Source organism: Bacillus sp. JK106 (assembly GCF_053663355.1).
On the sequence record NZ_JBSJQC010000001.1, the window covers coordinates 458,311 to 688,996 of the forward strand.

Annotated in this window: 220 protein-coding genes, 1 tRNA gene, 3 pseudogenes and 1 other annotated feature (2 of these 225 running past the window's edge); of the genes and pseudogenes, 160 read left to right on the forward strand and 64 right to left on the reverse strand. The window is 46.8% G+C overall.

Annotated features, from left to right (window positions below; all coding sequences use genetic code 11):
- From ACWJJS_RS02410 to ACWJJS_RS02460, 11 genes and pseudogenes are all read left to right on the forward strand, one after another.
- On the forward strand, positions 1-467 hold the 3' portion of the coding sequence (locus ACWJJS_RS02410) for a YveK family protein (RefSeq protein ID WP_070082498.1). It extends 280 nt beyond the left edge of the window; 467 of the gene's 747 nt are visible here — the last part of the coding sequence; its start codon lies off the left edge, out of view; the stop codon is at positions 465-467.
- Positions 454-1,143, forward strand: a complete 690-nt coding sequence (locus ACWJJS_RS02415; protein ID WP_014305982.1) for a CpsD/CapB family tyrosine-protein kinase — start codon at positions 454-456, stop codon at positions 1,141-1,143. The genes ACWJJS_RS02410 and ACWJJS_RS02415 overlap by 14 nt, the downstream gene beginning before the upstream one ends.
- Positions 1,144-1,188: 45 nt before the next feature.
- Complete coding sequence (locus tag ACWJJS_RS02420; protein ID WP_369614453.1) at positions 1,189-1,953, forward strand: tyrosine-protein phosphatase; 765 nt, start codon at positions 1,189-1,191, stop codon at positions 1,951-1,953.
- Between the two features lie 199 nt (positions 1,954-2,152).
- Positions 2,153-3,478 (forward strand): UDP-glucose dehydrogenase family protein, encoded by a 1,326-nt coding sequence (locus ACWJJS_RS02425; RefSeq protein ID WP_077722963.1) that lies wholly within the window; start codon positions 2,153-2,155, stop codon positions 3,476-3,478.
- Between the two features lie 63 nt (positions 3,479-3,541).
- Complete coding sequence (locus ACWJJS_RS02430) at positions 3,542-4,330, forward strand: YwqG family protein (RefSeq protein ID WP_278071373.1); 789 nt, start codon at positions 3,542-3,544, stop codon at positions 4,328-4,330.
- Positions 4,331-4,609: 279 nt separating this feature from the next.
- Positions 4,610-5,044: a coiled-coil domain-containing protein gene (locus ACWJJS_RS02435; protein WP_003151273.1), complete on the forward strand. Its 435-nt coding sequence runs from the start codon at positions 4,610-4,612 to the stop codon at positions 5,042-5,044.
- Positions 5,044-5,304, forward strand: a complete 261-nt coding sequence (locus tag ACWJJS_RS02440; RefSeq protein WP_007614257.1) for a YwqI/YxiC family protein — start codon at positions 5,044-5,046, stop codon at positions 5,302-5,304. Before ACWJJS_RS02435 ends, ACWJJS_RS02440 begins: the two co-directional genes overlap by 1 nt.
- A gap of 19 nt (positions 5,305-5,323) precedes the next feature.
- A complete protein-coding gene (locus tag ACWJJS_RS02445; protein WP_454023281.1) occupies positions 5,324-7,141 on the forward strand; it encodes a T7SS effector LXG polymorphic toxin in 1,818 nt (605 codons plus the stop codon).
- Between the two features lie 4 nt (positions 7,142-7,145).
- The gene (locus ACWJJS_RS02450) at positions 7,146-7,697 is read left to right on the forward strand and encodes a hypothetical protein (protein ID WP_454023282.1); all 552 of its coding nucleotides are present in this window, start codon (positions 7,146-7,148) and stop codon (positions 7,695-7,697) included.
- A 75-nt stretch (positions 7,698-7,772) separates the two neighbouring features.
- Positions 7,773-8,415: pseudogene (locus ACWJJS_RS02455) on the forward strand (hypothetical protein).
- Positions 8,416-8,518: 103 nt separating this feature from the next.
- Entirely contained in the window at positions 8,519-9,235 is a 717-nt protein-coding gene (locus tag ACWJJS_RS02460; protein ID WP_454023283.1) for an endonuclease V, read from the forward strand.
- A gap of 85 nt (positions 9,236-9,320) precedes the next feature.
- Here the strand turns inward: ACWJJS_RS02460 and ACWJJS_RS02465 are convergent, their stop codons facing one another.
- Positions 9,321-10,202 carry a LysR family transcriptional regulator gene (locus ACWJJS_RS02465; protein WP_278071369.1) on the reverse strand — a complete coding sequence of 294 codons (882 nt, stop codon included), beginning with the start codon at positions 10,200-10,202 and terminating at the stop codon, positions 9,321-9,323.
- A 122-nt stretch (positions 10,203-10,324) separates the two neighbouring features.
- Between ACWJJS_RS02465 and ACWJJS_RS02470 the strand changes: the two genes are divergently transcribed.
- Together ACWJJS_RS02470 and ACWJJS_RS02475 are read left to right on the forward strand one after the other, a co-directional pair.
- Positions 10,325-10,870: a flavodoxin family protein gene (locus ACWJJS_RS02470; RefSeq protein ID WP_070082492.1), complete on the forward strand. Its 546-nt coding sequence runs from the start codon at positions 10,325-10,327 to the stop codon at positions 10,868-10,870.
- Positions 10,867-11,085 (forward strand): hypothetical protein, encoded by a 219-nt coding sequence (locus ACWJJS_RS02475; protein WP_070082491.1) that lies wholly within the window; start codon positions 10,867-10,869, stop codon positions 11,083-11,085. Before ACWJJS_RS02470 ends, ACWJJS_RS02475 begins: the two co-directional genes overlap by 4 nt.
- 26 nt (positions 11,086-11,111) lie before the next feature.
- Here the strand turns inward: ACWJJS_RS02475 and chrA are convergent, their stop codons facing one another.
- Genes chrA through ACWJJS_RS02490 form a run of 3 tightly spaced genes read right to left on the reverse strand, consistent with a single transcriptional unit; the run spans position 11,112 to position 12,725 of the window.
- Positions 11,112-11,648: a chromate resistance efflux protein ChrA gene (gene chrA, locus ACWJJS_RS02480; RefSeq protein WP_052586801.1), complete on the reverse strand. Its 537-nt coding sequence runs from the start codon at positions 11,646-11,648 to the stop codon at positions 11,112-11,114.
- Complete coding sequence (gene chrB, locus ACWJJS_RS02485; protein ID WP_025853576.1) at positions 11,645-12,235, reverse strand: chromate efflux transporter subunit ChrB; 591 nt, start codon at positions 12,233-12,235, stop codon at positions 11,645-11,647. Before chrB ends, chrA begins: the two co-directional genes overlap by 4 nt.
- A gap of 13 nt (positions 12,236-12,248) precedes the next feature.
- Positions 12,249-12,725, reverse strand: a complete 477-nt coding sequence (locus ACWJJS_RS02490) for an Lrp/AsnC family transcriptional regulator (protein WP_003151298.1) — start codon at positions 12,723-12,725, stop codon at positions 12,249-12,251.
- A gap of 207 nt (positions 12,726-12,932) precedes the next feature.
- On the opposite strand from ACWJJS_RS02490, the gene ggt reads away from it, so the two are divergent.
- Positions 12,933-14,510 (forward strand): gamma-glutamyltransferase, encoded by a 1,578-nt coding sequence (gene ggt, locus ACWJJS_RS02495; RefSeq protein WP_278071368.1) that lies wholly within the window; start codon positions 12,933-12,935, stop codon positions 14,508-14,510.
- 11 nt (positions 14,511-14,521) lie between these two features.
- On the opposite strand, the gene ACWJJS_RS02500 is transcribed toward ggt, so the two are convergent.
- The 3 genes from ACWJJS_RS02500 to cotG all read right to left on the reverse strand — a co-directional run bounded on the left by ACWJJS_RS02500 (position 14,522) and on the right by cotG (position 16,374).
- Positions 14,522-14,866 (reverse strand): DUF4181 domain-containing protein, encoded by a 345-nt coding sequence (locus ACWJJS_RS02500; protein WP_070082489.1) that lies wholly within the window; start codon positions 14,864-14,866, stop codon positions 14,522-14,524.
- A gap of 164 nt (positions 14,867-15,030) precedes the next feature.
- Entirely contained in the window at positions 15,031-15,651 is a 621-nt protein-coding gene (locus ACWJJS_RS02505) for a flavin reductase family protein (protein WP_454023284.1), read from the reverse strand.
- Positions 15,652-15,807: 156 nt separating this feature from the next.
- Positions 15,808-16,374, reverse strand: coding sequence for a spore coat protein CotG (gene cotG / locus ACWJJS_RS02510; protein ID WP_096034907.1), 567 nt, complete (start codon positions 16,372-16,374; stop codon positions 15,808-15,810).
- 140 nt (positions 16,375-16,514) lie between these two features.
- Between cotG and ACWJJS_RS02515 the strand changes: the two genes are divergently transcribed.
- The 3 genes from ACWJJS_RS02515 to ACWJJS_RS02525 all read left to right on the forward strand — a co-directional run bounded on the left by ACWJJS_RS02515 (position 16,515) and on the right by ACWJJS_RS02525 (position 19,341).
- On the forward strand, positions 16,515-17,609 hold the full coding sequence (locus ACWJJS_RS02515) for a CotH kinase family protein (RefSeq protein ID WP_015387604.1): 1,095 nt from the start codon (positions 16,515-16,517) through the stop codon (positions 17,607-17,609).
- Between the two features lie 122 nt (positions 17,610-17,731).
- Positions 17,732-18,625 carry a spore coat protein gene (locus ACWJJS_RS02520; protein ID WP_146284009.1) on the forward strand — a complete coding sequence of 298 codons (894 nt, stop codon included), beginning with the start codon at positions 17,732-17,734 and terminating at the stop codon, positions 18,623-18,625.
- 41 nt (positions 18,626-18,666) lie between these two features.
- Complete coding sequence (locus ACWJJS_RS02525) at positions 18,667-19,341, forward strand: hypothetical protein (RefSeq protein WP_007407530.1); 675 nt, start codon at positions 18,667-18,669, stop codon at positions 19,339-19,341.
- Positions 19,342-19,390: 49 nt separating this feature from the next.
- Here the strand turns inward: ACWJJS_RS02525 and ACWJJS_RS02530 are convergent, their stop codons facing one another.
- Positions 19,391-20,722: an arsenic transporter gene (locus ACWJJS_RS02530; protein ID WP_070082487.1), complete on the reverse strand. Its 1,332-nt coding sequence runs from the start codon at positions 20,720-20,722 to the stop codon at positions 19,391-19,393.
- Positions 20,723-20,916: 194 nt separating this feature from the next.
- Entirely contained in the window at positions 20,917-21,825 is a 909-nt protein-coding gene (gene alsR / locus ACWJJS_RS02535; RefSeq protein ID WP_003151316.1) for an acetoin biosynthesis transcriptional regulator AlsR, read from the reverse strand.
- A gap of 156 nt (positions 21,826-21,981) precedes the next feature.
- Between alsR and alsS the strand changes: the two genes are divergently transcribed.
- From alsS to ACWJJS_RS02550, 3 genes are all read left to right on the forward strand, one after another.
- Positions 21,982-23,694: an acetolactate synthase AlsS gene (gene alsS, locus ACWJJS_RS02540; RefSeq protein ID WP_003151317.1), complete on the forward strand. Its 1,713-nt coding sequence runs from the start codon at positions 21,982-21,984 to the stop codon at positions 23,692-23,694.
- 60 nt (positions 23,695-23,754) lie between these two features.
- The gene (gene budA, locus ACWJJS_RS02545; RefSeq protein ID WP_003151318.1) at positions 23,755-24,522 is read left to right on the forward strand and encodes an acetolactate decarboxylase; all 768 of its coding nucleotides are present in this window, start codon (positions 23,755-23,757) and stop codon (positions 24,520-24,522) included.
- A gap of 102 nt (positions 24,523-24,624) precedes the next feature.
- Positions 24,625-25,149: an NAD(P)H-dependent oxidoreductase gene (locus tag ACWJJS_RS02550; protein WP_003151320.1), complete on the forward strand. Its 525-nt coding sequence runs from the start codon at positions 24,625-24,627 to the stop codon at positions 25,147-25,149.
- A 124-nt stretch (positions 25,150-25,273) separates the two neighbouring features.
- Here ACWJJS_RS02550 and ACWJJS_RS02555 read toward each other — a convergent pair whose 3' ends face one another.
- From ACWJJS_RS02555 to ACWJJS_RS02600, 10 genes are all read right to left on the reverse strand, one after another.
- Complete coding sequence (locus ACWJJS_RS02555; protein ID WP_003151321.1) at positions 25,274-25,807, reverse strand: SH3 domain-containing protein; 534 nt, start codon at positions 25,805-25,807, stop codon at positions 25,274-25,276.
- Positions 25,808-25,867: 60 nt separating this feature from the next.
- Positions 25,868-26,785 (reverse strand): ribose ABC transporter substrate-binding protein RbsB, encoded by a 918-nt coding sequence (gene rbsB, locus ACWJJS_RS02560; protein WP_060673935.1) that lies wholly within the window; start codon positions 26,783-26,785, stop codon positions 25,868-25,870.
- A 13-nt stretch (positions 26,786-26,798) separates the two neighbouring features.
- Entirely contained in the window at positions 26,799-27,770 is a 972-nt protein-coding gene (gene rbsC / locus ACWJJS_RS02565; RefSeq protein ID WP_003151325.1) for a ribose ABC transporter permease RbsC, read from the reverse strand.
- Positions 27,760-29,253 carry a sugar ABC transporter ATP-binding protein gene (locus ACWJJS_RS02570; protein WP_060673939.1) on the reverse strand — a complete coding sequence of 498 codons (1,494 nt, stop codon included), beginning with the start codon at positions 29,251-29,253 and terminating at the stop codon, positions 27,760-27,762. Before ACWJJS_RS02570 ends, rbsC begins: the two co-directional genes overlap by 11 nt.
- Before the next feature lie 16 nt (positions 29,254-29,269).
- Positions 29,270-29,665, reverse strand: coding sequence for a D-ribose pyranase (gene rbsD, locus ACWJJS_RS02575; protein ID WP_003151329.1), 396 nt, complete (start codon positions 29,663-29,665; stop codon positions 29,270-29,272).
- Complete coding sequence (rbsK, locus tag ACWJJS_RS02580) at positions 29,662-30,543, reverse strand: ribokinase (protein WP_060673941.1); 882 nt, start codon at positions 30,541-30,543, stop codon at positions 29,662-29,664. Before rbsK ends, rbsD begins: the two co-directional genes overlap by 4 nt.
- Complete coding sequence (locus ACWJJS_RS02585; protein ID WP_060673944.1) at positions 30,536-31,525, reverse strand: LacI family DNA-binding transcriptional regulator; 990 nt, start codon at positions 31,523-31,525, stop codon at positions 30,536-30,538. Before ACWJJS_RS02585 ends, rbsK begins: the two co-directional genes overlap by 8 nt.
- Before the next feature lie 93 nt (positions 31,526-31,618).
- Entirely contained in the window at positions 31,619-32,752 is a 1,134-nt protein-coding gene (locus ACWJJS_RS02590; protein WP_014305952.1) for a Ger(x)C family spore germination protein, read from the reverse strand.
- A complete protein-coding gene (locus ACWJJS_RS02595) occupies positions 32,742-33,833 on the reverse strand; it encodes a GerAB/ArcD/ProY family transporter (RefSeq protein ID WP_454023285.1) in 1,092 nt (363 codons plus the stop codon). Before ACWJJS_RS02595 ends, ACWJJS_RS02590 begins: the two co-directional genes overlap by 11 nt.
- On the reverse strand, positions 33,823-35,292 hold the full coding sequence (locus ACWJJS_RS02600) for a spore germination protein (protein WP_172615027.1): 1,470 nt from the start codon (positions 35,290-35,292) through the stop codon (positions 33,823-33,825). The genes ACWJJS_RS02595 and ACWJJS_RS02600 overlap by 11 nt, the downstream gene beginning before the upstream one ends.
- A 739-nt stretch (positions 35,293-36,031) precedes the next feature.
- Between ACWJJS_RS02600 and pgsB the strand changes: the two genes are divergently transcribed.
- From pgsB to ACWJJS_RS02625, 5 genes are all read left to right on the forward strand, one after another.
- On the forward strand, positions 36,032-37,213 hold the full coding sequence (gene pgsB, locus ACWJJS_RS02605) for a poly-gamma-glutamate synthase PgsB (RefSeq protein ID WP_003151337.1): 1,182 nt from the start codon (positions 36,032-36,034) through the stop codon (positions 37,211-37,213).
- A gap of 14 nt (positions 37,214-37,227) precedes the next feature.
- On the forward strand, positions 37,228-37,677 hold the full coding sequence (gene pgsC, locus ACWJJS_RS02610) for a poly-gamma-glutamate biosynthesis protein PgsC (RefSeq protein ID WP_003151340.1): 450 nt from the start codon (positions 37,228-37,230) through the stop codon (positions 37,675-37,677).
- A gap of 18 nt (positions 37,678-37,695) precedes the next feature.
- On the forward strand, positions 37,696-38,844 hold the full coding sequence (locus ACWJJS_RS02615; protein ID WP_017418784.1) for a CapA family protein: 1,149 nt from the start codon (positions 37,696-37,698) through the stop codon (positions 38,842-38,844).
- Between the two features lie 7 nt (positions 38,845-38,851).
- Positions 38,852-39,013, forward strand: coding sequence for a hypothetical protein (locus ACWJJS_RS02620; protein ID WP_454023286.1), 162 nt, complete (start codon positions 38,852-38,854; stop codon positions 39,011-39,013).
- 151 nt (positions 39,014-39,164) lie between these two features.
- Positions 39,165-40,400: a C40 family peptidase gene (locus ACWJJS_RS02625; protein ID WP_369614448.1), complete on the forward strand. Its 1,236-nt coding sequence runs from the start codon at positions 39,165-39,167 to the stop codon at positions 40,398-40,400.
- 38 nt (positions 40,401-40,438) lie between these two features.
- Here the strand turns inward: ACWJJS_RS02625 and ACWJJS_RS02630 are convergent.
- The 3 genes and pseudogenes from ACWJJS_RS02630 to ACWJJS_RS02640 all read right to left on the reverse strand — a co-directional run bounded on the left by ACWJJS_RS02630 (position 40,439) and on the right by ACWJJS_RS02640 (position 43,265).
- A pseudogene (locus ACWJJS_RS02630) lies at positions 40,439-41,160 on the reverse strand (sunset domain-containing protein).
- A 106-nt stretch (positions 41,161-41,266) separates the two neighbouring features.
- Complete coding sequence (locus ACWJJS_RS02635) at positions 41,267-42,124, reverse strand: Cof-type HAD-IIB family hydrolase (RefSeq protein ID WP_146275660.1); 858 nt, start codon at positions 42,122-42,124, stop codon at positions 41,267-41,269.
- 154 nt (positions 42,125-42,278) lie between these two features.
- A complete protein-coding gene (locus ACWJJS_RS02640; RefSeq protein WP_003151348.1) occupies positions 42,279-43,265 on the reverse strand; it encodes an LCP family protein in 987 nt (328 codons plus the stop codon).
- Positions 43,266-43,569: 304 nt separating this feature from the next.
- Between ACWJJS_RS02640 and ACWJJS_RS02645 the strand changes: the two genes are divergently transcribed.
- Entirely contained in the window at positions 43,570-44,946 is a 1,377-nt protein-coding gene (locus ACWJJS_RS02645; RefSeq protein ID WP_025853557.1) for a sugar porter family MFS transporter, read from the forward strand.
- 93 nt (positions 44,947-45,039) lie between these two features.
- Entirely contained in the window at positions 45,040-46,452 is a 1,413-nt protein-coding gene (locus ACWJJS_RS02650) for a glycosyltransferase (protein WP_454023287.1), read from the forward strand.
- A gap of 3 nt (positions 46,453-46,455) precedes the next feature.
- Here ACWJJS_RS02650 and ACWJJS_RS02655 read toward each other — a convergent pair whose 3' ends face one another.
- The 3 genes from ACWJJS_RS02655 to ACWJJS_RS02665 are packed head-to-tail and all read right to left on the reverse strand — an operon-like array spanning position 46,456 to position 50,146.
- Positions 46,456-47,586 (reverse strand): Ger(x)C family spore germination protein, encoded by a 1,131-nt coding sequence (locus tag ACWJJS_RS02655; RefSeq protein WP_172615024.1) that lies wholly within the window; start codon positions 47,584-47,586, stop codon positions 46,456-46,458.
- Positions 47,583-48,689, reverse strand: coding sequence for a GerAB/ArcD/ProY family transporter (locus tag ACWJJS_RS02660; protein WP_025853554.1), 1,107 nt, complete (start codon positions 48,687-48,689; stop codon positions 47,583-47,585). The genes ACWJJS_RS02655 and ACWJJS_RS02660 overlap by 4 nt, the downstream gene beginning before the upstream one ends.
- Positions 48,690-48,694: 5 nt before the next feature.
- Positions 48,695-50,146, reverse strand: coding sequence for a spore germination protein (locus ACWJJS_RS02665; protein ID WP_173602882.1), 1,452 nt, complete (start codon positions 50,144-50,146; stop codon positions 48,695-48,697).
- 218 nt (positions 50,147-50,364) lie between these two features.
- Here ACWJJS_RS02665 and manA point away from each other — a divergent pair, with 218 nt between their 5' ends.
- Both manA and ACWJJS_RS02675 read left to right on the forward strand, forming a co-directional pair.
- A complete protein-coding gene (manA, locus tag ACWJJS_RS02670) occupies positions 50,365-51,315 on the forward strand; it encodes a mannose-6-phosphate isomerase, class I (RefSeq protein WP_003151356.1) in 951 nt (316 codons plus the stop codon).
- 140 nt (positions 51,316-51,455) lie between these two features.
- Positions 51,456-54,101: an N-acetylglucosaminidase gene (locus ACWJJS_RS02675; protein ID WP_454023288.1), complete on the forward strand. Its 2,646-nt coding sequence runs from the start codon at positions 51,456-51,458 to the stop codon at positions 54,099-54,101.
- 59 nt (positions 54,102-54,160) lie between these two features.
- On the opposite strand, the gene ACWJJS_RS02680 is transcribed toward ACWJJS_RS02675, so the two are convergent.
- Positions 54,161-55,327, reverse strand: a complete 1,167-nt coding sequence (locus ACWJJS_RS02680; protein WP_454023289.1) for a CDP-glycerol glycerophosphotransferase family protein — start codon at positions 55,325-55,327, stop codon at positions 54,161-54,163.
- Positions 55,328-55,359: 32 nt separating this feature from the next.
- Positions 55,360-56,130 (reverse strand): WecB/TagA/CpsF family glycosyltransferase, encoded by a 771-nt coding sequence (locus ACWJJS_RS02685; protein WP_070082471.1) that lies wholly within the window; start codon positions 56,128-56,130, stop codon positions 55,360-55,362.
- 355 nt (positions 56,131-56,485) lie between these two features.
- Here ACWJJS_RS02685 and tagD point away from each other — a divergent pair, with 355 nt between their 5' ends.
- From tagD to tagH, 5 genes are all read left to right on the forward strand, one after another.
- Positions 56,486-56,875 (forward strand): glycerol-3-phosphate cytidylyltransferase, encoded by a 390-nt coding sequence (gene tagD / locus ACWJJS_RS02690; RefSeq protein ID WP_003151361.1) that lies wholly within the window; start codon positions 56,486-56,488, stop codon positions 56,873-56,875.
- Between the two features lie 137 nt (positions 56,876-57,012).
- Entirely contained in the window at positions 57,013-58,551 is a 1,539-nt protein-coding gene (locus tag ACWJJS_RS02695) for a glycosyltransferase family 2 protein (RefSeq protein WP_014305939.1), read from the forward strand.
- Between the two features lie 49 nt (positions 58,552-58,600).
- A complete protein-coding gene (locus ACWJJS_RS02700; RefSeq protein WP_454023290.1) occupies positions 58,601-60,775 on the forward strand; it encodes a CDP-glycerol glycerophosphotransferase family protein in 2,175 nt (724 codons plus the stop codon).
- Positions 60,776-60,960: 185 nt separating this feature from the next.
- Complete coding sequence (locus ACWJJS_RS02705) at positions 60,961-61,788, forward strand: ABC transporter permease (protein WP_003151365.1); 828 nt, start codon at positions 60,961-60,963, stop codon at positions 61,786-61,788.
- 20 nt (positions 61,789-61,808) lie between these two features.
- Positions 61,809-63,353: a teichoic acids export ABC transporter ATP-binding subunit TagH gene (tagH, locus tag ACWJJS_RS02710; protein WP_003151366.1), complete on the forward strand. Its 1,545-nt coding sequence runs from the start codon at positions 61,809-61,811 to the stop codon at positions 63,351-63,353.
- Between the two features lie 38 nt (positions 63,354-63,391).
- Here the strand turns inward: tagH and galU are convergent, their stop codons facing one another.
- Positions 63,392-64,276 carry a UTP--glucose-1-phosphate uridylyltransferase GalU gene (gene galU, locus ACWJJS_RS02715; protein ID WP_025853545.1) on the reverse strand — a complete coding sequence of 295 codons (885 nt, stop codon included), beginning with the start codon at positions 64,274-64,276 and terminating at the stop codon, positions 63,392-63,394.
- Positions 64,277-64,504: 228 nt separating this feature from the next.
- On the opposite strand from galU, the gene wecB reads away from it, so the two are divergent.
- Entirely contained in the window at positions 64,505-65,644 is a 1,140-nt protein-coding gene (gene wecB / locus ACWJJS_RS02720) for a non-hydrolyzing UDP-N-acetylglucosamine 2-epimerase (RefSeq protein WP_003151368.1), read from the forward strand.
- Positions 65,645-65,676: 32 nt separating this feature from the next.
- Here wecB and tagU read toward each other — a convergent pair whose 3' ends face one another.
- Positions 65,677-66,594 (reverse strand): polyisoprenyl-teichoic acid--peptidoglycan teichoic acid transferase TagU, encoded by a 918-nt coding sequence (gene tagU, locus ACWJJS_RS02725; protein ID WP_454023291.1) that lies wholly within the window; start codon positions 66,592-66,594, stop codon positions 65,677-65,679.
- 181 nt (positions 66,595-66,775) lie between these two features.
- On the opposite strand from tagU, the gene ACWJJS_RS02730 reads away from it, so the two are divergent.
- The 12 genes from ACWJJS_RS02730 (at position 66,776) to ACWJJS_RS02785 (ending at position 81,098) form a co-directional block, all read left to right on the forward strand.
- Positions 66,776-67,093 carry a hypothetical protein gene (locus tag ACWJJS_RS02730; RefSeq protein ID WP_003151370.1) on the forward strand — a complete coding sequence of 106 codons (318 nt, stop codon included), beginning with the start codon at positions 66,776-66,778 and terminating at the stop codon, positions 67,091-67,093.
- A gap of 32 nt (positions 67,094-67,125) precedes the next feature.
- The gene (locus tag ACWJJS_RS02735; protein ID WP_454023292.1) at positions 67,126-69,246 is read left to right on the forward strand and encodes a SpoIID/LytB domain-containing protein; all 2,121 of its coding nucleotides are present in this window, start codon (positions 67,126-67,128) and stop codon (positions 69,244-69,246) included.
- Positions 69,247-69,267: 21 nt separating this feature from the next.
- Positions 69,268-70,758 carry an N-acetylmuramoyl-L-alanine amidase gene (locus ACWJJS_RS02740; RefSeq protein WP_454023293.1) on the forward strand — a complete coding sequence of 497 codons (1,491 nt, stop codon included), beginning with the start codon at positions 69,268-69,270 and terminating at the stop codon, positions 70,756-70,758.
- 218 nt (positions 70,759-70,976) lie between these two features.
- Positions 70,977-71,636 carry an exopolysaccharide biosynthesis polyprenyl glycosylphosphotransferase gene (locus ACWJJS_RS02745; protein ID WP_003151373.1) on the forward strand — a complete coding sequence of 220 codons (660 nt, stop codon included), beginning with the start codon at positions 70,977-70,979 and terminating at the stop codon, positions 71,634-71,636.
- A gap of 36 nt (positions 71,637-71,672) precedes the next feature.
- Positions 71,673-73,121, forward strand: a complete 1,449-nt coding sequence (gene tuaB, locus ACWJJS_RS02750) for a teichuronic acid biosynthesis protein TuaB (RefSeq protein WP_454023294.1) — start codon at positions 71,673-71,675, stop codon at positions 73,119-73,121.
- Entirely contained in the window at positions 73,118-74,314 is a 1,197-nt protein-coding gene (gene tuaC, locus ACWJJS_RS02755) for a teichuronic acid biosynthesis protein TuaC (protein ID WP_454023295.1), read from the forward strand. The genes tuaB and tuaC overlap by 4 nt, the downstream gene beginning before the upstream one ends.
- Positions 74,315-74,318: 4 nt before the next feature.
- Positions 74,319-75,659, forward strand: a complete 1,341-nt coding sequence (gene tuaD, locus ACWJJS_RS02760; protein WP_454023296.1) for a UDP-glucose 6-dehydrogenase TuaD — start codon at positions 74,319-74,321, stop codon at positions 75,657-75,659.
- A 67-nt stretch (positions 75,660-75,726) separates the two neighbouring features.
- On the forward strand, positions 75,727-77,214 hold the full coding sequence (gene tuaE / locus ACWJJS_RS02765) for a teichuronic acid biosynthesis protein TuaE (protein WP_094247450.1): 1,488 nt from the start codon (positions 75,727-75,729) through the stop codon (positions 77,212-77,214).
- On the forward strand, positions 77,211-77,891 hold the full coding sequence (gene tuaF, locus ACWJJS_RS02770) for a teichuronic acid biosynthesis protein TuaF (protein WP_015387623.1): 681 nt from the start codon (positions 77,211-77,213) through the stop codon (positions 77,889-77,891). The genes tuaE and tuaF overlap by 4 nt, the downstream gene beginning before the upstream one ends.
- 23 nt (positions 77,892-77,914) lie before the next feature.
- Positions 77,915-78,673, forward strand: coding sequence for a teichuronic acid biosynthesis protein TuaG (tuaG, locus tag ACWJJS_RS02775; RefSeq protein WP_003151380.1), 759 nt, complete (start codon positions 77,915-77,917; stop codon positions 78,671-78,673).
- Between the two features lie 19 nt (positions 78,674-78,692).
- On the forward strand, positions 78,693-79,889 hold the full coding sequence (gene tuaH, locus ACWJJS_RS02780) for a teichuronic acid biosynthesis protein TuaH (RefSeq protein ID WP_070082461.1): 1,197 nt from the start codon (positions 78,693-78,695) through the stop codon (positions 79,887-79,889).
- 132 nt (positions 79,890-80,021) lie between these two features.
- A complete protein-coding gene (locus tag ACWJJS_RS02785; RefSeq protein ID WP_003151382.1) occupies positions 80,022-81,098 on the forward strand; it encodes a glycosyltransferase family 4 protein in 1,077 nt (358 codons plus the stop codon).
- Between the two features lie 89 nt (positions 81,099-81,187).
- Here ACWJJS_RS02785 and ACWJJS_RS02790 read toward each other — a convergent pair whose 3' ends face one another.
- Together ACWJJS_RS02790 and ACWJJS_RS02795 are read right to left on the reverse strand one after the other, a co-directional pair.
- The gene (locus ACWJJS_RS02790) at positions 81,188-82,363 is read right to left on the reverse strand and encodes an LCP family protein (protein WP_071392366.1); all 1,176 of its coding nucleotides are present in this window, start codon (positions 82,361-82,363) and stop codon (positions 81,188-81,190) included.
- A 4-nt stretch (positions 82,364-82,367) separates the two neighbouring features.
- Entirely contained in the window at positions 82,368-83,015 is a 648-nt protein-coding gene (locus tag ACWJJS_RS02795) for a YigZ family protein (protein WP_060657503.1), read from the reverse strand.
- Positions 83,016-83,237: 222 nt separating this feature from the next.
- Here ACWJJS_RS02795 and degS point away from each other — a divergent pair, with 222 nt between their 5' ends.
- The 26 genes from degS to ftsX all read left to right on the forward strand — a co-directional run bounded on the left by degS (position 83,238) and on the right by ftsX (position 105,636).
- Entirely contained in the window at positions 83,238-84,401 is a 1,164-nt protein-coding gene (degS, locus tag ACWJJS_RS02800) for a two-component sensor histidine kinase DegS (protein ID WP_003151385.1), read from the forward strand.
- A 76-nt stretch (positions 84,402-84,477) separates the two neighbouring features.
- Positions 84,478-85,167, forward strand: a complete 690-nt coding sequence (gene degU, locus ACWJJS_RS02805; RefSeq protein WP_003219701.1) for a two-component system response regulator DegU — start codon at positions 84,478-84,480, stop codon at positions 85,165-85,167.
- A 97-nt stretch (positions 85,168-85,264) separates the two neighbouring features.
- Positions 85,265-86,113: a DegV family protein gene (locus ACWJJS_RS02810; protein WP_003151387.1), complete on the forward strand. Its 849-nt coding sequence runs from the start codon at positions 85,265-85,267 to the stop codon at positions 86,111-86,113.
- A 107-nt stretch (positions 86,114-86,220) separates the two neighbouring features.
- Positions 86,221-87,606 carry a DEAD/DEAH box helicase gene (locus ACWJJS_RS02815; RefSeq protein WP_454023297.1) on the forward strand — a complete coding sequence of 462 codons (1,386 nt, stop codon included), beginning with the start codon at positions 86,221-86,223 and terminating at the stop codon, positions 87,604-87,606.
- 57 nt (positions 87,607-87,663) lie between these two features.
- Entirely contained in the window at positions 87,664-87,948 is a 285-nt protein-coding gene (locus ACWJJS_RS02820) for a late competence development ComFB family protein (RefSeq protein WP_017418816.1), read from the forward strand.
- Positions 87,949-87,953: 5 nt separating this feature from the next.
- On the forward strand, positions 87,954-88,643 hold the full coding sequence (locus ACWJJS_RS02825; protein WP_202980098.1) for a phosphoribosyltransferase family protein: 690 nt from the start codon (positions 87,954-87,956) through the stop codon (positions 88,641-88,643).
- Positions 88,644-88,716: 73 nt separating this feature from the next.
- On the forward strand, positions 88,717-89,136 hold the full coding sequence (locus tag ACWJJS_RS02830; protein WP_146275632.1) for a TIGR03826 family flagellar region protein: 420 nt from the start codon (positions 88,717-88,719) through the stop codon (positions 89,134-89,136).
- A gap of 69 nt (positions 89,137-89,205) precedes the next feature.
- Complete coding sequence (gene flgM / locus ACWJJS_RS02835) at positions 89,206-89,472, forward strand: flagellar biosynthesis anti-sigma factor FlgM (protein WP_146275630.1); 267 nt, start codon at positions 89,206-89,208, stop codon at positions 89,470-89,472.
- Positions 89,473-89,486: 14 nt separating this feature from the next.
- Complete coding sequence (locus ACWJJS_RS02840) at positions 89,487-89,969, forward strand: flagellar protein FlgN (protein ID WP_003151394.1); 483 nt, start codon at positions 89,487-89,489, stop codon at positions 89,967-89,969.
- A 15-nt stretch (positions 89,970-89,984) separates the two neighbouring features.
- Positions 89,985-91,502 (forward strand): flagellar hook-associated protein FlgK, encoded by a 1,518-nt coding sequence (gene flgK, locus ACWJJS_RS02845; RefSeq protein ID WP_015387629.1) that lies wholly within the window; start codon positions 89,985-89,987, stop codon positions 91,500-91,502.
- A gap of 11 nt (positions 91,503-91,513) precedes the next feature.
- The gene (gene flgL / locus ACWJJS_RS02850; RefSeq protein ID WP_003151396.1) at positions 91,514-92,431 is read left to right on the forward strand and encodes a flagellar hook-associated protein FlgL; all 918 of its coding nucleotides are present in this window, start codon (positions 91,514-91,516) and stop codon (positions 92,429-92,431) included.
- Between the two features lie 90 nt (positions 92,432-92,521).
- Positions 92,522-93,091, forward strand: a complete 570-nt coding sequence (locus ACWJJS_RS02855; RefSeq protein WP_003151397.1) for a DUF6470 family protein — start codon at positions 92,522-92,524, stop codon at positions 93,089-93,091.
- A 29-nt stretch (positions 93,092-93,120) separates the two neighbouring features.
- Positions 93,121-93,552 (forward strand): flagellar assembly protein FliW, encoded by a 432-nt coding sequence (gene fliW / locus ACWJJS_RS02860; RefSeq protein ID WP_060657507.1) that lies wholly within the window; start codon positions 93,121-93,123, stop codon positions 93,550-93,552.
- Positions 93,546-93,770 (forward strand): carbon storage regulator CsrA, encoded by a 225-nt coding sequence (csrA, locus tag ACWJJS_RS02865; RefSeq protein ID WP_003151402.1) that lies wholly within the window; start codon positions 93,546-93,548, stop codon positions 93,768-93,770. The genes fliW and csrA overlap by 7 nt, the downstream gene beginning before the upstream one ends.
- 144 nt (positions 93,771-93,914) lie before the next feature.
- A complete protein-coding gene (locus tag ACWJJS_RS02870; protein WP_015387631.1) occupies positions 93,915-94,901 on the forward strand; it encodes a flagellin N-terminal helical domain-containing protein in 987 nt (328 codons plus the stop codon).
- Between the two features lie 250 nt (positions 94,902-95,151).
- A complete protein-coding gene (locus tag ACWJJS_RS02875; RefSeq protein WP_101562485.1) occupies positions 95,152-96,672 on the forward strand; it encodes a flagellar hook-associated protein 2 in 1,521 nt (506 codons plus the stop codon).
- A 19-nt stretch (positions 96,673-96,691) separates the two neighbouring features.
- On the forward strand, positions 96,692-97,093 hold the full coding sequence (gene fliS / locus ACWJJS_RS02880) for a flagellar export chaperone FliS (protein ID WP_003151407.1): 402 nt from the start codon (positions 96,692-96,694) through the stop codon (positions 97,091-97,093).
- Positions 97,093-97,437, forward strand: a complete 345-nt coding sequence (fliT, locus tag ACWJJS_RS02885; protein ID WP_003151410.1) for a flagella biosynthesis regulatory protein FliT — start codon at positions 97,093-97,095, stop codon at positions 97,435-97,437. The genes fliS and fliT overlap by 1 nt, the downstream gene beginning before the upstream one ends.
- A gap of 9 nt (positions 97,438-97,446) precedes the next feature.
- Positions 97,447-97,824, forward strand: a complete 378-nt coding sequence (locus tag ACWJJS_RS02890) for a hypothetical protein (RefSeq protein ID WP_003151412.1) — start codon at positions 97,447-97,449, stop codon at positions 97,822-97,824.
- A 194-nt stretch (positions 97,825-98,018) separates the two neighbouring features.
- Entirely contained in the window at positions 98,019-98,585 is a 567-nt protein-coding gene (gene hpf, locus ACWJJS_RS02895; RefSeq protein ID WP_003151413.1) for a ribosome hibernation-promoting factor, HPF/YfiA family, read from the forward strand.
- 166 nt (positions 98,586-98,751) lie between these two features.
- The gene (gene secA / locus ACWJJS_RS02900) at positions 98,752-101,277 is read left to right on the forward strand and encodes a preprotein translocase subunit SecA (RefSeq protein ID WP_003151414.1); all 2,526 of its coding nucleotides are present in this window, start codon (positions 98,752-98,754) and stop codon (positions 101,275-101,277) included.
- 74 nt (positions 101,278-101,351) lie between these two features.
- Positions 101,352-102,453, forward strand: a protein-coding gene (prfB, locus tag ACWJJS_RS02905; protein WP_096034905.1) for a peptide chain release factor 2 whose coding sequence is annotated in 2 segments (ribosomal slippage) — positions 101,352-101,423 and positions 101,425-102,453 — 1,101 coding nt in all. Because the reading frame shifts where the segments join, the coding sequence is not laid out codon by codon here.
- Between the two features lie 169 nt (positions 102,454-102,622).
- Positions 102,623-103,471 (forward strand): YitT family protein, encoded by an 849-nt coding sequence (locus ACWJJS_RS02910; protein WP_058906389.1) that lies wholly within the window; start codon positions 102,623-102,625, stop codon positions 103,469-103,471.
- A 35-nt stretch (positions 103,472-103,506) separates the two neighbouring features.
- Positions 103,507-103,848 carry a cytochrome c551 gene (cccB, locus tag ACWJJS_RS02915; protein ID WP_003151417.1) on the forward strand — a complete coding sequence of 114 codons (342 nt, stop codon included), beginning with the start codon at positions 103,507-103,509 and terminating at the stop codon, positions 103,846-103,848.
- Positions 103,849-104,066: 218 nt separating this feature from the next.
- Complete coding sequence (gene ftsE / locus ACWJJS_RS02920; RefSeq protein WP_003151418.1) at positions 104,067-104,753, forward strand: cell division ATP-binding protein FtsE; 687 nt, start codon at positions 104,067-104,069, stop codon at positions 104,751-104,753.
- Complete coding sequence (gene ftsX / locus ACWJJS_RS02925; protein WP_013353766.1) at positions 104,746-105,636, forward strand: permease-like cell division protein FtsX; 891 nt, start codon at positions 104,746-104,748, stop codon at positions 105,634-105,636. The genes ftsE and ftsX overlap by 8 nt, the downstream gene beginning before the upstream one ends.
- A gap of 46 nt (positions 105,637-105,682) precedes the next feature.
- On the opposite strand, the gene ACWJJS_RS02930 is transcribed toward ftsX, so the two are convergent.
- Positions 105,683-107,089: a right-handed parallel beta-helix repeat-containing protein gene (locus ACWJJS_RS02930; protein WP_071392356.1), complete on the reverse strand. Its 1,407-nt coding sequence runs from the start codon at positions 107,087-107,089 to the stop codon at positions 105,683-105,685.
- A gap of 206 nt (positions 107,090-107,295) precedes the next feature.
- On the opposite strand from ACWJJS_RS02930, the gene ctpB reads away from it, so the two are divergent.
- The 3 genes from ctpB (at position 107,296) to ACWJJS_RS02945 (ending at position 110,648) form a co-directional block, all read left to right on the forward strand.
- Positions 107,296-108,657, forward strand: a complete 1,362-nt coding sequence (ctpB, locus tag ACWJJS_RS02935; protein ID WP_454023385.1) for a carboxy-terminal processing protease CtpB — start codon at positions 107,296-107,298, stop codon at positions 108,655-108,657.
- Between the two features lie 372 nt (positions 108,658-109,029).
- Positions 109,030-109,383 carry a swarming motility protein SwrAA gene (gene swrA, locus ACWJJS_RS02940; RefSeq protein ID WP_014305920.1) on the forward strand — a complete coding sequence of 118 codons (354 nt, stop codon included), beginning with the start codon at positions 109,030-109,032 and terminating at the stop codon, positions 109,381-109,383.
- 74 nt (positions 109,384-109,457) lie between these two features.
- The gene (locus tag ACWJJS_RS02945; RefSeq protein ID WP_094247456.1) at positions 109,458-110,648 is read left to right on the forward strand and encodes a S1C family serine protease; all 1,191 of its coding nucleotides are present in this window, start codon (positions 109,458-109,460) and stop codon (positions 110,646-110,648) included.
- A 42-nt stretch (positions 110,649-110,690) separates the two neighbouring features.
- Here ACWJJS_RS02945 and ACWJJS_RS02950 read toward each other — a convergent pair whose 3' ends face one another.
- From ACWJJS_RS02950 to ACWJJS_RS02965, 4 genes are all read right to left on the reverse strand, one after another.
- On the reverse strand, positions 110,691-111,974 hold the full coding sequence (locus ACWJJS_RS02950) for a BslA/BslB family hydrophobin (protein ID WP_454023298.1): 1,284 nt from the start codon (positions 111,972-111,974) through the stop codon (positions 110,691-110,693).
- Between the two features lie 162 nt (positions 111,975-112,136).
- Positions 112,137-113,474, reverse strand: a complete 1,338-nt coding sequence (locus ACWJJS_RS02955) for an MFS transporter (protein ID WP_173612795.1) — start codon at positions 113,472-113,474, stop codon at positions 112,137-112,139.
- Positions 113,447-114,070, reverse strand: coding sequence for a TetR/AcrR family transcriptional regulator (locus ACWJJS_RS02960; RefSeq protein WP_201489087.1), 624 nt, complete (start codon positions 114,068-114,070; stop codon positions 113,447-113,449). Before ACWJJS_RS02960 ends, ACWJJS_RS02955 begins: the two co-directional genes overlap by 28 nt.
- A 71-nt stretch (positions 114,071-114,141) precedes the next feature.
- Positions 114,142-116,643, reverse strand: coding sequence for a PEP/pyruvate-binding domain-containing protein (locus ACWJJS_RS02965; protein ID WP_454023299.1), 2,502 nt, complete (start codon positions 116,641-116,643; stop codon positions 114,142-114,144).
- 301 nt (positions 116,644-116,944) lie between these two features.
- Here ACWJJS_RS02965 and ACWJJS_RS02970 point away from each other — a divergent pair, with 301 nt between their 5' ends.
- From ACWJJS_RS02970 to uvrA, 3 genes are all read left to right on the forward strand, one after another.
- Complete coding sequence (locus tag ACWJJS_RS02970; RefSeq protein ID WP_003151438.1) at positions 116,945-117,181, forward strand: CsbA family protein; 237 nt, start codon at positions 116,945-116,947, stop codon at positions 117,179-117,181.
- Between the two features lie 175 nt (positions 117,182-117,356).
- Positions 117,357-119,342 (forward strand): excinuclease ABC subunit UvrB, encoded by a 1,986-nt coding sequence (gene uvrB / locus ACWJJS_RS02975; protein WP_003151439.1) that lies wholly within the window; start codon positions 117,357-117,359, stop codon positions 119,340-119,342.
- A 7-nt stretch (positions 119,343-119,349) separates the two neighbouring features.
- Positions 119,350-122,223, forward strand: coding sequence for an excinuclease ABC subunit UvrA (gene uvrA, locus ACWJJS_RS02980; protein ID WP_454023300.1), 2,874 nt, complete (start codon positions 119,350-119,352; stop codon positions 122,221-122,223).
- A 48-nt stretch (positions 122,224-122,271) separates the two neighbouring features.
- Here the strand turns inward: uvrA and ACWJJS_RS02985 are convergent, their stop codons facing one another.
- Entirely contained in the window at positions 122,272-122,511 is a 240-nt protein-coding gene (locus ACWJJS_RS02985) for a hypothetical protein (RefSeq protein WP_003151443.1), read from the reverse strand.
- Between the two features lie 198 nt (positions 122,512-122,709).
- Between ACWJJS_RS02985 and ACWJJS_RS02990 the strand changes: the two genes are divergently transcribed.
- From ACWJJS_RS02990 to ACWJJS_RS03015, 6 genes are all read left to right on the forward strand, one after another.
- On the forward strand, positions 122,710-123,036 hold the full coding sequence (locus ACWJJS_RS02990) for a hypothetical protein (protein ID WP_003151444.1): 327 nt from the start codon (positions 122,710-122,712) through the stop codon (positions 123,034-123,036).
- Between the two features lie 24 nt (positions 123,037-123,060).
- Entirely contained in the window at positions 123,061-124,158 is a 1,098-nt protein-coding gene (locus ACWJJS_RS02995) for a DUF4097 family beta strand repeat-containing protein (RefSeq protein WP_070082446.1), read from the forward strand.
- 4 nt (positions 124,159-124,162) lie between these two features.
- Positions 124,163-124,357, forward strand: coding sequence for a PspC domain-containing protein (locus tag ACWJJS_RS03000; RefSeq protein WP_003151448.1), 195 nt, complete (start codon positions 124,163-124,165; stop codon positions 124,355-124,357).
- Positions 124,358-124,717, forward strand: coding sequence for a phage holin family protein (locus ACWJJS_RS03005; RefSeq protein ID WP_014418984.1), 360 nt, complete (start codon positions 124,358-124,360; stop codon positions 124,715-124,717). It begins immediately after the preceding gene.
- 93 nt (positions 124,718-124,810) lie between these two features.
- The gene (locus ACWJJS_RS03010; protein WP_454023301.1) at positions 124,811-128,680 is read left to right on the forward strand and encodes a metallophosphoesterase; all 3,870 of its coding nucleotides are present in this window, start codon (positions 124,811-124,813) and stop codon (positions 128,678-128,680) included.
- Between the two features lie 157 nt (positions 128,681-128,837).
- A complete protein-coding gene (locus tag ACWJJS_RS03015) occupies positions 128,838-129,413 on the forward strand; it encodes a TetR/AcrR family transcriptional regulator (protein ID WP_070082444.1) in 576 nt (191 codons plus the stop codon).
- A gap of 144 nt (positions 129,414-129,557) precedes the next feature.
- Here ACWJJS_RS03015 and ACWJJS_RS03020 read toward each other — a convergent pair whose 3' ends face one another.
- The 3 genes from ACWJJS_RS03020 to nagA are packed head-to-tail and all read right to left on the reverse strand — an operon-like array spanning position 129,558 to position 132,215.
- A complete protein-coding gene (locus ACWJJS_RS03020) occupies positions 129,558-130,289 on the reverse strand; it encodes a GntR family transcriptional regulator (protein WP_003151452.1) in 732 nt (243 codons plus the stop codon).
- A gap of 13 nt (positions 130,290-130,302) precedes the next feature.
- Complete coding sequence (gene nagB / locus ACWJJS_RS03025; RefSeq protein ID WP_353575295.1) at positions 130,303-131,028, reverse strand: glucosamine-6-phosphate deaminase; 726 nt, start codon at positions 131,026-131,028, stop codon at positions 130,303-130,305.
- Entirely contained in the window at positions 131,025-132,215 is a 1,191-nt protein-coding gene (nagA, locus tag ACWJJS_RS03030) for an N-acetylglucosamine-6-phosphate deacetylase (RefSeq protein WP_353575294.1), read from the reverse strand. The genes nagB and nagA overlap by 4 nt, the downstream gene beginning before the upstream one ends.
- Before the next feature lie 169 nt (positions 132,216-132,384).
- Here nagA and hprK point away from each other — a divergent pair, with 169 nt between their 5' ends.
- From hprK to ACWJJS_RS03050, 4 genes are read left to right on the forward strand one after another with little or no spacing between them, the layout of a single operon-like run.
- Positions 132,385-133,317: an HPr(Ser) kinase/phosphatase gene (hprK, locus tag ACWJJS_RS03035; RefSeq protein ID WP_003151456.1), complete on the forward strand. Its 933-nt coding sequence runs from the start codon at positions 132,385-132,387 to the stop codon at positions 133,315-133,317.
- A 14-nt stretch (positions 133,318-133,331) separates the two neighbouring features.
- Positions 133,332-134,147, forward strand: a complete 816-nt coding sequence (lgt, locus tag ACWJJS_RS03040) for a prolipoprotein diacylglyceryl transferase (RefSeq protein ID WP_003151457.1) — start codon at positions 133,332-133,334, stop codon at positions 134,145-134,147.
- 25 nt (positions 134,148-134,172) lie between these two features.
- Entirely contained in the window at positions 134,173-134,823 is a 651-nt protein-coding gene (gene ppaX, locus ACWJJS_RS03045; RefSeq protein ID WP_070082441.1) for a pyrophosphatase PpaX, read from the forward strand.
- Between the two features lie 3 nt (positions 134,824-134,826).
- A complete protein-coding gene (locus ACWJJS_RS03050; protein ID WP_007407438.1) occupies positions 134,827-135,345 on the forward strand; it encodes an acyltransferase in 519 nt (172 codons plus the stop codon).
- A gap of 16 nt (positions 135,346-135,361) precedes the next feature.
- Here ACWJJS_RS03050 and ACWJJS_RS03055 read toward each other — a convergent pair whose 3' ends face one another.
- Positions 135,362-136,087 (reverse strand): C39 family peptidase, encoded by a 726-nt coding sequence (locus tag ACWJJS_RS03055; RefSeq protein WP_015418306.1) that lies wholly within the window; start codon positions 136,085-136,087, stop codon positions 135,362-135,364.
- Between the two features lie 241 nt (positions 136,088-136,328).
- Between ACWJJS_RS03055 and ACWJJS_RS03060 the strand changes: the two genes are divergently transcribed.
- The 21 genes from ACWJJS_RS03060 (at position 136,329) to ACWJJS_RS03160 (ending at position 156,369) form a co-directional block, all read left to right on the forward strand.
- On the forward strand, positions 136,329-137,501 hold the full coding sequence (locus ACWJJS_RS03060) for an ATP phosphoribosyltransferase regulatory subunit (RefSeq protein ID WP_070082440.1): 1,173 nt from the start codon (positions 136,329-136,331) through the stop codon (positions 137,499-137,501).
- The gene (gene hisG / locus ACWJJS_RS03065; protein ID WP_015387648.1) at positions 137,494-138,135 is read left to right on the forward strand and encodes an ATP phosphoribosyltransferase; all 642 of its coding nucleotides are present in this window, start codon (positions 137,494-137,496) and stop codon (positions 138,133-138,135) included. Before ACWJJS_RS03060 ends, hisG begins: the two co-directional genes overlap by 8 nt.
- Positions 138,132-139,445 (forward strand): histidinol dehydrogenase, encoded by a 1,314-nt coding sequence (gene hisD / locus ACWJJS_RS03070; RefSeq protein WP_278071343.1) that lies wholly within the window; start codon positions 138,132-138,134, stop codon positions 139,443-139,445. Before hisG ends, hisD begins: the two co-directional genes overlap by 4 nt.
- Positions 139,411-139,995 carry an imidazoleglycerol-phosphate dehydratase HisB gene (gene hisB, locus ACWJJS_RS03075; RefSeq protein ID WP_007614023.1) on the forward strand — a complete coding sequence of 195 codons (585 nt, stop codon included), beginning with the start codon at positions 139,411-139,413 and terminating at the stop codon, positions 139,993-139,995. The genes hisD and hisB overlap by 35 nt, the downstream gene beginning before the upstream one ends.
- On the forward strand, positions 139,996-140,634 hold the full coding sequence (hisH, locus tag ACWJJS_RS03080) for an imidazole glycerol phosphate synthase subunit HisH (RefSeq protein ID WP_070082438.1): 639 nt from the start codon (positions 139,996-139,998) through the stop codon (positions 140,632-140,634). It abuts the gene before it with no gap.
- Positions 140,631-141,368 carry a 1-(5-phosphoribosyl)-5-[(5-phosphoribosylamino)methylideneamino]imidazole-4-carboxamide isomerase gene (gene hisA / locus ACWJJS_RS03085; RefSeq protein WP_025853525.1) on the forward strand — a complete coding sequence of 246 codons (738 nt, stop codon included), beginning with the start codon at positions 140,631-140,633 and terminating at the stop codon, positions 141,366-141,368. Before hisH ends, hisA begins: the two co-directional genes overlap by 4 nt.
- Positions 141,365-142,123 (forward strand): imidazole glycerol phosphate synthase subunit HisF, encoded by a 759-nt coding sequence (gene hisF / locus ACWJJS_RS03090; protein ID WP_278071341.1) that lies wholly within the window; start codon positions 141,365-141,367, stop codon positions 142,121-142,123. The genes hisA and hisF overlap by 4 nt, the downstream gene beginning before the upstream one ends.
- Positions 142,120-142,740, forward strand: coding sequence for a bifunctional phosphoribosyl-AMP cyclohydrolase/phosphoribosyl-ATP diphosphatase HisIE (gene hisIE / locus ACWJJS_RS03095; RefSeq protein ID WP_454023302.1), 621 nt, complete (start codon positions 142,120-142,122; stop codon positions 142,738-142,740). Before hisF ends, hisIE begins: the two co-directional genes overlap by 4 nt.
- Positions 142,741-142,951: 211 nt before the next feature.
- Positions 142,952-144,721: an ABC transporter ATP-binding protein gene (locus ACWJJS_RS03100; protein WP_007407428.1), complete on the forward strand. Its 1,770-nt coding sequence runs from the start codon at positions 142,952-142,954 to the stop codon at positions 144,719-144,721.
- Positions 144,722-144,808: 87 nt separating this feature from the next.
- On the forward strand, positions 144,809-145,426 hold the full coding sequence (locus tag ACWJJS_RS03105; protein ID WP_278071339.1) for a hypothetical protein: 618 nt from the start codon (positions 144,809-144,811) through the stop codon (positions 145,424-145,426).
- 36 nt (positions 145,427-145,462) lie between these two features.
- Positions 145,463-146,140 carry a response regulator transcription factor gene (locus ACWJJS_RS03110; protein ID WP_015387652.1) on the forward strand — a complete coding sequence of 226 codons (678 nt, stop codon included), beginning with the start codon at positions 145,463-145,465 and terminating at the stop codon, positions 146,138-146,140.
- Complete coding sequence (locus tag ACWJJS_RS03115; RefSeq protein ID WP_102422867.1) at positions 146,137-147,198, forward strand: sensor histidine kinase; 1,062 nt, start codon at positions 146,137-146,139, stop codon at positions 147,196-147,198. The genes ACWJJS_RS03110 and ACWJJS_RS03115 overlap by 4 nt, the downstream gene beginning before the upstream one ends.
- Before the next feature lie 115 nt (positions 147,199-147,313).
- A complete protein-coding gene (locus tag ACWJJS_RS03120) occupies positions 147,314-148,768 on the forward strand; it encodes a tetratricopeptide repeat protein (RefSeq protein ID WP_060674008.1) in 1,455 nt (484 codons plus the stop codon).
- 398 nt (positions 148,769-149,166) lie between these two features.
- Entirely contained in the window at positions 149,167-150,579 is a 1,413-nt protein-coding gene (locus tag ACWJJS_RS03125; protein ID WP_003151485.1) for a C40 family peptidase, read from the forward strand.
- Positions 150,580-150,785: 206 nt separating this feature from the next.
- A complete protein-coding gene (trxB, locus tag ACWJJS_RS03130) occupies positions 150,786-151,736 on the forward strand; it encodes a thioredoxin-disulfide reductase (RefSeq protein WP_007407423.1) in 951 nt (316 codons plus the stop codon).
- 273 nt (positions 151,737-152,009) lie between these two features.
- A complete protein-coding gene (locus ACWJJS_RS03135; RefSeq protein ID WP_003151491.1) occupies positions 152,010-152,477 on the forward strand; it encodes an 8-oxo-dGTP diphosphatase in 468 nt (155 codons plus the stop codon).
- Positions 152,478-152,502: 25 nt separating this feature from the next.
- Positions 152,503-153,390, forward strand: a complete 888-nt coding sequence (gene rapZ, locus ACWJJS_RS03140; RefSeq protein WP_012118535.1) for an RNase adapter RapZ — start codon at positions 152,503-152,505, stop codon at positions 153,388-153,390.
- Positions 153,387-154,340 (forward strand): gluconeogenesis factor YvcK family protein, encoded by a 954-nt coding sequence (locus tag ACWJJS_RS03145; protein ID WP_454023303.1) that lies wholly within the window; start codon positions 153,387-153,389, stop codon positions 154,338-154,340. The genes rapZ and ACWJJS_RS03145 overlap by 4 nt, the downstream gene beginning before the upstream one ends.
- 26 nt (positions 154,341-154,366) lie before the next feature.
- Positions 154,367-155,317 (forward strand): DNA-binding protein WhiA, encoded by a 951-nt coding sequence (gene whiA / locus ACWJJS_RS03150; RefSeq protein WP_017418846.1) that lies wholly within the window; start codon positions 154,367-154,369, stop codon positions 155,315-155,317.
- A gap of 23 nt (positions 155,318-155,340) precedes the next feature.
- Positions 155,341-155,598, forward strand: a complete 258-nt coding sequence (locus tag ACWJJS_RS03155) for an HPr family phosphocarrier protein (RefSeq protein ID WP_025853523.1) — start codon at positions 155,341-155,343, stop codon at positions 155,596-155,598.
- Positions 155,599-155,622: 24 nt separating this feature from the next.
- A complete protein-coding gene (locus tag ACWJJS_RS03160) occupies positions 155,623-156,369 on the forward strand; it encodes an arylamine N-acetyltransferase family protein (RefSeq protein ID WP_070082432.1) in 747 nt (248 codons plus the stop codon).
- Between the two features lie 59 nt (positions 156,370-156,428).
- Here ACWJJS_RS03160 and ACWJJS_RS03165 read toward each other — a convergent pair whose 3' ends face one another.
- Positions 156,429-156,818, reverse strand: a complete 390-nt coding sequence (locus ACWJJS_RS03165) for a ribonuclease (RefSeq protein ID WP_223151841.1) — start codon at positions 156,816-156,818, stop codon at positions 156,429-156,431.
- 204 nt (positions 156,819-157,022) lie between these two features.
- Entirely contained in the window at positions 157,023-157,988 is a 966-nt protein-coding gene (locus ACWJJS_RS03170; RefSeq protein ID WP_015387656.1) for a 2-hydroxyacid dehydrogenase, read from the reverse strand.
- A 401-nt stretch (positions 157,989-158,389) separates the two neighbouring features.
- On the opposite strand from ACWJJS_RS03170, the gene ACWJJS_RS03175 reads away from it, so the two are divergent.
- Positions 158,390-158,971 (forward strand): beta-class carbonic anhydrase, encoded by a 582-nt coding sequence (locus ACWJJS_RS03175; protein ID WP_454023304.1) that lies wholly within the window; start codon positions 158,390-158,392, stop codon positions 158,969-158,971.
- Positions 158,972-158,973: 2 nt separating this feature from the next.
- The gene (locus ACWJJS_RS03180) at positions 158,974-160,563 is read left to right on the forward strand and encodes a SulP family inorganic anion transporter (RefSeq protein WP_014305896.1); all 1,590 of its coding nucleotides are present in this window, start codon (positions 158,974-158,976) and stop codon (positions 160,561-160,563) included.
- Between the two features lie 44 nt (positions 160,564-160,607).
- Here ACWJJS_RS03180 and ACWJJS_RS03185 read toward each other — a convergent pair whose 3' ends face one another.
- Positions 160,608-160,928 (reverse strand): MazG nucleotide pyrophosphohydrolase domain-containing protein, encoded by a 321-nt coding sequence (locus tag ACWJJS_RS03185; RefSeq protein ID WP_077722899.1) that lies wholly within the window; start codon positions 160,926-160,928, stop codon positions 160,608-160,610.
- A 115-nt stretch (positions 160,929-161,043) separates the two neighbouring features.
- On the opposite strand from ACWJJS_RS03185, the gene ACWJJS_RS03190 reads away from it, so the two are divergent.
- The gene (locus tag ACWJJS_RS03190) at positions 161,044-161,619 is read left to right on the forward strand and encodes an LOG family protein (protein WP_017418850.1); all 576 of its coding nucleotides are present in this window, start codon (positions 161,044-161,046) and stop codon (positions 161,617-161,619) included.
- Positions 161,620-161,827: 208 nt separating this feature from the next.
- Here the strand turns inward: ACWJJS_RS03190 and ACWJJS_RS03195 are convergent, their stop codons facing one another.
- Together ACWJJS_RS03195 and ACWJJS_RS03200 are read right to left on the reverse strand one after the other, a co-directional pair.
- Positions 161,828-163,204 carry an MFS transporter gene (locus ACWJJS_RS03195; protein ID WP_160249196.1) on the reverse strand — a complete coding sequence of 459 codons (1,377 nt, stop codon included), beginning with the start codon at positions 163,202-163,204 and terminating at the stop codon, positions 161,828-161,830.
- 42 nt (positions 163,205-163,246) lie between these two features.
- Positions 163,247-164,377, reverse strand: a complete 1,131-nt coding sequence (locus ACWJJS_RS03200) for a PrpF domain-containing protein (RefSeq protein ID WP_454023305.1) — start codon at positions 164,375-164,377, stop codon at positions 163,247-163,249.
- A gap of 173 nt (positions 164,378-164,550) precedes the next feature.
- Between ACWJJS_RS03200 and ACWJJS_RS03205 the strand changes: the two genes are divergently transcribed.
- Positions 164,551-165,411, forward strand: coding sequence for a LysR family transcriptional regulator (locus ACWJJS_RS03205; protein ID WP_003151510.1), 861 nt, complete (start codon positions 164,551-164,553; stop codon positions 165,409-165,411).
- A gap of 43 nt (positions 165,412-165,454) precedes the next feature.
- Here ACWJJS_RS03205 and clpP read toward each other — a convergent pair whose 3' ends face one another.
- Together clpP and ACWJJS_RS03215 are read right to left on the reverse strand one after the other, a co-directional pair.
- Positions 165,455-166,051, reverse strand: a complete 597-nt coding sequence (clpP, locus tag ACWJJS_RS03210) for an ATP-dependent Clp endopeptidase proteolytic subunit ClpP (protein ID WP_003151513.1) — start codon at positions 166,049-166,051, stop codon at positions 165,455-165,457.
- Positions 166,052-166,298: 247 nt separating this feature from the next.
- Positions 166,299-167,273 carry a LacI family DNA-binding transcriptional regulator gene (locus ACWJJS_RS03215; protein WP_353575281.1) on the reverse strand — a complete coding sequence of 325 codons (975 nt, stop codon included), beginning with the start codon at positions 167,271-167,273 and terminating at the stop codon, positions 166,299-166,301.
- Between the two features lie 390 nt (positions 167,274-167,663).
- Between ACWJJS_RS03215 and ACWJJS_RS03220 the strand changes: the two genes are divergently transcribed.
- The 3 genes from ACWJJS_RS03220 (at position 167,664) to ACWJJS_RS03230 (ending at position 170,670) form a co-directional block, all read left to right on the forward strand.
- Positions 167,664-168,896 carry an MFS transporter gene (locus ACWJJS_RS03220; RefSeq protein ID WP_146284041.1) on the forward strand — a complete coding sequence of 411 codons (1,233 nt, stop codon included), beginning with the start codon at positions 167,664-167,666 and terminating at the stop codon, positions 168,894-168,896.
- A 14-nt stretch (positions 168,897-168,910) separates the two neighbouring features.
- A complete protein-coding gene (locus tag ACWJJS_RS03225; protein WP_102422876.1) occupies positions 168,911-170,380 on the forward strand; it encodes a glycoside hydrolase family 32 protein in 1,470 nt (489 codons plus the stop codon).
- A gap of 214 nt (positions 170,381-170,594) precedes the next feature.
- Positions 170,595-170,670: transfer RNA gene (locus tag ACWJJS_RS03230), tRNA-Arg, on the forward strand.
- Between the two features lie 59 nt (positions 170,671-170,729).
- On the opposite strand, the gene ACWJJS_RS03235 is transcribed toward ACWJJS_RS03230, so the two are convergent.
- Together ACWJJS_RS03235 and ACWJJS_RS03240 are read right to left on the reverse strand one after the other, a co-directional pair.
- Complete coding sequence (locus ACWJJS_RS03235; RefSeq protein WP_094247467.1) at positions 170,730-171,041, reverse strand: hypothetical protein; 312 nt, start codon at positions 171,039-171,041, stop codon at positions 170,730-170,732.
- 16 nt (positions 171,042-171,057) lie between these two features.
- Entirely contained in the window at positions 171,058-172,479 is a 1,422-nt protein-coding gene (locus ACWJJS_RS03240) for a lipase (protein WP_454023306.1), read from the reverse strand.
- A gap of 107 nt (positions 172,480-172,586) precedes the next feature.
- Here ACWJJS_RS03240 and ACWJJS_RS03245 point away from each other — a divergent pair, with 107 nt between their 5' ends.
- Positions 172,587-172,871, forward strand: coding sequence for a DUF1433 domain-containing protein (locus tag ACWJJS_RS03245; RefSeq protein WP_014305885.1), 285 nt, complete (start codon positions 172,587-172,589; stop codon positions 172,869-172,871).
- Here the strand turns inward: ACWJJS_RS03245 and ACWJJS_RS03250 are convergent.
- Positions 172,819-173,334, reverse strand: a complete 516-nt coding sequence (locus tag ACWJJS_RS03250; protein WP_454023307.1) for a hypothetical protein — start codon at positions 173,332-173,334, stop codon at positions 172,819-172,821. The genes ACWJJS_RS03245 and ACWJJS_RS03250 overlap by 53 nt on opposite strands.
- A 92-nt stretch (positions 173,335-173,426) precedes the next feature.
- Here ACWJJS_RS03250 and ACWJJS_RS03255 point away from each other — a divergent pair, with 92 nt between their 5' ends.
- The 4 genes and pseudogenes from ACWJJS_RS03255 to ACWJJS_RS03270 all read left to right on the forward strand — a co-directional run bounded on the left by ACWJJS_RS03255 (position 173,427) and on the right by ACWJJS_RS03270 (position 175,088).
- Positions 173,427-173,741, forward strand: coding sequence for a DUF1433 domain-containing protein (locus ACWJJS_RS03255; protein WP_044052874.1), 315 nt, complete (start codon positions 173,427-173,429; stop codon positions 173,739-173,741).
- Between the two features lie 135 nt (positions 173,742-173,876).
- Positions 173,877-174,161 carry a DUF1433 domain-containing protein gene (locus tag ACWJJS_RS03260; protein WP_454023386.1) on the forward strand — a complete coding sequence of 95 codons (285 nt, stop codon included), beginning with the start codon at positions 173,877-173,879 and terminating at the stop codon, positions 174,159-174,161.
- A 255-nt stretch (positions 174,162-174,416) separates the two neighbouring features.
- Positions 174,417-174,578: pseudogene (locus ACWJJS_RS03265) on the forward strand (DUF3237 family protein); the annotation flags it as partial.
- A gap of 21 nt (positions 174,579-174,599) precedes the next feature.
- A complete protein-coding gene (locus tag ACWJJS_RS03270) occupies positions 174,600-175,088 on the forward strand; it encodes a phenolic acid decarboxylase (protein ID WP_454023308.1) in 489 nt (162 codons plus the stop codon).
- 40 nt (positions 175,089-175,128) lie between these two features.
- Here ACWJJS_RS03270 and ACWJJS_RS03275 read toward each other — a convergent pair whose 3' ends face one another.
- Complete coding sequence (locus ACWJJS_RS03275; RefSeq protein WP_070082421.1) at positions 175,129-175,647, reverse strand: GNAT family N-acetyltransferase; 519 nt, start codon at positions 175,645-175,647, stop codon at positions 175,129-175,131.
- Between the two features lie 132 nt (positions 175,648-175,779).
- Here ACWJJS_RS03275 and ACWJJS_RS03280 point away from each other — a divergent pair, with 132 nt between their 5' ends.
- Both ACWJJS_RS03280 and ACWJJS_RS03285 read left to right on the forward strand, forming a co-directional pair.
- Positions 175,780-176,409: a YczE/YyaS/YitT family protein gene (locus tag ACWJJS_RS03280; RefSeq protein ID WP_454023309.1), complete on the forward strand. Its 630-nt coding sequence runs from the start codon at positions 175,780-175,782 to the stop codon at positions 176,407-176,409.
- Between the two features lie 79 nt (positions 176,410-176,488).
- Positions 176,489-177,019, forward strand: a complete 531-nt coding sequence (locus ACWJJS_RS03285; protein WP_025853511.1) for a dihydrofolate reductase family protein — start codon at positions 176,489-176,491, stop codon at positions 177,017-177,019.
- 31 nt (positions 177,020-177,050) lie between these two features.
- On the opposite strand, the gene ACWJJS_RS03290 is transcribed toward ACWJJS_RS03285, so the two are convergent.
- From ACWJJS_RS03290 to slrR, 3 genes are all read right to left on the reverse strand, one after another.
- A complete protein-coding gene (locus ACWJJS_RS03290) occupies positions 177,051-177,251 on the reverse strand; it encodes a hypothetical protein (protein ID WP_454023310.1) in 201 nt (66 codons plus the stop codon).
- A 148-nt stretch (positions 177,252-177,399) separates the two neighbouring features.
- Complete coding sequence (locus tag ACWJJS_RS03295; RefSeq protein WP_454023311.1) at positions 177,400-178,848, reverse strand: carboxylesterase/lipase family protein; 1,449 nt, start codon at positions 178,846-178,848, stop codon at positions 177,400-177,402.
- Positions 178,849-178,928: 80 nt separating this feature from the next.
- A complete protein-coding gene (gene slrR / locus ACWJJS_RS03300) occupies positions 178,929-179,384 on the reverse strand; it encodes an HTH-type transcriptional regulator SlrR (protein ID WP_017418863.1) in 456 nt (151 codons plus the stop codon).
- Between the two features lie 244 nt (positions 179,385-179,628).
- On the opposite strand from slrR, the gene ACWJJS_RS03305 reads away from it, so the two are divergent.
- From ACWJJS_RS03305 to ACWJJS_RS03375, 15 genes are all read left to right on the forward strand, one after another.
- Positions 179,629-180,336, forward strand: coding sequence for a YveK family protein (locus ACWJJS_RS03305; RefSeq protein WP_454023312.1), 708 nt, complete (start codon positions 179,629-179,631; stop codon positions 180,334-180,336).
- Between the two features lie 5 nt (positions 180,337-180,341).
- Positions 180,342-181,022 carry a CpsD/CapB family tyrosine-protein kinase gene (locus ACWJJS_RS03310; protein WP_003151543.1) on the forward strand — a complete coding sequence of 227 codons (681 nt, stop codon included), beginning with the start codon at positions 180,342-180,344 and terminating at the stop codon, positions 181,020-181,022.
- Positions 181,023-181,242: 220 nt separating this feature from the next.
- On the forward strand, positions 181,243-183,060 hold the full coding sequence (locus ACWJJS_RS03315; RefSeq protein WP_172614994.1) for a polysaccharide biosynthesis protein: 1,818 nt from the start codon (positions 181,243-181,245) through the stop codon (positions 183,058-183,060).
- A gap of 15 nt (positions 183,061-183,075) precedes the next feature.
- Positions 183,076-184,215, forward strand: a complete 1,140-nt coding sequence (locus ACWJJS_RS03320; RefSeq protein WP_014305877.1) for a glycosyltransferase family 4 protein — start codon at positions 183,076-183,078, stop codon at positions 184,213-184,215.
- Complete coding sequence (locus ACWJJS_RS03325; protein ID WP_015387673.1) at positions 184,212-185,054, forward strand: glycosyltransferase family 2 protein; 843 nt, start codon at positions 184,212-184,214, stop codon at positions 185,052-185,054. Before ACWJJS_RS03320 ends, ACWJJS_RS03325 begins: the two co-directional genes overlap by 4 nt.
- On the forward strand, positions 185,047-186,183 hold the full coding sequence (locus tag ACWJJS_RS03330) for a glycosyltransferase family 1 protein (RefSeq protein ID WP_454023313.1): 1,137 nt from the start codon (positions 185,047-185,049) through the stop codon (positions 186,181-186,183). The genes ACWJJS_RS03325 and ACWJJS_RS03330 overlap by 8 nt, the downstream gene beginning before the upstream one ends.
- 3 nt (positions 186,184-186,186) lie before the next feature.
- Positions 186,187-187,290, forward strand: coding sequence for an EpsG family protein (locus ACWJJS_RS03335; RefSeq protein ID WP_025853495.1), 1,104 nt, complete (start codon positions 186,187-186,189; stop codon positions 187,288-187,290).
- Positions 187,291-187,308: 18 nt separating this feature from the next.
- A complete protein-coding gene (locus tag ACWJJS_RS03340; RefSeq protein WP_102422575.1) occupies positions 187,309-188,346 on the forward strand; it encodes a glycosyltransferase family 2 protein in 1,038 nt (345 codons plus the stop codon).
- 4 nt (positions 188,347-188,350) lie between these two features.
- Positions 188,351-189,427 (forward strand): polysaccharide pyruvyl transferase family protein, encoded by a 1,077-nt coding sequence (locus ACWJJS_RS03345; RefSeq protein ID WP_101562453.1) that lies wholly within the window; start codon positions 188,351-188,353, stop codon positions 189,425-189,427.
- Entirely contained in the window at positions 189,424-190,458 is a 1,035-nt protein-coding gene (locus tag ACWJJS_RS03350) for a glycosyltransferase (protein WP_454021430.1), read from the forward strand. Before ACWJJS_RS03345 ends, ACWJJS_RS03350 begins: the two co-directional genes overlap by 4 nt.
- Positions 190,455-191,972, forward strand: coding sequence for an MATE family efflux transporter (locus tag ACWJJS_RS03355; RefSeq protein WP_007613919.1), 1,518 nt, complete (start codon positions 190,455-190,457; stop codon positions 191,970-191,972). The genes ACWJJS_RS03350 and ACWJJS_RS03355 overlap by 4 nt, the downstream gene beginning before the upstream one ends.
- Positions 191,969-192,577, forward strand: coding sequence for a sugar transferase (locus ACWJJS_RS03360; RefSeq protein ID WP_032858368.1), 609 nt, complete (start codon positions 191,969-191,971; stop codon positions 192,575-192,577). The genes ACWJJS_RS03355 and ACWJJS_RS03360 overlap by 4 nt, the downstream gene beginning before the upstream one ends.
- Entirely contained in the window at positions 192,574-193,221 is a 648-nt protein-coding gene (locus ACWJJS_RS03365) for an acetyltransferase (RefSeq protein ID WP_160249202.1), read from the forward strand. The genes ACWJJS_RS03360 and ACWJJS_RS03365 overlap by 4 nt, the downstream gene beginning before the upstream one ends.
- A gap of 4 nt (positions 193,222-193,225) precedes the next feature.
- A complete protein-coding gene (locus ACWJJS_RS03370; protein WP_454023314.1) occupies positions 193,226-194,398 on the forward strand; it encodes a DegT/DnrJ/EryC1/StrS family aminotransferase in 1,173 nt (390 codons plus the stop codon).
- Positions 194,377-195,342, forward strand: a complete 966-nt coding sequence (locus tag ACWJJS_RS03375) for a polysaccharide pyruvyl transferase family protein (protein WP_454023315.1) — start codon at positions 194,377-194,379, stop codon at positions 195,340-195,342. The genes ACWJJS_RS03370 and ACWJJS_RS03375 overlap by 22 nt, the downstream gene beginning before the upstream one ends.
- A 13-nt stretch (positions 195,343-195,355) precedes the next feature.
- Here the strand turns inward: ACWJJS_RS03375 and yvfG are convergent, their stop codons facing one another.
- Positions 195,356-195,574 (reverse strand): protein YvfG, encoded by a 219-nt coding sequence (gene yvfG, locus ACWJJS_RS03380; RefSeq protein WP_003151570.1) that lies wholly within the window; start codon positions 195,572-195,574, stop codon positions 195,356-195,358.
- A gap of 77 nt (positions 195,575-195,651) precedes the next feature.
- Here yvfG and rpoN point away from each other — a divergent pair, with 77 nt between their 5' ends.
- Entirely contained in the window at positions 195,652-196,962 is a 1,311-nt protein-coding gene (rpoN, locus tag ACWJJS_RS03385) for an RNA polymerase factor sigma-54 (protein ID WP_223883539.1), read from the forward strand.
- Positions 196,963-196,999: 37 nt separating this feature from the next.
- Here rpoN and lutP read toward each other — a convergent pair whose 3' ends face one another.
- Positions 197,000-198,676 carry an L-lactate permease LutP gene (lutP, locus tag ACWJJS_RS03390; protein ID WP_052827876.1) on the reverse strand — a complete coding sequence of 559 codons (1,677 nt, stop codon included), beginning with the start codon at positions 198,674-198,676 and terminating at the stop codon, positions 197,000-197,002.
- Between the two features lie 205 nt (positions 198,677-198,881).
- On the opposite strand from lutP, the gene ACWJJS_RS03395 reads away from it, so the two are divergent.
- The 5 genes from ACWJJS_RS03395 (at position 198,882) to ACWJJS_RS03415 (ending at position 203,899) form a co-directional block, all read left to right on the forward strand.
- Positions 198,882-199,601, forward strand: coding sequence for a FadR/GntR family transcriptional regulator (locus tag ACWJJS_RS03395; RefSeq protein WP_017418877.1), 720 nt, complete (start codon positions 198,882-198,884; stop codon positions 199,599-199,601).
- A gap of 30 nt (positions 199,602-199,631) precedes the next feature.
- On the forward strand, positions 199,632-200,822 hold the full coding sequence (locus ACWJJS_RS03400; RefSeq protein ID WP_436335231.1) for an aminotransferase class I/II-fold pyridoxal phosphate-dependent enzyme: 1,191 nt from the start codon (positions 199,632-199,634) through the stop codon (positions 200,820-200,822).
- A 180-nt stretch (positions 200,823-201,002) separates the two neighbouring features.
- Positions 201,003-201,719 carry a (Fe-S)-binding protein gene (locus ACWJJS_RS03405; protein ID WP_007613889.1) on the forward strand — a complete coding sequence of 239 codons (717 nt, stop codon included), beginning with the start codon at positions 201,003-201,005 and terminating at the stop codon, positions 201,717-201,719.
- A gap of 27 nt (positions 201,720-201,746) precedes the next feature.
- Positions 201,747-203,177, forward strand: coding sequence for a LutB/LldF family L-lactate oxidation iron-sulfur protein (locus ACWJJS_RS03410; RefSeq protein ID WP_015387682.1), 1,431 nt, complete (start codon positions 201,747-201,749; stop codon positions 203,175-203,177).
- Positions 203,177-203,899 carry a LutC/YkgG family protein gene (locus tag ACWJJS_RS03415; RefSeq protein WP_024085823.1) on the forward strand — a complete coding sequence of 241 codons (723 nt, stop codon included), beginning with the start codon at positions 203,177-203,179 and terminating at the stop codon, positions 203,897-203,899. Before ACWJJS_RS03410 ends, ACWJJS_RS03415 begins: the two co-directional genes overlap by 1 nt.
- Positions 203,900-203,935: 36 nt before the next feature.
- Here the strand turns inward: ACWJJS_RS03415 and ACWJJS_RS03420 are convergent, their stop codons facing one another.
- The 3 genes from ACWJJS_RS03420 to ACWJJS_RS03430 form a co-directional block, all read right to left on the reverse strand.
- On the reverse strand, positions 203,936-205,264 hold the full coding sequence (locus ACWJJS_RS03420) for a GntP family permease (protein WP_015418256.1): 1,329 nt from the start codon (positions 205,262-205,264) through the stop codon (positions 203,936-203,938).
- A 26-nt stretch (positions 205,265-205,290) separates the two neighbouring features.
- The gene (gene gntK, locus ACWJJS_RS03425; protein WP_416405830.1) at positions 205,291-206,835 is read right to left on the reverse strand and encodes a gluconokinase; all 1,545 of its coding nucleotides are present in this window, start codon (positions 206,833-206,835) and stop codon (positions 205,291-205,293) included.
- Positions 206,836-207,007: 172 nt separating this feature from the next.
- Positions 207,008-207,865, reverse strand: coding sequence for a MurR/RpiR family transcriptional regulator (locus tag ACWJJS_RS03430; RefSeq protein ID WP_003151588.1), 858 nt, complete (start codon positions 207,863-207,865; stop codon positions 207,008-207,010).
- A gap of 437 nt (positions 207,866-208,302) precedes the next feature.
- Here ACWJJS_RS03430 and ACWJJS_RS03435 point away from each other — a divergent pair, with 437 nt between their 5' ends.
- The 3 genes from ACWJJS_RS03435 to ACWJJS_RS03445 all read left to right on the forward strand — a co-directional run bounded on the left by ACWJJS_RS03435 (position 208,303) and on the right by ACWJJS_RS03445 (position 210,898).
- Positions 208,303-209,190: a Cof-type HAD-IIB family hydrolase gene (locus ACWJJS_RS03435; RefSeq protein ID WP_128574698.1), complete on the forward strand. Its 888-nt coding sequence runs from the start codon at positions 208,303-208,305 to the stop codon at positions 209,188-209,190.
- Positions 209,187-209,855 carry a YczE/YyaS/YitT family protein gene (locus ACWJJS_RS03440; RefSeq protein ID WP_025853455.1) on the forward strand — a complete coding sequence of 223 codons (669 nt, stop codon included), beginning with the start codon at positions 209,187-209,189 and terminating at the stop codon, positions 209,853-209,855. Before ACWJJS_RS03435 ends, ACWJJS_RS03440 begins: the two co-directional genes overlap by 4 nt.
- Positions 209,856-209,923: 68 nt before the next feature.
- Complete coding sequence (locus ACWJJS_RS03445; RefSeq protein WP_454023316.1) at positions 209,924-210,898, forward strand: LacI family DNA-binding transcriptional regulator; 975 nt, start codon at positions 209,924-209,926, stop codon at positions 210,896-210,898.
- Between the two features lie 29 nt (positions 210,899-210,927).
- Here the strand turns inward: ACWJJS_RS03445 and ACWJJS_RS03450 are convergent, their stop codons facing one another.
- On the reverse strand, positions 210,928-212,235 hold the full coding sequence (locus tag ACWJJS_RS03450) for an amidohydrolase family protein (RefSeq protein ID WP_146275529.1): 1,308 nt from the start codon (positions 212,233-212,235) through the stop codon (positions 210,928-210,930).
- 631 nt (positions 212,236-212,866) lie between these two features.
- Positions 212,867-213,106 (forward strand) — a binding site (T-box leader).
- A 61-nt stretch (positions 213,107-213,167) separates the two neighbouring features.
- Here ACWJJS_RS03450 and ACWJJS_RS03455 point away from each other — a divergent pair.
- Positions 213,168-214,508 (forward strand): amino acid permease, encoded by a 1,341-nt coding sequence (locus ACWJJS_RS03455; protein WP_022553812.1) that lies wholly within the window; start codon positions 213,168-213,170, stop codon positions 214,506-214,508.
- A gap of 34 nt (positions 214,509-214,542) precedes the next feature.
- Here the strand turns inward: ACWJJS_RS03455 and ACWJJS_RS03460 are convergent, their stop codons facing one another.
- The gene (locus tag ACWJJS_RS03460) at positions 214,543-215,460 is read right to left on the reverse strand and encodes a DMT family transporter (protein ID WP_003151595.1); all 918 of its coding nucleotides are present in this window, start codon (positions 215,458-215,460) and stop codon (positions 214,543-214,545) included.
- 97 nt (positions 215,461-215,557) lie between these two features.
- On the opposite strand from ACWJJS_RS03460, the gene ACWJJS_RS03465 reads away from it, so the two are divergent.
- Positions 215,558-216,436, forward strand: a complete 879-nt coding sequence (locus tag ACWJJS_RS03465) for a LysR family transcriptional regulator (protein WP_071392304.1) — start codon at positions 215,558-215,560, stop codon at positions 216,434-216,436.
- A 31-nt stretch (positions 216,437-216,467) separates the two neighbouring features.
- Here ACWJJS_RS03465 and ACWJJS_RS03470 read toward each other — a convergent pair whose 3' ends face one another.
- Entirely contained in the window at positions 216,468-216,875 is a 408-nt protein-coding gene (locus ACWJJS_RS03470; RefSeq protein ID WP_003151600.1) for a hypothetical protein, read from the reverse strand.
- 275 nt (positions 216,876-217,150) lie between these two features.
- Between ACWJJS_RS03470 and ACWJJS_RS03475 the strand changes: the two genes are divergently transcribed.
- Both ACWJJS_RS03475 and ACWJJS_RS03480 read left to right on the forward strand, forming a co-directional pair.
- Positions 217,151-218,155 carry an LLM class flavin-dependent oxidoreductase gene (locus ACWJJS_RS03475; RefSeq protein ID WP_071392303.1) on the forward strand — a complete coding sequence of 335 codons (1,005 nt, stop codon included), beginning with the start codon at positions 217,151-217,153 and terminating at the stop codon, positions 218,153-218,155.
- A 122-nt stretch (positions 218,156-218,277) separates the two neighbouring features.
- Positions 218,278-219,561, forward strand: coding sequence for an ATP-binding protein (locus tag ACWJJS_RS03480; protein ID WP_077722866.1), 1,284 nt, complete (start codon positions 218,278-218,280; stop codon positions 219,559-219,561).
- Positions 219,562-219,590: 29 nt separating this feature from the next.
- Here ACWJJS_RS03480 and ACWJJS_RS03485 read toward each other — a convergent pair whose 3' ends face one another.
- A complete protein-coding gene (locus tag ACWJJS_RS03485) occupies positions 219,591-220,679 on the reverse strand; it encodes a GntR family transcriptional regulator (RefSeq protein ID WP_072589588.1) in 1,089 nt (362 codons plus the stop codon).
- A 256-nt stretch (positions 220,680-220,935) separates the two neighbouring features.
- Between ACWJJS_RS03485 and ACWJJS_RS03490 the strand changes: the two genes are divergently transcribed.
- From ACWJJS_RS03490 to ACWJJS_RS03525, 8 genes are all read left to right on the forward strand, one after another.
- Positions 220,936-222,330, forward strand: a complete 1,395-nt coding sequence (locus ACWJJS_RS03490; protein ID WP_003151605.1) for a sugar porter family MFS transporter — start codon at positions 220,936-220,938, stop codon at positions 222,328-222,330.
- 264 nt (positions 222,331-222,594) lie between these two features.
- Positions 222,595-223,629: a gapA transcriptional regulator CggR gene (cggR, locus tag ACWJJS_RS03495; protein WP_003151607.1), complete on the forward strand. Its 1,035-nt coding sequence runs from the start codon at positions 222,595-222,597 to the stop codon at positions 223,627-223,629.
- A 33-nt stretch (positions 223,630-223,662) separates the two neighbouring features.
- A complete protein-coding gene (gap, locus tag ACWJJS_RS03500; protein ID WP_003151611.1) occupies positions 223,663-224,670 on the forward strand; it encodes a type I glyceraldehyde-3-phosphate dehydrogenase in 1,008 nt (335 codons plus the stop codon).
- 321 nt (positions 224,671-224,991) lie between these two features.
- Entirely contained in the window at positions 224,992-226,176 is a 1,185-nt protein-coding gene (locus ACWJJS_RS03505; protein WP_003151616.1) for a phosphoglycerate kinase, read from the forward strand.
- Between the two features lie 25 nt (positions 226,177-226,201).
- On the forward strand, positions 226,202-226,963 hold the full coding sequence (gene tpiA / locus ACWJJS_RS03510) for a triose-phosphate isomerase (protein ID WP_003151618.1): 762 nt from the start codon (positions 226,202-226,204) through the stop codon (positions 226,961-226,963).
- Entirely contained in the window at positions 226,956-228,491 is a 1,536-nt protein-coding gene (gene gpmI, locus ACWJJS_RS03515) for a 2,3-bisphosphoglycerate-independent phosphoglycerate mutase (protein ID WP_454023317.1), read from the forward strand. The genes tpiA and gpmI overlap by 8 nt, the downstream gene beginning before the upstream one ends.
- A gap of 27 nt (positions 228,492-228,518) precedes the next feature.
- On the forward strand, positions 228,519-229,811 hold the full coding sequence (gene eno, locus ACWJJS_RS03520; RefSeq protein ID WP_007409956.1) for a phosphopyruvate hydratase: 1,293 nt from the start codon (positions 228,519-228,521) through the stop codon (positions 229,809-229,811).
- A 168-nt stretch (positions 229,812-229,979) separates the two neighbouring features.
- Positions 229,980-230,686, forward strand: partial view of a M28 family peptidase gene (locus ACWJJS_RS03525; RefSeq protein ID WP_454023318.1) — the 5' portion only. 574 nt of this gene lie beyond the right edge of the window; 707 of the gene's 1,281 nt are visible here — the first part of the coding sequence; it begins with the start codon at positions 229,980-229,982; its stop codon lies beyond the right edge, outside the window.

Here is a 230,686-nt window from a genome sequence, read left to right on the forward strand (position 1 = left end):
TGCATCTGTCCATGACTTCGAAAGAGCTGGAATCGAAAATCACGGTATCCAGCGAGCAGGATTCACAAGTCGTGACGATTGCCGTTCGGGATACGGATGCTAAGCGGGCGGCCGTTATGGCAAATGCGGTTGCATCCGTTTTTCAGGACAAGATCACCGCCATCATGAACGTTGATAATGTCAGCATCCTTTCAAAGGCCGAAGCGTCGGACAGCCAGTCACCGGCAGAGCCTAACCGTAAGCTGAACATCGCGATTGCGTTTGCCGCCGGACTTTTGGGCGGAATCGGTCTCGCCTTTTTGCTGGAACATCTGGATAATACGATCAAATCGGAAGAACAGCTGGAAGCGCTGCTCGGCATCCCGATCCTGGGAACGGTTACTTCAATCAGTACAAAAGACAGCGTTGCCAAAAATGTGAGGATGGCGGAAACCAAACAAGCGGGAGGCGGACATGTTGACGCGTAAAAAAGACAAACCCGGAAAACGAAGCGTGATTGCGATGTCTGAGCCGAAATCCATCAACTCAGAACAATATCGCACGATCCGCACAAACATTGAATTTTCTTCCGTTGATACGGAGGTGAAGTCCCTTTTGATCACATCCGCCGGTCCGGAAGAAGGAAAATCGACAACCGCGGCCAACCTTGCCGTCGTATTTGCACAGCAGGGGAAAAAAGTGCTTTTAATTGATGCGGATCTGCGCAAACCGACGGTTCATTTCACCTTCAAATTGGATAACGGAACCGGATTAACGTCGCTGCTGTTAAAACAGCTGCCGTTTCAGAAAGCCGTCCTGCCGGCTGATGAAGCAAACCTGGATATTTTAACGAGCGGGCCGATCCCGCCCAATCCGGCGGAGCTTTTATCGACGGGTGCCATGAAAGATCTTCTGTCAGAAGCAGCCGCAGTTTATGATAAGGTGATTTTGGATACGCCTCCCGTTTTGGCCGTAGCTGATACGAAAATATTAGGCAGCTACACTGACGGGGCCATTATGGTGATCTCAAGCGGGAAAACGGACAAAGAAAAAGCGGCCAAGGCGAAAGAAGCGCTCGATTACTGCCCGTGCAAGCTCCTTGGGGCCGTTATGAACGGGAAGAAACAAACGAAACATTCGGACTACGCCTATTACGGACAATAATGTCACAATGGGCGCGGTCCATTCTTTTTAAGGAGGGGTTGAAATATGATAGATATCCATTGTCACATCCTTCCTTCCATAGACGACGGCGCGGCGGATGATACAGAAAGCCTGAAGATGGCGAGAGAAGCGGTCAGACAGGGGATTGATACGATCATCGCGACGCCGCATCATGTGAAATACCGCTATGACACGGATCGGCATACGGTCAACGAAGCGGTCAGCCTGTTAAACAAACGTTTGAATAAGGAAGGCATTCCGCTGACTGTTCTGCCCGGCCAGGAAATCAGAATAGACGGAGATCTGCTGGCAGGTCTTCAAAGCGGCTCGCTTGCCCCGCTCCATAATACAAAGTATGTGCTCGCGGAATTTCCGGCGGATCATGTCCCGGCCTACGCTGAAAGGCTGTTTTATGAACTGCAGCTGAACGGATATGTCCCCGTCATCGCCCATCCGGAGCGGAACAGGGAAATTCGCGAAAACCCTTCCGTCCTTTACAGTCTTGTGAAGAAAGGGGCGGCCGCCCAAGTGACGGCCGGCTGCATTGCCGGAGCATTCGGGCGGAAAGCGAAATCCTTTTCGCTGCAGCTGATGGAAGCGAATTTGATCCACTTTCTCGCATCTGACGCCCATAATCTCGGACCGAGGAATTTTTATTATCAGGAGGCGCTCGGCGTTCTGAAAAAAGAAGCAGGGGCGGAGCTGATTTACATGCTCGCGGAAAATGCGGCGCTTCTCGCTGAAAACAAAGCCGTTTATAAGGAACCTCCGCTGCCTGTGGCCCGCCGTAAGCGCTGGGGTCTTTTTTAATCGTCGTCTCCATCCCGTTTAAATGAAGCGTAAGCGGCTGTTTTGCAAGATGATTCGTTTATGCTTATGCTATTATCAGCGGCCGGCGCCGTTTTTTCCTATCATGGCCTCAGGCTTCCGGCATTCCGCCGGCGCCGGGATCATATGATAATAACGGTAAGCTGCCCAGCAGCAATTTCTAAACGGTTGGGGGAACACGATGAAAATAACAGTGATCGGAACAGGCTACGTCGGTCTTGTGACAGGAGTGTCTCTTTCAGAAATCGGCCATGACGTAACATGCATAGATATTGACGAACGTAAGGTTGAGCAGATGAGAAAGGGATTGTCCCCTATCTTTGAACCGGGCCTTGAAGATATGATGAAACGAAATATCGGCCGGCATCGGCTGGCATTTGAAACGAGCTACGAAAAAGGGCTTGCGGAAGCGGACGTTATTTTTATAGCGGTCGGAACGCCGCAAAAAGAAGACGGGCACGCAAACCTTACTTATATTGAAAATGTCGCCGAACGGATTGCCGAACATATTTCTAAAGATGCGATCGTCGTGACAAAAAGCACGGTTCCCGTGGGAACGAATGACAGGATCAGCGAAGTTATTCATTCACGGCTGAGAGCGGACGTGAACATTTCAATCGCCTCGAATCCGGAATTTCTCCGTGAAGGTTCGGCGATTCACGATACCTTTCACGGCGACCGCATCGTGATCGGGACGGAAGACCGGCAGACGCGGGAAACGCTTGACCGGGTTTTCGCGCCGCTTGCGATTCCGGTATATCATACGGACATCAGAAGCGCTGAGATGATCAAATATGCGTCAAACGCATTTTTAGCGGCAAAAATCAGTTTTATTAATGAAATTTCTCATATATGTGAAAAAGTCGGTGCGGATGTGGAATCAGTCGCACACGGAATGGGATTGGATAAACGGATCGGCAATCAATTCTTAAGAGCCGGCATCGGTTACGGCGGTTCCTGTTTTCCGAAGGATACAAACGCCCTCGTGCAGATCGCGGGACATGTGGAGCATGATTTTGAATTGCTGAAGTCCGTCATTAAAGTCAACAATAACCAGCAGTCCATGCTGGTTGATAAAGTGCTGAACAGGCTGGGCGGTGTGACGGGGAAAACCATCGCGTTATTAGGGCTGTCTTTTAAGCCGAATACAGATGATATGCGGGATGCCCCGTCCATTGTCATTGCGGATCGTCTGGCGGCTCTTGACGCCCGGATGACAGCGTACGATCCGATCGCTTCATTCCGGGCTTCCGGGCTGCTTCCGGCTGCGGTTTCCTATCGGGAGTCCATAGAAGAAGCCGTCAGGGGAGCGGATGCCGTCCTGATTCTGACAGATTGGGAACAAATTAAACACTTCCCGCTTGAAGCGTACAAAGAGCTGATGGAAACCCCGGTTATTTTCGACGGGAGAAACTGCCACTCGCTTGAGGAAGCGGAACAGGCGGGCGTGGAATATATCTCAATCGGAAGAAGAGCCGTCGTGCCTCAGACTGATTCTGTCACTTGAAAGGCCGGCGGTCCGCGCCGGCCTTTTATCATACAATCATTAGAGACGAAGGAGATATTAATCGTGGAAAACACATGGAAATTGCCGAAGCAAATGGAATCATCCCGCGGTCTGCTGGAAACGTCAGCACGGCCCTTTATCAAACTGCACGTCAAAAAAGCTGAAACGGGACGGTATGACAGTAAAATCGCCGGAGACCCCTATTTTCCGAAACATGAACCATACCCTGAAGATGAAAGCGGCAGGCCGATGAAACTTCTCGCCCAAATCAATTTTGCGGATATGCCCCGACTACCTGATTTTCCGGACACCGGCATTCTTCAGTTTTACATATCGGTCAGTGATGACGTATACGGTTTGAATTTTGACGACGGGTGCGCGCAAACGGGTTTCTCCGTCAAATATTTTGAGCATGTGACAGATCGGGAAGAGGAGCTCATGGATGATTTTTCTTTCGTTCAGGTTGAAGAGGAGTACGATTTTCCGATTCAATCCGAAGCGCTGATCACCCCTGAGCTGTCTGCTGAATGGGTGCTCCCGTCTGATTTTCAATTCAGGCAGTATGCCGGGATGGATGCCTTCGACTATTTCGAGCAGTTTGACGATGAGGTGTATGACGAATATACGGCGAACGCCTTCGGCCATAAAATCGGCGGCTATGCGTCCTTCACCCAGGAAGATCCGCGGTCTTATTCCCATCAAAACCATACGATTCTGCTCTTGCAAATTGATTCAGATGATGACATTGATTCGATGTGGGGAGATGTGGGAATCGCCAATTTCTTTATCAGACCGGAAGATTTGAAGAAAAAAGATTTCTCAAACGTTTTGTACAACTGGGACTGCAGTTAACGACAGTATTAGAATCATGATACAAGGCAAAGGAGACGGTTAATCACTGTCTCCTTTTTTTAGGGAATTTATCATGGATACATAGAGGAGATCAATGAATGGATATGCCGTTTATGTGAGTCTTTTGGCGTTAATGGTGAGCATCTCGGCTGCTGAAAATAAGTCATTTAACCTATTTAAGCTGCTTTCTGTCTATTTTAAAATATAATATATGGAAATATAGTATGGAAAAGTCTGTGCTTTTTGTACGACTTTTTGCGTAAGACGAGGTGAAAACAGATGAGCCATTCAAGCACATTAAGCCATATTAACAGCACGATCAGCCATAAACTGGGCGAGATCGAACACCAAATTGATAAATTAAAAGAAGCGAAAAGAGAGATAGAATCTCTGCAGGAAGAGGGCGTGTCTGAAATCAGAGACATCCTCAGGCCGCACCTGGATCATCATTGGACCGGCACTTTTGCTGAAGAATTTGATGACCGGCGCGATCAGGCCCATACAGAAGCATACAGAATCGTCACAGACAAATACGACGGTTATATTTACCGAATCGGCTTAAAGATGACACAGCTTGAAATTGAAAAAGGAGGGCTCCTTGCCGCCAGAAGCATCGCGAGAGAGGCAGAGCACCTGCTGACGCTGGGAGAAGAAGCCCTTGACACGGTCGGAGAAAAAATACAATCAATCAAAAAAAGCTGGAGTTGGTTTTAATGGCAGAAATAAAACTCAAATACGGAGCTGTCATGAAGCAGCTTGAATCCGTCAGCAGCGCTTTGGAGGCCGTTTCTATCGGGAACGCCGGTTCAAACGGAAAAAACAAGCTCGACTATACCTCCAAATACCAATCACGCGAGGCAAAGCTTGTATCGATGATCAGCGAATACAAGCAGGCCGTTCATAAGAATATCGCGGACGTTAAAGACAACGTAGATTCTTTGAAGGAACAGGACGAGGCGATCGCCGTAAAATAACGAAAGAAAGGACTTGCCGATGAGCAAAGTGTTTGAATCACAATCGTTAACGGACGAAGCAGATAAGAGAAAGAAACAATACGAAGCCCTTGAAGAACAGCTGCGTGCGCTCAAACAAGCCTTTCAAGGCGTGGCCGATCTGGGTGATGCTTTGAAAGGGAAAGGCGCAGACAATATAAAAGATTTTTTTCAGGGACAAGCGGAAATCGCCGACAGCTGGCTGACGCTTGTCTCTGCTCAAATTGCGTTTTTAAATGGCATTTCAGGTGACATTAAAGATCAAGAACTCAGCGATTCATATGCGGAGACTTCGTTTTTAGAGCATGAGCTGCCCAATGCGGATTTGAGAGCTTCAGAGATTGTCTCCGCTCATAAAGCAGAAATCGATTCGATTTTGTCTGGCATCAGCGATATTATTCATCTCGATACATATACGCTGGATGATTACGCAGATAAAATGGGTGATGCCCAGAAAACCAGACGTGACACGATCACGGCAGTCGATACGCTTGATGAATCCCTGACCGCTGAATATCAAAACTTAGAATCTCTGGACAACGCAGTGCTCAGCAAATATTCCGTTCTCATGCAGGCCACCAGCAACGGGAAAAGCGCCTCCCCTATGTACTATGACAAAAAAGCCTTCCACAGCAATGAAATCTACAAAAGCGTCATGGCGACAGAAAAACAGGGCACGGACTATATTGACGCAAAAGCCCAGCAGGCCGAAGCAAGACGGCTTCAGGAAAAGGCTGAAGAAGAAGCCAATAAACCATGGTACGAAAAAACATGGGACGGCATCTGCAACTTTACCGGCGAAGTCACCGGCTATTATGATTATAAAAGAGCAGCCGAAGGCGTTGATCCGGTGACCGGCGAAAAACTCTCCACCGCAGAACGCGTCACAGCAGGAGCGATGGCCGCCGCCGGATTCATACCGGTCGTCGGGTGGGCGGGCCGCGCTTTCAAAGGCGGAAAAGCCATTTACAAAACCGGAAAAACCGTCATTGCCGCAGAACATGCTTTAGATGCCTATAAAACCGGAAAATCCTTAGACATTCTCAAAATGACAGAAATGGGCGCATACGGCCTCGTCGCCTCAAACGGATTCTCAGAAGCCGTCACAGGCAGAGATATGTTCGGAAATAAAGTGTCTGAGGACAAACGGAAGCAAGGAGCGCTGGAAGCTGCGCTGAGTTTGGTTGGTGCCGGCGCACTGGCGAAGCATGTAAACAAAGGCATACCGCTTGCAACCCATTCAAAAGTTCAAAAAGCTAACAAGACACTAGAAAAAGTTAAACAATTCAAAGTCCCGACAAACGTCCGCGTGTACGCAGAACGCCCAGTAACAGCGAACGGCTTTACGTACGGATTCCCAACAGTCCGTGTCGATGTGGAAAAGACGGCTGTTAAAGAACTTGGGATTGTGAAGATGGCTAGTAGCCAGTCAAAAAAACCAAAATGGTTGGAAAAACCTGAGGGGATGACTCAAAATGATTATGTTGCTCATAATGGTACTAACTACAGTAAAAAGAAACGGACTGAAGAATACAATGCTGCGCTAGCTGATAGAGAGAAGATAGTTGGAGACAATTCAAATGGATATCGTTTAAAAGAACCAACTAACTGGATGGAAGAAAGAGGTATGATACAAATAAAAGAAAGATTAAAAAGAAAATCTTGGACAGATAGAGATGGGTTTAATTGGCAATGGGATTCCCAGCATGGTAAATTAGAAAAGTGGAACCGCAGAAGAACAGAGCATTTAGGAGAGTTTGATCCTGTAACTGGTAAGCAGACGAAAAAAGGCGAGCCTTCAAGAAGATGGGATGGTTAAAACTATGGAACATGGAATCAGATTTATTAATGAATACCCTGAAATCGGTGAATTGCTTCATCGTCTATTTGTGAATAGGGAATTAGACGAATGGTACAAGAGCAAATGCGCAGAGAAAATAAAAGTACCTGATGAATTTAATCAAATAAAAGGTTTGAAAAAAATTGAAGTTAGAGATTTAGACAATCCTTCAGGAGAAATTGATATCCATTTGCAAGATCTTTCTGGGGAAAATGGTTTTCATTTAGAACAGCAAATCAATATGAAAGTATCTAAATTGGTTCCTGTTTATGTATTAGATTATAGTTATTCCCTAAGACACGATTTAATAGATGGCGCTTATGACATTGTAGGAACCGCTGAATCTTTAGAATTCATTCAGGGAACGAACTATATTAATCAAATAATGCAAGAGAAAGGGTTTATCGAACTCAGTTATTTGTATGATTACTACGATACTGTGTATGAGTGGAGTGAATTGCCACATATACAGCCTTTCAACAGGAGATTAACATTAGGAGATGCCTTGTTTACTGATGTATTAGAATTGCTATAGTTAAGAGCTTGCCGTGTTGTTATCGGCAAGTTTTTTTATAATAATTTAACAATGTGGAATACGAGGAGAAGCAGGATGGACAGAGACCATATTTCTCAATTGCTGCCATTAAAAATCTGTAATGGCTGGTCTGTAGTACTGAACAATTTAAGTTCAGAAAAAAGAATGCGAGAAAAATATGAATTACTAAAACTACAAAATGAAAAACGTAATGCTGTTATTAAGGTAATATTTGAAAATGATCAATACCATGTCATAGTAGCGGGCTTAAAAACAGATAAGATTTATGAAGATGAATCTTTTAATGAAATAGAACAATTATTGGAAGAGTTAGAATATCAAATCTGGACTGTGGGAAATGGGGTTTTAGAGGGTTTGCAGCAGCTAAGCCAACATGTTCCCAATTTCTTAAGGCTTAAGATACCGGCGGGGTGGACTGTTGATTATATTACATTAAAAGATACTGACCCTAAAACTCTAGAGGAAAATGATGATGCTTGGTTATTTGACTTTAATCAAGATCTCCTGCAGATTTCTCATAAAACTAAAAATTTGCTGCTTGACGTAGGATGGTACCCAGAAGGGGATCCAACCGGCAGTTATGGCATTGAACTGATAAAAAACGAAGATTGGGAAAATCCTCTAGTGTACTGAACTTAAAGAATTACTTAAACAATTGGATCTTATTTTTATGAAAGAAATGAAAAATGAATATTAATAAAAAGCAGATTATACTATTTGCTTTTTTCAATGAAGCATAAGGAGTCTTCGCTAGATCGACATGCAGGACAATTGAGCGCGAAGAGAGGAAAACAAGTGAAATGAAAATACATCAAATTCACGATTTTGAACAAAAAGATGAATCAGATTTTATTCGAACACAACAATCCCTTATACATAAAATCAACCTATCCCCCGTCATCCATCCAGACTCCGTCAATACATGCGCAGGCGTCGACCTTGCTTATTGGGAGCAGGACGGGGAACCGTACGGAGTGTGCAGTATGATCGTGATTGACGCTGATACAACAGAAGTGATTGAAAAAGTGCACAGCATGGGGAAAATCAGCGTGCCGTATGTGTCCGGTTTTCTTGCGTTTCGCGAGCTGCCGCTGATCATCGAAGCGGCCAAAAAGCTGGAGACGGAGCCGGATGTGTTTTTATTTGATGGCAACGGGTATCTGCATTACAATCATATGGGCGTTGCCACCCATGCGGCTTTTTTTCTGGGAAAGCCGACGATTGGGATTGCGAAAACCTATCTTAAAATCAAAGGCTGCGATTTTGAGATGCCTGAAAATGAAGTAGGCGCCTACACCGATATTCTCATTGACGGCGAGGTATATGGCCGGGCGCTGCGAACACGGCGGGACGTGAAGCCTATCTTCTTGTCTTGCGGACATAACATTGATTTAGAAAGCAGCTATCAGATCACAATGAAAATGATCAATCGAGAAAGCAGGCTGCCGATCCCTGTCCGTCTGGCTGACCTTGAAACGCATGTTTTGCGAACGTTTTATCGGAAAAATCACGTGTAACACTTGGGGCTTTAAGCCACCAAGTGTTTTTTTGTATGCCTGGTGTCCGCTTTATTAAAAACTTTGTCGTCCTTGCAGCAGGTTTTTATTTGAATGTTTTTCGCGTCAAATCGATAAATGCCTTTAATGGTGCAGACATCCACTTGTCCTTATGCCATGCTAGTTGAGTAAAAACGGGGCATTCATTCTGCCAGTTGAGTTCTTTCATCCGTCCTTCGGCAATATCGTCTTTTACTGTCATTTCAGGCAATAGTCCAATTCCGAGTCCGGCCATCACGCATTGTTTGATGGCTTCTATGCTGACGAATTCTAATTTATTAGGGTAGACTCCGGCGTCATGTAAAGTGTTCTCAAAGAGCGTGCGATATGAACAGCCGTCCTCTGTCAGCAGAAGGGTTTCGTTTTGAAGATCCTTCAATGTTACTGGTGAGTCTGCTGGAAAAGGATGGTCATTGGCGGCTACCATTTTGATTTCATCCTGAATCAGAGATTCAACGTGCAGTGCGTCTTCCGACCGATTCACATCCAAAATGAAAGTGATATCAAGCTGGCCCTGCAAGAGCTGTTCTTTCGCTTGTTCGTTGGAAATATACGGTTTGAATATAAGCTTTACTTGAGGAAAAGCCTGTTTGAATTCTTTTATGATAGGCGGAAGGCGGTATGTGCACTGGCTTTCCGTCGCACCGATTTTCAAGGTTCCGGTTGTTTCTCTTGCTTGATTTGCGGCCATTTTTGCTTCTTCTGTTAACGCAATGATCTTCTCCGCATAGGATTTGAACGTTTTGCCGGCTTCTGTCAGGAAAAGCCGCTTGCCGAGCCGTTCAAATAAAGGAGTCCCGATTTCTTCTTCCAGTGATTTGATCTGAGAGGTAACGCTTGATTGTGCATAGTTAAGCATCTTGGCCGTTAGGGTGAAGTTTACGTGTTCTGCTGCGGTAATAAAGGTGATCAGCTGCTTCAATTCCATTTGATCTCGCCCTTTCTAAATCGGTTTTATCGATTGAAACAATCGAAATAATCATCTGTATTGATTGATGAATCCATTATATGATGAAGAAAATCATTCGTAAACAAAGGAGCAGATGCATCATGAAAATTGCGGTTATTAATGGCGGAACCCGGTCTGGCGGAAATACGGATATTCTTGCGGAGAAGGCTGTTCAAGGATTCGATGCGGAGCACATTCATTTGCGGAAATATCGGATACGGCCAGTTGAAGATCTGCGTCACGCCCAAGGCGGCTTTCGCCCTGTTCAAGATGACTGCGATTCTATTATTGAGCGGATTTTGCCGTGCGATATTCTTGTATTCGCCACCCCAATTTATTGGTTTGGCATGTCAGGGACATTAAAGCTGTTTATTGATCGCTGGTCACAGACGCTGAGAGATCCGAGGTTTCCTGATTTTAAACAGCAAATGTCAGCGAAGCAGGCATATGTAACAGCAGTGGGGGGGGACAATCCTAAACTAAAAGGGCTGCCGCTGATTCAGCAATTTGAACATATTTTTCATTTTATGGGGATGTCCTTTAAAGGCTATGTGCTGGGAGAAGGCAATCGTCCGGGTGATATTCTTCATGATCAACAGGCTCTGTCCGCTGCGAGCCGTTTATTGAAAAGAAGTGATGCGATATGAAGCTGCTGCTGGTTATCTCTGGTATATTGATTCTTGCACTCTTTCTAGCTTGGAAAGCGCCGACTTCTGTTTGGGTACAGGCTGAAACCAATTCGCCTCAGGTTCAGCAATCTGTGAGAATGGCAGGCGCAACGCTGCAAGTCAAGCAAATCATCAAGAGTGATGCAGGCGAAGAAACAGTTGTCATATCAAACGGCATTGCGGGGCCAAAATAAAAAAGCACCTGTCCAGGTGCTTTTCTTTATAAATGAGGAATCACAAGCCCTCCATACAAAAACGCCGCGATAATCAGGAAGGCCGGATGCATCTTGAATTTTGTCAAGGCAAGGAGGGAGATCCCCGCAATCACTATCGCTTGTACCCAGCCGATCGCTTTGATGCCGTCTGCGCCGATTTGCCAGGTAAGAATGAGCATCATGACGGCGATGACAGGCTGGACGGACAGCGTCATACCTTTGATGACGGGGGATTGGCGGAAGCGCTGAATGATGCGAAGCAGCACGATCAATGCGAGCGCCGACGGTACGACGGTGGCGATCAGCGCAATCAGGAACCCGGGCCATCCGCCTGCGCTGTAGCCGACATACGCCGCGATTTTGGTTGCGATCGGGCCCGGCAATGCGTTCGCAAGTGCGAGCATATTTGAGAATTGATCGTTTGAGAGCCAGCTGTATCTGTTGACGACTTCTTCAAACATCAGCGGGATCGACGCCGGTCCGCCTCCATATCCGAGTACGTTTGCGACAAAAAACGCCATAAATACATAAATCAAGATCATGAGGCAGACATTCCTTTATCTTTTGAACGTTTATTTGTGATTTTGTCCTTTAATTTAAAATGAAACGCGCCGTACGCCAAGAAAATGATAATGACAAAGCCGGGATTGATCTGTAACGTTTGCAGGCCGATAAAAGCGATGATAAAAAACAGGATGCCCGTGACCCAGCCGAAACCTTTAAGCGCTTTTTGGCCAAACTCGTACGCCATGATGCCGAGCATGACGGCGATCACCGGTGTTACGGCGCCAATCATGCCGGCAACGATTGCTGAGCGGCTTAAGACATTGACAGCCGCAAACAAGCCCGCCATAGCGAGACATGTAGGCAGAATATGTGCGAGGGTTGCCGCGATTGCGCCTAACGTGCCTTTCAGCTTGAAGCCCAGATACGCCGCCATTTTTGTGGCAATCGGTCCGGGAAGCGCATTAGCGATCGCTAATATTTCTCCGAATTCATCATCATCTATCCATTTGTATTTATTGACGGCTTCATGGCGGATGAGCGGGATCACCGACGGGCCGCCTCCGAATCCGAGAATGCCCGTTCGGACCATCGCCGCCGTAATGTCCCAATAGGGATGTTTCATGGCTATGTCCTCCTTACAGCTTCATGCCCGTTCTGCTTTTATACCGTTTAATCAGCATTTGGCAGTCGACGCTGACGACGCCTTTTTGCGTATAGAGCCGTTTTGTCAAAAACTCTTCCATCTCCTGATCATTTGCGAAAATGCCGTGCATATGCAGCTTGCTCGGTCCGGTCATATGATAAAGGCTTGTCACCGCCGGCTCCTTTTCAAGCTTTAATGCGGTTTCCTCCAAATACTGCGGCTCCACCTCCACGTTAAAAAACACGGACACATGACGGCCGATTTTCGCCGGGTTGATGACAGCGGTGAATTTTTCAATCACACCGGCATCCAGTAAATGCTGAATGCGGTGCTGAACCGCCACTCGCGACAGGTTAACCCGCTTTCCTAAGTCTGTATAGGAAATCCTCCCTTCCTCGTGCAAAATCGAGAGAATCTGTTTATCCGTTTCATCAAGGACAAGATTCGGAATGCTGTACTCATGTTCCAACCGGCTTCACCTTCCTTCATTTGGTGGATATTATTGTATCATGAAATGTTACGGTATGAAGGAGAAATTTTTTTAATGTTTTCGTTACGTAATGATTGAGGATTATTTCTTATCGGAAAGTAAATAGTGTGTGAGCTTTTCTTTCAGGAAAGTGGATGCCGGCGATGCCGCTTTTTATACTTGAGAAAATTTGTAAAGGGGCTTGCCATGAATACTTCAACCATCGGAACGAAACAAATGGTCGTCAGTCCGCATTATCTTGCTTCTCAGGCGGGGGCCGGCATTCTGGAAAAGGGCGGAAACGCGTTTGACGCGGCAGTGGCGGTCAGCGCCTGCCTGGCAGTCGTGTATCCGCATATGACGGGTCTTGGCGGGGATTCATTTTGGCTCACTTACCATAAAGAAACGGGACGAATCAAAGCTTATAACGGGAGCGGCCGTTCAGGGAAGCATGTGACGAGAGACTTGTATCGGGGCAGAGAAGCGATCCCTCTGCGCGGGATAGAAAGCGCCATTACCGTTCCGGGCATGGCGGACAGCTGGGATGCCGTGCTTTCGGCGTACGGGCGTCTTTCTCTCGCTGAGGTGCTGAAGCCAGCTCTTGATTATGCGGCAAACGGATTTCCAGTGTCCGCCGACCAGTGCGCCCACACAGAACACAATCTCGCTCTTTTAGCCTCGACGCCTTACACCTCGGCCATTTTTACGAGAAACAAAAAAGCGCCCATGCCCGGTGAACGGTTTGTCCAGAAGGATCTGGCGGCCAGCTTGGAACAGCTTGCCGAGAAAGGCAGAGGCGCTTTTTATGAAGGAGATCTCGCTCAAAGCATCACATCCTTTCTGCAAAACAACGGCAGCCGTCTGACACTTGATGACTTTAAAGCCCACCGCGGCGAGTGGACGAACCCGGTATCCTCTGATTACCGCGGGTACCGCATCTATCAGGCTCCGCCGAATTCACAGGGCTTTACAGGCTTAATGACGCTCAATATATTGGAAAACTATGATTTTTCTCAGATTGAACACGGTTCCTTTGAATATTATCATCTGCTGATCGAGGCGCTGAAGAAGAGTTTTCAGCACCGGAATGAAGTGCTGACAGATCCGGCATTTTCTCATATTCCGCTGGATCGGCTGCTTGATAAACGGTATGCAAAGCAGCTGGCGGAAGAAATCGGTTACACGGCTGCGCCGGCGGTAAGCCGTCCGGTCGGAAGCGACACTGCTTATGCCGCCGTCAGAGATGCGGAAGGAAATGCCGTTTCCTTTATACAGAGCCTCTATTTCGAGTTCGGATCTGCCGTTACGGCGGGGGAGACGGGTATTTTACTGCAAAACCGCGGGTCATTTTTTTCGCTGGATGAATTCCATGTCAATACGCTCGAACCCGGCAAGCGGACGTTCCACACCCTCATGCCGGCGATGGCCTGTAAAGAAGGAAAGCCGCACATCCTGTACGGAACCCAGGGAGGAGAAGGCCAGCCGCAAACTCAGACAGCGATGATTACGCGCATCATTGATTACAAAATGGACCCGCAGCAGGCGATCAATGAGCCTCGCTGGGTCTGGGGACGGACATGGGGAGAGGAGTATGAAGGGCTGAGGGTTGAAAGCAGAATCAGCCCTGAAACGAGAGAAGCCCTAAGGCAGAGCGGCCACCGCGTCGAGACCGTTGGTGATTTTGACGGGCTTATGGGCCATGCGGCAGCGATCGTCATTGATGAAGAAGGCTTTCTCCAAGGCGGGGCCGACCCGCGCGGCGACGGAGCGGCCGCAGGAGTATAGAGCATGATACGCTAACTGATGAAAAAAATAAGCACGCCAAGAGCGGCAGAAAGACCCGCGTAAAACGAATCGTACACATATTGCTTTTCCTCCCGCCGGTGCCGCCATTCCATTAAGCCGCTGCAGCAAAATAGCATGGAAACAGCTCCGGCAAATACGTACATTTCATTGAAAAAAGTCACCGCTGCGATGCCCGTAATAAGCAGTGTGATTTCGATTAATCGATGTGTGCCGTTTATCGGCTTCTGCTTTTTAACAGCCTTTGGAAAATGAAGAACTTTGACGGCAAATACTTGAAACATAAGGCTGAGCAAAATAAATACGATTGAAAAAATCAGTAACTGAATGAAATCCATCGTCTCCTCCTAAAAATGTGTCACTCGTTTCATACGGGTGAGGGCCTTGTAAGTTTCAGCATTCTATAAGACATTAGGCTGAGTTTAATGGTAAAAGACTCAAAAAAGACCCCTTTCGAAAGGGGTCTTTTTGACTAGTTTCTTCTATTATAATGGTTCCTGCTTCAGGTCGGGCGGACAAGCGTATATGTCTTCCCGAGTCTGGCGTATTCATTCCCCGCGAGCCTTGCCGCAGGCTTCAGCTCATCTGTCCGTATGTAGCCTTTATCGGCGTCATATACTAGGTCATTCAAATGAAAACAAACGACTCTGCCGATGATGAGGTCTGTCGTCGTTTCTCCGCTGTCATTTTGAAACGGAAGATGGCGTTCGAGTATACATTCAAACCTGACTTTTGCTTCTTTTATACCGGGAACGCTGATGCAGGCGCTGTCTGTCACAGAAAGGTCTGTCATGCCAAGTTCACTGACATCAGGATCAAGCCTTGCCGCCGTTTTGTTAATATCTTCAATAATGGACTCATCACTGACGTGCACCACGAATTCCCGATGAGCGATTGCGTTTCTCGCGGTGTCTTTCTGCCGTCCGTCCGCGCGGCTGACAGAGATGGCCAGAAGCGGCGGTTCTGCGGAGACAACGTTATAGAAACTGAAGGGCGCCGCGTTTACGGCGCCGTTGATGGATGACCGCGTCGTGACAAATGCGATCGGCCGGGGAACGACTGTGCCCGAAAGCAATTTGTAAGTGTCTTTTGCGTTCAGTTCGTCTGCTCGTAAGATATGCATGATTTCGGCCGCCTTTCTTTATCGTATGACCTGATTATACAGAAAGAAAATTCGGAAACACAACAAAAGAAAACCGGCTGCATATCTTATCACGTGGCATATATCTGATTGAGGAAAAAGGCTTCCGTTTAGCCGGCAGCCTATTTACAAATGGCGTTACTTGTAGTTTTTCTTTACAACCCAGATGTTCCCGTCTTTCCAGTACTCTGTTTTGCTGCAGTAATCGTCTTTTTTGCAAGGGTCTTTTTTATGAGGACGATAAGGTTTTTTCTGCGTGCGTTTTTTCTTGCGGCGGCATGATTTTTTGTGGCTGCGAGATTTTTTGTGAGAGCGGCACGATTTTTTACGGCTGCGAGATTTTTTGTGAGAACGGGATTTTTTATGGCTGCGAGATTTTTTGTGAGAACGGGACTTTTTATGGCTGCGAGATTTTTTGTGAGAACGGGATTTTTTATGGCTGCGAGATTTTTTGTGAGAACGGGATTTTTTATGGCTGCGAGATTTTTTGTGAGAACGGGATTTTTTATGGCTGCGAGATTTTTTGTGAGAGCGGCACGATTTTTTATGGCTGCGAGATTTTTTGTGAGAGCGGCACGATTTTTTATGACTGCGAGATTTTCTCTTCTTACTGCTTTTTGGTTCTTGGTACAAATAATCTTCCAATCCCTCGGTGCTTGCGGACTTTACTGCTTCTTCGATATCAGAATGGGAATAGTGGCCCATTTTGAAACCTCCTCATGATATATGTTTTAAGGATGCGATCCTTACTACCACATAGTACGCATGAATGAAAAAAGTGTATGTGTGATTCGCTGAGTTTTATATAAAAAGCACAGCCTAAATTAATACAGGGAGGGTTACTGATGAAAGACCAATCAACATTGCCTCTGTACCAGCTGTTTATTCACCCGAAAGACTTAATGGAGCTGAAAAAAGACATTTGGGATGATGATCCGGTGCCCGCGGTGCTGAGAGTGAATCAAAAACGGCTTGACATTGATCTGGCGTACCGCGGCTCTCATATAAGAGATTTCAAGAAAAAATCGTATCACATCGCTTTTTATTCGCCGAAAACATTTCGCAGGGCGAAAGAGATACATTTAAACGCTGAATACAAAGATCCGTCGATGATGAGGAATAAGCTGTCTCTCGATTTCTTCGCGGAGCTTGGGACGCTGTCACCAAAGGCGAATTTCGTAACCCTGCAAATCAATGGCAGGCATGAGGGGGTGTATCTTGAGCTGGAGTCAGTGGATGAATATTTTCTGGCGAAACGGAATTTGGCGGAAGGGGCTGTTTTTTACGCGGTTGATGACGACGCCAATTTCTCCCTCGTCAGTGATCTGGAGCGGGATACAAAAACATCGCTCGAACTTGGTTATGAAAAGAAAACGGGAACGAAAGAAGACGATTTATACTTGCAGGACATGATCTATAAAATTAATACCGTGCCGAAGTCAGAGTTCAAGGGGGAGATCGTCAAACACTTGGACGCCGATAAGTATTTGCGGTGGCTTGCGGGCATCGTGTTTACCTCAAACTACGATGGGTTTGTTCATAATTACGCTTTGTACCGGAATCATGAAACGGGACTTTTTGAAGTCATTCCGTGGGATTACGATGCGACGTGGGGAAGAGACATTCACGGTGATCGGATGGACGCCGATTATGTCAGAATACAAGGGTTTAATACCTTGACTGCAAGGCTTCTGGATGAACCGTATTTCCGCAAAGCGTACAAACAGCTTTTGGAAGAAACGCTTCAGACCCGGTTTACCATTGAACATATGAAGCCGAAGGTCATGTCACTGTATGAGCAGATCAGGCCGCATGTCGCAAAGGATCCTTATAAGAAAGAGGAGATTGATTGCTTTGACCGGGAGCCTGATGTGATTTGCGAATACATTAAGGAGCGGTCCGCCTTCATCAGCAGTGAGTTAGAGCGGTGGAATATCTGATTTGGAAATGAAGAAAGATTTTTTACAAATAGGCTGGTGAATCAGTTCCCGAAAATAATCGTGATACGTATATATGCATTATGCTTTTTACATTATGAGAAAAATGACTAGGAGGATAATAGATGAAACGCAATACGAAGCGGCATCGGTCTGATGACAACTTTTTGCATGAAATGGAAGGAAAAGTAATTACTGTCTACCGGGGAGGTCCGGAGTCCAAGACAGGGAGATTAGCAGACATTCAATCGGATTATATCGCTCTTCAGGTTGATAATAAAATCGTTTATTATCAATGGAAACACGTGAAAAGTGTGACGGAAAATACGAGTGAAACCGTATCGCCGGCCGAAGCGGCAGAATGTGAAAAAGCTGATGATTTTCAAGACCTGATCAGCCGGATGACCAATCGCACGGTGCAATTGAATCAGGGAGGTCCCGAATCGAAAAGAGGAAAGCTTCACGAAACAGGGGATGATTTTCTCGTGCTGGAAACGGAAGATGACGGAATCGTATATTTTAACGCCGACCATGTCAAAAGCATCAGCGCGGAACAAGAAGAGGACGGCCAAGAGGAGGAGCGCCCGGAATTTGAAATGGCTGATGATTTTCACGGCATATTTAAACGCCTGATCCACAAATGGGTATCCATCAACCGCGGAGGTCCTGAAGCCGTTGAAGGTATACTTGTGGATAATTCCGACGGCCACTACACTCTTGTGAAAGATAAAGAAGTGCTGCGGATCTATCCTTTTCATATCAAGAGCATCAGCGAAGGGGCAAAAGGAGCAGCTAAAAAAGAGGAGAATAAAGACGACGAGAATAAAGGTGAGAAAGAGAGCGCCGAAGAAGAAAAGTCACATGAAGAAGAATCACGCGAAGAGCAGCGTACTTCCTCTAAAAAGTCGAAAAGATCATCAAGATCCGTTCGATCCTCAAAACGGGAGGAAGAGAATTCTTATAGCTACGCCACTGTATTAAGGACAATAGATTATCGGTGGAAACACGGCCGTAAATGATTGGAAAGATTGTCCGTAAACGCGGGAGAGGGGGGAATGAAATGGCTGGATTAAGCAGATTTCTGGATAAACAAGTCGATATTGAGATATCGGGGAATACGACATTTTCAGGAACTCTTTTGGATATCGGTCAGGATATCATTGTGATTCATGACGGCCGGACGTTTCTTTATATTCCGCTGCTGCATCTTCAGAGGATGACATTGACGCTCCCGGACGAAGAGAATAAAGAGCCGTACGCAAGAAAAAAAAGTCCGCATCCCGAAAAACAGGAACATTCATTTTCTTACCGGAATACCCTCCAGCATATAAAAGGCAGATTTACAGAAATATTTGTTACGGGAGACCGTTCTATTCATGGGTATGTGACAAGTGTTTTAAATGATTATTTTGTTTTCTTCTCTCCGGTTTATAAGACTCTTTTCATCTCGATGCATCATTTGAAATGGCTGACACCCTATTCCGATGAGCAGACGCCGTATACTTTAAACAGTTCAGAGCTGCCGGTTGTTCCCGCTAATGTGCCCCTTGTCCGGAATTTTGAGGAGCAATTAAAAAGATATATCGGGAAGCTGATTATTCTGGATTTAGGAGATATACCGAATAAAGTGGGGCTGTTACAGGATGTCTCAGATAATATTCTTGAATTGACCAATGCAGACGGCGATACTGTTTTTTGGAAATTGAATCATTTAAAAACCATGCACCTGCCATAAATGATAAAACTGCCTCTCTTATACAGCAGGCAGTTTTTTTTCATCGGAGCTAAAGGTAAATCCAACTGATCCAAACATATAAAACGGTAATGGTAAACACGACGGTGAGAGGGACAACGACAATGGTCGTTTTGATATATTCTGACCAAGAAACTTTTTCGCCGTGCTGTCTGATGATATGCATCCAGATCAGCGTGGCTAATGTCCCGATCGGCAGAAGCAATGATCCGATATCACTTCCGATAATATTAGCCAGATAAATGATTTTTACGGTCAATGGGTCGATGGACATTTCAGTTAATGTCAAAGTGCTGATCATTAAGGCGGGATGGTTATTGAACAAATTAGAGAGGACGGATGTAGCAATGCCCATAATAGTTGCGGCGTGGGCAATGCTTTGTGAGACATAAGGCTCAATAGACTGAACAAGCAGCGCCGTCAGTCCGATATTATGCAGTCCGTAGATGATAATGTACATCGTGAAGGCAAAAATAAAGATATGCCAAGGCGCTTTTCTTAATAAGTCTGCCGGTCCGATTTTTAAATAAAACCATCTCCAGCAAAGCAGGATGACTGAACTGATGACAGCCACGAGCGAAACGGATATGCCGTTGTAAGAAGCTGCAAACAGACTGATCCGGACGAACAATACAAATACCAAAACACAAAACATGATGTTCGTACGGCTGTTTTGGCTCAAGTCCGGCGGAGGCTGAAGCGGATGATATCGTTTGTGTTCCAGCGAATCAAAATGAACCGGAATATCGGGGAGCTGTTTCGGCAAACGGCGGTAAAAAACGGCAAACAGCAGAAAGGCCATAAACACCAGTCCCAGCGTGCCGGGGATAAACATCATATTGGTGTACAAATAAAGGTCCATGCCTATCATTTTGAGAGAAATTAAATTGACGATATTACTGACGCCGATCGGGGTGCTTGCCGCCGTCGCAATTAATACGCCGCTTATTAAATACGGTGTTTTCTGATGTCTTTTAAGTCCGAGATATTGTAAGACCAATAGTAAAATAGGAGTGGTGATTAAGACGCTGCCGTCATTATTCAGAAAGAGCGTCATTGAAAAACAGAGCAGGTTGGTCAGCCAAAAAAGCCGGATGCCCGATCCCTTGGCGCGGTGAAGCAGTTTGGCCGCCGCCCAGTTAAAAAAACCGAAGCTTTCCAGCGCGATCGCCATAATCATTGTGGAGATAATGGTTATTGATGCTCCGGTGACTTTTGACCCTATATCCCCCAAATCATGAAAGGAAACGGTTCCGCATAACAAAACGAGAATGGCGCCCAGCGACGCCGGAACGGCTTCATTTAATCCCCCGGGTCTCCAAAATATAAAAATAATGGTCACAAAGAAAGAAATCAGGGTCAAAATGACGGTAATATGTGTAATGTGTTCTGCCTCCTTTTAGATGGGTCATTGCCGCCCCCTTATTTTTATCCCTCCTGATCAGTTGTACTGTATGTATACGGGTACAGGTCGTAAGGTGTACTGAGCGTTTCTACCAATTTAGTAAAAATCCATAAAAGCACAAAAAAAGAGGCTGCTTTCGGCGGCCCTCTTTTTTATGCATTTTCCTTATCCGCCTGCAATAAAGCCTGGCGTTTATTCATAATATCCAGAAAATGTTTCAGAATCGGATTTTGATTATCCTTGCGGTAGGCAATGACCCATTCGGCAGTGAGCTGCGCCTGATTAATGCCGCGGTAGGCGACTTCGAGATTAAACAGCTTTTTAGCAGAAGAAGGCACGAAGGTTACACCGATACCGGCACTAACCAATCCGATCACCATTTGATACTCCGTCGCTTCCTGAACGATTTTCGGTTTGAAGCCCGCCTGCTCGCAGTAGTTTACAAACTCTAGGTATAAAGTCGGCCATGTTTCTTTCGACAGTGTGATAATCGGTTCATTTTTTAAATCCTGAATGTCGATTGTCTGTTTAGCGGTAAGCGGGTGCTGCTTCGGCAAAGCCAGAATGCACGGACTGCTCTGCACCTTTTCCATATGTAACGCGGAATGCTGTAAAGGCGGATGAAGGATGCCGATATCAATGTTCCCCTTCAGAAGTTCTTCCTGCTGTCTGAAAGAAGAAATTTCACGCAGATCAAGCTTGACGGAGGGGAATTTTTCGCGGAATTCCCGAATGATCGGCGGCAGAAATTCATATGTGGCCGAGCCGACAAAACCGACGACAAGGCGGCCGAGCTCTCCCCGCGCCGTTCTCTGCGCCATTTCAATCGCTTTGTCTATTTCTTCGATCGCGTTTCGGCTGTGTTTTAAAAAACTTTCTCCGGCAGCTGAAAGCTCTACAACCCGTTTCGTGCGCTTTAATAAGGTCACGCCGACTTCCTTCTCAAGCTGTTTGATCTGCTGGCTGAGAGGCGGCTGTGTCATATTTAACCGAAGCGCAGCTTTGCCGAAATGAAGTTCTTCGGCAACGGCAATAAAGTATTGAAGATGGCGAAGCTCCATCCTTATCCATTCCTTTCTCTTTGTTAATTATTCGTGAAACATATTAATCATACGGCGAATTGATATTGGAGGTCAATTTCCAAAGAGTGTATAGTGAATAATATCACAAATTACTTAAAATTTTATATTTAATATGCATAATAAGGAGTGAGGGTGTTGGCAAAAGCAACAAATGAACTAAAAACCTCTGAAAAAAATCGGGGGGCGGAGCTTGTTGTTGATTGCTTAGTGGAGCAAGGTGTCACACATGTTTTTGGCATTCCGGGTGCAAAAATTGATGCAGTATTTGATGCGTTAAAAGATAAAGGACCTGAACTGGTTTTATGCCGTCACGAACAGAACGCTGCATTTATGGCTGCGGCTGTCGGAAGACTGACTGGAAAACCAGGCGTTTGTCTCGTTACTTCAGGCCCGGGGGCATCCAACTTGGCGACCGGCTTGTTAACGGCTAATACAGAAGGTGATCCGGTAGTGGCGCTGGCGGGTAACGTAATTCGCGCAGACCGGTTAAAACGGACACACCAATCATTGGACAATGCGGCGCTATTTCAGCCGATTACAAAATACAGTGTAGAAGTACAGGAAACAGGGAATATACCAGAAGCGGTAACAAACGCCTTCAGGGCAGCGTCAGCAGGTCAGGCAGGCGCGGCTTTTGTGAGCTTTCCGCAGGATGTTGTGAATGAAATCACAAATGTGAAAAACGTACGCAGCGTGCCGGCGCCGAAACAAGGCCCTGCACCGGAAGAAGCGGTCAGCGCGGCTATCGCGAAAATCCAGACGGCGAAACTTCCCGTTCTGTTAGTCGGCATGAAAGGCGGAAGACCGGAAGCGGTAAAACAAATCCGCAAACTGCTTGCCAAAACAAAACTGCCTTTCGTAGAAACGTACCAAGGGGCCGGCACATTGTCCAGAGAGCTGGAAGACCAATATTTCGGCCGGATCGGACTGTTCCGCAACCAGCCGGGCGATCTTCTGCTTGAACAGGCGGATGTCGTATTAACGATCGGTTATGATCCGATTGAATACGATCCGAAGTTCTGGAACGTAAACGGTGACCGTGCTATTATCCATCTTGACGAAATTCAGGCCGATATCGATCATGCCTATCAGCCGGAATTAGAATTATTAGGCGATATCCCCGCTACGGTTAAACAAATTGAACACGACGCTGTGACATTTGATATGGGCAGCCGTGAAAAAGAAGTGCTGAGCGAATTAAAACAGATGCTCTCAGACAGCGAGAAGGCGCCAAGCGACCATAAATCCGACAGAGTGCATCCTCTGCAAATCGTCCAAGAACTGCGCAATGCAATTGATGACGACGTAACCGTCACTTGCGATATCGGTTCTCACGCGATCTGGATGTCCCGCTACTTCCGCGCTTATGAGCCGCTGAAGCTGTTGATCAGCAACGGCATGCAGACATTGGGCGTAGCGCTTCCTTGGGCGATTGCCGCCACATTGGTGAATCCGGGTGAAAAAGTCGTATCCGTTTCAGGAGACGGAGGATTCTTGTTCTCTGCAATGGAATTGGAAACGGCAGTCCGCTTAAAAGCGCCGATCGTTCACCTTGTATGGAATGACAGCACATATGATATGGTCGCATTCCAGCAAATGAAAAAATATAACCGTACATCATGCGTAGATTTCGGAAACATTGATATCGTAAAATATGCAGAAAGCTTCGGCGCCACCGGCTTGCGCGTTGAGTCACCGGAACAGCTGGCAGACGTGCTGCAAAAAGGCTTGAACACAGAAGGCCCTGTCATCATTGACATTCCTGTCGATTACAGTGACAATGTCCATTTATCAAGCGACATGCTTCCGAAGCAATTCAAAGAAAAAATGAAAGCAAAAGCTCTCTAGCACTCTGCGCACCATGACCTGTTTTCTAAAACAGCCCAATTTAAAAGGAGTGAAGGGAATATGAAAAACGCAAGCGACATCCATATGATGAGCCGCGGAGAAAAAGGCTCACCTGAGGATCAGATCTATCAAGTATCCACCATGACATCTTTGCTGGACGGAGTATATGACGGAGATTTTGATATGGCTGACATTCCGAAGTTCGGTGATTTCGGAATCGGCACGTTCAACAAACTGGACGGCGAATTAATCGGATTTGACGGCGAATTTTACCGTCTGCGCGGCGACGGAACGGCTACCCCTGTTAAAGGCGGAGACCTGTCACCATTCTGCTCATTCACATTTTTCACGCCGGACATGACGCATACGATCGACGGCGAAATGACCCGTGAAGAATTCGAGCAGGAAATCGCCAGCCTTCTGCCTAGTAAAAACTTATTTTATGCGATCCGTTTAGACGGCGTATTTAAAAAGGTGCAGACAAGAACGGTAGAACGCCAGGAGAAACCGTACGTTCCGATGATCGAAGCGGTGAAAACACAGCCTGTGTTCAACTTTGACGACATTCAGGGTACAATCGCCGGCTTCTGGACGCCGGGTTACGCAAACGGCATCGCTGTTTCCGGATATCACCTGCACTTCATTGATGAAGGACGCAATTCCGGGGGACACGTGTTTGACTATGTCATTAAAGATTGTAAAGTGACCATTTCTCAAAAAATGAATATGAACCTCAAGCTTCCGAATACGGCGGACTTTTTCAACGCAAATTTAGATAATCCGAATTTTGCGAAGGATATCGAAACAACCGAAGGAAGCCCGGAATAAAATAAAAAAGAAAGCCTCATTTTTCTCGGGGGCTTTCTTTTTATTTGGCTGAACCGGCAAAGATTAGGTAAAATACAGTCAAAAGGGAAAGGTGTGGTAGCTGTGAAAGTATTGGTATTAGCGGTTCATCCTGACATGGACAACTCAGCGGTCAATAAGGCGTGGACAGAAGAATTAAAAAATCATGATGACATCACGGTCCGTGAGCTTTATAAAGAATATCCGGACGGGAAAATAGATGGGGAAAAGGAACGGCAGCTGTGTGAACAGTATGACCGGATCGTATTTCAATTCCCGCTGTACTGGTACAGTGCGCCTCCGCTTTTAAAAACATGGATGGATCATGTGCTGGCGTATGGCTGGGCTTACGGTTCCAAAGGAAAGGCGCTGCACGGCAAAGAATTGCTGCTGGCTGTTTCTGTAGGTGCCGGGGAGGATGCATATCAGGCAGGCGGGTCTAACCATTTTTCACTGAGCGAGCTCTTAAGGCCGTTTCAGGCAATGGCTAATTTTACGGGAATGACCTATTTGCCGGCTTTCGCGATGTACGGGGTAAGCAGCGCCGATGCTGCGGCTATCCGTGACAATGCCAAACGCCTGGCGGATTACATAAAGAAGCCATTTTAGAGTCGTATACATTCATCTTCATCCGACAATATTTCCTGAGAAATATTTCGAACCTTAGACGTTTCTGACTGCTCAAGAAAGAAAAAACGGATTTCGCGCTGAATTTGCGAAATCCGTTTTGATATTATGTCAGTTTTTGCAGATCTTTTGTGCTGATATATCCCGTTGCGCCCCCGTAATCGACAAGCGCCCAGCCGAAATCAATGCCGCCGCCGGCTGTCTTTTTCCATCCGAGGAAAGAAACGCTCGTGTTTTTGGCAAGGGAAGCTTTGACCGCTTGTTTGTCTGTATATACTTTTGTTTTTGCCGTCGTTTTTACGGTTGTTGCTTCTTTAACAATATAATGAGTAGATACAAATCCTGTTTTTCCGTTTTTATAATGTACTTTTGCCCAGTCAGCGTTCTGGAATGAAATGATCTTTAAGCTGTCGCCTAAATGAAGGGTATCAGCTCTCGGACTGGCTGCTGATGCTTTTGTTCTGACGTTCAATGCTTCCGCGGAAACGAGATAAGAGTCAAGCGGGTAGCTGTACAGATCGTCAATTTTGACCGCTTCTTGCGCGTGTGTCTCCGGAAGAGGCGTTATTCCGGCAGCTGAAGCCGCTGATATTCCCGCTGCAAGGGTCAGAATGGATGCCGCTTTGGCTGTTTTCTTCATCTGTATCTCTCCTTTTACTTCATCCTTTCACGTTTTACCGGAAGTCTAAACATCGGCCGGTTATTTTTGTGTTTGAAGTTTCAATGGAGCGGAAATGGTTTTTTTGACTTTTTCTCCTTTGAGCACCTGCTCCGCCGCTTCGGCCGCCAGTTTTCCGATCAGCTCCGGCTGCTGGGCGACCGTGGCTGTCAGCTTCCCATTATTAATGGAAGAAATCGCATCTTTATTTCCGTCGAAACCGACGACCAAAATGTGTTTGCCTGAGCTGTTAATCGCTTCGAGTGCCCCGAGTGCCATTTCATCATTATGGGCGAACACGGCTTTGATATCCGGATGTCCCTGCAGCAGGTTTTCCATGACGGTCAATCCTTTTGTGCGGTCAAAATCTGCCGCTTGCTTCGTTACGACATCCAGCTTTTTGTCGGCAATATGATGAAAGCCCGTTCCGCGTTCCCGTGTCGCGGATGCGCCCGGCACCCCTTGCAATTCAGCCACTTTGGCGCCTTTTCCGAGCTGATCGGCGAGGTAGTCAGCCGCCATTTCTCCTCCTTTGACATTGTCAGAGGCGACAAGCGTTTCGACTTTGCCGTGTTCGGCTGAACGATCCAGCGCAATGACGGGAATGCCGAGGGAATTTGCCGATTCGACGGCTGTTGAAATCGCTGATGAATCGGTCGGATTGATCAGCAGCGCATCGACTCCCTGCTGGATCAAATCTTCTACGTCATTTGACTGTTTAGATGAATCATTTTGGGCATCGACAATAATGACCTTCATGCCCCGTTTTTTGGCTTCCTTTACAACGCCTTCTTTTAATGAAACGAAGAATGGATTGTTTAATGTGGAGACGGAGAGCCCGATAGTGAATTCTGTTTTATGTTTTGTGTTTGACGGTTTTGCCCATTGCGGCGGTTCAAGTGAACAGGCGGACAGCAAAAACAGTGATAATGCCGCGATCGTGATGATGGCTTTCTTCATAATGGTCCTCCTACTATGCCGATTTTTTGCGGTCCAGCAGCACCGCGATTAAAATGACGATTCCTTTGACGACGAGCTGATAAAAAGATGATACGCCGAGAAGGTTCAAGCCGTTGTTCAGTGTACCGATAATCAAAACCCCGATCAGCGTACCGATGATGCGCCCTCGACCGCCGGACAGGCTCGTTCCGCCGAGAACGACCGCTGCGATGGCGTCCAGCTCGTATGATTCCCCGGCCGTCGGCTGTGCGGAATTTAAGCGTGATGTCAGAATCGCTCCCGCCAGCGCCGATAATAAACCTGTCAGAGAATAGATCATGATCTTGATGCGGGGCACTTTGATTCCCGATATCAGCGCCGCTTTCTCATTGCCGCCGATGGCGTATGTCCGGCGGCCGAACGGTGTTTTGTGCAGAAGAACCCACAGGGCCGCAAATGCAATCAGCATCGTAATGGCAGGTACGGGGATGCCGAGAAAATAACCGCGCCCGAATAATTGAAATGCGTAATTTGTACCGAGCCCCGTAATCGGATTTCCGTCCGTATAGACGAGGGTCAGTCCGCGAAAGACGGTCATTGTCGCCAAAGTGGCGATGAACGGTGCCATTTTTCCTTTTGTGATTAATAATCCGTTTATCATGCCGAGTACGGCGCCGATCACGCAGCCGATGATGACGGCTAAGATCGGGTCGATGCCTGATACCATCATACCTGCGACCAATGCGCTCGATAAGGCGAGGATGGCTCCGACAGAGAGATCAATGCCTCCCGTTAAAATGACAAACGTCATTCCGAATGCAATCAGAGCGTTAATCGCAACCTGCCGAAGAAGATTGAGAATATTGAGGGGTTCAAGAAAACTCGGGTTTAAAACGGAAACGATCAGCACAAGAATCAGTAAGCCGAGAAACGGACCGAGTTTTTGCGTGAAGGTGTGAATGGAAAATCGCTTTTGTTCAGTTGATGTCATTGGTTCAGTTTTCATACTGCTGCCCTCCCGTGGCAAGTGTCATGATGTGTTCTTGTGTTGCGTCTGCCGTATTGATTTCTCCGCTGATGCGCCCTTCGTGGACGACGATGATTCTGTCACTCATACCGAGAATTTCCGGCAGCTCGGAAGACACCATGATGATGGCGACTCCGCGATCGGTCAGTTCATTCATTAATGAATAGATTTCCCTTTTCGCGCCTACGTCGACGCCTCTTGTCGGTTCATCAAGGATGAGGACTTTCGGGCCGATTCCGATCCATTTGGCGATGACGACTTTTTGCTGATTTCCTCCTGATAAATGCCGGGCGGCGGTTTCCGGAGATGCAGTCTTAATGGTCAGACGCTTGATGAGCAGCTCAACGAACTCCGCCTCGCGTTTTCGGTCAATGATGCCTTTCGGAGAGAAGCTGGTCAGGTTCGGCAATGAGATATTTTCACGAATGGACGTATCCAGCAGCAGCCCTTCATCTTTGCGGTTCTCCGTAATCAGGCCGAGTCCCTTGCGGATGGCATCGTACGGACCCCGAATGCCGGTTTTTCGGCCGGAAATCCAGATCTCTCCGGAATCGAGCCGGTCAATTCCGAACAGCGCTCTCATGATTTCTGTCCGTCCGGCACCCATTAAGCCGGAAACGCCGAGGATTTCTCCGGCGCTCACATGGAAACTGATCTGTGAAAAGCTTCCTTTTTTTGAGGCGTTTTTCACTTCGAGAACCTTATCGCCGAGTGACGGCGTGCGGGTCGGATACCGATCGGTCAGCTCCCGCCCGACCATTTTTTTGACCACTTCATCAAAATGAGTATCTTTCATATGCGCCGTATCGACAGTGAGGCCGTCCCGCATAATGGTGATCCGGTCGCAAATCGAAAATATCTCTTCCATTCGGTGCGAAATATAGACAATGGATACGCCGTCCCGCTTTAACGCCGTCATCACGTCAAACAGTTTGCTGATTTCCCGTTCGGTCAGCGCCGCGGTCGGTTCGTCCATAATAATGACTTCGGCGTTTGTCATCAGCGCTTTGGTAATCTCAATCATCTGCTGCTGGCCGACGGAACATTGTCCGGCTTCCCGGTCAAGAGGAAGAGAGACTCCCAGTTTTTCAAGCTGTGATTTTGCTAGCGCTTTCATTTTCTTCGTTTCCAAAACGCCGAACGCCGTCGTCAGCTCTTTGCCGATAAAAAGGTTTTCAAGCACCGTCATGTCCGGCCATATATTCAGTTCCTGATGGATAAAGGCGATTCCGTGCTTTTCGGCTTCCTTTGGATTGGAGAAGCTCATATTTGTTCCGTTTATCGTAATGTTTCCCTTGTCGAGCCGGTAGAGCCCGGTGAGCAGATTCATTAACGTCGATTTGCCCGCTCCGTTTTCTCCCATTAAAGCGTGGATTTCTCCCGGCAGAAGCTCAAATGAGACGCCGGAGAGCACTTGGTTTTTGCCGAATGCTTTATGAATGTCTGTCATGCCGATGTGCATGCTGGATCCCTTCTTTCTAGAAAATCACACCCGCCTGCAGGATGCAGTTGGCGTATGGTGTCATTTCACCCGTTCGGATGACGGCTTTTGCTTTCTGTGTGAGCCGTTTGAATTCCGTGTGGGGCATGTACTCGATCGTCTGCGCTGAGAAATGGCTTTCTATGAAACTTGCATTCTCAGGATTTTCGTCTTTGATCTCGGAAGCGGCTATCACCTTTTCGACTGCCATCTCCCCAGCTACCAGGCTGGTCACATCCCGAAAGGCGGGAACGCCCGCCGTTAAAGACAAATCAATTTTAGGGACGCCGTCAGGGACGGGGAGACCCGCATCGGCGATTGCGATGAGGTCTGTATGCCCGAGATCGGCTAATACTTTGGCAATGTGGCTGTTTAACATTCCGTGTTTTTTCATGACAGCAGCTCCTCAACTTCTTTTCTGGCCGGCATCCCGCCTTGGGCGCCGAAGTGCTGCACGGACAGGGAGGCGGCGCGGTTGGCAAACAGGAGCGCTTGCTCGATGTCCCGTCCTTCCGCGAGTGCGACGGCAAGTGCCGCATTAAAGGTATCGCCGGCTCCCGTCGTGTCGACCGCTTCTGCAGGGAAGCCGGGAACAAGCCGTTCCGCGGTGCCGTCTGAGTAGCGTACGCCTTGTTTTCCTTCGGTAATGAACAGTTTGCCGGGATAGCCGGCGAGCGCTTCTTCTTTCGTCCGGTCAGGAAATAAAATGGATGCTTCATGTTCGTTCGGCGTAAGATATGCGGCATTCTCAATTGTCGATTGTTTCAGCGGCCGGGCCGGCGCGGGATTCAGGATAACCGGAATTTGCTGCGCGCGGCAGTAGCTGCACACTTCTTCAACGGTTTCTTCAGGAATCTCCTGCTGGATCAGCACGATATCAATGCCGGGAAGTTTTGCCAGCGCACTTTTGGCATAATCGGGGGAGATGTCATCGTTTGCGCCTTTTACGACGACGATGCTGTTGTCTCCTTCTGCGAGCACAATATGAGCCGTTCCGCTTTTTTTGTGTGTAACCGTTTCCATATAGTCCGTATTGACACCGTTTGCCTTCAGGTTTTCAATAATCGCTTTTCCGTAGCTGTCACTTCCAGCTTTTCCTACCATATATACGTTCGCGCCAAGGCGGGAAGCGGCTACAGCCTGGTTTGCGCCTTTTCCCCCGGGCACGGTTTGAAAGTCTGTGCCCAGTACGGTTTCCCCGGCTTTCGGACGCCGTTCGGATGTGACGACCAGATCCATAGAACAGCTTCCGATAACACAAATTTCACTCATGGTGATCATCCTTTCTCGTCGTTTGTCTTCTTATATAAGTCACGGGCATTTGAATGGCCGTCTCTTTCGGCGGCTCTTTCTTTATCAATTGCAGCAGCAGGTTTGCCGCTTGTTTTCCCATCTCATATGCAGGCTGGCGGATGGTTGAAAGCGGCGGAAACAAAAGCCTGCTCTGCGGAATATCGTCGTATCCGATGATCTGAATCTCCTCCGGAACTTTTTTGCCGAGCCGCAGCGCCTCATGGAGGACGGCAGCCGCCGCAATATCGTTGCTGGCAATGACTCCGTCGGTTTCGGGGTATGCTGCAAACAATTTTTCTGCTAAAACGGCGGCATCCTTGATAGAAAATGAAGCGGCGGAGATGACATTGAACTGCGCGCCCGCTTTTTGCAGCACATCAAGTGCGCCGTTAAAACGTTCCTGAGCGGTCGGAAGGTGGCCTGGGCCTTTGACAAGCGTGATGCTTGTGCTTTTGCCGCGAAGCATTTCCTCAGCCGCCCGTTTTCCGCCTGCCCGCCCGTCACTGAATACGGATGGGGCGCCTTCTTTTGTCCGGTCCAGAAATACGACCGGGTAAAGGCTGCCGCTGTATTCGGGAAGGTCGGGGTAATGGGTGGCCGCCAAAATACCGGCAACTTGATTTTGTTTAAATGTTTGCAGGTAGTCGAGTTCTTTTTCCAATTCTTCATCGCTGTTGCCGATGATCAGCCGGTATCCTTCCCGCTGCAGCTCGTCTTCAGCGCCGCGGGCAAGCTGCGGGAAAAAGGGGTTCGTAATATCCGGAAGCAAAAGCCCGACCAGTCTGGATTCTCTTTTATAAAGAGAGCGGGCAACTTCATTCGGATAATAATTCAGCTTCTCCATGGCAAGCATGACCTTCGTTCGTGTATCTTCATGGACGTAGCCGTTGTCATTGAGGACACGCGAGACCGTGGCAACAGAGACGCCGGCAGCGCCTGCGACATCTTTAATCGTTGCCAACAAACACTCCCCCTTCATTTATGTAACCGTTTACACAAAAAGAGTACCACGAATCATTTCGGTTGGCAACAAAAAAAGAGACCGGGGTCTCTTTTAGTTCACGATGCCGATTTGCGAGATATTCACTTTGATATCAGGGATTATCTCGATGGAAGGATAGACCTCACGCCAATTGAGCCGCTTGCCCCGCTCATAATAATGGGTTTGATATTTCCGGCCGATGCCGAGGATATCCGAGTTGTGCTCCTGAATATGGCTGATCACCGATCTGGCCTGGCTGTTCAAATTTGCTGATGCTTGTTTGTTCATTTGGTCGATTGCCGTATAAGAATTCAGTTTGTCCTTCGGATATTCCAAGACGCGTGCGTTCAGCTTTAAACGGATTTTCACTTTTATATGCTGCGGATCTGTATCTATAAATACAATCTTTCGCGTGGCATCCGTGATGCCGAGAGAAAGATAATTTTCAATATCCATTTTGTATTTGTCCCACAGCTTCAGATTAATATTAGCCGATTTATTAAATTGCCCGCTTAAAAGGGTCAGGAGGGTCGAATCCTGACCGAGCACCTCAGTCACTTTCCGCTGGCCGCTGAACAGGGCAGAACCCTCTACCTTTATCGTCTGTCCGTTAATCGATAAATAAGGAAGGGCGAAATCCTTATCAGCCGTCAGCATGCTTGAACGGATGGATTGCAAATTTTCCATGCTGATATTTGATTCCGCATTAGCGCTTGTTAATAAATTCGTTAAATACTTGCTGACGATCAATTTCTGCCGGACGATCAGCTTCAGCACTTCAATCGCCTCACCGTCTTTTACAACCGCCGGATGAGCGAGAAGCGGACTTTTCGGATCTCTGTAAAAGACATCGAGATAAGGAAAAAGCGGTTTTTCCGCCATTTTCTCACCGATTAATAAGACTCTTTGCTTGGAGGTGTCGATGCGCTGGTCGACAAGCTTATCCAATTGAAACCGCGCTTCACGGATGGTGTGCCCGGAAGCGCTGAGCACCGTCGTAATGAATGAGCCGCCCGTTTCCTGTTCCGCCTGGGAGGACTGAACCTTCCGATAGGTAATGCCGATTTTATTTTTACCGTCATGATCAACATCAAGGCTTGCGGTCAGCACGAGAGAAATATCTTTCAGCAAATTTTGATCCCAGCAGCCGGCAAGTGTCAGGCTTGCGCACATGAGACTGATAAGAACCGCTTTTTTAATGCGCATGGCGGACACCCTTTTTGCGTACAAGGACAATCAATACCATAAACAACGGAAACAAATACACAAACACAATATCGGAAATGCGGAAAAACTGATCCAGCTGCTGTATCGTTTTATCTGTGCTTGTGGCCCAAATAGACAGAAGGAAGACGAGCAGGGCCAGCGGATAAACAAACCGGCTGTGATCTTTTTGATTGAACAGCTTGGCGATGCCGGTGCTTGCCAAGTAAAACACGTTGGCCAGCGTTGAAAAGACGGTCACGAACCAAAACGTCAAAAAGAGCAGATCCGTCCGTTCGATAATTCTGAATGAAACGGTTTTTAACAGGTACAGCACAGGCTCCGGGATCATTTTTATTTCTTCGGGGCTGATGGTGACAAAGCAAGTAAGGGTGATATACAGGTAATAAAGGATAATCAAGCCGTTTGAAATCGTCAGTATTTTGTAGCGCTGGCTGACGGTGCAGTTGATTAGGGGCCCGATCACAAGCGCCGCCTGAAAGCCGGTAATGCTGACAAGTGTTTGCTGCACCCCGGTCAGCATGTCTTTTGCGGTTCCGTGAAAAATCGGCATAATGTATGTGAAATCGGCTTTTCCCAGCGTGTATAAAAGCGGCAGAGAGATCAGCAGCAAAAACGGCGTTAAAATAAAGCTGAACCTCGCGATCGCATTCAGCGGAGCTTGGGCGATATAGACAGAACCGAGGATCAGCATTAGGCTGATCACCCAATTCGGAGTCTGAGGGAGCACCCAGATATCCAATATCCGTGTAAATACAGAAAGAATGAGCGTGCAGAGAAACGCGAAATATAAAATATACAGCACCTGCACCCCTTTGCCGGCAAGTGTTCCGAACACCTCTTCCAGCATTTCGTACAGGTTCAGCTTCGGAAACCGGTGGAATAATATCATATACAGGCTGAATGTAAGCTGGACGAGCAATCCGGTAAGCAGAATGGAAATCCACCCGCTGCTTCCCGATTTCATCATCAGTAAATGGGGCAGCGCCAAAATGCCGATGCTGATCTGCGTCTGATTAATGAAAAACACGCCTTGAAGCCGGCTTATTTTTTTAGGCTTCATCTTTTCTCCACCCCCGAACATGTTTCATCTGCTTTGAGTCTTGCGGTCTCAAATAAAAAGGCCTTCTTTTAATAAACCAAGCCGGCAGCCGGATAAATGCATCCTTCAAGTCACTGAAATGAAACGGCGTCAGAGATGATAAATACGGAACGCCGAGGGATTCAAGCTTGCACAGGTTCATCAGAATAAGTCCGAAGCCGAGTCCGATGCCGATAAAACCGAACGAGGATGCCAGAAACATAAGCGGAAATCTGAGCGTTCGAATGGACGTGCTCATTTCATATGAAGGAAGCACAAAAGAAGAAACAGCCGTAACGGCTACGACGATAATCATCATATTAGAAATGAGTCCCGCCTGAACGACCGCGTCACCGATCACGAGACCGCCGACAATGCCGATCGTCTGACTGATCGGTTTCGGCAGCCTGATACCGGCTTCGCGGATCAGTTCAATGGTAATCTCCATAATCATGGCTTCTATCAGCGGAGGGAAGGGAATATCAACTATCGAATTTTTCATAGTGATAATCAGATCGTTGGGAATGACTTCAAAATGAAACGCAATCAGCGCGATATAAAAAGCGGGCAGCGTAATCGCGATCATAAAGGCGGAAAATCTCAGCACTCTCAAAAAACTGGCGGAAATCCACCTCGTGCTGTAGTCATCCGGCGATTGAAAAAAAGAAAAGAACGTGATCGGGGCAATCAAGGCCGACGGGCTCCCATCCATCATGATCAGCACACAGCCTTCCATCACGCATGCTTTTGCTTTATCCGGCCGTTCCGTATGAACGATCTGCGGAAAAATGGAAAACGAATTATCTTCTATTGATTCCTCGATAATCCCGGGCGCAAGCACGCTGTCTATACGCAGGTATGACAGGCGCCGCTTCACTTCCTCCACAATCTCCGGATTGGCGATATTCTCAACAAAGATAACCGCAACCTTTGATTTGGCTCTTTCCCCGATATCCATATAATGAACGGAGAGATGGCGGTCCTGTATGTGAAACCGCAGCTGATGAATGTTCGTTTCCAAACTTTCCACAAACCCGTCATGGGCGCCGCGGACGATACTTTCAGATTCGGGTTCCATAATGGAACGCAGCGGATTCTGCCCGACGGAAAACAGCTTCGCTTTCCTTGACGCATCGCTGAGAAAAACAACCTGGCCTGCCAAAATCCCGTCAATGAGTTTTCTGGTTTCATCCGTTTCCGCACTGCTGACGGCATTCATCGTTTCCTCAAGCGGACCGTTCTGCAGGGTGTCGCTTAACAGAAACTCATTCAGCTTCTGTTCTTCTATCATTTGTTCAATATAAAAGAAAGCGGTATGACGGTCCTGCAGTTTGATCCTTCGTATTTTAAAATCGCCGCAAACACACATCAGCTCCTGCATTTTCCGTACAGCCGATTCAAAATCGCCGGGAATCCGTTTGTTTTGTTTATCCGCAGACATCAGACCGCCTCCTTTCCCGGTTATCTGTAGTTTTCAGCGGGTATTCCTTTTTTATGCATTTTATAAATTAAAGGAATTTCTTGATACTGCTTGCTTTTTTCCATGAACTTCACAATTATGGATGAACTTTTCTTGAACGAATATAAAGATTTATTAAAATTATTTCAAAAGAGTGATAAATGTCCTGTAAATGCTTTAAAAGGAGATAGGCTTTCCGCATATAAAATGTGTATTTCTTGTAAACACTCCGGACCCGTCTTTTTCTGTCACGTACCAGTCATTCCGCTAGTTATTTTGGAATGGGACTGAAAGCAGGATACGGGGGAAAAATGAATGACTTTAAGACCTTATCCTTAACAAAACAGGCAGTCTGCACACAGCGGACATAGAGTCCCGAAACGTATGCGCAGTGCGGAAAACGCTGATATAACAGGCTGTAAAAGATGGATTATCATTACATCTTTTTCTTCCGGAACGTGTATAGTCCCATTGGTCCAAATGAATTTCTGTGCGGAAATGTAAACGCATTCATTTTTCTTTTGAAAAATTGAAGTAAGGTTGAAGTCCTGCCTATTCCCAAAAAAAGCAATTCGATCATAGGAAGAATAGCGTCACTAATAGAGAAGTTTGGCTCAGTGAAAGCGGGAAGATTATGTTACATAATGCCGATTGAGAATTCATAGTGAAGCTATATACTGATGAATGAATTTATCAATACAGAAGGAGATGTCAAAAATCAATGTGGTTACTCATTATAGCCTGTGCTGCCGTACTAATCATCGGAATCATTGAAAAAAGGCGGCATCAGAAGAATATCGATGCTCTGCCAGTACGCGTCAATATTAATGGTATCCGCGGAAAGTCAACCGTAACGAGGCTGACGACCGGAATACTGATGGAGGCGGGCTACAAAACAGTCGGAAAAACGACGGGAACAGATGCAAGGATGATCTATTGGGATACACCTGAGGAGAAACCGATCAAACGGAAACCGCAGGGCCCGAATATCGGCGAGCAAAAAGAAGTAATGAAGGAAACCGTAGAACGGGGCGCCAATGCCATTGTCAGTGAATGTATGGCGGTAAACCCGGATTATCAGATTATCTTTCAGGAAGAACTCCTTCAAGCCAACATCGGCGTCATCGTGAATGTGCTTGAAGACCATATGGATGTCATGGGGCCGACGCTTGATGAAATAGCTGAAGCTTTTACCGCGACGATACCGTATAACGGTCACCTTGTCATTACAGACAGTGAATACACAGACTTCTTTAAAGAAAAAGCCGCAGAGCGGAATACCGAGGTCATTATTGCGGATAACTCTAAAATTACAGATGAATACCTTCGAAAATTTGAATATATGGTCTTTCCTGATAACGCTTCCCTGGCGCTCGGCGTTGCCCAGGCTCTTGGGATAGATGAAGAAACGGCGTTTAAAGGAATGCTGAACGCGCCGCCTGATCCTGGCGCCATGAGAATCCTGCCGCTGCTCAGCACGAAGGAGCCCGGTCATTTCGTAAACGGCTTTGCCGCAAATGATGCATCTTCTACTTTAAATATATGGAAACGTGTAAAGGAAATCGGCTACCCGACAGATGAACCGATCGTCATCATGAACTGCCGCGCCGACCGTGTGGACAGAACGATTCAGTTCGCAAACGACGTGCTTCCGTACATTAAAACGAAGGAACTCATACTCATCGGCGAAACGACAGAACCGATCGTCAGAGCTTATGAAGAAGGCAAGATTCCTGCCGATACACTGCACGATCTGGAATATAAATCAACAGACGAAATCATGGACGTGCTGAAAACAAGAATGCAAAACCGTGTCATATATGGCGTCGGCAATATCCACGGTTCAGCGGAACCATTAATTGAAAAAATCCAAGAGTATAAGGTGAAACAGCTCGTTAGCTAGGAGGAAAAGGATAAATGTTCGGATCAGATTTATACATTTCACTTATTTTAGGCGTGTTAATCAGTTTAATTTTCGCGGAAAAAACAGGTATCGTACCTGCCGGTTTAGTCGTGCCGGGTTATTTAGGGCTCGTTTTTAACCAGCCGGTCTTTATTTTACTCGTATTGTTAGTGAGTCTTCTTACATACGTGATCGTCAAATACGGTTTATCCAGATTTATGATTTTGTACGGACGCAGAAAATTCGCAGCTATGCTGATAACGGGAATCTGCTTAAAAATCGCCCTTGATTTTCTTTACCCGATCGTACCGTTTGAGATATCAGAATTCCGCGGAATCGGTATCATCGTACCGGGTCTGATCGCCAATACCATTCAGAAACAGGGATTAACGATTACATTCGCCAGCACGCTGTTCTTAAGCGGCGCAACTTTTGCCATTATGTTTGCTTACTACTTAATCTAATGTAAGGTGTGTCAAACGATGAAAAAACAATTAAGCTTTCAAGAAAAACTGCTGAAGCTGACCAAACAGCAGAAAAAGAAGACCAATCTTCACGTTTTTATCGCGCTGCCGATCGTCTTTTGCCTGATGTTCGTCTGCATCCTGACAGGGAAGGCGGAAACGCCGAGTGTGAAAAGAAATGCCGATGACCTTGTATCAGCTTCATTCGTCGGAGATATTATGATGGGCCGGAATGTCGAGAAAGTGACAAAGCATAAAGGCACGGAGAGTGTCTTCCGTTACGCAAAGCCATTCTTCGAAGCATCCGACTATGTGTCGGGGAACTTTGAAAACCCGGTTACATATAAAAAGAACTACAAAGAAGCAGAAAAAAATATCCACCTTCAGTCAAACAAAGATGCCGTAAAAGTATTGAAGGACATGAATTTCACCGTTCTCACGGCAGCCAACAACCATGCGATGGATTACGGCCCTCAAGGAATGCGGGATACGGTTGAAGAGTTTTCAAAGCAAAATCTTGAACTTGTCGGAGCGGGCCTCACGCTGAAGGAAGCCGAGCAGAACATTTCTTATCAAGATGTAAACGGAATCAAAATCGCAACACTGGGATTCACCGATGTTTCCGGAAAAGGCTTTGCAGCTAAACGAAATGCGCCGGGTGTGCTTCCGGCCGATCCAGAGCTGTTTATTCCGATGATTTCTAAAGCCAAAAAGAAAGCCGATCTTGTCATTGTTCAAACACACTGGGGACAGGAATACGATAATGATCCGAATGACAGACAGCGCCAATTGGCAAGAGCAATGTCAGATGCCGGAGCGGATATTATCGTCGGACACCATCCGCACGTGCTGGAACCGATCGAAATGTACCACGGCACCGTTATTTTCTACAGCCTGGGCAACTTCGTATTCGACCAGGGGTGGACCAGAACGAGAGACACGGCGCTTGTTCAATATCATCTGCAGAAAAACGGCACGGGACGCTTTGAAGTCACGCCGATGAACATTCATGAAGCAACGCCTGCACCGGTTAAAAAAGGCAGCATCAATCATAAAACGATCGTACGTGAACTGACGAAAGAATCGAATTTCAAGTGGAGCGTCAAGGATGGAAAATTAACGTTTGATGTGGATCACAGCGATATCTTAAAAAAGAAAGCGGAGTGAAAAACAAATGAAAATCATTAAAGCGGGATGGCCGTTTGCCGCGATCATTATGGTATTTATGTTTATGTCTGCGTTTAAATACAATGATCAGCTCACAGATCAGGAAAAACAAAAAATTGACACGGAAATGCAAAAAATTCAGCAAGAGGGCACAGCGGGCGCAAAATAAGCGCATGATTCCGCTTGCCGGCATATTGTTTGTTCCGAATCCAGTAAAGAATGCCCATATCGGGCATTCTTTTTTGTGTGTGCTCTCCTAAACATTTGTTAAAAGTTACCGATGTAAAAACTACTAAAAATGAGGAGAGTGAATAGAAAACATGCTCACAAGCTGGAGGAAGTACATCCTTGCCGGCCTTATGATTTGTCTTGTGGCACCTGCAGTAACGAGAACGGAAATTGCCGAAGCTGATTCTCAAGTTTCTGTCCTGATCGTTTCAGACGCGCAAAAACTTGTCGGAAATAAATATGTTTACGGAGGCGAAGAGCCTGAGGACGGTTTTGATCCGTCCGGATTGATGCATTATCTTTTCAGCAGGCAGAACATCCATCTGCCGAGAACGGTCAGTGATCAATGGAAAGTCGGAGCCGCCGTCAAAGAAAATGACCTTTTACCGGGAGATCTTGTGTTTTTCAAAAAGTCGGATTCAACACAAAACGCGCCCGTACATGACGGTCTGTATATCGGAAACGGAGAGATGATACACAGTTCTCCGTCAGAAGGCGTAACCGTCACACGCTTTCAAAAAAGCAGTTATTGGATGAATTTATATCTTGGCGCAAAGCGGATGACAAAAGATCCGGAACTGGCTGATGATCCGATCGTTCAGGAGGCAGCCCGTTACCTCGACATTCCGTATGTATTCGGCGGAAGCACGCCCGAGGCGGGATTCGACTGTTCGGGTCTGGTCCAATATGTTTTTGAAAACAAGCTTCACATTTACCTGCCGAGATCTGCGGAACAGCAGTGGCTGGTCGGTGAGAAAATCAAGCTGAGCGACATAAAGCCCGGGGACGTGATTTATTTCAGCGATACGTATAAAAAAGGAATTTCCCATGCGGGCATTTATGCGGGAGAGGGAAGGTTCATCCAAGCAAGCCGCTCCGAAAAAGTCACCATTTCTTACTTGGCGGAAGATTATTGGAAAAAACATTTCACAGGGGTGCGCCGATTCAGCAATTTAGCCATTTCTAAAGACAATCCCGTTGTGTCCACAGCGGCCGATCATATCGGAATTTCTTATCTGAAAGGCGGCGTTTCACCGGAAACCGGCTTTGATACGGCGGGATTTGTTCAATACATCTATCAAAAAGCGAAAGGAATCAGCCTGCCGCGTTATGCCGACAAGCAGATGCAGGCGGGCGTTCCGGTCGATAAACAAGATCTGAAGCCCGGCGATTTGGTCTTCTTTAAAGCGGAAACTCTGAATCCGGCCATTTATATCGGGAACGGACAAGTGATTCATGTCACCGTGTCCGCAGGCGTTACCATAACAAATATGAACACAAGCGCTTATTGGAAGGACAAATATGCGGGCGGCATCCGGCTTCCGTAAAAAAAGACGTCAGAGAGTGTCTCTGACGTCTTTTTCTTTTATCGTTTCGGCGCTCTGTATCCGGCCGCTTCCGCTTCTTCTACAGAACAGAACATTTCTGCGGGATCTGTCGTCCGGTTGTAGTATGTACTTCCCGGCGTGTGATAAATGCCGTTCCGGCTGCCTTTAATGTCGCATCCCTGTGAGGTGCCGGCTGCTTTCGTTTCGGCATGTCCTCCGGAGGAAGGGGCGTTGTTTTGCGCCGTTTCCGCGTTTTCGGATTTTGTTTTTGCTTTCTGCCGCTTTAAAGTTTTATTTTCTGACTGAAGCGTTTCAGCGGTCTTTTCGAGCTTCTTTTGTGAATTTTTTAATTTCTCATTGTCTTGTTTGAGTGATTTGTTTGTTTTTTCAGCTCGCTTATCTCTTGGCTGAGTTTGCTGAGTTTTTCTTCATTGCCGGCTTCAGCTTCGGATTTCTCCTTTTCGGCCGCGGCACTGATGCTTTCATATTTTTTCTCAAGCGCCTGGTGTTCCTTCGTCAATTTTTGATAAGCCGTATCAAGGGTGCTGTATTTCTCCTCTGCCTTCACGGCCGAGGCGTCCGGTTCTGCGAGGGAGGCACCGGTCAGAAGCAGGATAAATCCGCCGATGAGAAGGGGCCAAAACAGCTTTTTTGAAAAATGTTTTTCTTTTTTTGCCGCTTTGCATATGAGATGAAACATTCCGTATCCGACTGCGCAGAGAAAAGCTAAAAATCCTATAATAGCGATTGCATTCGACATCATGAAACTCCTTTTTTCTTTATCTTACAATTTATTTTCATTTTTGGGAATTTCTTTTTTGAGGAAACGTGAAAAGCCAGGCCGTGAAAGACCTGGCTTTTACCTTTTATTGCCCGTTGTCGAGAAGCCGGTTGATGAAATATGCGACGCCGTTTTCATCGTTGCTTTTTGTAATATACGTGCTTTTTTCCTTCAGTTCATCAATCGCATTGCCCATAGCGATGCGGTTTCCCGCCGCTTCAAACATGGAGAAATCATTCGGGCTGTCGCCGATGGCGTAAATATCCTGTTTTTCAATTCCGTACAGTGAGGCAAGCTCCGTCAGAGCACGTCCCTTTCCGGAACCGGCAGGGAGGATTTCGATAATGTGTTTTCCGGAAGATGTCTGGGATAATTTCGGATGATGTGTAATTTCTTCTTTGGCGTTTCTCAGTTTTTCCATATCAAAAGAGAAACAAAGAAGCTTGTAAACATGTTCGTCTCCGTTAAAAATCGCCTGTATATCCTGTACGGGTTTAATGCCGAATTGTTTGAACTGCGTCTTTGCGCCCTCCCATAATGTCTGAATATCTTCCTTGGGATTGGCGCTTTTCAGAATGTCCAGTTCTGCCTGCAGTTTGGACTCGCCGTCAAACGGGGACAGCAGATGATCATCCGTATAGACCTCAAAGTAAATGTCTTTGTCCGTTAAATAAGCGGCGATATCCTTCCCGGCCTGCTGATCCATTAAGAGCCGGCTGACGAGGCGGTATCCTTTGTCATGGACTGTCCCGCCGTTTGCCGCAATGATCGGAATATCCAAATCCTTTAAGAGCGCTTTTACATCAAACGTGGCTCTGCCCGTGCAGATGGCCACGAGAATGCCCGCTTCATCCGCTCTTTGTAAAGCCGCTCTGTTTTCCGGAGAAATCACACTGTCCGAATTCAGTAATGTGCCGTCTAAGTCAATGGCTATCAATTTCATATGTATGGATGCCCTCCTTAAAAATAAAGCTGCTTCATGTAGTATGTTCAGCTTTGTGCGAAATCAGCAGAAAGCCGTCAGTTAAAAGGCTATACCTTCATGTCCTTTTTTTCAACAGAAAAACGGCGGGATTTGCTAATCCCGCCGTGACATCTTACGCGTCTAAATCATTTTTTAATTTCGTTTTTACTTCTTGAAGGTTTTCCTCATTCAGCTTGAAGTAATAAATATTTTTGCCGTACTGAGGAGTGTAAATGTAGCTGTCTGAACCTGTCAGCTGCAAAGAATTCACCGATTTCAGCGATGTGATAAACGGGAACAGACCGATGGCGTCATTAAGAGATAAGTTCATTTTCAAGTTTTTCCCTAAGCTGTCGACGATATCGTCATACGATGGGATCGAGCTTAACGATTTAGATTTTTTAATAATGGCGCTCAGCACTTCCATCTGTCTTTGTCCGCGCATCAGATCGGTGTCCGCTTTGCGTGTTCTTACATAAGCCAGTGCCTGCTCACCGTCAAGCGTCTGGACGCCCGGCTTCAGCACGACTTTTCCTTTTGTATCGACTTTAATACGATCGGCAATTTTCTGGCTTTTCACATTTACCGTAACGCCGTTCAACTCATTGACGACATCGCGGAACGCGTCGAAGTTGCTCTCAACCACATAATCTACCGGAATATCAAACATGTTTTCTACTGTTTTATAAGTTAAATTATAACCGCCGTAAGCATGTGCGTGCGCGAATTTGTCATAGCCGTGTCCCGGGATGTTGACATAGGAATCCCGCGGAATACTGAGCATCGTCGCTGTTTTCTTTTTCCGGTTGAAGGTGACGAGCACATTGGCGTCACTTCTTGCGTCATCTACTGATTCGCCCTTATTGTCCCGGGCGTCTATTCCTAAAAGCAATACGGTGAAAGAATCCTTCTTCGGGTCAAATTCTTTGATCCGTTTTACGGACTGGTCGCCGCGGTCAAGGCTGACGTGCGCTTCTTTGGTCGCATTATTCAATTTCACAAATGCGTAGGTGCCGACGGAACCGGCGATCACCAATAAGAAAGCGGCGAATACCAGTACAAATTTCACCCATTTTCTGAGGCGTCTTTTCTTTTTTCTGCGTTGAGATCGTTCTTCCATATCATTACCTCTCGTTTCTATTCTTTGTGAAGCGTACCATAATTGTTGACTTGGAGCAACTCTGCAAATGAGAAAATTCTAAATCTTTCTCTCTATTTCGACAACATCTACTGTTATTTTTGCATCAGGTTCACATTATATTGGACGGCAGGAAGCGGGAAATGTTTCGGCGCTTTGTAAAAAATAATCAGTAAAATAATGGATATTAACGGTGCGGAAGGTTTGAAACGATCGGAAACAGGCAAAAGAAGCAGTAGAACAATTCCGCGCGGATACAGCGTTGGATGAAGGGAGTCTATATAACATGAAAAGCATACACTCGAATAAATGGCTCTATTTTTTCGGCGCACTCGGCGGCGCGTTATACGGATATGATACCGGAGTCATTTCCGGAGCTATTTTGTTTATGAAAAAAGAACTGGGACTGAACGCCTTTACAGAAGGCCTCGTCGTCAGTTCGTTATTGGCGGGGGCGATTCTCGGATCGGGATTCGCCGGCAAACTGACCGACCGGTTCGGCAGGCGGAAGGCCATCATGGGAGCGGCGCTGCTGTTTTGTATAGGCGGTTTAGGAGTCGCTTTTGCCCCGAATACAGGGGTGATGGTTCTTTTCCGGATTATTCTCGGACTGGCTGTCGGAACATCTACAACGATCGTCCCGCTCTATTTATCGGAGCTGGCTCCGAAGCATAAACGGGGGGCGCTTTCTTCGCTGAATCAGCTGATGATTACGGTCGGAATCCTCGTTTCTTATATCGTGAACTATATATTTGCCGATGCAGGCGCTTGGCGCTGGATGCTTGGACTTGCAGTTGTGCCGTCAGTCATTCTGCTGATCGGAATCTTATTTATGCCGGAAAGCCCGCGCTGGCTGTTTACGATCGGCAAAGAAGAGAAAGCAAGAGAAATCCTTTCATCATTGCGGGGAACGAAGAATATTGATGATGAGATTGATCAGATGAAAGAAGCGGAAAAGGAAAACGAAGGCGGCTTGAAAGAATTGTTTGAGCCGTGGGTGAGACCCGCGCTGATTGCCGGCCTCGGACTTGCCTTTTTGCAGCAATTCATCGGGACAAATACAATTATTTATTACGCACCGAAAACATTTACCAGTGTCGGGTTCGGCAATTCCGCGTCTATATTGGGAACGGTCGGAATCGGCGCCGTCAATGTCATCATGACGCTTGCGGCTATTAAAGTCATTGATAAGATCGGCCGGAAGCCGCTGCTGCTGGCCGGAAATGCGGGCATGGTCATCAGTCTGCTCGTATTGGCTGCGGTCAATCTTTTCTTTGAACATTCAGCAGCCGCATCATGGACAACGGTGATTTGTTTAGGCCTGTTTATCATTGTGTTTGCGGTCAGCTGGGGGCCTGCCGTGTGGGTCATGCTTCCTGAATTATTCCCGCTGCATGTCCGGGGGATCGGGACGGGTGTCTCCACTTTGATGCTGCATGCCGGAACATTGATTGTCTCATTAACCTATCCGATGTTAATGGAAGCAGTCGGCATCAGCTATTTATTTCTCATTTATGCCGCGATCGGGATACTGGCATTCCTGTTCGTCCGGTTTAAAGTGACCGAGACGAAGGGGAAAAGCCTTGAAGAAATTGAGCAGGATCTGAAAAGCCGTAACGGAGGCTCGGGATCAGAATCAAATCGGCGGACAGTTCATCCGTAATATTCAGTTTTAGGGGGGCGGTTATTCACCGGCCCCTCAAAACGGATGCCGAGCGGGCGCCCGGTCACATAAATGACGGGGATATGTCATACGTTGTATAAAGTCACGATAAAGGCGGGGATGCCGGTGAAAACGAGTATTATTATCCTTACATATAATGAACTTGAGCTGACGAAAAAATGTCTGGCCAGCATTGAACGATACACCGACAAAGATAAGATTGAACTGATTATAGTTGACAACGGTTCCTCAGACGGAACGAGAGAATACATATCAAATCTGCCTGACGTCAAAGTTATCCTTAATGAAAAAAACCTCGGGTTCGCCAAGGGGTGCAACCAGGGAATCGAAGCGGCAGGGGGAGAAAATCTGCTGTTTCTGAACAACGATACGATGGTCACGAAAAATTGGCTCACCTCCATGCTGAGGGTGCTGTATCAATCTGAAAAAACCGGTATGGTCGGGCCCGTCAGCAACTATGTCAGCGGCGCGCAAATGATCCATGATGCGTATCAATCGCTTGATGAGCTGGAGTCATTCGCGGAGGCATATTGCGCACGGGAAAAGCATCATACAAAGCGGGTGCTGCGCCTTGTCGGCTTCTGTCTTCTGGTGAAAAGAAGCGTCATTGAAGACATCGGCCCGTTCGATGAGCAATTCGGATACGGTTCTTTTGAAGATGATGACCTATGTCTGCGCGCCCTGCAAAAAGGCTACAGCCTGCACATCGCTCTCGATGCCTTTGTGCATCACCACGGGCATGCGACGTTTACGGCTAATCAGGATATCAATATCAATCAGTTATATTCGGAGAACCGCCAGCGTTTTACGGAAAAATGGGGCACTGATTTTACGTACTTTACTCATCCGAGACCGGAAATTGCGGAGCTCGTTCCCCGGGAGGCGAAACGGATACTTGATGTCGGCTGCGGTGCGGGAGCTACGGGGCTGGAACTTCAAAACAGACAGCCTTGCGAACTGTACGGAATAGAACTGCACCCGCTGGCGGCGCAAGCGGCAAAAGGTCATTATGAAGCGGTGCTGCAGGAAGATGTCGAAAAAGTGAAGCTGCCTTATCCGGAAGGCTTTTTTGATTGCATCATTTTCGCGGACATCCTTGAGCACTTAAAAGACCCGTGGCGCGTCATTGAAACGTACTCATCCTATTTGTCGCCTGCCGGATCAATCGTTTGCAGCATTCCGAATATTTCCCACGCCGAAGCGCTGTTCCCGCTTCTGCTCGGGGACTGGACATACAGAGACGCCGGCATTCTCGACCGCACCCACTTGCGGTTTTTTACGCCGCAGACGGTGCGCACGCTCTTTCCGGAAGAGACATTTGACGTGAAAAAGCAGTCCTATACGTATGTTCACGTGGATGAGCGGGTGCAGCTGTTTTTACAGGAAATCACACGAATGGCGCAATCGATGCAATTTCCGGTGACACAGCTGCCCGAACAAAGCCGGATTTATCAGATTCTCCTTCGTGTCGAAAAAAAACGCTGAAGGCTACCGTCCCATCGTTCCGAAGTTGGTAATCTGAATGGAAACATCATAGTCAAAGGCCGCTTCGGAGAAGGTCTCATCCCAGCGGTGCTTTACTTTCTTCCAATAGTCGGGATATTGAATGCGGACTCTGTCAGAAAAGAAGACAGGGTCCGTTTCATATTGATTCTGCAGCTTATCGATGACTTCTTTCATATCGCTTTTCAGTTTTTTTTCGAAAATCTTTTCCAGCCCGTTTAAATAGTGCTGATCGAATGAATCTTCTCCGGCATATTGATCCTCTGACAAAAGTCCTTTTGTTTTCACCGCTACATGAAATGACAGCTTCCCGTTTTTCAGCAGGGGGGTGATGGAGGATGTTGATTTTTTGATCTCGAAGGTAATCGGGTGCCCCCCTTTATCCAAAGCGGGCAGCACGCCGCCCCGTATCGTCCCCATCAGCCAATTCAGGCTCTGTACTTCGTATGATGACAGAAAGCCCGCCAATCTGTTTTGTTTTCCGTTTTTGATAATGGCCGCTCCGTCATACACCGTTTTTCCTTTTTGATTGCTGACGGCCTGAATGAGAAAACTGAGTTTATTATGGCAGTAAATCGAAGCTCTCCCGATTCGGAGCGGTTTTAAAATCTTCCCGTTGTAGCCGCCGTTGTTCGTAAGGTCGATCAGCTTTTCCGCGGGCATGGGCTGCTGCTGATTCGGCGTCGGCTCCGTCAGAATATCGGACGCTTTGCCTCTTGCCGCGAAGAGATAGCTGCTCCGCCTTAATTCATCATCGCGGATAAAATGATTCATCATCTGCAGTATATTTTGGTCGGCCAGCAATTTGTCGCTGAATATCAGCACTTTTAAATGATCGCTGTAAACGGGCGGATCTTTTAAAGCGACTTCACTGACGGCTTCAAGAATGGTATCCCCCCGCGACGTCACATTGACAAACACGGGCCGGCCGGAAGCCTGGCTGTTTTCACTTTGGGGCAGCAGGTTTTGATAGGTTAATTTATATCGGCGGTCACTCGTCTCGTCTATCGCCAGTCCCCGGGCGAAAGACAGCTTTTCGACTTCCTTCGCGTCCCAGCACCCTGAAAGCGTCATCAGTATGAAAAGCGCCGCCGCCCATTTTACGAAATGTGTCATGACGTCTGTTTCCTCCCGGCTATTTTTTTCATCCAGCTGACAAACCAGATGAGAAAAGGAATCATAATGACGGCAAAAAACGCATATCCGAGAATATTCGCGAATGCAAACACACTGTTGATATCATCGGGGTACATTGAAAGGCCGAATGTCACTGCCAATAAGCCCCCCAGCAGCCAGGCATTGTTTTTATTTTTCAGTTTGAAAATGGTGTTTAATCCGAGATGCGCTCCTTTAAAAGAACCGAGCATACAGGTGAACTGCTGGCATGTCCACGTAATTAAAAGAAAGATATCAAACCTTTCGATGAAAATACCGCGGATTTCCAAGGCGTGAATCAGGGAAATGGTCGGATATGTCACCGTTTTGGCTTCAGCGATCGACATACAGCCGATTACGACAAGCAGCGTAAAGCTGTAAAATAAGCCTGCGCATGCGATGCCGAAGACGGCAGCCTTTTTCGCCTGCTTCGGATTTTTCATAAACGGCACCAGATAAAGAATCACCTCAAGTCCTGAAAAGTACAGAAGGGTCCGCGGAAACAGCTCAAAAAAGCTTTTGTAGCCCCCATCCAAGACCGGGCGGACGAAATCCAGCTTAAACAGTCTCAGGCTGAATATGAGCAGCACAATCAGAATGACGATCGCAATCGGAAAGAGATAAGCATAGAGTTTTGAAATGGGATACACCCCGCCGGTCACATGGTAGATGCCGACCGCCAGAAAGATGAATATAACGACACCCATCGGCGTATTTTTCAGTAAAAAGTAATTGATGACCTCACCGAGAAAACGGGCTTGAAAACAGACGGTGACGACAAAATAACAGCTGATGAATAAATTCAGAAGAGAACCGATGGCGCGTCCCATAATGCTTTGATTCAGCTCATAAATGGTTTCCCCGCTGTTTTTCTGCAAAAATGGCATAAAGAGCAGGACGATGCCGATAAACACGAGACTCTGCACAAGAATAATGATCCATCCGCTCGGACTGTCCGCTGCTGCGGCGGAGCGCGGCAGTGTTAACACGCCCGCTCCGATCATTGTTCCGCTTACCATGAGAAGTGTCTGCATAAACGACAGCTTGTCTTCCGGTTTTTTCATGGTGATCACCTTTGCTTGATTTTATCTTTCGTCTCTTTTCTGGTCGGCCGTTTTTTCAAAAGAGGCGTCGGCAGTCTGACAATCGTATCTTTTAAGTCCTGTCCCGGCTGCGCCATGATCGGAATAAGATAGTCCTGGCCGAAGCTTTTCAGGCGCATCAGATGGCCGACGACAAGCAGATAACACATGATCAGTCCGTATAAACCTAATATCGCCGACAAAATCATCGAAAAAATACGGATGAGTCTCAGCGGAAAATTGAACGCATAGGAGGGCGCCGTAAAAGAAGCCAATGCCGTAACGGATACGATAATGACCATCATCGCGCTGACGATGTTCGCCTGAACGGCGGCCTGCCCGATCACCACGCCCCCGATCAGGCCGATCGTCTGTCCGATCGGCTTCGGCAGCCTGAGTCCGGCTTCTCTGATCATCTCAATCGTAAAAATCATAATAAACGCTTCAACAAAAGGGGGAAACGGAACATTCAATCTGCTTCCGGCAATCGTCACCGCCATTCTCGTCGGTAAAAGCCCCGTGTGAAACGTAACGAGCGATATGTAAAGGCCGGGTAAATAAATCGTGATTAAAATGCATGTATACCGAAGCAGCCTGAGAAAGTTAACCGGAACCCACCGCTGATTATAATCGTCAGGTGAGTGGATAAATTCATCAATGGTAGCCGGCACCAAAAGGGTAAAAGGCGTTCCGTCTACAAGAATGGAGACCCTTCCTTCCAAAAGAGCGCCCATAACCCGGTCGGGCCGTTCGGTCGTCAAGACGGTCGGGAAAATGGAATACGTGTTATCTTCAATAAGCTGCTCGATCGTTCCTGATTCCGGAATGTCATCAATGGTGATCGAATCCAGTCTTTTCATCACTTCTTTTACAACATCATCAGGCGCAATATCCCGAATGTAGGCAACGGCGATCCGCTTTTTTGTCCGTTCGCCGAGTGTGATCTCTTTGATCTGGAGGTTGGGATCACCGGACTGCTCGCGCAAAAGCGCCGTGTTCGTTCGGAGCTTTTCGACAAAACCTATTCTCGGCCCCCGTTCAAGCACTTCTGAAGCCGGTTCTTCAATATCACGCATTTTAAATGTTTCCGTCTCAAACGAAAGGGCTTCCTCCCATCCCTCCGCCAGCAAAACCGATTTGCCGGAAAAAATGTCTGCCTCCGCGTCCTTAAGTGAAGAAAGCCGGGTGTGACGATAGCCGAAAGAGATGGATGACGGCGGTATTTCAGCCGGTTCCTCTCGATGCAGGGCGGCCGCCTGCACGGGCGAAATAATATATTCCGCAAGCAATTGATTGTCGGTCAGTCCGTCTATATATATAAGGCAGGCGTCACATTTGCCGTTTCCGTACGTAAACGAATAAAACATCATGTCATCGCTTTGGCCGATCCGTTTTTTCAGCGCTTCAAGGTTTTTGCCGAGCTCCGCATGTATCGTCATAATGTTCCCCCCCTTTCCATCAGTTATTTTAATTTGCGACAAACAAGGCATTTTATTCTGGAATAGGAAATGACTGAGCATTCCGCCCCATCCGAATGGTATAATGAGCAGGTCAGCCATTTTATACATATTGTTTTTAACCGCGGCTCCCTCCGTGTTTTAAAAAAGACACAGGGGGAATGGGATATGAGCCGCTTTTTAAGGGGAGGGGAACGAACATGACGCAAGAGCCGATTTTTCTACAGCCTGTATGTAAAGAAAAAATATGGGGCGGCACGTTATTACGCGAACGATTCGGATATGACATACCTTCAGAAACAACCGGCGAATGCTGGGCGATATCAGCCCATCCGCACGGAATGAGCACGGTCAAAAGCGGTCCGTATCAAGGGAAAACCTTGATGGACCTGTGGGATCAGCATAGAGAGTTATTCGGCGGAACGGAAGGGGACCGGTTTCCGCTGCTGACGAAAATACTGGACGCCAAACATCATCTGTCCGTTAAAGTCCATCCTGACGATTATGACGCCGAGGAGCATGGACAGGGCGAAACGGGGAAATCTGAGTGCTGGTACATTATTGACTGTAAAGAAAATGCGGAAATCATATACGGTCATACGGCCCGTTCGAAAGCGGAACTTGTCACCATGATTAACAGCGGTGACTGGGAAGGCCTGCTGCGCCGCGTGAAGATCAAACCCGGCGATTTTTATTATGTGCCGAGCGGAACCATCCATGCCATTTGCGCCGGGGCGCTCGTGCTGGAAATACAGCAGAATTCAGACGCCGCCTACCGGATATATGATTACGGGCGTACAGATCAAAACGGCGGGGCGCGTGAGCTGCATATCCGCGATGCCGTCAACGCCGCCACCGTTCCTCATGTGGATGGCTTTTTGGATGAATCAACTGAAACGAGAAAAGGCATCACCATTAAAACCTTTGTGCAGGGAGAATATTTTTCTGTATACAAATGGGATATCAGCGGGACGGCGGAAATGACCCAGGACGCTCCGTTTATGCTGTGCAGCGTCACAGAAGGAAGCGGCTCCATCATCTTTGAAGGCAAGTCCGCCAAGCTTGAAAAAGGCGCGCATTTCATACTGCCGGATCAGATGCCTGACTTTACGATAAACGGGGATTGCACGATCATCGTTTCTCATATATAAAACCAAACTTAATCCCAGCTCTGGGATTAAGTTTTTTTTATTTGGATAATTGGATGATTTCTCTCTGTAAAAATGAAGAAAGCGGGCCGATAAATAAACTAGTTTGATAGAAACCAATTGAATCAGAAAGAGGAGAAGGAATGAAAAAGAGATTCGTTGCACCTATGTTATTGTCCGCCGTTTTCCTTGTCTTTAGCACCGTTACACAGCCCGCCGAGGCCGCATACAGCGACTACTCCGTTTACGAGCTGGAAACGAAGCAGCAATTTGCTTCTGAGAACGAGGCGCTTCAAGCGGCAGCGAAATTGAAAAAGGATACGGGGTGGCAGGCTGACGCAAAGAAAGCCGGAAATGCGCCGCTCACTTATCAAATCTCAGCTTCAGGCTTACACGATGAAACGGATGCGAAAACCGTGCTGAAAGATTTTACGAAGCAGACGGGCGTGGCCGGCACTTACAGCGCAAGCGGAAGCAAACAGCCTTACGTGACCGTCACATCAGGCGTTCTGTCAGACGAGCGGCAGACGAAAAATCTTCTTGCCGAACTGACGAAAAAAACGGGCGTGACCGGCGCTGTCAAGCCTGCGGGGACAAAACAGCCGTATATGCAGGTCGTGACTTCTGAGATGGCGGCCGATGCGGATGCAAAAGCGCTCTCGCAAGCGTTGACGAAGCAGACGGGCGTGAAAGCGTCATACCGTCAGATCAAACGGGAAACAGCCCGGTTTCAGATCCAATCGGGAACAATCTCCGGCGATCAAAAAGCCGCTCAGATTCAAACTGATTTTCAAAAGGAAACAGGATTGCAATCGTCGCTGAAAGTCACGGCAAAGGCCAGTCCGAATATCACCGTGACAGCCTCTGACATTTCAAATGCAAATAATGCGGCAGGTTTAGTGAAACAGCTGCAGCAGAAAACGGGCGTCAAAGGGAACGTTCAAAAGTATGCCCAAAGCAAAACAGCAACCGTGTATAATGTGCAGTCAGGATATTTTAACGGAGTAAGCGCCGTACAAAATGCTATCACCCAAATCAAGAAGAATACGGGCGTCAGCGGAAGCTATCAAAAAGCCGGCAAGAAAAATAATTACACGGTCGCGATGAGCGGACTGACGGCTAAGCAGCTGCAAAGCGTGCAAGCTTTCTTTAAAAAGAAAAAATGGCATTGCGACGCATCGCCTGTCAAAAAGACAGCATCAGTGTCCGTTTACCGGATCACGGCAGGGCAGCTTACCGCTGCAAAGGCAGATCGAACGGAGGCGTTTTTCCGCCAGCAGCACGTAAAGACGGCAAGAACAGCGGCGGGAAAAACAGCAGAAAACGAATATCAGCTGCTTTCTCAGCAGACGGCAGACCAGTCGAAGATAAAAAAAGGATTGAATCTGCTGGCGGGATATAAACTGACTGCCATTTCAAAAACGATATCCAAGCAGACGGACACAACGTACCAAGTCACAACCGAATCACTGCATGATACGGCAAAGATCAATCAATCACTGGATTTTTTCAAAGGGAAAAAAGTATCCGCCTCCGCACAGAAAACAGGTGAAGCGGCGTATACACAATTCAGAATTGAAACGGCACCGCTGCTTAAGAAGGAAGACATTGACCGCGTGACTGCTTTTTTCAAGCAAAACAAAGCGGCCGGCACTGTGAAGGAGACGGGGAAAACCGGCTCTGCACAGTACGTCATCAAAACCGAAAAATTCAGCAGTAAAACCGTTTTAAATAAAAGCATGAGCTTTTTCAGCGCCAAACAATTACAGGCCGGCTATACGAGTGAAAGCCATCCGGTTTATGAACTCCGCATTCGCGATCAATTCACGGGAGCGCAGTCAGCGGACGCCGCCTCCCAAAAGCTGAAAAAGCTGTACGGATGGACGATGGCTATTCTGAAAATAAAAAACGGACCGCAAATCATGAATACCAATTACAACATCTCGCTGGCAGATATGGTCAAAAAACAAATGACAGTCAGCCCGCAGACTGATGCCGCGGCTTATGCATCGCTTACGTACATCAATACGGCCTCCGGAACGGTCACAGCCGACGTCCTGAACGTCCGGTCAACCCCGGAAGTCAGCTCCGGCAATATTATCGGGCAGTTGAAAAAAGGCGATAAAGTCAGCATCACAGGCCAGACAAACGGCTGGGCCAAACTCAGCATGGGCTGGAGAAACGCCAGCAGTGACGAAGTCGGGCAGTACGTCAATCCGGCTCACTTCGCACAAGACAGCAAGTATTACTTTCAATTTCTGAAGCTCTCTCAGACAGCCGGACTGAACGCATCGGAACTGAATCAAAAAGTGCTGGTCAATAAAGGAATACTGACAGGAAAAGGCCAGGCCTTTATTACAGCCGCCGGCAAATACAGCATCAATGAAGTGTATTTGATTTCGCATGCTTTGCTTGAAACGGGCAATGGCACGTCAGAGCTTGCGAACGGCATTATGTATAATGGTAAAAAGGTTTACAATATGTACGGCATCGGGGCTTATGACAGCAATCCGAATTACTACGGCGCACAATACGCATATAAGCAAGGCTGGTTTACTCCGGAAGCCGCGATTATCGGCGGAGCCCAATTTATCGGTGCGTCTTATATTCACAATCCTTCATACGAGCAGGATACGCTGTATAAAATGAGATGGTCTCCAGCCGCGGCTCATCAGTATGCGACAGACATCGGCTGGGCGTATAAGCAGGTAAACCGCATGTACAGCTTATACTCACTGCTGGATGACTATACGCTTTACTATGATGTTCCCGTGTATATGAAAGTATAAAAAAAGGGCTGAAGTGTATGCTTCAGCCCTTTCTTCATGCAAAAACACCCGCCTCAGATTCAGGCAGGTGCTTCAGCACAATTTTTCATTTTTGTTTCCGCAAATTTCAATAACGCTTCACTCGAATTCCCATCTGAATACATATTCCATTTGTCCGAGAACCGCTTCATTTCTTCTGCACGAAATGGCTTTTTCGTCATTTCCTCCAGAAGAGCTTCGCTGTCATGACAAGCTTTTCCGGGAATGACGGAAGTATAATTGTCGATTAAACCGCGTTTTCGATCATATTCCTCCAGATCATACGTGAAAAAGAAAATCGGTTTATTTAAGAGCGCGAATTCAAAAGGCACGGAAGAGTAATCCGTAATTAAAATATCAGCCGCTTTCAAGAGATCATGAAGACGCATGTCAGACACGTTCTTGATCAATTTGCTTTCAAACGAAGCCGAAATATGATGCAAAACGGCAGGATGAAGCTTTACAAGCAGCATATACTCTCCGTTTAACGCGTTTGTGAGCTGTTCTTCGGTGAATGGCAGCCGAAAGGACTGCATATCATAATCCCTGAATGTCGGTGCGTACAGGATGATTTTTTTCGGCCATTTGTGCTTCAGTTCGGGCTTGTGTTCTTCATAATACACGTCAGTCAGGGGGACACCCGTTTTTAACAGCTGGCCGTCCCGTATGCCGAACGACTTTTTAAAAACGTCAGCCATCGCGTCTGAACCGACGGTGACAAAGTCAAACGAGCGGTACACTTTTTTAAAACGGCTGATGTCTGATGCCGGACGGTTTTGATTCGTCACATCCTCAAGGCCGAACTTTTTCAAAGAGCCGTTCGCATGCCACACCTGAATGCATGTCGTTTGCGGCCGGCGGTTTAAGACGCTTGTCATGAGGAAATAGTTATCCGTTATCACCGCTTTGCTCTTAAAAAGGATCAAAACTGCCTTCAAAAGATGCAGCGGATGTTTTTCGTTCAGATAAAAAGAGCCGAGACCTTCCAGCTCTTTTTTCAGACTGACGGCGTGTCTCGTATACAAAACCGTCATTTCATAAGAAAGCGATTCAGCGTGCGCTTTGTAAGAGCGGATGAGAGCCTGTGCATTCTCTTCAAAAGATACCAGCAGGGTCAGATGGTTCTTGGGCTTTACAGGCTTGAACAAAACGCCGAGAACAGACAGATATATAGAATAAAAAGCGGCGAATAAAGATCGCAAGTTCATAGATTACCAATCTCTTTTGCTGTTTTATTTGTTTAAAGCTGTTTCGTTTGATCTTCTGCCTGCTTGGAATACAGGCTTTTATTTGATTTATTATTTCTCAAAACGGTAAAAGCATACTTCGGAATGTTCAGCATCCTTTTCCATCTCCACGGATTCGTCACCAGTCTGTACAGCCATTCCAGATTCGTTTTGATCATCCATTCAGGGGCGCGTTTCACCGTTCCGCTGAACACATCAAAGCTTCCGCCCAAACCGATCGATACAGCCTGAGGGAAAAGATGTTTGTATTCATAAATAAATTGTTCCTGATGGGGATATCCTAAGGCGACAAACACGAGATCGGGTTTCGCCCGGGAAATCTGTTTGGCGACGAAGCGTTTATCCGCTTCATAACCGTTGCTGGCTCCGACAACCTCAATATTCGGATACTCTTTGCCGATCCGGTTCAAAACGGCGTCAAGCACGTCTTGCTTAGCTCCGTATAAAAATATTTTTTTAGACTGCCGGTTTGCGAGATCGAGCAGCGACAGAAACACATCGAATCCCGCAATTCTTGATTTCAGCGGGTGCTGCGTCAAACGTGACATTAACACGACGCCGATACCATCCGGCAGGACGAAATCCGCGGAAGAAATGACTTGATGATAACCTTTGTCTTTCGCCGCAGCGTATCCGATCTCAGGGTTGACCGTCGCAATGACGGCTCCTTGCTTCTGTGCGATATAATAAGTGTCTAAATATGAAATAAACTCCTGTAAATTTCCATTAACATAAGAAAGGTTGTGCACCATTTCAGTCTGCATCTGCCGTCCTCCTTTTTGTACGGGATTTTCTTTCATTTTTTCGTGACTTAGGCTAAGCTTTATTTTAACATAATACCTTCAGATAAACTTAACAATAGTTTTACAAAAATATAAATAAGATAACAATTTCTTTAATCAACCGCGCAAAAACCCTGCTAAACTCCTATTGTAATAACATTTGTTAATAAGTGGAATTTAACTTCGTTTTACATTGGCTTAACCTTTTCAGGGCTATGTGATATAATGAGGTTCCATGAGTACGAAATTGGCACTTTAGTGATTAAGGATACAGCTGCGCAGCATTTCAGGGCAGTTGCTTGTTATACGTATGATGATAGAAAGGAGCTTTTGTTTCATGAAGAAGGTCATTACTTACGGAACGTTTGATTTACTGCATTGGGGTCATATTAAACTGCTTGAGCGCGCAAAGCAGCTTGGAGATTACCTAGTTGTTGCCATCTCAACAGACGAGTTCAACCTGCAAAAACAAAAAAAGGCCTACCACAGCTATGAACACAGAAAGCTGATTCTGGAAACGATCCGTTATGTCGACGAAGTCATTCCGGAAAACAGCTGGGATCAAAAAGTACGTGACGTAGCGGATCACAACATCGACGTGTTCGTAATGGGAGACGATTGGGAAGGCAAATTCGATTTCCTTAAAGATCAATGCGAAGTCATCTATCTCCCTAGAACCGAAGGCATTTCCACCACACAGATTAAAAAAGAAATTGCCGGGGTGTAATTGAAACATTCGGATATACAGATGATAAAGAAGTACTCCCTCCGGATAGGGAGTACTTCTTGTAATATAAGGTTATTTTCGCTATATTTGTTATGCGCTTTTGAAAAAAAGCTAGACAATAAGAGGAGAATTTAAAGATGAATCTTAGTAACTTTTTTAAGTTGAATAAAAAAGAGTCCAAGCCGTCCATAGAAGAACGCGAATATACCATTTTAAACAAAGAAGCATTGGCGGAAGAGAAGAAGGTAGCGGTAGTCGTTCCTGTTTATAATGCAGAAGAATATGTAAGGAAAACAGTTGATTCTGTGATCCTTCAAAACATCGGCTTTCAGCATATTTCTTTAATTCTGGTAGATGATTGCTCTACTGATGATTCCAGAAACATCCTGACTGAGTACGCCGAATTGTATGAAAATATTACAGTCGTCTTTTTGAAAGACAACACGGGAACTCCGGCTTATCCGAGAAACTTGGGAATTGAGCTGGCAAATGCGAAGTACATTACATTTTTGGATGCGGATGATTGGTTTGCGCCGAACGGGGTTAAAATCTTATTCGACATGCTTGAAAGAGATCATGTAAATTATGCGGTCGGAAAAACGATCGAAATGCAGGTGAACGGTCAAAAAACGATCGGGAAACATGAGTCTTCGCTGAACAGAGCGAAGGTATCGCCTTTTTCAATCCGGCATATTTTCTATCATCTGGGCCCGCGGGCAAGAATGATGAACTTACAATTTCTAAAAGATAACGATATCAGATATCCGGAAATGAAATTTGCTGAAGATAAGCAATTTTTTATGGATGTTCTTTTGGCGTGCGGAGATATTTCAACGTCAACCGAACCGGTCTATTATCTGAACAGAATGGACAATAATGAGTCGCTGACAAAGCAGACCAATATAATGGAAAAAACCGACACGAACATAGCCGTAATGAAGTATATTCTGAACAAAAAATTAGATACTGAAAAAGAGAAGATGGCGATGAACCGCCTGATTGAATTCGATTCCATTACGCGGCTTTTCGATCGGATGCACTTCCTGAAAAGCGAAAACAAAGAAGCCTACTACAATAAATTCAATGAAATTCTGAATGTGTTAAAGAAGACGAAATACGATATTTCCGAGACATTTTTTCATCCAATTCATAAAACAGCCTACCGTCTGCTGACTCAAAAACGGTATGATGAGGTCGAAAAGCTGTTCCGCTGGTCCAAAAAAGAGCCCGATAAAAACATCGTGACGAAAGACGGACTGGCTTATTTAGAAAGCCCGCTGACGGATGAAGAAAATAAACTGGTCGAACTTCGCATGCACGGAGAAACGGAAAGCGCGGTGTTCGCCGATCATAAATTCACCGTTACGTTCCGCTTGTTCGGACAGGACAGAAATAATGCCCAATATATTCAGTTTCAGCACAGAGATAACATGAAAGTACACCACCAGTTTCCGGTTCAGTCACTGGGAGACGGGCGGTACGTCCTTGAAATCCCGTTAAGTGACATTGAAAAAGTCGGACTTGGCGGTTATATTATGTATGTCATTTATAACGATTATGAACGTGTCATGTTAAACAGAGAAGACGGTGAAAAGGTGACGGCAGAAGCGAACGGACTGCAATATCAATTCTACCGGACGGTGAAGGAGAACCTTTCACTGAAAGTAACAAAATGATGATTGTGATTGGATATGTTTAATTGAAACAGAGGAGTAGACTTATTTTATGGGTATAGAAAATCCTGTCAGATACAAGTTAAAACATCTTAACATAAAGGAAGAGACATTCAGCATTACGATATCCTGTGAAAATGTCACTGCAGGGGAAGAGCCTTCTCTTCAGATTATAAATCGTAAAACAAAAGCGGAACTTTCCGTCCCTCTGAAACGGTTGGCCGGAGAGGGCGGAGAGTACCATGCTGTCATGAGCACGGATCTGCTTTCTGACCATACGGACGGCAAAGGATGTCTGGATTTCTATGTCTCCTTTATCAATGATGACAGTGATATCAGTAAAAAACGGTTAAAATCCAGCCTTGAACCTATTGAACTGTCTTCTTATAAAGATGAGGCTCATCATATGTACTTTTTCCCTTACACGACGAAGAAAGGGAATTTCTCCTTAAAGCTGCTGCAGAAAAAGTTCGTCACGCGGATTGATGAAATGGAGCTCGAATCTGACGGCAGCTTACATCTGAAAGGTTTTGCATTCCGGCTGAATGCGGCAGAAACCTTAAAGATAAAAGAAAAAAACCTGATTCTGAAAATGAAAAAAGGAAAAGAAGAGGAGCCTCTCATTCTGAAGTATCCGCTTCACGACGTGCCGAGACACGACCTTGATGAATATGTTCAGGACACAACGATGCTTGACACGATAGGCTTTGATACAAAAATTGATTTGAATGCCGTTTATAAAGAATTGAATCAGCAGCTCATCTTTCAATTCCATATTCAATTCATTTTTGAAGATGGCGGGACAGGTGAAGAGATTATCACCAACAGCAAACCGTTAAAGGTTCTGAAATCTGAACATGTAAACCCTAACCAATTCACGATTCTGAAAACGGAAAAAGGGCCTGCCAGATTTCACGTTTTCACGAAAAAGAAAACGAAAAATCTCCACCTGAGAATGAACGATTACAGCTTCAGCACCCGAGTGGAGTATTTTGTGAAAGGAAAGCTGAAACGGGGCGCTTCCTTTGTACGCAGGAGAAAGAATAAGCTGAAAAAGTTCATTGAGAAAAGAATACAGAACACTTACAAAGCAGGATTCAGATTTGCAGGAAAACTGCCTGTCAAACAGAAACTTGTCATGTTTGAAAGCTTTGCCGGAAAACAGTACAGCTGCAACCCGCGGGCGATTTATGAATACATGAGCAAAGAGATGCCGGAATACCGTCTCTGCTGGAGTGTAAACCCCGCTTACTCACAGACATTTAAAGATAAAGGAATTCCTTATATCGAACGCTTTACGTTCAAATGGCTGTTTGCCATGGCAAGAGCCGAGTACTGGGTTGTCAACAGCCGTATGCCGCTGTGGATTCCGAAACCTGAGCATACGACATATGTCCAGACATGGCACGGCACGCCTTTAAAGCGCCTTGCCGTAGATATGGATGAAGTGCATATGCCCGGAACAAACACTGAAAAATATAAGCGCAACTTTACGACAGAGGCTTCAAAGTGGGATTACCTGATTTCACCGAACGCATATTCAACCGAAATATTCGCCCGGGCGTTTCAGTTTAATAAAACCATGATTGAATCGGGATATCCGCGGAATGACTTCCTTCAAACGGATAACAGCCCTTCTGTCATCAAAGCGCTGAAAGAAAAAATGAATCTTCCGCAAGATAAAAAAGTGATTATCTACGCACCGACATGGCGGGATGACCAATTTTATAAGAAGGGAAAATACAAGTTTGACCTTGATTTAGACCTTCACCAATTGAGAGAAGCGATCGGCGACCGTTATGTCATTATTTTACGGATGCATTATCTCGTGGCGGAAAACTTTGATCTCGGACCGTATGAAGGATTTGCGTATGATTTCTCCAGCTACGAAGATATCCGTGAGCTGTATATGGTCTCTGATTTACTCATAACGGACTATTCCTCTGTCTTTTTTGACTATGCGAATCTGAAAAGACCGATGCTGTTTTATGTGCCTGATATCGAAACGTACCGGGATAAACTCAGAGGGTTTTACTTTGACTTTGAAAAAGAAGCGCCCGGCCCGCTTGTCAAAGAAACAGGTGACGTTATCAAATGGGTCAATGAAACGGAATCAGATGATTATAAGCTTCCGGATTCGTTCGGGCCTTTTTACGAGAAGTTCTGTTATTTAGAAACCGGAGAATCGTCTGAAAAAGCCGTAAAAGTGATTTTCGGGGACAAGTAAATAAGTGTAAAAAAGCATAATTTAACCACGTTAATTATGCTTTTTTGCTTAAGTGACGGCATGTTGCGCTCATGGGACTCAGGCTTGTTATGAAGTGAAAAATACATCGTAATCTGTTACAATTATGAGCGGTGCTTTTGTAAGTCAAAGCTATTACCTAAAACTTACGACTAAGGAAGATTAGAATGAATGCATTGGTAAAAATTCTGAAAGAGCAATTCAACTCATTTCCGCTGATTATGCGGCTTGCAGTGTACGAAACGAAATCAAAGTATCAAGTGAACTATTTGGGTATATTGTGGCAGTTTCTCAACCCTATGATTCAAATGCTGGCTTACTGGTTCGTATTTGGTCTCGGGATTCGCGGCGGACATGATATGGTGCTTGGAAATGGAGACAGCGTACCGTTCATCGTCTGGATGCTGGCCGGCTTAATTCCTTGGTTCTTTATCAGTCCGACGATACTGGATGCATCTAACAGCGTTTTTAAACGGATAAATTTAGTGTCGAAAATGAACTTTCCGATCAGTTCACTGCCTTCTGTAGTGATAGCATCGAATTTATTCAGTTACTTTGTGATGATGGCGATTTATATTATTGTGCTGCTGAGCAACGGACTGTTTCCGACGCTTCACTGGCTGCAATATATTTATTACTTGTTTTGCATGATCAGTTTTATGTTTGCTTTCGGCCTGTTTAATTCAACCATCAGCGTATTAATCAGGGACTATCAGTTTTTGCTTCAAGCCGTCACAAGGCTTCTCTTTTTTCTTCTGCCGATTTTCTGGGACATTGCGGAGAAATTTGGAAACAGACCTGAAGTTTTGACCATCTTGAAGTTAAACCCTCTATTCTATATTATCGAGGGCTTCAGAGACAGCTTTATGGAAGGGCAGTGGTTTTTCCATGATGTGAAATACACGCTGTATTTCTGGTTCGTCACACTGCTGCTGTTAACAGTCGGTTCACTTCTTCATATGAAATTCAGAGATAAGTTTGTTGACTTTCTTTAATATAGTAAGGAGATTATACGATGAAACTAAAAGTTTCGTTCAGAAATGTTTCAAAACAGTATTTTCTATATAAAAAACAGTCTGACAAAATTAAAGGATTGTTTTTCCCAAACAGAAATCAAAAAGGTTTTTTCGCTGTCCGAAATGTTTCTTTTGACGTCTATGAAGGGGAAACGATCGGATTCGTAGGTATCAACGGCTCGGGAAAATCAACGATGTCCAATCTGCTTGCAAAGATCATTCCACCGACAAGCGGTGAGATTGATATGAACGGGCAGCCGTCTTTAATCGCGATTTCTGCCGGATTAAACAATCAATTAAGCGGCAAGGACAACATCCGTTTAAAATGCTTGATGATGGGTCTCAACAATCGGCAGATAGACGAGCTTTATGAAAAAATCGTTGAATTCGCGGATATCGGCGACTTTATCGATCAGCCTGTTAAAAGCTATTCAAGCGGTATGAAATCCCGTCTCGGTTTTGCCATATCGGCGCACATGGACCCTGACATCCTTATTATTGATGAGGCGCTCTCAGTAGGGGACCAGACTTTCTATCAGAAATGTGTGGACCGCATTACGGAATTTAAAGAACGCGGCAAAACGATCTTTTTCGTCAGTCATTCCATCGGACAGATTGAGAAAATGTGTGACCGGGTGGCTTGGATGCATTACGGCGAAATGCGTATGTTCGACGAAACGAAAGCCGTTGTAAAAGAATATAAAGCTTTTGTGGATTGGTTCAACAAGCTTTCAAAGAAAGAAAAAAAGAAATATCAAAACGAGCAGATTGAAGGCAGAACGCGGGCAGCCGAGGAACAGAAAATCACTCAGGCGCAGCAAAAGAAAGCGAAGCCTAAATTCATTGCCAATACGATACAGATTACGCTGCTTGCATTGCTGGCTGTCGGCGCAGGCGCTTCGATGTTTTCAGACAAGCCTCTGCGTGCGATCACATCTTTCGGTGACGTCAAACAGAGCGATGCCGGCCTTTATGAGTCTGTGAATAAACCTGCTTTGGTAAAAGCTGAAAAGGCGGACCTTTACACTGAAAAAGATATAAAAGGAAAAGCCTCCGCAAGTGTAAGTTTCGGCACGAAGGTGCAGATAGAAGCCGAGAATAACCAGGCGGCTAAAGTGAAATTAAACGATAAAGAGTACTTTATGAAAAAGACTGATCTGTATAAAGTGAACGCTTTAAAAAAGACGGATGTTCAGCTTAATGATTTCAGCGGCAGTTTATCAAGCCAAACAGCAGAAGAGTTTCTCTCATATCTCAATAAAAGCCGGGACGATGTGCAGCGTAAATTGAAAAATCCAGCTGCGGGACAAACGGCTGACGGACGGAACGTATTAAAAGCATCCGATGCAAAAACGGATGTAGTGATTGACAATGATACAGTCTCCGAAGTGGTTTTTCATTTATCGCGTCCTGCAGACATCTCAGCTTTAAGTGAAAAAGGCGGCAGCAAAATCAATCAGAATTTGCTCATGCTTAAAAATCAGGAATATACTTTTTCTGTGAACAATGCTGATAAAACACTGACGGTAACGTCTAAAAAGTAAAGATCACATAAAAAAGCTGCCGGATTCGGCAGCTTTTTCTATTCGCCAGCTTCTTCTTTTTCAAGAAGATCCTTCATGAACGGAATTAATTTATGGCGGATATCCTGATCTTGTAAGGCAAACTCTAGCGTCGTCTCGATAAATCCGAGTTTTTCACCGACATCGTAACGTTTTCCTTCGAAATCATAAGCGAAGACACGCTGAATGTCATTGAGCTTTTGGATGGCGTCCGTTAATTGAATTTCTCCTCCTGCACCGACTTCCTGCTGTTCAAGGTACATGAAAATTTCAGGAGTGAAAACGTATCTTCCTAAAATAGCCAAGTTGGAAGGAGCTGTGCCCGGTTCAGGCTTCTCTACAAAATTTTTGACCTGGTAACGGCGGCCTTCATTTGTTAACGGATCGATAATCCCGTAGCGGTGTGTGTCGCTTTCAGGAACTTGCTGAACACCGATGATGGAAGACAATGTTTTTTCGTATTCATCCATCAGCTGACGAAGTCCCGGTTTTTCAGCCTGAACAATATCATCGCCGAGAAGAACGGCGAAAGGTTCATCGCCGATGAAGTTGCGTGCGCACCAAACGGCATGACCGAGTCCTTTTGGCTCTTTTTGGCGAATATAGTGGATATCCGCAATATTTGACGATTTTTTCACTTTTTGAAGCAGTTCGATTTTCCCTTTTTCTTCTAAATTGCGTTCCAGTTCAGGGGCATTGTCGAAATGGTCTTCTATTGCTCTTTTTCCTTTTCCGGTTACGATAATAATATCTTCGATTCCGGATTCGACAGCTTCTTCGATAATATACTGAATTGTCGGCTTATCAACGATTGGAAGCATTTCTTTAGGCATTGCTTTTGTGGCCGGCAAAAAACGAGTGCCTAAACCTGCTGCCGGAATAATGGCTTTGCGTACTTTCTTCACTGAATAACACCATCCTTGTTTCTGCAAAATCTTTTTTTCAGAACTATAACCTAGTCTTTTTCCACTTTACCACAATTGATTAAAATTCACACCTTTTAATCCGCTTTCAAAGAGTCTTATAAGGGTTTTTGCTTTGTCTGCCATTAAGCTTTACAATATCTAAGAAACGGCATAAATATGTTAACATGAAGGGATATCCGACATATAAAACGAGGTGCAGACAAACCATTGAAAAAACTAAAAGTAATGACCGTATTCGGTACAAGACCTGAAGCAATTAAAATGGCTCCGCTCGTATTAGAGCTTGAAAAATATCAGGAAATTGATTCGCTGGTGACTGTAACCGCACAGCACAGACAGATGCTGGATCAAGTGCTTGAAGCATTCAGCATTACGCCTGATTTTGATTTGAATATTATGAAAGAGCGTCAAACGCTTTCAGAAATTACATCTCATGCTTTGCTGAAACTGGACAAGCTGTTTCAAGAAGTAAAACCAGATATCGTTTTGGTCCACGGAGATACGACGACAACGTTCGCCGGAAGCCTTGCCGCCTTTTATCATCAAATCGCCGTCGGCCATGTGGAAGCCGGTCTGCGTACGCAAAATAAATACTCTCCTTTCCCTGAAGAAATCAACCGGCAGATGACGGGCGTGATCGCTGATGTGAATTTTGCGCCGACAAGCCAGGCAGAACAGAATCTGCTTGCTGAAAATAAAAAGCCGGATTCTATATTTATCACGGGAAATACGGCGATAGACGCGCTTCAAACGACAGTGCGGGAAGACTATTCTCATCCGATTTTTGACAAGCTGGAAGGAAGCAGGATGATTCTTTTGACAGCGCACAGACGTGAAAATTTAGGCAGGCCGATGGAACAGATGTTTAAGGCCGTCAGAAGAATCGTTGAAGAGTTTGAGGACGTACAAGTCGTTTATCCCGTTCATTTGAATCCCGCAGTTCGTGAGGCCGCAGAAGCCCATTTTGCTGATTCGGACAGGGTGCATTTAATAGAACCTCTGGAGGTCGTGGATTTCCATAACTTCGCTGCGAAAGCAAATTTCATTTTGACCGACTCAGGCGGGGTTCAGGAGGAAGCGCCTTCTCTCGGAAAGCCGGTCTTGGTGCTTCGGGACACAACCGAGCGCCCCGAAGGAGTAAAAGCCGGGACATTAAAGCTGGCGGGTACAGATGAAGAAACGGTGTATCAGCTGACAAAACAGCTCTTAACCGATCAGGCCGAGTATGAACGGATGTCAAAGGCGTCAAACCCTTATGGTGACGGATCGGCTTCAAAACGGATTGCGGAAGAACTGCTTTATCGGTACGGTTATAGAAAAACCCGTCCGCAGCCTTTTACAGAATAAAAAAACTCTGCATCATATGCAGAGTTTTTTTATTATTTCAGGCTTTCTTTTAATTCTTTTTTGACTGAAGCGAGGCTTGCTTCATCTAATTTGTAATAATAGATATTGTTGATTCTCGTTCCCGTTCCCTTCAGTTCATGCTGAGTGACTTTGCTGCGGGCGTTTTTATAGTCAGTCATAACCGTCCACATATCATCGAATGACATGTTTGTTTTCATATTGTTTTCAATGACCTTAAACATATCTCCGAATTTCGTGACAGACGAGATGTTTGCCCCCTTAGAAATAATCCCTTCAATCACTTGGCGCTGCCGCTGCTGTCTGCCGAAATCCCCCCGGGGGTCTTCTTTTCTCATGCGGGTGTAGGCAAGTGCTTCTTCGCCGTTCAGGCTGATGTTTCCCTTTCCGAAAGAATGCCCGTCGTAGCTGAAGGCGAACGTGCTGTTCACCGTAATTCCGCCGAGTGTATCCACGGTATCTTTAAAGCTCTCCATGTTTACCTTCACAAAGTAATCTACCGGCACATCAAGCAGATCCTCGACGGTATCCGCGGCCATCTGCGTTCCGCCGAAGGCATAGGAGTGGTTGATTTTATCCATCGTACCTTTGCCGGAGATTTTCGTATACGTATCGCGCGGGAGGCTGACCATTTCCGTTGTATTCGTTTTAGGATTGACGGTCATATAAATCATCGTATCCGCGCGCCCTTTGTCATTTTTCCGCTCATCGACGCCCATGATTAAAACAGAAATCGGATCCTTCTTTCCGAGATCTATATCCGTGTCACGTTTGTCCGATTTTTTTAAGTCTTCCTGAATGCTTGCCACCGTTGAAGCCGCTTTGTGCCACAAGTAGTAGACGTAGCCTCCTGATGATAAAACTAACAGCCCGATGATTGTTACGATTGTCAGAAGAACCTTTTTCTTCTTTCTTTTTCGTTCAGCTCTCATTTGTCATCACCTTTTCTATTAACTTTCATGATGCAATTTACTAATCTTTATAAACCCAGTCATATTTTTACTTATAACCATGTAATAGACGAAATTCTTAAAAAAAAGGTTACAAAAAGACCTTAAAATTACCTTAAAAAAAAGTTAGTATAAGACGATACATAAAGATGAGGTGAAAAAAATGAAAAAAACTATTGCAGCTTCGTTCTTAATACTGCTTTTTTCTGTTGTATTGGCAGCGTGCGGAACGGCGGAACAATCAAAGAAGGGAAGCGGTTCTTCGGAGAACCAGGCTCAAAAAGAAACGGCATATTATGTCGGTATGGCGGATACGCACACAATTGAAGTAAAAGTGGATGATCAGCCCGTCAGCTTTGAATTTTCTGATGACTTCTCTGATGTTCTGAATAAATTCAGCGAAAATGACAAAGTCAGCATTACTTACTTCACAAATGATAAAGGCCAAAAAGAGATCAAGGAAATCGAGAAAGCAAAATAATACACCAGGATCAGCAAAAGGCGGGATAAAAATTGAAGAAAACAATATGGGCTGTCTGTTTTTCTGTGATATTCAGCCTGGCTTTATTACCGGAAAGCACTTTTGCGGCCAGTTCTGATATCTCAGTAAAACTGACGAATTATATTGGTAATAAATCGACTCTGAATATCGAACCTTCAGGAACTTATAAACTGACGGGAAGCGATGTGTCCTCCGTTGTCAGATTGGGAGGCGCGTCCAAATATGATACGGCTAACGCCGCGACATCTAAGTATTGGAAAAACCCGTCCAACGTAGTCGTCGTGAATACGGACGCTTATTTTGCGGACACGCTTTCCGTCATTCCTTTAGCGAATAAACTGAAAGCGCCTGTTCTGCTGACTGAAGCGAAAAAACTGAGCAGCAGCACAGAAGCGCAAATCAAGAAATTCAATCCGGATAATATTTTAATCATCGGCGGGACGAACAGTATTTCGTCAGCCGCGGAAAAGACATTGAAGAAATACGGCCGCACGAAACGGATCAGCGGAAAAAACAGATATGATCTGTCCAAAAATATTGCGGCCGAAATGGGCAGCTATGACCAGGCGGTCGTAGTAACGGGAGATGTATATACGGATGCGCTGGCAATCGCGCCATATGCCGCGCAAAACGGCTATCCGATTCTTCTGACGAAAAAAGACTCCCTTCCGAGCTACAATCTGCCTAAAAAAGTGATCATCATGGGAGGCACTTCAAGCGTCAGCAAAGATGTGGAGAATCAAATTAAAAAGAAGGCCTCGGTCACCAAACGAATTACCGGATCAAACAGATATCAAATATCAGCAAACGCAGTCACTTCGCTTGGCATGGATGCAAGCAAAACGGTGGCTGCCAACGGGACTAAATTAGCGGACATCGTTGTCGGATCAAATATTGCCGCCGCAAATCACATGCCGCTTGTATACATCAAAAAAAGCGAAACACCCGCCGACGAGGCCAGCCTTTTTAAAACGAAAGGCACCTATTCTTATACATTAATAGGAAGCACGAATTCAATTGCCGATTCAGTTAAGGCTGCTTACGCAAAAGAGTTTTATCTCGTAAACGGAAAGATGTACCGTATTGAAACGTCCGGCGGCAAATTAGGCGTTGCAGGCATTAACAGCGGAAAAACGTCTTTCAAGGCGGTTCCTGAAAAATATTCAACAGCAAACACAATCAGCATTGACGGGAAGCCATATCTGGGGAATATGAGTTTCACTGCGGAATCCGGCAAATATGTAAGACCTGTTAATGAAAACATTCCTTTTGAGGATTATCTGAAAGGTGTCCTGCCGAATGAAATGCCGGGAAGCTGGCCGACAGAAGCGCTGAAAGCCCAGGCTGTTGCCGCCCGCACCTACTCTATCGGCAAGATGGGACAAACAGTCGCGGATACAACGGCCTTTCAGGTTTACGGGGGATACAGCTGGTATCCAAACGCCACCGCAGCCGTTAACGGAACAAAAGGGAAAGTGCTCACTTATTCCGGCAGATTGATAGATGCCACTTACTCATCAAGCAATGGCGGTTACATGGAAGCCGGCGATGAAGTGTGGGGATCGAACGTGCCGTATTTAGTAGCCAAAAAGGACACAAAAGATCCGGAAATCAGCTGGTCTTTAACATTGCAGAAGCAGCAGCTGCCAGCGGGTCTGGATATGAAAAATCCCGCATCCTGGTGGTCTAAAACAAACGAAGTAAATGCTGCGCAGCTCAACGGAATAAAAAATTGGCTGATGAAAAATAAAGAAACCAATGCAAGTTCCATAAAAATTGCAAGCATCTCTGATCTCTCGCTCACCGGAAAAACAAAAGGCCAGCGCGCGGAAGACGCCGCGGTGAAGGTCACGTACCATGTGAATGACAAGTCGAAGGGCTATGTCATGAACAAGACTGCATCTGTTGAGGTGAAAGCGTCTGAACTCAGGACGATGATCGGAGCTTCATCTTTTAAAAGCACATACGCCAGTGCGTCCGGTAATTCTTCGCAAATCACGATATCAGGAAAGGGATACGGTCACGGCGTAGGAATGAGTCAATACGGAGCAAAAGAAAGAGCGGAGGCCGGAGAGCCGTATACTTCTATTCTTGCGTTCTATTATCCTAATACAGCACTTACAAACTACTAAACTTCTGTGGAGGAGATCGGATTGAAATTCATCATAAAATGTCTCCCCGTCTTTATTCTCGGGGTCATTCTATTTGTCCCTTCCGCTTTGGCTGACAACACGGTTAAAAGAATCGGCGGAAGCACCCGGTATGATACGGCTGTACTGGCGGCAAAACAATCATGGGGTGAAGCGAAAACGGTAATTATCACCGGCGGAACTTCATATGCCGATGCAATTGCCGCTGCGCCGCTTGCATATCAAAAAAATGCGCCGCTGCTGTTTACAAATAAAGATCAGCTGTCTGCCGGCACAAAAAAGGGATTAATTGATTTAAAAACGAAAAATGTGATTATCGTAGGCGGCACACCTGCCGTTTCTAAAAATACCGCAAATCAAATTGCTAAATTAGGCATCAGTGTCAAACGATTATCAGGGAGTACGAGATATGCCACAGCCGCAAAAGTGGCGGGTGAAATGACAAGATCTTCTACAGCCCTTGTGGTCAACGGGTTTGTTGATGCAGATGGAATGGCTGCGATTTCTTATGCGTCCGCTAAAAAATATCCGATTTTATTCACTAATGATTCAACGTTAAATGATTCTACGTCCAATGCGATCAAAAGCTTAGGGATTAAAAACACGATTGTCATCGGCGGGACAAGCAGCATCAGCAGCTCACTTTATAATAAGCTGCCGAACCCTTCAAGAATCAGCGGCAAAAACCGCTATAACCTGTCTGTGAATCTTGCAAAAAAGACAGGCTTAAGCACAGGCTATACGTTTGTTACCAATGGCTTTAAAGAGGCGGATACCATCGTCGGAGGCGTGCTGAGCGCCAAACAGGGAAGAGTTCACCAGCTGACGAATGGAGACAGTCTGTCAAAAGACGTCCGGACGTATATCGGAAGTAAAAACATCACCAGCTTCACCGTCATAGGAAGTGCTTCATCTTTAAGCAACAATGCCGCGTCGCAGCTTAAAAATCCCGTTGTCGGCAAAACGGTCTTTATTGATCCGGGGCACGGCTATCAGGATTCAGGTGCAACCGGAAACGGCTTGCTTGAGAAAAATGTAAACCTTGATATCGCTACGCGTCTTAACAATCAATTATACGGCGCGGGCGCGCTTACTGTAATGTCGAGAAAGGGCGACACCTTTGATTCGCTTGAGGAGAGAGTGAACAAAGGGGCGAAGGCGAACGCCGATATTTTCATCAGCGTCCATGCAAATGCGAATGATAACAGCAGTGCAAACGGTACGGAGACGTATTATGATAAAACCTACCAATCCGCAAACAGTCTGAGGCTTGCCCAAAATATTCAGCCGAGAATGGTTTCTGCTCTCGGCACGCGTGACCGCGGTGTGAAAACTGCCGGATTTTACGTCATTAAGTATTCTAAAATGCCGAGTGTCTTGTTAGAAACCGGTTTTGTCACAAGCCCGATTGATGCCAATATTTTAAAACAATCAACGAAAAAGGACAGACTCGCGGCGGGGATCACCCAAGGCGTTTCCTCCTATTTCAGATAATTTTTTTCATGGAAACAGACCGGTTCATACCGGTCTGTTTTTTTATTTTTTCATTATGCTTTGTCTCAAATATGGATATGAATAGATTTACAATAAAAAAACAATAATCGAAACATTCTAATAAACATTAACGTTTCCTTTACTTCCAATTAACATCCATCTGCTAAACTCACGGCATAGGTCATCAAACATCCCAACAAATCGTGAGGTGTGTGTCAGTGGGAGCAGAGAAAAGCATGAATGTAAATAATAACTATGCAGTGCGGCAGGGGACTTCCGCTGCCGTTACGGAAAGAACGGCCCGTTATTTGGCTTTTAAGCGATTCATGGACATTGTGTTTGCGCTTGCGGGGCTTTTGGCGGCGCTCCCGGTGATGGGCCTGTTCTCCATACTGATTCGTTTGGAGTCGCCCGGCCCGGCTTTTTACAAGCAGGAGCGGGTAGGCAAAGACGGGAAGCCGTTTTATTTGTATAAGCTCCGCTCTATGAAAATAGATGCTGAAAAATCGGGGGCGGTCTGGGCGCTGAAAAAGGATCCCCGCGTGACAAAGGTCGGCGCTTTTATCAGAAGGACCCGTATTGATGAGCTGCCGCAGCTGGTAAATGTGCTTCGGGGAGAAATGAGCCTGATCGGCCCGCGTCCCGAGCGTCCCGTGTTTACGGAACAGTTTCAGGCTGAGATTCCGGGGTTTACAGAGCGGCTGGCCGTTAAGCCGGGATTAAGCGGCTGGGCGCAGGTCAACGGGGGATATGACATGACACCGAGGGAAAAACTGATGTTTGACTTATATTATATCCGCAACCTGACCTTTTCATTGGAACTGAAGATTATGCTCAAAACGTGCAAAGTGATCTGGACCGGTGACGGGGCGCGATAAAAATTCTGGTCAGCAGACAAAAAAGTAGGGAAAACGATGCCTAGTATTACAAATCAAATTTTGAGCGGCGCCAAATGGACAAGTATTTCGACAGCGTGTATTACGGTCATTCAAATCGTCCAATTCGCCCTGCTCGGGCGGGTCATGTCACTGGCTGAATTCGGCCTTGTCGGCATGATCACAACGGTAGTGGTGTTTGCCCAAATTGCGCTTGATATGGGTTTTGGCGCCGCGCTCATTCAAAAAGATCATGTGACTGAAAAACAGATGTCTTCCTTGTACTGGCTGAATATCATAACGGGGCTTGCGCTGTTTGCGCTGCTGTTTTTCAGCAGTCCGCTCATTGCCGATTTTTATCGGCGGGAGGAGCTTGTCTATTTAATCCGCGTGCTGGCCGTCATGTTTTTAATCGCGCCGATCGGTCAGCAATATCAGTATATGCTGCAAAAAGCGCTGGCATTTAACACGCTAAGCAAGATTGAAATCTTTTCAAATGTGCTGTCCTTCGTTTACTTGGCGGCTGCGGTTTTTTATACGGACCCGATTCTCGCCTATGTGATTTCCCAGGTGCTGCTGCAATCGTCAAAAGGCATTCTGTACTGGGTGTCCTGCAGAAAAACATGGAGACCGGCGTTCGTTTTTGATCTGAAGGGAATGAAAGGCTTCTTTTCTTTCGGGGCCTTTCAGCTGTCTTCCCGGCTTGTGAACCGGCTCGGGGCGAATATTGATATGATTCTGATCGGCAGTTTTATCGGCGCCGAGGCGCTCGGCATTTACAATCTGGCCTACCAGATTGTCACGCTTCCGGTATTAAAAATCAATCCGATCATTACGAGAGTCGCGTTTCCCGTCTTTGCGAAAAACAAGCATGAAAACAGCGTTATCAGAGAAGGGTTTCTCAATATGACCAAAATACTCGCGCTGATATCCTTTCCGCTCTTGCTCGGTTTGGTTTCAGTATCGGATGCATTCGTGGCTTCGGTTTTCGGAGAAAAATGGCTGGCGGCTGTCCCGGTTTTAAACGTTCTCGCCATCGTCGGGATTTTAAGGGTTCTGATGAATCCGAACGGATCAGTGCTGCTGGCAAAAGGGCGGGCCGATCTGACATTTTATTGGGACGCCGGGGTGATGCTGCTGTATAGCGCATCTTTGTACGCCGCCGTGCTGTCCGGAAATCTCTTGACGGTAGCCTGGACGTACGCTTTCATCAGCATCCTGAATTTCCTGATCGGGCGCTGGCTGCTGGCATATGTCATTAAGCTGCGGCTGTCGGCTTACTTCAAAGCCGTGGCCAAACCGTTTCTGCTTACGGCGGCAATGGGTGTCATCGCCTTTACAGCCAGCTTCGGGACGGAGCGGATCAGCCTTGATGTCAAGCTGCGGCTGGCGATCTCCGTAGCCTGCGGCGCGTTGTGTTATTTATTCCTGTTAGGAAAAGCTTATCCGCATATGAAAAGTAAATTAAGAAAAGGACGTTTGTTATGAAGGTATTGTGGATGACAAGTGTATATCCGAGCAGTGAGAAGCCGGGAGAAGGCGTTTTTCATGAGACGCAGGCCCAAGAACTGAGAAAGCTTGGCGCGGAGATGACTGTCATTTGTCCGCGGCCGAAACTCGCCGCGCCATTCCGGGTGCTGAAAAAGACGTATCGGCAAAAGGATATAAGGCCGGCGCATGAATGGCGGAGAGGCGTGTCCGTCCACCGGCCGTTTTATCAGGCGGTTCCCGGACAGCTGAAATGGGCGCAGCCGCATAAAAGAATGGCGTTATCGGTTCTTTCCGAAATTAAAAATCATGGCCTGAAGCCCGATCTGATTCACGCGCATTTCGCCATGCCGTCAGGCGGAGCGGCGGCCATTGTGTCAAAGGCTTTAGGCATCCCGTATGTGCTGACCTTGCATGGCAGTGATGTCAATGTCTATCCGCATTACAGCAAAAGCGCTCATCGCGCATTTACATTTGCGGTGCGGGAAGCAGCCGATATTTACGCTGTGAGCGGCAGTCTGCGGGAACAAATGAAAAAGCTCATCGAAGCGGAGTGCAGCGTGCTTCCGATCGGCATCACGCTTGACGCCTTCCGAAAAAGGAACGAGACGAAAGAAGCCGTCAGAAAACGGCTCGGCCTTCCTCCGGATAGAAAACTGATCGTGTTCATCGGCAGGCTTGTCAAAGAGAAAGGTGTTTTCGACTTATCAAAAGCCGTTCAGTCATTGGATGAAAGATATGAAGCTGTCTTTGTCGGTGACGGTCCCGCCGAATCTTCATTGCGTGAAGCCGCTCATATCGTCACGGGGCAAGTGCCGAACGACAAGGTACAGGACTATCTGCTGGCCTCGGATGTAATGGCGCTGCCGTCCTACAGTGAAGGCATGCCGACTGTGGTCATTGAGGCGCTCGCTCTGAAGGTGCCGGTGATCTGTACCGATGTCGGAGGATTGGCTTCTTTATTTGGGAAATATAGAGGTTTGCTGATCAAGCCGGGTTCACCTGGCACACTGGCAGAATCCATTCTGCAATATGACGAAGGAGAGGCTTGGACGCCGCAAACAGCCGAGGAACTTTCTCAAACCGTCCGCACGTATTTTGACGCAAGCCACAATGCGAAAACGCTGAAAGAGAAATACCGGTCCGTAATAAACCGGGCCGGGCAAGAGGAGAACCTTTCGAAAGAGGGATGAAGCTGTGAAAAAAATCGCTGTATTAGGAACAGGGTATGTAGGTCTTGTATCTGGAACTTGTTTTGCGGAAATCGGCCATCATGTGACTTGCTGTGACATCAATGAAGCGAAAATCAGAAGCTTGCAAAACGGAGTCATCCCGATATATGAACCGGGGCTTGAGGAATTAGCCGAAAAAAATGTCAGTGCCGGGCGGTTATCCTTTACGGCCGATATTGAGCCGGCTGTGAAAGCCGCTGATATCGTCTATATCGCCGTCGGTACGCCGATGTCAAAGACGGGTGAAGCCGATCTGACCTACATTAAGGCAGCGGCGCAAACAATCGGAGAACAGCTGAACGGATACAAAATCATTGTCACCAAAAGCACTGTTCCGGTCGGGACGGGAAAGCTCGTTTACCAAATCGTCAGCGAAGCGTCAAAGGGAAAATATCCGTTTGATGTCGCGTCAAATCCTGAATTCCTCCGCGAAGGTTCGGCGGTGCGGGATACGATGCAGATGGAGCGGGCGGTTATCGGCGCCACAAGCGAACATGCCGCTTCGGTCATTGAAGAGCTTCATAAGCCGTTCCGTACGAAGATCGTAAAGACCAATCTTGAAAGCGCGGAAATGATTAAGTATGCCGCAAATGCTTTTTTAGCCGCCAAAATATCTTTTATTAACGATATCGCCAATATTTGCGAACGTGTCGGGGCGGACATTTCTCACGTGTCAGAAGGCGTCGGTCTTGACAGCCGGATCGGGAATAAATTTCTGCAGGCCGGCATCGGATTCGGCGGATCCTGCTTTCCGAAGGATACAACGGCTTTATTGCATATCGCAAACGCCGCCGGCTATCCGTTTGAAATGATGGAAGCCGTCATTGAAACCAATCAGAAGCAGCGGGTCCGTATTACGGAAAAATTGAACCGCGCCATCGGTCCCTTAAAAGGGAAAACCGTGGCCGTACTGGGGCTGGCCTTTAAACCGCATACAAATGACGTCCGCTCCGCCCCGGCTCTTGATATCATCACAAGTCTTAAAGAGCAGGGCGCTCACGTGAAAGCGTATGATCCGATCGCGATTCCCGAAGCGTCAGCGATATTAGGAGAAGGCGGCATTGAATATCACACAGAGATGTACAGTGCCATCAAAAACGCGGACGCATGCCTGATTACAACAGATTGGCCGGAAGTCAAGGAGATGGATCTTCAGAGAGTGAAGCAGCTGCTCAAACAGCCGGTCATCATTGACGGCAGAAATATGTTTCCGTTGGAGTATATGAGGGTTTCAGGATTCACTTATCATTCCGTCGGACGTCCGGCGGTTCATGCCGATCGGCAAATAAAAGAACTGGCAAGATAGAAAAAGATTTGTTTTCAGGCTCTCGGCAGTCCGGCTCGGCTGCCGGTTTTGGAAAGGGGTTTGCCATGTGAGTATCAAACGTTCAGCGGCACATGTTCTTGTGCTGCTTGCCGCTGTCATTACAGGAGGATGCATCATGCTGGGGGCGGTCAGGGCGGATGCCGGCTTCGGAAAAATCACCGTGCTGCTGCTTGCCGCCATGATCGGCATTGCCGGACTTGCTTTGCTATCCGCCTTTACAACAAACGGTCAGATGTTTATGGGGCTCATTTATATACTGATCGCGTGTACATTTTTAAACCAGGCCTTCTTTGCGGTTCATCTCGGATTTTTCAGCTTATTTATATACCGGCTGTTATTAATCGGAGCGGGCGCCCTTCACATCGCCGGCATCCTGACAAACCGTCATCATATTGACAGATGGAATCGGGTGAATGTAAAAGGGGTTCTGATGTTTTTCGCCTTATGGTTTACATACGGTCTCCTATCGTTATTGTGGGCAAAATCCGTGACGTACGGGATTAAATATTTAGCTTTAATGGGAATGGGCATGTTTTTGATTTATCTTATTGTCATGTTCATTCAGCGCTTTGATCAGCTGATGGTTTTTTACGGCATATGGCTTGTGATGACCATTTTTGTGATGGCGATCGGCTTTTACAACCATTTTACACACAACCATCTGCCGAGCTCCACGCTTTATAACGGCCCGCAGTACAAACAGCATTATCCGACGTCCGTTTTCTTTAATCAAAATGATTTCGCGACGTTTTTGTGCATCAGTTTCTTTCTGTATGCGGCGGCGGTGAAAAATATGAAAAACGGCTATGTGAAGGCCGTCAGCCTGCTCTTTGCGATCTGCGCTTTGTATTTAATCATTTTGACCGGTTCGCGCGCGAGTCTGCTGGGCATATGCGCGGGGGCGGCTGTATACGTCTTCATCCTGCTGCCTTCCGTGTTGAAAAAATTCGCGCTGTACGCTGCGGGAGCGGGTGCTGCGCTGTTTGCGGTTTTATTTGCGGGCCGTATCACCAATGCCGTCTTGAATCTGTTTTCAGCTCCGCAGGCGATGCCGGGACAGCAGCCGCTTCCTTCCAACCTCGCGAGGGCGAATCTTTTAAAGAACGCCTTTCACTATGTGATTGATTCCTGGGGGTTCGGAGTGGGTGCCGGAAATGTCTCTTACTATTTAAAAGCGGAGCCTGTTTATGATACGGGCGGGGTAGTTGAGGTGCACAACTGGCTCGTCGAGATTATGGCGAACTTCGGCGTGCTTACGATGCTCGGTTACCTGACAGTCTATTTGTTCCTTTTTTGGACACTTTATAAATGTCATGAAAGAAAATCGGAAAATCAGTCAAGACTGATCACAGAAGGACTTATCACGGCGATGGCCGGTTTTTTGGTAAGCAGCATCAGCCCAAGCTCCGTATCAAATTTATTTTTCCACTGGGTATTTCTCTCGCTCGTGATCGCGGCGGTCAATATATTGAGGCGTTTACAAAAGGAGTCTGCCGTCACGGCGTACTATGAAAAACAGGGAGATGCGAGATGAAGGATATGTTGACAAGAATAACCCGGCGTATCAAAAAAAATATCATTTGGATCATTGCGCTGCCCGTTGTGTTAGGGGCGGCGGGATATGTATTGCCGTCAAAAATAAGCGGAAACAGCAGTTTTACATCAGAAGCCGCGATCGCCGCGGGAAATTATGATCATCCGCTTTATAACAATACAAAAGAAATCCCGCTCCTTTTGACGAGCGATGCCTTTTTAAAGCAGGCTCTGCCTGATAAAACAGACGAAGAAAGAGCGGCCGTGAAAAGTAAACTGACTGTCGAAACACAATCAGATTCATTGATCACGGTCAGCTACAGCGGCCAAAACAAACAGGAGACCGAATCGGTGTTTCAAGCCGTCATAACAACTTTTCTGAAGAATGATCAGGACCTGTTTGAGAAACGGGCAAAAGTAGTGCGGCAGAGTATTGCTGCGCTTGAAGGAGAAACCGTCAGCGCGGACGCCAAAGTGGATAAGGAACGATTTTTATACGAATTGAAAAATACGCAGCTGAACCTGAAAGCGGCCGGCGTCATCAATTCAGAGCCGATGAATGAAACGGCGGGACAAGGCATGCCGCCGAAAAAGAAAGCGGTTCTGGGCGTTTTAATCGGCATTGCAGTTGCATTTATGTTCATTGTCATTCCGGAGTTTTTTAGAGAGTCCTTGTAAAAATCTGCGATGGAGATGTGACCATGACAAACTGGAAACCTTTCGTATCTGTCATTACACCGTCTTATAACGCAAGTGAATATATCGAAGACACGATTCAGTCCGTTTTACATCAAAGCCACCCGCATTGGGAAATGATTATCGCGGATGATTGTTCAACGGACGGAACGAGAGATATTTTACGGCAATATGAACAAAAAGATGAGCGGATCCGCGTCGTTTATTTAGATAAAAACGGGGGAGCCGCGGCTGCCAGAAATACAGCCCTTAAACATGCCAAGGGCCGTTATGTCGCATTTCTGGACAGCGATGACAGATGGAAAAAGGAAAAGCTTCAAAAACAGCTTGCGTTTATGGCGGAGCGTTCCTGCGCTTTTTCATTTACGGGCTACAGCGTCATGGAGCAGGACGGAACGCCGACGGACAAAACGATTCAAGCCCCTGAAAGCCTGTCATATGATGAAGCTTTAAAAAACACGATTATCGGATGTTTAACGGTCATGATTGACAGAGAGCAGACGGGGCAGATTCAAATGCCTGATATCAGAACGCGGCAGGATTTAGCGACATGGCTTTCCCTGCTGAAAAGGGGATTTACGGCTTACGGCCTGAATGAGTGCCTTTCAGAATACAGGCTTGTGCAGAATTCGATTTCAAGCAACAAGTGGAAAGCCGCAAAAAAAACGTGGTTTGTTTATAGAGAAATTGAGCGCCTGCATTTTATCAAGGCTTCGTGGTGTTTTATGCAATATGCGAAAAACGCGGTCTTGAAAAGACTGTAGGCGTCAGAGGAGCTGGGTGATGAAGGTGGAACCGATTATTCACGTAATCGTCGGAGCGGCGGAATGGGGGCATGACCGGCTGAGATACAGACGGCACCGGCTGGCTGAATTTCTTGCCCGGCAAAAAGAAACGAAAAGCGTCATTTGGGTATGCCCGTCCCCGCGAGCCAATGATGGTCAGACGGCCGGGATCGCCGAGGGAATCCGGCAGTTCACTGTAAAGGATCTCATGCAGCAAAAAGCATTCCGTTTCGGCAGGTATACAGACATGTGTTACAGGCATAAACTTTCACCATTGTTGCACATGCTGAAGGAAGAAGGAGAAGGGGCCCGCTGCTGCTTATGGTACACCTTCCCCGGTTTTCCGCTTCTGGCAGATCTGTTTCCTTGGGATGAAGTGATTTACGATTGCAGTGATCTGTGGGCCGCTCCGATCAGCGGCCGGGCCGGTGTGCTGTCAAATGTAAGAAGAAACATCATTAAACAGGCGGAAATGAGAATCATTCAGCGTGCCGATTCCATCACCTGCACATCTGACTGTCTGCACCGGGAGGTCGGAAAAAAGCTGGAGAACCCGCACCAGAAAGTGTTCACCATTGAAAACGGAGTGGAATATGACCTGTTTTCACGGGAAAATAAACAGCCGGATGAAGACATTTTACGGGGACGGAACGGAACGGTTCTCGGTTTTATCGGCGGAATCAAACCGAAGCTCGATTTTGCGCTTATGGCGGAAACGGCAGATGTGCGGCCTGACTGGACGATTTTATTGGTGGGCCCGAACACGGCTCAGGACGATCCGGATTTCGAGTCGCTTCTGGAACGCCCGAATGTCATCTGGACGGGACCTGCCGCGCCGAATGAAGTGCCGTCCTATATGCAGCTTGTCGACATCGGCATCATGCCGTATAAAAATTCACCTTATAATGACGCGGTATTTCCGCTCAAGCTTTTTGAATTTTTAGCTGCCGGGAAACCGGTTGTCGGCTGCAACCTTTCTTCTACGTCAAAAATCAAAAGGCCTTACGTTTATGAATACGTTGAAGGGAGCGACCCCGCAGATTTCATCGCGGCCTGCGAAGCGCTTCTGGCAGCGGACCGCCGCGGATCATACGAGGCTTTGCGCCGTGAATTGGCCCGGAGACGAGATTGGAATGTTTTATTCGGCCGAATGCTCGAATGCACGGGTATATTGAAAAATGCGCAATCCCATTAAAAGGGAAAGCGCATTTTTTGATTTGCGTGTTTCTTTTTGATGATGCTTGTTATAATAACTAGTAAGAATTATAATGGAAGGAACGGTTCAATATCAGAAAAGACTTCATATAATTCCAAAGGAGACTTCTTTATGCTTGACGAACGCATGTTTCGCATAGTTGTTGCGTTTTTTGTCTCTCTGCTAACGGTTTTAATCCTAACTCCTATCGTAAAAAAAATTGCGATCAAAATAGGTGCAGTTGACCAGCCCAGCAACCGAAAAGTACATGATAAAATAATGCCCCGTATGGGCGGCTTGGCCATCTTTATCGGCGTAGCGGCGGGTGTGCTCGCGGCCGGCATATATAATGAAACAAAAATGACCGCCATTACGGTGGGTGCGTTTATTATTGTTATTTTAGGAATCCTTGATGATAAATACCAATTAAGCGCAAAGGTAAAGTTTTTCGTCCAGCTGGCCGTGGCCATTATGATTGTGAGCACGGGACTGAAAATGGACTTTTTCTCCGTACCGTTTTTAACGGAACGTTTAGAATTGGGATGGGTCGCTTACCCGCTGACTGTGTTATGGATCGTCGGTATTACGAATGCGATGAACCTGATTGACGGTTTGGACGGACTCGCTGCCGGCCTGTCGGTCATCGGACTCTCCACTATCGCCGTTATGGCGTTATCCGGAGGGAAAATCCTTATTCTGTCACTTTCACTTGTCGTGATAGGAAGCACACTCGGATTTTTATTTTATAATTTTCACCCGGCAAAGATATTTATGGGAGATACCGGATCGCTCTTTCTAGGATACGTCATCTCAGTACTCTCATTATTAGGTCTTTATAAAAGTGTTACTTTATTCAGTATCATCATTCCGATCATCATTTTGGGCGTGCCGATTTTTGATACGACATTCGCCGTCATCAGGCGGATTTTAAACAAACAGCCGATCTCAGCGCCTGATAAGTCACATATACACCACCGGCTGATGGCCTTCGGGCTGTCACACCGCACGGCTGTCATTATCATTTATTTAATCGGCTTTATTTTCAGCGTCAGTGCCATCCTGCTGAAAAGTGCGACCATATGGCTTTCGCTGTTTATTATTTTTGTATTGATTGTATTTATGCAAATCATAGCAGAGGTCACAGGGTTAGTAAATGAACAATTTAAACCATTTACCAAGTTTTACAAAAGATTGGTAAAGAAAAATTAAAAAGAGCAGATCATGCGAATGGTCTGCTTTTTTGCTATTCTCTTATTATATAGAAATACCCGATCCTGCTCAAAGGATCGGGTTTACTCTTAATAGCCTGTTGTGCCGCCGGACTGTGTGCTGTCCGTACCGTTTGCACCTGCAGTACCGTTGGTTGAATCGGTTGTGCCGCTTGTTCCTGTGCTGCCGGAAGTCGAATCAGTCGTACTGTCCGTTCCGGTGCTGTCAGAAGCGGGATCGGACGCCGTGCTGCTTCCGGACGGGTAATCCAGGTGCTTCTGCAATTCCTGCCGTACTTTTTCGAGATTGGCTGGATCCGGCTGGAAATAATATGTTCCGCGCGTAGTTGCGGTTCCGCCTAAATATAAATCTGATCCTGTTATGGTCAGTGTATCAATCTTTTTGCTGGTAAAGCCGCTGTAAATCTGCTGAAGAGCGAGTCCTTCAGTGATTCGGATATTTGTTTGGACGTTATTGCTCGCTGTTTCAGCGATTTTATCGATTTTAGCAATATTTCCAGCTCTTGACATTTGGTCGATCAGTGCGTTTAAGATTTGCTTTTGGCGGTCATTCCGGCCGAAGTCTCCGCGCTTATCCTGCTTTCTCATCCGCGCGTAAGCCAAAGCCTGCTCACCGTTCAAATGCATGTTTCCTTTCTTGAAATAGATCCGTTTCTTTTTACTGACGTCACTCATCTCGTCGAAGTCAAACGGCACTTTTACATCGACCCCGCCTACCTCATCAATAACATCCTTAAAGCCATTGAAGTCGACAGTGACATACTTATCAATCGGTATGCCTAATAAGTCTTCGACGGTTGAGACGGTTTCATCCGCTCCGCCCTTAGCAAAAGCCGCATTGATTTTTGTTTTGTTACCGGTTGTGTCACCGGCAAGCGTCACCCGCGTATCACGCGGAATACTCAGCATTTTCATTGTTTTATTTCTCGGATCAAGGGTAACGACAATAAGAGAATCTGATCGTCCGCCTTTTCCGCTGGTGGCATAATTTTCGATCCCCATAAACAAAATGGAGAACGGTTTTTTCTTCATATTGATGACTTTATCCCGCAATTTTGATTTGTCTCCGCGGGAAAGGGCATCATATGCATTATCTGCCGCATTAATCGTTTTGTATACTTTGTATCCGCCAAATCCGGCAGCGACTAACAAAACGAGGGTAAGCAGCAGCAAAATCCGTTTGAATATGATCTTTCGTTTGCTTTTCTTTTTCTTTCGAACACGCACTCTTACACGTTCAGCCATTACATTAGTCTCCTTTAGGGCTGACGTCTGTTTCTAAATACGTCAGTTCTCCCTCTGTATTCTTACTCTTGCCGTTCGTCAGTTCTGTCATCCATTTTAGAAACGCTTCTTTGTCTTTTTCTTCAACGTACGTTTCAAATTCGACATGATCCGCATAATGGATATCTTTCAGTAAAAAAACTGATTCTCTCAGTTCGTTCTCTATCTTGCCGAGCCACGTATAATCCGCTGATGTATGCATAATCCGCATCAGCTTCCGCTCCGTAACTCCTATATGATTTAAGCCTTCAGACACTGACTTCCCATATGCACGAATCAATCCGCCTGCACCGAGCTTTATTCCGCCGAAATACCGGGTAACCACCGCGCAGGTATCTTTCAGACCTCGTTTTTTCAGCACTTCCAGCATGGGGACGCCGGCTGTTCCGCTTGGTTCTCCGTCATCATTGGCCTTTTGTATATGGTCGGTTTCGCCGATCAGATAAGCTGAGCAGTTATGAGTCGCATTCCAGTGCTGTTTTTTTATCTTTTGTATAAATTCCTGCGCTTCCTCTTCAGAAGCAGCACGGCTCAGGTGACAGATAAAACGTGATTTTTCAATCACAATCTCATGTTCACCCGCTTCTTTAACAGTTAAATAGCTGTGCAGCATGATTGCTGGACCCTCCTGACAAGCATTAAAAGACTTGTTTCTACAAATTCGAACAGACTTTAGAATTTTTGCGCATATTTTGGTATCATGAAAGAGTAAGATACTATATAAAAATGTTTTTTTCTAGAATATACGCATTCTTTCATTATAATTCGACATAAATTGCAGTTCAATTACATTTATAATAAAAATACATAACAACACCGTTACGGAGGGAGACAGATGAATAAATCGAAGATGGACTCCAAAGTTTTGGATTCTATACTTATGAAAATGCTGAAAACCGTGGACGGGAGCAAGGACGAGGTTTTTCAAATCGGAGAGCAGTCGCGCCAGCAATATGAGCAGCTGGTTGAAGAACTCAAACAGATCAAACAGCAGGTGTACGAAGTCATTGAGCTGGGCGACAAACTTGAAGTTCATACGCGGCACGCACGAAACCGCTTGTCTGAAGTAAGCAGAAATTTCCATAAGTTCAGCGAAGAAGAAATTCGCAACGCCTATGAAAAGGCGCACAAACTTCAAGTGGAACTGACGATGATCCAGCAGCGTGAAAAGCAGCTGCGGGAGCGCAGAGATGATTTAGAACGCCGGCTTTTAGGGCTTCAGGAAATCATTGAACGGTCAGAATCATTGGTCAGCCAAATAACCGTCGTTCTGAATTACCTGAATCAAGACCTTCGCCAAGTAGGGCTTCTTCTTGCCGATGCGCAGGCTAAACAAGATTTCGGCTTAAGAATCATCGAAGCCCAAGAGGAAGAAAGAAAAAGAGTTTCCAGAGAAATTCATGACGGTCCCGCGCAAATGCTGGCAAATGTCATGATGAGATCGGAATTAATTGAACGGATCTTCCGCGACCGCGGCACGGAGGACGGATTTCAGGAAATCAGAAATCTTCGGCAGAATGTGCGGAATGCCCTTTACGAAGTCAGAAGGATTATATATGATTTAAGACCGATGGCATTGGACGATCTCGGGCTGATTCCGACACTGAGAAAATATCTTTATACAACTGAAGAATACAACGGAAAGGTGAAAATACATTTTCAGTGTATCGGAGACACGGAGAACAAAAGGCTTGCCCCGCAATTTGAAGTGGCGCTTTTCCGTCTCGCTCAGGAAGCCGTCACAAATGCACTCAAACATTCAGAATCAGAGGAAATAACAGTAAAAGTGGAAGTAACCGCTGATTTTGTCGTTCTTATCATTAAGGACAACGGAAAAGGCTTTGATATTAAGGATGCTAAACAAAAGAAAAACAAGTCATTCGGCTTGCTGGGAATGAAAGAAAGAGTAGATCTGCTTGAAGGAACGATAACGATAGACTCTAAAATAGGTCTTGGGACATTTATCATGATTAAGGTTCCGTTATCTCTCGGCCTATAATTTGTTAAATAGAGCCAAAAGACATATTGACCGAACAGCGGCGTATATAGAACAATAGGATAAGGAGGCGTAGCGTGTGACTAAAGTAAATATTGTTATTATCGACGACCATCAACTATTCCGTGAGGGTGTAAAAAGAATATTGGATTTTGAACCTACCTTTGAAGTGGTAGCAGAAGGTGACGATGGAGATGAGGCGGCTCGAATCGTCGAGCATTATCATCCCGATGTTGTCATAATGGACATCAATATGCCGAATGTAAATGGAGTAGAGGCTACTAAACAGCTTGTTGAGCTGTACCCTGAATCTAAGGTGATTATCCTCTCCATCCATGATGATGAAAACTATGTAACTCATGCTTTAAAAACAGGTGCAAGAGGCTATCTCCTGAAAGAGATGGACGCAGATACTTTAATCGAAGCAGTGAAAGTGGTAGCCGAGGGCGGTTCTTACCTTCACCCGAAAGTAACCCACAATCTTGTCAACGAATTCCGCCGTCTTGCGACAAGCGGAGTTTCTGCTCATCCTCAGCATGAGGTTTATCCGGAAATCCGGAGACCATTACATATATTAACGAGACGGGAATGTGAAGTGCTGCAAATGCTTGCAGACGGAAAAAGCAACCGCGGAATCGGTGAATCATTGTTTATCAGTGAGAAAACAGTGAAAAATCACGTGAGTAATATTTTGCAGAAAATGAACGTTAATGACCGGACACAAGCCGTTGTCGTAGCCATTAAAAACGGCTGGGTAGAGATGCGTTAGTCATGTATGAGAAGACTTGCCATAATAGGCAAGTCTTTTTTTACTGCTTCATATCTATTAAAATACTTATTAAGTACTTAATAAGGCAGGTAAAGTGATGAAGATTGCAGTTGTAACAGACAGTACAGCATATATTCCGAAAGAGATGAGAGAAGAACATCATATTCATATGATCCCTCTTCAAGTGGTTTTCGGTGAAAAAACATTTCGCGAAGAAACAGAACTCGACTGGAGAAGTTTTTATAAAGAAGTAAAAAATCATGATGAGCTGCCGACTACGTCCCAGCCTTCTTTCGGTGAATTAATCGCATTGTACGAAGAACTGGGCAAAACATATGACGCAGTCATAAGCATACATTTGTCCAGCGGAATCAGCGGAACTTATAACAGCGCCGCCTCGGCAAACACTATGGTTGATCATATTAAAGTTTATCCCTTTGATTCAGAGATCAGCTGTTTGGCGCAAGGTTTTTATGCATTAAAGGCAGCACAGCTCATTAAAGACGGTGTTGACTCACCGGAAGAGATTATAAAAGAGCTGGAAGAAATGAAAAAAACAGTCCGTGCGTATTTTATGGTGGACGATTTATCACACCTCCAGCGGGGCGGGCGTCTAAGCAGTGCTCAGGCTTTTATCGGCGGTCTGTTAAAGGTAAAGCCTATTCTTCATTTTGACAATAAGGTAATTGTTCCTTTTGAGAAGATTCGGACACGCAAAAAAGCGATTTCGAGAATTTTTGAGCTGTTTGGGGAGGATGCAAGTAAAGGAATCCCGATGCGGGCCGCTGTCATCCATGCAAACAGGGAAGAAGAAGCGGCGGATATTATACAGGAGTTAAGCGGTAAATATCCTCATGTCGAATTCTATAACAGCTATTTCGGTGCCGTGATCGGAACCCATCTGGGCGAAGGCGCCATCGGAATCGGCTGGTGTTTTAAAAACTAAGTGAAAATCTCCGTTTTCAAGGGCGGAGATTTTTTTATTATTAAATTTTCGTGATTCGACAAAAAAATTCCCGGCAGGCATACTTTGAGCAGAAAGGAGGCAGGGAGATGGCCGAAGGTGCTTCAGAATTTTCAGAGGTGCGGGATTTCTTTTACGGCCGGCATTTATTGAGATCTGAGATACCGTTTTCAGATCAGCGCATCAATCGTTTTATAGAAAAAGAGTATATAACGGCTGAGCCGTCAATCATCCGCCGGAAAAACCGTTACGTCTGCCAACGATGCGGTCAGTCTGATCAAGCCTGCTTTGCGGCATTTTGGGCGCCCTCTGCCAAGAGGCAGATTACCTATTGCCGTGCCTGTGTCATGATGGGAAGGGCTGATGAACTGACATCATTATATTCTTGGAATCAAGCCCCTGAAAACAGCTGGGAGCCTGTAAAGCTTTCTTGGGAAGGAACACTGACAGACGGACAGAAGCAGGCCGCCGCCGCGCTTACAGATGCGATAAAAGAGAGACAAGAGCTGTTAGTATGGGCGGTTTGCGGATCGGGGAAAACAGAGATGCTGTTTCCTGGTATCGAGTTTGCCCTGAATCACGGTTTGCGCGTCTGTGTCGCGACTCCGCGTACAGATGTCGTACTTGAACTGCTGCCGAGACTGAAAAAAGCATTTGAGAAAGTCGACGTTTCTGCTTTGTACGGCGGCAGCGAGGACAAAGGCCGCTTGACTCCGCTGATGATTTCAACCGCTCACCAGCTGATGCGCTACCGAGACATTTTTGATGTCATGATAATAGATGAAGTAGATGCGTTCCCTTTTTCAGCCGATGAGACATTAAGGTTCGCTGTTGATAAAGCGAGGAAGAAAAACAGCGCCCTTGTTTATGTAACGGCAACTCCTTCAGACACATTAAAAAAGAATGCTGAAGCCGGTTTGCTGAAAAGCGTTCGCATACCGGCCAGATATCATCGGAAACCTCTCCCGGAGCCGCGTTTTTTGTGGTGCGGCAATTGGAAGAAGAAGCTTCAGAAAGGAAAACTGCCGCGCTCTGTAACGGATTGGGTCCGCCAAAAACTTCAATCACAGCTGCCGGTTTTCTTATTCGTTCCGTCTGTACACGTATTGAAAAAGACAACGGATTATTTTCAGAAATTAAACATACGGGCAGAAGGCGTACATGCGGAAGACACATTCAGAAAGGATAAAGTGAAACGGTTCAGAGACGGCCTGCTTGACCTGCTGGTAACGACTACGATTTTAGAAAGAGGGGTTACCGTGCCCAAAGTTCAGACATGTGTCCTCGGCGCAGAAGCACCTATCTTTACTGAGAGCGCGCTCGTACAGATCGCGGGCAGAACGGGAAGGCATTATAAACATTTCAGCGGTGATGTCGTCATGTTTCATTTCGGAATGACAAACGGAATGAAAAAAGCAAAAAAACATATAGAACATATGAACAAATTGGCACAAAAAAGTAAATTGTTGGACTAGTTAATTTCAGAAAACGTGATACAGTATACTCATACTTTCCTATGAGGAGCTGTCAGCATGCTTGTCAATTCTAAAGAAATCATATTAAAGGAACTTCTCGACCGCCATATGCCTCAGCTTCATATGAAATGCACATGCCGGGTATGCAAAAATGATGTACTGGCACTTTCATTAAACCGGGCTGAGCCGGCATATGTTACAGATAAAAAGAAAGTTGCTTATGCAAAAGCAGAGATAGTTGATAAACAGAAAAATACGGCGCTGCTTGTCATTCTGGCTGAATCAGCGGCGATTGTTTCGGTTAATCCAAGCGAGTTCTGTGAAACTCGGGAAGGAGCGTAATATCTCTGAATTGTTTATTGTGTGACTCACCAATTTCAAGTTCATTGACTTGGAGATCTCTGTTTTCTCTGGCGCCCGAGCAAGAGGTATGCACCATATGCAGCAGCCGATTCGAAAAAATTGAAGGCCCCGTATGCACTATATGCGGGAGGCCTCAGGAGTCAAATGAAAAATGCGCTGATTGTGCGGCCCGGGAATCAAAAACGGAAAAGCGCTTTTTGCTGCGGCAAAACCGTTCGGTATATTTGTATAATGATGCGATGAAGGACTCATTAGCCCGGTTTAAATTCAGGGGTGATGCGAAAATCATTCAAGCATTTGGACGTGACTTTGCTGCCGGCTTTAAAGCGGCATATCCATCAAATACACATACTCTCATCCCTATTCCGCTGAGCGGCGAACGGCTGGCGGAACGCGGATTCAATCAATCCGAGCTGCTGGCCTCTCTGCTCGGAATGCCCGTCATTTTCCCCCTCATCCGACTGAACAATGAAAAACAATCCAAAAAGAGCAAAACAGAAAGGCTGTCCGCAGAAAAAAAGTTTTCAGCAGCCGAAAACTCGGCCGAAGGTATGAACGTCATCTTAATAGACGATATTTATACGACGGGCGCCACACTGCATCAAGCCGCCGAAGTCCTGCTGACAGCGGGTAAAGCGTCATCGGTCTCCTCTTTTACTTTAATCAGGAGCTAAATCATTCTTTTTTTCTGCCGATATAATTGATAGAAATATAAGGCAGATTAAAGAAGGAATAGGAGTTAATACGATGGGTGAATTGGCGAATTGTCCAAAATGCAATGCTTTATTTTTTAAAACGAACCTGCAGACCGTGTGCCAGGCATGTATTAAAGAAGAAGAAAAAGCATTTGAAACCGTCTATAAATTTTTGAGAAAGCAGATCAACAGACAGTCGACGATGCAGCAGATCACTGAGGAAACAGGTGTGGATGAAGAGCTGATCCTCAAGTTTATCAAACAAAAAAGGATTCAGATCAGCCAGCTTCCAAATTTGGCATATCCTTGCGGAAGGTGCGGAAATCCGATCAGGACGGGGAAATTCTGCAAGTCCTGTCAGACAGATATTGAGTCGCAATTAGACCATATGAACCAAAAAACAGCCGCTGAATCCAAAGAAAAAAACAGTACAAAAGACACATACTATGCCTATAATACCAAAAACACCTGATTCCCTAAACTAACTGATAACGCAGTCGATAAAAGAATTAGACTGCGAACAGAAAGCGAGAGGAATCCTATGAAAATCAATCAGTACGGAACACAATCCGTTAATCCATACCAAAAAAATTACGAAAAGCAAGCCGTACAAAAAGAGGCTGCAAGGCCGAAGGACAAAGTGGAAATTTCTTCTCATGCAAAAGAGCTTCAAAATGCGTCAGATGCGGTCACTAAAACACGTCAGGAAAAAATCGCTCAGCTTAAAGCGGATATAGAGAGCGGAACATATAAAATAGATTCAAACAGCATCGCTGAAAACATAGTGAATTTTTATAAAAAGCAATAAAAAGGAGAAAGCCAATGTCAGCAAAGCCAATTATTGATCAACTGAAGCGACTTTGCGCACTGCATGAACATCTGCTCACGCTGTCTGAGGAGAAAACGGAAGCGCTGAAAGCAGGTAAAACAAAAGAGCTCTCCAACATATTGACTAAAGAGCAAAAGTATATTCAGGCAATCGGGCAGACTGAGGAAGAACGAATCAGGTTAACTTCTCAGTTTCTCAGCCGCGGTGAGGACAATACAATTGCTGCATGCATCTCCAGAACTTCAGGCAGTGAAAAACAGGAGCTTGAAGGGTTATTTCACTCTTTGTCTGCGCTTCTTGACCGTCTGAAAGAAGTGAATGAGATGAACAAACAGCTCACGATTCAGGCTTTACAATTCATCTCCGGGGCATTCGATATGATCATGCCGGGTGAAAAAGAGAATATGAATTATAAAGAGCCGCAAGCGGCGCGCAAGCCTGTCAGCCGTTTGACATTATTCGATTCAAAAGCTTAGAACGGAGGATTTTCAATGCCATCGACTTTTATGGGGCTCGAAACAGCAAGGCGTGCATTGAGTGCGCAGCAGACTGCATTGAGCACAGTTTCAAATAACGTTGCAAATGCAAATACAGAAGGATATACGAGGCAGCGCGTCACATTACAATCGACGAGCCCTTATCCCGCAGTATCAAAAAACAGTGATCTGACGGCCGGACAAATCGGAACAGGAGTAAAAGCCGGTTCAGTTGAGCGCGTCAGAGACAGTTTTTTAGACTATCAGTACAGAACTGAAAATACAAAATTAGGATACTATACAGCCCGTTCCAATTCATTGTCGCAAATGGAAGGCGTCATGAAAGAGCTTGACAATAACGGATTAAACGGATCGCTCAGTTCGTTTTGGAATGCCCTTCAGGATCTGGCGACGAATCCGGAAAATACGGGAGCGCGCTCAGTTTTGCAGGAGCAGGGGAAATCTCTTGCCGAAAGTTTTAACTATATATCTACCTCTTTGACTAACATTCAGGGTGATATTAAAAAGAACCTGGATAACACAGCTGATCAGGTCAATTCCATTCTCAATCAGCTGAATGACCTTAACAATCAAATAGCGGCAGTTGAGCCGAGCGGTATGCTCCCTAATGATTTGTATGACCAAAGAGACAGATTGATTGATCAATTATCTTCTATGGCAAATATAAAAGTTTCATATAATAAGTCGGGCGGACATGCCTTGGCGACTGCTGAGGGCACGGTTAACGTCGAATTGCTGAATGGAAACAACAATTCTCTCGGTACGCTGCTCGACGGTAACACAAAAACAGTTTCAGAAATGAAAATCAACTACGACAAGGACAGCGGACTCGTGTCGAGTGTGTCAGTCGGCAGCAGTACGGTCAATGCGGATGCATTTACCGGAAAAGGCTCACTTTTAGGTCTTATTGAATCATACGGCTATATGTCAAACGGAGAAGAAAAAGGGCTTTATCCTGAAATGCTGACGGCTCTTGACAATATGGCGCTATCCTTTGCTGACGCGTTTAATGCAGTTCATGAAAAAGGGAAGACCTATACAGGCGAACAGGGTGCAGCATTTTTTGATTTCAGCGGCGGTGAAGCGGTGCCGGCAAAAGGTGCGGCAGCGAAAATAAAAGTCAGTGACAAAATCCTTGCGTCTACTGATAATATCGCAGCGTCGTTAAACGGAGAAAAAAGTGACGGCACAAACGCGACAAATCTTGCAGCCGTACAGAACAGCAAGCTGACTATTAACGGTGAAACCACTACAATTAATGACTTTTATGAATCCCTTATCGGAAAGCTGGGCGTTAATTCACAAAAAGCGGCCAATCTTATGAACAACTCTGAAAGCAACACCCTTTCAGCCGATGAACGGAGACAATCAGTCAGTGCAGTGTCTTTAGATGAAGAAATGACAAATATGATTCAGTTTCAGCACGCTTATAATGCGGCTGCGCGGATCATAACGATGCAGGATGAAATATTCGATAAAATTATTAACGGTATGGGCACCGGAGGAAGATAGGAGATAAGTAAATGAGAGTAACTCAAGGGATGATCGCAAAAAATTCTCTTCGATTTATCGGCTCAAGTTATGACAAGCTCGATCGGCTTCAGCAGCAAGTGTCTACGGGGAAAAAAATCACGAAAGCTTCTGATGATCCGGTCGTCGCAATGAAGGGAATGCAGTACCGTACTCAGCTTGCGCAGGTAAACCAGTATCAGCGGAATGTTTCGCAAGGTTTTACATGGCTGGAAAACTCGGAATCAAGCGTAAACTCGGAAACGGATATTATGGGGAAAATCCGGGATTTGATGGTTCAGGCGAAAAGTGATTCGAACGGTGAAACAGAATTGAAAGCAATCGGTACAGAAATCGGCCAGCTGAAAAAGCAGCTCGTTTCTGTCGCGAATACTCAGGTAAACGGACGTTATCTGTTTAACGGAACAAATTCAGACGTCCCGCCGATCACTGAAAATGCCGACGGCACATATACGTACAACTATGAGAATTATACCGGTGCTTCGGATGTTAACATCAACATCTCAAACGGAGCAGTGCTGAAAGTGAATTCTGATCCAAACTCAGCTTTCGGAGGCGTCGCACAAAATGGAGATAATGTATTTGAATTTCTCAACTCCTTAGAAGCTTCTTTAAGCAAAGGCACGCTGTCCGAAGCAGATTCAAATCAAATTCTGTCAGATATCGACGGTTTTACTGACAAAATGAATGCTGAAAAATCCAATATCGGCGCACGCACAAACCGGTTGGAACTCATTCAGACAAGATTGGAATCACAAGCGGCAACCGCTGAAAAAGTATTGTCGGATAATGAGGATGTAGAAATGGAAGATGTAATTGTTGATTATCTATCTCAACAGACGGTTCATAGAGCAGCGCTGTCAGTGAATGCGAATATCATTCAGCCGTCACTGATCGACTTCCTGAAATAATATAACTATCGTCTTCAATATATAAAAAAAGCGACTCACAACAGGGAGATCGCTTTTTTTACTAAAATACTATAAATAGGAGGGATCTCTGTGCAGATGCCGAGATTGATTATTGACAGTGTGCCTGCTAAAATCGGTATAACCTTTCAAAAGGAAGAAATCGAGATGGAACAGCCGCCCGCTGACCTGGAAATCGAGCAGCCGCCGGCAGAGCTGAACATTGAAAGCACGCCGGCCAAACTGACGATTGACCAGACGAGGGCGTGGGAGAACTTGAATCTCAAATCATTTGAAAAGCTGAACGCTGAAGCCGCTCAAAAAGGTGCGGAAGCCTGCAGCGAGTTTATCGCAAAAACAGTCAGGGAAGGGAAGGAAATGGCGGCTATCGAAAAGAAAACGGGCAATGTGATGGCCCGGCAGGCAGCAGATGTCAGTCCGCCCGATCCATTCGGCGAATTCAGCGACTTTCTGCCTGCGCAGTTTCTCGTCGACATTGACTGCATTCCTTCAAAGCTTACGATTGATATTGAAGCCCGCAAACCTTCAATTGAAGCAGCCGTCAATAAACCTGTATGGAATTATACGCCGGGGAAAGTTCAGATTGATATGATGCAAGACCCTAAGGTGACGATTTCGGTTGATGATGGCAACGCAGAATAAAAGATGAAAGTGGTAAAGGATTGTGAAGCATGATAATTAAAACAAAATATCACGGAGAAATCAGAATAGATGAAGGGCAGATTATCTCATTTGAAAACGGCCTGCCGGGATTTAATGAAGAGACTCAATTTGTTGTTCTTCCTTTGTCGGAAGATTCACCGTTTTTGGCGCTGCAGTCTGTGAAACAGGAGCACATCGCCTTTATTGTCGCCAGTCCGTTTATTTTCTTTAAAGGGTACGAATTTGACATTGACCAAGCGACGCTTGAGCTTTTGCACATTGAAGATATAGAGGACGTCGAAGTGATGGCGATTTTAACACTGGAAGAGCCTTTTGAAAACACGACCGCCAATTTAAAAGCGCCGATTATCGTCAATAAAAAGGAAATGAAGGCGAAACAAATCATTTTACATGATGCTTCCTATGAAACAAAACATCTGATAGGAGGAGGATCATGCTAGTTCTCTCAAGAAAAGTGAATGAGTCCATTCAGATCGGGCCGGATATTGAAATAAAGGTGATCGCTATCGAAGGAGAACAAGTGAAGCTGGGAATTGAAGCGCCTCAGCACGTAGATATTCACCGGAAAGAAATCTACTTGTCGATCCTGGAAGAGAACAACAGAGCCGTATCTTTTAATACTGATTTATTACTTAACTTATCCTCACAAAAAAAGTGAGGATTTTTTTATTTTCAATATAAACAATAGAAGCGGCCATCCGATATATATATTGTAGCCAATGAGAGGAAAAATTTTCTTCAGAAATGACGCTGCGCAAATGCACAAGGACGTGCGAAAAACAATTCAGGGAGGAAATACAAAATGAGAATCAACCACAATATCGCGGCTCTTAACACAAGCCGTCAGCTGAATGCAGGTTCAAACGCTGCTTCTAAAAACATGGAAAAATTATCTTCAGGTCTTCGCATCAACCGCGCCGGTGATGACGCTGCGGGTCTTGCGATCTCTGAAAAAATGCGTTCTCAAATCCGCGGTTTAGACATGGCGTCTAAAAACGCTCAAGACGGAATCTCTCTTATCCAAACATCTGAGGGTGCATTGAACGAAACTCACAGCATTCTTCAGCGTATGAGCGAGCTTGCTACACAAGCGGCAAACGATACAAACACAGATTCTGACCGTTCTGAGCTTCAAAAAGAGATGGACCAATTAGCGTCTGAAGTAACAAGAATCTCTACTGACACTGAGTTCAACACGAAGAAACTTCTTGACGGAACTGCGCAAAACCTGACGTTCCAAATCGGAGCTAACGAAGGCCAAACAATGAGCCTGTCTATCAATAAAATGGACTCTGAAAGCCTGAAAGTTGGTACGACTTACACAGCAAATGATGACGGTTCTAAGCTTGTAACTGCAGATGGAAAAGAAGCAACACTTGTCACTGACGGTTCTAAAGGGCCGAATGGCTACTATGACGATGCTGATAAATTAGTTTATCAAGCTGACAGTGCATTAGCTAAAGATACAAAAGTAACAAAAGGTATCGACATCTCTTCTTCAGCTAAAGCTGCGTCTTCAGCTCTTACAACAATCAAAACAGCTATCGACACAGTATCTAGCGAGCGCGCTAAACTTGGTGCGGTTCAAAACCGTTTAGAGCACACAATCAACAACCTTGGTACTTCTTCTGAGAACCTGACTTCTGCTGAATCACGTATCCGTGACGTAGACATGGCTTCTGAGATGATGGAGTACACGAAAAACAACATCCTTACTCAGGCTTCTCAAGCTATGCTTGCGCAAGCTAACCAACAGCCTCAGCAAGTTCTTCAATTGCTTAAAGGTTAATGACGGAAAGATCCTGGTTCTCCAGGGTCTTTTTTTTATTTCTTCAGCTATCTCCCCCTTCAGCAAGCCAAAGAACCCTATTGACAAAATGAAACATTATATTTTGCAGTTAAATTATTGAAAACCTTTTAATATGACCGATATAAGAATAAGATCATACATTTATGGAGCTGTGATATGATAAACAGTCGGAAACTCACTGTTGTCATAGAGCCGTCTACGACTAAACGCCGAAAAGGAGAGGGTACATATGGTCACAAGAATCACAGGCCTTAATTCCGGTCTTGATGTAGATTCTCTGGTGAAAAAAATGATGGATGCCGAAAAGCAGCCGCTTAATAAATTAAACCAGCAAAAGCAGACGCTTGAATGGAAGCGCGATGCTTATCGGGAAATGAATACCCAGATTGCCGACATGTATTCTACTACATTTAATAATATGCTGATGTCCACAAACTGGAATAAAAAAACAGTAACAAGTTCGGATTCCAGTGTCAGCGCGGTGGCCGTCAGTGCTGAGCAGAATATTTCAACGAGCATGTCTGTACAGCAGCTGGCTACGCCGACGACTTATAAATCCTCAGGGGCCATCAATTTCACTTCGGGTCAAAGCCAAACATTGAAATTCAATGTCACAAATCCGGGTGAAACGAAGCCGACTGAGGTAAACGTCACGATCGCCGCAACCGATACGATTGATGATGTGGTCACCAAACTGAACAGCTCGGGTCTCGGAGTGACGGCTTTAAAAGAGAAAATCTCTAACGGCTCGGATTATGTGGACACGATTGCGTTCACTTCCAATAAAACGGGGGAAGGGTTTACCCTTTCAGCAGGTGATGACGCGACCAAAAGCTTTCTGAAAGATCAGCTCGGTTTTGCCGTTGATGATGCAACAAATGAACTGACGGCCAATGCCGAAGGGAAAAACGCGAAGTTTACGTTCAACGGGCTTGAAATGACAAAAACGTCCAATAACTTTACGATCAACGGCATCAAATACACGCTGAACAGCGTGACGGACAGCAATAAAACGGTTACGATTAACAGCACGACGGATACGGACGGCATTTTTAACAACATTAAAGATTTCGTTGATAAATACAATACGTTAATTAAAAGCGCAAACGAGAAGGTGACAGAATCAAAATACCGCGATTATAAGCCGCTAACCGATGAACAAAGAGAAGCAATGACCGATAAGCAGATTGAGCAGTGGGAGGCAAAAGCCAAAAGCGGTTTATTACGGAGTGACAGCACGCTGCAGAACGGTTTGGCGGAGATGCGGCTTGATCTGTACTCAACCGTTACGATTGACGGGAAAAAATATCAGCTTGCCGATTTCGGAATTGAGACGTCTGATAGTTATACGGATCAAGGAAAGCTTGTCATTAAAGACGAAGCGAAACTGAAACAGAAAATTACCGAGAATCCTGCTCTCGTGGCTAAACTGTTTAATGCAGACAGCCCTGATACAGCGAAAACCAAAAACCCGGAGGAACAGGGGATTGCCCGGAGATTAAAAGACACATTAAATAAAATGCAGATTCAAATTTCAAAACAGGCGGGTACGGAAAGCTCGGTATCAACCAGCTTTGCCATCGGAAAAAGCCTGGATGAAATAGAAACAAATATTTCCAATATGAAAACGAAGCTGGATGACATCGAGACGAGATATTATAAAAAGTTCAGCGCACTGGATACGGCATTGGAGAAATTGAACAGCCAATCTTCATATCTCACGTCAATGTTAGGATCTTCAACATCATAACCTTGGAGGTTTTATAAAAATGGCAATAAATAATCCTTTTGCTGCTTACCAGCAGACATCCGTCTTTACAGCCGCTCCGGAAGAGCTGACCCTTATGCTTTATAACGGCTGCCTGCGATTCATTAAGCTGGCAAGGCAGGCGATGAAGCAAAACAACCTTGAAGCCAAAAATGAAAATATCGTAAAGGCGCAAAACATCATTCAAGAGCTCAGCATCACGTTAAACCGGGAGATTGAGATTTCTGAGCAGATGTCATCAATCTATGATTACATCCGCCGCCGGCTGATCGATGCGAACGTGCAGAATAACGGAGAGTTTTTAGATGAAGCGGAAAAGCTCGTTACTGAATTTCGCGACACGTGGAAGCAGGCCATGCAGAGTGAACGGAAAAACAGCCATGGCGCGGGCGGCCTTGCCTGATGAACAGCAATGTCTTTTCTTTGTATAACGAAACGAAGAACATGTACGCTGCACTGAAGGACGCCCCGGAAAGCGACGGTCTCATCAGCAGCGTTACGGCATTTACGGAGAAAAGGGAGGAGATGCTTGCGGGCATAAAGCCGCCTTTTTCCGAAGAAGAAAAAACGCTGCTTCAGCAGGTGGCCGCGATGGACCGTCTGATTACCGGCGAAGTGAAACGGATTCAGGATGGCATCCGAAATGAAATAAAAACGCTTAAGAAAAAACGAATCTACCATAATACGTATTTCAATCCGTATCAGCAAACGACAAGTGACGGCCGTTATTACGACAAACGCAAATAGGTGAGTGTTTTGAGAAGTTTGAACGATTACCATTTGGTGTCAGCCTATTACCAGCTTCTTTTTACGATTGATGAGGGGCTTTGCTACCTGTTGGACACGCAGGACGATTTTTTTAAGACGGAGGGCGAGCGGATTTACAACGATTTGATTCAGGCTTTTTTTCATCTCGATTCTTCTCATGCGCTTCTGTTGTCTATCATTGAGTGCCGATGCGTGGAGACGGCGATCCGCTCATTTGACGAGATCTTTCAGGATTTCAGCATGTTAAATGATTATGATTTCCCGTCCGCCCCTTTTCAGGAGTTTTTAAAAACCATCTTTCTGCCGCATTATAAGCTATGGATGGAGCAGACGCACGACTGCATCAAACCGTATGTTCTTCACTAGACCTGCTGCAAGCGGCAGGTCTTTTGCCTGCGTCCTTTGCATATACTTATAATCCTGCCGGACGCTGCCGGATAAAACCGACACCATTCGTCATCGTTCACCGAATTTACACATTATTTTAACGTTTCAGCAGGGATCAGAAGGGGTAAAAGAGAAATAGTTACATATCCTTAGATAAAGGGAGGCGTTCTTTGATGAACTACAATATCAGAGGAGAAAACATTGAGGTTACACCTGCGTTAAAGGATCATGTGGAGAGAAAAATCGGCAAGCTGGAACGATATTTCGAGCAGAGCGTCAATGCCGATGTGAACGTCAACTTAAAATTCTATAACGATAAGGAATCCAAAGTTGAAGTCACCATTCCGATGACTGATCTGGCGCTTCGTTCTGAAGTGCATAACGAGGATATGTACAATGCAATTGATCTCGCAACAAACAAGCTGGAACGTCAAATCCGAAAGCATAAAACAAAAGTCAACCGAAAATTCCGCGAGCAGGGTCTTCCGAAACATTATTTCGAGAACGGCAGCGCTGCTGATACGGGCGTAGCGGTTCAGGACGAAATTGAAGATGACAGCCCGGAAATTGTCCGTCAAAAGCGTTTTAATTTAAAACCGATGGATAATGAAGAAGCGATTCTCCAAATGAATATGCTCGGACATAATTTCTTCGTATTCACCAACGCGGAGACGAATCTCACAAATGTCGTTTACCGCAGAAATGACGGCAAATACGGATTAATTGAACCGACTGAATAAACCCATCCAGCCTTCCGTGAACGCGCGGAAGGTTTTTCTCTATCTTTATCTGCAAATTCTTTGGAAATAGCAAAAGGTATGTTATGATAATGAGAGGTATACATGGACAGAAAATTATCATTTATTCCATGCAAATTCTGCATGTGAACATAGAGGAGCGTTATAGATGCTTGGGATTTTAAATAAAATGTTTGATCCGACCAAACGTGCGCTGAACAAATACGAAAAAATAGCAAATGACATTGATGCCGTAAGAGGAGATTATGAAAATCTTTCTGACGAGGCGCTTAAAAATAAAACGGCAGAATTTAAAGAGCGGCTTGAAAAAGGAGAAACGACGGATGACCTTCTTGTCGAAGCGTTTGCCGTTGTTCGTGAAGCTTCCCGCCGCGTAACCGGCATGTTCCCGTTTAAAGTGCAGCTCATGGGGGGCATCGCCCTTCATGAGGGGAACATTTCCGAAATGAAAACAGGGGAAGGGAAAACGCTGACGTCTACGCTTCCCGTGTATTTAAATGCCTTGACGGGAAAAGGCGTTCACGTCGTAACGGTCAACGAATATCTGGCCAGCCGTGATGCCCAGCAAATGGGAGAAATCTTTGCGTTTCTCGGGCTTACAGTCGGCCTGAACCTGAATTCGATGTCAAAAGATGAAAAACGCGAAGCTTACGCAGCCGATATCACGTATTCAACGAACAATGAACTAGGCTTTGATTATTTGCGTGATAACATGGTGCTCTATAAAGAACAAATGGTGCAGCGCCCGCTTCATTTTGCCGTTATTGATGAAGTCGATTCAATTTTAGTCGATGAAGCGAGAACGCCATTGATTATTTCCGGACAAGCTCAGAAGTCCACAAAACTGTACGTGCAGGCAAATGCGTTTGTCCGCACGCTCAAGAAAGATCAGGATTATACGTATGACGTCAAAACGAAAGGCGTTCAGCTGACGGAAGAAGGAATGACGAAGGCTGAAAAAACGTTCGGCATCGACAACCTGTTTGATGTCAAAAACGTGGCCTTGAACCACCATATCAACCAGGCTTTAAAAGCCCATGCGGCGATGCAGAAAGACGTGGATTATGTTGTTGAGGACGGCCAGGTCGTCATCGTTGATTCCTTCACCGGCCGTCTGATGAAAGGACGCCGCTACAGCGAAGGTCTTCACCAGGCAATTGAGGCGAAAGAAGGCCTGGAGATTCAAAATGAAAGCATGACATTGGCGACGATTACGTTCCAAAACTATTTCCGTATGTACGAAAAGCTGGCCGGTATGACCGGTACCGCAAAAACGGAAGAGGAAGAATTCCGCAATATTTATAACATGCAGGTTGTATCCATCCCGACCAACCAGCCGGTCATCCGTGACGACCGTCCGGACTTGATCTACCGCTCAATGGAAGGGAAATTCAAGGCGGTGGCGGAGGATGTCGCCCAGCGCTACATGACCGGACAGCCGGTTCTTGTCGGTACGGTTGCCGTTGAAACGTCTGAATTGATTTCTAAACTTCTGAAAAACAAAGGGATTCCGCATCAGGTGCTGAATGCCAAAAACCATGAGCGTGAAGCTCAGATTATTGAAGAAGCGGGACAAAAAGGCGCTGTCACGATTGCAACCAACATGGCGGGACGCGGAACCGACATTAAACTCGGCGAAGGCGTAAAAGAGCTTGGCGGTCTTGCAGTCGTCGGTACGGAACGCCACGAATCCCGCCGGATTGACAATCAGCTCCGCGGACGTTCAGGACGTCAGGGAGACCCGGGCATCACACAATTTTATCTTTCAATGGAGGATGAATTGATGCGCCGTTTCGGAGCTGAACGGACGATGGCGATGCTTGACCGGTTCGGTATGGATGACTCCACGCCGATTCAGAGCAAAATGGTGTCACGCGCCGTGGAATCATCTCAAAAACGTGTCGAAGGAAACAACTTCGATTCACGTAAACAGCTTCTTCAATATGACGACGTGCTCCGTCAGCAGCGCGAAGTCATTTACAAGCAGCGTTTTGAAGTCATTGACTCTGAAAACCTGCGCGACATTGTGGAAGGCATGATCAAGTCTTCTCTGGAGCGTGCGATTGCCGCTTATACGCCGAAAGAGGAGCTTCCGGAAGAATGGAATCTTGACGGCCTCGTGGAGCTGGTGAATTCAACGTATCTTGATGAAGGCGCGCTTGAAAAGAGCGATATCTTCGGAAAAGAACCGGACGAAATGCATGAGATGATCATGGACCGCATCATGACGAAATATAATGAAAAAGAAGAGAATTTCGGTACAGAGCAGATGCGTGAATTTGAAAAAGTCATCGTATTGCGTGCCGTTGATTCAAAATGGATGGATCATATTGATGCGATGGATCAGCTGCGTCAAGGGATTCACCTTCGCGCTTATGCGCAGACAAATCCGCTGCGTGAATATCAAATGGAAGGTTTCGCAATGTTTGAGCACATGATTGAGTCCATTGAGGACGAAGTTGCGAAATTCGTCATGAAGGCCGAGATTGAAAGCAATTTGGAACGCGAAGAAGTTGTTCAGGGCCAAACGACGGCTCATCAGCCGCAGGACGGCGATGAGGCCAAACAAGCGAAAAAAGCGCCGGTCCGCAAAGTTGTGGATATCGGACGCAACGCGCCTTGCCATTGCGGAAGCGGAAAAAAATATAAAAATTGCTGCGGCCGGACAGAATAGTCTGGACTGTATGAAGCGAACATGACCGGGTCTGCGTCTTATGGCGCCCCGGATCTTTTAATGAGGTGAATGGAATGGAATTATCAGAAATCAGGGCAGAGCTCGAAAATATGGCTTCTCGTTTAGCGGACTTCAGGGGGTCTCTTTGACCTCGAATCAAAGGAAGCCCGCATTGCAGAATTAGATGAAAAGATGGCGGAACCGGAATTCTGGAATGACCAGCAGAAGGCCCAAACCGTCATCAACGAAGCGAACGGTCTGAAAGAATACGTGAACTCCTACCATCAGCTGAGCGAGTCTCACGAAGAGCTGCAAATGACACATGATCTTTTAAAAGAAGAACCTGACCAGGACCTTCAGCAAGAGCTTGAGAAAGAGCTGAAGTCATTAACGAAGGAATTGAATGAATTTGAGCTTCAGCTGCTGCTCAGTGAACCATATGACAAAAATAACGCGATTTTAGAACTTCACCCGGGCGCCGGCGGTACGGAATCTCAGGACTGGGGTTCCATGCTGCTCAGAATGTATACCCGCTGGGCGGAAAGACGCGGCTTCAAAGTTGAAACGCTTGATTATCTCCCGGGAGATGAAGCAGGAATTAAGTCTGTCACACTGCTTATTAAAGGCCACAATGCATACGGCTATTTAAAAGCGGAAAAAGGCGTACACCGTCTCGTGCGGATTTCTCCATTTGATTCATCAGGCCGCCGTCACACGTCATTCGTGTCATGTGAAGTCATGCCTGAATTCAATGAAGAAATCGACATTGATATTCGTACCGAAGATATTAAAGTTGATACGTACCGGGCGAGCGGTGCCGGCGGACAGCACGTCAATACGACTGATTCAGCCGTTCGGATCACCCACCTGCCGACAAATGTAGTCGTCACGTGCCAGACGGAACGCTCACAAATCAAAAACCGCGACCGGGCGATGAAAATGCTCAAAGCGAAGCTGTATCAGCGCAGAATTGAAGAACAGCAGGCGGAGCTTGACGAAATCCGCGGCGAACAGAAAGAAATCGGCTGGGGCAGCCAAATCCGCTCGTACGTCTTCCATCCGTACTCCATGGTGAAAGACCACCGTACCAATACGGAAATGGGGAACGTGCAGGCGGTTATGGACGGAGATATCGATATCTTCATTGACGCCTATTTACGTTCTAAACTGTCGTAATCCGGGAACACACCTGCCTTTGGCAAGGTGTGTTTTTTTATCCGTTCTCTTTTTCCATTTTTCACAACAGCGCTTTAGCAAATTAATACGGTATTTGGCTGTTATTTACTTCTAAGCCGGGAAGACTTAAAATGCTATCGAGAGAAAATCGGAGAACGGAGGATTTTGCATGGATGTGAATCACAATAAGCCGCTCCGTCTGATCAAAGATTACATATATATCATGATCGGCGCGGCGATTACAGGGGTCGTGTTTAACGTATTTTTGCTGCCGAACCGTATAGCAGCGGGGGGAGTAAGCGGGATCAGCACCATTTTAGAAACGTTTGGTTTTGAACCGGCTTATGTGCAGTGGATTATTAACATCCCTTTGTTTATCGCCGGAGTGATCATTCTCGGCGGGAAGTTCGGAATGAAGACACTGGTCGGTTCCATCGTTCTGCCGCTTGCCGTCTTTTTAACAAGAGATCTGCCTGCCGCGACGACCCATGAACTGCTGGCGGCGATTTTCGGAGGCGTCGGGATCGGAACTGGAATCGGCATCGTGTATCTCGGCAAAGGCTCCACGGGGGGAACGGCTCTGGCGGCGCAGATCATTCACAAATACACGGGGCTGTCGCTGGGAACGTGCCTTGCCATCATGGACGGATTAATTGTGCTGAGCGCGATGCTCGTTTTCGGAGTGGAGCAGGGACTGTATGCGATGCTCGGGGTATTTATTTCAAGCAAAACGATTGATGTCGTGCAGGTCGGGTTCAACCGCTCCAAAATGGCTTTAATCATTACGCAGCATGAAGAAGCAGTCAGATCAGCTGTGTTTAAAGAAATCGACAGGGGTGTGACGAAGATTTCCGCAGTCGGCGGGTATACGGAACATGACCGGCCGATCTTAATGTGTGTCGTCGGTCAGACCGAATTCACAAAACTGAAACAAATCGTCAAACAAATTGATGAGTCAGCCTTTGTCATTGTCGCAGACGCAAGCGAGGTGCTCGGCGAGGGTTTCAAACGCGCGTAAACGAGGTTATAATAGCGAAGGGGTGCATCTTACATATGAAATCAAAATGGGCGCTGCTGGCGCTGGTTCTGACCATGTCCGTCCTGCTGGCGGCATGCGGCGGATCCAATGAATCGAAAAAAGAAAGCTCTGACAGCTCAGGCGGATCAAAAGCATCTGCGTCAGCGGGTGAAGAACTTTATCAGCAAAGCTGTATCGGCTGTCACGGTAAAGACTTAGAAGGCGGCGGAGGTCCGAATTTACAGGAAGTCGGCGGGAAGTATGATGAAGCTAAAATTGAAAGCATCATTAAAAACGGACGCGGCAATATGCCGAGCCATCTTGTAAATGATGAGGAAGCCGCGAAGATCGCAAAATGGCTGTCACAGAAAAAATAACAGAAAAACCTTGCCTGTTATAGGGGCAAGGTTTTTTCTCGGTCTGGGAATGAAAAGAAACTGTAATAGTAATATGTCTAAATTTGACGTATAATGAAGTGTACTGAGGAAAAGGAACTTTCAGATTTTTCATCTGTTTCCTGACGAATCGGCCATAAACCGCTGTACGTTTGCGAACTCTATGGCTGCAAGACATAAATAAAAGATTAGGTGATTTCATGATAGAGATGAAAGAAGTATATAAATCCTATCCGAACGGTGTAAAAGCGATTAACGGGCTGTCAGTCATGATTCATCCCGGAGAATTTGTATATGTCGTAGGACCGAGCGGAGCCGGTAAATCTACTTTTATTAAAATGATTTACAGAGAAGAAAAACCGACAAAAGGGCAAATATTGATTAATCATAAAGATCTCGCGGCTGTGAAAGAAAAAGAGATTCCTTTCGTGCGGCGTAAAATAGGTGTTGTTTTCCAGGATTTCAAACTCCTTCCGAAATTGACGGTATTTGAAAACGTAGCGTTTGCGCTTGAGGTTATCGGAGAGCAGCAGTCAGTCATTAAAAAACGCGTGCTCGAAGTGCTCGATCTTGTGCAGCTGAAGCATAAAGCGCGGCAGTTTCCCGACCAGCTTTCCGGAGGAGAACAGCAGCGTGTTTCCATCGCAAGATCCATCGTCAACAATCCTGACGTCGTGATAGCTGACGAACCGACGGGCAACCTTGATCCGGTAACATCATGGGAAGTGATGAAGACACTGGAAGAGATTAATAACCGCGGAACGACCGTCGTGATGGCGACACACAATAAAGAAATAGTAAACACCATGAAGAAACGGGTCATCGCGATCGAAGACGGAATTATTGTGCGTGATGAGTCAAGAGGGGAGTATGGTTCTTATGATTAAAATTCTCGGGCGCCATTTGCGTGAGAGTTTTAAGTCTCTCGGAAGAAACACGTGGATGACATTTGCATCCATCAGTGCCGTTACCGTTACATTGATTTTGGTCGGCGTGTTTTTAGTCATTATGCTGAACTTAAACAACATGGCTAAAAATGCTGAAAAAGAAGTGGAAATTAAAGTATTAATCGATCTGACGTCAAATAAGAAAACGCAGGATACGCTGCAGAATGAGATTAAAGACATCTCGGGTATCCAAAGCGTAGAGTTTTCATCTAAAGATAAAGAGCTTGATCAATTGGTCAAAAGCTTCGGCGACAGCGGAAAGGCCATGAAAATGCAAGATCAGGAAAACCCGCTGAACAACGCGTTTATCGTCAAAACGACAGATCCGCATGATACGCCGAAAGTCGCGAAAAAAATTGAGAAGCTTGATCATGTGTATAAAGTGACATACGGGAAAGAAGAAGTCAGCCGTCTGTTTAAGATCGTCGGGGTGTCACGCAACATCGGGATTGCGTTAATCATCGGCCTTCTGTTCACGGCGATGTTCTTAATTTCGAATACGATTAAAATCACGATTTTCGCCAGAAGAAAAGAGATTGAAATCATGAAGCTTGTCGGCGCGACAAACTGGTTTATCCGCTGGCCGTTCTTCCTGGAAGGACTGCTGCTGGGGGTATTCGGTTCTGTCATACCGATCGCTCTCGTGCTGAGTACGTACCAGTCGATGGTCGCTTGGGTGGCCCCGAAAGTTCAGGGATCATTTGTTTCACTTCTGCCGTACAGTCCGTTTGTGTTCCAAGTATCACTTGTGCTCATTCTGATCGGCGCGGTGATCGGGGTATGGGGAAGTCTGACTTCCATCCGTAAATTCCTTCGTGTATAAATACAAAAGCCAGTCTGATATAGACTGGCTTTTTTTAATGGTCTCGTTACTGAATGACGGGCAGGGCCGGTGATCCGGGCTTTAATGTAAAGTCATAAGACGATTCGTCTCGGTACATCGGGTCCGCATAAATGGAATCCGAATCGTTTGCCGTTCCTTTTCGGTACGCTGTGAATGAATCATATTCTCTGTTCTTCCAATTCCAGATACCGTCTTTTCCCTCTTCTTTGTGATAGACGTTATGATTAACGGTATTTTCTTCGTTTTTCGTAAAATCATTTGCGATAAAAATCCGTGAATCGCTTGCCGTCATGATGTTTTTTTCGATCGTGTTCCCTTTTGTGCCGTACTGCAGGAGCAGCTGGCCGCCGTCAAGGTCCTTCGTGTCATTTCGGTACATGATGTTGTGAGCGATCACCGAATTGATGGTGCCGCCGCGTTTCGTGTCATAGCCTCCGATTGAAATACCGGTGTAAGCATTGCCGTACACCTTGTTATCCGTGATCCGGATATCTCGTGCGTATTTCCCTTTATGCTCAGAGGTGGCTTCAATCCCAAGGTCATTGTTGTAAACGGTGTTTTTCTTAATGTCCACATGTTCTGCGCCGTCAACGTAAATACCGCCCGCTGAATATTCATCTCCGTAAGCGGGATTTCCGTAAGAAGAGTTATGGCTCACCGTATTGTTTTCAATGATGCCGTTTCGCGCATAGTCGTTTTGCTTGGATGTTCCTTCGTATCCGATCACGTCAATCCCGATATTGTTATTGTCCCGGATGGTATTGCCGGCAATCTTAAATCCGTCAACATTTCCGTTCAGCACGACCGCTTCGCTTGCGCCGAGCGTCAGTTTTTCAACCGTATTATTTGTGATGCTGACATCCTTCATGGCGCCTGTGCCGTAAAATGCGATGCCGTGTGCGTTTCCTTCATCAGCCGTGGTTTTAATGTTCCGGATATGGTTGCCGTCAATGTTGATATGACTGCTTGATCCGGTGACGCAGATCCCCATGGCCGTCGCATCTTCTGATGATACGGAGAGATTCTCAAGCGTAATGCCGTGAATGGTAATGTACTGTTTATTGCGGATTTGAATTAACGGAGTTTCAGAATCGCTTTTTGGCGCAGATTTGCCGCTGATGGCGACATGCTCATTCTGATAGTTCCGAAATGTAATCGGCTTTTCGGCCGTGCCGCTGTGCTTTACTTCAAACGTTTCATCATATGTCCCTTCCCGAATCAATACGGTTGTTCCGGCCTCTGCCTTTTCAGCCGCATGTTTTAATGTGCGGAACGGCTTTTCTTTCGTTCCTTCATTTTGGTCGCTGCCTGCGGGAGAAACATACAAGGCGTCCGTCTGCGTTTTCTCATTGGCCTCTGTTTTTGGCCAGACAAAGGCGGTAATGCCTGCGGCCAGAACCGCCGCGGATAAAATCGATAATTTTATTTTCATATCGCATTCTCCTGTATATATAATGAATTACATACAAAATATTATACGTTACCCATATATATGAAACAATCTCGCATTTTCATTTTTTTGTTGCCGTTACATGAATTCTTTGCAATTTACACATACTATCTCCAGGTTTTCGTAAAAGGACTAAGAGGAGGTAAACGATGAAGCAGAAAATGATCGCAGTGATAGCGGCCCTAAGCATGATGTGCGGCGGAGCCCATATTGCCGGGGCGGCACAGCCGAATTCATCAGACGCAGAAAGAACCCGGGCAATGGAAAAAATCGAAAAAGCATATGAGCTGATCTCGAACGAATACGTGGAAAATGTAGATAAAGAAAAGCTTCTTGAAGGAGCGATTCAGGGGATGCTGTCTACATTAAACGACCCTTATTCCGTTTATATGGACAAGCAGACCGCTAAGCAGTTTTCCGATTCTCTTGATTCTTCTTTCGAAGGGATCGGCGCTGAAGTCGGTATGAAAGACAATAAAATCATTATCGTATCACCGTTTAAGCAATCTCCGGCGGAAAAAGCGGGCCTCAAGCCGAATGATGAAATCATCAGTATAAACGGCGTGTCAATGAACGGGAAAGATTTAAACGAAGCCGTGCTGAAAATCAGAGGAAAAAAAGGATCGAAGGTTTCTATTAAAATACAGCGTCCGGGTACTGAAAAACAGCTGTCATTCCGGATTAAAAGAGCGGAAATCCCGCTTGAAACCGTATTTGCTTCCCGCAAAGAATCAGGCGGTCATCATGTCGGCTACATCGGCATATCGACATTTTCCGAGCATACCGCCGAGGACTTCGCCGCGGCGCTGAAAAAGCTTGAAAAACAAGGGATTGACGGTCTCGTCCTTGATGTAAGGGGGAATCCCGGCGGCTACCTTCAAAGCGTCGAACAAATTTTAAAGCATTTCATCACAAAAGACATGCCGTATATCCAAATTGCGGAGCGTAACGGCGATAAAAAACAATATTTCTCAACCTTAAAACATAAGAAGCCGTATCCCATCAATATTATAACAGATAAAGGAAGCGCCTCCGCTTCAGAAATTCTTGCGGGCGCGTTAAAAGAAGCGGGACATTATGACGTTGTCGGCGACACTTCTTTCGGTAAAGGAACGGTTCAGCAGGCCGTGCCTATGGGAGACGGGAGCAACATTAAATTGACGCTTTACAAATGGCTGACACCGAAAGGCAATTGGATTCACAAAAAAGGCATTGCTCCGACAATCGCCGTGAGCCAGCCGGATTATTTTGCGGCGGGACCGCTTCAGCTGAAACAGCCGCTTCAGCCTGATATGAACAGCGCGGATGTCAAACACGCCCAAATCCTGCTGAAAGGCCTAGGCTTCGACCCGGGCAGAGCGGACGGCTATTTCAGCAAACCAATGAAAAAAGCCGTTCTGGCGTTTCAAGACCGGTACAAGCTTGATAAAACAGCAGTCATTGATAAAAAGACAGCGGAAAAAATGAATCAGCTGATGAATGAGAAGAAATCTGACGAAAAAAATGATTTGCAGCTGCAAATGGCGTTAAAATCATTATTTGTAAAATAAATGAAAAGGAGGCGTTTTTTGCGTCTCCTGTTTCTTTTGTCATTTGTAAAAAATGAACCAAAAGGCATATAATTATGACGGTTTTGACAAGATATTAAAAAAATTTTCACATTTAAACATTTATAAAGGACAAACATTACCCGATATTTATAGAGAAGAGAGACTTTATGCCGAGTTAATATGTATTCAAAATGAAACTTTTGAAAGTTGCCTCAGTCAGTTTTAGTTCTTACAATAAAAGAAGGTTCTAATAGAGAACAGTTTTAGTTTGGCAGCTGCATTTCAGTATCGAAAGCAGAAGTGTTTGCGGCGCTTCAGCACGGCAGCTGTAATCACCCGTGCTTATCTGGATAAAAAAATGGGGGTTCACAATTGAAGAGGGCAAGTATTGTGCGTGAAAAAAAATATTATGAATTAGTGGAACAACTAAAAGACAGAACAAAAGACGTCACATTTTCATCAACAAAAGCACTAAGTCTTCTTATGCTGTTCAGCAGATACCTGGTCAATTACACAAATGTTGAATGCGTTCACGAAATCAATGAAGAGTGTGCGAAGCATTATTTCACTTACTTAATGAAAAACCATAAACGTTTAGGAATCAATCTGACGGATATTAAGCGGTCCATGCTTCTGATCAGCGGCGTGATCGAGGTGGAGGTTGACCACTATCTGAAAGATTTCTCTCTCTCAAATGTAACGCTGTGGATGACGGAAGAGAGATAGACGTTTGAGATATTCAAGCCAATGATTATTTGGTAGAATAGAATTAAAATGTTTGGCTTGAGGCGGTGAAAGCAGTGTCTGTTCAATGGGGAATTGAACTTCTGAAAAGTATCGGTCTGTTTTTTTTGCACCCGATGTTCTGGTTTTTTATCATCATAAGTCTCGCATGCGGATATTTGCGGATCAAACGTGAACGCCATACGTTTCATACAAAAATCGCGGATATGTATGACGAGCTTATCTTTACATACATAAAAGGACTTATACCGGGTATTCTTCTCTCCATATTATTTTTTGGACTGGGAATTTCGATTCCATTCGGTCTTCTCGGCATAATCGCGGCCGTGACGGCTTTGGCTTCGCTGACGTTCCGTATGAATTGGCTGTCCTCAGCTTATATTGTCAGCGCCGGCATGTTCATTGCGTTTATCCTTCAGTATACCCACACAGTGCCGTTTGCGGATCGGTTTCCGCAGGCATTCGGTGTGAATTGGGCGTCGGCGGCCGTGTTTATGGGCCTTTTGATTATCACGGAGGGAGCGGCTGCCTGCCGTTCAGCGCATCTGAAAACATCTCCGGCGCTTGTCGTCAGCAGCAGAGGCCTGCCCATCGGCCGACAATTGGCGAATCGCGCATGGCTGCTTCCGCTTTTCTTTTTGGTGCCGGGCAGCGGGCTTGAGTCACACCTTTCTTGGTGGCCTGTCTTTACCGTGCCGGGCGGCTCTTTCCATTTGATCTGGATTCCTTATATCGCCGGCTTCGGACAGCGTGTGCAGGGGTCACTTCCGGAAGTCAGCATAAGGATAACGGCGAAACGTGTCATGATTCTCGGGGTTATCGTGACCGCATTCGGGGCAGCTGCCCTTTGGTGGACTCCGCTTGCCGGAGCTGCCGCTTGTATTGCGGTGCTCGGACGCCTGTTTTTATCATTGAGACAGCGGCTGAACGATAACGCGGCTCCGTTTTATTTCTCTAAGCGGGATCAGGGCTTAATGGTGCTCGGCATCATTCCGAATACACCCGCGGACGATCTTGAGCTGAAGATCGGTGAGATTATTACGAAAGTAAACGGCATCCCCGTGAAGCATGTATCGGATTTTTATGAAGCACTTCAAAAAAACCGCGCATTTGTAAAAATGGAGATCATCGGCCTGAACGGTGAGATCCGGTTTGATCAGCGCGCGTCCTATGAAGGCGAACATCATGAATTAGGTATTTTATTCGTGCAGGATGAACACGAGCACGAAGAAATGACAGCATTATAAAAAAGCCCGGTGCCGCTAACAACACGGCGGCCGGGCTTTTTTTTACGGCCGGATTACGATGTCAGCCGGATACAATACTGAGGTAATGGTGCCGACGACGGTATCGGATGCCGTGTCGATGATGGAAATCAGATTGCTGAAAAAATTCGTGACGAAGATACGTGTTCCGTCAGCTGCCGGTTTGGCGCTGAACGGATACAGACCGACCGGAATAACCGCGGTGATCGTGTTTGCAGCTGTATCCAGCACAGATACGGTGCTGCTGCTCGAATTTAAAATATACACTTTCGCCCCGTCAGGCGTTACCGTGACACCGAGCGGATTCAGCTCCGAATTGACGGTATCAATGATCGTGTTTGTGCCGGTATCAATGATGGCGAGATTGTTGCTGTTAAGGTTTGTCATATAAGCCTTGCTTCCGTCTGGCGAAAAGACGGCATCTGAAGGGGAGCTGTACGGCATAATAATGGTTGCCGCCACTGTATTGTCTGACGTGCGGATGATTGAAACGGTGTTTGTATTGGTATTCAGCACATAGACAAGCTGTCCGTTCGGCGATACGGCGATGCCTGTCGGCAGAAGGCCGACGGGGATGACTGAGGTGACGGTATTGGTTTGTGTGCTGATCACATATACATTGCTGCTTTGCTGGTTGGTGACGTATATAAAGTTTCCGTTTGGCGAAGCGGCGATTTTATAAGGAGACGCGCCTGCCGGGATTCTCCCGACCTCGCTATTTGTCTCGGTTGAGAGAACGGATACGCTGTTTTCTCCCGAATTACAGACGTACAGAAATCTGCCGTCAGGCGTTATCGTGATGCCTAGCGGTGCTGCTCCCACCGGAATGACACTTGAAACCGTGCCGGTCATTTTATTGATGACGCCGACATGGTTGCTTAAATAGTTGGTCACATACGCAAAAGCTGCCGGGTTCACAGTAAGATCCGCGGAAGCCGGCAGAAGCGAACCGATGATCAGCACCGTATTCTCTGCAGAAAAGGTATACGTGCCTGGCGCCGGGAGTGTTTTGTTTTTCAGCACAAGCGTGAACTGGGCAAGTCCGAGAAGATCAAGCGTCAATGGCAAAGTGACTTTTCTGCCGCCTTCTGATAGTTGTGAAGAAGTTAAGTTATTGTTGTTGAGGATGTCATTCGTTGTCGCGGTAAACCCTTCAGGCAGACGGAATACGACTCCGCCTAACGAAAGCACGGAATTCGGCGAATAGGTAAGAACGAGATCTGACGCTGTTCCTTCTATGCTGTTTTGAACGGCCGTGATCGTAAGAGACGGTGCCAGCGGGCGAATTTGATCTGGATTCTCAGCCATTTACATTCCCCTTTTCTCTTTTAAATAAAAAGAATCTCATAGAGCAAAACCGCATTGCGATACTCTATGCATCGGGGGAGTGCGGTGACACTTTGAGAGAGAAAATGAAGAAGGAAAACTAGAAAAGGTTCCGGAAAGCAGATGCTTACGGAACCTTTTTCGTTATGCCGAATGGCTTTTTTTCGTCTGAACGGTTTCCCCGGACTTAATTCCAAGCGATACGAACAAGCCGATCACAGAAACTCCGATCAATATGATAAACAGAATATGAAACCCGGAGATTAAACCGATCAGTGCTGAAGAAATAATGCTTCCGAAATAACGGAAGGTGGAGAAAATCCCGGATGCGATGCCGGACATGCCCGGTTCTACCGTCGCAAGAGAAGATACCTGCATGCTCGTCAGCCCCGCACCTGACGCGATGCCTCCTACAATAAGCGATGCCATAAGAAACGGAACGGAATGGGAATAAACCAAAAGCAAAAATAAGAGATTGGCTACAGCCATCAGCCCGAAGGACAGAAAAATCATTCTTCGCGCGCCCCATTTCTGATGCAGCTGAGCTCCGCCCCAGTTGCTGGCGGACATGAAAACAGAAAAGACTGACAGCGCCATGCCGCTGTGCGACGTGTTCATGCTGAAGTGGCCAGTCATAAAGAGCGGCATAATCAATAAAACGGCGTACATCATTAAATTGCTTAACAGAACCGACAGATTGGCGCTCGTAAAGGTCGTGTTTTTAAATAGATCAAAATCAATAATCGGATGTTTCGTGCGAAGCTCCCGTCTGAAAAATAGCGGAACCAATACGAGAATGAGCAGCGCGTACACCCAATAGCCCAAAGAGCTTTCATTTTTCGTCAGAAGAATAATAGATACAATGCTTCCGGCAAGCAAAACGGAACCGATGATATCAAGCGGTGCGTCGGACGTTTCTTCTTTATATTTAGGAAACATCACTAATGCCGTCACGAGTGCGATTGCAAGAAACGGAATGTTGACCCAAAAGATCGAATGCCAGCTGAAGCTCTCAATTAAAAGAGAGCCGATAAACGGACCGAGAGCCGCGCCCAGCCCGGCACCGAGGCCGAAAAAGCCGAATACTTTCGGAAGCCGTTTTTCAGACACGACATGGCGGATGATGGCGATGCTGTTTGGCGTAAGCAAAGCGCCGCCGGCAGCCTGAAGCGCCCGGAAGAAAATCAATAAGAAAAGACTTGGCGAGAGGGCGCACCCCAATGATGCGATGAGAAAAAGGCCGACGCCCCATAAATACATTTTTTTGTTTCCGTACATATCACCGAGTTTGCCGGCGATGGGCTGTGTCACGGCCATCACGATTAAATACACGGTCACTACCCATGTGATGCTGGCAATTGATTCGCTGAATGAGCGGGAAATGGACGAAAGGGCGACTGCGATCATCGTAGAATTGATGGGAACGAGTATGGCTCCCAGCAAAAGCGAAACGATCAGCGCCCATTCTTTCTTTGAACCCATCCTTCATCCTCCTTGGAGCCGGAAAGTGACCGGCCGGTAATGCCTTTCATGAAAATCTCAGTGCTGTGTTTCAGCATCGTTTCCTCAGAGAGAGTAATGACTCTTTTCCCCAGCTGCAGCCGGTGTATAAAATAACCGAAAATCATCGTCATAAAGACGTCTGCATTAGCTTCTTCGCTGCCGGGGCTTATCATATTTTTCTTTGTCAGCTCCTTAAAGTACACGATTAAATGCTTTTTCACGGATTGCGGATATACGACAATATCCTGCAGGACGTCTTCGAATAGTTCCGGTTCGCGCAGGCAGATGCGGAACACTTCTTTTTTTTGTTCCAATTGCTGCAGAAGGGTCGTGGCGAAATGAAGAAGATCCTCATACAGATCGCCTTCCGCCTTGGTGATCATGCTTTCCGGAACCGGCGTCTGCTGTTCAATCATGGCTTTCATTAATCCTTGCTTGTTTTTAAAATTACGGAAAATCGTTGCTTCGCTTACTTTTGCTTTTTCTGCGATTTCCTTTGTTGTCGCTGCGCGGTATCCTTTTTGGATGATCAGATTCATCGCGGCGTCAATAATTCTCTTGTTCGTCGTTCTCAACATGTTTCACCTCGCGTAAATACTGGCAGGACAAGTATACACCCGCCCTGCCCGCCAATAAAGAGGGAAACCTAGCATGAAGCGCGTTTGACAATCGTAATCTTGCCGTTTGTCCCGTCTACCGTGACGATATCTCCGTCGTTGAGCCTGTCAGTCGCGGCACGTGTGCCGAGAACGGCCGGGAGCCCGTATTCTCTCGCGATGATCGCCGCATGTGACAGGATGCCGCCCGTGTCCGTAATGACGGCCTTTGCATCCTGGAACAGACTGGTCCACAGCGGTGTCGTCATTTTGCAGACAAGCACGTCTCCTGTTGAAAAACGGGAAAATTCACTTGCGTCACGAATGACTTTCACCGGTCCGCTTGCGATTCCGCTTGACGCTGCAAGTCCGTAAATTTGATGTTCAGTGTTTTTTTCATCTTCTGTGATGGAGCCGGTAATCTGTTCAGCCGTTTTCAGCTGTTCCGAAGTCGGAGTCCCGAGATAAGCGGGGGCTTCAAGCAATTGATATTGCTGGAAGAGCTGTTTTCGTTCAGCGGCTTTTTCCTGCATCGGAACCGGCGACGCCAGCGCTTTCTCGACTTCATCGCTGTATAAGTACCACATATCCTCCCGATCATCGATTACGCCTTGTTTTTGAAGCAGCTCGCCGATTTTCAGAAGGCAAAGGCGCGCTTTGGCGTCCAGCATCGCATCAATATAAAAATGGTGATCATCTTTGATGACGGATGAAGACAATGTCCACTGATAATAGCGGTCAAACGTCTCCCGGAAGCCGTCATCTTCAATTCTATCCATAAAGTCGGCGTAGAGCTGTTTTCGTTTTTCTATCGTTTTATGAAACTCACTGTCAAAATCGTATCCGTTCCGGACATAGTTCTGAATGTTGGCCAAAGCGAAATAAGGGTTTTCCGCCCAAGTTTGTTCAATGAGATCATGACTTTTCACGGATCTCCAGCCGTATTCCTGCAAAAATTCGCCGACTTGTTCGAGAAAGCGTTTTCCCTCATTTGATTGCAGAAGCGTCTGATGCAGCTCATCGGCATGAGAAACCGTAAAGACGCGCCGCAGTTCAGGGCTGTCTTTTACTTGTCCGGAAAGCAGCCAGAGCTGTCTGTCGGTCTCCAATGACTTATTCATGACGCCGGCCAGCATTTCATACAGAAGGGAGGTGTTTTCTTTCTCAACCTGTCCGTACATAGATTCCAGTATCATGTTTAACGCAACCTGCGGTAAGACAATATTGAAATGTTCTTCGTATCCTTTTAAATAGAAGTCTTGCAGGTTTCGGAACGCATCAAGGGCAGTCTCCGGCGTATGGTCTGTATGCGCCAGTTCGTCCAGCTTTTGATAAAAAGGCAGAAAGGTTTCCTGAATAATATCATACATGCGGTCAGCCAAGACGGGGAAAAGCGCTTCTAACTGTTCTGCGGGCAGCTTGTCGTCCGTCTTATGCTGTCTGGAAAAAACATGGCCCTGATGAAGTTTGACACGCTCAATCTCGATGCCCATCACAGGGAAGGCCTTCGTGCTCTCTTTGAGGCCGTATTCCAAAGCCGGCACAATGAGTGAAGCGAATAACGGGCTGACGGGACCTTCTATATTGGCCTCCATATTGAGCCAAAAATCTTTCTGATCCCGGGGCGTCATGATAAATTCCCGTTCTTCGTCTGCCGCTTTCTGATCCTGCGCGATCGTTGTAATCGGTCTGGCCTGAAGCAGATACAGCTTATTTTCGGCAAATCCGAATTCGAGATCCACGGGATAACCGTACAGTTCTTCCGTCTTTATCGTCAGCATGGCAAGCTCTTTGACGCTCTCGTCATCAAGGCAGAAGCGGCTTCTCATGTCAGCGGACGTCTCTTTTTCCGTCACGCCTTCGTCTTTAGAGACGATATACATTTCTTTTAAGCCGATTTCTTTTTCAATCTGAAATGTGTCTTTATTGACGATAAATGTGTCGGGCGTCACGCTGCCGGAGACGATTGCTTCTCCGAGGCCGTAGCTCGCGCTGATCATCAGTTCTCCGTCATCGTGTGTGACGGGGTTGCGGCTGAAAATGACCCCTGAAACCTCGGAATTGATCAGACCTTGCACGACAACGCCCATTAACGGTTCTGCGGTGTCATTGTTCATTTTCTCTTTATAACCGCTGACCCGCGCCGAGAAGAAGGAAGCCCAGCACTCTTTCACTTTTCCGAGAAACTCTTCTTCTGTTTTGATATTTAAATAGGTTTCGTACTGGCCCGCGAAAGAAGCGCCTTCAAGATCTTCGGACGCGGAGGAGGAACGTACGGCGACAGAGGCGTATGATTCTCTCAATTCATAAAACGACGCGGTCAGTTCCTCCCGAAGCTCTTTTGAAAACGTGCCGTTCATAATGGCGCGCTCCATCTGTTCCTGATCTGCTTGAAGCCCGTTGTCTTCCATAAAACGTGTCAGGGCATTCGTCTGAATGATAAAACCGCCGGGAACGGGCAGCCCGTTTTTCGTCAGTTTAATCAGGTTCATTCCTTTTGCTCCTGCAGAGCGGCTCGATTCTTCCGCTTTTTGAAATCGCACTGAATACATGCGGTATGACCCCCTTTTTTTCTTCATCCAAGAAAATGATAGTAAACACTATCATTACATTGTAAAGAGGGAGGAAGAAACTGTCAAAGATACAAAGACCTAAACCTTCTCATCCTTTCGGCTGAAGAAAGGTAGTTCGATTCATCTGGTTAATGGTTCAATGGATTTATATTCACATTTTTTTTGACAGATGATTGAAGACTGCCGAAAAAGGGTATTGTGATAGCAGGGGGAACGATTGTCCGATTCTTCATTTTTTACTATAATCAGATGAGATGAAGAATTCCCGAGGAGGGTTTTTGTGATTACAAAAGCCGTTTTTGCATTATGTTTCCCTTTTATGCTGGTTGTCCTTTTTACGCGCGTCACGTTTAACCACTATGTGGCGATCGCTCTCACAGCCGCACTGCTTTTCGCATCCTATTTAAAGGGTTACACCGAAACGTATTTTATCGTTGGATTGGATGTCGTATCGCTGGTGGCCGGAGGGCTGTACATGGCCAAAAAAGAAGCAGACAAAAAGAAAGACAATGCCTGACATGGTGAATATGAAATAGAATGCCTGCTTTTACGCCATAAAAGCAGGTTTTTTATACAAAAATTAACTTGGTAAAAATAAACCATCGAACTTTAGTTCGTATTTTTAGTGATTTTGCCCGTCATTGTGTTACTATATCAATAGGAAGATTTCGTAAAGAAACGGAGGCTTTTTTGTGAAAGATCGTTTTGAGTTAGTCTCGAAATATCAGCCCCAGGGAGATCAGCCGCAAGCGATTGAGAAGCTTGTCAAAGGCATACAGGAAGGCAGAAAACACCAGACTCTCCTGGGTGCGACAGGGACGGGCAAAACCTTTACCGTGTCCAATCTGATTAAAGAAGTGAATAAACCGACACTGGTCATTGCCCATAACAAAACCCTTGCCGGACAGCTGTACAGCGAGTTCAAGGAATTTTTTCCGAACAACGCTGTCGAGTATTTTGTCAGCTACTATGATTATTATCAGCCGGAGGCGTATGTGCCTCAAACGGATACATTTATAGAGAAAGACGCTAGTATTAATGATGAAATTGATAAATTGAGGCACTCCGCGACATCCTCTCTGTTTGAACGGAGAGATGTCATTATTATCGCGAGTGTGTCATGCATATACGGTCTCGGTTCGCCTGAAGAATACCGGGAAATGGTCGTGTCGCTCAGACCGGAAATGGAGATTGAGCGGAACGAGCTTCTGAGAAAGCTTGTGGATATCCAGTATGCCCGCAATGATATCGACTTTCAGCGCGGGACGTTCCGCGTGCGCGGAGACGTTGTGGAAATCTTCCCGGCTTCCCGTGACGAACATTGTATCAGAGTGGAATTTTTCGGAGACGAAATTGAGCGGATCAGGGAGGTCGACGCTTTGACCGGAGAAATTCTCGGCGACCGTGACCATGTCGCGATTTTCCCGGCTTCCCACTTCGTCACCCGGGCGGAAAAGATGGAAAAAGCGATTCTGAATATTGAACAGGAGCTTGAGGAGCGCTTGAAAGTGATGCACGAAAACGGCAAGCTCCTTGAAGCGCAGCGGCTTGAGCAGCGGACGAGGTATGATCTTGAAATGATGCGGGAAATGGGTTTTTGCTCAGGGATCGAGAACTATTCAAGACATTTGACGCTCCGTCCTCCTGGTTCTACGCCGTATACGCTGCTTGATTATTTTCCGGACGATTTTATGATCGTCGTTGATGAATCACATGTGACGATTCCGCAGGTGCGCGGCATGTTCAACGGTGACCAGGCGAGAAAACAGGTGCTTGTCGATCACGGGTTCCGCCTGCCGTCAGCGCTTGACAACCGTCCGCTCCGATTCGAGGAATTTGAAAAGCATATGCACAATATCGTGTACGTGTCGGCGACTCCGGGACCGTATGAAATTGAGCATACGCCGGAAATGATCGAGCAGATCATCAGACCGACGGGACTCCTCGATCCTCTCATTGACGTCCGTCCGATCGAAGGACAGATTGATGATCTGATCGGCGAGATTCAGGCGAGGATTGAACGGAATGAACGCGTTCTCGTGACGACTTTAACGAAAAAAATGTCAGAGGATCTGACCGATTACCTCAAGGAAATCGGCATCAAGGTCAATTATCTGCATTCCGAGATTAAGACGCTTGAACGGATTGAAATCATCCGTGACCTCCGCCTCGGAAAACATGATGTGTTAATCGGCATCAACCTGCTGAGGGAAGGGCTTGATATTCCGGAAGTGTCACTTGTCGCCATTCTCGATGCGGATAAAGAAGGCTTCCTCCGTTCTGAACGTTCGCTGATTCAGACGATCGGACGGGCGGCCAGAAACGCGGAAGGCCGCGTCATCATGTATGCCGATAAAATCACGAATTCGATGGAAATCGCGATTAATGAAACGAAGCGCCGCCGGGAACAGCAGGAGCGCTTTAACGAAATTCACGGCATTACGCCGCAAACGATCAATAAGGAAATCCGCGATGTGATCCGCGCGACGCAGGCCGCTGAGGATAAAGAAGAATATAAAACAAAAGCCGCGCCTAAACTGGCGAAGATGACGAAGAAAGAACGCCAGAAAGTCGTTGAGCAAATGGAGCACGAAATGAAAGAGGCGGCCAGAGCGCTTGATTTCGAGCGGGCGGCAGAGCTTCGTGATTTACTGTTAGAGCTTAAAGCGGAAGGATGATGAACACATGGCAATTGACCGGATCGAGGTGAAAGGCGCAAGGGCGCACAATTTAAAAAACATTGATGTAACGATTCCCCGGGATCAGCTCGTCGTCGTGACGGGGCTGTCCGGATCGGGAAAATCATCCCTTGCCTTTGACACCATTTACGCGGAAGGACAGAGGCGGTATGTTGAATCGCTTTCTGCCTATGCGCGCCAATTTTTAGGGCAGATGGATAAGCCGGACGTTGATGCGATCGAAGGGCTTTCTCCGGCGATCAGCATTGATCAGAAGACGACAAGCCGCAATCCGCGGTCAACCGTCGGAACGGTAACGGAGATTTATGATTATCTCCGGCTGCTGTACGCGAGGGTCGGGAAGCCGCATTGCCCGGAGCATGGCATTGAAATTACGTCGCAAACGATCGAACAGATGGTTGACCGGATTCTTGAATATCCGGAGCGGACGAAGCTTCAAGTGCTTGCGCCGATCATCTCAGGCAGAAAAGGCGCCCATGTCAAAGTGCTTGACCAAATCAGAAAGCAAGGTTACGTAAGGGTGCGGATTGACGGAGAAATGGCCGAGCTTTCCGACGATATTGAACTTGAAAAAAACAAAAAGCATTCCATTGAAGTAGTCATTGACCGGATTGTCGTCAAGGAAGGGGTTGCCGCCAGGCTTTCCGACTCACTGGAAAGCGCGCTCCGCTTAGGGGAAGGCCGTGTCATGATAGATGTCATCGGTCAGGAAGAGCTGATGTTCAGCGAGCATCACGCCTGTCCGCTGTGCGGTTTTTCTATCGGGGAGCTTGAACCCCGGCTGTTTTCGTTTAACAGCCCGTTCGGCGCCTGCCCGACTTGCGACGGTCTCGGCTTGAAGCTGGAAGTGGACCCTGAGCTCGTCATTCCCAATCCTGAACTGTCGTTAAAGGAACACGCCATCGCGCCGTGGACGCCGATCAGTTCACAATATTATCCGCAGCTGCTTCAGGCGGTCTGCCGCCATTACGGCATTGATATGGAGACTCCGGTCAAAGACCTGCCGAAGCATCAGCTTGATAAAGTGCTGTACGGCAGCGGCAATGAACGGATCTACTTTAAATACGAGAATGATTTCGGACAAGTGCGCGAAAATGAAATTGAATTTGAAGGTGTGCTGCGCAATATTGAGAGACGGTATAAAGAGACAAGCTCCGATTATATCCGTGAACAGATGGAGCAGTACATGTCACAGAAGCCGTGCCCGACGTGCAAAGGCTACCGGCTGAAGAAAGAAGCGCTTGCCGTTTTGGTCAACGGGCGCCACATCGGCACCATTACCGAGCTTTCCGTCGGCGATGCGCTGGAATTTTTCAAAAACATGACGCTGTCTGAGAAAGATATGCAGATTGCCGATTTAATCTTAAGAGAGATTGTGGAGCGGCTCAGCTTTTTAGATAAAGTCGGTCTTGATTACCTGACGCTGAGCAGGGCGGCGGGAACGCTGTCAGGCGGAGAAGCCCAGCGTATCAGGCTTGCGACGCAGATCGGCTCCCGTTTGTCAGGCGTCCTGTACATTCTTGATGAGCCGTCCATCGGCCTTCACCAGCGTGACAATGACCGTCTGATCAGCGCGCTGAAAAACATGAGGGATCTCGGCAACACACTGATTGTCGTGGAGCATGATGAAGATACGATGATGGCTGCCGATTATTTGATAGATATCGGTCCGGGCGCCGGAATTCACGGCGGCCGCGTCATATCGGCGGGGACGCCTGAAGAAGTGATGAATGATGCAGATTCTCTGACCGGACGTTATTTGTCAGGGGCTCAATTCATCCCGATGCCTCCGGAGAGAAGAAAGCCTGACGGCCGGTTCATTGAAATCAAAGGCGCATCAGAAAACAACCTGAAAAAAGCGAACGCCAAATTCCCGCTCGGCACTTTTACGGCGGTGACAGGTGTATCCGGTTCCGGAAAAAGCACGCTTGTGAATGAAATTCTGCATAAGGCGCTTGCGCAAAAGCTTCATAAAGCCAAAGCGAAACCGGGAAGCCATAAAGAAATCAAAGGCCTTGACCATCTTGATAAGGTGATCGACATCGACCAGGCGCCGATCGGCCGGACACCGAGATCAAATCCGGCAACTTACACGGGCGTGTTTGATGATATCCGCGATGTATTCGCGCAGACAAATGAAGCAAAGGTGCGCGGCTATAAAAAAGGCCGGTTCAGTTTTAATGTAAAAGGCGGGCGCTGTGAGGCCTGCCGCGGCGACGGCATCATCAAAATTGAGATGCACTTCCTTCCTGACGTGTACGTTCCGTGTGAAGTGTGCCACGGCAAACGTTACAACCGGGAGACGCTTGAGGTCACATACAAAGGAAAAAGCATTTCCGACGTTCTGGATATGACGGTGGAAGATGCTCTGTCTTTCTTTGAAAATATCCCGAAAATCAAACGCAAGCTTCAAACGCTTGCCGATGTCGGACTCGGGTATGTGACGCTCGGCCAGCCGGCGACGACGCTGTCAGGCGGAGAAGCGCAGCGCGTCAAGCTCGCTTCCGAGCTGCATAAGCGTTCCACCGGCCGGACGCTGTATATTCTGGACGAACCGACGACAGGCCTCCACGTTGATGATATCGCAAGGCTTTTAGTTGTGCTTCAAAGACTCGTCGATAACGGTGATACCGTTTTGGTCATTGAACACAATCTCGATATCATTAAAACGGCGGACTACATCGTCGATCTGGGACCTGAAGGCGGAGCGGGCGGCGGCATGATCGTAGCCTCCGGGACGCCCGAAGAAGTTGTCGAAGTGAAAGAATCATATACGGGCCGCTATCTGAAACCGGTAATGGAACGCGATAAAAAACGGATGAAAACATTGCTGGCCGAAAAAGAAACGGCAGCCACGTAATAGATCAATAACAACAGCCCAAAACTCATCGGTTTTGGGCTGTTGTTGTTACAGGCTTTTTTTCTGTTGGGGAAGCTGTCTGCTTAAATGCATTAAGTCCTGCAGAATATGGGTGCTGCTGCTGTCCAGCAGCACTTTTATATATTGGATATCATGGGAAATGGGAAGAGGGGCTGCTTTGATCTGTTCCAATTCAGCCAGCATTTCGCTGTTCATTCTTTTCTGTTCGCGAATTAAATTTCGAAGACTCTCTTCCGTTACTTGGGCGTTTTCGGGATCTTTCTCCATTTGTATGTCCTCCTTGCATACGGTCAGGCTTTGTTACATATTGTAATCGGTTCGGGGAAAAGATTCTATAGTGAAATCTCTGAAACCAAAAATTACGTATAACGAAGCATGTCCTTAGCATGAAAATGAAACCCGCTCATTCGTCATACGTATGTATAAGGAAGGGTTTTTTATATCACGGCACAGGGAGTGTTTTTATTGAACCGAAATCAAGCGATTATCGCATCAATCTGTTATTTCAGCGTGTTTCTCGCGCCGCTCATTCTTCCGATTGTGGCTTATTTTGTCGTCGATGAAAAAGAGACGAAGCGGCATGCCATGCGCGCTCTGATTTCCCATATCATTCCGTTTGCGGGCTTGCTGATTGTGACCGCGGGTGTTGTCGGCGGATTGATTACGGCCCAGGGGGAGAGTATGGTGCCCGTTTTTGTTATGATAACAGGAGCAGCTGTTTATTTTCTGATCCTCATCGGAATGGTCATTTGGAATATCGTGCAGGGAATTAAGGTGTTACGCCAGGTGTAAGAAAAGTCGGGGGAGGAGTTTTGTATGAAACAGGAGAAAGAACGGATTTTAAAGCTTGTGGAAGACGGGATGCTGACGGCGCAGGAAGCACTGACGCTCATTGAAAAACTGGATCATGAATATAAAGAAAAAGAAGAGCAGATCACCGCATTATCTGCGGAGGTTCAGGAACCTGCGGAAGATTTCGAAAGCGGGGCAAAAGAAAGCCAAAAGCCGTCGCTCGGGGCGAAGCTGTTCGACTGGATTGATTCTGCCGTCAAAAAAGTGAAGGAAGCGGATCTTGATCTGAATTTCGGCCACGCACACGAAGTGCAGCATATTTTTCAATTTAAAGACAGTGAATTCTCGGCCATTGATATGCAGATCGCAAACGGCAGCGTCAATATCGTGCCATGGGCGGATGAAGATATCAGAGCGGAGTGCCAGGCGAAAGTGTACCGGGCGGACAGTCAGGAGGCGGCGCGCACCGCATTTCTTCAGCACATTGAGTGTGAAGTGAAGGGCAATAAGTTTTTTGTCCGCACGGAAAAGAAAACGATGAAAACCAATGTTACGCTTTATGTTCCCCAGAAAGAGTACGATAAGATAAGAGTGAAGCTGTTTAACGGACCGATCAGAGGGGAACATTTACATGTAAAAGAATTCTCGGCGAAAACGACAAACGGCGTTCTGTCATTCTCTCATTTGACGGCTGAGAAAGCGTCGGCGGAAACGGCTAACGGACAAATCAAGCTGGCCGGACATCAATGCGGCGCGATTGAAGCGGAAACGATCAACGGCTTGATTGATTTGCGCGGATCGAGTGAATCCATTGACGTTCAAAGCTTTAACGGCAATATCATGCTTACCGTGACAGCGCCGCACTGCCGCTCCATCTACACGAAAACGACGACCGGAAACGTGGAGATCGCTCTGCCTGATGATTCGGCGGTGAAAGCGGAGCTCAAAAGCAATCTCGGCTCTCTCAGCCATGAGCTGATTGATGCGGAAATTTTAAAGGAAAAGAATGATACCATTCAAAAAGAACTGATGCTGGCATCAAATCAAGGCCATGATCAGCATCTCTCGATTTTCTCAGAATCGTTAACAGGAGCCATTAAGCTCAAGCATACTCAGAGGTGATTGGATGAAAAGACTTTACCGTTCAGAAAAAAACCGTAAAATCGCCGGTGTCGTCGGCGGTTTGGCGGAGTACATCAATATGGATGCGTCGCTTTTGCGCATTATAACCGTTGTATTAGCGCTTGTCACGAGCGGAATCGTGCCGATTGTATATATTATCTGGTGTTTTGTTGTACCATTAGAAGGAGATTTGAAATAAATGATCAAATGGGCAGTCAGCATTTTAGTAAATGCTTTATTATTAATCGTTATCGCGGGATATTTTGATTCCGTCCATATCAGCAGTATCGGAGCGGCTGTCATCGCCAGTGTGATTCTTTCTGTGTTAAATGTGCTGATCAAACCGATCATCGTCATATTGACATTGCCTGTCACGGTTGTGACCCTCGGCCTCTTTCTGTTTGTCATCAATGCCATTACGTTAATGATGACCGCAGCCTTGATGGGAGACAGCTTTCAGATTGACGGGTTCGGCACCGCCATTTGGGCATCCGTCGTGCTGTCCGTTTTCCACTTGCTGATCCAAAAAGGCATATTGGAGCCGCTTAGAAAAGGATAAAAAACAAGCTGTCCCGAGAGGGCAGCTTTTTTATGTGCGGTTTACATAAGCGGCAGCCTCCTGACGCAACATAATGCATAGGGAGGTAATGAGATGAAACTTGTGATGACGCTCTTTTTTCTGATTGGTTTGCTTTGTGTGAGTCCTTCTGCGGATGCGGCGCGCAAAGAATCGGCAATCCCCGTGAATCAGCAGGAATTCGGACAGCCGCCTCATTACATACCGCTTCTGGAGAATCCTCCCCAAATCGAAGTAAAGGCGGAAATGAAAAGAAACCTGTTCATACAGGCTCATGTACGGAATGCTGACTATCAAGCGTTTTCGGCGTTTCTTTTTTATAAACAAAGCAATGAGCTGGGGTTTAAGATGGTGCCGATGGAGCCCGCGCCAGGCGCAATCCGGCTGTTTACGGCCCAGGTTTCAAAACGGGATATCTGGAATGGAGAATTGGAATATTACCTCGTTTTCACTAACGGCAGACAGCGGGCGGAATCGGAGAAAAAGCGGCTGAAGCTGGACGGCTATCAAGCCGATTTGAATCATATTCCCGAGCTGATGATTACGGAGCTTGCGGTTGATACGAAAAATGAAGACGGCGCTGATGCCTATGAATTTATCGAGGTGTATAACACGACGGACAGGCCCATTCATTTTAAAGACTATCATATCCGCTACCGCTATCCGAAGGAAGGGCCGGAATCAGATATGATATGGAGGCCGAAAGAAGATACTGTCATTCCGTCAGGCGGGACTTACGTGTTTTGGCTGAGACGCGCCGCATCAGAACTGACGATAGATGATTTCAACCGCTATTACGGGACACGTCTGAAGGAAGGAGAACATCTCGCCGTCATCGAAGGGACAGACGGAATGTCCAACGGCCGCCCGCGTACGGTCGTGCTGTCGGCAAATACCGGCAAGGATATCGCCTCAGCGCAATACCGGAAACACGCTTTCCGCCGGCTGACTTCTTTGCTGTACAAATATCCGCTGAACGGAACGGGAGAATTGCTGAAGATCTCCACGAGCGAGCATAAGCCGTCACCGGGCTCCGTTTTTCAGGCGCAGATTCCGCAGCAGAAAAGGGTGATAAAACCCGACAAGGAAAAACCGGTCATCGAAGACCTTACAGACAGAAAGCCCGTCCGGCCCGCTGAAAGCATTGAATTAAAGGCTGACATAAAAGACAAAAACCTTGTCAAAACAGCCGCGTTTTATTACCGGACCAATGAGAAAAAACCATTCAAACGAATTCTGGCCGAAAAAGACTGCAACGACAGCTTATACCATCACATTCTTTATTCCCCGGAACTGCTCGGCCAGGATCAGCTTGAGTATTATATCGCAGCCAGTGATGGAGAAAATGAAGCAAAAACGCCCGTAAAGATGATTGACATTGAACAGACGAGCAAATCACACGGACTCAGAATGAATGTTGAACCAGAAGATACGATATCCGGCACCTATCTGCTCAAAGCGACTTCCGACGTCAGCGCCGATAAGATCAAGCTGTGGATTGACGGCAAGCGGCAGGAGACCCGTCCGACGCTGGAAAAAGAGGTCTATTTCGCCTTCGATGCCCGGAAAACGAATCTTTATTTTCAAAACACCGTCATGATGGAAAACGAGGTGCTGCACATTTTTGACGATCCGTCTCACCGCTACAGAACGCACTCGGTTCTGCTTCCGGAACGTCTGCTGCAAAAAGGCGGCAAAACACAGAAAGTATCCATCCGTTCGGGCTCAAAGGTTTCTCCGTATGACACGGGAGAGAATCGGGATGATTTTGTCGTGAAACATGCCCGTCTGGTGCTTTCGGATGGAACGGTGATCAAAGACGGGAAGACGGATCCGGCTGAACAGCTGTTTATCGGTGACGGCAGGCGGGCGAATCAGCAGAAGACCTTCTCATTCAGCCTGCCGGATCATTTGTTTACGTCACGGCTGCTGCCGTGGAACACGGCGAAGCTTTCGGAAGGCTATCACCATATTTTTGTCAGTGACGGTGAGGAGCAGCTGAGCCAATCTGTGAGGGTGGACAATTCGGGGCCGAAGATTGTCCCGGGTATTAAAGAAGGAGCGGCGCTGAAAGGTAATGTTGAGCTGAATGCGGACATCCGTGATAAATGGAGCAAAGTGGAAGAGGTAAAAGCGTTTTTGGACGGAGAAAGCATTACGCTCCCGCATCACACGTCATCAGCCGATCTCAAGCCCGGAAAGCACACCCTTACCATCATTGCGGCAGACCTTGCCGGAAATGAAACAACGTCCGTCCGCACCTTCCATATCAAACGGGAGGAGCCGAACCAGCCGGAGCTTGCCGGTCAAAAAATCGGCGCCCGCAAAGCAAAGCTGTCCGTCCGGGTAAAAGACCCGACGAAGGATGACATGAATGTATCATTTTATCGCGGCTTCCGTTATACCGCGCGGAATCCGGGCAGCGTGAAAGTGTATAAACACGCCTCATTAACGGAACCGCCGAAGGGCATAAAAGAAAATGAAATGCCGTTTACCCTGCCGGAAATGAACCGTATCTCGGCAAATGACGGAAAAACCGTTTCGGCGGAAAGTATGGAGCGTTTTCCTTATCACCGGTTCGAAGTCTCCGTTGACCCGTCTATCGACGAAACGGATCTGGCCGAGGCGGTCTGGAAAGGAAGCTCTCTGCCCGGCCGAAAGGTAACCATGTATATTTGGAATTACCGGACAAGCCGCTGGCAGGAGGCGGACAGCGTCCTTGCCAAAGATAAAAAGCCGTTTACATTAAAAGCCGCCGTTTCCGCAGCGGATGTGGTGAAGAACTCAAAAATGAATGTCATCGTGCAGGATCAAATACCGGCGAAAGGCAATTACACGTTTGTCTGGATGTCGGATACACAGTATTACGCACAAGGGCACCCGCACATTTTTGACAAAATGACGGAGTGGATCAAAGAAAATAAGGAAAAGCACAATATTAAATATGTCTTTCATACCGGTGATATTGTCGATGATTCAATGGTGATGAAACAGTGGAAAAACGCCGATCACTCCATGCGGACGCTTGACAAGGCGGGGATTCCGTACGGAGTGCTTGCCGGCAATCACGACGTCGGCCATAAAGACGGCACATACCGAACCTTCGGGGATTTCTTCGGGAGCCGTCGGTTTGAACAGAACATGCATTACGGCGGATCATACAAAAATAACCGCGGGCATTATGATCTGCTGTCGGCAAGCGGGAACGATTTTATTATGATTTATATGGGCTGGGGCATTACGGAACAAGAGATTGACTGGATCAATCAAGTGCTGAAGAGGTATCCGGACCGAACCGCCATCTTATGCTTTCATGAGTACTTGCTTGTGAGCGGAAATCGAAGCCCGATCGGGGAGACGATCTATCGAAAAGTCGTCAAGCCGAATCGCAATGTGGCGATGGTATTAAGCGGCCATTACCATAACGCCATGAAAAAAACCGATGCGCTTGACGATGACGGGGACGGAAAACCGGACCGCCTCGTCCACCAAATTCTGACCGACTACCAGGACGGTCCGGAAGGGGGGCAGGGCTTTATGCGCATTATGCAATTTGATCAGGCCGCCAATCAGGTTCACATGTTCTCCTACTCGCCGTACACGGATGACATCAATTACTATGACACCGATCTGTTCGCTGATAAAGACGAATTCTCAGCAGAAATGGATTTACAGCCGAAGAGGAAAAGGGTAGCGACTGATTATTTTGAATGCAACGTCTATACGAACGAACTGCTCGGTCATAAAAAACACGTAAAAAGCGGAAAAACCGCAAATTGGGTCTGGGACGGCCTGCAGCCTGATTCCGTTTATTACTGGTATACCGTCGTGAAGGACCCGTACAACGGCAAAACAATATCACCGCTGTGGATGTTCAAAACGGGAAATACGCCGTATCACCCGGCTCCGGATCAGTTTGATTTCAGGCATGCCTCAAACCCATAACGAAAACATACAGCCTGCTGATCGCTCAGAAGAAAATCTGACGGTCAGCAGGATTTTTTCTGTAACATGCATGGCGGTACTAAGTGTTTTTGACTTTTTTATGTCCCTTTTCTATACTAAAATCGATTGGTTTTCGTAATATGCAGGAGGAAACATAATGAACAGTAAAACCGGGACAAAAGAAAGAATTATTCAAACCTCTGCATATCTTTTTCAGATTCAGGGATACCATGCGACTGGTTTGAATCAAATTATAAAAGAGAGCGGAGCACCCAGAGGGTCTGTGTATCATCACTTTCCAAACGGAAAAGAAGAACTCGCCATTGCGGCGATCAAATATACGGGAAGATGCGTTGAAAAGCAGATACAGAATAGTATGGCGCAATTCGCGGACCCTGTAGAAGCGATTCAGCACTTTATTCATGTAACGGCTGAACAGTTTAATGATCCGCAGAATATTGAGGGCGTGCCGGTTGGATTGCTGGCGGGTGAGACCGCTCTGATCAATGAAACGTTAAGATGCACTTGTGTTGAGGTGTTCAAGAAGTGGACGGATGTGTTTGCGGCAAAATTTCTTGAGCATGGGTTTGAACAAGAGGAAGCGGAGAAGCTTGGGATGACAATCAACTCGATGATTGAAGGAGCAATCATGTTTTCATTGGCTCATAAAAACAAAGAACCGCTGCTGCTGATTTCAAAGCAGGTTCCGTATATTGTCCAAAACAGAGGGTAGCATTTTATTACTCTTTTCTTTATAAAAATAGATACCGGAATCCCAGCCTCTTCGTTTTGACAGAGTCATAGAGAACATTCACCGGCTTGATTTGAAAATGGCAGATCAAAAAAACATCTCCAACCCGTAACGGTTGGAGATGTTTCATTTCACCCTGTCCATATAATGCACGAATGTGTAGCGGTCGCCTCTGTAGGCGGATTTGACGTGCTCAAAGGCAGTGCCGTCCTGCAGATAAGTGGTCCGCTTGATATAGAGGACGGGGGCGCCGGGCTGGATACCGAGCAGCTCAGCTTCTTCCTCGGAAGCGGTTCCCGGTTCAAGCTCTTGTTTTGCCCGTGAGATCGGCATCTGATTGTACGCTTCAATATGCTCATACATGGATGATTGAAAATGGGAGGCATCCAATTTTCCCGCCTTGTCAAACGGGATGTACGATGCCTCAATCGCCATCGGGATATCATTTGCCAGCCGGACGCGGATGATTTTATGAAGCGTTGCCGGATAGCCGCATCCCAGGATAGAAGATAATTCTTCCGTCGCCTGAATCAGCTGGTATTCGGCAAGTCTGCTCCCCGGCTTCATGCCCCGGCTTCTCATATCTTCGGTGAAGCTTGTCAGCCCTTGAAGCGGCTGTTCCATCTTCAGTTTGCTGACGAACGTTCCCCGGCCTTTCTGTCTGTATAAAAATCCTTCATTCACCAAATTGGAAAGCGCCTGGCGCACCGTCATGCGGCTGATGCCGAATTGTTCGGCGTATTCCCGCTCCGACGGAAGCAGCGCATCCGCTTTCAGCTCGCCGTTTTTGATTTGTGTTTTCAATTGTTCCATAATCTGAAAGTAAATCGGAATCGGAGATTGTTTATCAATCTGCATAGGTCAAATCCTTTCAATCGCCGCCCGCAGCCTTTTCATCAATCAAGACCGTCACATCCGGATGCGCGTGCAGGGCGGAGGCGGGGAATGCTTCGCTGACGCGCCCGTCCAGAAGCTGCTTCACCGCTTGGGCCTTGCTTTTTCCGGATGCCATGATCAGAATCCGTTTGCCGGACAAAATCGTCCCGATCCCCATTGTCAGGGCTTTTTCAGGGACTTGATCAATTGACGGAAAGTACCGCGCATTCGCCTGTCTTGTCTCTTCATTCAGCTCAACGACATGGGTTCGGGATTCAAATGGTGTCCCGGGTTCATTAAAGCCGATATGGCCGTTGTGTCCGATGCCTAAAAGCTGTATATCCGCTCCGCCGAGTGTTTGAATCAATCGGTCATAGCGCCCGCATTCGGCATCAAGATCGTCTGCCCGTCCGTCAGGGAGAAAGTGGCGGTCCTTTCGGCTGTCGATGTGTGCAAAAAAATGTGTATTCATATAATAATGATAGCTGTTTTTGTCCTCGGGAGAAAGCCCGGCGTATTCATCAAGGTTGATCGTCGTGACATTCCGGAACGACAAGCCTTCTGAGCGGTGCATCCGCACAAGTTCTCTGTATACGCCTTCAGGAGTGCCTCCCGTCGCAAGGCCGAGAACGGCATCCGGCTTTTGTTTCACTGTTTCAGCGATAATCGCTGCGGCTTTTTCACTTAATTCTTCATAATGTCTGCATGTGATAACGTTCATGTCCAATCAGCCTCCCTTGAGATATATGCGGTGTTTCCGCGGCAAATCGTGGCCAGCACGCCGCACTGTCCGTCCGTCAGAACAACGTCGGCGTCTTTTCCTTCGGCGATGCTTCCTTTACGGTCGAATATGCCGAGGCGGCGGGCCGCATTTGCCGATGTCATATTTGCTATATCCAGCCATGAGCAGTTTGTAAACCTGCGCATGAGCGCCGCGCCTTCATTCATTTTTAAAATGGAACCGGCCAGCGTTCCGTCAGAGAGAAGCGCCGTGTCCCCGCGAACGGTGACTTTTTGCCCGCCGAATTCGTATTCTCCGTCCTTAAGCCCTTTTGCCCGCATGGAGTCTGTAATCATGATCAGGTTTTGGCTTCCTTTCGCCAAATAGGCAAGCTTTACAGCCAGAGGATGAGAATGAATGCCGTCAGTGATCAGCTCCGCCGTGATGCGGCCGCAGGCGAGAGCCGTGCCGATGCCCCCCGGCTCACGGTGATGAAAGGAGCTCATGGCGTTAAAGAGGTGCGTTATATGCACCGCCCCGGCATCCGCCGCTTTTTGTAAAAGCTCGGCTCCTGCGTCTGTGTGTCCCATTGACGGGATGATGTTTTGGTTTTTTAAATAACGGATCAGGCTGAAATCAGGATCTTCTTCCGGCGCAAGCGTCACGATTTTGATCAGCCCTCCCGAGAGTTGCTCCCATTTCTGAAAGAGCCCGGCATCAGCAGGAGTAATCCATTGTTTCGGCTGTGCTCCCGCCTTTTTCGGAGAGACAAACGGTCCTTCTAAATGAATGCCGATCAACTCAGCGCCTTTTTGGGTCTGCGGTGAGGAATACGCCCATTTTTTGGCGTTGATGAGCGCTTTTTCAATGTTTTCGTGCTGCTGTGTGATCGTTGTCGCTAAAAAAGCGGTTGTTCCTTCTTCGGGCAGCCGGGCGGACAGTGTATCAAGAGCCGCAACATCGGCATCCATCGTATCCGCGCCGTATCCGCCGTGAATATGGATATCAATCATTCCGGGAAGCGCATACGAGCCCTCGGGCGCCTTCCATTCCTGCTCATACGTTTCTTGCGGCCTTGTTTTTCCCGCGTAAGAAATGATGCCGTCCTTTATACCGAGAAAACCGTTTCGGATGATTTCTTTTTCTGTTACGATGTCCGCACCGCTGATTAACAAGCTTTCAGCCACTTTAAAACACGCCTTTCTGGTTAGTTGTTAGTTTTATTTTACTCCTTTTCAGACTAGTTATCTAGACCAGTTATGCCGGAATTGTATAAATCTGTTTTGGTTCAGACGGTAAAGTGATAAAATATAACTGTTCAAAGCTCGGAACATCCCAGAACAGGAGGAACATATCTTGGCAAAGGTTCGGACCAAAGACGTAATGGAACAGTTCCATTTAGAATTGATCAGCGGAGAAGAAGGGATTAACCGCCCGATTACGATGAGTGATTTATCACGGCCCGGTATTGAAATCGCCGGTTATTTTACATATTACCCGAGAGAACGGGTGCAGCTTTTAGGAAAAACGGAGCTGTCATTTTTCGATCAGCTTCCCGAGGAAGATAAGAAACAGCGGATGAAATCGCTGTGCACCGATGTGACGCCGGCTATCATACTTTCCAGAGATATGCCGATCCCGCCGGAGCTTGTAGAAGCTTCCGAGCAAAACGGCGTGCCTGTGCTCAGATCCCCTCTGAAAACAACCAGGCTGTCAAGCAGGCTGACGAATTTTCTTGAAAGCCGTCTCGCGCCGACAACGGCCATTCACGGCGTGCTTGTGGATATATACGGCGTCGGCGTGCTCATTACGGGAAAAAGCGGCGTCGGTAAAAGTGAAACGGCGCTGGAGCTTGTCAAACGAGGCCATCGTCTTGTCGCGGATGACTGCGTTGAAATCCGGCAGGAGGATCAGGATACCCTTGTCGGGAACGCGCCTGATCTGATTGAGCATCTGCTCGAAATCAGGGGACTCGGCATTATAAATGTCATGACGCTGTTCGGGGCGGGCGCAGTCAGAAGCAATAAAAGAATTACAATCGTCATGGACCTTGAGCTTTGGGAGCAAGGAAAGCAATACGACCGTCTCGGACTTGAAGAAGAAAAAATGAAAATCATTGATACGGAAATTACAAAACTGACCATTCCCGTCCGCCCGGGGCGGAATCTCGCCGTTATTATCGAAGTTGCGGCGATGAACTTCAGATTGAAGCGGATGGGCTTAAATGCTGCCGAACAATTCACGAATAAGCTGGCGGATGTCATTGAGGACGGCGAACAAGACGAATAGGAGTTGGCAATAATATGAATGAAGCTGGAACACCGATCAATCCGATTGCCTTGCAGCTCGGGCCTTTATCCGTGCACTGGTACGGCATCATTATCGGCGCGGGCGCGTTATTAGGGCTTTGGATGGCCATGAGGGAGAGTGAAAAGCGGGGGCTGAAAAAGGACATTTTTATTGATCTTGTTCTTTTCGCCATCCCGATCGCAATCATTTGCGCAAGGGCATATTATGTGCTTTTCGAGTGGAGCTATTACTCGGAACACCCCGGGGAAATCATTAAAACTTGGAAAGGCGGCATTGCGATTCACGGCGGATTAATCGGCGCGATCGCAACGGGAATTGTCTTTTCAAAAGTAAGAGGCATCTCATTCTGGAAGCTGGCGGATATTGCCGCGCCGAGTATTCTGCTCGGCCAGGCCATCGGACGCTGGGGGAACTTTATCAACCAGGAGGCTCACGGTGGAGCGGTCAGCCGGTCATTTTTGGAAAGTCTGCATCTTCCGGATTTCATCATTAATCAGATGTACATAGACGGACAATATTATCACCCGACGTTTTTGTATGAATCGCTGTGGAGTTTTGCGGGCGTCGTGATTCTGCTTCTGCTCCGCCGCGTGAACCTGCGCAGGGGCAATCTGTTTTTGACGTATGTGATCTGGTATTCAATCGGCAGATACTTTATTGAGGGAATGCGGACGGACAGCCTGATGCTTACGAGCCAGCTTCGGATCGCGCAGGTCATTTCCATTGTGCTGATTGTACTTGCGATTATTTTAATGATTTTCAGACGCATGAAGGGGTATGCCGATAAGCGGTATGCTGACACGGACTGACGACTGAAATCGGAAAGGACATAAGATGACTGATAAACGTGTAACCGCCATTTTATTCGATCTCGACGGCACGCTGATTGACACGAATGAACTGATTATCGCTTCTTACCTTCATACGCTTGATCATTATTGCCCGGGGCAGTTTAAAAGGGAAGATGTGCTCCCGTTTATCGGCCCGCCTCTGTACGAAACGTTTTCAGGCATTAATGCCGAAAAGTGCGATGACATGATCAGCATGTACAGAGCATTCAACCATGAAAAGCACGATGAGCTCGTCACGGAGTACGAAACGGTTTATGAAACGCTTGATGAATTGAAAAAAGCGGGCTATCAGCTCGGTATTGTCACCACAAAGCTGAGGGATACAGTCAATATGGGATTGAAGCTGACAGGCATCGGGGCGTTTTTCGATACTGTCGTCACGCTTGATGATGTAAAGCACCCGAAGCCTGACCCCGAGCCTGTGCGGCTTGCGCTCAGCCGGGTTGGGTGCGATCCGTCGGAAGCCATAATGGTCGGTGACAATTATCACGATGTCATGGCGGGAAAAAACGCCGGCACGAAAACAGCCGGCGTCGCGTGGACGATTAAAGGCGCACAGGCGCTTTCCGCCTATGAACCCGATTATATGCTCGAGAAAATGAGTGATTTATTGCACATCACCGGAGTGAAGTAACCCGTGAGAAAAACAGACCGCCATCCGGTTTCAGGTGCAAATTCATTGTGGCATGTTTATCAGACGGTTCCCTTTCTGAAGGTGATGAAAAATTTCATCATCATTCAGATCGCAAGGTATACGCCGTTTTTAAGCGTGAAAAACTGGCTGTACCGAACCTTTTTGAAAATGAATGTCGGAAAACAGACGTCATTCGCGCTGATGGTGATGCCGGATATCATGTTTCCCGAAAAAATCACTGTCGGAAAAAACAGCATTATCGGCTATAATACGACGATTTTGGCTCATGAATATTTAATACATGAGTACCGGACCGGTTTTGTCACAATCGGTGACGAGGTGATGATCGGAGCAAACACAACCATTCTGCCCGGCGTCACCATCGGGAGCGGAGCCGTTGTATCAGCCGGCACGCTGGTGCACAAAGATGTCCCCGCCGGGGCGTTTGTCGGAGGAAATCCGATGCAGGTGATCTATACGGACGAAGAAATGAAAAAACGAATGGAAAACCCCGCAGATTAACGTCAGCGGGGTTTTTTTATGACTTGATCACAATGGCCTGGCTGCCCATCTGCTTCCAGGCTTTTTCAAAGTCAGACCGGTCTGTTTTTCTGTTTTTATAGCCGTAAGGATCATTAACGTATACATAATCGTGATCATAACCGGTTACGGCTACGCTATGCATGCTGAACGTAATGTCGATCTTTCCGTTCGGCGTATCCCAAGTCTGCATATGATCAACCGGCTTAAAGGATGTGGTGGTAATCACCCAGACCGGCCGCCCTTTTTCAAGCTGGCGGTACACTGAAGAAATGTCTTTTCCCGTAAGATCGTATACTTTGTTTCCCGCATATTCTTTGGCAAGTTTATCAATCGGCTCATGATAAACGCCTAAACCCGGGCCGTTTTCCATATCTCCGGCAAATCCTTCATTCGGATCTCCCTTCAGCCCGCTGCTGTATGTGAGCGGAACTTTATTGATTTTATCCGCCAATGTATTTTTTGACACATGATATCCGGCATTGTTCAAAATCATGGCAAGGCTGGTCACCTCACAGCCATTGTACAGTCTGGGAGAATCCATCTGTCTGTACAGAACGACATTCAGCGGTGACGCGCTCCCTTTTAACGGTGTTTTCTCATCAGGCTCGTCGGACTGCTGATTGAAAAAATTTAAATGAATATCGTTTGTATAGATGTTATATCCCAGATAGACAAGGACGGCTGTCAGAATCAGCACACATAATGTTCCAAGTGTCTTCATTATCAATTATTCTCCCTTGTTTCTGATGAAGCTGTTCTATGTATTATAGCACTTCTGCTCAATATGATTCGATTGTTCCGATATGTTTACAGGTTTGTTCATTCTTTAGCCATGTTTATGGAAAAGAATAGGCGGACATTGGGCGTTGCAATCCATTCTTTTATCTGCTAACATATTATCATATTAGCGAACTAAAGGATTCGGAATTTTCCTTCAGACAAAGCGGAGGTGTAAAAGGCAAATGTTTATGTTTGAGAAACCGCATGGCATGAGAGATACGCTGCCCGGTTTATACGAAGCAAAGAAAAAAGTCCGTTCCACACTGACGGATTTAATTGATAAATGGGGTTATCAGTTTATGGAGACGCCGACCCTTGAATTCTATGAAACAGTAGGCGTCCAGTCAGCCATTGAAGAACAGCAGCTGTTTAAGCTTCTCGATCAGGACGGAAAAACGCTTGTGCTTCGGCCTGACATGACCGGACCGATTGCCAGGGTGGCGGCATCTAAGCTGCACAAACACAATCATCCGCTCAGAGCGGGGTACGCGGCAAGCGTCTATCGCGCTCAGGAGCGGGAAGGCGGACGTCCGGCCGAATTCGAACAGGTCGGCGCGGAGCTGATCGGCGACGGATCAACAAGCGCGGACGCCGAGGTAATTGCGCTGGCGGCCGGCGCTTTGAAAAACGCGGGATTGCACCGGTTTAAAATCGCGATCGGCCATGCCGGACTCGCTGATGAGCTGTTTGTCGAGGTTTTGGGCAATGCCGAGCGGGCGGATGTTCTGCGGCGCTTTCTCTTTGAAAAGAATTACGTGGGATACAGGGAACATGTCAAATCGCTTCCGCTTTCTTCAATAGACAAAAGCCGGCTGCTCGCACTTCTGGAATTGCGGGGCGGGAAAGAGATATGCGCCAAAGCGGAGGAGATCATCGGAATCTCCGGACAAAGCTTAATTCAGGAGCTGGAAGACCTGTGGGACATTCTTGAGGATTACGGGTGTGCCGAGCATATTCGCCTTGATCTGAATATGGTAAGCCATATGAGTTATTACACGGGAATTTTATTCGAAGTGTACGCGGCAAATGTCGGTTTCGTCATCGGAAGCGGAGGACGCTATAACAATCTCCTCGGCCATTTCGGCAATCCCGCTCCCGCCACGGGCTTCGGGCTCCGTATCGACAGGCTGATTGAAGCGCTCGGCATTCAGGAAGAAACAAGTGAAGCGGACGCCGTGATTTTCAGCAAGGAGCAGCGGGCCCAGGCCATTTTATTCGCGGAGGAAGAAAGGGCGCGAGGCAGAAAAGTCGTCCTGCAGGATCTGGCGGGCATTGAAAATATCGATCATATGACAAAATCATTCGCAAACGTCACATACTTTATCGGTGCCAGAAAGGAAGAGCGGAATGGGTAAGGTACTCACAATGGCAATGCCAAAAGGACGGATATTCGAAGAAGCGGCCGGGTTGCTGCGGCAGGCCGGATACAGGCTGCCCGAAGAGTTTGAAGAATCGAGAAAACTGATCATTGACGTTCCTGAAGAAAATCTCCGCTTTATTCTGGCAAAGCCGATGGATGTTACGACTTATGTCGAGCATGGCGTCGCTGATGCCGGTATTGCCGGGAAGGATGTCATGCTTGAGGAAGAGCGTGACGTGTATGAGGTGCTCGATCTGAAAATCAGCAAATGCCATCTCGCCGTTGCGGGGCTTCCCGGAGCGGATTGGAACGGAGTCGCCCCGAGGATTGCGACGAAATATCCGAATGTTGCGTCGAGTTATTTCAGAGAGCAGGGCGAACAGGTGGAAATCATTAAGCTGAACGGTTCCATTGAATTGGCGCCTTTAATCGGGCTTGCTGACAGAATCGTAGATATCGTATCAACCGGGCGGACATTAAAGGAAAACGGTCTCGTTGAATCAGAACATATTTGTGACATCACATCGCGTTTTATCGTCAATCCGGTCAGCTACCGCATGAAGGATGATGTAATCGACGAAATGGCGGCCAGGCTGGCCAGGGTTGTGGAAGGAGAAACGGCAAAATGAAAATAACCGCAGTAAAAAGTAGCGAGCGGTTCTCACTGAAGCGTTCCATCGACAGCGGAACCGAAGAGCAGCGGAAAACCGTCAGGGGGATTATTGAAGACGTCAGACAAAACGGTGACAAAGCCGTTTTGGCCTATACAAAAACATTTGACGGCATCAGCCTGAACCGAATGGCCGTGAGCGCAGAAGAAATCGCTGAGGCGTACCGTCTGCTTGATGATCAGCTGCTGGAAGTGATCAGGCAGGCGATTGCCAATATTAAAGAATATCACGAGCGCCAGCTGCAATCCTCTTGGTTTTACCATCGCAAAGACGGCTCGATGCTCGGACAGAAAATAACGGCGCTCGATTCCGCGGGCGTATACGTGCCGGGCGGGACGGCCGCTTATCCGTCTTCCGTTTTAATGAATGTCATCCCCGCTCTCGCTGCGGGAGTGGAACGGATCGTTCTCGTCAGTCCTCCGGGAAAAGACGGCCGCCTTTCGCCAGGCGTTCTGGCGGCGGCCTCTGAGCTCGGCATAAAGGAAATTTACAAGGCGGGAGGCGCGCAGGCGGTTGCCGCGCTCGCTTACGGAACGGAAACGATACAGCCTGTTGATAAGATCACGGGCCCCGGAAATATATTTGTAGCGCTCGCGAAGCGCGAAGTCTTCGGCGTTGTGGATATTGACATGATCGCCGGGCCAAGTGAAATCGTGGTCCTGGCAGACGATACGGCGGTGCCCGAAGAAGTCGCCGCTGACCTGCTTTCACAGGCCGAACACGATATGCTCAGCTCAAGCGTGCTTGTCACCGATTCACAGAAGCTTGCCGAAGCGGTATCAGATGAGGTGAATAAACAGCATCAGACCCTGCCGCGTAAAGAAATCGCCGAAGCGTCGATCAGGGATCACGGCCGCATTTATATCGCGGAATCGATGGAAGATGCGGTGGACACGGTGAATGCGCTGGCGCCCGAGCATTTAGAAATCATGACGCATTCGCCGGAGGCTTTGCTTGGAAGCATCAGACACGCGGGGGCGATTTTCTTAGGACGATACAGCGCTGAACCGGTCGGCGATTATTTTGCCGGACCGAATCACGTTTTGCCGACAAACGGAACGGCGCGGTTTTCAAGCCCGCTGAATGTAACAGACTTTCAAAAGAAATCGAGCATCATCTCTTACAGCCGGAAGGCATTTGAAACGCACGCGGACAGCATTGCCGCCTTTGCGAGACTGGAAGGGCTTGAAGCGCACGCAAGATCGATTGAAGCGAGAAACGGAGGAATGACCGATGAGAAAAGCGGAACGCGCCAGAACAACAAATGAGACGGATATTAAGCTGGCTTTCGAAATAGACGGAGAAGGAAAAGCCGACATCAGCACGGATGTGCCGTTTATGACTCATATGCTTGATTTGTTCACAAAGCACGGGCAATTCAATTTAACGGTTGACGCAAAAGGCGATACGGAGATAGATGATCACCATACGACTGAAGATATCGGCATCTGTTTAGGGCAGGCTTTTTTGGAGGCGCTCGGTGATAAAAAAGGGATCAAACGGTACGGATCAGCGCTTGTGCCGATGGACGAAGCGCTCGCCCAAGTCGCCGTAGACCTGAGCAACCGGCCGCACCTTGAGATGCGCGCTGCATTTCCGCAAGCGAAAGTCGGAACGTTTGATACCGAGCTGGTACATGAATTCCTATGGAAACTGGCGCTCGAAGCGAGAATGAATCTGCACGTCATCGTTCATTACGGCACGAATACCCATCATATGATAGAAGCCGTGTTTAAGGCGCTTGGCAGAGCGCTTGATGAAGCGTCATCCATTGATCCGCGCGTCAAGGGTGTGCCGTCTACGAAAGGAATGCTGTAAATGATCGGTGTAATTGATTACGGTATGGGCAATTTATTCAGCGTGTCGAAAGCGCTGGAACGCGTCGGCGTCCCGTATGTCGTATCAGACCGGCCGGAAGAGCTTGAAAAAGCGGATGCTTTTATTCTTCCAGGTGTCGGATCATTCAGTGACGCCATGGACAATTTACGCAGCACGAAGCTTGATCAATTCATACACCGTATGGTTGACGAGGGTAAGCTGCTCCTCGGCATCTGCCTCGGCATGCAGCTCATTTTCGAAGAGAGCGCCGAAAACGGCTCTGCAAAAGGACTTGGTTTATTAGCCGGAAAAGCTGTGAGACTCAAAGACAGAGATGCCGAAGGAAACAAGCTGAAGGTGCCGCATATGGGCTGGAACCGGCTGACGTTTCACCAAACGTCTCCTTTGCTTTCGGAAGCGGAAGAAGGATTCGTTTACTTTGTCCATTCCTATTATATAGACGGGCTGGAAGACGGCGATCTTCTGGCAAGCGCTGAGTACGGCGTACGTGTTCCGGCAGTCGTCGGGAAACGCAATGTCTTCGGTGCACAGTTTCACCCAGAAAAAAGCGGTACGGCCGGAATGGCGATCTTAACGCAATTTACAAAAATGGCAGCGGAACAGAAGGTGAAGAAATGAACGCTTTTACATTATATCCGGCAATCGATATGAGAAACGGCAAATGCGTCCGCCTCATCCAAGGCGATTACGGCAAGGAAACGATATACGGTGACTCTCCTTTAGACATGGCGGCGCAATTTGCACAAGAAGGCGCCGAATGGATTCATCTCGTGGACCTTGACGGCGCGAAAGCAGGCAGGAAAGTAAACGACAGGCATGTTCTTGACATTGCGCGGCAGCTTGATGTCAAAGTCGAGATCGGCGGCGGGATCCGTTCTGAAGCGGATGTGTACGGTTATTTATCACAAGGCGTTGATCGCGTCATTCTCGGCAGCTCGGCCGTATCCGATCCGGCATTTGTGAAGAGCATGCTGAAACAATACGGCGGCAAAATCGCGATCGGCCTTGATGCAAGGAACGGATATGTCTCGACGGAAGGCTGGCTGGAAACATCCTCGGTAAGGGCGGCCGATCTGGGCCGTGAATTGGCGGCCGAAGGAGCGGAAACCTTCATTTTCACGGATATTGCAACTGACGGCATGCTGTCAGGCCCGAACATCGAAAGCACCGTTCAGCTCGCAAAAGCAACGGGAAAAGACGTCATCGCTTCAGGCGGAGTCAGCTCAGTCGCCGACCTCAAAGCACTGGCCCGCTTCAAAGACGCCGGCGTATCGGGAGCGATTATCGGAAAAGCGCTGTATACCAAACAATTTTCATTGGCTGAAGCGCTCAGCGGGGTGAAGGACGCATGATCACGAAACGAATCATTCCGTGTCTCGATGTGAAAGAAGGACGCGTCGTCAAGGGCATACAATTTCTCGGGCTGAAAGATGCGGGCGATCCTGTCGAGCTGGCCGAAGCCTACGACAGGGAGGGCGCTGACGAACTTGTTTTTCTCGACATTTCCGCCTCTCACGAAGGCCGCAAGACGATGACAGGCGTCGTAGAACAAGTTGCGGCAAAACTGGCGATTCCGTTTACGGTCGGCGGCGGAATCAATCAATTAAGCGATATGAAACGAATGCTTCGCGCCGGCGCTGATAAAGTATCCGTTAATACAGCGGCCGTTCTCCGACCCAAGCTGATTACGGAAGGAGCTGAGTTTTTCGGCTCGCAATGCATCGTAGCGGCGATTGACGCAAAGTATGACGAAGATTCGGATTGCTATAAAGTGTACACACACGGCGGCAGAAAGAAAACCGAGTGGGAAGTCACGGCCTGGGCAAAAGAAGCCGTCAGCCGGGGAGCGGGTGAAATCCTGCTGACAAGCATGGACGCAGACGGTGAGAAAACAGGCTTTAATCATACGCTCACACAGCTTGTCTCACGTGCCGTCCCGGTGCCCGTCATTGCGTCAGGGGGAGCCGGCAGCGCGCGCCATATGCTTGAAGCCTTCACAGTCGGTGAAGCGGACGCCGCGCTTGCAGCTTCCATTTTCCATTACAAAGAGACATCTATAAAAGAAGTGAAAGATTATATGAAGAAACACGGGGTGAATGTGAGATGAAACAGGCAGATGAACTGCGGTTTGACGAGGCCGGACTGATACCCGCCATCGTACAGGATGCGGCAAGCAAAGAAGTGCTGACACTGGCTTATATGAACCGAGAATCCTACGAAAAAACGATAGAAACGAAAGAAACCTGGTTTTACAGCCGTTCACGCAGGGAGCTGTGGCATAAAGGAGCGACATCGGGGAATACCCAAAAGGTGATAGCCATCCGTTATGATTGCGATCAAGATGCCCTCGTCGTGCTTGCGGAGCCCTCAGGACCCGCATGCCATAAGGGAAGCTACAGCTGCTTTTCCACGGAAAAAGCAGACACGCAGGATCGTTTCGGCATCTTGAATGAACTGGAAAGCGTAATCGCCAAACGGCAGGCGGAGATGCCTGACGGAGCCTACACAACGTATCTGTTTCGGGAAGGCGTCGATAAAATCCTTAAAAAAGTCGGAGAGGAAGCCGCAGAGGTTATTATCGCCGCGAAAAACCGCGACCATGAAGAATTAAAATGGGAAGCGGCAGATTTGCTGTATCATTTGCTCGTTCTTCTGCGTGAGCAGTCGCTTCCTCTGGATGACGTGCTTGATGTCCTTGCGAAACGCCATTCAGCATCTGGGTAAAACAAACCTCACGGAGAGATCCGTGAGGTTTTTATTCTGTCAAACTTAAACATTCAATAAAATATTCCTTATTTCCGCAACCGGAGGCAGATGAATTTGATAATATTGACTAATAGAGTTTATTTTGGTTTTTATCAAAAATATACGTTTTGTTCATATTCCGTTCATGCACATCCGTTATAGTATAAACAGTGATATAGGAGGAAAACATATGCCGAATAAACAACCAAAACCTAAAGGGAAATTCAGCTCATTCTTTTCATTAGTCAAAAAAACAAAACCATCATACGGTATGCTGGCATTCGCGCTGTCTCTCAGTATTGTGACAACGCTCGTCAGCCTGCTGATTCCGCTGTTGACAAAGCAGCTCGTTGACGGCTTTTCCATGTCGTCGCTGTCAGGCGTGCAAATCGGAATCATCGCAGCCGTGTTTATCGTACAGGCCGCATTAAGCGCCTACGCCACCTACGCCCTGAACTACAGCGGCCAGAAAATCATCTCGGGACTGCGTGATTTGTTGTGGCAGAAATTAATTAAACTGCCCGTCTCTTATTTTGACAAAAACGCCACGGGAGAAACGATCAGCCGTGTCACCAATGACACAATGGTGGTAAAAGAGCTGATCACAAACAATATCAGCGGATTTATTACCGGAATCATTTCCGTTATCGGGTCACTGACGATCTTATTTTTCATGAACTGGAAGCTCACATTGCTCGTGCTGATCGTCGTGCCGCTGGCTGCGGTGATTTTAGTGCCGATCGGCCGGAAAATGTTTAAAATTTCTCGGGAAACACAGGATGAAACGGCGAGATTCACCGGATTATTAAACCACATCCTCCCGGAAATCAGGCTTGTAAAAGCGTCAAACGCTGAAGAAGCGGAATACGGACGCGGAAAAGCAGGCATCATGGCGCTCTTTAAACTCGGGCTGCGTGAAGCGAAGGTGCAGTCGCTCGTAGGCCCGCTTATTACACTTGTATTAATGGCGGCGTTGGTCGCTGTCATCGGGTACGGCGGGATGCAAGTGTCATCCGGTGAATTGACAGCCGGCGCACTCGTTGCCTTTATCCTGTATTTGTTTCAAATCATTATGCCGATGGGCCAGATCACTTCATTTTTCACACAGCTTCAAAAATCCGTCGGCGCAACGGAACGGATGATTCATATTCTTGCAGAAAAAGAAGAAGATATCCAAACCGGAAAAGCCATTGAAAACGCAGATCAGCCGATTAAGCTCGAACAAGTCTCATTCGGCTACAAAACAGATCAAACCATCTTAAAAGACATTACGGCTACGATTGAGGCCGGCAAAGTCACCGCGATCGTCGGACCGAGCGGCGGCGGAAAAACAACGTTATTTAAGCTGCTTGAACGATTCTACAACCCGACTGCGGGCAGCATCCTGCTCGGAAATGAACCGATTGATGCATATTCCCTTGAGTCATGGCGGGAGCATATCGGCTACGTCTCGCAAGAAAGCCCGTTAATGTCAGGCACCATCCGCGACAATATCTGCTACGGATTAAAACGCGAGGTGACTGATGAGGAACTGAGGCAAGCGGCTGACATGGCCTACGCCCTGCAATTTATTGAAGACTTACCGAAGAAATTTGAAACAGAGGTCGGTGAGCGGGGAATTATGCTGTCAGGCGGACAGCGGCAGCGCATCGCCATTGCCAGAGCGCTCCTTCGCAACCCGAGCATTCTGATGCTTGATGAAGCGACATCAAGTCTGGACAGCCAATCTGAAAAATGGGTGCAGCAGGCGCTGGAAGTTCTAATGGAAGGCCGCACCACGATTGTGATCGCCCATCGTTTATCCACGGTTGTGGATGCAGATCAGCTTCTCTTTGTCGAACAGGGTGAAATCACCGGACGGGGCACACACCATGAATTAATGGCATCCCATTCGCTGTACCGCGATTTTGCGGAGCAGCAGCTGAAGCTGAATGCCGACTTAGAAAACAAAGCTGTGTAAAGCAAGACTTTATGAATAGAAAGCAGCTGAAAAAGCTGCTTTTTATTTTGCAGCCGGAATCCTATTCATTGGAAGCGGGGGTGAATTATGAAAAAACGCACAAAGATTTTTTATTGTCACGCGGCCTTACTGCTCGTATTCATGACTGCCGGGTGTACGGACGGTAACGATGAAGAGCCGAGCCATTCTTCAAGTCCGGCCGGAGAAAGCAGCGGCATCAACAAGGCTGAAACAGCATCAGCGGCAGAAAAAAAAGAACCCGTAATCAAAGATTCACATCACATCTCTGCGGACAAAAGCGAACCGAACAACATGTCGGCAGATTATTCTCCTCTGCAAATTGAATATGCCCGCATCTGGCTGCAGCTTGGGGAATATCAGCAGATAGATGAATTGAACGTTCGCCGCATTCCGGCCGGAGCACTCGTCAACCCTGACGATCATACGAGCGCCCGCTATCCCGAAGATGTTACGCAGTTAGCAGGCTCCCGGTTAGTCGATGGGTCAGTCACTTACAGCAGCAATGGTGACGGCACCATTCAGGTATACAATGTTCCTTTGCGCTGGGAGTCTCGTGAAGATACTGATCAAGGCGTAATGAAAGAAGTGACGGAGGAAATGATCCGCCATACAAAAAAAGTGTCTGTCGATACAGGAGACAATGAAAAAATAAGACGGTTAATAGACATCATGTCGATTCATTAAAAGAAGACAGGCAAAAAAGCAGAAGGAGGGATTTTCATGGCTGTCATATTGGTTGCGGATGACGACCGCCATATCCGTGAGCTTGTCCGCCTCATGATGGAGCAGAGCGGCTTTGACGTCGCAGAAGCGGAAGACGGGGAAGCGGCGGTGCGGCTGATCGAATCAGCACCTATTGATCTCATCATACTGGATGTGATGATGCCGAAAATGGACGGGTTTGAAGTCAGTGAAGCCGTCCGCAGCTTTACGGACATTCCGATTTTGATGCTGACGGCAAAAGGCGAAACGCTGGACAAAGTGCAAGGTTTTACTTCCGGAGCGGATGATTATCTCGTCAAACCGTTTGAGCCGCTTGAGCTGGAAGCAAGGGTCAAAGCATTGCTGAAACGGTACCGGATCACCGCTGAAAAACTGCTGACCATCGGAAATGTCACATTAGATAAGCAATCCCGCACCGTAACGCGCGGCGGCGGAGCGGGATTGACACTGCCCCGGCGTGAATTTGAGCTTTTATTTAAGCTCGCCGGTTATCCGAATAAGACGTTTTCAAGAGAACAATTAATAGAAGATATTTGGGGCTTTGATTATGAAGGTGACGAGCGGACGGTTGATGTGCATGTTAAAAGGCTGAGGGAACGGTTTCCGGAAAAGGACTATCCGTTTGCCATCCATACGGTGCGGGGGCTCGGGTATCGGTTTGTGGTGACAGAATGAAACGGATCTTCAGAACGGCTGGAAAAATCATCATCCTTCTCACCGTCACCGCATTCTTATGGCTGGCGGCTCACCTGATCGTTCAGGGATTCGGTCTCATATGGCCGATTTTGCTTGTGCCGTACGCCGAGCAGATTTTGACGCTTTGGCTTGTTTTCGGCCTGCTGTTTGTAACGATGTTTATTTTTTCAAAGTCAGCACGTGAAAGACATCATGCGATCTGGGATTCGCTGACCGCCACGATCAAGCAAATGTCGAGCGGCAACTTCACAGCGGCCGCTTCCCGGAAAATGGAGAAGATTGAACGGGACCACCCCGTGACGAAATTGGCTGATGAACTGTCGACACTCGCCGCGGAACTGAGTGAAATGGAAAAGCTGAAACAAGAATTTATTTCGAACGTTTCCCATGAAATCCAAACTCCGCTTACTTCATTAAAGGGCTACGCGCATCTTCTGAAAAAACCGGATTTATCATATGAGGAGCGGGGGCGCTACTTACACATCATCGAGACAGAAACAGAACGATTATCAAAAATCAGTGAAAATCTGCTGAAGCTCACTGCGCTTGAACGCCAAACCGAACCGATACAAAAAAAACCGTTCCGCATTGACAAACAGCTGCGGCGCACCATATTGACCTGTGAGCCTGAATGGTCCGCCAAACAGATTGAGTTTCTCATTGATTTACAGGAGTCGTATGTGTACGGAGATGAAGCGCTGCTCAGCCAAGTATGGATGAATCTGATTCACAATGCCGTAAAATTTACCGGTGAAGGCGGCCGCATTTCCGTTAAAATTGTTGATCTGCCGGGAGCGGCGGCTGTCGAAATCGCCGACGACGGAATCGGAATGGAGCCTGAACAGGCGGAGCGTGTATTTGAACGGTTTTATAAAGCGGACAAGGCGAGAAACGCAGGGGGAAGCGGGCTCGGCCTGTCCATCGCCCAAAAAATCGCAGAGCTGCACGGCGGTTCGATAGAGGTTGAGAGCAAGCGCGGCGAAGGAGCCCTTTTCCGCGTCATTCTTCCAGCCGAACCTCGTGAAAAAAACAGCTAAAATCTGGTCGAACCAGCCAGTAAAAAACGAAGCCGATCCTGTCTTTTGAACTATTGAGGCGAAACCGTTTTATGGTATACTACTGACGGTAATACGTATAAAACGGAGGATATTTGTGGGAAAACACACTTCTGAACAGAAAAAGCACGCGCAAATTGTCCAGCTGCTTCAGGATGGACAATATTTTTTTCATAAAGGCTTAAAAGCATATAAAGAGCGGAATTTAAAACGGGCCAGCAAACTGATTCAGCGGGCCGTCCACCTCGAGCCGAATGATTCCGAAATGCTGTCCCGGCTGGCCGTCATTTATTCTGAAATGGGCCACTACCAGCAGTCAAATGAGCTGTTCGACTTTATTTTGGTGAACCTGAAAGAAGAAATGCCCGAGTGTCATTATTTTAAAGCGAATAATTTCGCGCATTTGGGGCTCTTTCAGGAAGCATACAAAGAAGCGGCGGCTTATTCAGATGCCGATCCGGACGGGGAATTCAGCGAAGAGATTGAAAATCTGATGGAGCTTTTGGATTTCGGCGAAGCGGGTGAAAACGAATCGCTCTATGACCAGGATGAGCTGCTGATCAGGCAGGACCGGGCAAAAATGCTTCTTGAGAGCGGCCAGCTTCATGAAGCGGTTGTCATGCTTGAAGAGATTACGGCCGATTACCCCGAGCTTTGGTCTGCATACAACAACCTGGCGCTCGCTTACTTTTACTCAGGCAATGTTACAAAAGCGAAACAGACGGTATTCGAAGTGCTTGAGAAAAATGAAGGCAATCTCCATGCCCTGTGCAACCTCCTTGTATTCTGCTATTACGAGAGGGAAGATGAAAAAGTCGGAGAACTGAGCGGGAAACTCGCCAACGTGTATCCGATTTTATTCGAACAGCGCTATAAGCTGGGGGCGACGCTTGCGCTTGTCGGCAGACATGATCTCGGTTATAAATGGCTCCGTTCTCTTTACAAAAGCGGGTTCGAAGGCGACGAAACGTTTTATTACTGGCTTGCCGCCTCAGCCTACGGGACAGGCCGCACAGAATTTGCGGAAACCATTTGGAAAAAGGCCGAAGCCGAATTTCCCGAATCAGACCGGCCCGCGCCTTGGGCGGAGCGGCAGGAACCGCTGCCTGCTTCACTTGAACAGCGGCTTGCCGCCTATTATATCAGCAGCGCTGAAGGAGAGCGGAACCAGCTTGAAAAAGTTCTGACGGTAAAACGCGCCGTTTCACCGTTTGAACAAGATTTCGTCAGACTGCTGCTTTCCGGTGAAAAAGGCGCTTCAGGCGTCTCCGGTGACGCGCTGTTCACGTATCGGACGGTCAAGCTTCTGGAGAAAGCGGAAGCCGACAGTTTAAAAACTGACGTCATGAGCTGCTGGGTTTTTCACGTCATTCAGCATATCCGCGCCGCCGCTGCCGTACAGAATGAGCGGGCATGGGCCGCAGCCATCGCATACGTATGGAAAGAAGCAAACGGCGAAAAAACGACGAAAAAAGAAACGGCCGCCGTTTACGGTATAACCCCGGCAACCCTTTCGAAATACATCAGACAAATAGATGATATATTAGAATAAAACCGATTCTTTCTATATAAAGAGTCGGTTTCTTTTTTTTATCATAAAGGGGCAAAACAGAACTTTACCGCCGAAAAAAGAGGTATTCATACGTATTTTTTTGCTTTTTGAATCGAAATCAGGCCGTAATCACCGTTTATTTTGCAAAATATGAGATTTGCAATCACATTGAAATATAACTGTAATAAAAATTGTCGAAACATGATGGTATAATGAGTCTCGTACATAAGAGATTAGTTTATTTTACATGTGCTGTATAATCTATGCCAATTAACCAGATTCAAAGAATCGTACATAAAAATCATCAGCCTCACGGGTATGTGAGGGAGCGTAACTTTGATGTTCATAATAGAATTCCAAATGAGAACAGGTTTAAAGTAAAAGGGAGGAAAGAAAAAGTGAAAAAGAGTTTATTAACACTTGGTTTGGCTTCCGTCATCGGGACAAGCAGTTTTTTAATCCCGTTTACAAAAACTGCATCGGCGGAAACATTAGACAGCAAAAAAGCGAAAATTGAAAGCAAGCAATCTGAGGTGGCTTCAAGCCTTGAAGCAAAAGAAAGAGAATTGTCCAAGCTTCAGGACAAGCAGGCTAAGATTGAAAAAGAACTGAAAGACATTAACGCTAAAGCGTTGGATACAAGCAATAAAATCGAAGATAAAAAAGCTGAAAACGAAAAAACGAAAAAGCAGATCGCTGATTTGAAAAAAGAAATCAAAGAAACAGAAGCGCGTATTGAAAAACGCAATGAAATCCTGAAAAAACGCGTTCGTTCTTTACAGGAAAACGGCGGTTCTCAAGGATACATAGATGTACTTTTAGGAGCGACAAGCTTCGGAGACTTCATTTCCCGTGCGACTGCAGTATCTTCTATCGTTGATGCGGATAAAGACCTGATCAAACAGCAGGAGCAGGATAAAGCGAAACTCGAAGACGCAGAGGCTGAACTTAACGTGAAGCTGAAAAAAGTTCAAGATGATCTTGCGAAACTCGAGTCTATGCAAAAAGACCTGAACAAACAGCTTGATCAGAAAGACAAGCTTTTCGACGAAGCGAAAAACGGTCAGAAAAAAGCGGCTTCCGCTATCTCTGATCTGAAAAAAGAAGCGTCACAGCTTGCAAACCAAAAAGCTGACACTGAAAAAGAACAGAAGCGCATTAAAGCTGAGCAGGCTGCAGCGGCTGCCCTGATCAAAAAACAGGAAGAAGCGCAAAAAGCTTCTGAAGACCAAAACCAAAAAGATGACAGCCAGCCGGCACCGGCGGTTAAAACTGTGAAAAAAGCGGCTGTTTCAACATCATCTGATTCATCTGACAGCTCAAGCAAACCGAAGAGCACTTCAGGCGGATCATCTCATAACAGCGGCGGTTCAGATGATTCTGACGGCGGATCTGTTATTTCAAATTCAGGCGGTATTGAAGGCGCGATCAGCGTAGGATCAAGCCTTGTGGGTCAATCTCCGTATAAATTCGGCGGCGGACGCACTCAATCCGATATTGACAACCGTATTTTTGACTGCTCTTCATTCGTACGCTGGGCTTATGCTAACGCAGGCGTTAATCTCGGACCTGCAAGCGGCACAAACACAGATACATTAATCGGAAGAGGTAAAGCAGTAAGCGCGTCTGACATGAAACGCGGAGACTTAGTTTTCTTCAACACGTATAAAACAAACGGCCACGTCGGCATCTACTTAGGTAACGGAACGTTCCTGAACGATAATACATCACACGGTGTATCCATTGATTCTATGAGCAACCCTTACTGGAAGAAAGCATTCAACGGCAATGTAAGACGTGTCGTGCAATAATGAATAAGACAAGGGCCTTCTATCCCGGAAGGCTCTTTCTTTATTTGTATACCCGCTCAGGAGCTGCCTAATCACGGTTTCTCAGAAAAATGAGCAAAAAAATAGCGAATTGCCCTCAGATTTAATAGGATATGGGTAAGGAATACGATTGATGGGGATTCTTAGTCATATAGGGTGCGCCCCATTTCGAAAAGGAGTGAATCATGGTGTCAGAAGAAAAAATTTATGATGTGATCATTATCGGCGCGGGTCCGGCGGGGATGACCGCTGCTGTTTACACATCACGAGCGAACTTATCCACATTAATGATCGAAAGAGGAATTCCGGGCGGCCAGATGGCCAACACGGAGGATGTTGAAAACTATCCGGGTTTTGAAAGCATTCTCGGCCCTGAACTTTCTAATAAAATGTTTGAACATGCGAAAAAATTCGGTGCGGAATATGCGTACGGCGATATTAAAGAAATTGTTGACGGTAAAGAATATAAAACGGTCAAAGCCGGTTCAAAAGAATATAAAGCGCGCGCCATCGTCATTTCTGCCGGAGCGGAATACAAAAAGATCGGTGTCCCCGGCGAAAAAGAACTGGGCGGCCGCGGCGTATCGTACTGCGCAGTTTGTGACGGCGCGTTCTTTAAAAATAAAGAGCTTGTCGTTGTCGGCGGCGGAGACTCCGCCGTTGAAGAAGGCGTCTATCTGACACGCTTCGCTTCAAAAGTCACCATCGTTCACAGACGTGACAAATTGCGGGCGCAAAGCATTCTTCAGGCGCGTGCCTTTGACAATGAGAAAATTGACTTCAAATGGAACAAAACCGTAAAAGAAATCCATGAGGAAAACGGAAAAGTCGGCAGACTTACTCTTGTGGATACCGTGACGGGAGAAGAGGAAGAATTCAAAGCTGACGGCGTCTTTATTTATATCGGTATGCTTCCGCTTTCTAAACCGTTCGAAAACTTGGGCATCACAAATGAAGAAGGCTACATTGAAACAAATGCCCAAATGGAGACAAAAGTTCCAGGCATTTTCGCCGCGGGAGACATCCGGGAAAAAACGCTCCGCCAGATCGTAACGGCGACAGGCGACGGAAGTATTGCGGCTCAAAGCGTTCAGCATTATGTGGAAGAGCTTGAGGAAACGCTCAAAACCGTTAAATAATCACTGTAATGTTCAGTTTTTGAATCGTTACTGTGTTTTAATTACGCTGTAACACGGGTGAAATACTGATGTTTTAAGATGAATGTAGTAATTGACCCCCTTTTTAATGAATACACTTTGGCACGGATTCCAGTATCCGTGCCCTTTTTTTGCGATTTTTTGTTTTCTGTCAAATAAAAGAAAAGGATGTCGGTGTCTCTGCATTGTGAGAGACATGCCGAAACGGTATAATGAAGAGACGATGATTTGTTGAGAAGGTTAGGTGACGTACTTGTGCAAAGAGTGACAAATTGTGTGCTGCAGACAGATGATCAGGTTCTCCTTCTCCAAAAGCCGAGACGGGGCTGGTGGGTCGCGCCCGGCGGGAAGATGGAAAGCGGCGAATCCGTCAGAGATTCCGTCATCAGAGAGTACAGAGAAGAGACGGGCATTTATATACTAAATCCGCAGTTAAAAGGCGTGTTTACCTTTATTATTAAGGAACAGGAACAAATCGTGTCAGAGTGGATGATGTTTACTTTCGTCGCCGACTCCTACACGGGGCGGAATGTCGCTGAATCAGAGGAAGGCGTTCTGAAGTGGCATGACGTAAAAGATATCCACAGCCTTCCGATGGCCCCCGGAGACGGGCATATCCTTGATTTTATGATCAAGGGCCAAGGGCTTTTGCACGGCACCTTTACGTATACGCCGGACTTCGAGCTGCTCAGCTATCGTTTAGATCCGCAGCTTATCAAATAAAAGAAAGACCGCAGGGGGGAGAAAGATGAGTATGAATGAAAACCATGATATTCAGCTCGTCATCATTACGGGAATGTCTGGAGCGGGGAAAACCGTCGCCATTCAAAGCTTTGAGGATCTCGGCTATTTTTGCGTCGACAATCTGCCGCCTTCCTTGCTGCCGAAATTTTTGGAGCTGATGAAAGAATCAAGTTCAAAAATGAGCAAGGTCGCGCTTGTCATGGATCTGCGGGGACGTGAATTTTTTGACAGGCTGATTGAGGCGCTGGATGAAATGGCGGAAAATCCGTGGATTACACCGCGTATTCTCTTTTTAGACGCTAAGGATTCCATCCTTGTGACGAGATACAAAGAAACGAGGCGTTCTCACCCGCTGGCAGCTACCGGGCTTCCTCTTGAAGGAATCGCACTGGAACGCCAGCTACTTGAAGAATTGAAAGGGCGCTCTCAGCTGATCTATGACACATCGGATATGAAACCGCGTGATCTGCGTGAAAAAATCGTGGCGCATTTCGCCACGAACCAAGGTGAAACATTTACAGTGAACGTGATGTCATTCGGTTTCAAATACGGGCTTCCGATAGATGCCGACCTCGTGTTTGATGTAAGGTTTCTGCCGAATCCGTTCTACATTGAAAGCATGAGACCGCTTACGGGGAAAGATGAGGAAGTGTCATCCTATGTGATGAAGTGGAACGAAACACAAAAGTTTATTGAAAAGCTTGTTGATCTGCTCGGCTTTATGCTTCCGTCTTATAAGCGGGAAGGGAAAAGCCAGCTTGTCATCGCGATCGGCTGTACGGGCGGCCAGCACCGCTCCGTCACGCTCGCTGAGTATTTGGCTGACTATTTTAAAAAAGATTTCTATACTCATGTCACTCACCGGGACATTGAAAAGAGAAGCCGGAAATGAATAAGAAGCCGAAAATCGCAATCTTCGGCGGCGGAACGGGTCTGTCCGTGCTGCTTCGGGGGTTAAAGCATAAGCCCGTTGATATTACGGCGATTGTGACAGTTGCTGATGACGGCGGAAGTTCAGGCCGTCTGCGGGATGAACTTCAAATTCCGCCGCCGGGTGACATCCGTAACGTACTGGCCGCTTTGTCAGATGTTGAGCCGCTCGTTGAAAATCTGTTTCAGCACCGTTTCAATAAGGGAGGCGACTTAACCGGACATTCGCTCGGCAATTTGATTTTGGCAGCGATGACAAATATAACCGGTGATTTCTTTCACGCTGTCACCGAAATGAGCAAGGTGCTGAATGTCCGCGGCAGAGTGCTGCCTGCTGCCAACACCAGTGTCGTTCTTCATGCTGAAATGGAGGACGGGCAGGTCGTCTCCGGAGAATCGACAATCCCTTCTTACGGCCAGCGGATTAAACGGGTGTTTCTTACGCCTGAAAAAATTGATCCGCTGCCGGAAACGATTGACGTCATCCGTCAGGCCGATTTAATCATTATCGGTCCGGGAAGCCTGTACACAAGCATTCTTCCGAATCTGCTCGTGCCGAAAATCGGAGAGGAAGTCGTCAAGGCCGTGGCCAAAAAAGTATATATATGCAACGTCATGACACAGCCCGGCGAGACGCTTCAATACAGCGCGGCCGACCATGTCAAGGCGCTGAACGATCATATGGAGCAGCCGTTTATCGACACGATCTTAATCAACAATGAGGAGATCCCTGACGAAATCAAAAGCAAATATGCGAAAGAGCTCGCCCGGCCCGTCGACTTCAATGTTGAAAAGCTGAAATCCATGGGGCTTGAGGTCATCAGGGATCAGATTATCACGTATAAAAATGGCGTAATCCGTCACGATACACATAAAGTGGCTTCTCTTCTTGTCGATTTATTAAGGGACTAGAGGCCTTTTGAAATGAGGTGGCTAATATGTCATTTGCATCGGAAACAAAAAAAGAACTGACGAATCTGGAAGTGAAGGACTGCTGCGCCAAGGCGGAGCTGTCCGCGCTGATTCGGATGAACGGTTCCCTGTCATTTTCAAACCGCCATCTCGTGCTTGACGTTCAAACCGAAAATGCGGCGATTGCCCGCCGCATTTATACATTGCTGAAGAAACAATATGATGTATCGGTCGAACTGTTAGTCAGAAAAAAAATGCGGCTGAAAAAAAACAATGTTTATATTGTGCGCTTTTCTGAAAATGCAAAGCTGATTTTAGAGGAATTGAAAATCCTCGGGGAGAACTTTATATTTGAACGGAATATTTCTGAGGAACTGGTGGCGAAACGGTGCTGCAAACGTTCTTATATGAGAGGGGCGTTTTTGGCGGGGGGATCTGTGAATAACCCGGAAACATCGTCGTACCACTTGGAAATCTTCTCGCTTTATAAGGAACATAACGATTCATTATGCGCGCTGCTGAATGAATTTCATCTGAACAGCAAAACGCTTGAACGGAAAAAAGGCTATATTACGTATTTAAAAGAGGCGGAAAAAATCACTGAATTTCTGAATGTCATCGGCGCTCACAATTCACTGCTGCGCTTTGAAGATGTGCGGATTGTCAGAGATATGAGAAACTCAGTGAACCGCCTCGTCAATTGTGAAACAGCAAACTTAAACAAAACCATCGGGGCTTCTCTCAGACAGGTGGAAAATATTAAATACATTGATGAACGGATCGGTCTTGAAGCGCTGCCGGAAAAGCTTCGCGAAATTGCGCAGCTGCGGATTGATTATCAGGAGGTCACGCTGAAAGAACTGGGGGAAATGGTTGCAAGCGGGAAAATCAGCAAATCCGGCATCAATCACAGGCTGAGAAAGCTCGATGAAATCGCAGAACAGCTGCGTACAGGACAAAGCATCACTTTGAAATAACCGTACAGAAAAGGGGAGATCTTATGGTTCAGGGGAAAGTGGAAGTGCGTTTAAAGACGGGATTGCAGGCGCGCCCCGCTGCATTGTTTGTACAGGAGGCAAATCGTTTTGCATCAGATGTGTTTCTTGAGAAAAACGGCAAGAAAGTGAATGCCAAAAGCATTATGGGATTAATGAGTCTGGCGGTCAGCTCGGGGACGGAAGTCACTCTGATCGCTGAAGGCGACGATGAAAAGGAAGCGCTGGAAAAGTTGTCCGCTTATGTGCAGGAAGAAGTGTAAACACTTTGTAAGGGGGACGGAACGATGAATGAGTTTCTGAAAGATTGTTATCAAACGATAGGCTGGGAAAAGGATTCCCTCGATTTCAGCAACCTGCCGGAGTTTTTAAAGGCGCTCGCGTATCGGTTTCCGTTTGAAAATCGCGCGGTTTTGTCCAAAAAAGAATATGACGTCACGAAAGAAGGACTGTGGCGGCACATGGTGAAGGAACCTCATGGCGGCCTTTGTTATGACTTGAACGGACTGCTTTATTTCATCCTGAAAGATGCCGGATTGGATGTCAAATTGATCCGCGGAACGGTCTGGAAAAACGGCTGGGCGCTGCCCGGCACACATGCGGCCGTACTTCTTTCCGCCGGAGGGAATGAGTACATCGCTGATGCAGGCTTCGGCCTCAATCTCGCCATGCAGCCTGTGCCGATGTCGGGAGACGAGACGGTATCAGCGGCCGGAGCGTTCCGCGTGAGGATAGAAGATACGGAATTCGGGGCATACGTGCTTGAAATGAACAAAGGGGACGGCTGGCAGACAGGTTACGCATTTTCGCTTGAAGAAATCGATGAAAAGGACCTCAAGTCTATGAAACAAACAATCTTTGAACATGAACGTTCTCCTTTCAACAAACGCCTGCTTGCTTCTAAGCGGACACCGGAAGGGCACATGGTTCTGTCTGAACGCAATATAACAATAAAAAAACACGATGGCACGGCGGAAAACAGCAGAATAGACCGATCAGAGTTCGAAGAAAAATTTACTGCTCATTTTATATGAAGCTCGCAGGTTCTCTGTAAAAAAACGGCCTCCGCAGGGAAGCCGTTTTTTGTATGTGTTTATCTCATTTTTGTAAAGGTTTGATAGTGGTCTGTCGTCTTATAAATCAGCCAGTCGCTTGAGTAAAGAATCCGGTCTGAATTTCTGAAGCCTGATGTATAGTTAATATCCGCTTCACGCCACGTCCGTCCGCTTTTTGCAGGGAGTTTGCCTTCCCTGTTTGAGAAGATGTCTCCGCCGATGCTTTTCCCCGGGGCGACGTCCGCCAGATTCCCCTTTGATGCCACCCAGCCGAGGGCCTGTGCTTCTGATTTTGTAATGTAATTATCAGGAAGCTTATGATAGGTCTGAAGATAATCCGCAACCCCGTCAAACGTGTTGATAACCTGTGCTTCAGTGTGCGCCTTGTGAGAAGATGTATCCGTCTTGGCAGCCGTTGAAAACAGCATCCCCGCCGCGGAGAACAGCACCAGCAAACAAACGGAAATCCACGATAATCGTTTTTTCAAAGCAATACCTCCCATTTTTATCATGTGAAGCTGATTCCTTTTCATTGTATCAGCATCAAGAGAAAGGAATAGAAAGAATTTTAAAATAGTACTTTTGATCTAGTGAAAAATAAACCCCGGCTGAAACGGCCGGGATTTTTCATCTCATTGAAATTCCTTCGTGAGGTTTTTCGGTGTTTTTCCGTATACGGCGTCAATCATGTTTTGTGCGGCTTGCTTGAACATATTCAAGCGGATTTTTGCCGTTGCTGACCCGATATGAGGAAGCAATGTGACGTTTTCCAGCTGCAGGAGCGGATTGTCTTCGGCGATCGGCTCTTTTTCAAACACATCTAAACCGGCGCCTTTTATCCAGCCCTCCTGCAATGCGCGGATGAGCGCTTTCTCATCAACCGTCTTTCCCCGGGAAATATTGACGAAACATGCCGTATCTTTCATCAATTTAAATTCCCGCTCTCCCATCATATGATACGTTTCGTCAGTAAGCGGCGTAATTAAAAGCACAAAGTCTGATGTTTTCAGCAGTGTATCTAAGTCGGCATATGTAACCCCGAGTTCCTTCTCAGCATCCGGTTTTCTGCTGCGGTTATAATACAGCACGTCCATATCGAAGCCGAATTTTGCCCGTTTGGCAGCTTGTTCACCGATTCTGCCCATGCCGATAATTCCTAATGTCTGATGGTGGACATCCATACCGAAAAGAGATTCCTCCTCAACGGTTCCCCATTTGCCGGCGCGGACGAATCGATCCAATTCGGCAACCCGTCTGGCGGAAGACAGAATTAATGAAAAAGCCAGATCAGCGACAGTGTCATCTAAGGTGTACGGTGTATGCGTGCCGACAACCCCGCGTCTTTTCATTTCTTCAATATTAAAATTATCATAGCCGACTGAATTATTGCTGACGACCTTCAGCTTCGGCGCGTGATCCAGTAAATCACTGTCAATCGCCGTTCCGGATGTCAGCAGCCCTTCAGCATCTTTCATTTTTTCGTACAGTTTCTCTTTTGGAATGGTATCTTCTTTCCAGATGTCATAGCGGCAATGCTCGCCTATCATTTGTTCGACTTCGGGCGGTATCGGTTTCGCGATGAATACATAGGGTTTCAACGGGCTTCTCCTCCTTTGTCTTTCTTCTCTATTTTATTATATAAGAGAAGCGGTAACGTGAGAAATATTCAAACGCATTACGATAAATTTCTGGTTCTTTTGAACTTAAAATGAAAGGAAAAAGAAATGTACATGCTTGATTTCTCCAAACAGTAACAGAATCCGCCTATATTTCTGAAGGCAAAATGAGCGGAACCGCTGTTTTTAAAAGCTTTATAGGTTGGTGTAAAGATAAATTTTATTATTTTTGAAAGATATAAATGAATATAATCTGAATTTACAGTCAAATTATCGTGTCTTTTTTTGAAAGCGCTTTTGAGGCCTTTTTCTGTGCTATAATTCCTTACTGTAAGCTGGGTAAGAAGGCTTGCAATACAATCGGATGGGAGATGAATAGAAAAATGGTTTCTTTATCAAGCATTTTGGAGCACAACCAGCAGTTTGTCCAAGAAAGGAAATATGAACCTTACCAAACGACAAAATTCCCGAAAAAAAAGCTTGTCATCGTATCCTGTATGGATACAAGGCTGACGGAGCTTCTGCCGCAGGCGATGGGACTCAGAAACGGCGATGCCAAAATCATAAAAAACGCGGGAGCCATTGTTTCTCACCCATTTGGAAGTGTTATGCGGAGCATTTTGGTTGCCGTTTATGAACTGCAGGCAGAGGAAGTCTGCATCATAGGTCACCGCGAGTGCGGAATGTCGGGATTAAATGCGGCTTCCATATTAAATAAAGCAAAAGAGCGCGGCGTGGAGGACAAATGTCTGAGCCTTCTGCAGCATGCGGGAGTCGATTTGGAAACATGGCTGACCGGTTTTCACAGCGTCGAAGAAAGCGTGGGCCACAGCGTGAATATGGTCAGGCATCATCCGCTCTTGCCTGAAGAGGTGCCGGTGCACGGGCTGGTGATCGATCCGGGAACGGGGACGCTGGATGTAGTCGTTGACGGTTATGAAACAGTCAAAGGAGGATGCAGCTGACGATGCAATTTACCGGCAGATACCAGGGGTACAATTTGCAGAAATTTCAGAAAGACCTAATCGCGGGAATTGTGGTCGGAATTGTAGCGATTCCACTGGGAATGGCCTTTGCCATCGCCTCGGGGGTCGGTCCGGAATACGGGCTTTACACCGTTATTGTGGCCGGAATTCTGATTTCGCTGTTGGGCGGGTCTAAATATCAGATCGGCGGGCCTACAGGGGCGTTTGTTCCCATTTTATTTGCCATTGTGATGCAGTATGGTTTTGAGAATTTACTTGTAGCCGGTTTTATGGCAGGCGTCATGCTCGTCCTGTTTGGCGTATTTAAGCTCGGAAAGATTATGAAATTCGTGCCGAAGCCGGTGATCGTCGGATTTACGGCCGGGATCGCAGTGCTGATTTTCTCGGAGCAGATTGCCCATTTTCTCGGTCTGCGCGATATCCAAAAGCATGAAAGCTTTATCCTCAACATTGCGGAAATAGGCAAGAAGATCGGAACCTTTAATTTGTACAGTATCCTCATCGCGGGAATTGCTTTGGCCATTTTGCTGTTATCAGCCAGGCTGATGCCGAAGATTCCCGGCGCGCTTGTGGCCCTGCTTGTCTCTACAGCCGCGGCGGTCGTGTTTTTTCCTGACAAAATGGCGACAATCGGTTCTGCTTACGGGGAAATTCCGCGGCAGCTTCCGGCTTTCCAGCTTCCGGATTTCTCAATTGATAACATGGTGATGATGTTTCCGTCGGCTCTGATCATTGCGCTTCTCGGCGGACTTGAATCCATATTATCGGCGATGGTCGCGGACAATATGAAAGGATCACGGCATGACAGCAATAGGGAGCTTGTCGGGCAGGGCATCGCCAATATGGCAGCGCCGCTTTTCGGCGGCATACCGGCAACGGGAGCGATTGCGCGGACCGCAACAAATATTAAAAACGGCGCAGTTTCTCCGATTTCCGGTGTTGTCCACGGAGTCACCGTCCTCCTCGTCCTGCTCGTCTTCGCCCCGCTTGCCGTTCACGTACCGCTGGCAAGCATGGCGCCGGTATTGATGGTTGTGGCTTGGAACATGAGTGAGCGGAGGGAAGTCGCCAATATGATGCGGCTGAAAAACACTGATTCATTCGTACTGGCGGCAACCTTTTTGCTGACGGTTCTGTTTGATTTAATTATCGGCGTTTCTGCCGGTCTTGTGCTCGCTTTTGTTTTCTTTATCAGAAAAATGAGCGAATCAACAAGCATTAAAACACCGCATGCCGCGGTCAAATCGGTTAAAAATGATTCGTCCGTCAGCACATATTCCATTGAAGGGCCGCTGTTTTTCGGTTCAATTGATTCACTGGAATCATCGCTACTGGAGAGGCTTCAGGAAAAGCCGAAGACGCTTATTCTGCTGATGAATAATGTACATTACATGGATACCTCCGCAGAAGCGGTGCTGGGGAATGTGATGAACCGGATCAAACGGCATAACGGGAGATTGATGATCGTCGGATTGCAATCACAGCCGAGAGAGCTGATCCGGAAGACGGGGCTGTTTCATAAAATCGGGAAACAGCATTTCTTTGAGCATCAGGACGAGATAACGGGATAAATTCAGATACGGCCTGTCCATGAAAAAGCGGACAGGCCGTGTTTTTATTCGGTTTCAAAGCGCTTGATCAGTTTTTCCTGATGGGCTTTCATCACATCTTCTAACGTGATTCCGTACTTATCGGCAAGGATAGCCAGATTTCCGAGGACGTCACCCATTTCTTCAATCAGCTCCTGTCTGCGTTCAGCCTGGGTTGCGTCCTTTTCATCCGGCCGGTCTCTGCCGATTTCATATGCTCTTACCGCCCGGGCGAGCTCACCCGCCTCTTCCATTAAAAAGCCGATTCTGATAAATGGCCCGTACGCCGTCCATCCTCGTTTTTCGTAAAAATCTTTCGTCCATTGTTCTGCTTCAGCCATCTGCATGTGAAACACTCCTTATGTCCTGTATGATTCTTATTGATATTATCATATAGAGATGGGACAATATATAGTGTATTTTGATTTATTGATGTACATATATAGATGCGGAGATGAAAAAATGAAAACCATTTGTGTATTTGCGGGGTCAAACCCGGGGGTAAATGAAGAGTACAAACGCAAAGCGGCCGAACTGGGTGAATATATGGCGGAGCAGGGAATCGGCCTTGTTTACGGCGGTTCACGGGTCGGTCTGATGGGAACCGTTGCTGATGCGTTAATGGCAGGCGGCGGAAAAGCTGTCGGCGTCATGCCGAGCGGGCTTTTCAGCGGAGAGATTGTTCATCAGAATCTGACGGAGCTGATTGAAGTCAGCGGCATGCATGAGCGGAAAGCGAAAATGAGTGAACTTGCCGACGGGTACATTGCCATGCCCGGCGGTTTCGGAACATATGAAGAGTTATTTGAAGTGCTGTGCTGGGCGCAAATCGGCATTCATCAAAAACCGATCGGACTGTACAATGTGAACGGGTATTTTGAGCCGATGATGAAGATGGTCAAGTACAGCATTCAGGAAGGATTTTCGAATGAGTCTCATTTAAAGCTGATACACAGTTCCTCCCGGCCGGATGAGCTGATTGAGCAGATGAATCGGTATACATACCCGATTTTAGATAAGAAATGGCAGGAATTGTGAGGCAACGGTCGGAAATATGTTTCGGCGGCTGCATCTGATTCATTCTGACGGAAAGTTCTTTTCTCTTTCTCGTGCGTACCACGCCTTTCTTCGTAATAAGAGATATGGCTGAGAATAAGATGCGAATGAGAATGCTGTTGGGGTTGAAAGAAGAACATCCATTTCCTCAGAGGAGATGGATGTTTTGCGGTTTGCAGACTGTATGCGTTTACAACTTTTGTTGTACGAATGTTTCTTCCGATATGAAATCATCCTGCTGCATCTTTTGTTTTTTTGAACCGATTCCAAATATACCGACTGTCAGTGCACAAAGAAACCAGCAGCCTGTAAAGAACAAGAAAACACTTAAAAATCCGTAGCCTGAATACAGGAAACTGACGACAAAGGGACCGGCTACATTTGCAAGGCGTCCTACGCCGTAAGTGAGGCCATTTCCAGATGCCCTGGCTTCAACCGGATATAATTCCGGCGTATAAGCATATGCGATCGAACTGAAAGTACGCTCAAACATATGCATGAGAAATCCGCATACGATAATGACCATCGGCAAAGGATTGATGCCGTAAAAGAATCCAAGCGCCATAATAATTAACGATAAAACAGAAATGGCCCACTTTCGATCCACACGGTCAGAGATTTGCGACGCAATGAGAGCGCCCAGCGGGGCACCGATCGTTCCCAGAGTGACGTATACGATAGACTCATCCATTGATACGCCTTCTTTCACCAGAAGGGTGGGAACCCACGTGCCAAAGCCTTGAATTGCAATCGTGGAAGCTGCCCACATCGTCATTAAAACAAAAGTTCTTCCTGCCAAAGGCTTTTGAAACAGCGTCCGATATGGAACGGATTTTACAGCGGTTTGTCTGCTTTGCAGAGCCGGAGCTGGTTCAGGCAGTTCACCCTTTTCTTTTTCTGCTTTTGCCTCCAGTTCAAGCAGAATGCGGTGTGCTTGTTCGCTTTTTCCTTTCGTGTCCAGCCATTTCGGTGATTCTTCCAGTTTTCTGGCGATCAGCGGAAAAAAAATACCGACAGCGCCGAATAGAAAGATAAACCGCCAGCCGTAAGAGGCGGACGGCACGACCAATTTAGCCACCCAGCCGGCCGCAGGAATTCCGCATATGCCGATTGTAATACAGATTGCCTGGTATTTTCCCTTAGTTGCGGATGGGAAAAATTCGCTGATATACGTACTTGCCACAATCGTTGTGGCGCCGATACCTAAACTCGTAAGAAATCTAAAAACACCGAGTATTTCTGGGTTCCAAGCCAGAGAAGAGAGGAGGGAGAAGGAAGAGAAAAAGGTGACAACCAGAATTAAACCTTTTTTCCTTCCGAAACGGTCTGAAAACCATCCTCCGGCAGAGGCGCCGATAAACATCCCGAAATAGGAGACAGACGTAATAAAAGCGATGGTATGAGTGGATATGTTCCATTCCTTTAAAAGTGAAGGCGCCGAATATGAAAACGTATTTAAATCGATAAAATCAAAAAAGTAAGCGAATGAAAGGATAACGAGCACTGCTTGATGGGCCCTTGAAAAAGGCAGTCTGTTTAATCGATTAGACGCATTTACATTGATCATCTCGTATTCCTCCGTTTATCTTTGACTTGTCTGAAGACGGTATTAACCAATGTGATTCAGCGTATTCATGTTGTAACTTTGTTTAGTAAACACATAGCCTTCAGAGATTTTTCTTGCTGTGCGTACTACTTTAATCGTTGTTCCATCCGGATCAACATCTGCCTCGGTTTTTAAAATACCGCTTGGATGCCCCAATCGAATCGTTCTGCCGGAGAATGAAAATTCAGATAATATTGTATCTTGCAATAGCATGCCGGCAGTCGTACATACCGCCCCTGTAATGGCTAAAGCTTGATGCGGTTTTTGCATGGACATCATACGAATGACAAGATCCATCTCTTCTGCGTGTCTCTTTATCCCTTTTGTATCGATATAATCCGCTGGAGATGAGATTAATGTCAGTTTTGGTACGGCCGGTGATTTTGCAGCAGCCTCATGTCTCGGAGCGAATCTGCATTTCTCGGCTGCAATTGATCGGATTATTTCGAGCTTTTCCAATATATCCGGAGTATATTCGTTCGGAAGTTCTATGCCGGTAAGCCCCGCGTCCTCTGCTTTGACAAAGACAAGCGGATTGGCGTAATCAATAATCGATACGGAGATATTCCCATACGGTGTATCGAGAACATCAATAGGCTGACCGGTCGGAAACAGTTTTCCGGTCACCGCCCCTTCAGCCTGGTGAAATGAAAGATAAATAGGAGAAGCTGTACCTGGAACCCCCGGAATAGAGCAGTCCCCCTGGTAATGAAATGTTCCATTTCTGACTTCGACTTCTGCTGCGATCACTTTTTGAGTGTTTGTATTTAAAATTCTGACTGTTGTCACCGGCTCTTCAGCTTGAACGAGCCCTTTCTCAATAGCATAAGGGCCTACGGCAGAAGAGATATTTCCGCAATTGCCTTTGAAGTCGGTAAATTTGTCAGTCAGACTGACCTGCGCAAATGTATACTCAACATCTGCGTCCTTTCTGGCGGATTTCTTAATAATGGCTGCCTTGCTTGTGAGAGAATGGCCGCCGCCGAGACCGTCAATTTGTCTCTCGTCAGGGCTCCCCATAATGTCTAAAAGAAAATCGCTCCATAGGTTTGTATCGTCTGGCATGTCTTTTTGAAGAATAAAAACGCCTTTGCTGGTGCCGCCTCTCATAACGGTTACAGGAACTTTTTCCATGCTGTCTCATCCTTACATCATTTTGTGTGGATAAAAAGGTACCGGTCCCTTTGGAAGATATCGTATGATAAATAAGGATTATAAGTAAAACATATAATTTTTATAAAGTTGAATAAAAAACTTTTATAATATGAGAAAATTTTATAGCAGAAAAATATTTTGGGGGATTTCATATGGATGAAAAGGATTGGATTGTGCTCATTACATTATTCGAAGAAAAAAATATGACGAAGGCGGCAGAGCGATTATATATGACACAGCCGGCGTTAAGTTATCGGCTCAAAAACCTGGAAGCACAATTCGGAGTGCGCCTTTTTTATAAAAGAAAAAAAGGGATGGAGTTCACTTCAGAAGGTGAACATCTGGTTGATTATTCGAAAGAGATGCTGCAGGAGTTCAGAAGAGTGAAGGATGATATGCTCAATATGAGCCATGAAGTCAGCGGGGTTCTCAGATTAGGAGTCTCAAGCAATTTTGCTCAGTATAAGCTCCCGGCGATTCTAAAACGGTTTTCTGATCAGTATCCGTCTGTTCAATTCCACGTCAATACGGGATGGAGTGCGAAGGTGATGGATCTGCTTCATCATTCGGGGGTACACCTTGGGATTATGAGGGGAAATTATGATTGGCAAGGGGAAAAACAACTGCTGAATGAAGAGAGGCTGTACCTTATTTCAAAAACTGAAATCAACAGTGAGGACCTTCCCAAATTGCCGATGATTTATTATCAAACTGATGCTTCTTTGAAAAGTTTGATTCAAAAATGGTGGAATAACCAATTTACTGAACCGCCTTTCATTGCAATGGAGGTAGACAGGCAGGAAACCTGTAAAGAGATGGTGAAAAACGGCCTCGGTTATTCTGTTGTGCCGGAAATCTGTCTTCAGCCTTCTGATGAATTATACACATTGGCGCTGTCTTATAAAAATAACGAGCCTGTGATACGCGATACTTGGCTCATGTATGATTCTTCAGCGTTAGAATTATCTGTCGTCAAAGCATTCATTACTTTTTTGAATGGGAATAAAGCATAAAAAAACCTGCAAGAGACATCATCTCTTGCAGGTTTCTGAGGCATTACTTCTGGTCTTCCGTATTGCGTGTCAGCACTTTATCGATTAAGCCGTATTCTAAGGCTTCATCAGCTGATTTGAAGTTGTCGCGGTCTGTATCGCGCTCAATGACTTCAAGCGGCTGGCCGGTACGTTCAGCAAGCACTTTGTTTAATTTGTCGCGAAGCAAGAGAATGCGTTTTGCCGCAATTTCAATTTCTGTCGCCTGTCCTTGCGCTCCGCCAAGCGGCTGGTGAATCATAACTTCACTGTTAGGAAGCGCGTAACGTTTGCCTTTTTCTCCGGCTGCAAGTAAAAATGCTCCCATAGAAGCGGCCATACCGATGCAGATCGTGGATACTTTCGGTTTAATGAACTGCATTGTATCATAGATTGCCATACCGGCAGTGATTGATCCGCCAGGGCTGTTAATGTAAATGGAAATATCTTTTTCAGGGTCTTCCGCTTCAAGGAATAAAAGCTGTGACACGATGGAGTTCGCAACGTTGTCATCAATCGCAGATCCAAGCATGATAATACGGTCCTTCAAAAGACGGGAGTAAATGTCATAAGCTCTTTCTCCGCGGTTCGTTTGTTCAATGACTGTAGGTATTAAATTCATAATGCTCCTCCTTCACCTTTTAGGTAAGTATGTATTTACATGATACATTTTTGGTCAATAAAGGTCAAACAAAACGCTGACCAAAATGCCAACCTTTTCTTCTAACACCATTTTTCCCATAAAACAAAAAGTTCAAACAGCAAAGTGGAAATGAGGATGATCAGCGCCGGAGCCTTGAGAAAATGATATGGCCGGAGCGCTCAAAATAGACCGCAGTTCCGTCGGTACATACGGCTGAACGGTCTGACTACGTTGTCCGTCCTTCCAAAAGCCGTACCGGCAAACACGTTTCCAGCGGCAAATCATCAAATTCGCCTTCAATTTCTTTTGCTAAAATCTCGATGGCTGTTTTGGAAATCAATTCGATCGGCTGCTGGATGGTTGTCAAGTCCGGCAGAACCGATTGAACGGTTTCAGTGCCGTCATAACCGATCACTTTTAATTGATTCGGGATGTCTTTCCCCCGTTTTTTAGCCTCGTTCATCACGGCAGCCGCCATGATATCATCGCTGGCAAAAATTCCGTCGGTGTCAGGCTGTTCATCGAATAATGTTGAAATAATATCATGGTAATGCTGATAAAAGGGTACTTCATATGTAATAGGCTTCCGTCCGTGTTTATGCATGACGTCTTCGTATGCTTTTCTTCTGAGGTTTGCCGGTGTTTCGAGTTCAATCGGGCCGTTGAGATGGACGATGTGCCGGCACCCTTTTTCAATCAGCAGTTCAGCCGCCTTTTTTCCGCCGTCATAGTTGTCTGAGCCGACGACTGGAATCGTGTCCGATAAGTAATGATCAATGGCGACAATCGGCAGATTTTGCTTGTGATAATTGAGAATTCCCCGGTTGTAAGTCACGGCGATCACGCCGTCCACTTGGTTTCTTATCAGCATCTCCAAATATTTTTCTTCCTTATCCTTTCGATGTAAACTGTTGCAAAGCAGCAGTTTGTAGCCCATGGACGTACAAATGCTTTCAATATGAAAGGCGAGTTCGCCGAAAAACGGGTTGCTGGAGTTTGGAATGATAAGTCCTATTAAATTGGTTCGTTTTCGGAATAAAGAGCGGGCCAGATCGTTTGGAAAGTAATTGATTTCTTCCATCGCCTTGTACACTTTTTCTTTTGTTTTTTCGCTGATATAGCCGCGGTTATTTAATACCCGCGAAACGGTTGTAGATGAAACTCCCGCTATTTTCGCAACATCATGAATGTTAGGCTTCATTCCCGTGCCCTCCTGCTTACTGAAATGGCTTACAATTTCCGTCACGCACTTATTTTAGAGAATCAGGCTGACATGTGCAAGGACATTCCATGTTTCTGTTTTCATATAAAGAGGGTGCATTTTGTTTGATTGAAATAATCAGAAAATTGTATGTCAACCGATTGACATATGAAACCGGTTGACATACAATTCTCTTTGAAAGCGCTTTATTTACGGAGTGAAGGGAAGTGACGGGTATGGAGAGATGGCTGGCGGCAATAAAGTGAAGGAATCAAGCAGCGGCGGAAAGTAAGCGCTTACTCGGAGCTCACATGTATGTGATGAATATGAAGAAGGAAGTATGCGGCTCTAAAACGGCTGTTAAAAGGTCCTATTAAAGGAGCGGTGCAAATGAAAAGCTCAAAAAGTCTGTATTGGAAACTGAGTGCTTATTTCTTCTTTTTCTTTTTTACTTGGTCTTCCAGCTATTCTTTATTTGCGATTTGGTTAGGGCAGGAAATCAATTTAAACGGATCAGCGACAGGCATTATCTTTTCTGTAAACGCCGTATTTGCCCTGTGCATGCAGCCTCTTTACGGTTTTATCTCTGACAAATTGGGGCTGAAGAAAAAGATATTGTTTATGATCAGCTGTCTTCTCATATTCACGGGTCCGTTTTATATCTTCGTCTATGGGCCGCTTTTACAATACAACGTCTTTCTTGGCGCCGTTGTCGGAGGCTTATATTTGGGAGCCGCTTTTTTAGCGGGAATAGGCGCGATTGAAACGTACATTGAAAAGGTCAGCCGTAAGTATGATTTCGAGTATGGAAAATCAAGAATGTGGGGCTCGCTGGGCTGGGCGGCGGCTGCATTTTTTGCAGGGCAGCTTTTCAATATCAATCCCAATATCAACTTCTGGATCGCCTCTGTTTCAGCCGTCATATTAACGGCCATTATCATGTCTGTGAAAATAGAAATGACCGATCATGAGAAAAACAGAGCGGATTCGGTCCGGTTAAAAGATGTGGGGCGGCTCTTTTTATTAAGAGATTTCTGGTTTTTTATGATGTACATTATCGGGGTGACTTGCATTTACGGCGTATATGATCAGCAGTTCCCGATCTACTATGCGTCTTTGTTTCCTTCAGTGTCGATGGGTAACCAAGTATTCGGCTATCTGAATTCATTCCAGGTGTTTTTGGAGGCCGGCATGATGTTTCTTGCGCCTTTTATCGTCAATAAGTTCGGAGCGAAAAACAGTTTGATTTTAGCGGGGTTTTTAATGGCTTTCCGCATCGTCGGGTCCGGAATTGCAGTTGAGCCTGTAGGCATTTCATCAATGAAACTCATCCACGCACTGGAATTGCCGATTATGCTGATCGCCGTTTTTAAATATTTGGCTGCCAATTTTGATACGCGTCTGTCGTCCGTCCTTTATCTCGTCGGTTTTCAATTCGCATCTCAGGCAGGCGCGTCGATTCTGTCGCCGCTTGCGGGAGGATTATATGACAGTGCGGGGTTCCGTCAAACCTATCTCATCATGGGATTCGTCGTCTTTGGTTTTACCGTCATCTCCATATTTACTTTATTGGGCCCGAAACAAAACAGCAGGCGTGTCCAGCGTCTGCAAAAAATCGGATAGAGAGGATGTTACAAATGGATAGAATTCAGCAGGCGGAAGAAGCTTTGAAGGAAGCCGAGGGTAAAGTAAAACAAAGGTATCGATTGGGGTATCATATTATGCCGCGGGCGAATTGGATCAATGATCCGAACGGGCTTATTCAGTTTAAAGGAGAATACCACGTCTTTTTTCAGCATCATCCGTATGATGAGCATTGGGGGCCGATGCATTGGGGACACGTAAAAAGTAAAGATCTCGTTCATTGGGAGCACCTGCCGGTTGCCTTAGCTCCGGGCGACGCATTCGATCAAAGCGGCTGTTTTTCGGGAAGCGCGGTCGATGATCATGGAAGATTGGCCCTCATCTATACAGGACATAATATAATTGATCAAGAGAAAGACCTATTCTATCAAACTCAAAATATCGCTGTCAGCCAAGATGGCACCGTGTTTGAAAAGCTTCAGGAAAACCCCGTTATTGCGGAACCGCCGGAAGACAGCGCCCGTCATTTCCGCGATCCGAAAGTATGGAAGCATCGCGATGTTTGGTATATGGTCATCGGCAACTCTTCAAAAGAAAATGTCGGACGGGTCGTTTTATACCGTTCACCTGATTTGCGTGATTGGGAATACGCGGGGGTTCTCGCCCAAAGTGACGGTAATCTCGGCTATATGTGGGAATGTCCTGATTTCTTTGAACTAGGCGGCAAACATGTCCTGCTGATTTCGCCACAGGGTATTGAAGCGGACGGTGATTCCTATCAAAATTTACATCAAACCGGCTATTTAATCGGTGACTATAATAATGAAACAAACAAATTTACACACGGCGCTTTTAAAGAACTGGATCACGGCCATGACTTTTACGCCGTGCAAACATTATTAGATGATAAAGGACGCAGAATTGCTATCGGCTGGATGGATATGTGGGAATCTGAGATGCCGACAAAAGCAGACGGATGGTGCGGTGCACTGACTTTGCCGCGAGAACTGACTTTGCGTGATGATCATAAACTTTTGATGAATCCCGTGGAAGAAACCAAGCAGCTGCGGAAAATGGAATATCGGGAATGTGCCGGACGATCGATTTCAGGGAGTTACTTGGCAAAGACGTCCGAAGACCTGCTTGAAGTCCGAGCCGTGTTTGATGTAAACGATTCTGATGCCGAAGCGGCAGGTTTTAAAATTCGCGGCCTTGACGAAGAAGAACTTGTGCTGACATACAATCTAACGGATAAAAAGCTGACACTTGATTGCACTAAGATGGGGAAAGCGAAAGACGGTGTGAGAAGGGTGCGGCTGGATGCAAACGGCAAGCTGGCGCTGCGTATCTTTATTGACAGATCCTCGATTGAAGTATTCGCCAATCATGGAGAAACAACGATGACAAGCCGTATCTATCCGAATGAGGGCAGATTGGGGATTGAGCTGTTTTCTGAGAAAGGCGCCGTAAAGGTTGAGGAATTCACCTATTGGACGTTAAAAGACATTTGGAAAAAAAGCTGAAACGAGTGATTGCCGCTTTTTCTGCAGCGGCTGGAAATGCACCGAGCCGGGGGCGTCCGCCTGAAATAAGTTTTTTGTGAAAATCAATGCTGTTAAATGATGCAGGATTATGCTGCATGAGGACGCTGCATAATCCTGTTGTGTGTAATCAAAAAAGAGTTGCTTTCTGTGCGTTTCTTTATTATAATATAAAGGTATCTGATTGAAAAAACGTGCGCTCGTAGCTCAGTTGGATAGAGCGGTGGTTTCCGGTACCACGTCTGTCGGGGGTTCGAATCCCTCCGAGCGCGTCTCAGTTAAGACGATAGGAAAAACCTCGCAGATGATAAATCTGCGAGGTTTTTTTATTTTATCTTGTTTTGAAACTGTTAACGAATGTGTCTCTGTTATGTTCGGTTCCGGCAATCAGCCGCGCACTTTCACTGATCCGCTGTGCGAGAGCTTTTTGCGCCTTGCCTTCGAAGCTGTTCAATAAGGCTGAATAAACTTCATATAATTCATCTTTCAACGTATCCATTTCGAATGTCGGTTTCAGCGTTCGGCGCACTGTCTCCAGTTTTGTCTCCGCTGCCTGTGTCATGACGGTTTTCAGCATCTGCCGCTGCAGCCTTTTCTTCATCGGGTCGTCCTTGTTTTCTAAAAGTTCGTCTAATGTCGGCATTATGTATCCACCTCTATCATCTTAACCAGTTTGCGAGCATCTGGTCTTTTTCCTGAAATTCGTCCGCTATTTTATGTAAGAATCCGCCGATCTCTTCAAGGTCCGTGATCGCCGCCTGCAAAGAATCAATAAACGCCTGCTCAGCCTGTGTGTCGTAAAAAATCGGGCCTTTATCGTAGGATTGCGCAATATCTTCAATTGTATTGGTCACGTCCTGTGCTTGAAGCTGATCAAACAAGCCATGCCCAACTTGGCCGTAAAATTCCGTTTTCAGCTCGGCGATTTTTTCATCGTGCTCTTGATAGGCGTTCTGCGCTTCTTTTTTCATCGTCCGCAAATCCTCAGTCATGGCCTGCACCTTTTCAGCCAGCTTCTTTGCGTTTTTCGGCGTTACTTTTATCGCGTCTCCGCTTCCGATCGCACCGGCCGGCAGGAGAGCGCCGAGGTTTTTATCGAAAACTAATTCATCACCATTCGGATTTGTGATGTTTCCGTTTCGGTCAAATATGAAATTCGCTTCGTTTAAGCCGTGTGTATCCGGATTTCTCAGAATGACCGTAGTGAAGAAATAAGCGAGATTCTTGCTGATCTGCTCGTTCAAGTTCCCGCCAAGCCGCTGCTTCCGGCTGAACTGTGAGAGTGAGGGGTTTTTCGTATAAATCGTTGTCCCGTTGTGGCGGTCATATTCGTTCCAATAACCCGCCCCGACCATGTCGTCCGGATTGATAATGGACCGGATGTATGGATCGTATATGCCGCTGTTGATGTCTTTCTGTGTTTCTTCATCGTGCAGTTTTACGACGGAAGGGCTGTTAAACGCGACGGCGTACACATCATTATTCACCGCGCTGTATTCGGCCTCAGCGCCGCCGAGTGAATGGCCGGTTGTTGAAATAATCGTTGACGTTCCGGCATACTTTTTCTTTACGCTGCGTACCAGCTGATCGGCTTGATCGATTTGCGATGTTTTCGTTATCAGCTTATACTTTCCGGTTGTGAGCATGGCGTCTTGAGAGGGCGTTCCATTGTATTTTCCGAGTGTTTTCGAGGTATCCTCCGCGCCTTTTTTTACAATATAATACACTTCTTTTTGCGGATCATTTCCGAAAACAATATTCCCGCCGTCCGCTTTTACGCCGTCATTGATCGGGTCTTTTCCGATATCGGTTCCCGCAAAGGCGACGACCACGTTTTCGGGGTTTTTTGATTTTACCCATTTTCCGTTGTGTGTTTTTTCTCCTTTTGATAGTACAACTGCGTCCAATCCAGTATCTTCGTCAGTTTTTATTTTCTCAACATACCAAGGGATATTTCTATCAGCTATAATAGGTTGATTGTTTTTTAGACTTTCTTTCAGTTTATTATAATTATATGCGTACCGACTAAGTAAATAATAAGTTTCATCCGATACTTCAGGTACTTTTATGTTCTTGGCCATACAAAACTCCTCACATATAATGTAAAATGAATTATTGAAAGGGTGATTCTATGAAAAAATACATTTTTATCCTTATAATTATTATTATAGCAGTTGGGGGTTTTATAATGAAGAATATTAATGATAAAAATGAACAGGCAGAAGAGGTAAAGATTGCTCAAGAACGAATGGAGAAATTTATCAAAGCGAATTATGAAGGAATACATAACGTTACATTTAAAGATAAATATGAAACAGATCCAATGGGCGGGATAGAGGTATTTGGCTATTACAACGATGATACATCAAATAAATTTGACGGTATTTATGATAAAGCAAATGACAAGATTATGGGACACACTATAGATGCTGTGAGAAAGAAAGAATGTAGAGATAAAGACTGCGATTATTAATAAAGACGCCAGTGTGGCGTCTTTTTTGTATTATACCTTCAATTGCTTCGGAAATTGTGGACCATTTTTCTATTCCGCGAGCTACATGTGTACCTTTGCCTGCTATTGTTGCGTATGCTTCATATGTATTATTGGCTGGCCCCAAAAACTCTAATCGATAAATCCTTTTGCTTAAAGAGTAGCCATTCTTGTTTTTCTCTTTATAATACACTTCTGTTTTCGGATTATTTCCGAAAACAATATTCCCGCCGTCAAAGATCGGGCCTTTTGCGATTTCGGTTCCTGAAAAGGGGACGACCACGTTTTCGAGTTTTTTTGATTTTACGCATTTTCCGTTTTTCTTCACTGCTTGTACTAATACAACCGCATCAAGTCCTGTATTATCGTCTGATTTTATTTGATCGACGTACCAGTAAGTAGGTTTTGAAATGGAAGAATTAGTACGTATATACTCATTGTTCACTAATTTCCTTTTAAGATAGTCATAGTTATAAGCACGTTTATATAGCACCTTTCTTGTCATGTAAAATAGGGTAGGGAAAGGGATGATTTTTTTTGAAAAAATACCTTATTATTGTATCGGTGTTAATTATAACTGTTGGAGGGTTGATTATGAAGCATCAATATGATGTGAAAAAGGAAGAAAAGGCTCTTTTTGAAAAAGCCAAAAGTAAAATGACCGAATACTTGCATCACGAGTACAAGGGAATAGAGAAAATTTCTTATGATGATTATTTTATTGATCCAACTGGCGGAATTACAGTTGAGGGGTATCTAAACGGCGATAAAACTAAAGAATTTGACGGTTTATATGATCCTGTAGGTGACAAAATAGGGAGCTCCTCTGTGGATGCGGAAGAAAAATCTTAAGACCCTAAATGCATCGGATGTCACCACCATTTTTCTAGTCCGCGAGCTTCGTCATAACTCATGGAAAGGATGAGTTCTGTGAAAAAATACGTTTTGATCTTCGTGGTTATTTTTATAGCAGCCGGAGGTTTTATAATGAAGAGTATGCATGATAAAAATGTTCAGGCTGAAGAGATAAAGATTGCGCAAGAACGAATGGAGAAATTTATCAAAGCGAATTATGAAGGTATACATAACGTTACATTTAAAGATAAATACGAGATAGATCCAATGGGCGGGATAGAGGTATTTGGCTATTACAACGGTGATACATCGAATAAATTTGATGGTATTTATGATAAAGCAAATGACAAGATCATGGGGCACTCAATAGACGCTGTAAGTAAGAAAGGATGCAGAGATAAAGATTGTGATTACTAAGAAGACGCTCGTCTGCGTTTTTTATAGATGAGCTTAATGAAAAAGACAAGGGTTTCGGCGTGGGCCGCCCTTGTCTTTTTTTATTGAACACCTCTTTTTCCGGGTAAAATATAACCGGAAAAAGCTCATTATTTGACAGTCCATTTTAACAGCGTTACAATTAAACGTGTAAATAGTTACATGTTTAAATAAACATAATTTCTCGGGAGGTGATACGTCCTTGAATGAACTTTCTTTAAAAAAGTCATTTATGAGTCAGTGAACCGCATCATTGATCCCGAGCACGTGTATTTCCGCACTGTGCCTGTGTTTGAAGCAAGCAGCGAGGCATATCAGTTTCTGCAGGACCGGCTGTTTATCGGGGCTGCGGTCAGATTGCCGGATGACATTCGGTTAGATATTTATGAAATTCAATAATAAGATGGAGAGTGAGTCAACATGGAAAACTTTATCGGAAGCCATATGATTTACACGTATGAAAACGGCTGGGAGTATGAAATCTATATTAAAAATGATCATACGATCGACTATCGGATTCATAGCGGAATGGTAGGCGGCCGCTGGGTGCGCGACCAGGAAGTGAATATCGTCAAGCTGACAGAAGGCGTATACAAAGTGTCATGGACTGAACCGACAGGCACAGACGTTTCCTTAAACTTTATGCCGAATGAAAAACGGATGCACGGAATTATTTTCTTCCCGAAATGGGTGCATGAGCATCCGGAAATCACGGTGTGCTACCAAAATGATTACATTGACGTGATGAAAGAGTCACGTGAGAAATATGAAACGTACCCGAAATATGTCGTTCCCGAGTTTGCGGATATTACGTATCTCAACAATGCGGGAATCAATAACGAAACATTGATTTCAGAAGCGCCGTACGAAGGAATGACCGATCATATCCGTGCGGGAAAATTAAAATAAGAGAAAAACCCGGCAGCTTGGCCGGGTTTTTTGTATCCTTTTACGACAGGGTTTTGGTCATGATAAAGTCGACTTGTTTATCATCACCCATATAAAAAGAGTGTTCTCCGGTTTGGACAAACCCCATTTTTTGATAAAAGGCGATTGCATTTTCGTTTTTTTCCCATACGCCCAGCCAGATGTTCTTTTTATTGTGTGCTGTTGCGATTTTCACAGCTTCATTCAGCAGATATTTGCCAAGCCCGTGTTTCTGATGGCTTTTTCTTATATAAATTCTCTCAATCTCAAGAGAGTCTTCCCCCATTTTTTCTGACTGTGCTTCGTTCATGTTGACTTTTACATAGCCCGCAAGGTCATGATGATAATAAACAAAATAGAATTGAGAAGACGGATTGGATAATTCCTTTTTCAGCTGTTCAGAGCGGAATGCATTTTCCAAATAAGCTTTCATATTTTCAGGTGAATTTTGATCTTTAAATGTATCATTGAAAGTTTCAATGCTTATCTCCCGGAGCTCTGTTATATCGTTAAGGCTGCACTTTTTTAATTTAATACTCATGGTCATACAGCTCCTTTCTTCATTTATCATATCAGCTGAATTTTGTTGTATTTGCAATGAAAATACCGTATAGTAAACATAACGTAATTTTGTTGTATTTGCAACATAAAATAAGAAAATGAGGACGATAAAGTGAAATATGTTTTTTATGTTTTAGGAATCATGATCTTGACCTTTGGTATTTCTGTCACGATTCAATCAGATCTTGGAACGTCGCCTTTTGATGCGCTTATTGTGGGATTGTCCGTCCATGCAGGGCTTACCGTGGGAAGGTGGGAAATCATCATCGCTTTCCTGTTAATTTGCTGTAATTCAATGTTAAAAAGACAAAGACCGGAATTTTCAGGGATGATTACGGCGTTTATAACGGGAATCGGGATTGATATGTGGCTTTTTTTTCTGCATCGAGTCATAACGCCTGAACTATGGTACGGAAAGGCGGGCTGTTTTGCAATCGGTTTAGTTGTGATAGGGATAGGAACCGCAACCTACCTGCACACAAATTTCGCACCGATCCCGGTTGATCGATTAACGTTAATTGTCCGCGAATTAACCGGGAGAAGCATCTTTTTTTCAAGAACGGTCATTTACTTCATATTTTTCATACTGGCCGTGATGCTAAAAGGTCCGGTAGGCATCGGAACGTTATTAACCGTTTGTTTAGGCGGGATCATCCTTCATTTCTTTATGCCGATTACCGGAAGATGGATAGACGGCATATTAACAGCATCTCCAAAGCAGGAAGAAACGAAAACCCGGTAACGGAGGTTTTTACCCGATTCTATCATTTTTCATGTCACCCGCATGTTTAAGGTATAATAAAAAAGGGGGAGGGATTTTTATGAGCGGTCAAAGAAAGCTCGTTTTTTACGGAGCTGTCAGCGCAGATGGCTATCTTGCGCGGGAAAATCATTCTTTAGATTGGTTAATCGGAACTGAAGGTGAAGACAGCACCGATTATGAAGCTTTCTATGAATCTGTCGATACGATCATTATGGGCAGAAAAACATACGAGGAAATATTGGTTTTATTGCCTGAGGAATTTCCGTACAAAGGTAAAGAATGCTATGTGTTTTCGCGGACATTGACCGGGCGTACTGAACATGTGCGGTTTATTCATGAAGAGCCTGCCGATTTTATAAAAGCATTGAAACGCCAAGAAGGCAAGCGGATTTGGATTGTCGGCGGGAGTGATCTGCTGCATCCGGTTTTGGAGGAAAAACTTGTCGATGAGTTTATCATTCAGATCGCCCCCGTTCTGCTCGGCCGCGGAATTTCTTTGTTTAAACCCGGAGACCGGGAGACAGGACTGAAGCTGACTGATGTCAGGCGTTACAAACAATTTGCGGAGTTGCATTATGAAGTGAGATAAAATGAAATGTATGAACGAAACCCAGTAAAGGTTACCGGGTTTCTTTTTCATGTTTGTTTTTATGTTTTGAAATGGTGTGGGCCGGACCGCATGAAAATCCTGCAACCATGATAACAGCCCCTATCCACCTCACGGCATAGAAATCAGTGTCGCGCAGGAAGATAAATGAAACTAAGGTCATAAGCGCCCCGATTATAACGGCAGCTGTGCCGATAATACTTGATTTCTCCATATAAAAACTCCTTTATGAATGTTTGGTTAACGTATTGGGTTGGAATATAACATATCAGGGGTAATGCGGAAATGGATATGCTGCGAAGCTGACTGATGTCTGTAAGATGAAAATGAAACGCCAAGGGAGCCGGCTCCCTTGGCGTTTTTTAGGCTTGAAACAGGATGCGGCGTTTTGCGGAATCGGGATCACTTTCGACAGCGGTATCCGTGTTGAAAAGCAAAGTTTCGCGTGAATCGGTTTCATATTCAGGCCAATTGAAGTGAGAGGTGTTCGGGTTTCCGGTTTTTGCAAAAGCGAGCCATGCGGATTGGATTTGTTTGGAAAGCTGTTCTGCGTCATCACCGAGCGGCTCTTGCAGCGTCTTTCTCAAAGAATCAAAGTTTCCGAACACAAACGGCAATTCCAGAGCGTGAACGGCTTTATGAAACGGCGGTGTTTCGCCATGCCAATCAAAGCGGTACATCCAGACCGGTGCGTGTTGCGACTGTCCTTGTGCGAAAGCGACAGCCGGCCGCCAGAAAATCAGATCCGTCATCATATCGATTTGTCCCGTTAATGAATGCGGATATAAATCTGCCGCTTGCTCGGTGCAGTTTTCTCCGAGGTAATAATGCAAATAATCTTGCTGCTTTTTCTCGGAATGAATGTCTGTATCAGGGGTGAAAAACAAATATGCTTCATCACGATTGGTTCCGATGATCATAGGTATGCCTTCTGCGGCCCCGTCTGCTATGGCTTTCACCGGTTCCGCAGGCAATGTGGCCGGATCGATGGCGGGCTGAAACAAAAGCTGAAAAATGTTTTGATCCAGTGAGCGCCGCACTTTATCCGCAGTCTTAAGCAGGTCATTAACGGAAAGCTCCTGCAATTGATCAGTGCCGGCTTCATGAATAAATGCCGCCGCGATGTCTTTTGCCATGTCCGCCGGGATCGTATGAGAGGCGCCGCTTTCTAAAATGGCTTTATGAAACAGGCCTTTTGCGTCAGGCATTGCCATAAGTGAGGCGATGCTCATGCCGCCTGCCGATTCACCAAATATCGTGACGTTATCCGGGTCTCCTCCAAATTCGGAGATATTGTCCCTCACCCAGCGCAGCGCGGCGACCTGATCGAGCAGCCCGATATTGGCGGAATACGCGTCATGAATAGAAGACAAATGTAAAAAGCCGAACGGTCCGAGCCTGTAATTGAGTGTCACGACAATGACATCTCCCTCAGCGGCAAGGGCAGATCCGTCGTAAAGCGGTTCGCTTCCGGCACCTAAATAAAATGCCCCGCCGTGTATCCATACCATGACAGGCTTTTTTTCGCCCTCTGAATCGGGGGCGAAAACGTTGAGGTAAAGGCAATCTTCAGATTGAGGCGGTATATCCCCGGAAAACGATATGGACAGCATATCATCCGGCTGCGGACAAACCGGTCCGAACGAATCGGCATGTTTTACGCCGTCCCAAAGTGCGGGCGGCTCCGGCGCTTTAAATCTCAGCTCTCCGACGGGCGGCTTCGCGTACGGTATGCCCTTCCATGTGCGGGCACCGCGGCCGGCAGTTCCTTTCAGTGCGCCGCAGCGGGTTTGAACGGTAAGTTTTGTCATGATTTCATCCCCTTTTTTCTTTTCATTATAAACAGAGATGAAGGCATGAAGCGAATAAAAGCCCTTTCATCAGCATATCATCAGTAACGCTTCCGTTCTAAAAATGATCTGACTTCCTGAACGGACAAGCCGAGTTCTTTTGCTTCCTGCATCAGCGCTTTCCATTCTTCAATGTTGGATTCAGTCAGTTTTCTGTTGCGGTAGGGTGCGGGCTCCGGCCGTTTTTCAGTCAGTTTGTTCGTAAAGGTGAACAGTTCTTCTTTCGGCATGCCCGACTGCACGGCCTGCACAAGGTGGATGCGCCACTCATCTTCTGTGTCTCCCATCTGATGCAGCATCGTTTCGGCATCAAAAAGCTCCGTCAGATCGACCTGAAGGGTGGCGGATACTTTTTTCAGAAATTGGATGGACGGATTTGAGTGAACCCCCCGTTCTATCTTGCTTAAATAAGATTTAGAGACACCTGCTTCAACTGCTAGCTGATTAATAGAGTAGCCTTTTCTTCTGCGGTATAAACGAATTATTCTTCCAATCATTGTGCTGAATTCTCCCCTGTATACTGGCATTTTTTTGTTCATTATAAGAAATTTTTCGTTCTTTATAAAATTTAAAATTATAAGGGAAGTGCAGTAAATAAGAGGAAAATCATGATAATGTTCTCTAAAAAGAACCAAATGGCTTAATTTGAAATTTTCAAATTTCGACCTTTTCTTTTATAATCCAATCATTAACAGAAGGGGGCGTTTAAGCCTGATGCAATAAGGATGAGGCTGTAATTACATGAATGAGAATATGAGTTTTAAAGAATTATTTGACATTATTAAACACAGACTTTTACTGATTTTTATCATGACAGCAGTTGTAACGCTGGTGACGGGATACATCCAATTCCGGGTGGTTTCGCCCGTTTATCAGGCATCGACCCAAGTGCTCATTCATGAAACAAGCGGTGAAAAAAATTCGAATCTCAGCGACGTTCAGCTGAATCTTCATTACAACAATACGTTTCAAACGATAATGAAAAGCCCGGTTGTGCTTGAGAAAGTGAAACAGAAGCTGCATCTTTCTGAGACGGCATCCGCTTTAAAAGCAAAGATTACGACAAGCAGCGAAACCGATTCAGAGATCATTACCGTAGCGGTGCAGGACGAGAACCCGAAACAGGCCGCCGCTATAGCGAACACGCTGATGAAGACATTTAAAAAAGAAGTCCGTGACAGGATGAATATAAAAGGCGTCATTGTTTTGTCCGAGGCAAAAGTATCGGAAAGTCCGATGGTCAAGCCTTCGCGCATCAGGAATATCATGATGGCGTTCGGTGCGGCTCTCATGGCGGGTGTGACGCTTGCGTTTTTTCTCCACTTTCTTGATGAAACCGTTAAAAGCGAGCGGCAGCTCAGCGAAAAAACAGACTTGCCTGTTTTAGGGGTTGTGTATGACATCAAAAATCAGCAGACACGGTCTGATGAAAAACATTTCGGGGAGTGAGGCGTTTGGGATTCAGAAAAAAGAAATCAAGAAGGGGACTGGCTCAAATATCCGTTTTACATCACAAATCATTGGTGGCTGAACAATACCGCACCATTCGGACAAATATTGAGTTCTCCTCTGTTCAGACCCATTTGCGCTCCATTCTCGTCACTTCCTCCGTTCCGGGAGAAGGAAAGTCATTCAGCGCCGCCAACCTTGCCGCGGTATTTGCACAGCAGGAAAAAAAGGTGCTGCTCGTCGATGCGGATTTACGAAAACCGACGATACACGAGACCTATCAGCTTGAAAATGTACAAGGCCTTACGAATGTGTTAGTCGGAAACGCTTCCCTCGGCGAAACGGTGCAAAAAACGCTGATTGATAACCTTTACGTCTTAACGAGCGGGCCGACGCCGCCGAATCCGGCTGAGCTTTTATCTTCAAAGGCGATGGGAGAGCTGATTCAGGAGATGTACAGCCGGTACAGTCTGGTTATTTTCGATTCACCTCCGCTTTTGGCGGTGGCGGACGGACAGATTTTAGCGAACCAGACAGATGGAAGCGTTCTCGTCGTCTTGAGCGGAAAAACGAAAATGGATACCGTCCAAAAGGCGAAAGACGCGCTTCAGCAGTCTAAGGCAAAGCTTTTGGGGGCGCTGCTGAATAAAAAGAAAATCAAAAAAACAGAGCACTACTCGTATTGAGCGGTGCAGGTGATGTCTCCTTACCTTTATCAACGGAGGCACTCGGCTCTGCTGTGGGCGGCGTTTTCCGCTGCCTTAGATGCTGGTCGTCGGTGGCGGGGTGTGAGGACGGGTTAAATGCCCAATTTATCTTAAGATGATGCATTGTTATCGGTTTAGCTGTTATGTCTGTTTTTACGAAAACCGTATCAGCTAAACCGATAAATGAGGAGGGGAAAGATTGACTTACCGGAGAAGACTTTCAATGATTTTTGCATTGGATACGTATCTCGTTTTACTTTCCGTTGTTATAGGATATCAATTTTTTGAGGATTCTTATCACTTTTATGACTCCGGAGCGTTACTGCTGACCGCCGTGAGCATGCTGATCAGCCATCATGTATGCGCTTTTATGTTTCACCAGTATAAGCAGGTATGGACGTATACGGGAATAGGCGAGCTGCTTGATCTGCTGAAGGGGATCACGCTGTCCGCAGCTGTGACAGCCGCCGTCCAATACGGGGTGTTCCACACGATTTTATTCCGGCTTTTAGCCGTCAGCTGGATGATTCAGCTATTGTTCATCGGAGGAAGCCGGATGATTTCGCGCGTGCTGAAAGAAACGATCGGCAGGAAGCAAAATGACTCTTCCCGGGCGCTGATCATCGGCGCGGGCGCAGGAGGAACGCTGCTCGTCCGTCAGCTTACCCAGAAAAACGATCTCGGAATCATGCCTGTGGCTTTTATTGATGATGATCAGACGAAGCATAAGCTCAAAATTATGGGCCTGCCCGTCATCGGCGGAAAAGAAAGCATTATGCCGGCGGTGCAGAGGCTGAGAATTCACCACATTATCATCGCCATTCCGTCTCTTTGCACCCATGAGCTTCAGACGCTGTACAAAGAATGTGTACAGACGGGCGCCCATATTAAAATCATGCCGCAATTTGATGAGATCCTGCTCGGAACGCAGGCTGCCGGACACATCAGGGATGTGAAAGCCGAAGATCTCCTCGGCAGAAAGCCGGTCACCCTTGATACGAGCAAAATTTCTGACAGCATCAAAGGGAAAACGATTCTGGTCACGGGCGCCGGCGGCTCTATCGGTTCTGAAATCTGCCGCCAGATCAGCTCGTTTCTTCCACATGAAATCGTCCTTCTCGGCCACGGGGAGAACAGCATTTATTCGGTGCATAACGAACTGTCCGCACGCTTCGGCAAAGAGGTGCTTTTTCACGCGGAGATCGCCGATATTCAGGACAGAGATAAAATCTTTACCTTGATGAAAAAATACGAGCCGCACGTCGTCTATCATGCGGCCGCCCATAAACATGTGCCGTTAATGGAACATAATCCGGAAGAAGCCGTCAAAAACAATATTATCGGCACGAAAAATGTCGCCGAAGCCGCCGATATGTGCGGAACGGAAACATTCGTGCTGATTTCTTCTGACAAAGCGGTCAATCCGGCCAATGTCATGGGCGCGACGAAGCGGTTTGCGGAAATGGTCATCATGAACCTCGGAAAGGTCAGCAACACCAAATTCGCCGCCGTCCGTTTCGGGAATGTGCTCGGAAGCCGCGGCAGCGTCATTCCGATTTTCAAAAAGCAGATTGAAAAAGGCGGACCCGTCACCGTCACGCATCCGGCGATGACAAGATATTTTATGACGATCCCCGAAGCGTCAAGACTCGTCATTCAGGCGGGGGCGCTTGCAAAGGGGCGGCAGATTTTCGTTCTGGATATGGGAGAACCCGTCAAAATCGTCGACTTGGCAAAAAACCTGATTCATTTATCAGGCTATACGACAGAACAGATTCCCATTGAATTCTCCGGTATCCGCCCGGGAGAAAAGATGTATGAAGAACTGCTGAATCATAATGAAGTACATACGGAACAGATTTTTCCGAAAATCCATATCGGGAAAGCGATCGACGGGGATTGGGCCGTGCTCATCCGTTTTATGGAGGAATTCAGTCGTCTGCCTGAAGATGAGCTGAGAAAACGGCTGTTTGAGGCGATCGAATCAGTACATGAAGAAGCGGCCGCAGGTGTGTGATGGGAGGACAGAAAGATGACGAAAAAAGTATTATTCTGCGCCACTGTCGATTATCATTTTAAAGCCTTTCATCTTCCGTATTTTCAATGGTTTCAGGATATGGGGTGGGAAGTGCACGTCGCGGCAGGCGGCAATATGAATCTTCCGTTCGTTGATGAAAAGTTTTCCATTCCGATCCGGCGCTCGCCGTTTCATCCCGAAAATCTTTCTGTTTACAGGCGGCTGAAACGGCTCATTCAGGACAACGGCTACGACATGATTCACTGTCATACGCCGGTCGGCGGCGTGCTTGCACGCCTTGCGGCGAGACAAGCGCGCCAAAAAGGGACAAAGGTGCTGTACACCGCGCACGGCTTTCACTTCTGCGACGGAGCGCCCCTGAAAAACTGGCTTCTTTATTACCCGATCGAAAAATTTCTCTCTTCTTACACGGATTGTTTGATTACGATTAATGAAGAGGATTACGAACGGGCCAAGCAAATGAAAAAAACAGCTTGCGGCGCGAAGAAAATACACGGCATCGGCGTGAATACAGACAGGTTTCGCCCTGTGAGCCGGGCAGAGAGTGAACGTCTGAGAGAAAAACACGGCTTCGGCGCCGGGGAATTTATCCTCATATACCCCGCTGAATTAAACGGCAATAAAAACCAGGGACTTCTCATTGAGGCTGCGGCATTGCTGAAGAACCGCATTCCGGAGCTGAAACTCGTATTTGCCGGAGAAGGCGCGATGGAAGAACCGTACAGAAAAAAGGCTGAATCACTCGGGGTATCCGACATTGTGCGGTTTTACGGTTTTTGCCGTGACATTCATGAGCTGATTCAGCTTGCCGATCTGTCTGTCGCCTCAAGCATCCGCGAAGGGCTCGGCATGAATCTGCTTGAAGGAATGGCTGCCGAAAAGCCCGCCGTTGCCGCGGACAACAGGGGGCACCGTGAGATCATCGAAGACGGTGTGAACGGTTTTCTCGTGCCGGCAGGGGACAGCGCGGCATTTGCCGATCGGATTGAAAAGCTGTACCGGTCCCCGGGTCTGCGAAAAGCAATGGGACAAGAAGGGCGCAGGACGGCGGAATGTTTTTCAGAAACACGTACGGTAAAGGAAATGGCGCACATTTACGCCGGTTATATGGATAAAAAGGAGAAAAGCGTATGAATGCAGGAGCACAACCGAAAATTTCCGTCATCATGGGAATTTATAATTGCGAAGAGACATTAGCGGAGAGTATTGAATCCATCCTGAGCCAATCGTATAAGAATTGGGAACTGATTATGTGTGATGACGCGTCAACTGACGGAACGTATCAGATTGCGCGCCGTTACGCGGATCATTACAGCGACCGGATCACGCTGATTCAAAATAAGACGAATCAACGGCTTGCCGCTTCGCTGAACCGCTGTCTGACATACGCAACGGGGGATTATATCGCCAGGCAGGACGGTGATGACATCTCCAACCCGAGGAGACTGGAAAAACAGGCCGCTTTCTTAAACAAGCACGCCCACTATCAAGTCGTAGGCACGGGGATGCTCGTATTTGACGAATTCGGCGTCAGGGGCGCCCGGCTTTTGCCGCCCGTGCCGAAACCGGGAATTATGGCGAAAGGCACACCGTTCTGCCACGGCACCATTATGATGCGGGCTGAAGCGTACAAAGCGCTTGGCGGCTACCGGTCAGTCAGGCGGACGCGGCGGATGGAGGATATCGATTTGTGGCTGCGCTTTTTTGAAGCGGGTTTCCGAGGGTACAACCTTCAGGAAACGCTGTATAAAGTCAGAGAGGACAGTGATGCGTTTAAAAGGAGATCGTTTACGTATTCCATTGATAATGCGGTGCTCGTTTTTCAGGCATGCAGACGGCTGAAGCTGCCGATTTCCCATTACGCGTATATCGCAAAACCGCTCATCCGCGCCATTACGCCGCCCGCGGTCATGAACCGTTATCATAAAAACAGGGACATCCGCCAAAAAGAAGGGCTTGCCGAACATGACTGACAAACCGATGCGGGTGCTGCACATCTTCAGCGGGATGAACAGGGGCGGCGCAGAAACGATGATGATGAATTTATACCGGAAGATGGACAGAACGAAGGTGCAGTTTGATTTTTTAACCCATAGGAACGATCCGTGCGCTTATGATGAGGAAATTCTCGCTCTCGGCGGACGGCTTTTTTATGTGCCGAGCATCGGCAGCACAAACCCGATTACATTTGTAAAACAGGTCAAGCGGGTGATTCAGGAAAAAGGCCCGTTTGCCGCCGTGCACGCCCATACCGATTTTCAGTCGGGATTTATCGCGCTTGCCGCTCGTTTAGCCGGCGTCCCAGTGCGGATCTGCCATTCGCACAGTACGTCGTGGCGGGGGCGGGCGTCGCGGCTTGCCGGGATGCAGCTGTTTGTGTTCAGACGGCTGATCACGGCAAACGCCACGGCACTGTGCGCCTGCGGAAAAGAGGCGGGCCGTTTCTTATTCGGGAAAGAAAAAGGCGTGCATCTTTTGCCGAACGGCATTGATCTTGACTTATTTGCCGGCGGGTGCGCGGATACAGAAGCTGAAAAAAGGAAGCGGGGCATTGCAGACGGCCGTTTGGTGATCGGCCATATCGGCCGCTTTACAGAAGAAAAAAACCACGAATTTCTGCTCCGGCTGGCCGCTGATATGAAAGAGCGGGGCATCGGCTTACAGCTGATTCTCGCCGGAGACGGTCCGCTTCGCACCGATATGGAAAATCTGGCGGCGAAGCTGGGGCTTGATGATGATGTGCGTTTTATCGGTATAGAAGACCGCGTTCATGATCTGCTGAAAACGCTGGATGTATTTGTCATGCCGTCTCTTTATGAAGGGCTGCCCGTCACGCTCGTTGAAGCGCAGGCCTCCGGGGTGCCGTGCGTGATATCAGACGGCATAACGGAAGAAGCCGATGCCGGGCTCGGGCTGGTCAAAAGGCTCAGCCTCAAAGAACCGCCGGGACAATGGGCATCCGCGGTTTTACGGGCAGCAGAGGCGGCAAAGCCTGACGGGACGCGTATTAAAGAAACCCTCAGGCGGCTGGGATATGACGCGGGAGAAAATGCGGGGGCTGTTATGAAGCTTTACAATATGAATTGGAAAAAGGAACAGTAACGAATGATTGTATATGTAGTCAATATGGGAATTGTTTATATTTGGTCATGGTTCGCGAAAATGTGCGGCGGGCGTGATCAATCGCTTTCGACCGGATACCGGCCGAATCAGCTCGTCATGCTCGTTCCGCTGCTATCGCTGGTATTGGTCTCCGGTTTGCGCTACAGAGTCGGGACGGATTTTCAGACGTACGCGCTAATGTACAAGCTGGCGGAAAATTACGGAAGCATTTGGGAGATCTTCGGGTTCGGAGCGAAAAAAGCAGCCGTTGATCCGGGGTTTACGGCTCTCATCTGGCTCATGAATTTTATCACGAAAGATCCGCAAATCATGTATTTCACCGTGGCGGTCGTGACGTGCAGCTTTATTTTAAAGGGGCTCGTTGAGTTCGGCCGTCCGTTTGAGCTGAGTGTATTTTTGTTTTTGGGCACGTATCACTATTACGCTTCCTTTAACGGGATCAGGCAGTATATGGTGGCGGCCGTTTTGTTTTGGGCCGTCCGTTACGTGATCAGCGGAAGCTGGAAGCGTTATATGTCAATCGTGCTGCTGTGTTCGCTTTTTCATTCCTCAGCGCTGATTATGATTCCGGTTTATTTTCTCGTCAGAAAAAGAGCATGGTCGCCCGCGATTTTCGGACTGTCGGCATTGTTTCTTCTTATGACGTTTCTGTATCAGAAGTTCATTTCGCTGTTTGTCGTCGTGCTGGAAAACAGCTCGTACGGCCATTATGAGAAATGGCTGATGACCAATACGAACGGGATGAACGTCGTAAAAATCGCGGTGCTGCTTCTGCCGCTGTTTTTGGCTTTCTGCTATCGGGAGCGGCTGCGGAAGCTCTGGCCTGACATTGATGTCATCGTGAATTTCTGTCTGCTCGGCCTGCTCTTCGGTCTTTTGGCGACAAAGGATGTTATTTTTGCCCGGTTTAATATATATTTCGGCCTGTACCAAATGATCCTGATCCCTTATTTTGTGAGGATTTTTGATGAAAAATCAAATGCGCTGATTTATATCGCCATTATTGTCTGTTATTTTCTTTACAGTTACTTGCTTATGCCGGTCGATTCGTCTGTGCTTCCGTACAGAACGATTTTTTCCCGGTAATGGACACTGGAGGTTTATATGGAAACACCCGCGGTCAGTTTATTAATTGCTGTGTATAATACGGAAACTTATTTAGAAAGATGCTTAGATTCATTGCTCAATCAGTCGCTCGCCAATATCGAAATCGTGGCCGTTAATGACGGGTCAACGGATCAAAGCCCGGCGATTCTTGAAACCTATCAGAAGCGGGATGAGAGAATCAGGGTCGTTCATCAGCAAAACCGGGGGCTCGGCGCGGTCCGCAACAGGGGAATCGAGGCGGCGCGCGGCGAATTTATCGCTTTTATTGATGCGGACGACTGGGTTGAACCTGATTATTGCCTCAGCATGTATGAAAAAGCGAAGGCTGATCAGTCTGATCTCGTGATTTGCGAATATGCGGCTGAATTTGCGGATACGGGGAAAACCGCCGTTTCAACGATCGCTTCAGCGTACGAGGGCCGCCCGAAACAACGGTACCTGAAAGATTTATTTGAAGGAAGAGTCAGCGGCTTTTCATGGAACAAGCTGTACAAAAGATCCATGATCGAGCATCATCAGCTGCGCTTTCCGCTTCGTGATGAGCTGGAGCACGTGGAGGATCAGTACTTCAGCCTCCGGGCGCATGTTTTCGCAGGTGCCGTCTCATACGTGGATCAGCCGCTCTATCATTATCGGATTCACTTGACTTCCATTGTGCAAAGCTATCAGAAAAAGCTGTTTGACTCAGGTCTCGTTCTCTATCGGCTGAACGAGGCTTTTTTGCGTGAAAACGGCTGCTTACAGGAATACCAGCAGGAGCTGGATTTTTTCATCGTTCAGCACGGAACGGTCTGCCTGCTGAATGAATGGAAGCGGAATAACGGAGGCCGGTTTTCTGAGAAGTGGAAGAATATCAGCCGGATATGCGCTGATCCCGTATTCCGCCTGAGCCTTTCCAAAACGGGAACGGCGCCGTTTGACGCCAAACGCTCATGCCTTCTGCTTTTGGCGAAGCTGAAGCTGATTCCGTTCGTGTCGCTGGCATCAGCCGCGTATCAGCGGGCAATCGAGTACAAAATGAAAATCAGAGGGTGAAGACATGTCGATACAATCTTTAAAAATCAATCTCGCGGAATGGCTGTTGCTTAAAGTCAAATACCCGTCCCAATTTCATTTCGGAACGGCAGCGGATGGGGCGGGGCTTACAGCGGCAAGAAAAAAGATCATTCTGACGCTGCTCCCGTCCCATGATAATCTCGGCGATCACGCCATCGCCTACGCAAGCAAAACGTTTCTTGAACGGGAGTATCCCGATTTTGACATTGTCGAGGTGGATATGAAGGATATATACAGATCCGCAAAAGCGCTGATCAAAAAGCGCCACCCCGATGATATGGTATTCATCATCGGCGGCGGGAACATGGGGGATTTGTACCGGTATGAGGAATGGACGCGCCGCTTTATCATAAAAACATTCCGGCAATATCGGATCGTTCAGCTTCCGGCGACGGCTCACTTTTCTGAATCAAAAAAGGGGCGGAAGGAACTGAAGCGCGCCCGAAAAGTGTACAATGCGCATCCCGACCTTTTGTTGATGGCGAGAGATGAGACGACGTATCAATGGATGAAGCGTCATTTTCCCGGAAAAACAGTGCTCAAACAGCCTGACATGGTCTTATATTTGGATAAAAGCGAGCGGGGCATAGCGCGGGAAGGGATCTACCTCTGTTTACGGGAGGATAAGGAGAGCGCGCTGACGGCTGAGGACAGAACGATGGTAAAAGAAGCTTTGGCCAAAGAGTACGGAGAGCTGTATTCCTTTACCACGACGGTCGGCCGGAGGGTCAGCCGCCATACACGCGAAAAGGAGCTGGAAGCGCTTTGGAATACGCTGAAAGGCGCGGAAGCCGTCGTCACTGACAGGCTTCACGGGATGATTTTTTGTGCGCTGACGAAAACGCCTTGTGTCGTCATTCGTTCGTTTGATCATAAGGTGATGGAAGGCTATCAATGGCTGAAAAACATACCGAACATGACATTGCTTGAACGTCCCGACCCTGAAGCCGTAACATCCGCCGTAAATCGGCTGCTCAGCGGCAAGCATGAGGAAGGCGGTTCTTTGCGAAGTGTTTATTTTGCCGGGCTGCGCTCGAAAATCAGCGGTGATGCCCAATGACCGCGCCGCTTGTGAGCGTGATCGTGCCGATGTATAAGACAGAGCCTTTTATTAAAGAATGCGCGGTTTCTTTAACAAAACAGACGCTGAGAGACATCGAAATCATTTTCGTCAATGACGGTTCACCGGATCAGTCAGGCCGGATGGCTGAACAATTCGCCGCAGAAGATGCGAGAATCCGGGTGATTCATAAAGAAAACGGCGGCCTCAGCTCGGCCCGCAATGCCGGAATAAAAGCCGCCCGCGGCCGTTATATCGGTTTTGCGGACGGCGATGACTATGTGACGGAAACGATGTTCGAGCGGCTTTATGAAGAAGCGGAGAAGAACCGGCTGGATATCGCCGGCTGCGGTTATTATAAGGAAACGCCGTCTAAAAAAAGAACATATATGCCGCCGTCCCTTCCGCCGGGCCGCGTCTTCACAGCGGATGAAATGACTGCATTGCTGACCCGCGCGCACGAACATCGGTTTATTTGGTATGTGTGGCGCTATATATACCGGCGAGAAGCATTGCAAGGGCTGTTGTTCCATGAAGATATCCGGTTTGCCGAGGACTCTCCGTTTAACTTGGCAGCGTTCCGCCAAGCCGCGCGTGTCAAAGTGATAGACGAAGGGCTGTATATCTACCGGGAAAATCCGCAAAGTCTTACAGAAACACCGTTTAAGCCCCGCTTAGATCACGAACTGCAAAAGCAATATGCAGCGAAAATGGCTTTTTATGAGGAAAACGGGCTGACGGACGCCTGCCGGAGCGATATTGATACGTATTTGTGCAAGCATCAGATTCCGATGCTGATCGCCAACGCATGCGCCGCCCCGCAGCCGTCACACCAGATTACGGCGCATATCGGCAGAATCTTAGCGTATGACATGGTAAAAACGGCGGTGCGCAGGACGCCGTGCCGCCATAAACAGCTGCTGGCCGGGGAGCGCGTGGTGCTCGGTCTGTGCAAAATGCGCCTTCCTCTTCTTCTGCATGCGTTTTTCGAACGGAAATCGAAAGAGAAAGGCAGTGCGGAAGGAGCATGAAATTTGCCATTAATTTCGGCGCCAATGTGACGGCGTTTTTACTATCGGTGTTTTTATCAGTGTGGATGACGCCCTTTATTGTGAAAACATTAGGTGTGGAGGCTTTTGGGTTTGTCCATCTGACACAGAATATCATTAACTATTTCTCTATTATTACCGTTGCGCTGAGCTCAGTCGTTGTGAGGTTTTTCTCCGTCGCCGCCCACAGGGGGAACAGGGACGAGGCCAATGCGTATGTAAGCAATTATTTAGCCGCGTCTGTCGTGATATCTCTATTACTCGCTGTGCCGCTCGCCGGGACTGCTTTTTTTATTGACAAGATTATGAATGTACCGGCCGGGCTCTTAACGGATGTGAGGCTGTCTATCGTAATCGGCAGCGTGCTGTTTATGCTGACGTTTTTTATGGCGGGGTTCGCGACGGGGCCGTTTTTTGCAAACAAGCTTTATATCACAAGTTCCATTCAGGCCGTGCAAATGCTGGTCAGGGTGCTGTGTGTGCTCGCTCTGTTTACGTGCCTGCCGCCGAAGATCTGGCAGATCCAGCTTTCGGCATTAGCGGGAGCCGTCTGTGCGGCTGTGCTGACTTTTTTCTTCTTTAAGAAATTGATTCCATGGTTTTCTTTCAGCCGTAAAACCTTGTCATTACAGACGAGCAAAGTGCTGTTTTCGGCTGGTGCCTGGAGTTCTGTCAACCAGATCGGCGTGCTGCTGTTTCTGCAGATTGACCTCATGACGGCCAACCTCGTGCTGGGGCCGTCTGAAGCGGGTGTCTATGCGGCGATTATTCAATTCCCGCTTCTGCTCAGAAGTCTTGCCGGGACGCTTGCTTCACTGTTTGCGCCGGTTTTGACTTCCTATTATTCAAAAGGCGATATGGAAGGTCTCCTGTCTTACGCCAATAAGGCCGTGCGGATGAACGGGCTTCTCCTCGCGCTTCCCGCTGCGTTATTAGGAGGGCTTGCCGAACCGTTTCTGGCGATTTGGCTGGGCCCGTCGTTTGTGCAGACGGCGCCGCTTTTATATATTCACGCCGCGTATTTGGCGGTCAGTCTCTCTGTCATGCCGCTTTTTTACGTATGGACGGCTTTTAATAAACAAAAAACGCCCGCCGTCGTTACTTTATGTTTAGGCGGACTGAATGTCATATTGGCCGTGGTTCTCAGCGGACCGGCACATCTCGGGCTGTACGGCATCACCATTGCCGGGGCTGTCTCCCTCATTTTGAAAAATGCCGTCTTCACGCCGCTGTATGTTTCGCATATTACCGGCTTTCAGAAAACCGCGTTTTACAAAGGCATGTTCGGACCGTTGGCGGCGGCCGTATTTGCCTGGGCCGTCTGCCGGGGTATCCGGCTGTTTTCACCGCTTGACAGCTGGGCCGGTCTGATCGCCGCGGGGCTTGCCGTATGCATAAGCTATGCCGCATTCGCTTTTTTCTTCATTTGTACGAAAGAAGAAAGGCGGCTTGCTTTACAGAAATGCCGAAAAGTGAAAGGAGCTGTTCAGATTTGAAGGTGAAACGTGTATTTGATATAGCGGCCGCGACGCTGTTATTGTGCGGCGCGAGTGTCATTCTTCTCTTCGCCATGGCAGCCGTCAGATGCGCCATCGGGTCTCCGGTATTGTTCAAACAGACGAGACCGGGGCATAATGGGCGTCCGTTTACGTTGTATAAACTCAGAACGATGACGGATGCGCGTGATGAAAACGGTGTGCTGCTTCCGGATCATCTGCGCCTGACCAAAACGGGAAGGCTGATCAGAAAACTGAGCATCGATGAGCTTCCCCAGCTTTTTAATGTGCTCAAAGGCGATATCAGTCTGGTCGGCCCCCGCCCTTTGCTGATGGATTATCTGCCGCTTTACACGGCGGAGCAGGCGCGGCGGCACGAGGTGAAGCCGGGAATTACGGGCTGGGCGCAGATTAACGGGAGAAACGCGATTTCATGGGAGGAGAAATTCAAGCTCGACGTGTGGTACGTCGACAACCGCACCTTTCTGCTCGACTTAAAGATTCTGCTTTTAACAGTGAAAAAAGTTCTCGTGTCAGAAGGCATACACCAAGCCGGCCATGTGACGGCAAAGCGCTTCACAGGCAGCGGAGATATGTCATCGTGAAAAAGGTCGTGCTGATCGGAAACGGCGGACACGGAAAAGTCGTGAAGGAAATCGTGCAGGCCCGTTCCGATATGGAGCTTGCGGGCATATTGGACGACGGATTCAGCGGTTTTGCCGTTCGGAACGGTTTATATACGGGCCGGACGGAAGACGTGCACATACTTCAGAAACTCGTCCCCGAGGCCGTGTTCACGATATGCATCGGACGCAACGGCGTCAGAAAGCAGTTCGCTGAAACGCTTGGGATTGAAGATGCCGATTATGCCGCACTCATTCACCCCGGGGCGATCGTCAGTGAAACGGCTTCCGTCGGACACGGAACGGTTGTGATGGCGGGCGCCGTCATTCAGGCGGGCGCTGACATCGGCGCCCATTGCATCATCAATACGGGGGCGGTTGCCGATCATGACAATGCAATCGGAGATTACGTCCATCTTTCACCGCGCGCGGCGCTTGCCGGCGGAGTGAAAGTCGGGGAAGGAACGCACATCGGAATCGGCGCGTCCGTCATACCGCAGATGGACATCGGCCCTTGGTCCGTTATCGGCGCGGGGGCTGCGGTCATCAGCAGAATTCCCGGCCATGTGACGGCGGTCGGCGTTCCGGCCCGCGTCATCCCCCCTATCCATAATGAAAAAGGATGATTTCATGCAAACAAACAAACGGATTTATTTGTCTCCGCCTCATATGAGCGGAAAAGAACAGGAATACATCGCAGAAGCCTTCCGCTCCAATTGGATTGCCCCGCTCGGTCCGCTCGTCAATTCGTTTGAAGCGCGGCTCGCGGAATATGCGGGAGTGAAAAGCGCGGCGGCCGTAAGCTCGGGAACGGCCGCCATCCAACTTGCCCTGCGGCTTGCGGGTGTGAAAAAAGGAGACGTTGTATTTTGTCCTTCCTTTACGTTTGTCGCCACGGCGAATCCGATTGTGTATGAGCAGGCTGAGCCCGTTTTTATTGATTCGGAATGGGAGACGTGGAATATGTCGCCCGCTGCGCTTGAGCGGGCGCTCCGGGATGCAAAGCGGCGCGGCAGACTCCCGAAAGCGGTGATCGCCGTCAATCTTTACGGCCAAAGCGCGAAAATGGATGAATTAATGAGCCTTTGTGACGCATACGGCGTCTGTCTGATTGAAGACGCTGCCGAGTCCTTAGGATCAACATATAAAGGCAGGCAGAGCGGCACCTTCGGCCGTTTCGGCATTTATTCCTTTAACGGCAACAAAATCATTACAACATCGGGAGGCGGCATGCTCGTGTCTGACGATGAAGCCGCGATTGAAAAAGCGAGGTTTCTTGCGTCACAGGCGAGAGATGCCGCCGTTCATTACCAGCACAGCGAGCTCGGTTACAACTACAGGCTAAGCAACATTCTCGCGGGCGTGGGGATATCGCAGCTGGAAGTGCTCGAAGATCGCGTCCGGGCGAGGAGAGAAATCTTTAACCGGTATCGGGAAGCGCTGGAAACATATCCGGGCATCCGCATGATGCCGGAGCTTGAAGGAACGGTTTCAAACCGCTGGCTGACGGCTCTGACGCTTGATAACGGCGTGACGCCGCAAGAAGCCGTTGCCTGTCTTGCGGAACAGAACATTGAGGCCCGGCCGCTGTGGAAACCGCTGCATACGCAGCCGCTTTTCTCATCTTCCGTCTTTTATCCTCACAGCGAACATGAGCGTGTCTCTGAGAACCTTTTCAGCCGGGGCATCTGTCTGCCGTCCGGGTCTGACCTGTCTTCTGAGGAGCAGCAGCGTGTCATTGACGCACTTGCGCAACTGTTTGAAACGAAAGGGGAGAAAACATGGACAGCCGCCATGTTATGAGCCGATTAAAAGAGAAGCTGACGGGTCTGCTCAGCGTTATACCGCCGCAATCCGACATCATATATGCCGACTATCCCCTCTACGGAAATGTAGGGGATTTATTGATTATGAAAGGGACGGAGGCGTTTTTTAAAGCGCACGGCATCCGCGTGAAACAGCGCTGGAATCCCGACAATTTTCCATTCGGGCGCCGGGCGGACAAAAAGACGATCATCGTCTGTCAGGGTGGCGGAAATTTCGGGGATCTCTATCCGTACTATCAGACGTTCAGGGAAAAAATCGTCAAATCCTTTCCGGAAAACAGGATCGTCATCCTGCCGCAATCGATTTATTATCAGGATAAGACACGGCTGCAAAAGACATCGGCGCTTTTTGCGGAGCACAAGGATCTCCACCTGTTTACGAGAGATCATGTGTCATACGAGACTGCGAAACGCTTTTTTTCGGCGAATCATATCGGGCTTATGCCTGATATGGCCCATCAGCTGTATCCGATCGCGGCGTCAGCGGCTCCGTCACGCGGCAGGCTTCATTTTATCCGCACGGATGGGGAAATCAACCCGAAGCTGCAAAACAATTCTTCCGTTAAAAACTGTGACTGGCAGGATGTTCTGTCAGCAAGCGACCGCAGGGGAATCGCTTTTTTCCAAACGCTGAGTGTTTTGAATAAAAAAGCGGGAAACCCGCTGCCGATTGCGCGGTTTTGGAAACGCTATTCCGATTTCTTAACGAAAAAAGCGGTCCTGTTTTTCAGCAGGTACGAATCGGTGGAAACGTCAAGGCTCCACGGCCACATCCTGTCCTCGCTTCTCGGGAAACCGAATACCGTCATTGATAATTCATACGGGAAAAATGCCAACTATTATTACACCTGGACGCACGAAGCGCCGGACGTCCGGCTGATCGGTGAAACCGCCGGCACGAAGGAAAACCTTCCGCTTTGAATGAGCGGAAGGTTTATTTTGTTTCTCCGCGTTTTACTTTGTTGTACGCCTCATCCAAATGCTGAATTCTTTTGAGCACAACCGAGTTTTTCGTCAGCTGATCCTGTACAAGGGTTGAGACGACGGAGCGGTAATAGCTGTTCATCGCATGAATTCGGTCTTCATTCGGATTCATTTCAATGTGCTGTGTAAAGTTTTCAATAAAATAGGGAACAGAAAAAAGTTCTGACATCTATAAAGCAACTCCTTTTAATAAGTATATACGGTATGAAACCAATCATGTACAATGAAAAAAGGGGAGTGAGCATGATGGATATCAAACTTCAGCAAACACAAATGTTAAAGCCTCAATTAACGCAAGAGCTTAAACAGGCCATCACATTACTCGGATACAATTCCGCGGAACTGGCCGGATATATTGATGAGCTCTCACTGGAAAACCCTCTGATTGAACGAAAGGAAACAGACACGCCGCCACTATCTTACCATAAAACAAATAAAAACAGGATGAAAGAACGGGACGGAAGCCAGCAGATCAGACTTACCCGTAAAACGCTGCAGGATTCGCTCAAACAGCAAGCCTTAGACATGAAGCTGTCCGATGATGAGAAAAAAATTTTCAATTATCTGATACATTCATTGGATTCAAACGGATATTTAAAAGAGGACATATCAGCCGCCGCCGACCATGTATCCGCTTCACAAGAGGAGACGGAAGCGGTTTTGAAAAAGCTTCAATCCCTTGAGCCCGTGGGAATCGGCGCCCGGTCTTTGCAGGAATGCATCCTTCTTCAGCTCCGCCGTCTGCCCGAGCGTAACGAACAGGCGGAATGGATTGCCGAAGCCTATTTTGAGCTATTTGCCAGAAAGAACTGGAAAGCGCTTACACTGAAAACGGGCATTCCGCTTAAAGACATTCAGGACATCGCTGACATGATCAGCGCGCTTGATCCGAGGCCGGGGCTCCGTTATGCGCATGAGGAGCCGGGTTTTTACGTAGAACCGGATATTTTCATCACGGTGAAAAACGGCATCATTCAAGCGCGGCTCAACAGCCGTTCGTTTCCTGACATCCAGCTGCATGCCCATTACCAGCCGCTCCTGTCAGCCGCCGGGTGCCGTGACACGAAAAATTATCTGTCGGCAAAATATCAGGAATGGCGCTGGCTGAACCGGGCTTTGTCGCAAAGAAAACAAACGATCACGAGAATTATCGGCGTCCTGACTGAACGGCAGGAATCCTTTTTTCTCACAGGAAAAAGCGGAATGCAGCCGCTGACCTTAAGAGAGGTGGCGGAAACGCTGGAGCTCCACGAATCAACGATCAGCCGGGCCATCAAAGGGAAGTACGTTCAGACGCCGTACGGACTGTATGAAATGAAAACATTTTTCTCGGCGAAAGCTGAATCATCGGGGGACGGCGGCGCCTCCAATTATGCCGTAAAAGCGCATCTGGAAGCATTGGTCCGTAAAGAAGATAAAAAGAAACCTTTTTCAGACCAAAAGCTTGCCGATCTGCTTCATGAACAATATGACATCCGAATCTCAAGGCGCACCGTCGCCAAATACCGTGACCAATTAAATATTCCGCCGTCATCGGCGAGAAAACGGTACAGCTGAAACCTCCCCGAGCCAAACCCCGGGGAGGTTCTCCGTGTTACGGGATCATCCATGAAAACAGATGATGCTGTAAAAATGTAATGAGACAGACGAGCAGAAGCAAAAACAGACTGTGCTTAATCGTAAAGCGGAAAAGGTCGGCTTCCTTGCCCGCCAGACCGACAGCGGCACAGGCAACCGCAATGGATTGCGGAGAAATCATTTTTCCGGTGACACCGCCTGATGAATTGGCGGCAACGGAGAGAACCGGGTCCATCCCGACAGATAGCGCCGTCACCTTTTGCAATCCGCCGAACAATAGGTTTGCCGATGTATCAGAGCCGGTAATAAATACGCCGAGCCAGCCGAGCACCGGCGAAAAAAAGGTAAACATCGCGCCCGTCATGGCAAGCGCAAGACCGAGTGTCGTGCTCATGCCGGAAGCATTCGTTACATAAGCAAAGCCGACAACAGAAACAATGGTCACGACCGGAAGCGTTAACTCTTTCACCGTTTCAATAAACGCTTCGCCCCACGTCTTCCACGACATGCCGAGGGCGAACTTGGAGATGACGGCGGCAATCAGAATCGCCGTTCCCGCTGAACCGAAAAGCTCAAGTTTGTACACGGCTTCAATCGGCGTGCCGTCCGCCTGAAGAATCTGCTGATTTACAAATGGGACGGGAGGCGTGAAGGTCAATGCGCGCCCGGCTGCATTCAGCCAGGAAAGCCACATTGACGTTCCTTCATAATGACCGGTTAAGGCAGCCTTCACGCCGGGAATCCCCCAAACGGATATCATGGCCGTCAGAAGAAGGAAAGGAGACCACGCTTTAAACACCGCGGCGCCCCCGTACTTGATCGGCGCCCGGTCAGCGGCCGCTGCTGATTCCCGTTCTGCCGCGAAACGAAAGGCCGTTTTCGGTTTCCAAAATTTCAAAAATACAGCGAGCGCGGCCATGGAAACAAGCGCCGACAGCACATCCGGAAGCTCGGGCCCTAAAAAATTCGAGCTTGCGTACTGCACGGCCGCAAAAGAGACGCCGGAAACAAGAATGGCCGGCCATACTTCAAAAGCCTTTTTAAACCCGCTCATCAAAATGATTAAGTAAAGCGGAATAAACACGGATAAAAACGGAAGCTGCCGGCCGACCATTTGAGAAATTTCCATTGCCGGTATCCCGGTCGGACCTTCGACGGCGGTAATCGGAATGCCGATCGCACCGAAGGCAACGGGGGCCGTATTGGCAATCAGGCAAATTCCCGCCGCATACAGCGGCTGAAAACCAAGTCCGACGAGCAAAGCGGCCGAGATCGCGACGGGAGCGCCGAAACCGGCGGCGCCTTCTAAAAATGCCCCGAATGAAAAGGCGATGAGCAGCGCCTGCAAACGCCGGTCATCTGTAATTGAGAGCACCGAACTCCGGATAATCTCGAACTGTCCCGTTTTCACGGTGATTTTATACAGAAAGACCGATGTGACGATAATCCAGCCGATCGGAAGCAGCCCGTACACCGCTCCCTGAGAAGCGGACATCACCGCTTTTTCCGCCGGCATGCCGTAAACAAATACAGCGATTAAAAGTGAAACGGCTAACGTTAAAAGCCCCGCTATGTACCCCTTCATCCGTTTCACCGCAAGCGCCCAAAAAAAGAAGATAATCGGCACGAGCGCGCAAGCTGCCGATAAAAGCAAATTTCCCCCTAAAGGAGCGTACCCCTGTGTCCATTGCATCCCTAAAAAACCCCTCCTTATGTCATGTAAACGATTACTTTTTATGATAAGGTCATCTGATGACCGGGTTAATTAGCATTATATTTTGAAAGTTTTGAAAGTACAATACTTTTCTTGAACAAATTGTCTGAACCTGTCGGCAACACAAAAAAAGAAGTATAATAGACGATAAACATCAAGATTCACAAGTGACGGGGTGATCGCGTTGAAATATAAACAAATTAAAACGAAAAAAATCTACGAAGAAGTCGCTGACGCATTGCTGGAGAAGATAAAAGCGGGCGAGCTTAAGCCGGGTGAAAAGCTTGATTCCGTTCAGGCGCTTTCTGAGAGTTTTCAGGTCAGCCGCTCGGCGGTCAGAGAAGCGCTGTCGGCTTTGAAAGCGATGGGGCTCGTCGACATGAAGCAGGGAGAAGGCACATACATAAGAGAATTTGAGCCGTCTCATGTTTCCCAGCCGCTTTCTTCCGCCCTCTTGATGAAAAAAGAGGACGTCAAACAGCTGCTCGAAGTCAGAAAGCTGCTTGAACTCGGCGTCGCCGCCATGGCCGCTGAAAAACGCACCGAAGACGATTTGCAAAAAATCCGCCAAGCTCTCTTGGAGATGAAAGACATCGACGGAGATGAAGAATTGGGCGAAAAAGCAGATTTCTCCTTTCACATGGCGCTGGCGGAAGCATCACAAAACGGGCTGCTTAAGCATCTCATGAATCATGTCTCCGCGCTCCTTTTGGAAACAATGAGAGAAACGAGAAAAATTTGGCTGTTTTCTAAACGAACGAGCGTGCAGCGATTGTATGAAGAGCATGAACGCATTTACAGCGCCGTCGCCGCCGGAGACGCGGATGAAGCGGAAGCCGCGATGACGGCGCACCTGACGAATGTGGAAGAAGTGCTGGGGGCCTATTTTGAAGAAAATGTATAGAAGCTGACTTGTGAAAGGGGATAACATCACATGCAGGCCGAATCTTTTTTTTCTGACCATGTAAAGAAAGCTCTGACAAACGATCCTCCCGGGGAATGGATGCCGGCAGTTCCAAAAGCGTGCATCCCTCTGCATTCCGGCTATCCCGATCCCGCACTCGTTCCTGATAAGGAGCTGAAAGAAGCCGCCTCCCGCCTTCTGGATGAGGAGCGCGATCTGCCGCTGCATTATATGGGAAGCCCGAGGACGGCCGTTTTAAAAAAGCAGATTCAAGAACGGTTAGCCATCCGCGGCATTCACTGCCGGGACGATGAGCTGATCGTGACATCAGGCGCCTGTCAGGCGATAGATCTGGCTGCGCGGGTTTTCCTCGATGAACAAACCGCCGCTGCCGTTGAAGCTCCGGTCTATATGGAAGCGCTCGAGATTTTAAAAAATTATACACCGCATATCATGAGCATTCCGACAGATCAAGAGGGCCTGCAAACAGAAACATTGGCCTTCATGCTTGAGGAAAGAAAACGAAAAGGGCTTGTGCTTCCCCGTCTTCTCTACACGATACCCGCTTTTCAGAATCCTGCGGGAACCGTAATGTCAGCGAAGCGGAGAACCCGCCTGCTTCAGCTTGCCGAAACGTATGATTTTCTCATCTTGGAGGATGATGCATACGGCGAGCTCGGATTCACCGATATTCCGCCGCCCTTGAAAGCCATGGATCAAAACGGCCGGGTGCTGTACGCCGGTTCATTATCAAAAGTCATCGCCCCGGGTATGAGGATCGGCTGGATTGCAGGGGACGCCGCATTCATTACGGCATTGTCATGGTTAAAAAAAGACTTAGGCCACCCGTTTTCCCAAGCGGTGACCGCCGTCTATCTGGAACAAACGAATATTGAAGAACGGCTCGCCGCCTTGCGGGAAGCATATCAAAGCAAACGTGATGTTTTGCTCGCCGCATCAGCGCGATATCTTCCGGAATCCGCATCCTGGCACGTGCCTGAAGGCGGTTACTTTGTATGGGTGAAAGCGCCGGGGGCTGATACGTCCGCAATGCTGGCGCGGGCTCTGTCTCACGGCGTTTCCTATGTACCCGGAAAATATTTTTTTCCGCATCAGGAAGACGGTGCCGAATATCTCCGCCTGTCGTTCAGTTTTGCCGGTAAAGCCGCGATAAAAGAGGGTGTGCAAAAACTGGGACGCCTGCTGAAAAACGGGATGTAGAGCAGCATGGGAAGCTTTCAGGCTTCTCTTTTTTTGCACCCTTCAGCGCATCGGGCGAAAGGATTTTTCAGAAAAACCTTCCAATCCATATTCAGAATAGTGTAGGATATTCATAGAGCTTTCCAAAAACAGGTCATCAGATGACCAGATCACATACTGAGGATGAAAGAGGGGTTCATCATGAAAGTCTCATTATTTGTCACGTGCCTTGTGGATATGTTTCAGACCAATGTCGGAAAGGCGACGGTTGAGGTGCTGGAACGGCTCGGGTGTGAGGTGGATTTTCCCGAGGGGCAGATTTGCTGCGGGCAGCCCGCATACAACAGCGGGTATGTGACGGATGCGAAAAAAGCAATGAAGCGGATGATTGCCGCGTTTGAAGAAGCGGAGTATGTCGTCAGTCCGTCAGGTTCCTGTACGACGATGTTCCGTGAATATCCGCATCTGTTTCAGGACGATCCGAAGTGGGCCGCAAAAGCGCAGCAGCTTGCGGACAAAACATATGAGTTAACGGATTTTATCGTCAACGTTCTCGGGGTGGAGGATGTCGGGGCGGTGCTGCATAAAAAAGCGACAGTCCATACATCATGCCACATGACGAGGCTGCTCGGCGTGTCGGAGGAGCCGATGAAGCTTTTGCGCCATGTCAAGGGGCTCGAGCTGACCGCGCTTCCCGGAAAGCACCAATGCTGCGGATTCGGAGGAACATTTTCTGTGAAAATGGCGCAAATCTCTGAACAAATGGTGGATGAGAAGGTCGCCTGCGTGGAAGACACGGAGGCCGAGGTGCTGATCGGGGCGGATTGCGGATGTCTGATGAATATCGGCGGGCGTCTTGACCGTAAGGATAAAAACGTCAGAGTCATGCACATCGCAGAAGTGCTGAACAGCAGATAAGACGAGAAACAACAGGGGGGTAAAATCATGGCGATGAAAATCGGTACCGCCGCTTTTAAAGAGCGGGTATCAGAAGGAATAGATAATGAGTTTATGAGAGGAGCCGTCTCCGGAGCGCAGGAACGGCTCAGGACAAGAAGGCTTCAGGCGGCCGAGGAATTGGGAAACTGGGAGGATTGGCGTTCCCATGCGGAAGAAATCAGACAGCATGTGCTGGACAATCTTGATTTCTATTTGGAACAGCTCGCCGAAAATGTCGCCAACAGAGGCGGACATGTCTTTTTCGCCGAAACGGCGGAAGAAGCGTCCTCCTATATCCGCGATGTCATCCGGCAGAAAAACGCCAAAAAAATCGTAAAATCCAAATCCATGGTGACAGAAGAAATCAATATGAACGAAGTGCTTGAGGAAGAGGGCTGTGAAGTCACAGAAACGGATCTCGGCGAATACATTCTCCAGATTGACGATCATGATCCGCCGTCACATATCGTTGCTCCCGCTCTTCACAAAAACAAAGAGCAGATCCGTGACGTGTTTAAAGAGAGACTCGAATACAAACAGACGGAAAAACCGGAAGAGCTCGTCATGCACGCGCGCAGCGTCCTCCGGAAAAAATTTCTCGAAGCGGATGTCGGCATCACGGGCTGCAACTTTGCAATCGCGGATACCGGATCGGTCAGTCTCGTAACAAACGAAGGAAACGGCCGCCTTGTGTCCGCGCTGCCGAAGACGCAGATCACCGTGATGGGAATGGAGCGGATCGTTCCGTCATTTTCTGAGTTTGAAGTGCTTGTCAGCATGCTGACGAGAAGCGCGGTCGGCCAGCGGCTTACAAGTTACATTACGGCGCTGACGGGCCCCCGGCAGCAAGGAGAAGCTGACGGGCCTGAGGAATTCCACCTCGTGGTTGTGGATAACGGGCGTTCCCGCATACTCGGCACGGAATTCCAATCGGTGCTGCAATGTATCCGCTGCGCCGCCTGCATCAACGTCTGTCCCGTGTACCGGCATGTCGGCGGACACTCGTACGGGTCCATCTATTCGGGTCCGATCGGCGCCGTCTTATCGCCTCTTCTCGGCGGATATGACGAATACAAGGAGCTCCCGTACGCATCTTCCTTATGCGCGGCCTGTACGGAAGCGTGTCCCGTTAAAATTCCGCTGCACGAGCTGCTGCTCAAGCATCGGCAGAACATCGTTGAAAAAGAGGGCAAAGCGCCGATCAGCGAAAAACTGGCGATGAAAGCCTTCGGGCTCGGCTCGTCATCCCCGTCTCTTTATAAACTGGGATCGAAATGGGCGCCTGCCGCCATGACGCCGTTTACGGAGGATGACAAAATATCAAAAGGGCCGGGGCCGTTAAAAGAATGGACGGCAATACGGGACTTCCCGGCGCCGCATAAATCGAGATTTAGAGATTGGTTTAAAGACCGGGAAAAACAAAAGGGGGAAGAATGATGATGAAAGGGACGGTTACACATCAGGAATCCTTTTTAAACCGGATCGCCGGAAGTCTGGGCAGAGAGCGCAGGAAATCAGGCGTGTCCCTGCCTGAATGGAAGTATCAGCCTCAATATCAAACGCATGCGGACTGTACGGAAGACGATCTTGTCACAATGCTGAAAGACCACTGCGTCAACATTCATACCGAACTGATCGAAACGGATGCAGCCGGGCTTTACGACGCTTTGCGCACGCAGGTGAACCGCTTTGAAGGAGGGCCTGTCATCATTCCGAAGGACAGCCGGTTTGAAATGTACGGCTTGCAGACCCTTATGACAGAAGAGTGGCCGGACGAAGGGATTCCCGTTTGGGAATGGGACGCGGAACAAGGAGCGAAAAATATTGAAAAAGCGGAACAAGCGAATGTGGGCATCACATTCAGCGAGATCACGCTTGCGGAATCAGCCACCGTCGTTTTGTATGCGTCAGAGCATGCCGGCCGTTCCGTCAGCCTGCTTCCGACCACCTATATCGCAATCATCCCGAAATCTTCCATTGTGCCGAGGATGACACAGGCCAGCGATATACTGAAACAGCAGATCAGAGACGGCGTCACCGTTCCTTCCTGCATCAACTATATTACCGGACCGAGCAACTCGGCCGATATCGAAATGGATTTGGTTGTCGGCGTCCACGGACCCGTTAAAGCCGCTTATATCCTTGTGAATGACCGATAAAAAAAACAAACCCCGGTTTGCGGCCGGGGTTTGTTTTTATATAAACGCGTTAATGATCATGATAAAACAGATCGCACTGACAGAAATAATCGTTTCCATCGCCGTCCATGTCAGGAACGTTTCTTTTACCGTCATTCCGAAATACTCTTTAATGAGCCAGAAACCGGAGTCATTGACATGTGACAGAATCAAAGAGCCCGCCCCCGTTGCCAAAACGAGAAGCTCGCTGCTGACGCCCGGCATGACAGATGCAATCGGAGCAACAATGCCGGCCGCCGTCATCATGGCGACAGTCGCTGAACCTGTGGCGACACGGATGACTGCTGCGATCGTCCAGCTTAAAAGAACGGGAGAGAAGCTTGAGTGTTTCGCCATGTCAGCGATATACGTGCCGACGCCTGAATCAATCAGGACGTTGTTAAAAGCGCCGCCGGCTCCGATCACAAGCAGAATGGAAGCGATCGGTCCCAGACAGTCATTGCTGAATTTTAAAATGCTTTCTCTGTCAAAGCCCTGATAAAAACCAAGGCTGAAAAAGGAGTAAACCGTGGCGATCAAAAGCGCCGTGACAGGGTCGCCGATAAATTTAAAAGTTTCATAGAGCGTGCTTTTTTCCGGAAGCGCAATTTCGGCAAGCGTTGCCATAAGCATCAGGATCACCGGTACCAATATCGTAAACAATGTATTTGCGAATCCCGGAAGCTTGCGTTTTTCATTCCGTTCAATAAATTGTTTTTTCAACAGTTCGGGAACGGGCTTATGAATGCGCTTACCAATCCATTTTCCGTAAAGCGGCCCCGCGATGATGGCAGTCGGAATGCCGACGATTAAAGAAAACAAAATCGTTTTTCCGACATTGGCGTGATAAATGCCGACAGCCGCCATCGCCGCCGGGTGGGGCGGAACCAATCCGTGCACGACGGAAAGTCCCGCAAGGAGCGGAATCCCGATCGTCACTAATGAAACCCCGGTTTCAATCGCAATCGTAAACAAAAGCGGCACGAGCAGGACGAAGCCGACCTGGAAAAAGACCGGGATGCCGACGATAAAAGCGACGGCCATCATCGCCCAATGCACTTTCTTTTTGCCGAAGCGGCCGATCAGGGTGTGGGCGATCCGCTCCGCACCGCCTGATTCAGCCATCATTTTGCCGAGCATCGTACCGAGGGCCAGCACGATCGCAAGCAGCGAAAGCGTATTGCCGAGCCCGGTTTTCATCGAAGTGATAATGTCCGGCAGATTCATGCCCGTTGCGAAACCGACAAGGATGGATGTAATCAAAAGACTGATAAACGGATTTAATTTAGCGACCGTAATCAATAAGAGTAAAACGATAATAGCGGCAATGACAATAAACAGTAACATGACCTTTTCACCCTTTCAAAGAAGAATTAACGGCTTTGTTTGAGCTGAAATTCACTGATGACGTCAAATTCATCTTTGAGCTTGTCATACAGCCGCTCGTATAAGTAAAACAGCTCAATATATGTTTCGCTGTTTTTGACGTTCGGTTCATGGCGGTGCGAAATTCTGATCCAGTCCTGAACATCCTCGATCCGTTCCATTTCGCCAAGGCTGTGCAAAGCGAGAACGGCCGCTCCGAGCGCCGAGGCTTCGTAACTTTCCGGAACGAGGACTTCCCGTCCCATCGTATCGGACAAAATCTGCCTCCACAGCGGCGATCTCGCAAATCCTCCCGAAGCCCGCACGTCTTTTGCGGGGCCCGCCAAATCTCTCAGTGCGACACCGATTGAAAAGACGCTCATGATGACGCCTTCCAGCACCGCTCTGATAAAATGCTCCCGTTTATGGCGGAGGCTGATGCCGAAAAACGTTCCGCGGGCGTTCGGGTTCCAAAACGGCGCGCGCTCCCCTGATAAAAACGGCAGAAACAGCAATCCCTCAGAGCCTGCGGGTACTTTATCAGCAATATCAATCATTAAATCGTACGGATCAATGCCGAGCCGCTTCGCCGTTTCAACTTCCGGAGAAGCGAATTCGTCTCGAAGCCAGCGCAGCATAATGCCTCCGTTATTCGTCGGGCCTCCGATGACCCAATGCTTGTCAGTCAGCGCGTAACAGAATGTCCGCGCTTTTTCATCCGTAATCGGCGCATCCGTCACCGAACGCACGGCTCCGCTTGTTCCGATCGTAACGGCCACTTCGCCTTTGCCGATCGCGCCGACTCCCAGGTTGGCGAGCACGCCGTCATTTGCGCCGATAATAAACGGTGTATCCGCATGAATGCCCATCCGTGCAGCGATTTCCGGCGCAAGGCCGCACAGCTGATGAGTGGTCGGCACGATGTCCGACAGCTGATCTTCCCGGATTCCGGCAATCCGGAGCGCTTCTTCATCCCAGGAAAGCGTATCTAATCGGAACAGCCCCGTTGCCGAAGCGATCGAATAATCGACGACATAAGTTCCGAAAAACTCGTGCAGAATATATTCTTTAATACTGATGAATTTGGCGGTTTTCGCGAATGTCTCCTTGTCCTGTTCTTTCATCCACACAATTTTGGAAAGCGGAGACATCGGATGAATCGGCGTACCCGTTCTTTTATAAATATCAAAACCGTTCATCTCTTTTAAAATCCGTTTTGATTGCTCGGCGCTGCGGTTGTCCGCCCAAATGATGCTTTTGGTCAGCAGGCCGCCGTTTTGATCGACAGCTATCAATGAGTGCATGGCGGTGCTGATGCCGATTGCAAGCAGATTGTCAGGACTCAGTCCGGCCTTTGTGACGGCGCCCCTGATGCTTCCGATCACCGCTTCCAAAATGTGCTCAGGATCCTGCTCGGCCCATGCCGGCTTTGGCTGTATTAAATCATAGTGAACCGAATGCTTGGCTAACACTTTGCCTCTTGGTCCGAACAGAACGGCTTTCGTACTGGTCGTGCCGATATCCAGACCGATAACAGCTTGGGTTTCCTTCATAATATATCCCGCCTAATCTGATTGAATAATAAGATAGATTTATAATGTATGCCCTTACAAAGTCAATTATAGGAATAATTTTTTTATAAATCAACGATGAAGAAGAAAATTTTTTTCATAAAATTGCCTCAATTCCCGCTGTATCGGCATTCTCTCTTTTGAAAAATAAATATTACAAACGTTTGTGCGCGATCATTTTTCTGATTTGCTGCAAGTTGGCGAGCGTTTTCTCCTGCCGCAGCCGGGCCGTGGCGAAATACAGTGTATCAATGACCGACAGCTGGGCAAGCCTTGCGGACATCGCTTCCGTTCTGAAAGCCGTCTCCCTTGTTGACGTATACAGCACAACGTCGGAAATCTGGGTGAGCGGCGACTTTTGGTAGCTTGTAATGCCGATCGTGCCGGCGCCGAGCGATTTGGCCGTTTTCACCGCGTCGAGCACGTCCTTGTTGCTCCCCGAATGAGAAATGCCGATGACTGCGCTTTCGGGACCGAGGAGACCCGCTGACATCGCCTGAAAGTGAGAATCCGTGTGCGCGATGCAATTTATACCCGTACGCATAAATTTATGATACGCATCAGTGGCGATCAGCCCGGAACCGCCGTTTCCGTAAAATTCGATTCTGTCTGCGCGGTGGATCATTTCTACCGCTTTTTCAACGTCGGCCGGATCTAATAATTGAAAGGTATCGGTCAGACCGGAAATGTTTGTGCGGAAAACTTTCCGGATGATGACTTCGATATCGTCGTCGGGGCTCATTTCTTCATGAATGTGCTGCACTGGCTCCTGAACGATCTCTTGAGCAAGCGCGATTTTTAAATCCTGATAGCCGGAAAAACCGAGCCGCTTGCACAGCCTGAAAATCGTCGCTTCAGAGCTTTTCGTTTTTTCCGCCAGCTGAATGATGGAAAGGTGAACCACGTCTTTCGGTTCCTTCACGATATGGTCTGCAATCGCTCTCAATTTTGGCGACAAACCTTTGCTGGCCGCCTGAATTTTCCCGATGCTGCTTGAATTCACAGGGGTCATGCTATAACCTCCCTACTCGAATGTAAACGCATACTTTTATGATAAAGCAAGTTCTGTCATAAGGGAATCAGGTTTTGCTTTCTTTACCGCAAATGAAAGAAAAGAGAAAAGTATATCGGGGACACCCCCTCAATGACACTTCAGACATCCGATTTTTACAAAAAGTGATCGTTCTCTGAAAAGTGCCGGTGCCCAAGTCGCCGGCGCTTGAAGTTCCAGATGAATTTCTTCAAATTAGTGTTCCGCCATTAGCAGTCAGTTCATTATTAACTGGATTGATCGAAAGAGAAGGATTATTAAGCAGGAGAACACTTGAGAATCACAGTCTGATCAGCTTCTCAGAAAAACTTCAAATTAATATAATAATCTAATTGCTCTGAAACGCGTACCATACATTATACTTTCAATGATTTTTAAACTCTGAGGAGGAAATTCACATGAAAGTAATTGCAATTGACTTAGATGGCACGCTGTTATCAGAGAACTTAACTATCCAAGAACAAGATGTAAGAGCTTTAAAGCTCGGACAAAAACAAGGTCATCTTGTAACAATCGCTACAGGGAGAGCTTTATTTGATGCAAAACACATCATCAATAAATATGATTTGGATTTTCCGATCATTGCTTCAAACGGCGCTCAAATTGATGTGGGAAATCAGGTCATATTCGAACATTTTATGGATTCAGATGTAATCCAACCTATCATCACATGGTTAAATAAAGAGGAAATCTATTATCAGCTTTACTTATCTGACAAAATTGCCGTATCAAATCAAGGAATTCAGCAGCTTGAAAAAGAACTTTACAATACAGTAATGGAAGAACCTCATTTTAATCAAGAAGTATTTTGGAATTCTATTAAAGCTCAGATACATCAATACGGGTTAGAGGAAATACCGGGTACAATTGACCCTATCGATTATCGGTATGTCATAAAATGTATGATCGTTTCGCCAAACCAAAGAAAATTAAAAAAAGCAAAAGAATATTTTGGACAACTGAAGGAGTGTGCCGTAACGAGTTCAGGAGCATTCAATCTTGAAATCACAAGTTCAGGAGTAGATAAAGGAGCGTCATTAAATAAACTTTGTGAACATTATGGAACGGATGCGCGGAATGCAATCGCAATAGGTGATAATCTAAATGATCTGCCTATGTTTCGTGCAGCAGGAATAGGGATAGCCATGGGAAATGCAGATAAGAAGCTTATTCAATTGGCTGCTTTTAAAACGTTATCGAATGATGAGTGTGGTGTATCTTATGCTTTTGATCACTACATTCTGACGAAAGAAGAAGACCCTAAACCGCGGAGTATACAGCCATGATCCATTTTGTGAAAAGATGTTTAATCTATATTGTCGGATTGTTTATTTTATCCGTAGGGGTTGTATGTATGATTAAATCTAATACCGGGATTGCCCCCTGGGATGCTCTGAACGTGGCTTTATCAGAACTCATTGGCCTTACAATCGGGTCATGGGTTTTCATCGTCGGAGGAATTCTTATCTTTATAAACAGCCTCATAAAAATGCAGTTTCCTAATTTAGCCGGTTTTATTCCGATTGTTATTATTGGAAGTTTTGTTGACCTTTTAAACTTAAAGGTTCTTTCGTTCTTAAAAACAGATGCTGTAATTCTTCAATGGAGTTTATTTTTGATAGGGTTGTGTATATTGGCTATGGGAATCGCTATTTATTTAAGAGCATCTTTTCCTTCGATACCGAATGATGAATTAATGTTGGCTATTACTGAACGTACAGGTTGGGGTATTCATATTACAAAGACGATAGGGGAAGCTTTAGCTTTTGTGCTTGCAATCATTCTTCAGGGGCCGATTGGGATAGGAACCATCATTGTGCTGCTATGTCTGGGGATATTAGTAGGTTTATTTGACAAACTATTACACAAGATGGGGAAGCCCCGTTCTATCTATAGTGTGGGACAGGAAGGCGCACATATTCATGCAGGCCATGATAAAACAATGAATTAAATGCTTTTTTTCCCTTGTGTTGTTCAGTGTGAAATGCTGATAACGCTGTCTAAAAAGGAGTAGCAGTAATGACAAACATTACAGAGATAGCAAAGAAAGCGAACGTTTCTCGGACAACAGTTTCTAGAGTTCTCAATAATCATCCTTATGTAAAACCTGAGAAGCGGGACGCTGTGTTAAAAGCTATGAAGGAATTAAATTATGTACCGAATTTCAACGCGATTAACCTTTCCAGGGGGAAGACAAATGTATTCGGAGTCATTGTTCCTAAAATCAACCATCCGTTTTTCAGTAAACTGATTGCCGGAATAGGCGAAGAGTGTAATAAACATAATTACAGTTTACTTGTGCACCAATCAAATAACGATCCTGAACAAGAAATGGAGTTTTTTAACAGATTGAAATACAAACTTATTGACGGTCTTATTTTGGGATCCTGTGTAAGCCCCCATCACGTACTCGACGAGATATCTGGGTATGGTAATATTGTTTCCTGTGAAGCTTCTGCAAGCAAACAGGTTGCACATATATTTATTAATCATGAGTCAGGAATCAAAATGGCAATTGATCATCTGCGAAATCAAGGACATCAATCCATTGGTCTGTGTATAGGAAATCCTAAGAGCGGTGTTGGCATAAGCAGAAAAAAATCATTTTTTCACTTTCAAAATGAATACGGGTTGAAATGGAGTGATAATTGGTACTTTGAGGAACAGTACACTATTGAGAATGGTATAGAAATAGCAAAATTATTACTAAATAAGTCACCTCGTCCTGCGGCAATGGTTGTAGGAAGTGATTATGTTGCGGCGGGGATCATTTATGAAGCAAAAAGACAGGGAATACGAATACCTGAAGAACTGGCGGTTATAGGATTTGATAATCAGCCGATATCTAAGGTAATAGAACTTTCAACGATACATCAACCTATTAAAGAGTTGGGACAAACAGCAGCAAATTTATTATATAACTTAATGAATAACAAAGATGTCCCCAATATAAATAAATTGAACCTAAAACTTATTAAAAGAAAGTCAACTTAAAAAGACCACTTTATGGTGGTCTTTTTTGCTTAGCGCAGAATCAGCTCTGGGGCAGGCGCTTTGAAATGAGCTCTTTTTTTCGTTTCATCTATAAAACTGAAGGGCTTCATGGATAGGTTTTCAAGTTCATTTAGGAAATGACAAGCTTTTAATGGCACAAATGATGTCATATTCCATACAACTTTCTCATTAAAACCTATAGCACGAATATTATGCATAAGCCGATCAATTGTGTAAGACCCTGCCGCTACATACCCTTTTCCTTGATACCACAGATTATTCCCTTCAATTTTCTCCAGTGATTGGCCGCACATGGAATCTGTGTCAATGCGATCTGTCATTGCTATAATACCCTCAGAGCCAACAAGTTCTACAACCCGCCGTGCAACTTCTAAGTCTACATGTTCACTATCAAAGTTCATACAAATGGTTAATAAACCTTCTTTCGCGGCTCTCATCAAAGTACCGGGAACTTCTCCGACAAGTGTGTTTATATTATCTATGTTCCATTTATCTAACCGAGCATCTTTTAACCCCTCTAATCTATGCACTCTTTCTTGGGGTGTTCTCCAGGTGTGTTTAAAATTGTTTGGCATATCATTAAACAAATGATCTGTTAAAACGGCATCTGATCCAGTGTAATTGCTGCGTTTTTGCGCTGTATCTATAACTTTCATTATAAGTTCAGAGGTTTCCTCCGGGTATGCTTTTTGGAAGTGACCCAGCGCCGGTTTTACTCCAGCCTCCACAAGTGTATCTACAATCCATTCTAAACTTGGATGTTTTTCGGTGATATATTTCTTTAGATAGGAGTTTTCAGTCATAGCATCTGGAGACAGTACAGTATAAATAAGACCGTATTCTCCACATGAAGCGATCTTTTCCCATTCTTCTTTTAAGGGTGCCCAATTCCCTTTTTCCGGTGTGCCTGCAAAGCTGGCCAATAATGGTCCTTCTAGTGAAATACCTAAAATATTACGGTAACGTCCCTTTCTCTTTTGTGTATGGAACTCTTTCATAAAGGATGCAAATTGATCTAATTGATTATGAGGAAGAAAGATAGAGGGTACACAGAAAATCCCTTCTATTTCAGCTAGTGTATTGATCTTTTCAATATCTAATTGGTCTAAATTGCTAAAATCATAGTCACCGATTCCATGACAATGAAATTCTACTGGAAGAGATGGAACTAAATAAGAACCTGATTTCTTAAAAATCCCTTCTCCTCCAATGTCAAAGTTCAGCCATTCATTATTACTATAGGTTATATCAGCGATTTTCATTACTCCGTTTGTTTCAAGGTAAGCCGGGCTGTTAAATGATGTGCTGGACTGCATAGGAAACGCCTCCTGGAAATGTTTATTTAGTATTCAGTGAAGACACATCATCATCTTAAAGTATGAAACCCGTACCATATCAACCTTTTATTATCATTTTTTGTAAAAAAGTAGGTGTTTTATTCAACTTTCTACACCCGATTTTCTCGTTATTGTCATTTATATCCTGTAAATTCCTTTTAAAAACTCAAAAACACTAGCTGTAACGCCACTAATGCATCTATACTGTTTCGTGTTACGCCAACTAGTGTTCTCCACGAGTTTAATTTGTGGAATTGGTTTCATGTCAATAGCTTTAATAAATGGAATATGACTTCCGGGTATAGAACCTTGTGGGGTCATTGGAGTTGAACTATTAGAAAGAAATGTGTACAGTTACTAAGCTGAGGTACCGGAATAAGAGTAACCTTTCATATTTCTGCCAACTTTTTGCCGCTCAGTCCATATATGCCGATTACGCCATATTAGGAGCCGTCTCAACCCTCATATGAAGATAAACATGTTCAGTCAAAATGTCTTATATAGGTGATAAGAAAACCAGCGGCAAAAATTAGTATTGACTTTGAAAATAGAAGACTGTATATTATGTTACTATATTCAGAAAATAAAAACTCAAGAGATTCATTTAACATAAAACACTGTGAACGGGAGCAGTAAAAGAATCCAGTCAGAAAAAGAGAGCTGCGGGTTGGTGAAACGCGGACTGATTGTTCTTTGAACTCGCCCGGAAGTGGCAGGGCGGAACGGAATTGTCGGAATATTCCCTATGTCCTAACGGCTGACCTTCGTTAAAAGGTTTTTAAGCTGGATTCCGGATATTCGGGATCAACAAGAGTGGTACCGCGGCTGCCTGAGGCACGCCGTCTCTTTTCCTAAAGAGGCGGCGTGTTTTTTTATGTGATGAACACTTTTTGCGAGAGGGCGTGTGATAAATGGAAAAGGACAAGCAAACGTTAAAACGGACGATGTCGTCCAGACACATTATGATGATGGCGCTTGGAGGCGCAATCGGGGCCGGGCTCTTTAAAGGCAGCAGCACGGCGATTGATGAAGCGGGGCCGTCCGTGTTACTGGCCTACCTCCTCGGCGGAATCATTCTGCTGTTTATTATGCAGGGGCTGGCCGAAATGGCCGTCAGAAACAAACATGCAAGGACGTTCCGTGATTTGGTTCAGCAGTCTCTAGGATCGTACGCTGCATACTTTTTAGACTGGATCTATTGGAAAATGTGGGTGCTCAATATTGCCGCGGAGGCGGTCGTAGCCGCCATTTTCATTCAATATTGGCTGCCGGAATGTCCGATATGGATACTGGCTTTGATCATTTCCATCGTGGTGACGGTCGTAAACATGCTTTCTGTGAAACTGTTTGCCGAGACGGAGTACTGGCTCGCGCTCATTAAAATTACGGTGATTGTCATCTTTATTTTATGCGGAATTCTGCTATTATTTTTCTCATTCGGCAATCACACGGCGCCGGGGCTGTCTCATTTAACGGATCACGGAGGGTTTTTCCCGCATGGAGCGGGGGGCGTCATTACGGCGATGCTCGTCGTGATCTACTCATACGGAGGAACGGAAATCATCGGCGTCACGCTGGCGGAGACAAAAAATCCCGAAAAGGTGATCCCAAAAGCTGTCCGAAGCACGTTAACGCGGATTGTCGCTTTTTACTTGCTGCCGTTTTTCATCATCGTCAGCCTGATTCCTTGGAATCAAGTCAACAGCGTTCCCGAAAGCCCGTTTGTCATAGTATTTAAGATGATCGGAATTCCGGGTGCCGACCATATTATGAATGCCGTCATTCTTCTTGCGATTATCTCGTCTATGAACTCGGGACTGTACGGATCATCCCGCGTCTTATTTACGCAGGCTTCTGACGGCCGGGTGCCGAAAATCTTTTCAAAACTATCGAAGAAAAAGGTTCCCGTCTATGCGATTCTGACTTGTACGTCATTTTTATATGTAGGCGTCCTGATTTCATTATTTGCGGGAAGCCAGACGTTTAATTATTTGATGGGTTCCCTCGGCTATACCGTGCTGTTCATCTGGCTGATTATCGGATTTGCCCATTTGAAATCAAGAAAACATTCAACAGAACAGCCGGCTTATTACGTCAAATGGTTCCCGTACACGACATGGTTCGCGGTGCTTGCGCTTTTGGCCATCCTGATCGGCGTAATTGCGACGACATCCATCGTCATCACATGCATCACTGCGGCCATCTATCTCCTCATTACGGCTGCGTATCTCGTAAAAGGGAGACGTCAATAAATAAAAAAACTCTTGCCGCGCGGCAAGAGTTTTTTTAATGAACGGCCTTTTTTTCTGCGGCCAGAGCAGGTGTTTTCAGTTTCTTCGGTGTTATATTCACAAAACAAATGCTTGTGACGATCAGAAGCAGTCCGGCTAAAAGGCTGACGGTCAGCGGCTCATGCAGAAATATCGAGCTGACGACAATGGATATGAGCGGGATCAGGAAGGTGTAAGAGGCAACCTTGCTTGCTTCCCCTGAACCGACAAGCGTAAAAAAGGCGAGCCAGCCGAGCGCGATGACAAATACCGAAATGAACAGAAGGCTGAGAATGAACGGAGCTTTCCATTGAATCGCTGAAAAGCTTTCTGAAAAATGGCCTGAGCTGACAAGCAGCACGCCGCCGATCAGAAGCTGAAGAGCGACCATCCAGATAGAGTCCGCGCGTCCGCCCGTTCTTTTCACATATACCGTGCCGAGCGCCCAGCTGACCGCGGAGCCTAAGGCCAAAAGAATGCCGGCGATGGAAATATGGCCTCCGAAACCGGCTGCGCTGATGACGGCGACACCGGCAAAGCCCAGAATAAGACCGGCTATTTTCAAAGGATACATCGATTCCCCGAGCCACAGCCAAGAAAAAACGCCCATTAACACCGGCTGGAAAAACACGATGGCTGAAAATAAGCCGGCAGGCAGGTAATTCAAGCCGACCGTTTGCAGGCCGTAAAATAAAGTAATATTTAAAATGGCAGAAATCAGATAGATCGGCCACGTTTCTTTAAAACGCAGCTTTTTAAAACGGGGCAGCGCCACCATTAATAATAGAAGTCCGCCGATCAGCGTGCGGATTCCGGCAAACAGAAGAGGCGGCGAATAGGCAAGCGCGGCCTTTGTCAGCGGCCAGTTAATTCCCCATACCGTGACTAGAAACGCCAGCATAAGAGCCGTCTGTATTTTCGAAAGCTGTTTCACGTCGTTCACTCCTTGTAGAACAATTCCATCATATGATACGGTAATCAGTAAGATAAATAAAATGAATCTTTTTTATGAGGAGCATAAGTAAAACGTTATGACGATTACACAACTGCGGGTTTTTGTTCAAATCGCTGAAACGGGAAGCTTTACAAAAGCGGGGCAGGCGCTGAATATGACGCAGCCCGCCGTCAGCCATGCCATCTCGGCGCTTGAGTCAGAGCTCGGCATCAAGCTGATCATCCGCGAGCGCCGCAACGGCGTAAGGCTCACGGACACGGGCGGAAAAATTCTCGTTCATATCAGAGAGGTGCTCAAAGGCATAGAAAAAGCCGAGCAGCTGGCGGCCGCGGAAAGAGGGCTTGAACAGGGAACGATTCACATCGGCACATTTCCGGCCGCTTCCGCTTATTTCATTCCAAAACTGATCAGCGTGTTTAAAAAACGATATCCGAAGCTTGAGTTGGTACTTCATGAAGGAACGGTTAACGAAGTAAAGGAATGGCTCCGCTCCCGGGTAATAGACGTGGGGATCACTCTTTTTCCTACGGAAGACATGGAATATCTGCCGCTGAAAAAAGATAAAATGGCCGTCGTGCTTAGAAATGATCATCCGCTTTGCTGCTGTGAGTCTATCACTCTGAAAGATCTTGACCGCCAGCCGATGATCATCTGTGACGGAGGATACGAATCACCGTTTATTGATATGTTTAAGGAGGCAGGGTCTGTGCTGACTGCCGCATTCACTGTTTACAACGTCAATACGTCCATCAGCATGATCAAAGAGGGACTGGGAATTGCGATATTATCACAAATGTCTATGTCGGGAATATCGCTGCCGGAAAATGTCGTGACAAGAGAACTCAATCAGGCGGTGTACCGTGATGTTCTGCTTGCCGTTCCTTCTGTAAAAGAGGCTTCATTGGCGGCAAAACTTTTTATTCAAATCGCGCAGGAGCTCACAAAGAATGAATAAAAAGACCCTAATGATCTTAGGGCCCTGAATCTTATCGGTTAATTTTAAAAGAATTTGTCGTATTGACAAGTTTTGAACCGCTGAACGTAGCTTTGACACGATAATAACCTGTCTTGCATCCTTTTAAAGAGAATGACTTAGTCACCCTTACTGAGAAAGAAAAGGTTGTTTTTTTACAAGTCGTCCATTTCTTTCCGGACTTTCGCTGTAAGTATAGGTTTCCTTTAAAAGTTCGATCTGACGGATACGCTGTACTGAGAGTAAAATCGACACTTTTCGCTTTTTTCGTGTAGTAGGAGGCATCGGTAAATCCGCTTACATTTAAATGCTGCTGAGTGCCGGAATAAAAGTCTGCGGCATATGCCTTATCGGTGTTTCCGGTAAAGAAGATTGCTGCCAGTAAAGCTGTGGTGAGTGCCATTAAGATTTTTTTACGCATATAGACTATGACTTCCTTCCTATTCAATATCATACATATCTTAACATTATTGGATATGTTTTTTCAACGAGAGATTTTCACTTTTATAGGATGAAAAGCTCTTCATATCTGAATGTAATAGATTCATTCATACAGAGTTCACTAGTGACGACCGCTGACTGATTGTTCGAAGATCATCGAATCAAATTGTTTAACTCACGGGAAAAGCTGTGGTAAGGTGTGTGGTAGAGACCTTGTTTAAGATCTGCTTACACTAAACCATAAAGGAGAAAACGATGGCTGAACATACATTGAAAGATACTGCGTTTTCCGTATTGAATTTATCGCCGGTCGTACAGGGGGGAACGGTTGCTGAATCGTTCCGCAACAGCATGGATTTAGCGCGCCGCGCCGAGGAGTGGGGCTATAACCGCTATTGGCTGGCGGAGCATCATAATATAGAAGGAGTTGCCAGCTCGGCAACGGCGGTGCTGATCGGCCATATCGCCGGCGGCACGAAAAAAATCCGCGTCGGTTCAGGGGGCATTATGCTGCCGAATCATTCGTCACTTATAATCGCGGAGCAATTCGGAACCCTTGAAACGTTATATCCGGGGAGGATTGACCTGGGGCTCGGACGCGCGCCGGGAACCGACCAATTAACGGCGAGAGCCTTAAGAAGAAACATAAATAGCGGGGAAGATTTTCCGGAGCAGCTTGAAGAATTGAGAAATTACTTCAAACCGACAGGCAATGTGCGCAATCAAGTCCGCGCCATTCCGGGCGAAGGGCTGGACGTGCCGATTTGGCTTTTGGGCTCGAGCGGCTTCAGCGCGCGTCTTGCGGGAGAGCTCGGCCTTCCGTTCGCCTTTGCGGCTCACTTCTCACCGAAAAACACCGTGCCCGCCCTTGAGCTGTACCGAAGCTCCTTCCGTCCGTCAGACGTACTGGATCAACCGTACGCGATGGTCGGCGTCACCGTCATTGCCGCCGATACGGATGAAAAGGCGGAGCATCTGGCGACATCGCATTATCAAAGATTTTTAGACCTCGTCCGCGGCACGCCGAACCAGCTGAAGCCTCCTGTTGAAGACATGGATCAAATCTGGTCGCCGTATGAAAAAGCGATGGTCAATGAACAGCTCAGTTCAACGATCGTCGGCGGACCGGAGCGTGTGAAGGAAAAGCTGGAAAGCTTCATCCGGACAACACAGGCGGATGAAATCATGGTGAATTCAGAAAGCTTTGAGCATGCCGACAGAATGAGATCATTTGAGATCATTGCCGAATTAAAAAGATGAAAAACAGGCAGCACATAATATATAGTGTGCTGCCTGTTTTTATGTAATAATATGAAATTTCATACTATTATGATATTATTTATTAGAAAAATTTTCTTGAAATATAGGGAGGGAATAAAAATTTGGATGTTTCTTTGAAAGATGTTTTCGGTATATCGCGGAATGTTTTAAAAAGTTATGTTGATAGACAACAAATTGATGAGGATTACCAAGATAAAATTGAACTTACGGATCATCACATCGTAATATATGGTGAAACAAAAGTCGGAAAAACATTATTAAGAAAAAAATATGTAACCAAAGCTGAAAACACTATAGTGATAGACTGTACGAAGGGAGTTGATTTAGCTGATATTTACACACAAATTTTATACAAATCTGGTGTGGAGATATCTGATAACTTCTCCAAAAGTATTGAAAAGTGCTCAAAAATTGATAGTCAAGTAGAGGCGAACCTATTTCAATTTTTAAAAGCGAAAGTGACCGGAGATTCATCTGAAAAAGAGTTATTAAGTGAATCAGGGAAAATGGATCTTCCCAAGACCGTAAGTGTCAGAGTGGCTGAATCACTGAAGGAAAAAGGTATTCAGTTTATCGTACTGGATGACTTTCATTATTTAAATTTAGTCGATCAATATCTGTTGGCTTTTGACCTGAAAATGTTTTATCAAAGCGGCTTAAGATTCATTATAATCGGGACGAAAATTATAAATGGCTATTTTGAAAAATTCAATGGAGAATTATCTCAAAGGATTGATTATATTGATGCTACTAAATGGTCTACTAGAGATTTAATGAATATAAAGAGTAGAGGCTGTAAAGAGCTGAACATAGACATTAGTGAAAATGTAACAAATTATTTTATAGAGGCATCCAGCCAAATAGTTGCTGTATATCAACAACTTCTTTTTGACTTTTGTCGTGAAAGTGGAATAAGAAAGAGAAGTCGGAATTACATTGTTCTTGACAGTCTTGAATTAGCTAAGGAATGTAATGCTCTGTATTATAAAAGAGTAAGCGAGGAATATTTGACAAAAATACAAGACATTGCAGATGGAGAAAGAAAAGCGAAGCTGAAGTTATACTATTATATAATGAAAATTGTGTTAACATCTGATCCAGATATAGCGAGGAGAGGATTTTCTTTTCAGTACTTATATGAGAATATTCACCGAATCCATGAGAAAAAGTCAATAAATCATGGTGCGCTGACCTCTGTACTTAATCACTTCGATGAATTGCAATCCAAAAAGGATATCTTTCCAAAGGTCTTTACATACTATGATAAAAGACTATATATTTCAGATTCGTTATTTTATTATATTTTAAAGCATTTTAATAAAGAAAATATAGATGATGTTCTTCCGCCTCATGATTTTCAGCTTAGTTTTCAATTTAATGACTGATGGGCAGATACTATTGTATCTGCCCATTTTTATTCGCCGATCCGCTTGACTGAATTCCGGATGACGAGTTCCGGTTCATACACGACGTCATCCTTCTTCGGTTTTTTATGCTCTAAGCAGTCGATGACGTATTTTGCCGCCGCTTTCCCCATAATGGATTTCGGATGCTTGACAGAGGTGAGCTTCACCTCGGAAATCTGGGCGAAATGTGAATCATCATAGCCCATGACTGACACGTCATCAGGCACCTTTAAGCCGAATTCTCTGAGAAGATTAATCGTCTTCAGCGCAATTTCATCATTATAACAAAGAATGGCCGTCGGGTATGATCCGCTGTTTTGCTCAAGGGTATGCTTAATTTTTTGCAGAAGCACGGTTTCTTTTTCTTCAGTCGTATAAGTCACGATCATGTCCGGAGACGGGAAAATCCCGCGCTCCCGGTGCGCCTGAAGATAGCCGTTCATCCGTTTGACGCCCTGCGTGTCATCCGCTTTAAAGATACCCATAATGTGCGTGTGGCCGAGGGACATGACGTATTCGCAAGCCATCATGCCGCCTTTGACATCATTGACGGAAAAGCTCGGTGCGGCCAGCTCCGCATAAGAGGCGTTAATCATGGCAAACGGAATGCCGTTTTTCTCCAGGTTGAGATAGTAGCCGATGTTGGGCGTCTGCAGCGCGCTTTTCGTAGGCTCGACAATCAGCCCGTCTATATTTTTGGACAGCAGGTTTTCAAGGCCGCGCCGCTCACTTTCTGTATTGTTGTTGGTGCTCGTCAGCAGCATGGAATACCCCTGTTCGCTTAAATAAGATTCAATTCCCCTGATGATGCTCGGGAAAATATAGTCTGATATGTACGTTGTAATGACACCGATCGTTTTGTTTGAATGCATGGCTGATTTCGCCGTGCGTGAAGCGACAAAGGTGCCTCCGCCCTGAACGCTGTACAGCAGCCCCTGCGAGACCAAATCTCCGATCGCCTTTCTGATGGTATGGCGGCTGACCCCGAACTGCTGCATCAGCTCATTTTCCGTAGGCAGCTTTTCGTCCGGCTGTATTTTTCCTTGATTCAGCCATGAACAAATTTCTTCTTTTACTTGAGCATATTTCGGTAGCATATCAATTCCTCCAAAATGTATACGGACAAATTCCAGTATAACATAGTAAGCCCTTTCATCAAGCTGTAAAAATAATTGACAGATTATGAAAAACTGCTTATTCTTTATTTGTACGTACTAATTTTCCTTATTTTTAGATAAAATTCTTTATAAGTACGTACAAATGTGGCGGTTCTGAAGAAAACAAAGCAACGTCAAGCGCCGCACTCTGTTTTGTAAGCGTTTTTATTCTATTATTCGCGGGAGGGTAAAATTCATGAAGAATCACCCGGCACCAATTGGCTCAAATGTACCTGTCACTCGGCAGCATTCCAAGTGGTTTGTCATTCTCATCTCATGCGCGGCCGGACTGGGAGGGCTTTTGTACGGTTATGACACGGCGGTGATTTCCGGCGCCATCGGTTTCCTGAAAGATTTGTACCGCTTAAGTCCTTTTATGGAAGGGCTCGTGATTTCAAGCATTATGATCGGCGGTGTTTTCGGCGTCGGAATTTCCGGATTTTTGAGTGACCGTTTCGGACGGAGAAAGATTTTGATGGCAGCGGCTCTGTTGTTTGCGGTGTCAGCGGTTGTCTCTGCGCTTTCTCAAAGTGTGTCTTCCTTAGTGATCGCCAGAGTCATCGGCGGTCTCGGAATCGGCATGGGCTCCTCGCTTTCTGTCACGTATATTACCGAAGCGGCTCCGCCGGCCATACGCGGCAGTCTGTCTTCACTGTATCAGCTGTTTACGATATTAGGGATCTCCGGCACTTATTTTATTAACCTCGCCGTCCAGCAGTCCGGCTCGTATGAATGGGGTGTGCACACCGGCTGGCGGTGGATGCTCGCTTACGGCATGATTCCGTCCGTCATCTTTTTTATCGTGCTGCTTATCGTGCCGGAAAGTCCGCGCTGGCTTGCGAAAGCGGGGCGCCGGAATGAAGCCCTCGCCGTGCTGACGCGCATTAACGGCGAGCAGACCGCGAAAGAAGAAATCAAACAAATCGAAACGTCTTTACAATTAGAAAAAATGGGTTCATTGTCTCAGCTGTTTAAACCGGGGCTGAGAAAAGCGCTTGTGATCGGGATTCTGCTGGCTTTATTCAATCAGGTCATCGGCATGAACGCAATTACGTATTACGGGCCGGAAATTTTCAAAATGATGGGCTTCGGACAGAATGCGGGGTTTATCACGACATGCATCGTCGGTGTCGTTGAAGTGATTTTCACCATTATCGCGGTTCTTTTAGTCGATAAGGTAGGCCGGAAAAAGCTGATGGGGGTCGGATCTGCCTTTATGGCGCTGTTCATGATCTTAATCGGGGCATCCTTTTATTTTCAGCTGGCGAGCGGTCCGGCTTTAGTCGTCATCATATTGGGATTCGTCGCCGCTTTCTGCGTATCAGTCGGGCCGATTACGTGGATCATGATTTCGGAAATCTTTCCGAACCACCTCCGCGCACGCGCCGCCGGTATTGCGACGATATTCTTATGGGGGGCCAACTGGGCGATCGGCCAGTTCGTGCCGATGATGATCAGCGGGTTAGGGCTCGCGTACACCTTCTGGATATTCGCCGTCATTAATATTCTCTGTTTCTTGTTTGTCGTGACGATCTGCCCTGAGACGAAAAATAAATCATTAGAAGAAATAGAAAAACTCTGGATAAAATGAAAGCGTTTTACGACAAAAGTCCGCTCCGGCGGGCTTTTGTCTGTCACCTTCATTCCGTTTCTGTATATAATGACTGTATCAAGGAGATACTGGTAAATCCTGCGAAGAATGTCGAGGAATTGACCTTTAACAGTTGAATTAACAATGTCATCCTGTTAAAATAATTAAAGAAAGCAGACATAATTTTTTTTGGCTATGATGGGACGTTTTTTGTCATAGCGGGACATTTTCTGTCCAGTATGAATAGGAAGGAACGTTTGAGTCATGAACCAGTTAATACAAGCTCAAAAAAAATTATTGCCTGATCTTTTGCTTGTGATGCAGAAAAGATTTGAAATCTTGCAGTATATCAGGCTTACAGAACCGATCGGCCGCAGAAGTCTTGCAGCCAGTCTCGGATTGACCGAGCGCGTTCTCAGAAGCGAGGTTCAGTTCTTGAAAGAACAGAATCTCATCGATATTAAAACAAACGGCATGACAATGACGGAAGAGGGCTATTCACTGCTTTCGATTCTGGAAGATACGATGAAGGATGTTTTAGGATTGACGCTTTTGGAAAAGACATTAAAAGAGCGGCTTAATCTGAAAGACGCCATTATTGTTTCCGGAGACAGCGACCAATCTCCTTGGGTCAAAAAAGAATTAGGGAGAGCGGCCGTTGCATGTATGAAAAAGAGATTTTCAGGCAAAAATATCGTCGCTGTAACCGGCGGTACGACAATTGAAGCCGTCGCCGATATGATGACGCCGGATTCAAAAAACCGCGAGCTCCTGTTTGTGCCCGCAAGAGGCGGTTTAGGCGAAGACGTGAAAAACCAGGCGAACACCATATGCGCGCATATGGCGGAAAAGGCTTCAGGCACTTACCGGCTTTTGTTCGTTCCCGGACAGCTGTCACAAGGCGCCTACTCATCTATTATTGAAGAACCTTCCGTAAAAGAGGTGCTTCACACGATTAAATCAGCGAGTATGCTCGTTCACGGAATCGGCGAAGCTAGAACAATGGCGGAGCGAAGAAACACGCCTTTGGAAGATTTGAAGAAAATAGATGACAATCATGCGGTGACAGAGGCATTCGGCTACTACTTTAATGCGGACGGAGAAGTCGTTCACAAGGTGCATTCAGTCGGAATGCAGCTCGATGACCTCGATGCCATTCCCGACATTATTGCGGTAGCGGGCGGATCATCAAAAGCGGAAGCAATCGAAGCTTATTTTAAAAAGCAGCGAAACACGGTTCTCGTCACGGACGAAGGAGCCGCAAAGAAGTTATTAAGGGATAACAGTCCCTCAATATAAATATCTCTCACTTATTTAAAGGAGGAAATAATCATGGCAGTAAAAGTCGGTATTAACGGTTTTGGTCGTATTGGACGTAACGTATTCCGCGCAGCATTAAACAATCCTGAAGTTGAGGTAGTAGCAGTTAACGATTTAACAGACGCTAACATGCTTGCTCATCTTTTACAATATGATTCCGTACACGGAAAATTAGATGCAGAAGTTAAAGTTGACGGCAGCAACCTTGTTGTTAACGGCAAAACAATCGAAGTTTCTGCTGAGCGCGATCCTGCGAAACTCAGCTGGGGCAAACAAGGCGTTGAAATCGTAGTTGAATCTACTGGTTTCTTCACAAAACGCGCAGACGCTGCGAAACACTTAGAAGCAGGCGCGAAAAAAGTTATCATCTCTGCACCTGCTAACGAAGAAGATATCACAATCGTTATGGGTGTTAACGAAGACAAATACGATGCGGCTAACCACCATGTTATCTCTAACGCATCTTGCACAACAAACTGCCTTGCGCCGTTTGCAAAAGTACTTAACGACAAATTCGGCATCAAACGCGGTATGATGACAACTGTTCACTCTTACACAAACGATCAGCAAATTCTTGATCTTCCGCACAAAGACTACCGTCGTGCGCGTGCAGCAGCTGAAAACATCATTCCTACATCAACTGGTGCTGCTAAAGCAGTTTCCCTTGTTCTTCCTGAACTGAAAGGCAAACTGAACGGCGGAGCTATGCGTGTGCCGACTCCAAACGTTTCTCTTGTTGACCTAGTTGCTGAACTTAACAAAGACGTAACGGCTGAAGACGTAAACGCAGCTCTTAAAGAAGCGGCTGAAGGCGATCTTAAAGGAATCCTTGGATACAGCGAAGAGCCATTAGTATCCGGAGACTACAACGGCAATGCTAACTCTTCTACAATCGATGCTCTTTCTACAATGGTTATGGAAGGCAGCATGGTAAAAGTAATCTCTTGGTACGATAACGAAAGCGGCTACTCTAACCGCGTTGTTGACCTTGCAGCTTACATCGCAAAACAAGGTCTTTAATTCATAGCTCCCGGAAAGGGCCGGACTTGGTTCTTTCGGACAGAAACGCTATAATGAAAGCGGACAAGGGAAGGGGACGGACTCCCTTTCCCTTTTTCCATGAGAACCGGCTTTCAGAAAGCGCCGGATTGCTGCAGAACGTCCGCGTTTTGAAGTTTCCGCGGCACTTTCGTTTTCTGAGCCGCCTGCCCTGGCTCAGAAGACGATCTGCCCCGTGCCCGGAAGCTGCAATCTGCCCCGCGGCGGAAGCATCATGAGGCGGTTTCACGTTTCACGTTTTTCGTGCTATGCAAACCATTTTGAAGGAGGATCTCCTAAGGCATGAATAAAAAAACAGTAAAAGACATCGACGTAAAAGGCAAAGTCGTATTCTGCCGCGTTGACTTTAACGTTCCAATGAAAGACGGGGAAGTAACAGACGATACTCGTATCCGAGCTGCGCTTCCAACAATCAAACACCTTGCAGACCAAGGCGCGAAAGTCCTTCTTGCGAGCCACTTAGGCCGCCCGAAAGGCGAAGTGGTTGAGGAGCTTCGTTTAACTCCTGTCGCTGCACGCTTAGGCGAACTGCTCGGAAAAGAAGTGAAAAAAGCGGATGAAGCTTACGGCGATGCTGTAAAAGCACAAATTTCTGATATGAAGGACGGAGACGTTCTTGTATTGGAAAACGTACGTTTCTACCCTGGTGAAGAGAAAAACGATCCTGAGCTTGCTAAAGCATTTGCTGAGCTTGCGGATGTATATGTCAATGACGCATTCGGTGCTGCCCACCGTGCTCACGCATCTACAGCCGGAATTGCCGAGCATCTGCCGGCGGTTGCAGGATTCCTGATGGAAAAAGAGCTTGACGTTCTCGGCAAAGCCGTGACAAATCCTGAGCGCCCGTTTACGGCAATCATCGGCGGCGCGAAAGTAAAAGACAAAATCGGCGTAATCGAAAGTCTGCTTGATAAAGTGGACAACCTGATCATCGGCGGAGGTCTTGCTTACACATTCGTAAAAGCGCTTGGCTATGAAGTCGGTAAATCTCTTCTTGAAGAAGATAAAATCGAACTTGCAAAATCATTCATGGACCGCGCGAAAGAAAAAGGCGTTAAATTCTATATGCCGGAAGACGTTCTCGTTGCTGATGATTTCTCTAACGATGCAAACGTTCAAATCGTGCCGATCTCTGAGATCCCAAGTGATTTAGAAGCGATCGACATCGGAACGAAAACCCGCGAAACGTACGCTGAAGTTATCAAAAACAGCAAACTTGTCGTATGGAACGGACCGATGGGCGTATTCGAAATCGACTTGTTCGCTCAAGGCACAAAAGCAGTGGCTGAAGCATTGGCAGAGGCAAACGATACATACTCTGTCATCGGCGGAGGAGACTCTGCGGCAGCCGTTGAAAAATTCGGCCTTGCTGACAAAATGAGCCATATCTCAACAGGCGGCGGCGCATCCCTTGAATTCATGGAAGGCAAAGAGCTTCCGGGTGTAGCTGCGCTGAACGATAAATAAAAACTGCTATAAGGAAGTGGAACAGATGAGAAAACCAATTATAGCCGGTAACTGGAAAATGAACAAAACACTCGGCGAGGCTGTCAGCTTCGTTGAAGAAGTGAAATCTTCCATTCCAGCAGCAGACAAAGCGGAAGCCGTTGTTTGCGCACCAGCTCTTTTCTTAGAAAAGCTGACTTCTGCTGTTAAAGGAACTGACCTGAAAGTCGGCGCCCAAAACATGCATTTTGAAGAAAACGGTGCGTTCACAGGTGAAATCAGCCCGGTCGCTCTGAAAGACCTTGGCGTGGATTACTGCGTCATCGGACACTCTGAGCGCCGTGAAATGTTCGCTGAAACTGATGAAACAGTTAACAAAAAAGCGCATGCCGCTTTCAAACACGGCATTGTGCCGATCATTTGCGTAGGTGAAACGCTTGAAGAGCGCGAAGCCGGAAAAACAAATGATCTTGTTGCCGATCAAGTGAAAAAAGGTCTTGCGGGTCTTTCTGAAGAGCAAGTTGCCGCTTCCGTTATTGCGTACGAGCCAATCTGGGCAATCGGAACAGGCAAATCTTCTACAGCGAAAGATGCAAATGACGTCTGCGCGCATATCCGTAAAGTCGTTGCTGAAAGCTTCAGCCAGGAAACTGCTGATAAGCTCCGCATTCAATACGGCGGCAGCGTAAAACCTGCAAATATTAAAGAATATATGGCAGAGTCCGATATTGACGGTGCTTTGGTCGGCGGCGCAAGCCTTGAACCGCAGTCATTCGTTCAATTATTGGAGGAAGGTCAATATGAGTAAAAAACCAGCTGCACTCATCATTCTTGATGGGTTCGGATTACGCAATGAAACAGTCGGAAACGCAGTCGCACAAGCGAAAAAACCGAATTTCGACCGTTATTGGAACCAATACCCTCATCAGACGCTGACGGCATCAGGCGAAGCAGTCGGACTGCCTGAAGGACAGATGGGGAACTCTGAAGTCGGTCATTTAAATATCGGCGCCGGACGTATTGTGTACCAAAGCTTAACACGCGTGAACGTTGCCATCCGCGAAGGCGAATTCGAACGCAATCAAACGTTCCTTGACGCCATCAAAAACGCGAAAGACAACGACAAAGCGCTGCACCTGTTCGGCCTTCTTTCTGACGGAGGCGTACACAGTCACATCAATCATTTATTCGCGCTGCTGAAACTTGCGAAAAGTGAAGGACTGACGAAGGTGTATATTCACGGTTTCCTCGACGGCCGCGATGTAGGTCCGCAAACGGCGAAAACTTACATTCAGCAGCTGAATGAGCAGATCGAAGAAATCGGTGTCGGCGAAATCGCCAGCATTTCCGGACGCTACTACTCTATGGACCGCGACAAACGCTGGGACCGTGTGGAAAAAGCGTACCGCGCAATGGCTTACGGCGAAGGCCCGTCTTACCGCAGCGCGATGGATGTAGTCGACGATTCTTATGCGAACGGCATTCATGATGAATTCGTCATTCCGTCCGTCATCACAAAAGAAAACGGTGAACCCGTTGCGAAAATTCATGACGGCGATTCTGTGATTTTCTATAATTTCAGACCAGACCGCGCCATCCAGATTTCAAACACGTTTACCAACAAAGATTTCCGCGATTTCGACCGCGGTGAAAATCATCCGAAAAACCTGTATTTCGTCTGCCTGACTCACTTCAGTGAATCTGTTGACGGATATGTGGCTTTTAAACCGGTAAACCTTGACAATACGGTCGGTGAAGTATTAGCACAGCACGATTTAAAACAGCTTCGCATTGCAGAAACTGAAAAGTATCCGCACGTTACGTTCTTTATGAGCGGCGGCCGCGAAGAAGAATTCCCGGGCGAAGAGCGCATCCTCATTAACTCGCCGAAGGTCGCGACATATGACCTGAAGCCTGAAATGAGCGCGTATGAAGTGAAGGATGCTCTTGTAAAAGAAATCGCGGCTGACAAGCACGACGCGATCATCCTGAACTTTGCAAACCCTGACATGGTCGGCCACTCCGGAATGGTCGAACCGACGATTAAAGCAATTGAAGCAGTGGACGAATGCTTAGGCGAAGTGGTTGACGCCATTATCGCTAAAGGCGGACATGCCATCATTACCGCTGATCACGGTAATGCGGACATTCTGATTACAGAAACAGGCGAACCGCACACTGCCCATACGACAAACCCAGTCCCTGTCATTGTGACGAAAGAAGGCGTGACGCTGCGCGAAGGCGGAATCCTAGGCGACCTCGCACCAACGTTATTAGACCTTCTCGGTGTTGAAAAACCGAAAGAAATGACCGGAACATCTTTAATTCAAAAATAAGCGTAAATCAAAAGGAGAGACAAACTCATGCCATACATTGTTGATGTTTATGCACGCGAAGTCCTTGACTCCCGCGGCAACCCGACAGTTGAAGTTGAAGTATATACAGAAACAGGAGCTTTCGGCCGCGCGTTAGTGCCAAGCGGAGCTTCTACAGGTGAATACGAAGCGGTTGAGCTTCGTGACGGCGACAAAGACCGTTACCTTGGAAAAGGCGTGTTAACAGCTGTTAACAACGTAAACGAAATCATTTCTCCAGAGCTTCTCGGCTTTGACGTAACTGAACAAAACGCAATCGATCAGCTTTTAATCGAGCTTGACGGAACTGAAAACAAAGGCAAACTCGGTGCGAACGCAATCCTTGGCGTATCTATGGCTTGTGCGCGCGCAGCTGCTGATTTCTTACAGATTCCTCTTTACCAATACCTTGGAGGATTCAACTCAAAAACGCTTCCTGTACCGATGATGAACATCGTAAACGGCGGAGAGCATGCTGACAACAACGTAGACATTCAAGAATTCATGATTATGCCTGTAGGCGCGCCTAACTTCCGTGAAGCGCTTCGCATGGGCGCTCAAATCTTCCACAGCCTGAAATCAGTTCTTTCTGCTAAAGGAATGAACACAGCTGTAGGTGACGAAGGCGGTTTCGCTCCGAACCTTGGTTCTAACGAAGAAGCGCTTCAAACAATCGTTGAAGCAATTGAAAAAGCCGGCTTCAAACCTGGCGAAGAAGTGAAGCTTGCTATGGATGCTGCATCTTCTGAGTTCTACAACAAAGAAGACGGCAAATACCATCTGTCTGGCGAAGGCGTTGTGAAAACATCTGCTGAAATGGTTGACTGGTACGAAGAAATGGTTTCTAAATACCCAATCATCTCTATCGAAGACGGACTTGACGAGAACGACTGGGAAGGCCACAAACTTCTTACAGAGCGTCTTGGCAAAAAAGTTCAGCTTGTCGGTGACGACCTTTTCGTTACAAACACGAAAAAGCTTGCTGAAGGTATCAAAAACGGCGTAGGCAACTCTATCCTGATCAAAGTAAACCAAATCGGTACATTGACTGAAACATTCGATGCGATCGAAATGGCGAAACGCGCGGGCTACACTGCCGTTATCTCTCACCGTTCCGGTGAAACTGAAGACAGCACAATCGCTGACATCGCTGTGGCAACTAATGCAGGACAAATCAAAACAGGTGCTCCGTCCCGTACGGACCGTGTTGCGAAATACAACCAGCTTCTTCGCATCGAAGATCAGTTGGCTGAAACTGCTCAATACCACGGTATCAACTCTTTCTATAACTTGAATAAGTAATGGAATGGACGCCGGGAGAATATCTCCCGGCGTTTTTTTATGGTCCCGGGCTTTTCCCTCCTTTTTCTCCATCTTCATTTGGTCAATAATATTCATTTTTCCCCTTTTTAAAGGAATCAGTGTTCTTCAATCGAAAGGGAAGAGGTGTTAATAAGAGGAGGGATTATGATGAAATTTTCATTTATGTCAGCCGCGGTGGCAGCAAGCGTCATATGGGGCGCATCTGCCGGACCGCTGTCCGAAACCCATGCTTATTCAGCCGTGACCGAGCCGGTTTTTGATGCCGATGAGGCATTGGACACTATGCATGATCTGAGTGAAACCATCGGGCCGCGGGAAACCGGAACCGCGAAAGAAAAGGAAGCGGCTGAATACATATTGAATCGTCTGCGGGCTCAGGGCGCCAGTGTCAAAGTACAGTCATTTCCATTGAAAAAGTACTTTTCAGGTTCAGTCACAGCGGGAGATCATGAATTCCCGCTCCGCTCCGCTGATCAATCCGCTGTTGAAAAAGAGCTCAAAATAGAAGGCGGGATTTTTGACGGCGGCTGCGGATCACGCAATGACGTAACAGGAGCCAAAGGAAAGATTGCGGTGATACGCGAAGGAAAGATCCCCGTTTCTCAAAAGATCAAACATGCCGAACAAGCGGGAGCCAAAGCAGTCATTATTTATAATCAGACAACAAAACCGCTCGCCGTCCGTCCGCAGACCGATAAAGGAATCACGATACCGGCGGCGGGTATGAAAAAAGAAGACGGTGAAGCATTGCTGCAGGAAAAGCAGGCAGTCATTCAATTTAAAAACTATAAAAACCGCACCTCACAAAATATCATAGGAACGCGCAAAGCGGCACAGGCCGACCCTTCTGATGC

Bases quoted from the DNA above. Each gene is read 5' to 3' on its own strand.
- ACWJJS_RS02875 (WP_101562485.1), top strand. From the start codon at position 95,152: ATGGTCACAAGAATCACAGGCCTTAATTCCGGTCTTGATGTAGATTCT.
- ACWJJS_RS03160 (WP_070082432.1), top strand. From the start codon at position 155,623: ATGAATGAGTTTCTGAAAGATTGTTATCAAACGATAGGCTGGGAAAAG.
- ACWJJS_RS03235 (WP_094247467.1), bottom strand. From the start codon at position 171,041: ATGCCGACATTAGACGAACTTTTAGAAAACAAGGACGACCCGATGAAG.
- tuaH (WP_070082461.1), top strand. From the start codon at position 78,693: ATGAAGGTGGAACCGATTATTCACGTAATCGTCGGAGCGGCGGAATGG.
- ACWJJS_RS02930 (WP_071392356.1), bottom strand. From the start codon at position 107,089: ATGAAAATAAAATTATCGATTTTATCCGCGGCGGTTCTGGCCGCAGGC.
- uvrA (WP_454023300.1), top strand. From the start codon at position 119,350: ATGGCAATTGACCGGATCGAGGTGAAAGGCGCAAGGGCGCACAATTTA.
- ACWJJS_RS02795 (WP_060657503.1), bottom strand. From the start codon at position 83,015: ATGCTGCACAGCTATTTAACTGTTAAAGAAGCGGGTGAACATGAGATT.
- tuaB (WP_454023294.1), top strand. From the start codon at position 71,673: ATGCCTAGTATTACAAATCAAATTTTGAGCGGCGCCAAATGGACAAGT.
- ACWJJS_RS02570 (WP_060673939.1), bottom strand. From the start codon at position 29,253: ATGCACATCGGCATGACAGACATTCATAAAGCATTCGGCAAAAACCAA.
- ACWJJS_RS02950 (WP_454023298.1), bottom strand. From the start codon at position 111,974: ATGGCTGAGAATCCAGATCAAATTCGCCCGCTGGCACCGTCTCTTACG.
- ACWJJS_RS02660 (WP_025853554.1), bottom strand. From the start codon at position 48,689: ATGAAAAAACCGGAAGACAAGCTGTCGTTTATGCAGACACTTCTCATG.
- ACWJJS_RS02600 (WP_172615027.1), bottom strand. From the start codon at position 35,292: ATGTCTGCGGATAAACAAAACAAACGGATTCCCGGCGATTTTGAATCG.
- ACWJJS_RS02635 (WP_146275660.1), bottom strand. From the start codon at position 42,124: ATGAAATTGATAGCCATTGACTTAGACGGCACATTACTGAATTCGGAC.
- tuaF (WP_015387623.1), top strand. From the start codon at position 77,211: ATGAAGGATATGTTGACAAGAATAACCCGGCGTATCAAAAAAAATATC.
- ACWJJS_RS02450 (WP_454023282.1), top strand. From the start codon at position 7,146: ATGGAACATGGAATCAGATTTATTAATGAATACCCTGAAATCGGTGAA.
- ACWJJS_RS03155 (WP_025853523.1), top strand. From the start codon at position 155,341: ATGGTTCAGGGGAAAGTGGAAGTGCGTTTAAAGACGGGATTGCAGGCG.
- ACWJJS_RS03245 (WP_014305885.1), top strand. From the start codon at position 172,587: ATGAAGAATATTAATGATAAAAATGAACAGGCAGAAGAGGTAAAGATT.
- ACWJJS_RS02505 (WP_454023284.1), bottom strand. From the start codon at position 15,651: ATGCATATCTTACGAGCAGACGAACTGAACGCAAAAGACACTTACAAA.
- gap (WP_003151611.1), top strand. From the start codon at position 223,663: ATGGCAGTAAAAGTCGGTATTAACGGTTTTGGTCGTATTGGACGTAAC.
- ACWJJS_RS03175 (WP_454023304.1), top strand. From the start codon at position 158,390: ATGGTTTCTTTATCAAGCATTTTGGAGCACAACCAGCAGTTTGTCCAA.
- ACWJJS_RS02655 (WP_172615024.1), bottom strand. From the start codon at position 47,586: ATGACACATTTCGTAAAATGGGCGGCGGCGCTTTTCATACTGATGACG.
- ACWJJS_RS03000 (WP_003151448.1), top strand. From the start codon at position 124,163: ATGAAAAGACTTTACCGTTCAGAAAAAAACCGTAAAATCGCCGGTGTC.
- ACWJJS_RS02705 (WP_003151365.1), top strand. From the start codon at position 60,961: ATGAATGCATTGGTAAAAATTCTGAAAGAGCAATTCAACTCATTTCCG.
- ACWJJS_RS03020 (WP_003151452.1), bottom strand. From the start codon at position 130,289: ATGCAGATTGATAAACAATCTCCGATTCCGATTTACTTTCAGATTATG.
- ACWJJS_RS03420 (WP_015418256.1), bottom strand. From the start codon at position 205,264: ATGTTACTGTTTATTGTCATTGCCGCTATTATCGTTTTACTCTTATTG.
- ACWJJS_RS02870 (WP_015387631.1), top strand. From the start codon at position 93,915: ATGAGAATCAACCACAATATCGCGGCTCTTAACACAAGCCGTCAGCTG.
- alsR (WP_003151316.1), bottom strand. From the start codon at position 21,825: ATGGAGCTTCGCCATCTTCAATACTTTATTGCCGTTGCCGAAGAACTT.
- ACWJJS_RS02815 (WP_454023297.1), top strand. From the start codon at position 86,221: ATGGCCGAAGGTGCTTCAGAATTTTCAGAGGTGCGGGATTTCTTTTAC.
- rapZ (WP_012118535.1), top strand. From the start codon at position 152,503: ATGAGTATGAATGAAAACCATGATATTCAGCTCGTCATCATTACGGGA.
- ACWJJS_RS03185 (WP_077722899.1), bottom strand. From the start codon at position 160,928: ATGCAGATGGCTGAAGCAGAACAATGGACGAAAGATTTTTACGAAAAA.
- eno (WP_007409956.1), top strand. From the start codon at position 228,519: ATGCCATACATTGTTGATGTTTATGCACGCGAAGTCCTTGACTCCCGC.
- tagH (WP_003151366.1), top strand. From the start codon at position 61,809: ATGAAACTAAAAGTTTCGTTCAGAAATGTTTCAAAACAGTATTTTCTA.
- ftsX (WP_013353766.1), top strand. From the start codon at position 104,746: ATGATTAAAATTCTCGGGCGCCATTTGCGTGAGAGTTTTAAGTCTCTC.
- ACWJJS_RS03445 (WP_454023316.1), top strand. From the start codon at position 209,924: ATGACAAACATTACAGAGATAGCAAAGAAAGCGAACGTTTCTCGGACA.
- ACWJJS_RS02445 (WP_454023281.1), top strand. From the start codon at position 5,324: ATGAGCAAAGTGTTTGAATCACAATCGTTAACGGACGAAGCAGATAAG.
- ACWJJS_RS02790 (WP_071392366.1), bottom strand. From the start codon at position 82,363: ATGGCTGAACGTGTAAGAGTGCGTGTTCGAAAGAAAAAGAAAAGCAAA.
- ACWJJS_RS03335 (WP_025853495.1), top strand. From the start codon at position 186,187: ATGATTGTATATGTAGTCAATATGGGAATTGTTTATATTTGGTCATGG.
- chrA (WP_052586801.1), bottom strand. From the start codon at position 11,648: ATGATCTTGATTTATGTATTTATGGCGTTTTTTGTCGCAAACGTACTC.
- ACWJJS_RS02460 (WP_454023283.1), top strand. From the start codon at position 8,519: ATGAAAATACATCAAATTCACGATTTTGAACAAAAAGATGAATCAGAT.
- ggt (WP_278071368.1), top strand. From the start codon at position 12,933: ATGAATACTTCAACCATCGGAACGAAACAAATGGTCGTCAGTCCGCAT.
- pgsC (WP_003151340.1), top strand. From the start codon at position 37,228: ATGTTCGGATCAGATTTATACATTTCACTTATTTTAGGCGTGTTAATC.
- rbsK (WP_060673941.1), bottom strand. From the start codon at position 30,543: ATGAGTGAAATTTGTGTTATCGGAAGCTGTTCTATGGATCTGGTCGTC.
- hisA (WP_025853525.1), top strand. From the start codon at position 140,631: ATGAACGCTTTTACATTATATCCGGCAATCGATATGAGAAACGGCAAA.
- ACWJJS_RS02840 (WP_003151394.1), top strand. From the start codon at position 89,487: ATGTCAGCAAAGCCAATTATTGATCAACTGAAGCGACTTTGCGCACTG.
- ACWJJS_RS02475 (WP_070082491.1), top strand. From the start codon at position 10,867: ATGAAGCTGCTGCTGGTTATCTCTGGTATATTGATTCTTGCACTCTTT.
- ACWJJS_RS03240 (WP_454023306.1), bottom strand. From the start codon at position 172,479: ATGGCCAAGAACATAAAAGTACCTGAAGTATCGGATGAAACTTATTAT.
- ACWJJS_RS02435 (WP_003151273.1), top strand. From the start codon at position 4,610: ATGAGCCATTCAAGCACATTAAGCCATATTAACAGCACGATCAGCCAT.
- ACWJJS_RS03290 (WP_454023310.1), bottom strand. From the start codon at position 177,251: ATGGAGAAATCAAGTATTATCGGCACAGCTGCCGTTATAATCGGGGCG.
- ACWJJS_RS02665 (WP_173602882.1), bottom strand. From the start codon at position 50,146: ATGACGATACATGCGGAGCTCGGCAAAAACCTTGAAGCGCTGAAAAAA.
- ACWJJS_RS03370 (WP_454023314.1), top strand. From the start codon at position 193,226: ATGCAAACAAACAAACGGATTTATTTGTCTCCGCCTCATATGAGCGGA.
- ACWJJS_RS03350 (WP_454021430.1), top strand. From the start codon at position 189,424: ATGACCGCGCCGCTTGTGAGCGTGATCGTGCCGATGTATAAGACAGAG.
- ACWJJS_RS03430 (WP_003151588.1), bottom strand. From the start codon at position 207,865: ATGACCCCTGTGAATTCAAGCAGCATCGGGAAAATTCAGGCGGCCAGC.
- ACWJJS_RS03465 (WP_071392304.1), top strand. From the start codon at position 215,558: ATGACGATTACACAACTGCGGGTTTTTGTTCAAATCGCTGAAACGGGA.
- hisIE (WP_454023302.1), top strand. From the start codon at position 142,120: ATGAAACAGGCAGATGAACTGCGGTTTGACGAGGCCGGACTGATACCC.
- ACWJJS_RS03195 (WP_160249196.1), bottom strand. From the start codon at position 163,204: ATGATCAATGTAAATGCGTCTAATCGATTAAACAGACTGCCTTTTTCA.
- ACWJJS_RS02625 (WP_369614448.1), top strand. From the start codon at position 39,165: ATGCTCACAAGCTGGAGGAAGTACATCCTTGCCGGCCTTATGATTTGT.
- rbsD (WP_003151329.1), bottom strand. From the start codon at position 29,665: ATGAAAAAACACGGAATGTTAAACAGCCACATTGCCAAAGTATTAGCC.
- ACWJJS_RS03410 (WP_015387682.1), top strand. From the start codon at position 201,747: ATGGCGATGAAAATCGGTACCGCCGCTTTTAAAGAGCGGGTATCAGAA.
- ACWJJS_RS03440 (WP_025853455.1), top strand. From the start codon at position 209,187: ATGATCCATTTTGTGAAAAGATGTTTAATCTATATTGTCGGATTGTTT.
- ACWJJS_RS02555 (WP_003151321.1), bottom strand. From the start codon at position 25,807: ATGAAGAAAACAGCCAAAGCGGCATCCATTCTGACCCTTGCAGCGGGA.
- ACWJJS_RS03055 (WP_015418306.1), bottom strand. From the start codon at position 136,087: ATGAAGACACTTGGAACATTATGTGTGCTGATTCTGACAGCCGTCCTT.
- ACWJJS_RS02620 (WP_454023286.1), top strand. From the start codon at position 38,852: ATGAAAATCATTAAAGCGGGATGGCCGTTTGCCGCGATCATTATGGTA.
- ACWJJS_RS02615 (WP_017418784.1), top strand. From the start codon at position 37,696: ATGAAAAAACAATTAAGCTTTCAAGAAAAACTGCTGAAGCTGACCAAA.
- ACWJJS_RS03400 (WP_436335231.1), top strand. From the start codon at position 199,632: ATGCAGGCCGAATCTTTTTTTTCTGACCATGTAAAGAAAGCTCTGACA.
- ACWJJS_RS02955 (WP_173612795.1), bottom strand. From the start codon at position 113,474: ATGGGTTCAAAGAAAGAATGGGCGCTGATCGTTTCGCTTTTGCTGGGA.
- hpf (WP_003151413.1), top strand. From the start codon at position 98,019: ATGAACTACAATATCAGAGGAGAAAACATTGAGGTTACACCTGCGTTA.
- nagB (WP_353575295.1), bottom strand. From the start codon at position 131,028: ATGAACGTTATCACATGCAGACATTATGAAGAATTAAGTGAAAAAGCC.
- ACWJJS_RS03180 (WP_014305896.1), top strand. From the start codon at position 158,974: ATGCAATTTACCGGCAGATACCAGGGGTACAATTTGCAGAAATTTCAG.
- ACWJJS_RS03215 (WP_353575281.1), bottom strand. From the start codon at position 167,273: ATGAAGCCTAACATTCATGATGTTGCGAAAATAGCGGGAGTTTCATCT.
- slrR (WP_017418863.1), bottom strand. From the start codon at position 179,384: ATGATTGGAAGAATAATTCGTTTATACCGCAGAAGAAAAGGCTACTCT.
- ACWJJS_RS03325 (WP_015387673.1), top strand. From the start codon at position 184,212: ATGAATGCAGGAGCACAACCGAAAATTTCCGTCATCATGGGAATTTAT.
- ACWJJS_RS02520 (WP_146284009.1), top strand. From the start codon at position 17,732: ATGAAACGCAATACGAAGCGGCATCGGTCTGATGACAACTTTTTGCAT.
- yvfG (WP_003151570.1), bottom strand. From the start codon at position 195,574: ATGTCAGAACTTTTTTCTGTTCCCTATTTTATTGAAAACTTTACACAG.
- ACWJJS_RS02675 (WP_454023288.1), top strand. From the start codon at position 51,456: ATGAAAAAGAGATTCGTTGCACCTATGTTATTGTCCGCCGTTTTCCTT.
- flgK (WP_015387629.1), top strand. From the start codon at position 89,985: ATGCCATCGACTTTTATGGGGCTCGAAACAGCAAGGCGTGCATTGAGT.
- ACWJJS_RS03145 (WP_454023303.1), top strand. From the start codon at position 153,387: ATGAATAAGAAGCCGAAAATCGCAATCTTCGGCGGCGGAACGGGTCTG.
- tagD (WP_003151361.1), top strand. From the start codon at position 56,486: ATGAAGAAGGTCATTACTTACGGAACGTTTGATTTACTGCATTGGGGT.
- hisD (WP_278071343.1), top strand. From the start codon at position 138,132: ATGAAAATAACCGCAGTAAAAAGTAGCGAGCGGTTCTCACTGAAGCGT.
- ACWJJS_RS03105 (WP_278071339.1), top strand. From the start codon at position 144,809: ATGAAAAAACGCACAAAGATTTTTTATTGTCACGCGGCCTTACTGCTC.
- ACWJJS_RS02830 (WP_146275632.1), top strand. From the start codon at position 88,717: ATGGGTGAATTGGCGAATTGTCCAAAATGCAATGCTTTATTTTTTAAA.
- flgL (WP_003151396.1), top strand. From the start codon at position 91,514: ATGAGAGTAACTCAAGGGATGATCGCAAAAAATTCTCTTCGATTTATC.
- tuaG (WP_003151380.1), top strand. From the start codon at position 77,915: ATGACAAACTGGAAACCTTTCGTATCTGTCATTACACCGTCTTATAAC.
- secA (WP_003151414.1), top strand. From the start codon at position 98,752: ATGCTTGGGATTTTAAATAAAATGTTTGATCCGACCAAACGTGCGCTG.
- ACWJJS_RS02420 (WP_369614453.1), top strand. From the start codon at position 1,189: ATGATAGATATCCATTGTCACATCCTTCCTTCCATAGACGACGGCGCG.
- ACWJJS_RS03165 (WP_223151841.1), bottom strand. From the start codon at position 156,818: ATGCTGTTTTCAACGGCTGCCAAGACGGATACATCTTCTCACAAGGCG.
- rbsC (WP_003151325.1), bottom strand. From the start codon at position 27,770: ATGAAAACTGAACCAATGACATCAACTGAACAAAAGCGATTTTCCATT.
- ACWJJS_RS03455 (WP_022553812.1), top strand. From the start codon at position 213,168: ATGGAAAAGGACAAGCAAACGTTAAAACGGACGATGTCGTCCAGACAC.
- ACWJJS_RS03345 (WP_101562453.1), top strand. From the start codon at position 188,351: ATGTCGATACAATCTTTAAAAATCAATCTCGCGGAATGGCTGTTGCTT.
- hisH (WP_070082438.1), top strand. From the start codon at position 139,996: ATGATCGGTGTAATTGATTACGGTATGGGCAATTTATTCAGCGTGTCG.
- ACWJJS_RS02685 (WP_070082471.1), bottom strand. From the start codon at position 56,130: ATGCAGACTGAAATGGTGCACAACCTTTCTTATGTTAATGGAAATTTA.
- ACWJJS_RS03355 (WP_007613919.1), top strand. From the start codon at position 190,455: ATGAAATTTGCCATTAATTTCGGCGCCAATGTGACGGCGTTTTTACTA.
- ACWJJS_RS03295 (WP_454023311.1), bottom strand. From the start codon at position 178,848: ATGACAAAACTTACCGTTCAAACCCGCTGCGGCGCACTGAAAGGAACT.
- ACWJJS_RS03015 (WP_070082444.1), top strand. From the start codon at position 128,838: ATGAACAGTAAAACCGGGACAAAAGAAAGAATTATTCAAACCTCTGCA.
- rpoN (WP_223883539.1), top strand. From the start codon at position 195,652: ATGGATATCAAACTTCAGCAAACACAAATGTTAAAGCCTCAATTAACG.
- ACWJJS_RS02640 (WP_003151348.1), bottom strand. From the start codon at position 43,265: ATGGAAGAACGATCTCAACGCAGAAAAAAGAAAAGACGCCTCAGAAAA.
- fliS (WP_003151407.1), top strand. From the start codon at position 96,692: ATGGCAATAAATAATCCTTTTGCTGCTTACCAGCAGACATCCGTCTTT.
- ftsE (WP_003151418.1), top strand. From the start codon at position 104,067: ATGATAGAGATGAAAGAAGTATATAAATCCTATCCGAACGGTGTAAAA.
- ACWJJS_RS02525 (WP_007407530.1), top strand. From the start codon at position 18,667: ATGGCTGGATTAAGCAGATTTCTGGATAAACAAGTCGATATTGAGATA.
- hisG (WP_015387648.1), top strand. From the start codon at position 137,494: ATGGGTAAGGTACTCACAATGGCAATGCCAAAAGGACGGATATTCGAA.
- ACWJJS_RS02440 (WP_007614257.1), top strand. From the start codon at position 5,044: ATGGCAGAAATAAAACTCAAATACGGAGCTGTCATGAAGCAGCTTGAA.
- ACWJJS_RS02910 (WP_058906389.1), top strand. From the start codon at position 102,623: ATGGATGTGAATCACAATAAGCCGCTCCGTCTGATCAAAGATTACATA.
- rbsB (WP_060673935.1), bottom strand. From the start codon at position 26,785: ATGAAGAAAGCCATCATCACGATCGCGGCATTATCACTGTTTTTGCTG.
- ACWJJS_RS02700 (WP_454023290.1), top strand. From the start codon at position 58,601: ATGGGTATAGAAAATCCTGTCAGATACAAGTTAAAACATCTTAACATA.
- ACWJJS_RS03060 (WP_070082440.1), top strand. From the start codon at position 136,329: ATGTTTATGTTTGAGAAACCGCATGGCATGAGAGATACGCTGCCCGGT.
- gntK (WP_416405830.1), bottom strand. From the start codon at position 206,835: ATGAAGGAAACCCAAGCTGTTATCGGTCTGGATATCGGCACGACCAGT.
- ACWJJS_RS03470 (WP_003151600.1), bottom strand. From the start codon at position 216,875: ATGCGTAAAAAAATCTTAATGGCACTCACCACAGCTTTACTGGCAGCA.
- ACWJJS_RS03330 (WP_454023313.1), top strand. From the start codon at position 185,047: ATGACTGACAAACCGATGCGGGTGCTGCACATCTTCAGCGGGATGAAC.
- ACWJJS_RS02995 (WP_070082446.1), top strand. From the start codon at position 123,061: ATGAAACAGGAGAAAGAACGGATTTTAAAGCTTGTGGAAGACGGGATG.
- whiA (WP_017418846.1), top strand. From the start codon at position 154,367: ATGTCATTTGCATCGGAAACAAAAAAAGAACTGACGAATCTGGAAGTG.
- ACWJJS_RS03405 (WP_007613889.1), top strand. From the start codon at position 201,003: ATGAAAGTCTCATTATTTGTCACGTGCCTTGTGGATATGTTTCAGACC.
- ACWJJS_RS03505 (WP_003151616.1), top strand. From the start codon at position 224,992: ATGAATAAAAAAACAGTAAAAGACATCGACGTAAAAGGCAAAGTCGTA.
- ACWJJS_RS03100 (WP_007407428.1), top strand. From the start codon at position 142,952: ATGCCGAATAAACAACCAAAACCTAAAGGGAAATTCAGCTCATTCTTT.
- ACWJJS_RS03010 (WP_454023301.1), top strand. From the start codon at position 124,811: ATGAAACTTGTGATGACGCTCTTTTTTCTGATTGGTTTGCTTTGTGTG.
- ACWJJS_RS03270 (WP_454023308.1), top strand. From the start codon at position 174,600: ATGGAAAACTTTATCGGAAGCCATATGATTTACACGTATGAAAACGGC.
- ACWJJS_RS02965 (WP_454023299.1), bottom strand. From the start codon at position 116,643: ATGTATTCAGTGCGATTTCAAAAAGCGGAAGAATCGAGCCGCTCTGCA.
- fliT (WP_003151410.1), top strand. From the start codon at position 97,093: ATGAACAGCAATGTCTTTTCTTTGTATAACGAAACGAAGAACATGTAC.
- manA (WP_003151356.1), top strand. From the start codon at position 50,365: ATGACGCAAGAGCCGATTTTTCTACAGCCTGTATGTAAAGAAAAAATA.
- ACWJJS_RS02415 (WP_014305982.1), top strand. From the start codon at position 454: ATGTTGACGCGTAAAAAAGACAAACCCGGAAAACGAAGCGTGATTGCG.
- ACWJJS_RS03260 (WP_454023386.1), top strand. From the start codon at position 173,877: ATGAAGAGTATGCATGATAAAAATGTTCAGGCTGAAGAGATAAAGATT.
- csrA (WP_003151402.1), top strand. From the start codon at position 93,546: ATGCTAGTTCTCTCAAGAAAAGTGAATGAGTCCATTCAGATCGGGCCG.
- ACWJJS_RS03225 (WP_102422876.1), top strand. From the start codon at position 168,911: ATGGATAGAATTCAGCAGGCGGAAGAAGCTTTGAAGGAAGCCGAGGGT.
- clpP (WP_003151513.1), bottom strand. From the start codon at position 166,051: ATGAATTTAATACCTACAGTCATTGAACAAACGAACCGCGGAGAAAGA.
- ACWJJS_RS03435 (WP_128574698.1), top strand. From the start codon at position 208,303: ATGAAAGTAATTGCAATTGACTTAGATGGCACGCTGTTATCAGAGAAC.
- ACWJJS_RS03110 (WP_015387652.1), top strand. From the start codon at position 145,463: ATGGCTGTCATATTGGTTGCGGATGACGACCGCCATATCCGTGAGCTT.
- lgt (WP_003151457.1), top strand. From the start codon at position 133,332: ATGAATGAAGCTGGAACACCGATCAATCCGATTGCCTTGCAGCTCGGG.
- ACWJJS_RS03285 (WP_025853511.1), top strand. From the start codon at position 176,489: ATGAGCGGTCAAAGAAAGCTCGTTTTTTACGGAGCTGTCAGCGCAGAT.
- hisB (WP_007614023.1), top strand. From the start codon at position 139,411: ATGAGAAAAGCGGAACGCGCCAGAACAACAAATGAGACGGATATTAAG.
- cggR (WP_003151607.1), top strand. From the start codon at position 222,595: ATGAACCAGTTAATACAAGCTCAAAAAAAATTATTGCCTGATCTTTTG.
- degS (WP_003151385.1), top strand. From the start codon at position 83,238: ATGAATAAATCGAAGATGGACTCCAAAGTTTTGGATTCTATACTTATG.
- fliW (WP_060657507.1), top strand. From the start codon at position 93,121: ATGATAATTAAAACAAAATATCACGGAGAAATCAGAATAGATGAAGGG.
- budA (WP_003151318.1), top strand. From the start codon at position 23,755: ATGAAAAACGCAAGCGACATCCATATGATGAGCCGCGGAGAAAAAGGC.
- ACWJJS_RS02695 (WP_014305939.1), top strand. From the start codon at position 57,013: ATGAATCTTAGTAACTTTTTTAAGTTGAATAAAAAAGAGTCCAAGCCG.
- ACWJJS_RS02590 (WP_014305952.1), bottom strand. From the start codon at position 32,752: ATGCGCATTAAAAAAGCGGTTCTTATCAGTCTCATGTGCGCAAGCCTG.
- tagU (WP_454023291.1), bottom strand. From the start codon at position 66,594: ATGAGAGCTGAACGAAAAAGAAAGAAGAAAAAGGTTCTTCTGACAATC.
- ACWJJS_RS02465 (WP_278071369.1), bottom strand. From the start codon at position 10,202: ATGGAATTGAAGCAGCTGATCACCTTTATTACCGCAGCAGAACACGTA.
- cccB (WP_003151417.1), top strand. From the start codon at position 103,507: ATGAAATCAAAATGGGCGCTGCTGGCGCTGGTTCTGACCATGTCCGTC.
- ACWJJS_RS02645 (WP_025853557.1), top strand. From the start codon at position 43,570: ATGAAAAGCATACACTCGAATAAATGGCTCTATTTTTTCGGCGCACTC.
- ACWJJS_RS03490 (WP_003151605.1), top strand. From the start codon at position 220,936: ATGAAGAATCACCCGGCACCAATTGGCTCAAATGTACCTGTCACTCGG.
- ACWJJS_RS03200 (WP_454023305.1), bottom strand. From the start codon at position 164,377: ATGGAAAAAGTTCCTGTAACCGTTATGAGAGGCGGCACCAGCAAAGGC.
- ACWJJS_RS02595 (WP_454023285.1), bottom strand. From the start codon at position 33,833: ATGAAGCCTAAAAAAATAAGCCGGCTTCAAGGCGTGTTTTTCATTAAT.
- ACWJJS_RS03305 (WP_454023312.1), top strand. From the start codon at position 179,629: ATGAATGAGAATATGAGTTTTAAAGAATTATTTGACATTATTAAACAC.
- ACWJJS_RS02425 (WP_077722963.1), top strand. From the start codon at position 2,153: ATGAAAATAACAGTGATCGGAACAGGCTACGTCGGTCTTGTGACAGGA.
- ACWJJS_RS03320 (WP_014305877.1), top strand. From the start codon at position 183,076: ATGACGAAAAAAGTATTATTCTGCGCCACTGTCGATTATCATTTTAAA.
- ACWJJS_RS02500 (WP_070082489.1), bottom strand. From the start codon at position 14,866: ATGGATTTCATTCAGTTACTGATTTTTTCAATCGTATTTATTTTGCTC.
- ACWJJS_RS03375 (WP_454023315.1), top strand. From the start codon at position 194,377: ATGGACAGCCGCCATGTTATGAGCCGATTAAAAGAGAAGCTGACGGGT.
- lutP (WP_052827876.1), bottom strand. From the start codon at position 198,676: ATGCAATGGACACAGGGGTACGCTCCTTTAGGGGGAAATTTGCTTTTA.
- ACWJJS_RS02680 (WP_454023289.1), bottom strand. From the start codon at position 55,327: ATGAACTTGCGATCTTTATTCGCCGCTTTTTATTCTATATATCTGTCT.
- ACWJJS_RS02785 (WP_003151382.1), top strand. From the start codon at position 80,022: ATGCTTGACGAACGCATGTTTCGCATAGTTGTTGCGTTTTTTGTCTCT.
- hisF (WP_278071341.1), top strand. From the start codon at position 141,365: ATGATCACGAAACGAATCATTCCGTGTCTCGATGTGAAAGAAGGACGC.
- ACWJJS_RS03485 (WP_072589588.1), bottom strand. From the start codon at position 220,679: ATGCTACCGAAATATGCTCAAGTAAAAGAAGAAATTTGTTCATGGCTG.
- gpmI (WP_454023317.1), top strand. From the start codon at position 226,956: ATGAGTAAAAAACCAGCTGCACTCATCATTCTTGATGGGTTCGGATTA.
- tpiA (WP_003151618.1), top strand. From the start codon at position 226,202: ATGAGAAAACCAATTATAGCCGGTAACTGGAAAATGAACAAAACACTC.
- ACWJJS_RS03220 (WP_146284041.1), top strand. From the start codon at position 167,664: ATGAAAAGCTCAAAAAGTCTGTATTGGAAACTGAGTGCTTATTTCTTC.
- ACWJJS_RS02515 (WP_015387604.1), top strand. From the start codon at position 16,515: ATGAAAGACCAATCAACATTGCCTCTGTACCAGCTGTTTATTCACCCG.
- ACWJJS_RS03450 (WP_146275529.1), bottom strand. From the start codon at position 212,235: ATGCAGTCCAGCACATCATTTAACAGCCCGGCTTACCTTGAAACAAAC.
- chrB (WP_025853576.1), bottom strand. From the start codon at position 12,235: ATGAAACATCCCTATTGGGACATTACGGCGGCGATGGTCCGAACGGGC.
- ACWJJS_RS03190 (WP_017418850.1), top strand. From the start codon at position 161,044: ATGAAAACCATTTGTGTATTTGCGGGGTCAAACCCGGGGGTAAATGAA.
- ACWJJS_RS03475 (WP_071392303.1), top strand. From the start codon at position 217,151: ATGGCTGAACATACATTGAAAGATACTGCGTTTTCCGTATTGAATTTA.
- ACWJJS_RS02810 (WP_003151387.1), top strand. From the start codon at position 85,265: ATGAAGATTGCAGTTGTAACAGACAGTACAGCATATATTCCGAAAGAG.
- tuaC (WP_454023295.1), top strand. From the start codon at position 73,118: ATGAAGGTATTGTGGATGACAAGTGTATATCCGAGCAGTGAGAAGCCG.
- ACWJJS_RS03275 (WP_070082421.1), bottom strand. From the start codon at position 175,647: ATGAGTATTAAATTAAAAAAGTGCAGCCTTAACGATATAACAGAGCTC.
- flgM (WP_146275630.1), top strand. From the start codon at position 89,206: ATGAAAATCAATCAGTACGGAACACAATCCGTTAATCCATACCAAAAA.
- ACWJJS_RS03340 (WP_102422575.1), top strand. From the start codon at position 187,309: ATGGAAACACCCGCGGTCAGTTTATTAATTGCTGTGTATAATACGGAA.
- ctpB (WP_454023385.1), top strand. From the start codon at position 107,296: ATGATGTGCGGCGGAGCCCATATTGCCGGGGCGGCACAGCCGAATTCA.
- ACWJJS_RS03115 (WP_102422867.1), top strand. From the start codon at position 146,137: ATGAAACGGATCTTCAGAACGGCTGGAAAAATCATCATCCTTCTCACC.
- ACWJJS_RS03415 (WP_024085823.1), top strand. From the start codon at position 203,177: ATGATGAAAGGGACGGTTACACATCAGGAATCCTTTTTAAACCGGATC.
- ppaX (WP_070082441.1), top strand. From the start codon at position 134,173: ATGACTGATAAACGTGTAACCGCCATTTTATTCGATCTCGACGGCACG.
- ACWJJS_RS02470 (WP_070082492.1), top strand. From the start codon at position 10,325: ATGAAAATTGCGGTTATTAATGGCGGAACCCGGTCTGGCGGAAATACG.
- pgsB (WP_003151337.1), top strand. From the start codon at position 36,032: ATGTGGTTACTCATTATAGCCTGTGCTGCCGTACTAATCATCGGAATC.
- ACWJJS_RS03005 (WP_014418984.1), top strand. From the start codon at position 124,358: ATGATCAAATGGGCAGTCAGCATTTTAGTAAATGCTTTATTATTAATC.
- ACWJJS_RS03205 (WP_003151510.1), top strand. From the start codon at position 164,551: ATGGATGAAAAGGATTGGATTGTGCTCATTACATTATTCGAAGAAAAA.
- ACWJJS_RS02820 (WP_017418816.1), top strand. From the start codon at position 87,664: ATGCTTGTCAATTCTAAAGAAATCATATTAAAGGAACTTCTCGACCGC.
- ACWJJS_RS02985 (WP_003151443.1), bottom strand. From the start codon at position 122,511: ATGGAGAAAGATCCCGAAAACGCCCAAGTAACGGAAGAGAGTCTTCGA.
- cotG (WP_096034907.1), bottom strand. From the start codon at position 16,374: ATGGGCCACTATTCCCATTCTGATATCGAAGAAGCAGTAAAGTCCGCA.
- ACWJJS_RS02730 (WP_003151370.1), top strand. From the start codon at position 66,776: ATGAAAAAAACTATTGCAGCTTCGTTCTTAATACTGCTTTTTTCTGTT.